Origin of the sequence: Phyllobacterium sp. SYP-B3895 (assembly GCF_009647635.1) — a bacterium.
Taxonomy (GTDB): domain Bacteria; phylum Pseudomonadota; class Alphaproteobacteria; order Rhizobiales; family Rhizobiaceae; genus Phyllobacterium; species Phyllobacterium pellucidum.
Genome location: NZ_WJIG01000003.1, coordinates 228,633 through 458,217, shown reverse-complemented (window position 1 = coordinate 458,217; position 229,585 = coordinate 228,633). Strand labels below are relative to the sequence as shown.

The 229,585-nt window shown below is 58.7% G+C and carries 215 protein-coding genes, 1 tRNA gene and 4 pseudogenes (1 of these 220 running past the window's edge); 119 read left to right on the top strand and 101 right to left on the bottom strand.

All coding sequences use genetic code 11. The features are described from left to right. The first annotated feature begins 414 nt into the window (after positions 1–414). The 7 genes from GF108_RS14755 to GF108_RS14725 all read left to right on the top strand — a co-directional run bounded on the left by GF108_RS14755 (position 415) and on the right by GF108_RS14725 (position 7,809). A complete protein-coding gene (locus tag GF108_RS14755; RefSeq protein ID WP_153668611.1) occupies positions 415–1,371 on the top strand; it encodes an alpha/beta hydrolase in 957 nt (318 codons plus the stop codon). 2 nt (positions 1,372–1,373) lie between these two features. Then, positions 1,374–2,561 carry a CaiB/BaiF CoA-transferase family protein gene (locus GF108_RS14750; RefSeq protein ID WP_153668609.1) on the top strand — a complete coding sequence of 396 codons (1,188 nt, stop codon included), beginning with the start codon at positions 1,374–1,376 and terminating at the stop codon, positions 2,559–2,561. Then, a complete protein-coding gene (locus tag GF108_RS14745) occupies positions 2,545–4,194 on the top strand; it encodes a thiamine pyrophosphate-binding protein (protein ID WP_153668607.1) in 1,650 nt (549 codons plus the stop codon). Before GF108_RS14750 ends, GF108_RS14745 begins: the two co-directional genes overlap by 17 nt. A gap of 92 nt (positions 4,195–4,286) precedes the next feature. After that, complete coding sequence (locus GF108_RS14740; protein ID WP_027231937.1) at positions 4,287–5,018, top strand: glycosyltransferase family 2 protein; 732 nt, start codon at positions 4,287–4,289, stop codon at positions 5,016–5,018. Further along, on the top strand, positions 5,011–5,331 hold the full coding sequence (locus GF108_RS14735; protein ID WP_027231938.1) for a lipid-A-disaccharide synthase N-terminal domain-containing protein: 321 nt from the start codon (positions 5,011–5,013) through the stop codon (positions 5,329–5,331). The genes GF108_RS14740 and GF108_RS14735 overlap by 8 nt, the downstream gene beginning before the upstream one ends. Continuing rightward, on the top strand, positions 5,328–7,031 hold the full coding sequence (locus GF108_RS14730) for an ArnT family glycosyltransferase (RefSeq protein WP_370462178.1): 1,704 nt from the start codon (positions 5,328–5,330) through the stop codon (positions 7,029–7,031). The genes GF108_RS14735 and GF108_RS14730 overlap by 4 nt, the downstream gene beginning before the upstream one ends. Positions 7,032–7,149: 118 nt before the next feature. Then, positions 7,150–7,809 (top strand): hypothetical protein, encoded by a 660-nt coding sequence (locus GF108_RS14725; protein WP_153668605.1) that lies wholly within the window; start codon positions 7,150–7,152, stop codon positions 7,807–7,809. A gap of 13 nt (positions 7,810–7,822) precedes the next feature. Here the strand turns inward: GF108_RS14725 and GF108_RS14720 are convergent, their stop codons facing one another. From GF108_RS14720 to GF108_RS14685, 8 genes are all read right to left on the bottom strand, one after another. Further along, the gene (locus tag GF108_RS14720; RefSeq protein ID WP_153668603.1) at positions 7,823–9,142 is read right to left on the bottom strand and encodes a UDP-glucose/GDP-mannose dehydrogenase family protein; all 1,320 of its coding nucleotides are present in this window, start codon (positions 9,140–9,142) and stop codon (positions 7,823–7,825) included. 107 nt (positions 9,143–9,249) lie between these two features. After that, complete coding sequence (gene mgrA, locus GF108_RS14715) at positions 9,250–10,311, bottom strand: L-glyceraldehyde 3-phosphate reductase (protein ID WP_153668602.1); 1,062 nt, start codon at positions 10,309–10,311, stop codon at positions 9,250–9,252. Between the two features lie 148 nt (positions 10,312–10,459). Further along, entirely contained in the window at positions 10,460–11,461 is a 1,002-nt protein-coding gene (locus GF108_RS14710) for an ABC transporter ATP-binding protein (RefSeq protein ID WP_153668600.1), read from the bottom strand. A gap of 28 nt (positions 11,462–11,489) precedes the next feature. Beyond that, positions 11,490–12,551, bottom strand: a complete 1,062-nt coding sequence (locus GF108_RS14705) for a Gfo/Idh/MocA family protein (protein ID WP_153668598.1) — start codon at positions 12,549–12,551, stop codon at positions 11,490–11,492. Continuing rightward, positions 12,548–13,387 (bottom strand): carbohydrate ABC transporter permease, encoded by an 840-nt coding sequence (locus tag GF108_RS14700; RefSeq protein ID WP_027231947.1) that lies wholly within the window; start codon positions 13,385–13,387, stop codon positions 12,548–12,550. Before GF108_RS14700 ends, GF108_RS14705 begins: the two co-directional genes overlap by 4 nt. A gap of 13 nt (positions 13,388–13,400) precedes the next feature. Then, positions 13,401–14,351 carry a carbohydrate ABC transporter permease gene (locus GF108_RS14695; protein WP_036814461.1) on the bottom strand — a complete coding sequence of 317 codons (951 nt, stop codon included), beginning with the start codon at positions 14,349–14,351 and terminating at the stop codon, positions 13,401–13,403. Between the two features lie 145 nt (positions 14,352–14,496). Then, a complete protein-coding gene (locus GF108_RS14690; protein WP_153668596.1) occupies positions 14,497–15,756 on the bottom strand; it encodes an ABC transporter substrate-binding protein in 1,260 nt (419 codons plus the stop codon). 36 nt (positions 15,757–15,792) lie between these two features. Then, positions 15,793–16,719 carry an N-acetylmuramic acid 6-phosphate etherase gene (locus GF108_RS14685; protein ID WP_370462177.1) on the bottom strand — a complete coding sequence of 309 codons (927 nt, stop codon included), beginning with the start codon at positions 16,717–16,719 and terminating at the stop codon, positions 15,793–15,795. 198 nt (positions 16,720–16,917) lie between these two features. On the opposite strand from GF108_RS14685, the gene GF108_RS14680 reads away from it, so the two are divergent. The 9 genes from GF108_RS14680 (at position 16,918) to GF108_RS14640 (ending at position 25,823) form a co-directional block, all read left to right on the top strand. Next, positions 16,918–17,805 (top strand): BadF/BadG/BcrA/BcrD ATPase family protein, encoded by an 888-nt coding sequence (locus GF108_RS14680; protein ID WP_370462176.1) that lies wholly within the window; start codon positions 16,918–16,920, stop codon positions 17,803–17,805. Further along, positions 17,798–18,583, top strand: coding sequence for a GntR family transcriptional regulator (locus GF108_RS14675; RefSeq protein ID WP_027231952.1), 786 nt, complete (start codon positions 17,798–17,800; stop codon positions 18,581–18,583). Before GF108_RS14680 ends, GF108_RS14675 begins: the two co-directional genes overlap by 8 nt. 20 nt (positions 18,584–18,603) lie before the next feature. Next, positions 18,604–19,614 carry an SIS domain-containing protein gene (locus GF108_RS14670; RefSeq protein WP_153669468.1) on the top strand — a complete coding sequence of 337 codons (1,011 nt, stop codon included), beginning with the start codon at positions 18,604–18,606 and terminating at the stop codon, positions 19,612–19,614. Then, entirely contained in the window at positions 19,611–20,768 is a 1,158-nt protein-coding gene (gene nagA / locus GF108_RS14665; protein ID WP_153668594.1) for an N-acetylglucosamine-6-phosphate deacetylase, read from the top strand. The genes GF108_RS14670 and nagA overlap by 4 nt, the downstream gene beginning before the upstream one ends. Positions 20,769–20,822: 54 nt before the next feature. Then, positions 20,823–21,422, top strand: a complete 600-nt coding sequence (pncA, locus tag GF108_RS14660; RefSeq protein WP_153668592.1) for a bifunctional nicotinamidase/pyrazinamidase — start codon at positions 20,823–20,825, stop codon at positions 21,420–21,422. A 206-nt stretch (positions 21,423–21,628) separates the two neighbouring features. Beyond that, complete coding sequence (gene ugpB, locus GF108_RS14655; RefSeq protein ID WP_153668591.1) at positions 21,629–22,939, top strand: sn-glycerol-3-phosphate ABC transporter substrate-binding protein UgpB; 1,311 nt, start codon at positions 21,629–21,631, stop codon at positions 22,937–22,939. Between the two features lie 65 nt (positions 22,940–23,004). After that, positions 23,005–23,895, top strand: a complete 891-nt coding sequence (ugpA, locus tag GF108_RS14650; RefSeq protein WP_027231957.1) for a sn-glycerol-3-phosphate ABC transporter permease UgpA — start codon at positions 23,005–23,007, stop codon at positions 23,893–23,895. 7 nt (positions 23,896–23,902) lie between these two features. After that, positions 23,903–24,751 carry a sn-glycerol-3-phosphate ABC transporter permease UgpE gene (gene ugpE, locus GF108_RS14645; RefSeq protein WP_153668589.1) on the top strand — a complete coding sequence of 283 codons (849 nt, stop codon included), beginning with the start codon at positions 23,903–23,905 and terminating at the stop codon, positions 24,749–24,751. Position 24,752: 1 nt separating this feature from the next. Beyond that, positions 24,753–25,823, top strand: a complete 1,071-nt coding sequence (locus tag GF108_RS14640) for a sn-glycerol-3-phosphate import ATP-binding protein UgpC (protein ID WP_153668587.1) — start codon at positions 24,753–24,755, stop codon at positions 25,821–25,823. A 41-nt stretch (positions 25,824–25,864) separates the two neighbouring features. Here the strand turns inward: GF108_RS14640 and GF108_RS14635 are convergent, their stop codons facing one another. The 4 genes from GF108_RS14635 to GF108_RS14620 form a co-directional block, all read right to left on the bottom strand. After that, positions 25,865–26,647 (bottom strand): MetQ/NlpA family ABC transporter substrate-binding protein, encoded by a 783-nt coding sequence (locus GF108_RS14635; protein WP_153668585.1) that lies wholly within the window; start codon positions 26,645–26,647, stop codon positions 25,865–25,867. A gap of 32 nt (positions 26,648–26,679) precedes the next feature. Then, positions 26,680–27,345, bottom strand: coding sequence for a methionine ABC transporter permease (locus GF108_RS14630; RefSeq protein ID WP_153668583.1), 666 nt, complete (start codon positions 27,343–27,345; stop codon positions 26,680–26,682). Then, entirely contained in the window at positions 27,335–28,375 is a 1,041-nt protein-coding gene (locus GF108_RS14625) for a methionine ABC transporter ATP-binding protein (protein ID WP_172982666.1), read from the bottom strand. Before GF108_RS14625 ends, GF108_RS14630 begins: the two co-directional genes overlap by 11 nt. A 618-nt stretch (positions 28,376–28,993) precedes the next feature. Then, a complete protein-coding gene (locus GF108_RS14620) occupies positions 28,994–30,091 on the bottom strand; it encodes an NADH:flavin oxidoreductase/NADH oxidase (protein WP_153668579.1) in 1,098 nt (365 codons plus the stop codon). Between the two features lie 95 nt (positions 30,092–30,186). Here GF108_RS14620 and GF108_RS14615 point away from each other — a divergent pair, with 95 nt between their 5' ends. Together GF108_RS14615 and GF108_RS14610 are read left to right on the top strand one after the other, a co-directional pair. Next, positions 30,187–30,489, top strand: a complete 303-nt coding sequence (locus GF108_RS14615; RefSeq protein WP_153668577.1) for a helix-turn-helix transcriptional regulator — start codon at positions 30,187–30,189, stop codon at positions 30,487–30,489. 481 nt (positions 30,490–30,970) lie between these two features. Then, positions 30,971–33,262: a bifunctional diguanylate cyclase/phosphodiesterase gene (locus GF108_RS14610; RefSeq protein WP_051615021.1), complete on the top strand. Its 2,292-nt coding sequence runs from the start codon at positions 30,971–30,973 to the stop codon at positions 33,260–33,262. A gap of 283 nt (positions 33,263–33,545) precedes the next feature. Here GF108_RS14610 and GF108_RS14605 read toward each other — a convergent pair whose 3' ends face one another. The 5 genes from GF108_RS14605 to GF108_RS14585 all read right to left on the bottom strand — a co-directional run bounded on the left by GF108_RS14605 (position 33,546) and on the right by GF108_RS14585 (position 40,851). Continuing rightward, entirely contained in the window at positions 33,546–35,369 is a 1,824-nt protein-coding gene (locus GF108_RS14605) for a thioesterase family protein (RefSeq protein WP_153668575.1), read from the bottom strand. 259 nt (positions 35,370–35,628) lie between these two features. Then, entirely contained in the window at positions 35,629–36,429 is an 801-nt protein-coding gene (locus GF108_RS14600; protein WP_153668574.1) for an inositol monophosphatase family protein, read from the bottom strand. Between the two features lie 22 nt (positions 36,430–36,451). Then, the gene (locus GF108_RS14595; RefSeq protein ID WP_153668572.1) at positions 36,452–37,510 is read right to left on the bottom strand and encodes an ABC transporter ATP-binding protein; all 1,059 of its coding nucleotides are present in this window, start codon (positions 37,508–37,510) and stop codon (positions 36,452–36,454) included. Next, positions 37,507–39,735: an iron ABC transporter permease gene (locus tag GF108_RS14590; RefSeq protein ID WP_153669466.1), complete on the bottom strand. Its 2,229-nt coding sequence runs from the start codon at positions 39,733–39,735 to the stop codon at positions 37,507–37,509. Before GF108_RS14590 ends, GF108_RS14595 begins: the two co-directional genes overlap by 4 nt. An 87-nt stretch (positions 39,736–39,822) precedes the next feature. Next, positions 39,823–40,851: an ABC transporter substrate-binding protein gene (locus GF108_RS14585; RefSeq protein WP_153668570.1), complete on the bottom strand. Its 1,029-nt coding sequence runs from the start codon at positions 40,849–40,851 to the stop codon at positions 39,823–39,825. Positions 40,852–41,045: 194 nt separating this feature from the next. On the opposite strand from GF108_RS14585, the gene GF108_RS14580 reads away from it, so the two are divergent. Next, positions 41,046–42,059, top strand: coding sequence for a substrate-binding domain-containing protein (locus tag GF108_RS14580; protein ID WP_153668568.1), 1,014 nt, complete (start codon positions 41,046–41,048; stop codon positions 42,057–42,059). A gap of 13 nt (positions 42,060–42,072) precedes the next feature. Here GF108_RS14580 and GF108_RS14575 read toward each other — a convergent pair whose 3' ends face one another. Continuing rightward, positions 42,073–43,464, bottom strand: a complete 1,392-nt coding sequence (locus tag GF108_RS14575) for a sensor domain-containing diguanylate cyclase (protein WP_153668566.1) — start codon at positions 43,462–43,464, stop codon at positions 42,073–42,075. A gap of 171 nt (positions 43,465–43,635) precedes the next feature. Here GF108_RS14575 and GF108_RS14570 point away from each other — a divergent pair, with 171 nt between their 5' ends. Next, positions 43,636–44,118 (top strand): cupin domain-containing protein, encoded by a 483-nt coding sequence (locus tag GF108_RS14570; RefSeq protein WP_153668564.1) that lies wholly within the window; start codon positions 43,636–43,638, stop codon positions 44,116–44,118. A 9-nt stretch (positions 44,119–44,127) separates the two neighbouring features. Here GF108_RS14570 and GF108_RS14565 read toward each other — a convergent pair whose 3' ends face one another. Then, on the bottom strand, positions 44,128–44,625 hold the full coding sequence (locus GF108_RS14565) for a peptide deformylase (RefSeq protein WP_153668562.1): 498 nt from the start codon (positions 44,623–44,625) through the stop codon (positions 44,128–44,130). A 158-nt stretch (positions 44,626–44,783) separates the two neighbouring features. On the opposite strand from GF108_RS14565, the gene GF108_RS14560 reads away from it, so the two are divergent. The 3 genes from GF108_RS14560 to GF108_RS14550 all read left to right on the top strand — a co-directional run bounded on the left by GF108_RS14560 (position 44,784) and on the right by GF108_RS14550 (position 49,530). Beyond that, positions 44,784–46,973, top strand: a complete 2,190-nt coding sequence (locus GF108_RS14560; RefSeq protein ID WP_153668560.1) for a PAS domain-containing sensor histidine kinase — start codon at positions 44,784–44,786, stop codon at positions 46,971–46,973. A gap of 660 nt (positions 46,974–47,633) precedes the next feature. Then, a complete protein-coding gene (locus GF108_RS14555) occupies positions 47,634–49,031 on the top strand; it encodes a PAS domain S-box protein (protein WP_370462175.1) in 1,398 nt (465 codons plus the stop codon). Positions 49,032–49,134: 103 nt separating this feature from the next. Beyond that, positions 49,135–49,530 carry a hypothetical protein gene (locus tag GF108_RS14550; RefSeq protein ID WP_153668558.1) on the top strand — a complete coding sequence of 132 codons (396 nt, stop codon included), beginning with the start codon at positions 49,135–49,137 and terminating at the stop codon, positions 49,528–49,530. A gap of 16 nt (positions 49,531–49,546) precedes the next feature. On the opposite strand, the gene GF108_RS14545 is transcribed toward GF108_RS14550, so the two are convergent. Beyond that, on the bottom strand, positions 49,547–50,056 hold the full coding sequence (locus tag GF108_RS14545) for a low molecular weight phosphatase family protein (protein WP_153668556.1): 510 nt from the start codon (positions 50,054–50,056) through the stop codon (positions 49,547–49,549). Positions 50,057–50,328: 272 nt separating this feature from the next. On the opposite strand from GF108_RS14545, the gene GF108_RS14540 reads away from it, so the two are divergent. The 10 genes from GF108_RS14540 (at position 50,329) to GF108_RS14500 (ending at position 58,970) form a co-directional block, all read left to right on the top strand. Then, the gene (locus tag GF108_RS14540) at positions 50,329–51,969 is read left to right on the top strand and encodes a phosphoethanolamine transferase (RefSeq protein ID WP_153668554.1); all 1,641 of its coding nucleotides are present in this window, start codon (positions 50,329–50,331) and stop codon (positions 51,967–51,969) included. 91 nt (positions 51,970–52,060) lie between these two features. Further along, complete coding sequence (locus GF108_RS14535) at positions 52,061–52,723, top strand: response regulator transcription factor (RefSeq protein WP_153669463.1); 663 nt, start codon at positions 52,061–52,063, stop codon at positions 52,721–52,723. After that, positions 52,720–54,069, top strand: coding sequence for a histidine kinase dimerization/phospho-acceptor domain-containing protein (locus tag GF108_RS14530; protein ID WP_153668552.1), 1,350 nt, complete (start codon positions 52,720–52,722; stop codon positions 54,067–54,069). The genes GF108_RS14535 and GF108_RS14530 overlap by 4 nt, the downstream gene beginning before the upstream one ends. A gap of 124 nt (positions 54,070–54,193) precedes the next feature. Then, positions 54,194–54,778, top strand: a complete 585-nt coding sequence (locus tag GF108_RS14525) for a L,D-transpeptidase (protein ID WP_091924000.1) — start codon at positions 54,194–54,196, stop codon at positions 54,776–54,778. Between the two features lie 217 nt (positions 54,779–54,995). After that, positions 54,996–55,118 carry an ABC transporter gene (locus tag GF108_RS22475; protein ID WP_113282376.1) on the top strand — a complete coding sequence of 41 codons (123 nt, stop codon included), beginning with the start codon at positions 54,996–54,998 and terminating at the stop codon, positions 55,116–55,118. A gap of 159 nt (positions 55,119–55,277) precedes the next feature. Next, on the top strand, positions 55,278–55,928 hold the full coding sequence (locus GF108_RS14520) for a hypothetical protein (RefSeq protein WP_091944875.1): 651 nt from the start codon (positions 55,278–55,280) through the stop codon (positions 55,926–55,928). Between the two features lie 119 nt (positions 55,929–56,047). Next, entirely contained in the window at positions 56,048–56,635 is a 588-nt protein-coding gene (locus tag GF108_RS14515; protein WP_153668550.1) for a protein-S-isoprenylcysteine O-methyltransferase, read from the top strand. Between the two features lie 10 nt (positions 56,636–56,645). Next, complete coding sequence (locus GF108_RS14510; RefSeq protein WP_153668548.1) at positions 56,646–57,428, top strand: hypothetical protein; 783 nt, start codon at positions 56,646–56,648, stop codon at positions 57,426–57,428. Between the two features lie 91 nt (positions 57,429–57,519). Continuing rightward, positions 57,520–58,377, top strand: a complete 858-nt coding sequence (locus GF108_RS14505) for an SDR family NAD(P)-dependent oxidoreductase (protein ID WP_153668546.1) — start codon at positions 57,520–57,522, stop codon at positions 58,375–58,377. A 185-nt stretch (positions 58,378–58,562) separates the two neighbouring features. Next, a complete protein-coding gene (locus tag GF108_RS14500) occupies positions 58,563–58,970 on the top strand; it encodes a DUF2147 domain-containing protein (RefSeq protein ID WP_246663965.1) in 408 nt (135 codons plus the stop codon). A 13-nt stretch (positions 58,971–58,983) separates the two neighbouring features. Here GF108_RS14500 and GF108_RS14495 read toward each other — a convergent pair. From GF108_RS14495 to GF108_RS14485, 3 genes and pseudogenes are all read right to left on the bottom strand, one after another. Further along, positions 58,984–59,939, bottom strand: a pseudogene (locus GF108_RS14495) (S1C family serine protease). 149 nt (positions 59,940–60,088) lie between these two features. After that, positions 60,089–61,546 (bottom strand): DUF1254 domain-containing protein, encoded by a 1,458-nt coding sequence (locus GF108_RS14490; protein WP_153669461.1) that lies wholly within the window; start codon positions 61,544–61,546, stop codon positions 60,089–60,091. A 117-nt stretch (positions 61,547–61,663) separates the two neighbouring features. Then, positions 61,664–63,115 carry a DUF1254 domain-containing protein gene (locus GF108_RS14485; RefSeq protein WP_246663963.1) on the bottom strand — a complete coding sequence of 484 codons (1,452 nt, stop codon included), beginning with the start codon at positions 63,113–63,115 and terminating at the stop codon, positions 61,664–61,666. Positions 63,116–63,517: 402 nt separating this feature from the next. On the opposite strand from GF108_RS14485, the gene GF108_RS14480 reads away from it, so the two are divergent. Then, positions 63,518–63,865 (top strand): DUF1344 domain-containing protein, encoded by a 348-nt coding sequence (locus GF108_RS14480; protein WP_153668539.1) that lies wholly within the window; start codon positions 63,518–63,520, stop codon positions 63,863–63,865. A 1,816-nt stretch (positions 63,866–65,681) separates the two neighbouring features. On the opposite strand, the pseudogene GF108_RS22735 reads toward GF108_RS14480, so the two are convergent. The 4 genes and pseudogenes from GF108_RS22735 to GF108_RS14460 form a co-directional block, all read right to left on the bottom strand. After that, positions 65,682–66,152 (bottom strand): annotated as a pseudogene (locus GF108_RS22735) (hypothetical protein); the annotation flags it as partial. A gap of 124 nt (positions 66,153–66,276) precedes the next feature. After that, the gene (locus GF108_RS14470) at positions 66,277–67,323 is read right to left on the bottom strand and encodes a hypothetical protein (RefSeq protein WP_153668537.1); all 1,047 of its coding nucleotides are present in this window, start codon (positions 67,321–67,323) and stop codon (positions 66,277–66,279) included. A gap of 150 nt (positions 67,324–67,473) precedes the next feature. Continuing rightward, positions 67,474–68,988 carry a metallophosphoesterase gene (locus GF108_RS14465; RefSeq protein ID WP_153668535.1) on the bottom strand — a complete coding sequence of 505 codons (1,515 nt, stop codon included), beginning with the start codon at positions 68,986–68,988 and terminating at the stop codon, positions 67,474–67,476. Between the two features lie 886 nt (positions 68,989–69,874). After that, positions 69,875–72,274: an arylsulfatase gene (locus tag GF108_RS14460; RefSeq protein ID WP_153668533.1), complete on the bottom strand. Its 2,400-nt coding sequence runs from the start codon at positions 72,272–72,274 to the stop codon at positions 69,875–69,877. A gap of 966 nt (positions 72,275–73,240) precedes the next feature. Between GF108_RS14460 and GF108_RS14455 the strand changes: the two genes are divergently transcribed. The 6 genes from GF108_RS14455 to GF108_RS14430 all read left to right on the top strand — a co-directional run bounded on the left by GF108_RS14455 (position 73,241) and on the right by GF108_RS14430 (position 78,399). Beyond that, positions 73,241–73,594 (top strand): hypothetical protein, encoded by a 354-nt coding sequence (locus GF108_RS14455; protein ID WP_153668531.1) that lies wholly within the window; start codon positions 73,241–73,243, stop codon positions 73,592–73,594. A 35-nt stretch (positions 73,595–73,629) separates the two neighbouring features. Continuing rightward, a complete protein-coding gene (locus GF108_RS14450) occupies positions 73,630–73,860 on the top strand; it encodes a hypothetical protein (RefSeq protein WP_153668529.1) in 231 nt (76 codons plus the stop codon). A gap of 177 nt (positions 73,861–74,037) precedes the next feature. Beyond that, entirely contained in the window at positions 74,038–74,469 is a 432-nt protein-coding gene (locus tag GF108_RS14445) for a hypothetical protein (protein WP_246663961.1), read from the top strand. Continuing rightward, on the top strand, positions 74,462–75,691 hold the full coding sequence (locus tag GF108_RS14440; protein ID WP_153668527.1) for an HlyD family secretion protein: 1,230 nt from the start codon (positions 74,462–74,464) through the stop codon (positions 75,689–75,691). Before GF108_RS14445 ends, GF108_RS14440 begins: the two co-directional genes overlap by 8 nt. Before the next feature lie 384 nt (positions 75,692–76,075). Beyond that, positions 76,076–77,998: a mechanosensitive ion channel family protein gene (locus GF108_RS14435; RefSeq protein ID WP_246663960.1), complete on the top strand. Its 1,923-nt coding sequence runs from the start codon at positions 76,076–76,078 to the stop codon at positions 77,996–77,998. Positions 77,999–78,063: 65 nt separating this feature from the next. Further along, positions 78,064–78,399, top strand: a complete 336-nt coding sequence (locus GF108_RS14430) for a hypothetical protein (protein WP_153668524.1) — start codon at positions 78,064–78,066, stop codon at positions 78,397–78,399. Positions 78,400–78,430: 31 nt separating this feature from the next. Here the strand turns inward: GF108_RS14430 and GF108_RS14425 are convergent, their stop codons facing one another. From GF108_RS14425 to GF108_RS14415, 3 genes are all read right to left on the bottom strand, one after another. Then, positions 78,431–78,685: a hypothetical protein gene (locus GF108_RS14425; RefSeq protein ID WP_153668523.1), complete on the bottom strand. Its 255-nt coding sequence runs from the start codon at positions 78,683–78,685 to the stop codon at positions 78,431–78,433. A gap of 346 nt (positions 78,686–79,031) precedes the next feature. Then, complete coding sequence (locus GF108_RS22730) at positions 79,032–79,331, bottom strand: DUF982 domain-containing protein (RefSeq protein WP_153668522.1); 300 nt, start codon at positions 79,329–79,331, stop codon at positions 79,032–79,034. Between the two features lie 313 nt (positions 79,332–79,644). Next, a complete protein-coding gene (locus GF108_RS14415) occupies positions 79,645–79,887 on the bottom strand; it encodes a hypothetical protein (RefSeq protein WP_153668521.1) in 243 nt (80 codons plus the stop codon). 388 nt (positions 79,888–80,275) lie between these two features. Between GF108_RS14415 and GF108_RS14410 the strand changes: the two genes are divergently transcribed. Continuing rightward, positions 80,276–81,127, top strand: a complete 852-nt coding sequence (locus GF108_RS14410; RefSeq protein WP_153668520.1) for a universal stress protein — start codon at positions 80,276–80,278, stop codon at positions 81,125–81,127. A 412-nt stretch (positions 81,128–81,539) separates the two neighbouring features. Here the strand turns inward: GF108_RS14410 and GF108_RS14405 are convergent, their stop codons facing one another. From GF108_RS14405 to GF108_RS14390, 4 genes are all read right to left on the bottom strand, one after another. Further along, positions 81,540–81,932, bottom strand: coding sequence for a response regulator (locus GF108_RS14405; RefSeq protein ID WP_153668519.1), 393 nt, complete (start codon positions 81,930–81,932; stop codon positions 81,540–81,542). A gap of 67 nt (positions 81,933–81,999) precedes the next feature. Continuing rightward, complete coding sequence (locus GF108_RS14400; RefSeq protein WP_153668518.1) at positions 82,000–83,049, bottom strand: sensor histidine kinase; 1,050 nt, start codon at positions 83,047–83,049, stop codon at positions 82,000–82,002. A gap of 321 nt (positions 83,050–83,370) precedes the next feature. Beyond that, the gene (locus GF108_RS14395) at positions 83,371–83,526 is read right to left on the bottom strand and encodes a hypothetical protein (protein ID WP_153668517.1); all 156 of its coding nucleotides are present in this window, start codon (positions 83,524–83,526) and stop codon (positions 83,371–83,373) included. 271 nt (positions 83,527–83,797) lie between these two features. Further along, positions 83,798–84,379: a recombinase family protein gene (locus GF108_RS14390; RefSeq protein WP_153668516.1), complete on the bottom strand. Its 582-nt coding sequence runs from the start codon at positions 84,377–84,379 to the stop codon at positions 83,798–83,800. A gap of 344 nt (positions 84,380–84,723) precedes the next feature. Between GF108_RS14390 and GF108_RS14385 the strand changes: the two genes are divergently transcribed. Both GF108_RS14385 and GF108_RS14380 read left to right on the top strand, forming a co-directional pair. Beyond that, positions 84,724–87,015 (top strand): AAA family ATPase, encoded by a 2,292-nt coding sequence (locus tag GF108_RS14385; protein ID WP_153668515.1) that lies wholly within the window; start codon positions 84,724–84,726, stop codon positions 87,013–87,015. Between the two features lie 1,075 nt (positions 87,016–88,090). Continuing rightward, on the top strand, positions 88,091–89,791 hold the full coding sequence (locus GF108_RS14380) for a reverse transcriptase domain-containing protein (RefSeq protein ID WP_153668514.1): 1,701 nt from the start codon (positions 88,091–88,093) through the stop codon (positions 89,789–89,791). A 15-nt stretch (positions 89,792–89,806) separates the two neighbouring features. Here GF108_RS14380 and GF108_RS14375 read toward each other — a convergent pair whose 3' ends face one another. From GF108_RS14375 to GF108_RS14365, 3 genes are all read right to left on the bottom strand, one after another. Continuing rightward, entirely contained in the window at positions 89,807–91,465 is a 1,659-nt protein-coding gene (locus GF108_RS14375; protein WP_153668513.1) for a site-specific integrase, read from the bottom strand. A 109-nt stretch (positions 91,466–91,574) separates the two neighbouring features. Then, positions 91,575–91,651 (bottom strand) — tRNA-Ile (locus GF108_RS14370). Positions 91,652–91,795: 144 nt separating this feature from the next. After that, the gene (locus GF108_RS14365; protein ID WP_370462174.1) at positions 91,796–92,830 is read right to left on the bottom strand and encodes a sugar-binding transcriptional regulator; all 1,035 of its coding nucleotides are present in this window, start codon (positions 92,828–92,830) and stop codon (positions 91,796–91,798) included. A gap of 235 nt (positions 92,831–93,065) precedes the next feature. Here GF108_RS14365 and GF108_RS14360 point away from each other — a divergent pair, with 235 nt between their 5' ends. Continuing rightward, positions 93,066–93,818: a hypothetical protein gene (locus GF108_RS14360; protein ID WP_153668512.1), complete on the top strand. Its 753-nt coding sequence runs from the start codon at positions 93,066–93,068 to the stop codon at positions 93,816–93,818. A gap of 24 nt (positions 93,819–93,842) precedes the next feature. Here GF108_RS14360 and ptsP read toward each other — a convergent pair whose 3' ends face one another. From ptsP to GF108_RS14335, 5 genes are read right to left on the bottom strand one after another with little or no spacing between them, the layout of a single operon-like run. Further along, positions 93,843–95,822 carry a phosphoenolpyruvate--protein phosphotransferase gene (gene ptsP, locus GF108_RS14355; protein WP_153668511.1) on the bottom strand — a complete coding sequence of 660 codons (1,980 nt, stop codon included), beginning with the start codon at positions 95,820–95,822 and terminating at the stop codon, positions 93,843–93,845. Positions 95,823–95,867: 45 nt separating this feature from the next. After that, entirely contained in the window at positions 95,868–96,245 is a 378-nt protein-coding gene (locus GF108_RS14350) for a PTS glucitol/sorbitol transporter subunit IIA (RefSeq protein ID WP_113282419.1), read from the bottom strand. Positions 96,246–96,275: 30 nt separating this feature from the next. Continuing rightward, complete coding sequence (locus GF108_RS14345) at positions 96,276–97,307, bottom strand: PTS glucitol/sorbitol transporter subunit IIB (protein WP_153668510.1); 1,032 nt, start codon at positions 97,305–97,307, stop codon at positions 96,276–96,278. Positions 97,308–97,327: 20 nt separating this feature from the next. Beyond that, complete coding sequence (locus GF108_RS14340) at positions 97,328–98,086, bottom strand: PTS glucitol/sorbitol transporter subunit IIC (RefSeq protein ID WP_027231995.1); 759 nt, start codon at positions 98,084–98,086, stop codon at positions 97,328–97,330. A 41-nt stretch (positions 98,087–98,127) separates the two neighbouring features. Beyond that, positions 98,128–98,562 (bottom strand): transcriptional regulator GutM, encoded by a 435-nt coding sequence (locus GF108_RS14335; protein WP_153668509.1) that lies wholly within the window; start codon positions 98,560–98,562, stop codon positions 98,128–98,130. A gap of 172 nt (positions 98,563–98,734) precedes the next feature. Here GF108_RS14335 and GF108_RS14330 point away from each other — a divergent pair, with 172 nt between their 5' ends. After that, on the top strand, positions 98,735–99,370 hold the full coding sequence (locus tag GF108_RS14330) for a hypothetical protein (protein WP_153668508.1): 636 nt from the start codon (positions 98,735–98,737) through the stop codon (positions 99,368–99,370). Between the two features lie 9 nt (positions 99,371–99,379). Here the strand turns inward: GF108_RS14330 and GF108_RS14325 are convergent, their stop codons facing one another. Genes GF108_RS14325 through GF108_RS14310 form a run of 4 tightly spaced genes read right to left on the bottom strand, consistent with a single transcriptional unit; the run spans position 99,380 to position 104,143 of the window. Beyond that, entirely contained in the window at positions 99,380–100,732 is a 1,353-nt protein-coding gene (locus GF108_RS14325) for an acetoin dehydrogenase dihydrolipoyllysine-residue acetyltransferase subunit (protein ID WP_153668507.1), read from the bottom strand. Between the two features lie 2 nt (positions 100,733–100,734). After that, entirely contained in the window at positions 100,735–101,733 is a 999-nt protein-coding gene (locus tag GF108_RS14320; RefSeq protein ID WP_153668506.1) for an alpha-ketoacid dehydrogenase subunit beta, read from the bottom strand. Further along, complete coding sequence (pdhA, locus tag GF108_RS14315; protein ID WP_027232000.1) at positions 101,730–102,770, bottom strand: pyruvate dehydrogenase (acetyl-transferring) E1 component subunit alpha; 1,041 nt, start codon at positions 102,768–102,770, stop codon at positions 101,730–101,732. Before pdhA ends, GF108_RS14320 begins: the two co-directional genes overlap by 4 nt. 53 nt (positions 102,771–102,823) lie before the next feature. Further along, the gene (locus GF108_RS14310; RefSeq protein WP_153668505.1) at positions 102,824–104,143 is read right to left on the bottom strand and encodes an NAD(P)H-dependent oxidoreductase; all 1,320 of its coding nucleotides are present in this window, start codon (positions 104,141–104,143) and stop codon (positions 102,824–102,826) included. 158 nt (positions 104,144–104,301) lie between these two features. Between GF108_RS14310 and GF108_RS14305 the strand changes: the two genes are divergently transcribed. Then, a complete protein-coding gene (locus tag GF108_RS14305) occupies positions 104,302–104,967 on the top strand; it encodes an HAD family phosphatase (RefSeq protein ID WP_153668504.1) in 666 nt (221 codons plus the stop codon). Here GF108_RS14305 and GF108_RS14300 read toward each other — a convergent pair. After that, positions 104,957–105,247, bottom strand: a complete 291-nt coding sequence (locus GF108_RS14300; protein WP_153668503.1) for a hypothetical protein — start codon at positions 105,245–105,247, stop codon at positions 104,957–104,959. The genes GF108_RS14305 and GF108_RS14300 overlap by 11 nt on opposite strands. 191 nt (positions 105,248–105,438) lie before the next feature. Between GF108_RS14300 and GF108_RS14295 the strand changes: the two genes are divergently transcribed. After that, entirely contained in the window at positions 105,439–106,128 is a 690-nt protein-coding gene (locus GF108_RS14295) for an SIMPL domain-containing protein (protein WP_370462211.1), read from the top strand. A 66-nt stretch (positions 106,129–106,194) separates the two neighbouring features. Here GF108_RS14295 and GF108_RS14290 read toward each other — a convergent pair whose 3' ends face one another. After that, positions 106,195–106,539, bottom strand: a complete 345-nt coding sequence (locus tag GF108_RS14290; protein ID WP_027233337.1) for a hypothetical protein — start codon at positions 106,537–106,539, stop codon at positions 106,195–106,197. Positions 106,540–106,667: 128 nt separating this feature from the next. Then, the gene (locus GF108_RS14285; protein WP_113282146.1) at positions 106,668–107,123 is read right to left on the bottom strand and encodes a YcgN family cysteine cluster protein; all 456 of its coding nucleotides are present in this window, start codon (positions 107,121–107,123) and stop codon (positions 106,668–106,670) included. Positions 107,124–107,386: 263 nt separating this feature from the next. Between GF108_RS14285 and GF108_RS14280 the strand changes: the two genes are divergently transcribed. Beyond that, positions 107,387–109,528 carry an OmpA family protein gene (locus GF108_RS14280; protein ID WP_172982645.1) on the top strand — a complete coding sequence of 714 codons (2,142 nt, stop codon included), beginning with the start codon at positions 107,387–107,389 and terminating at the stop codon, positions 109,526–109,528. Positions 109,529–109,678: 150 nt separating this feature from the next. Then, positions 109,679–110,203 (top strand): TIGR00645 family protein, encoded by a 525-nt coding sequence (locus GF108_RS14275; protein WP_081815992.1) that lies wholly within the window; start codon positions 109,679–109,681, stop codon positions 110,201–110,203. Positions 110,204–110,290: 87 nt separating this feature from the next. On the opposite strand, the gene rpoD is transcribed toward GF108_RS14275, so the two are convergent. Further along, on the bottom strand, positions 110,291–112,318 hold the full coding sequence (gene rpoD, locus GF108_RS14270; RefSeq protein WP_027233342.1) for an RNA polymerase sigma factor RpoD: 2,028 nt from the start codon (positions 112,316–112,318) through the stop codon (positions 110,291–110,293). Positions 112,319–112,622: 304 nt separating this feature from the next. Further along, positions 112,623–114,593, bottom strand: a complete 1,971-nt coding sequence (gene dnaG / locus GF108_RS14265) for a DNA primase (protein WP_153668501.1) — start codon at positions 114,591–114,593, stop codon at positions 112,623–112,625. A gap of 349 nt (positions 114,594–114,942) precedes the next feature. Here dnaG and GF108_RS14260 point away from each other — a divergent pair. Further along, positions 114,943–116,612: pseudogene (locus GF108_RS14260) on the top strand (Na/Pi cotransporter family protein). Positions 116,613–116,635: 23 nt separating this feature from the next. On the opposite strand, the gene GF108_RS14255 reads toward GF108_RS14260, so the two are convergent. Continuing rightward, positions 116,636–116,800 (bottom strand): hypothetical protein, encoded by a 165-nt coding sequence (locus GF108_RS14255; RefSeq protein WP_153668500.1) that lies wholly within the window; start codon positions 116,798–116,800, stop codon positions 116,636–116,638. 291 nt (positions 116,801–117,091) lie between these two features. On the opposite strand from GF108_RS14255, the gene GF108_RS14250 reads away from it, so the two are divergent. After that, on the top strand, positions 117,092–118,966 hold the full coding sequence (locus GF108_RS14250; RefSeq protein WP_153668499.1) for a calcium-binding protein: 1,875 nt from the start codon (positions 117,092–117,094) through the stop codon (positions 118,964–118,966). 48 nt (positions 118,967–119,014) lie between these two features. Here GF108_RS14250 and GF108_RS14245 read toward each other — a convergent pair whose 3' ends face one another. Further along, positions 119,015–119,689, bottom strand: coding sequence for an HAD-IA family hydrolase (locus GF108_RS14245; protein ID WP_370462173.1), 675 nt, complete (start codon positions 119,687–119,689; stop codon positions 119,015–119,017). A gap of 104 nt (positions 119,690–119,793) precedes the next feature. On the opposite strand from GF108_RS14245, the gene GF108_RS14240 reads away from it, so the two are divergent. The 4 genes from GF108_RS14240 to GF108_RS14225 all read left to right on the top strand — a co-directional run bounded on the left by GF108_RS14240 (position 119,794) and on the right by GF108_RS14225 (position 122,881). Further along, the gene (locus tag GF108_RS14240; RefSeq protein WP_027233347.1) at positions 119,794–120,327 is read left to right on the top strand and encodes a DUF1003 domain-containing protein; all 534 of its coding nucleotides are present in this window, start codon (positions 119,794–119,796) and stop codon (positions 120,325–120,327) included. Positions 120,328–120,668: 341 nt separating this feature from the next. Beyond that, positions 120,669–121,424, top strand: coding sequence for a COG4280 domain-containing protein (locus tag GF108_RS14235; protein WP_153668498.1), 756 nt, complete (start codon positions 120,669–120,671; stop codon positions 121,422–121,424). Then, positions 121,421–121,645 carry a hypothetical protein gene (locus tag GF108_RS14230; protein ID WP_153668497.1) on the top strand — a complete coding sequence of 75 codons (225 nt, stop codon included), beginning with the start codon at positions 121,421–121,423 and terminating at the stop codon, positions 121,643–121,645. Before GF108_RS14235 ends, GF108_RS14230 begins: the two co-directional genes overlap by 4 nt. Before the next feature lie 39 nt (positions 121,646–121,684). Beyond that, on the top strand, positions 121,685–122,881 hold the full coding sequence (locus GF108_RS14225) for an MFS transporter (RefSeq protein WP_246663959.1): 1,197 nt from the start codon (positions 121,685–121,687) through the stop codon (positions 122,879–122,881). A gap of 52 nt (positions 122,882–122,933) precedes the next feature. On the opposite strand, the gene GF108_RS14220 is transcribed toward GF108_RS14225, so the two are convergent. The 4 genes and pseudogenes from GF108_RS14220 to GF108_RS14205 all read right to left on the bottom strand — a co-directional run. Then, entirely contained in the window at positions 122,934–123,713 is a 780-nt protein-coding gene (locus tag GF108_RS14220; protein ID WP_153668496.1) for a response regulator transcription factor, read from the bottom strand. Continuing rightward, complete coding sequence (locus tag GF108_RS14215) at positions 123,710–124,087, bottom strand: response regulator transcription factor (protein ID WP_153668495.1); 378 nt, start codon at positions 124,085–124,087, stop codon at positions 123,710–123,712. Before GF108_RS14215 ends, GF108_RS14220 begins: the two co-directional genes overlap by 4 nt. Continuing rightward, positions 124,066–124,731, bottom strand: a complete 666-nt coding sequence (locus GF108_RS14210) for a response regulator transcription factor (RefSeq protein ID WP_153668494.1) — start codon at positions 124,729–124,731, stop codon at positions 124,066–124,068. Before GF108_RS14210 ends, GF108_RS14215 begins: the two co-directional genes overlap by 22 nt. Continuing rightward, positions 124,728–126,278 (bottom strand): annotated as a pseudogene (locus GF108_RS14205) (PAS domain-containing protein); the annotation flags it as partial. The gene GF108_RS14210 and the pseudogene GF108_RS14205, both read right to left, overlap by 4 nt. A 515-nt stretch (positions 126,279–126,793) precedes the next feature. Here GF108_RS14205 and GF108_RS14200 point away from each other — a divergent pair. Then, complete coding sequence (locus GF108_RS14200) at positions 126,794–127,039, top strand: glycine zipper family protein (RefSeq protein ID WP_091924015.1); 246 nt, start codon at positions 126,794–126,796, stop codon at positions 127,037–127,039. A 117-nt stretch (positions 127,040–127,156) separates the two neighbouring features. On the opposite strand, the gene GF108_RS14195 is transcribed toward GF108_RS14200, so the two are convergent. Both GF108_RS14195 and GF108_RS14190 read right to left on the bottom strand, forming a co-directional pair. Next, a complete protein-coding gene (locus GF108_RS14195) occupies positions 127,157–127,909 on the bottom strand; it encodes an SDR family NAD(P)-dependent oxidoreductase (protein ID WP_153668492.1) in 753 nt (250 codons plus the stop codon). A 76-nt stretch (positions 127,910–127,985) separates the two neighbouring features. Next, positions 127,986–128,807: an alpha/beta fold hydrolase gene (locus GF108_RS14190; protein ID WP_210386093.1), complete on the bottom strand. Its 822-nt coding sequence runs from the start codon at positions 128,805–128,807 to the stop codon at positions 127,986–127,988. A gap of 582 nt (positions 128,808–129,389) precedes the next feature. Here GF108_RS14190 and GF108_RS14185 point away from each other — a divergent pair. The 12 genes from GF108_RS14185 to GF108_RS22725 all read left to right on the top strand — a co-directional run bounded on the left by GF108_RS14185 (position 129,390) and on the right by GF108_RS22725 (position 139,717). Beyond that, positions 129,390–129,848 carry a carboxymuconolactone decarboxylase family protein gene (locus tag GF108_RS14185; protein WP_027233355.1) on the top strand — a complete coding sequence of 153 codons (459 nt, stop codon included), beginning with the start codon at positions 129,390–129,392 and terminating at the stop codon, positions 129,846–129,848. Between the two features lie 43 nt (positions 129,849–129,891). After that, positions 129,892–130,173, top strand: coding sequence for a GNAT family N-acetyltransferase (locus GF108_RS14180; RefSeq protein WP_153668490.1), 282 nt, complete (start codon positions 129,892–129,894; stop codon positions 130,171–130,173). A gap of 253 nt (positions 130,174–130,426) precedes the next feature. Beyond that, positions 130,427–131,188 carry an SDR family oxidoreductase gene (locus GF108_RS14175; RefSeq protein ID WP_153668489.1) on the top strand — a complete coding sequence of 254 codons (762 nt, stop codon included), beginning with the start codon at positions 130,427–130,429 and terminating at the stop codon, positions 131,186–131,188. Between the two features lie 69 nt (positions 131,189–131,257). Continuing rightward, positions 131,258–131,674, top strand: a complete 417-nt coding sequence (locus GF108_RS14170) for a cupin domain-containing protein (RefSeq protein ID WP_027233358.1) — start codon at positions 131,258–131,260, stop codon at positions 131,672–131,674. A gap of 21 nt (positions 131,675–131,695) precedes the next feature. Then, a complete protein-coding gene (locus tag GF108_RS14165) occupies positions 131,696–133,216 on the top strand; it encodes a cyclic nucleotide-binding domain-containing protein (protein ID WP_153668488.1) in 1,521 nt (506 codons plus the stop codon). 23 nt (positions 133,217–133,239) lie between these two features. After that, positions 133,240–133,992, top strand: a complete 753-nt coding sequence (locus GF108_RS14160) for an SDR family oxidoreductase (RefSeq protein ID WP_153668487.1) — start codon at positions 133,240–133,242, stop codon at positions 133,990–133,992. Between the two features lie 117 nt (positions 133,993–134,109). Next, positions 134,110–134,736, top strand: coding sequence for an Rrf2 family transcriptional regulator (locus GF108_RS14155; protein ID WP_153668486.1), 627 nt, complete (start codon positions 134,110–134,112; stop codon positions 134,734–134,736). A gap of 40 nt (positions 134,737–134,776) precedes the next feature. Next, positions 134,777–135,463, top strand: a complete 687-nt coding sequence (locus tag GF108_RS14150; protein ID WP_081815995.1) for a response regulator transcription factor — start codon at positions 134,777–134,779, stop codon at positions 135,461–135,463. 83 nt (positions 135,464–135,546) lie between these two features. Further along, on the top strand, positions 135,547–135,927 hold the full coding sequence (locus GF108_RS14145; RefSeq protein WP_153668485.1) for a response regulator transcription factor: 381 nt from the start codon (positions 135,547–135,549) through the stop codon (positions 135,925–135,927). A 76-nt stretch (positions 135,928–136,003) separates the two neighbouring features. Next, positions 136,004–138,052, top strand: a complete 2,049-nt coding sequence (locus tag GF108_RS14140) for an ATP-binding protein (protein WP_153668484.1) — start codon at positions 136,004–136,006, stop codon at positions 138,050–138,052. A gap of 154 nt (positions 138,053–138,206) precedes the next feature. Next, a complete protein-coding gene (locus GF108_RS22465; protein ID WP_246663956.1) occupies positions 138,207–138,833 on the top strand; it encodes a DUF1254 domain-containing protein in 627 nt (208 codons plus the stop codon). 167 nt (positions 138,834–139,000) lie between these two features. Next, positions 139,001–139,717 (top strand): DUF1214 domain-containing protein, encoded by a 717-nt coding sequence (locus GF108_RS22725; RefSeq protein ID WP_370462172.1) that lies wholly within the window; start codon positions 139,001–139,003, stop codon positions 139,715–139,717. A gap of 30 nt (positions 139,718–139,747) precedes the next feature. Here GF108_RS22725 and GF108_RS14130 read toward each other — a convergent pair whose 3' ends face one another. Together GF108_RS14130 and GF108_RS14125 are read right to left on the bottom strand one after the other, a co-directional pair. Beyond that, complete coding sequence (locus GF108_RS14130; protein ID WP_153668483.1) at positions 139,748–140,560, bottom strand: transglutaminase family protein; 813 nt, start codon at positions 140,558–140,560, stop codon at positions 139,748–139,750. A gap of 312 nt (positions 140,561–140,872) precedes the next feature. Further along, positions 140,873–141,322, bottom strand: a complete 450-nt coding sequence (locus tag GF108_RS14125; RefSeq protein WP_153668482.1) for a GatB/YqeY domain-containing protein — start codon at positions 141,320–141,322, stop codon at positions 140,873–140,875. Between the two features lie 287 nt (positions 141,323–141,609). On the opposite strand from GF108_RS14125, the gene carA reads away from it, so the two are divergent. After that, on the top strand, positions 141,610–142,860 hold the full coding sequence (gene carA / locus GF108_RS14120) for a glutamine-hydrolyzing carbamoyl-phosphate synthase small subunit (protein ID WP_153668481.1): 1,251 nt from the start codon (positions 141,610–141,612) through the stop codon (positions 142,858–142,860). Here the strand turns inward: carA and GF108_RS14115 are convergent, their stop codons facing one another. Continuing rightward, a complete protein-coding gene (locus GF108_RS14115; RefSeq protein WP_153668480.1) occupies positions 142,861–143,781 on the bottom strand; it encodes an aldo/keto reductase family oxidoreductase in 921 nt (306 codons plus the stop codon). It lies immediately after the preceding gene. A 174-nt stretch (positions 143,782–143,955) separates the two neighbouring features. Between GF108_RS14115 and GF108_RS14110 the strand changes: the two genes are divergently transcribed. Both GF108_RS14110 and GF108_RS14105 read left to right on the top strand, forming a co-directional pair. Then, a complete protein-coding gene (locus GF108_RS14110; RefSeq protein WP_153668479.1) occupies positions 143,956–144,429 on the top strand; it encodes a nuclear transport factor 2 family protein in 474 nt (157 codons plus the stop codon). A gap of 3 nt (positions 144,430–144,432) precedes the next feature. Beyond that, complete coding sequence (locus GF108_RS14105) at positions 144,433–144,990, top strand: TetR/AcrR family transcriptional regulator (protein WP_153668478.1); 558 nt, start codon at positions 144,433–144,435, stop codon at positions 144,988–144,990. 1 nt (position 144,991) lies between these two features. Here GF108_RS14105 and GF108_RS14100 read toward each other — a convergent pair whose 3' ends face one another. Together GF108_RS14100 and GF108_RS14095 are read right to left on the bottom strand one after the other, a co-directional pair. After that, positions 144,992–146,263, bottom strand: a complete 1,272-nt coding sequence (locus GF108_RS14100) for a TCR/Tet family MFS transporter (RefSeq protein WP_153668477.1) — start codon at positions 146,261–146,263, stop codon at positions 144,992–144,994. Between the two features lie 162 nt (positions 146,264–146,425). Continuing rightward, the gene (locus GF108_RS14095; RefSeq protein WP_153668476.1) at positions 146,426–146,890 is read right to left on the bottom strand and encodes an Lrp/AsnC family transcriptional regulator; all 465 of its coding nucleotides are present in this window, start codon (positions 146,888–146,890) and stop codon (positions 146,426–146,428) included. Between the two features lie 145 nt (positions 146,891–147,035). On the opposite strand from GF108_RS14095, the gene GF108_RS14090 reads away from it, so the two are divergent. Further along, complete coding sequence (locus tag GF108_RS14090) at positions 147,036–147,758, top strand: aspartate/glutamate racemase family protein (protein ID WP_153668475.1); 723 nt, start codon at positions 147,036–147,038, stop codon at positions 147,756–147,758. 36 nt (positions 147,759–147,794) lie between these two features. Here the strand turns inward: GF108_RS14090 and GF108_RS14085 are convergent, their stop codons facing one another. Further along, the gene (locus GF108_RS14085; protein ID WP_153668474.1) at positions 147,795–148,733 is read right to left on the bottom strand and encodes a neutral zinc metallopeptidase; all 939 of its coding nucleotides are present in this window, start codon (positions 148,731–148,733) and stop codon (positions 147,795–147,797) included. A gap of 338 nt (positions 148,734–149,071) precedes the next feature. Here GF108_RS14085 and carB point away from each other — a divergent pair, with 338 nt between their 5' ends. From carB to GF108_RS14070, 3 genes are all read left to right on the top strand, one after another. Beyond that, complete coding sequence (gene carB, locus GF108_RS14080) at positions 149,072–152,557, top strand: carbamoyl-phosphate synthase large subunit (RefSeq protein WP_153668473.1); 3,486 nt, start codon at positions 149,072–149,074, stop codon at positions 152,555–152,557. Between the two features lie 94 nt (positions 152,558–152,651). After that, positions 152,652–152,888: a type II toxin-antitoxin system Phd/YefM family antitoxin gene (locus GF108_RS14075; protein WP_153668472.1), complete on the top strand. Its 237-nt coding sequence runs from the start codon at positions 152,652–152,654 to the stop codon at positions 152,886–152,888. Continuing rightward, positions 152,885–153,280: a type II toxin-antitoxin system VapC family toxin gene (locus tag GF108_RS14070; RefSeq protein ID WP_370462171.1), complete on the top strand. Its 396-nt coding sequence runs from the start codon at positions 152,885–152,887 to the stop codon at positions 153,278–153,280. The genes GF108_RS14075 and GF108_RS14070 overlap by 4 nt, the downstream gene beginning before the upstream one ends. 3 nt (positions 153,281–153,283) lie before the next feature. On the opposite strand, the gene GF108_RS14065 is transcribed toward GF108_RS14070, so the two are convergent. Next, positions 153,284–155,068: an ABC transporter ATP-binding protein/permease gene (locus GF108_RS14065; protein ID WP_153668470.1), complete on the bottom strand. Its 1,785-nt coding sequence runs from the start codon at positions 155,066–155,068 to the stop codon at positions 153,284–153,286. A gap of 324 nt (positions 155,069–155,392) precedes the next feature. Between GF108_RS14065 and GF108_RS14060 the strand changes: the two genes are divergently transcribed. Further along, on the top strand, positions 155,393–155,605 hold the full coding sequence (locus tag GF108_RS14060; RefSeq protein ID WP_027233379.1) for a cold-shock protein: 213 nt from the start codon (positions 155,393–155,395) through the stop codon (positions 155,603–155,605). A 112-nt stretch (positions 155,606–155,717) separates the two neighbouring features. Here the strand turns inward: GF108_RS14060 and GF108_RS14055 are convergent, their stop codons facing one another. Next, entirely contained in the window at positions 155,718–156,749 is a 1,032-nt protein-coding gene (locus GF108_RS14055; RefSeq protein ID WP_153668469.1) for an NAD(P)-dependent alcohol dehydrogenase, read from the bottom strand. A 128-nt stretch (positions 156,750–156,877) separates the two neighbouring features. Between GF108_RS14055 and GF108_RS14050 the strand changes: the two genes are divergently transcribed. Continuing rightward, complete coding sequence (locus GF108_RS14050; protein WP_153668468.1) at positions 156,878–157,795, top strand: LysR family transcriptional regulator; 918 nt, start codon at positions 156,878–156,880, stop codon at positions 157,793–157,795. A gap of 21 nt (positions 157,796–157,816) precedes the next feature. Here the strand turns inward: GF108_RS14050 and GF108_RS14045 are convergent, their stop codons facing one another. Next, positions 157,817–158,428, bottom strand: a complete 612-nt coding sequence (locus tag GF108_RS14045) for a glutathione S-transferase family protein (RefSeq protein WP_153668467.1) — start codon at positions 158,426–158,428, stop codon at positions 157,817–157,819. Between the two features lie 241 nt (positions 158,429–158,669). Here GF108_RS14045 and GF108_RS14040 point away from each other — a divergent pair, with 241 nt between their 5' ends. Continuing rightward, the gene (locus GF108_RS14040; protein WP_091923786.1) at positions 158,670–159,872 is read left to right on the top strand and encodes a pyridoxal phosphate-dependent aminotransferase; all 1,203 of its coding nucleotides are present in this window, start codon (positions 158,670–158,672) and stop codon (positions 159,870–159,872) included. Positions 159,873–159,905: 33 nt separating this feature from the next. On the opposite strand, the gene GF108_RS14035 is transcribed toward GF108_RS14040, so the two are convergent. Together GF108_RS14035 and GF108_RS14030 are read right to left on the bottom strand one after the other, a co-directional pair. Further along, entirely contained in the window at positions 159,906–160,226 is a 321-nt protein-coding gene (locus GF108_RS14035) for a type II toxin-antitoxin system PemK/MazF family toxin (RefSeq protein ID WP_153668466.1), read from the bottom strand. Next, a complete protein-coding gene (locus tag GF108_RS14030; protein WP_153668465.1) occupies positions 160,220–160,474 on the bottom strand; it encodes an AbrB/MazE/SpoVT family DNA-binding domain-containing protein in 255 nt (84 codons plus the stop codon). Before GF108_RS14030 ends, GF108_RS14035 begins: the two co-directional genes overlap by 7 nt. A 138-nt stretch (positions 160,475–160,612) precedes the next feature. Between GF108_RS14030 and msrP the strand changes: the two genes are divergently transcribed. After that, positions 160,613–161,587, top strand: coding sequence for a protein-methionine-sulfoxide reductase catalytic subunit MsrP (msrP, locus tag GF108_RS14025; RefSeq protein WP_153668464.1), 975 nt, complete (start codon positions 160,613–160,615; stop codon positions 161,585–161,587). 232 nt (positions 161,588–161,819) lie between these two features. Here the strand turns inward: msrP and GF108_RS14020 are convergent, their stop codons facing one another. From GF108_RS14020 to trxB, 3 genes are all read right to left on the bottom strand, one after another. Then, positions 161,820–162,284, bottom strand: a complete 465-nt coding sequence (locus tag GF108_RS14020; protein ID WP_172982643.1) for a DUF2380 domain-containing protein — start codon at positions 162,282–162,284, stop codon at positions 161,820–161,822. 127 nt (positions 162,285–162,411) lie between these two features. Then, on the bottom strand, positions 162,412–163,308 hold the full coding sequence (locus GF108_RS14015) for a LysR family transcriptional regulator (RefSeq protein WP_027233385.1): 897 nt from the start codon (positions 163,306–163,308) through the stop codon (positions 162,412–162,414). Positions 163,309–163,460: 152 nt separating this feature from the next. Then, positions 163,461–164,435: a thioredoxin-disulfide reductase gene (trxB, locus tag GF108_RS14010; protein ID WP_153668462.1), complete on the bottom strand. Its 975-nt coding sequence runs from the start codon at positions 164,433–164,435 to the stop codon at positions 163,461–163,463. Positions 164,436–164,747: 312 nt separating this feature from the next. On the opposite strand from trxB, the gene GF108_RS14005 reads away from it, so the two are divergent. Continuing rightward, a complete protein-coding gene (locus tag GF108_RS14005; RefSeq protein WP_153668461.1) occupies positions 164,748–166,148 on the top strand; it encodes a TrkH family potassium uptake protein in 1,401 nt (466 codons plus the stop codon). A gap of 98 nt (positions 166,149–166,246) precedes the next feature. After that, a complete protein-coding gene (locus tag GF108_RS14000; protein WP_027233388.1) occupies positions 166,247–166,717 on the top strand; it encodes an Lrp/AsnC family transcriptional regulator in 471 nt (156 codons plus the stop codon). Here the strand turns inward: GF108_RS14000 and GF108_RS13995 are convergent. From GF108_RS13995 to greA, 3 genes are read right to left on the bottom strand one after another with little or no spacing between them, the layout of a single operon-like run. Further along, on the bottom strand, positions 166,714–167,448 hold the full coding sequence (locus GF108_RS13995) for a glycosyltransferase family 25 protein (protein WP_370462170.1): 735 nt from the start codon (positions 167,446–167,448) through the stop codon (positions 166,714–166,716). The two genes, GF108_RS14000 and GF108_RS13995, sit on opposite strands and share 4 nt — an antisense overlap. Continuing rightward, positions 167,445–168,491 carry a glycosyltransferase family 4 protein gene (locus tag GF108_RS13990; RefSeq protein ID WP_370462169.1) on the bottom strand — a complete coding sequence of 349 codons (1,047 nt, stop codon included), beginning with the start codon at positions 168,489–168,491 and terminating at the stop codon, positions 167,445–167,447. The genes GF108_RS13995 and GF108_RS13990 overlap by 4 nt, the downstream gene beginning before the upstream one ends. Positions 168,492–168,509: 18 nt before the next feature. After that, positions 168,510–168,983 (bottom strand): transcription elongation factor GreA, encoded by a 474-nt coding sequence (gene greA, locus GF108_RS13985; protein ID WP_091923800.1) that lies wholly within the window; start codon positions 168,981–168,983, stop codon positions 168,510–168,512. Between the two features lie 359 nt (positions 168,984–169,342). On the opposite strand from greA, the gene GF108_RS13980 reads away from it, so the two are divergent. Next, entirely contained in the window at positions 169,343–170,425 is a 1,083-nt protein-coding gene (locus GF108_RS13980) for a PQQ-dependent sugar dehydrogenase (protein ID WP_370462168.1), read from the top strand. A gap of 83 nt (positions 170,426–170,508) precedes the next feature. After that, positions 170,509–171,453, top strand: a complete 945-nt coding sequence (locus tag GF108_RS13975; protein ID WP_153668459.1) for a DMT family transporter — start codon at positions 170,509–170,511, stop codon at positions 171,451–171,453. Here the strand turns inward: GF108_RS13975 and GF108_RS13970 are convergent. Then, positions 171,382–171,732, bottom strand: coding sequence for a DMT family protein (locus tag GF108_RS13970; protein ID WP_027233393.1), 351 nt, complete (start codon positions 171,730–171,732; stop codon positions 171,382–171,384). The two genes, GF108_RS13975 and GF108_RS13970, sit on opposite strands and share 72 nt — an antisense overlap. A 193-nt stretch (positions 171,733–171,925) precedes the next feature. Between GF108_RS13970 and GF108_RS22720 the strand changes: the two genes are divergently transcribed. Further along, positions 171,926–172,966 carry an extensin family protein gene (locus tag GF108_RS22720; RefSeq protein ID WP_153668458.1) on the top strand — a complete coding sequence of 347 codons (1,041 nt, stop codon included), beginning with the start codon at positions 171,926–171,928 and terminating at the stop codon, positions 172,964–172,966. Here GF108_RS22720 and GF108_RS13960 read toward each other — a convergent pair whose 3' ends face one another. Continuing rightward, a complete protein-coding gene (locus GF108_RS13960) occupies positions 172,967–174,154 on the bottom strand; it encodes a low temperature requirement protein A (RefSeq protein WP_370462167.1) in 1,188 nt (395 codons plus the stop codon). It abuts the gene before it with no gap. A 175-nt stretch (positions 174,155–174,329) separates the two neighbouring features. Here GF108_RS13960 and GF108_RS13955 point away from each other — a divergent pair, with 175 nt between their 5' ends. Next, a complete protein-coding gene (locus tag GF108_RS13955) occupies positions 174,330–174,752 on the top strand; it encodes a VOC family protein (protein ID WP_153668457.1) in 423 nt (140 codons plus the stop codon). Between the two features lie 4 nt (positions 174,753–174,756). On the opposite strand, the gene GF108_RS13950 is transcribed toward GF108_RS13955, so the two are convergent. Next, a complete protein-coding gene (locus GF108_RS13950; protein WP_036815387.1) occupies positions 174,757–175,134 on the bottom strand; it encodes an acyl-CoA thioesterase in 378 nt (125 codons plus the stop codon). A 187-nt stretch (positions 175,135–175,321) separates the two neighbouring features. Here GF108_RS13950 and GF108_RS13945 point away from each other — a divergent pair, with 187 nt between their 5' ends. From GF108_RS13945 to uvrB, 3 genes are all read left to right on the top strand, one after another. Further along, positions 175,322–176,518 carry a mandelate racemase/muconate lactonizing enzyme family protein gene (locus tag GF108_RS13945; protein ID WP_153668456.1) on the top strand — a complete coding sequence of 399 codons (1,197 nt, stop codon included), beginning with the start codon at positions 175,322–175,324 and terminating at the stop codon, positions 176,516–176,518. 198 nt (positions 176,519–176,716) lie between these two features. Beyond that, positions 176,717–176,974, top strand: a complete 258-nt coding sequence (locus tag GF108_RS13940; RefSeq protein WP_027233399.1) for a SemiSWEET family sugar transporter — start codon at positions 176,717–176,719, stop codon at positions 176,972–176,974. Between the two features lie 113 nt (positions 176,975–177,087). Further along, positions 177,088–179,898: an excinuclease ABC subunit UvrB gene (uvrB, locus tag GF108_RS13935; protein WP_153668455.1), complete on the top strand. Its 2,811-nt coding sequence runs from the start codon at positions 177,088–177,090 to the stop codon at positions 179,896–179,898. Between the two features lie 27 nt (positions 179,899–179,925). Here uvrB and GF108_RS13930 read toward each other — a convergent pair whose 3' ends face one another. Beyond that, positions 179,926–180,498, bottom strand: a complete 573-nt coding sequence (locus tag GF108_RS13930) for a TetR/AcrR family transcriptional regulator (RefSeq protein WP_153668454.1) — start codon at positions 180,496–180,498, stop codon at positions 179,926–179,928. A 116-nt stretch (positions 180,499–180,614) separates the two neighbouring features. On the opposite strand from GF108_RS13930, the gene GF108_RS13925 reads away from it, so the two are divergent. From GF108_RS13925 to GF108_RS13915, 3 genes are all read left to right on the top strand, one after another. Then, positions 180,615–181,658: an aldo/keto reductase gene (locus tag GF108_RS13925; RefSeq protein ID WP_153668453.1), complete on the top strand. Its 1,044-nt coding sequence runs from the start codon at positions 180,615–180,617 to the stop codon at positions 181,656–181,658. Between the two features lie 34 nt (positions 181,659–181,692). Then, positions 181,693–182,997, top strand: coding sequence for an MFS transporter (locus tag GF108_RS13920; protein WP_153668452.1), 1,305 nt, complete (start codon positions 181,693–181,695; stop codon positions 182,995–182,997). Positions 182,998–183,122: 125 nt separating this feature from the next. After that, positions 183,123–184,640, top strand: a complete 1,518-nt coding sequence (locus GF108_RS13915) for an ATP-binding protein (protein WP_153668451.1) — start codon at positions 183,123–183,125, stop codon at positions 184,638–184,640. Here GF108_RS13915 and GF108_RS13910 read toward each other — a convergent pair whose 3' ends face one another. Continuing rightward, positions 184,641–185,366, bottom strand: a complete 726-nt coding sequence (locus GF108_RS13910) for an HAD family hydrolase (protein WP_246663955.1) — start codon at positions 185,364–185,366, stop codon at positions 184,641–184,643. A 151-nt stretch (positions 185,367–185,517) separates the two neighbouring features. Between GF108_RS13910 and GF108_RS13905 the strand changes: the two genes are divergently transcribed. The 3 genes from GF108_RS13905 (at position 185,518) to GF108_RS13895 (ending at position 187,687) form a co-directional block, all read left to right on the top strand. Then, positions 185,518–186,354 (top strand): transglycosylase SLT domain-containing protein, encoded by an 837-nt coding sequence (locus GF108_RS13905; RefSeq protein WP_370462210.1) that lies wholly within the window; start codon positions 185,518–185,520, stop codon positions 186,352–186,354. A 392-nt stretch (positions 186,355–186,746) separates the two neighbouring features. Then, positions 186,747–186,962, top strand: a complete 216-nt coding sequence (locus GF108_RS13900; protein WP_027233407.1) for a cold-shock protein — start codon at positions 186,747–186,749, stop codon at positions 186,960–186,962. Positions 186,963–187,273: 311 nt separating this feature from the next. After that, positions 187,274–187,687: a BA14K family protein gene (locus GF108_RS13895; protein WP_027233408.1), complete on the top strand. Its 414-nt coding sequence runs from the start codon at positions 187,274–187,276 to the stop codon at positions 187,685–187,687. A gap of 48 nt (positions 187,688–187,735) precedes the next feature. On the opposite strand, the gene GF108_RS13890 is transcribed toward GF108_RS13895, so the two are convergent. The 3 genes from GF108_RS13890 to GF108_RS13880 all read right to left on the bottom strand — a co-directional run bounded on the left by GF108_RS13890 (position 187,736) and on the right by GF108_RS13880 (position 189,910). Continuing rightward, positions 187,736–188,383 carry an MBL fold metallo-hydrolase gene (locus GF108_RS13890; protein WP_153668450.1) on the bottom strand — a complete coding sequence of 216 codons (648 nt, stop codon included), beginning with the start codon at positions 188,381–188,383 and terminating at the stop codon, positions 187,736–187,738. A gap of 192 nt (positions 188,384–188,575) precedes the next feature. Beyond that, entirely contained in the window at positions 188,576–188,887 is a 312-nt protein-coding gene (locus GF108_RS13885; protein ID WP_027233410.1) for a hypothetical protein, read from the bottom strand. A gap of 132 nt (positions 188,888–189,019) precedes the next feature. Next, the gene (locus tag GF108_RS13880; protein WP_153668449.1) at positions 189,020–189,910 is read right to left on the bottom strand and encodes a branched-chain amino acid aminotransferase; all 891 of its coding nucleotides are present in this window, start codon (positions 189,908–189,910) and stop codon (positions 189,020–189,022) included. Positions 189,911–190,161: 251 nt separating this feature from the next. Between GF108_RS13880 and GF108_RS13875 the strand changes: the two genes are divergently transcribed. The 3 genes from GF108_RS13875 (at position 190,162) to GF108_RS13865 (ending at position 192,906) form a co-directional block, all read left to right on the top strand. Then, positions 190,162–190,665 (top strand): MarR family winged helix-turn-helix transcriptional regulator, encoded by a 504-nt coding sequence (locus GF108_RS13875; RefSeq protein ID WP_091923819.1) that lies wholly within the window; start codon positions 190,162–190,164, stop codon positions 190,663–190,665. A gap of 73 nt (positions 190,666–190,738) precedes the next feature. Beyond that, the gene (locus GF108_RS13870; RefSeq protein WP_370462166.1) at positions 190,739–191,440 is read left to right on the top strand and encodes a response regulator; all 702 of its coding nucleotides are present in this window, start codon (positions 190,739–190,741) and stop codon (positions 191,438–191,440) included. 170 nt (positions 191,441–191,610) lie between these two features. After that, positions 191,611–192,906, top strand: coding sequence for an ATP-binding protein (locus GF108_RS13865; RefSeq protein ID WP_370462209.1), 1,296 nt, complete (start codon positions 191,611–191,613; stop codon positions 192,904–192,906). Between the two features lie 14 nt (positions 192,907–192,920). Here GF108_RS13865 and GF108_RS13860 read toward each other — a convergent pair whose 3' ends face one another. Beyond that, positions 192,921–193,241, bottom strand: coding sequence for a ribbon-helix-helix domain-containing protein (locus GF108_RS13860; protein WP_027233415.1), 321 nt, complete (start codon positions 193,239–193,241; stop codon positions 192,921–192,923). A gap of 218 nt (positions 193,242–193,459) precedes the next feature. Here GF108_RS13860 and GF108_RS13855 point away from each other — a divergent pair, with 218 nt between their 5' ends. The 3 genes from GF108_RS13855 (at position 193,460) to GF108_RS13845 (ending at position 196,138) form a co-directional block, all read left to right on the top strand. Beyond that, on the top strand, positions 193,460–193,855 hold the full coding sequence (locus GF108_RS13855; protein WP_027233416.1) for a VOC family protein: 396 nt from the start codon (positions 193,460–193,462) through the stop codon (positions 193,853–193,855). Positions 193,856–193,951: 96 nt separating this feature from the next. Further along, positions 193,952–194,521 (top strand): gluconate 2-dehydrogenase subunit 3 family protein, encoded by a 570-nt coding sequence (locus GF108_RS13850; protein WP_153668447.1) that lies wholly within the window; start codon positions 193,952–193,954, stop codon positions 194,519–194,521. A 45-nt stretch (positions 194,522–194,566) separates the two neighbouring features. Continuing rightward, positions 194,567–196,138: a GMC family oxidoreductase gene (locus tag GF108_RS13845; RefSeq protein ID WP_153668446.1), complete on the top strand. Its 1,572-nt coding sequence runs from the start codon at positions 194,567–194,569 to the stop codon at positions 196,136–196,138. A gap of 101 nt (positions 196,139–196,239) precedes the next feature. On the opposite strand, the gene GF108_RS13840 is transcribed toward GF108_RS13845, so the two are convergent. From GF108_RS13840 to GF108_RS13825, 4 genes are all read right to left on the bottom strand, one after another. Next, entirely contained in the window at positions 196,240–197,454 is a 1,215-nt protein-coding gene (locus tag GF108_RS13840) for an MFS transporter (RefSeq protein ID WP_153668445.1), read from the bottom strand. 60 nt (positions 197,455–197,514) lie between these two features. Continuing rightward, complete coding sequence (locus GF108_RS13835) at positions 197,515–198,504, bottom strand: AraC family transcriptional regulator (RefSeq protein WP_153668444.1); 990 nt, start codon at positions 198,502–198,504, stop codon at positions 197,515–197,517. Positions 198,505–198,601: 97 nt separating this feature from the next. Further along, complete coding sequence (locus GF108_RS13830) at positions 198,602–198,937, bottom strand: tRNA-binding protein (RefSeq protein WP_113280793.1); 336 nt, start codon at positions 198,935–198,937, stop codon at positions 198,602–198,604. A gap of 32 nt (positions 198,938–198,969) precedes the next feature. Beyond that, positions 198,970–199,470: a YbjN domain-containing protein gene (locus GF108_RS13825; protein ID WP_091924029.1), complete on the bottom strand. Its 501-nt coding sequence runs from the start codon at positions 199,468–199,470 to the stop codon at positions 198,970–198,972. Between the two features lie 518 nt (positions 199,471–199,988). Here GF108_RS13825 and GF108_RS13820 point away from each other — a divergent pair. After that, positions 199,989–200,162, top strand: coding sequence for a hypothetical protein (locus GF108_RS13820; protein ID WP_153668443.1), 174 nt, complete (start codon positions 199,989–199,991; stop codon positions 200,160–200,162). Between the two features lie 63 nt (positions 200,163–200,225). Here the strand turns inward: GF108_RS13820 and GF108_RS13815 are convergent, their stop codons facing one another. After that, complete coding sequence (locus tag GF108_RS13815) at positions 200,226–200,537, bottom strand: accessory factor UbiK family protein (protein ID WP_153668442.1); 312 nt, start codon at positions 200,535–200,537, stop codon at positions 200,226–200,228. A gap of 179 nt (positions 200,538–200,716) precedes the next feature. On the opposite strand from GF108_RS13815, the gene lgt reads away from it, so the two are divergent. The 11 genes from lgt (at position 200,717) to GF108_RS13760 (ending at position 210,091) form a co-directional block, all read left to right on the top strand. Beyond that, entirely contained in the window at positions 200,717–201,568 is an 852-nt protein-coding gene (gene lgt, locus GF108_RS13810) for a prolipoprotein diacylglyceryl transferase (protein ID WP_091924033.1), read from the top strand. Continuing rightward, positions 201,565–202,668 carry a class I SAM-dependent methyltransferase gene (locus GF108_RS13805; protein ID WP_153668441.1) on the top strand — a complete coding sequence of 368 codons (1,104 nt, stop codon included), beginning with the start codon at positions 201,565–201,567 and terminating at the stop codon, positions 202,666–202,668. The genes lgt and GF108_RS13805 overlap by 4 nt, the downstream gene beginning before the upstream one ends. A 49-nt stretch (positions 202,669–202,717) precedes the next feature. Next, positions 202,718–203,509, top strand: a complete 792-nt coding sequence (gene pgeF, locus GF108_RS13800) for a peptidoglycan editing factor PgeF (RefSeq protein WP_113280795.1) — start codon at positions 202,718–202,720, stop codon at positions 203,507–203,509. Between the two features lie 4 nt (positions 203,510–203,513). Next, on the top strand, positions 203,514–204,665 hold the full coding sequence (locus GF108_RS13795) for a Xaa-Pro peptidase family protein (protein ID WP_027233427.1): 1,152 nt from the start codon (positions 203,514–203,516) through the stop codon (positions 204,663–204,665). Positions 204,666–204,756: 91 nt separating this feature from the next. After that, positions 204,757–205,344: a hypothetical protein gene (locus tag GF108_RS13790; RefSeq protein ID WP_153668440.1), complete on the top strand. Its 588-nt coding sequence runs from the start codon at positions 204,757–204,759 to the stop codon at positions 205,342–205,344. A gap of 144 nt (positions 205,345–205,488) precedes the next feature. After that, positions 205,489–206,421, top strand: a complete 933-nt coding sequence (locus GF108_RS13785) for a ribose-phosphate pyrophosphokinase (RefSeq protein ID WP_027233431.1) — start codon at positions 205,489–205,491, stop codon at positions 206,419–206,421. 214 nt (positions 206,422–206,635) lie between these two features. Then, positions 206,636–207,265 (top strand): 50S ribosomal protein L25/general stress protein Ctc, encoded by a 630-nt coding sequence (locus GF108_RS13780; protein WP_091923833.1) that lies wholly within the window; start codon positions 206,636–206,638, stop codon positions 207,263–207,265. Positions 207,266–207,295: 30 nt separating this feature from the next. After that, complete coding sequence (gene pth / locus GF108_RS13775; protein ID WP_370462165.1) at positions 207,296–208,021, top strand: aminoacyl-tRNA hydrolase; 726 nt, start codon at positions 207,296–207,298, stop codon at positions 208,019–208,021. A 12-nt stretch (positions 208,022–208,033) separates the two neighbouring features. After that, a complete protein-coding gene (gene ychF / locus GF108_RS13770; protein WP_091944267.1) occupies positions 208,034–209,137 on the top strand; it encodes a redox-regulated ATPase YchF in 1,104 nt (367 codons plus the stop codon). Positions 209,138–209,156: 19 nt separating this feature from the next. Continuing rightward, positions 209,157–209,627, top strand: coding sequence for a MaoC family dehydratase (locus GF108_RS13765; protein ID WP_153668438.1), 471 nt, complete (start codon positions 209,157–209,159; stop codon positions 209,625–209,627). Continuing rightward, positions 209,624–210,091, top strand: coding sequence for a MaoC family dehydratase (locus tag GF108_RS13760; protein WP_153668437.1), 468 nt, complete (start codon positions 209,624–209,626; stop codon positions 210,089–210,091). Before GF108_RS13765 ends, GF108_RS13760 begins: the two co-directional genes overlap by 4 nt. Before the next feature lie 40 nt (positions 210,092–210,131). Here GF108_RS13760 and GF108_RS13755 read toward each other — a convergent pair whose 3' ends face one another. From GF108_RS13755 to GF108_RS13730, 6 genes are all read right to left on the bottom strand, one after another. After that, positions 210,132–210,677, bottom strand: coding sequence for an adenine phosphoribosyltransferase (locus GF108_RS13755; RefSeq protein WP_027233437.1), 546 nt, complete (start codon positions 210,675–210,677; stop codon positions 210,132–210,134). A 108-nt stretch (positions 210,678–210,785) separates the two neighbouring features. After that, positions 210,786–211,649, bottom strand: coding sequence for a cytochrome c1 (locus tag GF108_RS13750; protein WP_153668436.1), 864 nt, complete (start codon positions 211,647–211,649; stop codon positions 210,786–210,788). Positions 211,650–211,678: 29 nt separating this feature from the next. Continuing rightward, complete coding sequence (locus tag GF108_RS13745) at positions 211,679–212,977, bottom strand: cytochrome b N-terminal domain-containing protein (protein WP_091923840.1); 1,299 nt, start codon at positions 212,975–212,977, stop codon at positions 211,679–211,681. A gap of 21 nt (positions 212,978–212,998) precedes the next feature. Further along, positions 212,999–213,562, bottom strand: a complete 564-nt coding sequence (gene petA / locus GF108_RS13740) for a ubiquinol-cytochrome c reductase iron-sulfur subunit (RefSeq protein ID WP_370462164.1) — start codon at positions 213,560–213,562, stop codon at positions 212,999–213,001. Positions 213,563–213,750: 188 nt separating this feature from the next. Beyond that, positions 213,751–215,601 (bottom strand): ABC transporter ATP-binding protein, encoded by a 1,851-nt coding sequence (locus tag GF108_RS13735; protein WP_153668435.1) that lies wholly within the window; start codon positions 215,599–215,601, stop codon positions 213,751–213,753. A gap of 859 nt (positions 215,602–216,460) precedes the next feature. Beyond that, positions 216,461–218,308 (bottom strand): ABC transporter ATP-binding protein, encoded by a 1,848-nt coding sequence (locus tag GF108_RS13730; protein ID WP_153668434.1) that lies wholly within the window; start codon positions 218,306–218,308, stop codon positions 216,461–216,463. Between the two features lie 324 nt (positions 218,309–218,632). Here GF108_RS13730 and GF108_RS13725 point away from each other — a divergent pair, with 324 nt between their 5' ends. Continuing rightward, a complete protein-coding gene (locus tag GF108_RS13725; protein WP_370462208.1) occupies positions 218,633–219,088 on the top strand; it encodes a tRNA (cytidine(34)-2'-O)-methyltransferase in 456 nt (151 codons plus the stop codon). A 56-nt stretch (positions 219,089–219,144) separates the two neighbouring features. Here GF108_RS13725 and GF108_RS13720 read toward each other — a convergent pair whose 3' ends face one another. Both GF108_RS13720 and GF108_RS13715 read right to left on the bottom strand, forming a co-directional pair. Further along, positions 219,145–220,248 carry an ABC transporter substrate-binding protein gene (locus GF108_RS13720; protein ID WP_153668432.1) on the bottom strand — a complete coding sequence of 368 codons (1,104 nt, stop codon included), beginning with the start codon at positions 220,246–220,248 and terminating at the stop codon, positions 219,145–219,147. Between the two features lie 230 nt (positions 220,249–220,478). Next, on the bottom strand, positions 220,479–220,751 hold the full coding sequence (locus GF108_RS13715) for a hypothetical protein (protein ID WP_027233445.1): 273 nt from the start codon (positions 220,749–220,751) through the stop codon (positions 220,479–220,481). Between the two features lie 156 nt (positions 220,752–220,907). Between GF108_RS13715 and hemF the strand changes: the two genes are divergently transcribed. Further along, entirely contained in the window at positions 220,908–221,822 is a 915-nt protein-coding gene (gene hemF / locus GF108_RS13710; protein WP_153668431.1) for an oxygen-dependent coproporphyrinogen oxidase, read from the top strand. A gap of 124 nt (positions 221,823–221,946) precedes the next feature. Next, a complete protein-coding gene (locus GF108_RS13705; RefSeq protein WP_027233447.1) occupies positions 221,947–222,129 on the top strand; it encodes a DUF1059 domain-containing protein in 183 nt (60 codons plus the stop codon). Here GF108_RS13705 and GF108_RS13700 read toward each other — a convergent pair whose 3' ends face one another. From GF108_RS13700 to GF108_RS13690, 3 genes are read right to left on the bottom strand one after another with little or no spacing between them, the layout of a single operon-like run. After that, complete coding sequence (locus GF108_RS13700) at positions 222,130–223,401, bottom strand: CCA tRNA nucleotidyltransferase (protein WP_153668430.1); 1,272 nt, start codon at positions 223,399–223,401, stop codon at positions 222,130–222,132. Next, the gene (locus GF108_RS13695) at positions 223,398–224,039 is read right to left on the bottom strand and encodes a CoA pyrophosphatase (RefSeq protein ID WP_113280808.1); all 642 of its coding nucleotides are present in this window, start codon (positions 224,037–224,039) and stop codon (positions 223,398–223,400) included. The genes GF108_RS13700 and GF108_RS13695 overlap by 4 nt, the downstream gene beginning before the upstream one ends. Next, on the bottom strand, positions 224,036–224,644 hold the full coding sequence (locus GF108_RS13690; RefSeq protein ID WP_153668429.1) for a DUF1285 domain-containing protein: 609 nt from the start codon (positions 224,642–224,644) through the stop codon (positions 224,036–224,038). Before GF108_RS13690 ends, GF108_RS13695 begins: the two co-directional genes overlap by 4 nt. Before the next feature lie 152 nt (positions 224,645–224,796). On the opposite strand from GF108_RS13690, the gene GF108_RS13685 reads away from it, so the two are divergent. The 4 genes in view from GF108_RS13685 to GF108_RS13670 are tightly spaced (at most 8 nt apart) and all read left to right on the top strand, a layout consistent with a single transcriptional unit that may run on beyond the window. After that, a complete protein-coding gene (locus tag GF108_RS13685; protein WP_153668428.1) occupies positions 224,797–225,804 on the top strand; it encodes a MoxR family ATPase in 1,008 nt (335 codons plus the stop codon). Continuing rightward, a complete protein-coding gene (locus GF108_RS13680; RefSeq protein ID WP_153668427.1) occupies positions 225,804–226,721 on the top strand; it encodes a DUF58 domain-containing protein in 918 nt (305 codons plus the stop codon). The genes GF108_RS13685 and GF108_RS13680 overlap by 1 nt, the downstream gene beginning before the upstream one ends. Further along, positions 226,718–229,543, top strand: coding sequence for a DUF4159 domain-containing protein (locus tag GF108_RS13675; protein ID WP_153668426.1), 2,826 nt, complete (start codon positions 226,718–226,720; stop codon positions 229,541–229,543). The genes GF108_RS13680 and GF108_RS13675 overlap by 4 nt, the downstream gene beginning before the upstream one ends. Before the next feature lie 8 nt (positions 229,544–229,551). Next, a protein-coding gene (locus tag GF108_RS13670) for a hypothetical protein (RefSeq protein ID WP_153669441.1) crosses the window boundary here: on the top strand, positions 229,552–229,585 show its beginning. It continues 2,042 nt past the right edge of the window; only the first 34 of its 2,076 coding nucleotides appear in the window; the start codon lies at positions 229,552–229,554; the stop codon falls past the right edge of the window.

Below are 229,585 nucleotides of genomic sequence, written 5' to 3'. Positions count from 1 at the left end.
CGGTGGCAATGCGCGGGCGTTTTATTTCGCGGCCCGGCCCGCACCTCACCACTAGTTTCAGATAACCTGTCCCAAAATGAGCGAAACCGGGCGCGGATATTTCCGTCACCCGGTTTCCCCTCTGGTGCCGCATTCGGGGAGCGTCCTCTTCTCCCTTGAACGGCCATGTAACTGGCAAGATGGGCCGCTCGATCATCTGCAAAAGCGACGAAAGGTCAGAACCCGTTTCTTTCGGAGTGAAGTTCTGCGGCATGTTTTTATCGATTGCAAGTGGTTTTGCAAAAGAAAGTTGCACAAAGTTTTATCTGTTTATTTAATAGGCAGCGCCGCGATAATTTGGGCGATATTGATATGGACTTATTCCGCATTGACTAATCCCGCGCCACCCTTTCAATTGCGGGCGGGAGGCTGCGAATGGCATTCAAGGATGTTGAGACAATACGCACTGCGACGGGGGCTGCGCTTGCCGTTCGGGTCTCGCAGGCAGAAGCGGAGCCATGCGGCATTGTCCAGATTTGCCACGGCGTCAGCGAGCACTCCTTGCGCTATGCCCGCTTTGCGCAGTTTCTGAGCGAGAGGGGCTTTCACGTTTATGCCCATGACCATCGCGGCCATGGCCTGACCAAAGCGCCGGGAGCCCCGGCAGGACGCTTTGCCCAACAAGCCGGGCGCCAGCACGTGCTCGACGATGTCGATGTCGTCAACCACCTCGCCCGCAACCGGAATCCCGGACTGCCGCTCATCCTCTTCGGCCATTCAATGGGCGGGCTGGTTGCGCTCAACTATATCCTGAAGCATCCCGAGAATGTCAGCGGGACCGCAATCTGGAACACCAACTTTTCAACGGCGTCCCTCAATCGCCTTGCACTCGGTATTTTACGGGCAGAACGGATGCTCCTCGGTTCCGACGTCCCCAGCATGATCCTGCCAAAGCTCACCTTTCGCGACTGGGCCCGCAGGGTCAAGAATGCCCGCACGGCTTCCGACTGGCTATCGCGCGATCCCGACGAGGTGGATGCCTATCTCGCCGATCCGCTCTCGGGCTGGGACCCGACGGTCAGCATGTGGCGCGACATTTTCGATTTCATGAACGTCGGTACCAACGATGCTCTTCTCGCCACGTTGCGCCGCAACCTGCCATTCAATCTTGTCGGCGGCGCCGAGGATCCGGCCACGGCGAAAGGCAAGTCGGTCAAGGAGCTCGAAGAGCGCCTCTTGCGCCTCGGTTTCACCGATGTCGAAAGCCGGATCTATCAAGACACGCGCCATGAGGGCCTCAACGAAATCAACCGTGACGAGATCATGCAGGATTTTGCCTCCTGGGCGCTGCGCGTCGGAAAACATTCAACGAAAGAACTGGTACAAAACTGATCATGCCTGATGCACCCCTCAAAGGTATCCGTGTCATTGAACTTGCCCGCGTACTGGCGGGACCCTGGGCCGGACAAATCCTCGCGGACCTCGGCGCCGATGTGATCAAGGTGGAAAACCCTGCCGGCGGCGATGAAACGCGCGGCTGGGGACCACCCTTTATCACCAGCAGCGAGGGGGAGAACCTTTCCGCCGCCTATTTCCACGCCTGCAATCGCGGCAAGCGTTCAATTACCGCCGATTTCGCTACGCCCGAGGGACAGGAGACCGTGCGCGCGCTTTGCCGGACGGCAGATGTCGTTCTTGAGAACTTTAAAGTGGGCGGGCTACGCAAATACGGGCTCGACTATGAAACCCTCAGCGCCGACAACCCCAAGCTGGTCTACTGTTCGATCACCGGCTTTGGGCAGACCGGTCCCTACGCAGCGCAGGCGGGCTATGATTTCATCATCCAGGGCATGTCGGGGCTGATGTCGGTCACCGGTGAGCCGGACCGCGAACCGCAGAAAGTGGGCCTTGCCGTCGCCGACGTCTTTACCGGACTTTATTCGGTGATCGCCATCCAGGCGGCGCTGGCGCACGTCGCCAAGACCGGCGAAGGCCAGATGGTCGACATGGCGCTGTTTGACGTCCAGTCAGCCGTGATGGCCAACCAGGCCATGAACTACCTTGCGACCGGCAAGAGCCCGCACCGGATGGGCAATGCCCATCCGAATATTTCGCCCTACGAAGTGGTGCCGACAGCGGATGGCCATATGATCCTTGCCGTCGGTAATGACGGTCAGTTTGCCCGCTTCTGCTCGATCGTCGGCCTCGATGCGCTCGCAAGCGATCCGCGATTTCTGACCAACCGTGCCCGCCTCGAACATCGCGTGGAGTTGACCGCATTGATCCGCGCCGAGACGGCAAAGCGCAGCCGGGCGGAACTGCTCGATGCCTGCGCCGGCAATGCCGTCCCCGCTGGCCCCATCAATGGCATAGGCGAAATGTTCGACGACCCGCAGATCGTCGCGCGCCAGTTGCGCCTTGACCTTGAAGACAGCCACGGCAGTACTATCCCTTCCGTGCGCACGCCTATCGTCATGTCCAAGACCCCCCTGCAGTACGAGCGTCCCTCGCCCCGCCTCGGCGAACACAGCGCCGATATATTGAACGAATTGAAGGATATTACCGATGAAAACCGGCGGTGAACTGATCGTTGAAGCTCTGGTCGCCAATGGCGCCGAGCGGCTCTTCTGTGTTCCGGGCGAGAGCTATCTTGCGGTGCTCGACGCGCTCTACGACGCCAATATCGGCGTGACGGTGTGCCGGGCCGAGGGCGGCGCGGCGATGATGGCGGACGCCTGGGGCAAGCTCACGGGCAAGCCCGGTATCTGTTTCGTCACCCGGGGTCCAGGTGCAACCAACGCATCCCCCGGCATCCACATCGCCATGCAGGATTCGACGCCGCTCATCCTCTTCATCGGCCAGGTGCAGCGCGACGCCCGCGAACGCGAGGCGTTTCAGGAGGTCGAATACCGCCGCTTCTTTGCTGACACGGCAAAATGGGTTGCCGAGATCGACGATGCCCGCCGTATCCCCGAGTTTGTCACGCGCGCCTTCGCCGTTGCGACCTCCGGCCGTCCTGGGCCGGTCGTACTGGCGCTGCCCGAAGATATGCTCACCGACAAGGTGGAAGCCGTCGCGGCGCAAGGCTGGCAGCCGGTTGAAACCGGCCCGTCCGCTGCCGTCATCGAGAAGCTCGCCGACCTTTTGCAAGGCGCGCGGAAGCCGTTCATGATCCTTGGCGGCTCGCGCTGGAGCGAGCAAGCGGTTCATTCAATCGCGCGCTTTGCCGAGAAATGGCAGCTTCCGGTTGGTTGCTCGTTTCGTCGCCAGATGCTGTTCGACCATCTCCACCCCAATTATGCCGGCGATGTCGGCATCGGCATCAATCCGGCGCTGGGCGCGCGGGTCAAGGAGGCCGACGTTCTGCTCCTCGTCGGCGGCCGTTTCGGCGAAATGCCCTCGTCCGGCTATACGCTGATGGACAGTCCGTACCCGAAACAGACGCTGATCCACGTTCATCCGGATGCGGAGGAACTCGGACGGGTCTATCGCCCGAGCCTTGCCATAAATGCAGCGGCCGATGCCTTCGCGGCCGTGGTGGAGCATCTTGCGCCACCATCGCACATCAACTGGCCGGGCGAAGCTGAAACGGCGCACCAATCCTATCTCGCCTGGTCGACGCCGCCGCAGACAGGCCCGGGCCAGGTTGCGATGGGGCCGATCATGACCTACCTCGAAAGCGTCCTTCCGGAAGATGCGATCATGACCAACGGTGCGGGCAACTACGCCACCTGGCTGCATCGTTTTCATCGTTTCCGCCGCTTCGGCACGCAAGCTGCCCCGACTTCCGGCTCGATGGGATACGGCTTGCCGGCCGCTGTCGCCGCCAAGCAGCTTTACCCGGACCGCATGGTGGTGTGCTTTGCCGGCGACGGATGTTTCCTGATGAACGGCCAGGATTTCGCAACAGCGGTGAAGTATGATCTGCCGATCATTGTTCTCGTCATCAACAACAGCATTTACGGCACGATCCGCATGCACCAGGAGCGCGAATATCCGGGGCGCGTCTCAGCCACCGAACTCACCAATCCCGATTTCGCGATGCTTGCCCGAGCCTTTGGCGGCCACGGCGAGACTGTCGAAACGACGGATGCTTTCGAACCGGCATGGCAACGGGCAGTTGCCAGCGGCAAGCCCGCCATCATCGAAATCCGCCTCGATCCGGAAGCAATCACGCCGACAAGGACGCTATCCGACATTCGCGATAAGCGGTGATCAGCCCGGGCGTTGCGTGAATTGAGGTATGGCAAGCCGGTGCGTTCAATGTTATGGAGCGCGCCTGATGAGACAATACGAAAGCGTCTGACTTGAGCAATCCGGCAATCACCATTGTTATTCCCTGCCGCAACGAGGCCGCCAATCTAGCCTTTCTCCTCGATGAAGTGGATGCCGCCATGGATGGCCGCAGCTACGAGGTCATTGTCGTGGATGACGGCTCGACGGATACCACCGGCGACGTGCTCGCCGGCCGCATCATGGCAGGCAAGCCGCTGCGCCATGTGCGCCATGACAAATCCGCCGGCCAGAGCGCCGCAGTTCGTTCAGGGGTCTTCGCCGCCAAGGGCAATGTCGTCGTGACCATGGATGGCGACGGCCAGAACAACCCTGCCTATCTGCCGCAGCTTGCCGATGCCCTTCTTGAAGCCGGTCCAAGGACTGGCATTGCTGCGGGCCAGCGCTTGAAGCGAACCGACACCAAGCTCAAGCAGTTCGCCTCGAAATATGCCAATCGCCTGCGCGGTGCGATCCTCAAGGACAATACGCGCGATTCCGGTTGCGGCCTGAAAGCGCTGCACACGCAGATCTTTCGCGAACTGCCCTTCTTCGACGGCTGGCACCGCTATCTGCCCGCGCTCGTCATTCGCGAAGGCTATGGCGTCGTCCATGTCGACGTCGTCGATCGCGAACGGCGGCACGGCAAGTCCAACTACGGCATCCTCGACCGCGGCCTGCGCGGCATTCTCGATCTATATGGTGTCTGGTGGCTGAGAAAACGCCGCAAGACCGTCCCAACTATCACGGAGATCAGCCATGGCTGACGCTATAACCAATTGGCTGCACTCGGTATTCGTCGCGCAGTTCGATGCCTGGGTCGTGCTCGGATTCTTTGCGCAGGCGTGCTTTACCATGCGCTTCGTCCTGCAATGGCTGGCATCGGAACGGGCAAAACGCAGCGTCGTGCCTGTCACGTTCTGGTTCTTCTCGCTGTTCGGCGGCGCGCTGCTGTTCGTCTACGCCATCGTGCGCAAGGACCCCGTCTTCATCGCCGGACAAGGCCTCGGACTTGTCGTTTACGTTCGCAATCTCTGGCTGATCGCCAATGAGAAGAAAGCGATGACGCAAGACTCGTGAGCGCATTGGCGAGCCACATAAACGCAACGCCTGCCGCCACGACGCCGCGGCGGTTACGCCTGAGCCACTATCTGCTGCTGGTCTTCATCTGCATCGTTTCGTTCGTGCCGGGCATCGCCTTGATCCCCCCGCTCGACCGCGACGAGTCGCGCTATATCCAGGCCACTCACCAGATGGCGGAAAGCGGCGACTATGTCGATATCCGCTTTCAGGATGCCTCGCGCTACAAAAAGCCGATCGGCATCTACTGGCTGCAAAGCGCTGCCTTGAAGCTGACCGGCTTTGACGACAAGGCGCCCGCCTGGGCCTACCGCCTCGTCTCGGTGACGGGCGCGACCGTAGCCGTGCTGGCAACCGCGACGCTTGGCGCTTTCCTTTTCGGGCAAAGCGCCGGTCTTCTCGCCGGGATTGCCCTCGCCTCGATCGTCATGCTCGGCTTTGAAGCGCGCGTCGCCAAGACGGACGCGACAGTGCTCGCAACCGTCGTCATTGCACAGGCGGCGCTCGCCTTCATGTGGATGGCGAGCCGCAGGCAAGCGGCCGAAACCTGGGCGCCCGCGCTCACCTTCTGGGTGGCGACGGCTATCGGCGTATTGATCAAGGGACCCATTACGCCTTTCGTCAGTCTGCTAACAATGGCATCGCTCAGCCTCTACTACCGCGAATGGCGCTGGCTGAAGCGGCTGAAGCCCATTGCCGGCATCCTCATCCTGCTTGCGATCGTCCTGCCCTGGCTGATCATGATCACCATGAAAAGCGGCGGCGCCTTCTTCAACGAATCGGTCAACAAGGATTTCCTTTCCAAGGTGGGTGACGCGCAGGAAAGCCATGGTGCGCCGCCCGGCTATTTCGCCCTGATCTTCGTTTTCTTCATCTGGCCGTTCGGCGTGCTGGCGGTCCGCGGCGGCCTGCAGGCGCTCGGGCGCTTGCGCGAAGATCCGCGCCTTGCCTTTCTGGTCGCCTGGTACGTGCCGTTCTGGCTGGTGACAGAATTGATCCCCACCAAACTGCCGCACTATGTCCTGCCCGCCTATCCAGCGCTCCTCCTGATCATGGCCTGGGCCGTCGACACGGGGGTCGCATCGGGGCCCTATCATGGCAAATGGCAGATCTGGATCGAACGGCTGACCCTGCTCGGCCTTGCCGCCGCCACGGTGGCGCTGATGGGCGCAGGCCTCGTCCTGCCTTACGTGATGACCGGCTCCTTCTCGCTTCCCGGCATCATCGCCTTCTTCACAGCGTTCGCCGCAGGGCTCTTCGCCAGCGGGCTCATCCTGAATCACAACTTGAAGGGTGCACTGCAAGCTTCTGCAACCTTTGCTATAATTACCCTCGGATTGCTTACATGGGGCGTCGTTCCTGCCCTGACGCCAATGTGGCTGAGCCCGGCGATCGCCGATGCCTACAAGGCAGCAAAGCCCTGCCCGGACAGCGTGCTGGCCTCTGCCAGCTATGCCGAACCAAGCCTCGTCTTCCTTGCCGGCACGAATACGGTGCTGACCGACGGGGCCGGAGCCGCCCAGCACATTCTGGCCAATCCGAAATGCGCGATTGCAGCGGTGGATGAAGGACAGCGCAACGGTTTCATCGCCAGCCTGCCGGGGGGCGAGAAATCCGTCGCCGCCATCGCCACCGTCTCCGGCATCAACTACAGCAAGGGCCGGCGCACGACGGTGACGTTGTATAGGGCCGAGCCCTAGTCATGGGCCTTATCCGGGCGATCTCTTTAGGCAGTTCCCAAAGCCTGCGACTAGAGTCGAATTGATTCTCTGGCACGATTTATAGGAACCTATTCCCCGGTTCGCGGGGAATCAGACCATGACCACAATTCGCGATGTACGAAATGCCGTGCGCCCGCTCATCGAGCGCCGCGATGACCTTTTCTCGATGTGGCGCTTTGTGTTCATCAAGCCCGTGCGGCACATCCTGCGCGGTGTCCACTTCGAAAGCCGCCGTGACCCGAAAATATTCGGATCGCGTTTGTCCGTTCAGTCGCTGGTGCCGGCGCTCCCGGAGTTCCGGCTGGGCTGGGGGGAGCGATTTTATCCTACTGACCAGGAAGGACGAGTGCTCGGCAGTGGTTGGGACGCTGGTGATCCTGAAATGGTCTCGCAAGTGCTCGATACGGCCGAAGAGGTACTGGCGCAATTGCATGCTATCGACACACTCGACGACTATCATTCATATCTTTCGTGCCTTCAGGTTCCGTGGATAGCGTCGCCCACACTTGAACTCAGCGAAGTCATGAACCACGCAATGAAGGGTGAATTCGCCTCTGCCTGCGAAAAGCTCGAAAGCAGTGATCGCTCGCTCAAACATTTGAACACGCTAACCCCGCGTTTCCATAAGGCGCTTCACGCCGAAGACCGCGCCGAGGTCGCACAAATCCTGCATGACTGGGAGTCGGCCACGGTCAAAACGTACAAGATCGGCAAGTTCTGGGAGAGAACACCTTTTCCGCTGGAGCTTAAAGGCTGAAGCATTGAGCGCCTCAGCTTGCTCTGCCGATCAGCGGCCGGCCCACGGAATGGTACTCGAGGCCGGTGCCGTCGAGGTCCTGCCCGCTATAGACGTTGCGCAGGTCAAACAGGATGTTTCCATCCATCAGGCTTGCGACTCGCTTCAGATCAAGGGCCCGGTAGACGTTCCATTCGGTGAGGAGCAGCGTAATCCCCGCCCCTTCCACGGCCTCATAGGCCGACTTGCACCAGTTGACGCCGCTCAGCACCTGTTCGGCCGCGGTGCGCGCCTCCGGATCGTGCGCCCGAACTGTCAGCCCCGCTTTTTGCAATAGCGGAATGATATCGAGTGCCGGAGACTCGCGAATATCGTCGGTATTCGGCTTGAAGGCGATGCCGAGGACCGCGACGCTCTTCACGCCATGCTTCTGTGCGGCCTCTATCACTCGCTCCGCCATGGAGCGCTTGCGCTGCTCATTGATTGAGACCACCTGCTCGATCAGCGTTTGTGGCGCGTCAAGCTTGCGGCCCGTGGCGGCATAGGCGCGCGTATCCTTCGGGAAACAGGAACCACCGAAACCCGGACCGGCATGCAGGAATTTCGAACCGATGCGATTGTCCATGCCGATGGCGCGGGCGACATCCTGAACATTGCCGCCCGCCTTCTCGCAAAGGTCGGCGACCTCGTTGATGAAGGTCACCTTCATGGCAAGGAATGCGTTCGCGGCATATTTGATGATCTCGGCGTTTTCGAGCGTCGTGACGATCATCGGCGTCTCGCGCAGGTAAAGCGGGCGGTAGACCCGCCTCATCGCGATCGCACCCGCCTCATCATGCACGCCGACGACCACACGGTCCGGCCGAAGAAAGTCTTCTACAGCAGAGCCTTCACGCAGGAATTCAGGGTTCGATACCATCGAGAACGCAACGCCCGGCCTTGCCTTGGCGATGCGCGCCCGCACATCGGCATTGGTGCCGACGACGACGGTCGACTTGATGACGATGACGGCATCGGGTTTCATCGCCGCTGCGATCTCGTCTGCGGCTGCATGGATATATTGAAGGTCAGCCTCGCCATCGCCGCGGCGCGACGGCGTGCCCACGGCGATGAAGATGACATCCGCATCGGCAACAGTTGTCGCAAGGTCGGTGGTGAATACGAGACGTCCGTCCTTGGCATTACGGTCGAGCAGGTCGTCGAGCCCCGGTTCGAAGATCGTGACTTCGCCGGCCTGCAACCGCTCGATGATCGCGGGGTTCTTGTCGACGCAGGTCACCTGGAAGCCGAATTCGGCAAAGCAAACACCGGATACCAGACCGACATATCCGGTCCCGATCATCGCAATCTTCATTGAAAGGCTCCAATCAGCATAACTCTGGCGCAGACATTTCGCATATTAGCGCTGCGCTGCCAATCGCCTGTGACGCTAGCGCCCCAAGCGATTGCAAATGGCGGGTATCAATCCATTTTGACGGGCTTGCGCTCAGGACCCTTGCGCTCGGCCGAAGCTGCCCAGAGGTTGATATTGGCGTCGTTGGCGTAGCTGTCGATTTCCGCAAGCTCCGCATCGCTGAACTCGAGATTGTCCAGCGCCTTGACGCAATCGACGACCTGCTGCGGCTTGCTCGCCCCGATCAGCGCCGTGGTAATACGTCCCTTGCGCAAAACCCACGCCAGCGCCATCTGCGCCAGCGTTTGCCCGCGCTTTGAAGCAATGGCGTTGAGCGCGCTTATATTCTTGAGGTTGCGGTCACTCAAAAATTCCGGGTTGAGGGATTTGCCCTGCGCAGCGCGGCTCTCCTCCGGAACGCCCTTCAGATATTTGTCGGTCAGCATGCCCTGCGCCAACGGCGAAAAGACGATGGACCCGATGCCAAGTTCTTCGAGCGTGTCGATCAGGCCGTCATCTTCGATCCAGCGGTTGATCATCGAATAGCTCGGCTGATGGATGAGGCACGGCGTGCCAAGCTCTTCGAGGATGGCCTCCGCCTCGCGCGTGCGCTTCGAATTGTACGAGGAAAGACCGACATATTGCGCGCGCCCGGAGCGAACAATGTGATCGAGCGCCATCATCGTTTCTTCGAGCGGCGTATCCGGATCGAAACGGTGCGAATAGAAGATATCGACATAGTCGAGACCGAGGCGCTTGAGGCTCTGGTCGCAGCTCGCGACGATATATTTGCGGCTGCCCCACTCGCCGTAGGGACCGGGCCACATGTTGTAGCCGGCCTTCGAGGAAATGATCAGTTCGTCCCGGTATCCCTTGAAATCGGTTCGCAAGATTTCGCCGAACGCTTCCTCTGCCGAGCCCGGAGGCGGGCCGTAATTATTGGCGAGGTCAAAATGAGTGACGCCGAGATCGAAGGCCTGACGGCAGATCGCCTGCTTGAGCTGATGCGGGGTGTCGTTGCCGAAATTGTGCCACAGGCCGAGCGAAATGGCCGGCAGCCGCAGACCGCTCTTGCCGCAGCGATTATATTTCATCGTGTCGTAGCGCTTGGTATCCGGTGTCCAGACCATCGTCGTCGTCCTGCCCTGAAGTATTGCAACTCGCGCGTGATTCCGCGCGAGCCGGACTATGGCGCAATACCCCATCCATGTCATGGGCGGATTTGGTGAACCCTACCGCCCACAGCGCAATTTTCGGATTGCAGCCCGGCCCGGCGTCTCAGCCTTTGATAGCCTGCCCGTCCTTGTCGAAACGATAGGTGCGGCCCGGCATCGGCGTCGCAAACAACGTGCTGTCGACCTCATATTGGTGCTCGCCGAAGAGGCGTACCGTCAGCGGACCGAAATCGGTCTGAAGGTAGATGATCGTATCGGCGCCGAGATGCTCGACATGGATGACCGAGCCTTTCCATTCGCCGGATGTCTTGCTGACATCGATATGTTCCGGCCTTACGCCAATTGTCCTGGCGCCGCTCTGTCCGAGTTTGGTGGCATCGATAAGGTTCATCTGCGGCGAACCTATGAAGCCGGCAACGAAAATCGTCTGCGGCGCATTGTAGAGTTCCATCGGCGAGCCGACCTGCTCGATCCTGCCCTTATTGAGGACCACGATCTTGTCGGCGAGGGTCATCGCCTCAACCTGGTCATGCGTCACATAGATCATGGTCGCCTTGAGCTGGCGATGCAGGCGCGCGATTTCGAGGCGCGTGTTCACCCGGAGCGCCGCATCAAGGTTTGAAAGCGGCTCATCGAAGAGGAAGAGCTCCGGCTCGCGAACGATCGCGCGGCCGATGGCGACGCGCTGGCGCTGGCCGCCCGAAAGCTCTGCCGGGCGCCGCTCCAGATAGTCGTCGAGGGACAGCATTGATGACGCGATCTTGGTACGTTCCTTGATCTCTTCGGCCGGCTTGCCTGCCTGCTTCAGCCCGAGGCCCATATTGTCCCGTACCGAAAGGTGCGGATAGAGCGCATAGGTCTGGAACACCATGGCGATGCCGCGCTTGGCGGGCGGCGTGTTGTTGACCTTTTTGCCGTCGATCAGAATATCGCCGGAGGTCGCGTCTTCGAGGCCGGCAATGACCCGCAGCAAGGTGGACTTGCCGCAGCCCGAAGGGCCGACAAATATGACGAACTCACCGTCCGCAACCTCAAGGTCGATGCCCTTAAGGACGTCGACTTGGCCGAACGACTTGCGGATATTCTCAATCTTCAAAGAACCCAATGTCTTGTTCCCGTTCGTTGATTCTAAATTATAGCTTTACCGGCCTGCCGGTCCGCACGCTTTCATCCGCAGCAAGGCAGACGCTCAGCGAGCGCACGGCGTCACGCATGTGCCGGTCGAGGTCGAGATTTTCGCGGATTGCTTTCAGCACGAAGGCCTGCTCGAGATCGCAGAGTTCCTGGTGCCCGGGTTCCCCGGCCATGTTCAGAAGCTCGTCGGGCGCGGCAAAGCGGCCGTCCTTGCCGGTCTTTGCCGAATGCAGCTTGATGGTCGAAGTCTTCGTATGCGAGTCGATATCGTCGGACTTCGCGTTCTGGTCCATGACGATCGAAACACAGCCATTCGGCGATATCACATCCTTCACGAAGAAGGCCGTCTCCGACATCATCGGACCCCACCCGGCCTCGTACCAGCCCACCGACCTGTCATCAAACAGCACTTGCAGATGGCCGTAATTATACATGCCGGCATCGATCTCATCGGAGAGCCGCACGCCCATGCCGCGCACCTCCGTCGGCGTTGCATCGGTTATTTGCAGCATCACGTCGAGATAGTGCACGCCGCAATCGACGATAGGCGACGTCGTCTTCATCAGCGACTTATGGGTTTCCCATGTCGTGCCCGACGATTGCTGGTTGAGGTTCATGCGAAAAACGTAGGGACCGCCGAGCTTGCGTGCCTCGCCGATCAATCGCATCCATGACGGATGGTGGCGCAGGATGTAACCGATCACCAGCTTGCGGCCGTATTGCTTCGCCGCTGCAACGACCCTTTCCGCATCAGCTACCGTTGTCGCGAGCGGCTTTTCGACAAAGACGTCGGCCCCTGCCGCCATGGCCGCAACCGCATAGTCGGCATGGCTGTCGGAATAGGTATTGATCGATACGAGGTCCGGCTTGAGGTCGGCCAGCGTAGTTTCGAATGACGGATGGATCGTGTAGGAAGCGAGTTCCTCCGGCAGCGGCACGACAGACCTGTTCACCAGACCGACGATCTCGAAGCCGGGATTGTTGTGATAGGCGAGCGCATGGCTGCGGCCCATATTGCCGAGGCCAGCAACAAGCACACGGATAGTCTTTTCTGTCGTCATTTAACGGCTCCCGACGTGATGCCGCGGATCAGCTGCCGCGAGAAGATGAGATAGAGGACGAGAACCGGCACGATCGCCAGCGTAAGGGCGGCAAGAACAGCGTTCCAGTTGGTCACGAACTGGCCGATAAACACCTGCGATCCGAGCGTGACTGTCTTCGTCGCATCGCTCGGCGCTAGGATGAGCGGGAACCAGAGATCGTTCCAGATCGGGATCATCGTGAAGACGGCCACGGTTGCCATTGCGGGCTTAACCAGCGGCAACACCAGGCGAAAGAAGATCGAATACTCCGAAAGACCATCGATACGGCCGGCATTTTTCAGATCGTCGGAGACGGTACGCATGAACTCGTTGAGGATGAACACTGCAAGCGGCAGGCCCTGGGCCGTATAGACGAGAATGAGCGCTGTCAGCGTGTTGACGAGGCCCGCCGCGACCATGCCCTGCAGGATCGCGACCGTTCCAAGGCGGATCGGGATCATGATTCCGAGGGCAAGGTAGAGGCCCATAAGCGTATTGCCCTTAAATCGATACTCGGAAAGGGCGAAAGCCGCCATCGCGCCAAAGAGCAGCACGAAGAAGATCGATACGGCGGTAACGATGAAGCTGTTCTGGAAATAGAGGACGAAGTCGCCCTGGGTCAGCACCGTATTATAACCGATGAGACTGAACGTTGACGGTGTCGGGATCGCAAGCGGGTCGCGGAAGATCGACGCCCGGTCCTTGAAGGAGTTGATGACGACAAGGAACACCGGAAACAGCGCGATAAGCGTATAGGCGCCGAGTGCGAGATGGACGAGGCCCGTGCGAAGTGGCGATGCGGTTGGTTTTGCCATTTTGGTGCCTCGCTTAGAACTGGTACCGGCGCATGCGCCGCTGGATGGCAAAGAGGTAGAGACAAACGCCGGTGAGGATGATCAGGAACATCACTGTCGCAATCGTCGCGCCCATGGATTTGTCACCGATCTGCAGCTGGAAGCCGAAGAAGGTGCGGTAAAGTAGAGTGCCCAGAATATCCGTCGAACCGTCAGGACCCGCCAGCGCGCCCTGAACCGTGTAGACGAGATCGAAAGCATTGAAATTGCCCACGAAGGTCAGGATCGAAATGATGCCGATTGACGGCAGGATCAACGGCAGCTTGATCTTCCAGAATTGGCTCCAGCCGGTGACGCCATCGCATTCCGCAGCTTCGAGAACTTCATCGGGAATATTCAGCATCGCCGCGTAGATCAGCATCATCGGTATGCCGACATATTGCCAGACGGAGATCAGCGAGACGGCGATAAGCGCCGTGCCGGGCTTGCCGAGCCAGGGCGAGAAGATCGACTTCAAACCAACGAGATCGAGGAGAAATGGCGATACGCCCCAGATCGGCGACAGTATCAGCTTCCAGATAAAGCCGACGATGACGAAGGAGAGCAGCGTCGGCAGGAACATTGCCGTGCGGTAGAAAGCGCCGAACCGCAGCTTCGGCACCGAGAGCAGCGCCGCGAGGGCGACGCCAATCGGATTTTGCACGATCATGTGTATGAGGAAGAAGACAAAATTGTTGCGCAGCGCGTTCCAGAAGCTGGCAGCCCAGCGCGGGTCACCGAAAAGCACGTTGAAATTGCCGAGACCGACGAAAACGCTCTGACCATCTTTCACATTGAAGAGCGACAGCCGCAGCGTCTCGATGAGCGGCAGGATCATGATGGCGGTATAGACGAGCACCGCCGGCGCCAGGAACACCAAAATGTGCCAGCGCCGCGGCCGCCTGTCGGCGCCCCGATCAACGATTGCTTGTTCGACTGTGCTCATTAAATCAGAGTCCCCTGATATTCTTGGTCATGACTTTTGCGGCGCATGACGGCCGTTCACACGGATGATAGCGCAAGAAGCGCCCAATGTTCCGATAAAGAAATAGCCGGAGCCTCCTTCACGGACGCTCCGGCTATGGTTTGTTTTACTTGGCCGGCTTGTACCAGCTGTCGAGACCGTCCTGCAGCTTCTTGGCGGCAGCTTCCGGCGTATCTGTGCCGTTGATCACGTTGGCTGATTCAACCCAGGTTTCGTTTTCGAGGTTCGGCGTGCCGCGCGACAGGATCTGATAGGTCGAGCGGATCGTCGGCTTGCACTTCTCGCGCCAGGAAACAAATTCCTGCGCCAGCGGGTCCTGCATCTTCACCGCAGTCGAGTTGAGGCTGAAGAAGCCCGGCAGCGCATTGGCGTAGATTTCAGCGAATTCCGGCGAAGCAACCCATTCGAGGAACTTCTTGGATTCTTCAGGATGTGCGCTCTTGGCGTTGAGGCCGACACCGATATCGTTGTGGTCGGAGATGTAGCAAGCATCGCCGGCGTTCTTAACCGGCGGCGGGAATGCCCCCATCTTGAACTGGGCCTGCGTGTTGAACAGGCCGATTTCCCACGAGCCGGCCGGATAGATCGCAGCGCGGCCGAGCGTGAAGAGGTTCTGGCTGTCAGGGTAGGTCTGGGCTTCAAAACCGTCGCCGAGATAGTCCTTCCACTTGGCGAGGACCTTATAGGGCTCGACCCAATCCGCATCGGTCAGCTTTTCCTCGCCCTTGATCAGCTTGGCGCGGCCTTCCTCACCCTTCCAGTAGGTCGGTCCGATGTTCTGGTAGCCCATGGTCGCTGCTTCCCAGAGGTCCTTGGTGCCCATGGCCATCGGGATATAGGTACCGTCGGCCTTGATCTTGTCGAGCGCGGCGAAGAACTCTGCCTCGGTGGTCGGGATCGCAATGCCGAGCTTGTCGAAGGCATCCTTGTTGTAGATGAAACCATGGATAACCGAAGCCATCGGCACGCAGAACGCGTCCTTGCCGTCATCGGTGGTCCATGCGGCCTTGGCGACGTCCGAGAAGTTCTTCATGCCCGAGAGGTCGTTGAGGCTGGTAAGGTTTCCGCGCTTGAACTGCTCGAGCGACTTGTCGAACGGACGGCACGTGATGATGTCGCCGGCGCTGCCCGCATCGAAACGTGCACCGAGAGCCGCGTCATATTCCGTCGGCGGAGTTGGCGCGAACTTGACCTTGATGCCGGGGTTCTTGGCTTCGAATGCCGGGATCAGTTTCTCCTGCCAGATGGCAAGATCGTCGGTGCGCCAGCTTTCGATCGTCAGCGTGGTGTCTGCGGCGTGGGCAAAACCGGCCGTAGCCAGGATGCTCGTCGCCATAAGCAGTGATTTTAAAGTCGTGCTTCCCATTTCAGTCTCCTGTTGCACCCCTTGCGAGCTGTGCCGTTAACGAGAGCCGAAGCTCTCCTTGAGGTCTTTACGACCAATTTCCGAAAGCGACGGGCGAAGCCTCTGTTGATTGCTTTCGAGAATTTCCAATGCTTTTTGCGGGCTTTCCGCGCCGGCGGCGAGCAGAATTGCCGCCTTGACGGAGCCGCCGCTCGCTTCAAGCAGCCTGACCGCGTCGCCGCGTTCGCATCCCCCCACCGCAGCGACGATTGCGGCCGCGCGGTCGCGCAGCTTGAGATTGTCGGCTGTAAGATTGACCATATAGCCGTCATGGACATGGCCGAGATGGATCGCCATCAGGGTCGACAGAAGGTTGAGCGCAATCTTCTGCGCCGTGCCTGCGCCCATGCGCGTCGATCCGGCAACCATTTCCGGCGGGGTCTCCAGCGTGATCGCAATATCGGCCTTGTCGAACAGCGGTACGGCCGGATTGTTGGCAATGGCAATGACCCTCATCCCGCGCTGTTTGCCAGCTCCGATGGCAGCGAGCGCATAGGGCGTGGTACCGCTGGCCGAAACTGCAATCAGGCAATCGCCGGCGCCAAGTCCGGCGGCCGCGATGTCCGCGGTCGCCTGGCTGGTATCGTCTTCATAGGAACCGGCAAGACGACCAAGGCTGGCAATGCCGCCGGCAATAAGGATGACGATGCGTTCAGGGGATATCCCGTAGGTCCCGGGGATTTCGAGTGCATCCGCGAGCGCCATCAGCCCGGAACTGCCGGCGGCGGCATAAGCCAGACGACCACCCGATGCGAGCGTATGAGCGGCCAGAGTGGCGGCTTCGGCAATGGAGCCAAGCGCTTGCGATACCGAGGCAGCCGCCTCGATTTGCGCTTCATGCAGCAATTGCAGAACATCTTCCGGCGAACGTTCGTCCAGCCCGAATGCCCTCTCATTGCGCTCCTCTGTGCGGGAAACTGCCACCACTCTCTCCTCGTTGTGATAAATAATGCCAAAAAAATACCACTTGTCCAGCAAATCTTAAAAAATTTCTGTTCACTCAAGTTTTTCGAGGTTTTTGTTCAATTTATTCAATGATATATTGGAAATGTACAAAATGCACGAATTAACACTTGGCTATTGGTATTTTATTGGTATTCTACTCGTGGAGGACGGTGAAACGTGAATTATCTCGTGGGAATCGATGGTGGTGGAACGAGCTGCAGGGCGGCGCTGGCCGATGCGGGCGGCCGGATCCTGGCCACGGGCAAAAGTGGTTCCGCCAATATCATGACCGATATGAACACCGCTCGGCTTAATATACTCGGCGCAACCGAAGCTGCCTTCACGGCGGCCGGAGTGTCCACGTCACTTGTCGCTTCTGCGTCTGCTGTCCTGGGGCTCGCCGGTGCAAATGTCGGCGGCAATGGCGCACAGCTCCAGGCAATGCTCCCCTTCAAGAACGCGGTGGTCTATTCCGACGGCGTCGTTGCGCTGCAAGGTGCGCTCGGCGATGCGGACGGAACGGTGGTCATTGTTGGCACCGGCTCGGTCTATGTCACTCGATCGGGAGAAGAAATACGTTTTGCCGGCGGATGGGGTTTCAAGGTCAGCGATCTCGGCGGCGGCGCCCGCCTCGGGCGCGACCTGCTGGAAGAGACATTGCTTGCCTATGACCGGTTTCACCCCTCATCGGCTTTGACCGACGCAGTCATGCGGCGCTTTGGCGGCAATCCGCACCAGATCGTCCAGTTCGCCCATTCTGCAAGCCCGGGCGATTTCGGTACATTTGCACCGATGCTGTTCGAATATGCTTCGCTGGAGGATCCGGTTGCCGTCGCGCTGATCGGGCGCTCAGTCCGGAACATCGAAGAAGGTCTCGACGCAGTGATGCCATCTGACGAGAGCCGCCTTTCCCTCCTCGGCGGGCTTGGCTCGCTCTACGGCCCCCTGCTTTCACCACGTTACAAGGCCCGGCTGCAGGAGCCGCTCAACGATCCCCTGACGGGCGCGGTCCAGCTCGCCGTGCATCACTTTTCCAGCGCAGGCGTGGAGCATATGCATGGCTGACGGTCTGATTGACATTCTTCCTTCGCTCAACGAGCAGGCAAGCGGCGGCCCACTTTATGTAAAGCTGCAGCGGCTCATCGAGAATGCGGTGCGCGACGGCATGCTGCGGCCCGGCGACGCCTTGCCGCCGGAGCGCGAGCTTGCGGCGATGGCCGAGATTTCACGCGTCACGGTGCGCAAGGCCGTGCAGGGCCTCGTCAATAGCGGCCTGCTCGTGCAGCGGCATGGCTCGGGCACCTTCGTTGCACCGCGCTCGGCCCGTGTCGAGCAATCGCTGTCGCACCTTACCTCGTTCACAGAAGACATGGCCCGGCGCGGCATGGTGGTGCGCTCTACCTGGCTTGATCGCGGTATCTATGCGCCCTCGCCCGAAGAGATGGTCACGCTCGGACTTTCTTCGGGGGAAAAGGTAGCGCGGATCAGCCGCCTGCGCGTCGCCAACGACACGCCCATGGCCATCGAACGCGCTGCACTGTCCATCAACGTGCTGCCGAATCCCGAGTTGGTCACAGTTTCGCTCTATGCGGTGCTGGCCGAGGGGGGCAACCGCCCTGTGCGCGCCATCCAGCGCATTTCTGCGGCCATCTTGAAGGAAAATGATGCTACATTGCTCCAGGTTCCGGCCGGCTCCGCCAGCCTGAATATAGAGCGCATATCCTATCTGGAATCGGGCAAGGTCATCGAGTTCACCCGATCGATTTACCGTGCGGATGCCTATGAATTTGTGGCCGAGCTGAAGCTTGGCGACTCTTCCGAAATATCAGGAGCAGTGCTTTGACGACCAAAACGACCACCCTCATGCGGGAGGAAATCCTTTCCATTCCCGCGGTGACAGAACGGTTCCTCAAAAGTTCCCGCGAAACCCTTGCCGCTGCCGGCGCGAAGCTGCGCGAGAAGAACCCGCCATTCCTCGCCTCGATTGCTCGCGGCTCGTCGGACCATGTCTGTTCGTTTCTCAAATATTCGAGCGAGTTGACCGCCGGGGTTCCCGTCGCTTCGCTCGGGCCATCGGTCGCCTCGATCTATGGCGTGACGCTGAAGCTCGCCGAAGCAGCGACGCTCTCGATATCGCAATCGGGCAAGAGCCCGGACATCGTCAGCATGACTCGCGCGGCAAGCGAGAGCGGCGCGCTTACCATCGCAATCACCAACGTCATCAATTCCGACCTTGCCAATGCGAGCGATTTTCCCATCGATATTCTCGCAGGTCCCGAGCGCAGCGTGGCGGCGACCAAGTCCTTCGTCAGTTCCGCCGTTGCCGGGCTGGCGCTCATCGGCCACTGGACCGAGGACAAAAAGCTGCTCACGGCTATCGATGCCCTGCCCGAGGCGCTGGCCAAGGCTGTCGAATGTGATTGGTCGCCCTTTGCCGGTGCACTCAAGGACGAAAACTCGCTGTTCGTGCTTGGCCGCGGGCCTTCCCTTGCTATCTCCAACGAGGTGGCATTGAAGTTCAAGGAGACGAGCGGCGTCCACGCCGAGTCCTATAGCGGCGCGGAAGTGATGCACGGGCCGAAGGCCATTGTCGGCAAGGGATTCCCCGTGCTGGTTCTGGCGGCGCGCGACGCTGCCGAAGATTCGCTTGTTGAAGCGGCGGACCGCCTCGCCGAGCAGGGCGCGGCGGTGTTCCTCACCTCATCAAAGCCGTCGAAGGCAACTGCGCTGCCCTTCGTCGCCACATCGCACCCACTCACCGATCCGCTCGCCCTGCTTGTTTCGTTCTATGCCTTCGTGGAAGGATTTGCCCGCAGCCGCGGCCTCAATCCCGACGAACCACCGCATCTGCGCAAGGTGACGGAAACAATATGAGCACCGCCTACGCATTGACGGGCGCCGAGATCTTCGACGGCGCGAACTGGCATAGCGACGCGGCGCTCGTCATCGACAAGGGCGTTGTCTCGAGCATTTCCGGCGCCGCCCTGCCGGACGATATCCGCCGTGTCGAACTCGGCGGCGGCAAGCTGGTGCCCGGGTTTATCGATATCCAGGTCAATGGCGGCGGCGGCGTCCTTCTCAACGACGGTCCGAGTGTCGACGTCATCCGGACGATCTGCGATGCGCATTTCGCCTTCGGGACGACTGCCCTGCTGCCGACGCTGATTACCGACACGCCCGAAATCACCGCGGCGGCGCTGAATGCCGGCAAGGCTGCCGCGCTCGACAAGGTGACGGGCTTTATCGGACTTCATATCGAAGGGCCCCACCTTTCGGTATCCCACAAGGGGACGCACGACCCGAAGCTCATCCGGCCCATGGAGGATGCCGACCTTGTCGCGCTTATCGAGGCAGCACAACAATTGCCTGTGCTCCTGACCACGGTGGCGCCTGAGACGGTACCCGCCGACAAGATCAAGGCTTTGACCGATGCCGGCGTCATTGTCAGCCTCGGCCATAGCGGCGCGTCCTACGAAGTCGCCCTCGCCGCCACGGAAGCCGGCGCGACCATGGCGACACATTTGTTCAACGCCATGAGCCAGCTTGGCCATCGCAGTCCCGGGGTCGTCGGTGCTGTGTTGCAGTCGGGCGAGCTTTCCGCCGGTCTTATCGCCGACGGGTTCCACGTCGACAGGGCATCGATGGCAATTGCCATCAGAGCCAAGCAAGGGCCGTCGCGCATTTTCCTCGTCACCGACGCCATGTCGACCATCGGCACCGACATCACCTCGTTCACGCTGAACGGGCGCCGGATAACCCGCGCCGGCGGACGGCTGACACTCGACGACGGAACGCTTGCGGGCGCCGACCTCGATATGATCTCAGCGGTGCGTTTCGTGCATGGCGAGCTGGGTCTGCCACTGGAAGAAGCCTTGCGGATGGCCTCGCTCTATCCGGCGGAGAGCCTGCGCATCGACCATCATTACGGTCGCCTTCTGCCCGGTTACATCGCCAACATCGTGCATCTTGACGATCGGCTCGACGTCAATCAGGTATGGATCGACGGCGATCTGCATTACGCGCGTTGACGCGGCTCGCCGATTGGTCATACTTGAATTCTTCACGAGACATTGGAGATGGATATGGCCAAGGACGCGTTGATCGTCGTTGATGTTCAGAATGATTTTTGCCCCGGCGGCGCCCTTGCCGTAGAAGGTGGCCACGAGATCATTCCGATCATCAACAAGCTGATCATGCGCTTCGACCACGTCATCCTGACGCAGGACTGGCATCCCGGCGGTCACTCGAGTTTCGCTTCGACCCATCCGGGGAAGGCACCTTTCGAGACGATCCCGATGTTTTACGGCAGTCAGACGCTGTGGCCCGATCACTGCATCCAGGGCAGCGTCGGGGCCGAGTTTCATGCCGAGCTGGAATGGACCAAGGCCGAACTCGTCATCCGCAAGGGTTTCCGCCATCACATCGACAGCTACTCGGCCTTTTACGAGAATGATCGCCAGACCCCAACTGGCCTCGCCGGCTATTTGCGTGACCGGGGGATCACCAATGTGACCTTTGCCGGACTTGCCACGGATTACTGCGTGGCCTATTCCGCGCTCGACGCCGTGGAGCACGGCTTTGCCGCCGATGTTCTTCTCGATGCCTGCCGCGGCATCAATCTAGGCGGTTCGCTGGCCGCCATGCTCGGTGAAATGCGCAAGGCCGGCGTCACACTGGTCTGACCATAGCCGGCAAATAAAATCATGGGCAGGTGCGCCGCGATCCCGGGACCGCCCCGCAGCCTCGACTGTCCCAGCGAATGAACAGCTGCGCATTTTTTCCACAGGCGGAACCAGACAAGGCACATTACTGTTGTCTGTTTGTCACATAATAGAGATACTGGCATCAAGCGCACTATAGATGACGCCTTCATCCATGGGAGATTGATATGACCTATCGTATTACCTCGTTGAGCCTTGCATTTGGCCTTGTCCTTGCCTCCTCCACCGCATCCTTCGCCGTCACCGAAATCAGCTGGTGGCATGCAATGACCGGCGCCAACAATGAAGTTGTCGAGACGCTGGCTAAGGAATTCAACGCGAGCCAGGGCGACTACAAGGTTGTTCCGGTTTTCAAGGGAACCTACCCGGAAGCATTGAATGCCGGCATCGCCGCATTCCGGGCCAAGCAGGCCCCGGACATTCTTCAAGTATTTGACGCCGGTACTGGCGTGATGATGGGCGCGGAAGGCGCGGTCAAGCCGGTAGCTGACATCCTTTCCATGGGCGGCTCTAAATTCGACAAGAGCCTCTATCTGCCGGGCATCGTCGCCTATTATTCCAAGCCTGACGGCACCATGCTGTCCTTCCCCTACAACAGCTCCTCGCCGATCCTTTACTACAACAAGGACGCCTTCAAGAAGGCTGGCCTCGATGAGAACAATCCGCCAAAAACCTGGACTGAAGTGTGGGACGCCGCCAAGAAGATCAAGTCCAGCGGTGCAGCGTCTTGCGGCTTCACCTCGACCTGGCTCACATGGATCCAGACCGAAAATTACGCGGCCTGGAACAATCTGCAGTGGGGCACCAACGAAAACGGCATCGCTGCCACCGATGTCGAGTTGAAGATAAACGCGCCGACCTTCGTCAAGCACTTCCAGGAGATTGCCGACCTCGCCAAGGATGGCACCTTCCGATATGGCGGTCGTACCTCCGAGGCAAAACAGCTGTTCACCTCGGGCGAATGCGCCATCTTCACTGAATCGTCAGGCGGCCTTGGCGACGTCGTGAAATCCGGCCTCAATTTCGGCACCGGCCAGCTTCCCTACGAGGCAGGTGCGCAAGGTGCGCCGCAGAACACGATTCCGGGCGGCGCCTCGCTTTGGGTCTTCGCCGGCAAGTCGGACGAGCAGTACAAGGGCGTGGCTGCGTTCTTCAATTTCCTGTCGAAGACCGATATCCAGGCTCGCCTGCATCAGGTCTCGGGCTACCTGCCCGTGACGATGGCAGCCTATGAGGCAACCAAGAAATCCGGTTTCTACGACAAGAACCCGGCCCGCGAGATCCCGATCAAGCAGATGCTGGGCAAGGCTCCTACGGAAAATTCCAAAGGCGTGCGCCTCGTCAACCTGCCACAGGTACGCGATATCGAGAATGAAGAGTTCGAGAACATGCTAGCCGGCAAACAGACGGCGCAGCGGGCGCTCGACAATGCCGTCAAGCGCGGCAATGCAGCGATCAAGCAGGCGCTCGGCCAATAAGCCCTTCCGTCTGAAACCCGGCCGCAAGCCCTTGCGGCCGGGATTTCCTTTAATGTGAGGCATTCATGGCATCGTCCAACAACGTGACGTTTCCCAACAAGCTCCTGCCCTATTTGCTGCTGGCGCCCCAGCTTGCCATCACGCTCATCTTTTTCTACTGGCCGGCATCGCAGGCGATCTATCAGTCCGTCCTGCGCGAAGACCCCTTCGGCCTGTCGACACAATTCGTCGGCCTTGGCAATTTCAGGCGGGTCATCAGCGATCCCAACTATCTGAATTCGCTGCAGGTCACGATCGTCTTTTCGGTCGCGACGACGCTGATCGCCATGACGATCGCGTTGCTTCTCGCCGTCATGGCCGACAAGGTCATCCGCGGCAAGAACATCTACCGCACGCTGCTCATCTGGCCCTACGCCGTTGCGCCCGCCATCGCGGGCATGTTGTGGCTGTTCCTGTTTAATCCATCGATGGGGACGCTCGCCTATCTCGCCCGTTCCGCCGGCTATAACTGGGACCCGCTGCTCAACGGCAACCAGGCGATGGTTCTGGTTGTTTCCGCCGCGGCATGGAAGCAGATCAGCTACAATTTCCTGTTCTTCGTTGCCGGGCTGCAATCTATTCCAAAATCGCTGATTGAGGCTGCCGCCATCGACGGTGCCGGTGAGAACAAGCGGTTCTGGACCATCGTCTTTCCGCTCCTTGCCCCAACGACGTTCTTTCTTCTCGTCGTCAACACGGTCTACGCCTTCTTCGACACGTTCGGCATCATTCACGCCGTGACCGGCGGCGGTCCGGGCAAGGCAACCGAGACGCTCGTCTACAAGGTTTACAATGACGGCTTCGTCAATCTCATCCTCGGCGATTCGGCGGCGCAGTCGGTGATCCTCATGATCATCGTGATCGCCCTGACGGCAATCCAGTTCCGCTATGTTGAACGCAAAGTCCATTACGGCTGAGGTGACCATGATCCAGAACAACCCAATCGGCCGGCTGATTGCACACTTCGTTCTCATTCTTGGGATCGTCGTCGTCGCTTTTCCGATCTACTACACATTCGTCGCCTCTACGCAGACGCTGCAGGAAATCATCAGGCCGCCGCTTTCGCTGCTGCCGGGTGGCCATTTCTGGGAGAATTATTCTTCGGCGCTGTTCGGCGGTGTCGGGCGCATCGGCGGCGTCGGCGTTGACCGGCTCCTCTGGAACACGGTGGTCATGGCGCTTGGCATCGCCATCGGCAAGATCATCATCTCGCTGCTTTCGGCATATGCCATCGTGTTCTTCCGCTTTCCCGGCCGCATGTTCTTTTTCTGGCTGATCTTCATCACACTGATGCTGCCGGTCGAAGTGCGCATCCTGCCGACCTACAAGGTCATGGTCGATCTTGGCCTCATCGATACCTATACGGGCCTTACTTTGCCGCTCATGGCCTCGGCGACCGCGACGCTCCTGTTTCGCCAGTTCTTCATGACCATTCCGAGCGAACTCGTCGAGGCGGCGCGCGTTGATGGCGCCGGCCCTTGGCGATTCTTCAAGGACATTCTGCTGCCGCTGTCGAAAACCAACATTGCGGCGCTGTTCGTCATTCTTTTCATCTACGGCTGGACGCAGTACCTCTGGCCGCTGCTCATGACAAATCGCAACGACATGTCGACCATCGTCGTCGGCCTGCGCAAGATGATCTCCTTCGCCGACGCCGACACCGAATGGCATCTGGTGATGGTTACCTGCATTCTCGCCATTCTCCCCCCGATCCTCGTCGTCGTCCTGATGCAACGCTGGTTCGTGCGCGGATTGGTCGAAACGGAGAAATGAAATGGCAAGCGTGGAATTGACCAACATCCGTAAGGTCTATGGCGGCGGCGTCGAGGCGGTGAAAGGCATCAATATCGCAATCGACGACGGCGCGCTCTGTGTGCTGGTCGGGCCGTCAGGCTGCGGGAAATCGACCTTGCTCCGGATGATCGCGGGTCTCGAAACGATCACCGAAGGCGTGCTCAAGATTGAAAATTCCGTGGTCAACGACCTTGGCCCCGCGGAACGCGACATCGCCATGGTGTTCCAGAACTACGCGCTTTATCCGCACATGAAGGTCTACGACAATATGGCCTACGGCCTGCGCAATCGCGGCATGGCGAAGGGTGAGATCGACAAGCGCGTGCGGGAAGCAGCGCAGACGCTCGAACTCGGGCATCTGCTTGAGCGCCGCCCGCGCGAACTTTCCGGTGGCCAGCGCCAGCGCGTCGCCATGGGCCGCGCGATTGTGCGCAATCCGAAAGTGTTCCTGTTCGACGAACCGCTTTCCAACCTCGACGCGAAACTGCGTGGCCAGATGCGCGTCGAGATCAAGAACCTGCAGCGGCAACTCGGCGTGACCAGCGTTTATGTCACCCATGACCAGCTCGAAGCGATGACGCTCGCCGATATTCTCGTCGTGATGAATGGCGGTGTCGTCGAGCAGATCGGGGCGCCGCTCGACATCTATGAAAAACCGGCGAGCACCTTTGTTGCGAGCTTCATCGGTGCGCCGCCGATGAACCTTGTTCATGTTACCGCAAACAGTGCCGGTCTTCTCCTGAAGGATGGCACGCATATCGGCGCTGAGGGCCTCGCAATTCCAACGGAGGGAGCGCAGATCGGTTTCCGGCCGGAAGATCTCGAGGTTGCGGCTGGAAGCCAGCAACATATCGGCGGGTTGCTATTGGACCTGACCGTTCGCGGCGTCGAGCCGGTCGGTGCGGAGAGCTATGTCTACGGCAATATAGGCGGTGACAAAGTGGTCGTGCGCGTGGCCGGGCGATCCGTCGTCGAGCCAGGCGATCATTTGCGGGTGATCGTCCCAAAGGAAAAGCTCCACCTGTTCGACGCCAAGGGGAAGCGCATCTGAGGCGAGGCACCTCCTTTTGGGAGATGCCTCTGTTTGGTAGATTACCAGCTGGGAACAGCTGCACCCTTGTACTTGTCGAGGATGAACTGCTTGACGGGATCGGAGTGGTAGGACTCGATCAGCGTCTTCACCCAAGGCTTGTCCTTGTCGGCCGTGCGAACCGCGATCAGATTGACGTAAGGCGCCTTTTCACCTTCCTTGAGAATGGTGCCGTTCATCGGATCGAGGCCAGCCTCCAGCGCGTAATTGGTGTTGATGGCTGCAGCATCCACATCGTCGATCGAGCGCGGCAATTGCGCGGCGTCGAGTTCGACGAACTTGAAGTTCTTCGGGTTCTCGGCGATGTCGTTGACGGTAACCTTCAGCCCGGCGCCTTCCTTCAGCTTGATCGCGCCCTTGTCGGCGAGGATCAGCAGAGCCCGGCCGCCATTGGTCGGATCGTTCGGAATGGCGATCGTCGCGCCTTCGGCAAGTTCATCGAAGCTCTTGACCTTCTTCGAATAAACGCCCATCGGGAAATTGACCGTGTATGCGACATCGACAATGTCAAACTTGCGATCGGCGATCTGATTGTCGAGATAGGGCTTGTGCTGGAAGGAATTGGCGTCGAGCTCGCCGTCGTTCAGCGCCTGGTTCGGCACGACATAGTCGGAAAACTCGAAAATTTCGATATCGAGGCCCTTCGGCTTGGCGATCTCCTTGACCTTTTCCATGATCTGCGCGTGCTCGCCCGGCGTGACGCCGATCTTGATCGTTTCGGCCCAGGCGCTGGATGCACCCAGAACAGCCGCGAAAGCAGCGGTGGCAAGAAATCTCTTCAACATTTCTAACTCCTGTCTTTTGAAGAATAACAAGCTCAGCGCGGACGCGTGCGCTTGTCGAACTGGCGCGCCAGCCTGTCGCCGGCGCTTTGGACGAGTTGCACGAGGACGATGAGAACCACGACGACAACGGCCATCACATCGGGCATGAAACGCTGGTAGCCATAGCGGATGCCGAGATCGCCAAGTCCGCCCCCGCCCACTGCCCCGACCATGGCCGAATAGCCGATCAGGCTGACGATGGTGAGCGTCAAGGCCGAGGCGATACCGGGGCGCGCTTCTGCCAGCAAAACCTTGAATACGATCTGTATCGGACTTGCGCCCATGGCGCGGGCAGCTTCCGTCAGTCCGGGATCGACTTCGCGGATCGCCGTCTCAACGAGGCGGGCAACAAAGGGGATCGTCGCGGTGGTCAGGGGAACGATCGCGGCGCTGGTGCCGATGGATGTTCCCGCCACAAGGCGCGTGAACGGAATGATCGCAACGACGAGAATGATGAACGGCGTCGAGCGGGTCGCGTTGACGATTGCGCCCAGCACCTTGTTGACCGAGGGCGCAGGAAAGAGTTCGCCGCGCCCGCTCGTGGCCAGAAACACGCCGAGCGGAATGCCAAACAACGAGCCGACGAGAGCGGCAACCGCGACCATGTAGAGCGTCTGGCCCGTCGCCTTGACGATAAGCGCGATGATATCAGGAGACATAGCCAACCACCTCCGAAGCCAGGCCATGTTCGGCAAGGAATTTCTGCGCCTCGGCGATCTTCGCCGCATCGGCACGCAGCGAAACGACGAGCATGCCGAACGGACGCCCGGCGATTTCGTCCACGGCGCCAGCCAGAATGTTGACTTCGATGCCAAGATCGCTGCCGAGCCGCGCCAACATCGGCTCGGTGGCATTTTCGCCCTTGAAGATAACGCGCAATATCGTGCGCGAACCATCATGCGGTTCGCTCGACATCCGCTTGGTCAGAAATTCGGGCAGGCGCATGCCGGCAAGACCGCCAAGGAGTGCCCGGGTCGTTGCATGGGTATGGCCGGTAAAGACGTCGAATGTCGGCCCTGACTCGACGATACGGCCGCCGTCGATCACTGCGACATGGTCGGCAATCGTCTTCACGACCTCCATCTCATGAGTGATCAGCAGGACGGTCAGGCCGAGTTCCTTGTTGATCTTCCGCAGGAGGTCGAGAATCGAGCGCGTCGTTTCCGGATCGAGCGCCGAGGTGGCCTCGTCGGAGAGCAACAGCTTCGGCTCGGTCGCAAGCGCTCTGGCAATGCCGACGCGCTGCTTCTGTCCGCCGGAAAGTTCGGATGGATAACGGTCGCGCTTGTCGGAGAGTCCGACGAGGTCAAGGAGCGGCGTCACCCGCTTCTCAATGGCTTGCCTGTCCACACCCGCGATTTCAAGCGGCAAAGCGATGTTATCGAAGGCAGTGCGCGACGACAGCAGATTGAAATGCTGGAAAATCATGCCGATGGCGCGGCGCACGGAACGCAGGTCCTTCTCGCCTAACCCGGCAACATCCACGCCGTCGACAAGCACGCGGCCGGTGGTCGGCTTTTCCAGCCCGTTGACGAGGCGGATCAAGGTCGACTTGCCCGCTCCGGAACGGCCGATGATTCCGGTCACCGACCCGCGTGGCACGACAAGGTCAATATTTTCCAGCGCGACCACTTCGTTGCTGCTGCGGCCGGCCGCGAAGCGTTTGGAGACCTGCTCGAATGCGACCATCGGTTTGGTGGCCTGCGTGGCTGGCTCATCATTTGCCGCCACGGCAACCGGGCCCTTAGCCCTGTTTTTCACAATTGCCATGTTCATTTGCGGTGCTCGCACACCCGCCCTGTTGCCTGTTTGCGACCGTCTATACAGACCATGTGCAATTTTCGATAGAGGTTGGAGACGGGCATGAACATTTCAGGTTGAGCGACCAGGCAGGTTGGAATGAGATGGCGCGGCATTTGCCGGTGCCCGAACATAAGCAAAGGCCGCCTCAGGCGACACGAAGCCTGTTTCATATTTTGGCAGGTTTCAGGATTCGCATTCTAAAACAATCGAACAGCTTGCGGCTTTCAATTCGCAGGCACGGAGCCAGCAGTTGCGTCGGGAGATCCGCCTCCCCGACGGTGGCAACGGCCTTCCTCTCAAATCTGGAGGTGATCGATGTGGTTTTCGCCGTTGGCATCATTCTGGAATTGAAAAGAACACGGACCGACTGGCAAGTCACAATCCGGGTTCGTTTCAACTTCCAGAAAGAGAGGCGGGCGAAAGCTCGTTCCTCTCTCCGAAGCTTGGCTCACGACACTGCGTTTCCAAGCATCCCAGGATCTAGTCGCAGTGCGCGCAACGCGCCTATGCCGCCCCATAGCGATTGAGCCAATGCGCATAAGGCGCTGGCAGAATCCAGGCAGGCTTCTCTACGCCGAGTTCCGTCGCTGCCTTGTACGGCCAGTGCGGATCGGCGAGCAATGGGCGCGCCAGCATTACGAGATCGACCGAACCATCACGCACAAGCCCCTCGGCCTGTTGCGGCGTGCTGATGTACCAGGAGGTCGAAGCCGGCAAAGCCGTTTCGCGGCGCACGCGCGCTGCAATCGGACCGAGGAACGCCGGTCCCCAGGGAATATCCGCCTTGCCGAGGGAGAAGCCGATGCTGACATCGATGAAATCGAGCCCTTCCGCCTTCATCTGCTTGATCAGCTCAATTGCCTCGCCCAGGGTTTCCTCGTCATTGCCGTCAAACTCGATGACGCCGAGCCGAGCGGCAAGCGGCAGGTTTTCCGGCCAGACGGCGCGCACTGACTTCAGTGTCTCAAGCAGGAAGCGGCTGCGGTTTTCAAAACTGCCGCCATATTCGTCGGTGCGCTGGTTCGAGTGCCTGGAAAGAAAGCTCTGCGCCAGATAGCCGTGGGCGAAGTGCAGCACCAGCCATTGAAAGCCGCTGGCCAACGCGCGTTTTGCGCTATCGACGAATGCCTGCTTGACGCGTTCGATATCGGCTTTGGTCATTTCATGCGGAACCTTGCTGAGGCCTCCGCCATAGGCGATCGGTGATGGCGCGATTGTTTCCCAGCCACGCGGATCGCCGGCCGGGATATGGTCGTCACCTTCCCAGGGCCGGTTCGCACTGGCCTTGCGCCCTGCATGACCGATCTGGATTCCCGGAACCGCACCAGCATCCTTGATCAACTGCACATTCGGTGCGAGGGCAGCGGCTTGTTCGTCGTTCCACAGACCCACGCAATTCGGGGTGATCCGCCCTTCAGGCGAGACGCCGGTTGCCTCGACCACAACGAGACCCGCGCCACCGCGCGCGAGCGACCCGAGATGCACGCTGTGCCAATCGTTGACGAGACCGTCATTGGCGGAATACTGGCACATGGGCGATGCAGCGATGCGATTGCGCAGCGTGACGTCCTTGAGGGTGAACGGGTCAAAAAGCGATGCCATGTATCATTCTCCAATCTGGCTTGCCGAATTTCTTTGATAGTTCGATAATATTCGAACAATAGCAATACACAAAATTTTGTGCTATTTTATCGGCCATGAGACAGTTCCGTCATCCATCCATTTCCGAATTGCAGGTCGAGTCAGTTCTATATGCCCTGAGCGACCCGGTACGCCTCTCCATAGTGCGGCAACTTGCGCGCGAGGGTGAGGCGACATGCGCGGCTCTTGACGGCGGGCGCCCCAAATCCAGCATGTCGCACCATTTCCGGGTGCTGCGGGAGTCGGGCATCGTTCACACCCGCAATGATGGAACGTCGCACATGAATACCCTGCGCCGAGGCGATCTGGACAGCGCCTTTCCAGGACTGCTGGGGGCCATTCTCTCCGTCCCGCGCTGAACAAAATGATATTTCCGCGAACAAAGGTCTATAATTTATCAGGCCTTGGCGCCGCCGAACTTCATCAGCGATCAAATGACCAATTATTAATGAAGTACACGCGAACGCTTACGGCTAGTTGTGTATCTTATTATCGCGACGCCAGCCACCCATCGGCGCGCATCGAAAATACAAATTCATTCAAATGGAACACTCTACAATATTATACTTATAGAATTAATAGATATACCAAATCAATATGAAATAGTACTCTTTAGTAGCCGAAACACGTATTTTATCATACACGACTTGAAAAAATCATCTTAATGAAAATGTACTATGAGGCGATAAAGACATTGGTAACTATTAAAAAAAATGCTAAGTACATTAACGAATGCCGAACGTAAAAAATCTAACATGGGGAATTACGAACTCACGTATTTGAGGGCTTTGCGTGTCGTCCAAGTTCCACACAGTTGACGCGATCCGATCGATCTTCGGAATGCGCGGCGCCATAAATCCGGCAGTGAAACGCCGTGTTTATGCCGAGCAGATGGACGTCGCCCTGCGACTGGCGCCATTCACAGTGCTTGTTGCGATGTGCGTGGTATTTGTCGTTGCCTATGTCTTCTGGAATCTCGGACCCCGCCCCTATCTCGCCGGTGTCGCGACGGTGGTGGCGCTGTTGACCGTCGGTTCTCTGTTCGCGTGCACGCAATGGTACAAGCTGCCGAAGGTGAAAGAGCTTGGCTTCGATGCCATCAAGTACCTTATTATCGTCTCGGCGCTCTACGGTATTTGCCTCGCCAGCATACCGCTTATGCTGTTCCTCGACGCCGACCCATATCACCGGCTGTTGATTGCCTGTACTGCGGCCGGTCTCATGGCCACGGGTATCGGTGTCGCGGTCGTGCCGCTTGCGGCAATCGCCTATTCCGGCACGATCATCACCGGATCCTTCTTCGCACTCGCCTCGACCGGCGAAGATTTCTTTCTTTTCATTGCAATCCTGCTCGCGTTCTACGCGCTTTTTATCCTGTTCACGATCGTGCACATGAGCAACCTCATCGTCATGCGCACGCTGGATCAGATCAAGGTTGAACAGCAGAAGGAAGTGATCAGCCTCCTGCTCTACGATTTCGAAGAGAATGCCAGCGACTGGATCTGGGAAACGGATGCTGACCTCAAGCTGCAGCACACCTCCCCCCGCCTTGCCCAGATCGCCGCCAAGACGACGAAGGAATTGCAGGGCATGCCGTTCGCGCAACTCTTCAAGGTCGACCAGTCGCATGCGGAAGAAGCGACGCAGGTCGGGTCCATCTGGCAGGCTATCGAAAACCGCACCACATTCCGCAACCATATTCTCCCGGTCAACATTCGCGGCGAGACACGCTGGTGGTCGCTGACTGGCAAGGCCATATTCGACAATGCCGGCAAATTTGTCGGCTACCGCGGCGTTGGCTCCGACGTGACGGCTGCCAAGCAGTCCGATGACCAACTTTCCTACCTTGCCCGCTACGATGTGCTGACCGACCTGCCGAACCGCACGCTCTTTACCGACCAGCTCGGCCAGGCGACCAAGGACCTCGAGAAAGGCCTGCGCAGCTTCGCCGTATTCTGCATCGATCTCGACGAGTTCAAGACCGTCAATGACAGTTTCGGTCACGGCATTGGCGACCAGTTGCTCAAACAGGTGGCTGACCGGCTGCGGGGCACCTCACCAGCCACCTACACGGTGGCACGCCTTTCCGGCGATGAATTCGCGCTGCTCGCGCGCGGAGCGGATCAGGCAGCGGCGACTGAACTTGCCGAACAATTGGTGCAGAGCATCTCCCAGCCCTTCTGGATCGATGGCATCCAGATCAACATTCACATCAGCATCGGTATCGCCATAGCGCCGACCGACAGCGTCAACGACATCATGCGTTGCGCTGACCTTGCGCTCTATCGCACCAAGAACGAGGGCCGCAACAGCTACCGCTTTTACGAAGTCGAGATGGATGCGCGCATCGAGGCAAAACGCGCTCTGGCCATGGATTTGCGCGGGGCGCTGGCCCGCCAGGAGTTCATCCTGCATTTCCAGCCCATCGTTTCGGCACAGACGCTGAAGACAGTCGGCTTCGAGACGCTGTTGCGCTGGAAGCACCCGGTTCATGGCTTTATCTCGCCAACGATCTTCATTCCGATCGCCGAAGAATCCGGCAATATCATCCCGCTTGGCGAATGGATCATCCAGGAAGCGTGCCGCATCGCCGCCGGTTGGCCGCAGGACATCCACGTGGCCGTCAATATTTCAGCGATCCAGTTTCGCCATTCCGATCTCGCCTCGATCGTTCGCGACGCGCTCAGCAAGAACAACCTCAAGCCGAACCGTCTTGAGCTCGAAATTACGGAATCGGTCTTCCTCGAAGCAAATGTCGCCGCGATCTCGCTGCTGCGCCAGTTCCGCGCCATGGGCGTCAGCATAGCGCTCGACGATTTCGGTACCGGCTATTCCAGCTTGAGCTATCTGCGCAAGATGCCGTTCGACAAGATCAAGATCGACCAGTCCTTCGTGCGCGACCTGCCGCACAATCGCGGAAGTCTTGCCATCATCCGGGCGGTGATGGGCCTTGGCGCCAGCATGGGCATGAAGATAACCGCTGAGGGCGTCGAAACCCGCGAGCAGCTCGCCTGCCTTCAAAAGGAAGGCTGCGATCAGGTACAGGGCTTCCTCTTCAGCCCCGCCGAGCCGGTGGAGAAGACCTTCGAGCTTCTGACGTTCGACAGCGAGCGCTACCAGGTCGCAAGCTGAGCGACGTGATCGTTGAGCTTCCCGCTGAGCATTCCCTGTTCAAATAGAAACAATTCTGTTTCCCGAATGGCGAGACAATCCACGCGGAAGGCAGCAAAGCCGATGTTCGCGCATCCGAAACAGCCGCCAATCGGAAACCAGAAGGGCCGAGATCGGCCCCTTCCCCGGTTGAATAGAGACAACCCCTCGACGCCTCTATGCGGGCACTAAGGTCGTTGCGCACTCTCAATTGGAACGAACAAAGCCGGTAGGACCCCTGGGGGCAATACCAGGGATGATGGCGCTAAGCTTGCCGCTTTGCCTTGACGTCCGCGATATTCGGCCGGTGGTTGGGTGACAGGCGCGAGTCTTTCGGCCAATAGGCAAGGAAACCCTTGATCACTTCGCCGGGAATATCCAGCGGGCTGTAGTTTTCCCGATCGACGAACATCAGCGATTGCTCGCCATGGCCGAGCAGGCCCTGTGTTGCGCTGTGGATCTCATGTTCGAGCGTGACGAACTTGCGATTGTGTCTGGCGATCTTGATGCGCACGCTGATCTGCTCGAACTCCTTCGATTCACGCCGGTAATCATGAGTGAACGAGCGCGTCAGGATATAGAAGCGTGTCGTCGCCAGGTCGAAATCCGGCATGCAAACATTGAAGAAAAGTTCGCGGGCCTTGCCAACCCAGCGCACATAGTTGGCGAAGTAGACGTTGCCGACCGAATTCGTATCGTCATAGGTGGGAATGAGCTGCATGACGAACCATTCGCCGTCGAACCCATGCGAAGGCGACATCTCATCGCCCTGGGCGACAGGCGCGCCAATCGGTGACGGTGACATCATGCGGATTGGCTGGTCGACAATCTCAACAGGTATGGCCTTCGAGGCCGGACCGAATATTTCGATGATGACGGGAAGCGCGCCGATCAAGCCGATCAACGGCGAAAGGGCCAGGAATTCCGGTATCGGCTGGACATAACCGATGACGAAGATAACCGCCGATCCGCAGCCGATCAGAAAGCTCAGAACCGGATCAAACTTCGGCTTCGCGCCCAATGCCTCACAGGCGAGATTTGCTGCGGCGCTCACGAAAAGCGTGGCGAAGGGCATCATGAAATACATCAGCGAGAAGTTCGCGGGTACGGCCGTAAAGGCAACCCAGACAGCACCGATCAACAGCCAGAGCGGCGACGAAGCAATCCCGTCGGGGATTAGGGCCAGCAATGGACTGTTGCTGCGCATGTTCTTGCCTTTCAAGAACCATGCCGTCGCGCAGTAGTAGCTGTCGACAGTCGAGGCGAGAGCGATCGTCGTCCAGATGACAAAGGCTATGGCGAGATAGGACTGGCCGTTTTCGGCGGCGAGGACCGTCGCTGCCGATACCGCGCCCTGCGCACTCGGCAAGCCGTCGATAGAAAGAATGCTGCCGATCGGACCGACTGCGGATGCCGTCAAGGCGTTCAGAAACAGAAAGCCGAAGAATATGAGCGCGCCGACGCCATAGGCGAGGCCGACATTCCCGCCTTCACGTTTGATTGTGACTGCGCGCTGCCAATGTTGGATATCGAGCCAGGGCCCCAGCAGGAAGCCAATGATCGTGGGCAGGACCAGGCCGTAAAAGCGGCTGTCGAACTGGGCAAGCGGCACGCCGGGATAGGTGGAGGTTTCACGCAGGCCAATGAGAAGAACGATCCCAGCGGAAACGCCGACAACCGTATAGACGATGTGCAAGAGTTTGATCTGCTGCAGCGTCAGTGCATGGCCGATGGCGCAGGCAAAGAGCAGGAGCATCGCAACACCGATCGACGAGCCTTCGCCGACGATCGGCTGCCAGAGATAGGCCACGAACCCGAAAATGGTGACGACGAGCGCCGCCATCTGGAACAGCAGGAACACGCCCGCGTAGCGGCCCTCTATGTCCTTCATGATCTGGTCAGGCGAGCGCTTGGTGCGCCCCAGGATAAAGCCGAACAGCCAAAGGCCCGCGACATTGGAGATGGCAAAGCCGAAGAATCCGAGCCAGCCATAAGTGAGGGTCACGTGGATCGAATAAAAGAACCCCAGACCCCATAGCCAGGACAAGCCAATTGTTGGCGCCCACAAAAGATTCCGCACGACTGTCATGACTATCCAGCTTTAAAAACGCAACTCTACAGCTTCAAACTTTAGTCGATGTTATTCGCTCGGATAAGTCAATGATCGTGCTTGTTGTGGCAAGTTGGAGAACCAGAATTTCTCGTCCTGTTCAGCGAAGCACCATCAACGACCCGGCGGTAATATCGACCGGGTGCAGCATAGGATCCATTAGTGTCAAAATCGTTGCAATCGATCTCGGCGGAATTCGCGTATGAGTTGCAGTGACCCGCCCGGTTTTGAGCGAGGGCTAAAGCCCGGCGATTGCCCGCAGGTCGTCCACGGCACCCTCGGCGGCGGCAAGCACCGGCGATCCCTTGGTCAACGCTTCGCCTTGAACCGGGAACGGGTGATGCCAGCCCCCAGCCTCCTTGACGAGGCAATAGCCGGCCATGCAATCCCACGCATGCATATAGGGCTCATAGTAGCCGACAAGGCGCCCGGCCGCGACATAGGCGAGCATCAGCGCCCCCGAACCGTTGCGGATGAAGTTTCCCCCGGCATCAAGCAGCCGCTCCACGATCCCCGCCAGCGCTGCTGGCGCGACATGACTGTTGGCTCCGATGCCCGTCACTGCATTGCGGACGGTCCGGTCAGAGCCGAGTTTCAACGGTCGGCCGTTGAGGGTAGCGCCGAGCCCTTGAGCCGCAGCGTATAATTCGTCGTTGCATGGGACATGAATGACGCCTATCGTGATTTCTTCTCCTGCAAGGACGGCTATCGAGACGCACCAGGTCGGCATGCCGTTGACGAACGGGCTCGTGCCGTCGATCGGATCGACGACCCAGGTGAAACCGGAGGCTCCCGCGCTCAGGCCATGTTCCTCGCCGAGGATCGCATCCTGAGGAAATGCGGCGGCGATTTTTTCGCGGATGAGATCTTCCACCTCGCGATCGGCGATCGAAACAACGTCATGCGGATCGGCCTTGGTCTCGATCACGAGCCGTTCCCGCGCATTGAAGTAGGCAAGAGCCTTTGCTCCGGCCTCTGCGGCCATTGTCTTGGCAAGGGCAAAGCGAGCCTCAAGCTCCGCTTGGGTATGCGATGTCATGTCTTTTCCTCGGTACGAGCGATCAGTTGTTGATAATGGCGATTCCGCGGTGATGGAAGCCGATGCTCACATTGGTCGCCGGTGCAAGATTCCTGTCGATTGCCGGATCGACGACGAAAAGCGTTCCGGCTTCGGTTTCTACCTCATATTCGACGTGGTCGCCGAGATAGGCAGCATGGCGGATGCTGCCGGGAAATGCCGCCTCCTCCGCCGCTTCAAGGGTAATGGCATTGGGGCGTACGGCAATCCTGGCCGGCCCGGGACGCGCGCTGCGCGCCGGCACCCTGTGTTCCAGCCTCGCGACACGGATGATCGCCTCTGTCCCGTCATTGCCCAGCACCTCGCAAGGAACCACATTGGCCTCGCCGATGAAATCGGCGATGAACGACGACGCCGGCGCCTCGTAGAGTTCACGCGGCGATCCCTGTTGCGCGATGACGCCATCCTGCATCACGATGATGCGATCGGAGACCGCGAGGGCTTCTTCCTGATCGTGCGTCACGTAGACGGCCGTAAATCCAAGCCTTTGCTGAAGCTCCCGAATCTCCGTCCGCACACGGCGGCGAAGGCGTGCATCGAGGTTAGAGAGCGGTTCGTCAAGCAACAGGACCTGTGGCTCAAGCACCAGGGCGCGGGCAACGGCGACGCGCTGCTGCTGTCCGCCCGAAAGCTCTGCCGGCAGGCGCTGGCCGTAGCCGGCGAGGCCGACCTGCGTCAGCCCCTCCTCCGCCCGTTGTCGCGCTTCGTTCTTCTTCATCCCAGATGACTCGAGCCCATAGGCGACGTTTTCGAGGACCGACATATGCGGGAACAAGGCATAGGATTGGAAGACCATGGAGACGTCGCGCTCATTGGCGGGGAGCATCGTTACGTCCTTGCCGCCGATGAGAATGCGCCCCGAAGTCGGGTGCTCGAGACCGGCCAGCATGCGAAGCGTCGTCGTCTTGCCACAACCTGACGGTCCCAGCAGCGTCACAAGGGTTCCCGGCTCGATATCGAGCGACAGGTCGTGAATGGCAGTGAAGCTGCCAAACTGCTTCTTGACGTTGGTAAAGACGACTGACCCGGTACGATTGTTCATGACGTGGCCTTTTCTTGCGGCACGGCGGCGGGAACGAAGGCGGTGGCGACACGATTCTCGCGCCGCAGCCGGCGTTCCCCGACGAGAAGTTGGAAACCGGTGATTATGATGATCATCACCACGATAAGCATAGACGAATAGGCGACGGCCACGCCGTACTCGCCGTTCTCCACGAGGCCGACGATGTAGGATGTAGCCATATTGTACTGTGCACTTACCAGGAAGATGACCGCGCTGATCGAGGTAATGGCCCTCACGAACGAATAGACGAGCGCTGCTACGATTGCCGGGCGCAGCAGCGGCAGGATGACCTTGCGGATGGTGCGGAAGCTCGTCGCCCGCAGGGTCAGCGACGCTTCGTCGAGGCTCTTGTCGAGCTGGCTCATCGCGGCAACCCCGCCGCGCACGCCCACCGGCATGTTGCGGAAGACGAAACAGGCTATCAGGATCAGGGCGGTGCCCGTCATCTCCAGCGGCGGCAAATTATAGGCCATGACATAGCTGATGCCGATGACGGTGCCGGGGATGGCAAAGCTCATCATCAGCGCAAATTCAAAGACGCTGCGTCCGAAAAAGCGCTGGCGAACGATGAGATAGGCGGTGAGCAAGCCGACAGCCGCCGTGAGCGGTGCGGAAATCAGCGCGATCTCCATCGTCGTCCAGAATGAATTCCAGGCAACGCCCGTCCAGGCGATGGCGCCATTCTCGAAAGCGAACGAAAAGGCGCGCTGGTAATGTTCGAAGGTCAAGGTGTTGTCGAGACCCCAGGTCCGGACAAAGCCGCCAACAAGGATCATGCCGTAGACGACAAGGGTGAACAGCGCCCATGGGATGACGATGGCGTGGACCCCGATCGACAGGGATCGCGGCAGTGCGATGTGTGCACCGGAATCGGCCTTGCCGGTAACAGTGGCAAAACTCTTGCCCGCGAGCCAGAGACGCTGAGCGAGGAATGCCGACAGCGTAAAGACCAGCAAGATGATCGCGAGCACAGCGGCGCGGGAAGGATCGTTTTGAGAGCCGACGACGGCAAAGAAGATTTCGGTCGAAAGCACGCCGTGGCTGCCGCCGAGAACGAGCGGATTTCCGAAATCCGCCATGCTCTCGATGAAGCCAATGAGGAAGGCATTGGCGAGGCCCGGCTTCATAAGCGGCAGCGAAATCCGCCAGAAGGTGCGCCAGCGGTCCGCGCGCAATGTCTGCGACGCTTCTTCCATGGAAGGACTGACCCCTTCGACGACGCCGATGAGGACGAGGAAGGAGATCGGCGTAAACGAAAGGACCTGCGCGATCCAGATGCCAGTCAGGCCATAGAGCCAGCGGCCAGGCTCAACACCGAAGATATGCGAGATTTGCTGGGTCACGACACCGGCACGGCCGAACAGAAGGATAAGCGCGAGGCCGATAACGAACGGCGGCGTGATAATCGGCAGGATCGTCAACAGGCGCAGGCCCTTCTTGAAGGGAAAGCGGGTGCGCGTTGCGACAAGTGCGAAGCACAGTCCGAGAATGGTGGATCCCGAGGCGGTCAGGACCGCCAGAAAAAAGGTGCGCCAGGCAATGCCGCACCGATTTCCGCCCACGAGGCAATCGAGGCTCCATATCGATGGATCCTGGATGTTTCGGACAAAGCCCGAAGGATCGAACGACCCGTCGAAGCTCTGGAAAGCGCCGACAAACATGCTGCCGACCGGATAGAACACAAAAATCGCGACAAGGAACACGAGCAGCGTAATCGACGCGACCACGAAGGCATCGCCGCGAAGAACGCCGCGTTCGGCAAGGCCAAAGGCGAAAAAGAGAACAAGGGCCAAAGCCGTTAACCCAGCGCCGGCGCCCATGGATGGCTGACCGTCCGCCAGCGGCCCGAACAGCGTCTCGTTGATGGTCCACGACCAGCCCGTATATCCAATCGCAAGGCCTTGCCAGACAAGGAAAAGGATGCCGGCGCCGCCCGCTGCAATCAACAGGTTCGAACGAAGCGCCGAGACCCTCAAAAACCTCGCGGCAATAGCCACGGCGAAGATCAAGGCAATCAGCGCCAGGTTCCAACGACCGAATTCGAAGGCTTGCAAGATGCCGGGTGCTTCGGCGGAACCCGTCGGAAAGTTCTTGAGCCAACTCAGCCCATAGAATCCCGCCTCGATCCTGTACCAGGGCACGAGGACAAGCCCTGCGAGCCCGATGCCGAGCGCAATGTTCAGTCTCCGGTCGCTACGCTCCATCACGCCACCCGCTCATCCCAGACTCATGCTTTTATGGACCATATGTCCGGATAAGGCCGGACATATGGTTGACAAGGCGAAGGTAGATCAGTTCGCGCTCGCGCCGATCTCCTTATCCCAGCGATCCAGCAGTTCCTTGCGCTTGGCCGGGTCACCATAGGTCTTGAAGTCGTAATCGATGAGCTTGATGTCCTCGAATTTCGGTGCTTCGGGTGGGACCGTCGCCGACTTGTTGGATGGCAACTGGAAGGACTTGGCATCCTTCATGTGCGATTGCACATCGGCCGTCAGGGCCCAGTCATACCATTTCTTGGCGGCATCGAGATTTCGTGCGCCCTTGATGATCGACATCGAGCCGATTTCGTAGCCGGTGCCCTCGCAGGGAGCCACGGCCTTAACCGGGAAGCCCTCGGCGATCTGCGCGACGGCATCGTGCATGAAGACTACGCCAAGCGCCGTCTCGCCGCGTGCCGCCGCTTTCACCGGAGCCGAACCCGACTTGGTATATTGGGAAACATTGGCGTTGAGTTTCTTCAGATAGTCGTATGCCTGGTCCTCGCCCATGATCTGCACGAGCGACGCAAGCGCGGTGTATGCCGTGCCTGAAGAGTTCGGATTGGCGATCTGAATTTCGCCCTTGTAAGTGGGGTCGATCAGGTCCGACCAGCACTTTGCTTCCTTGAGGCCCTTCTTCTTGACGATATCAGTATTGTAGCCCCAGCCGAGCGCGCCGGCATAAACGCCGACCGTCCTGTATCCTGAGCTTTCCGCCTGTTTCTTAGCCCAATCCTGCAATTGATCGAGCATGGGCGACTTGTACTCCAGCGTCAGCCCTTCGGATGCCGCCTGCAAATGCGGATCGCCGGTTCCAGCCCACCATATGTCGGTCTTGGGATTGCGCGCTTCGGCACGAATTTTGGCATATGTCTCGCCCGATGACAGGCGCACCATATTGACCTGGATACCGGTCTCTTTTTCGAACATGCCCTTCATCAATTCGCAGATGACGACGTCGGCAGAGCAGATCAGGTTGAGATTATCTGCGGCGCGCACTTCGGTTGGCAGGACTTGCAGGCCCACGGCGAATGCAGCAGCAATGGCGAATACAGAACGCATAACTTTCCTCCCTAGAAAGCGGCACCTCCATGCCGCACGCCATTTTGCAAGCGTGTGCAAAACTTTCACGAGCGCGTCCAATCTGTCAAGCCGGCTCATCAATTATAACCTTTAAATGTTTTGAATGAGGGAGATTGCGAAGGCGCGCAATCGCGTGCAAACTGCGCCGCAGAACTGAAATATGGGTCCTTTGCTTGAACAAGACGTTCGTCAGCGCCGACGATGTGGCAAAACGCGCGGGCGTGTCCCGCTCGGCTGTATCACGCACCTTTACCCCTGGGGCAAGCGTCTCAGAAGAAACGCGTCAGCGTGTCATGCAAGCAGCCGAGGCGCTCGGTTACCACGTCAATCAGCTGGCGCGCGGCCTCATGCGCAGCGAGAGCGGCATCGTCTGCCTCGTCGTCTCCGAAATGGATACGCCCTATCGTGCCCGCCTCGTACGCGCCCTTACCCATGAATTGCAGTTGGCCGGCAAGATCTCGATGCTCATCAACACCGACCGGTCGGACGGAAGCGTCGATACTGCACTGCGGCAGACACTTCATTATCGTGCGGATGCGTCGATCCTGCTGTCGGGGCTGCCCGACAAGGCGATCACCAAACTCTGCCTCGATAGCGGCCAGCGCATCGTCCTGATCAACCGCGACGATGAGATCGAGGGGCCGTTTCGGATCAACCTCGATGATGGAGTGGCGGCACGGGTCGCGGTCAGTGCCTTCCTGCGCGCTGGCTGCCGCCGATTGGCTTTTGCAAACTCGGCCGTAGGAACACCAAGCCTCATGGCGCGCGAACAGGGCTTCGTGGCAGCGGCGAGCGACTTTGGCCTTCATGTAACTGTCGTTCGGCACGGTAACACCGTCTATGAAAGCGGAAGGACAATCGGCAGGACGCTGTTTTCCGGCCTTGAGCCTCCCGATGCGGTGTTCTGCGTCAACGACCTCATGGCGTTTGGCTTGATGGACGCGGCGCGCCACGAATTTGGCCGGCGCATTCCTGACGATCTTTGCGTTGTCGGCTTTGACGATATCGAGCAGTCAGGATGGTCATCCTACGCCCTGACGACCTTCACCCAGCCCGTGGACGAGATCGTCAGAAACAGCATTGCCTGGCTGGTCAACGGCGACGGTGCCGCAAGCACCCGCTCTGCTTCCCTGCATGCCCCGCTGATCTGGCGGAAAACCGTCAGGGGCACGCATAAAAACGGATAGAGTGAATTCCAGGCTAGCTGTCAGACGTCCCTGCGATGGTCAATCGCGCGCGGCCACGATGTTTGGATTGGTAGAGCGCACCATCGGCAAGATTTAGCAACTCCTCCGGCCCCTGCGGCTTGAGGCCCATTTGGGGATCGAACATCGCCATGCCTATGCTGACGGAAATTGCGCCCTGAGGACTTGCGGCGTGTTCGAGCTTCATGGCCACCACTGCGTCGAGCATCGCGCCGGCGATTTCGACGGAAGGTTGAAGCGCCCGTCCGGGAATAAGCGTCGCAAACTCCTCGCCGCCGAAACGGGCGACCGAACCGCCGTTCTGCTTGGCGACCTTGTTCAATGCGCGCCCCACCTGGATGAGGCATTTGTCACCGGCAAGATGCCCGTAGAAATCATTGTAGGCTTTGAAATGGTCGATATCGACCATGAGAACTGCCAATTGTTCCCCAGTCTCGCTGGCGCGCTGAAATGCACGCTTCAACACGTGGTTGAATTTGCGCCGATTCGGCAGATTGGTCAGATGATCGCGCTCGGACTGGTTACGGAGCTTGCGGTTTGCTTCGAGGAGTTTCTGCTCCAGCGCCATGCGTTCCTGGACCATGGCCGAGAGTTCCGCCTCAACCCGCTTTTGCGCCGTAATATCGACGCTCGTTGCCAGCAGTCGCAGCGGGGAACCGTCGGGCGCATATTCGACAATCTTGCCGCGGCTCAATATCCAGATGTCACCGCCATCCGGACGCGATACCCGGTAGGTTGCTTCGAACCGCGCCTTGCGCCCGCTGAGAACGTCTTCAAAAGCTTCGATCGCCCGCTCCTTGTCGTCGGGATGAACGATATCCCACGCCACGCTTTCGCTCTCATGTCCGGCAGGATCAAGGCCGAGCAGCGCCCGATACTGCGGCGAGCGCCACACCCGCATCGTCGCAATATTCAAATCCCATATCCATTGTCCCGCACTCTCAAGAGCGTAGGAGGTGCGCAGCTCCACCTGTTGCAGCCGTTCCGCAATATCCTTCAGGTGGGTGATGTTGGTGTAAGCGACCGAAATGCCGGCGAATTCGCCAAGATCATTGGTGACGGTCGCCGCAGCAACCATGAACGATTCGCCGGTGACTTCGATTTGTGCGTCGGACACCGAACCATCGGAGAGCGCAGTGCTGATGGCTGCGCGCAGCAGTGATGCGTGGTCCGGAACGACGTCTTCCACGGACCGGCCCACGGCATTTTCGGCAGTGCTGAAAATACGGGAAAACCGGTCGTTGACCGTGACCAGAAAACCCTGACGATTGACATAGCAGAGCCCGACAGGAACCTTGTCATAAACCGCTTCGATCTGCAGAAGACGGTCGCTTCCGCGCTCATCGCCTCGGTCAAATGGTGCGTTTCGCGATTTGCTGATTGGCATCACTCAGGTATCCGACCACTACGAGATTGCCTCGCAGCACCCCTACCTTGGCGAGCGGAAGGCCAGACGGTCAAGGCAATTACTGCAATTTGAGGTTAATTAATTGTACCGAGCAACAGCTGGTGCACCGCTCCCAAGATGATTAAACTTGCCCACGAGCGGAGAAGAGCCATGGCGACAGATCAAACCCACGAACATGATCACCCCATCGATTGGCGCGAGCACGGCGTCAAGGTTATCCCGGGCGATTCTCTCGACCCGAACACCGCGCAGACGCCTGGCATGAACCGCGCTGCAGCGATCGATCGGGCCCGAGCCGGGGCCGAGAAAATCTGGGCGGGCACCGTCACCATTCACGCCAATGCCAAGACCGGTGCACATCATCACGGCGACCTTGAAAGCATTATCTACGTGGTCAAAGGCCGTGCGCGCATGCGCTGGGGCGAGCGACTGGAATACGTCGCCGAGGCCGGTCCAGGCGATTTTATTTTCGTCCCGCCTTACGTGCCGCATCAAGAAATCAATGCGAACGCGGACGAAACGCTGGAGTGCGTGGTGGTCCGCTCCGGCCAGGAGCCGATCGTGGTCAATCTCGACATCGATCCGGTGGAAAAACCGGAAGGGGTTGCATGGATCGATCCCATCCATCGCTGAGCGGCTGAATCAGCCAAGCCGCTGCAACTTCTCGAACCGCTTGACGACCCGCTCGCGTTTCAATCGCGACAGGCGGAAAATCCAGAACATGCCGTCCAACTGATCGATCTCGTGCTGCAGGCAAGTGGCAAGCAGACCACTCGCCTCTTCGCTCAACACGTTCCCGGCGAGATCCTGATAACGCACGCGAATGGTGGCGGGTCGCTCGATCTCGTCGGAGACGCCCGGCATCGACACACTGCCCTCCTCCCGCCGCGCAAGATCGCCTGACGACCATTCGATTTCGGGATTGACGTAAAAGCGCGGCGCACCGGACTCTATCTCGATTACGACGAGACGCAGCGGCACGCCGATATGCGGTGCCGTGATGCCAATGCCGGGGGCAGCACGCATTGTGGCGAGAAGGTCCTGCGCCAATTCTTGCGTTGCCTCGCCGAAATCTGCAATGCGGTCGGCGGGCCTTCGCAAGGCTGGATCAGGGAATGTCAGGATTGGCCGAATCGCCATGAACATGCTCCAATGTGCGAACGCGACAGCGCGTCCGTCCTGTTGCCTCAATTCCCGCCGAGGAAGCAAGCTTTACAAGCGTCGTCGCTACCGATAATCGACAAAGAAACCATGCGGCCATCCCTGCACTGTCGCGGAGAGCCCAACGAGGCGATTGAATGCCCGCCAGCAAGACGATAACCAAGCCGCAGGTGCTGCCGCGAGGAGCAGTGATCATGACGCTCCTCGTCCTTGCGACGATGATCGTCTCGTTCTTGGTCATGATGGGCATAACCAATATTTCGCCTACCAAACAGACGACCCAGCTAATCATCGCCGCCAATGCGGTATCGATTCTTGTCCTGATCTATCTGTCCTACGCGACGCTGAAGAAGCTCTTTCTGTTCAAGAGCAAGGCAAAGCACAACGACCTTCACACCAATGTCGCGATGATCTTCGCCTTGATCGCCTCGATACCGTCAATCATTGTCGCCTGTTTCTCGCTTATCGTCCTCGACCAGCGAATGGATTCCTGGATCAACAACCAGAACAACCAGATCATCGACATGTCGATCAAGGCGGCGCAATCCTACACTGAGGACAACGCCCAAAGCCTGCTGACGACGACGCTTTCCATGGTGATCGATCTCGACCAGCGCCGCATGCTCTATAGCCTCGACCGCGGCGCCTTTTCGGACTGGCTCACCTACGACGCCGGCCGCAACAATCTGCTGGGCGCGTCCCTGGTCAAATCGGATGGGGAGGTTGTGGTCGCGGCCAACCTCATCAACGATCATTCTCTGCCGGACGCCCCGATCGAGGCACTGCGAAGCGCCGCCGGCGACAAGCCGGTTCTGATACCGCCGGGCGACACCAATCTTGTCGGCGCGGTGATCAAGACGCAGGCACTGCCCGATCTCTACCTCTACACCATTCGCTCGGTCGATCGCTCTGCGCTCGAAAATATGCGGGTGATGACAGACAACAATGCCGAGTATCAGGCACTGGCAAGCAACCGGTCCACCACACAGATCGCCTATGCCTTGCTGTACATCGAACTCACCCTGCTCTTGCTGCTCACCGCTGTGTGGAGCGGCATTGCTGTTGCCAATCGCGTCGTCCTGCCAATCCGCCAGCTGATCGGCGCCGCCGAAGACGTTGCGACCGGAAATTTCGACGTTTCCGTCCCCGTACGCGGTTCGGATGGCGATATCGGCTCTCTGTCGCACACGTTCAACAAGATGGTCGAGCAGTTGAAAACGCAGCACAGCGACCTGATTTCGGCCAAGGACGAGATTGACGAGCGGCGACGGTTTACGGAAGCGGTCCTGTCGGGCGTCACCGCAGGCGTCATCAGCGTCAATAGCGAGGGGATCATCGCCGGTCTCAACCGCCCGGCCGAACAGATGCTGGCGGTCGACGCGTCGCAGGCTGTTGGCCAGAGCCTCGCCCGCATCCTGCCGGAAATCGGCGCCGTCTTCGACGTGGCGCGGGATAATGGCCGTTCATCGAGCCGCAAGCAGATCAGCATCACCCGCAGCGGCGTCGCGCGTTCGTTGAACGTCCAGATCACGCGTGAGGACGCCGACATCAAGAACACCTCGTATGTTGTGACGGTTGACGACATTACCGATCTCGTCGCCGCGCACCGCTCGTCCGCCTGGGCGGATGTAGCCCGCCGGATCGCCCACGAGATCAAGAATCCGCTGACGCCAATCCAGCTTTCGGCGGAACGCATTCGCCGTCGCTACGGCAAAGTCATTGTCGAGGATCGCGCGGTATTCGACCAATGCACCGAGACGATCATTCGCCAGGTTGGCGATATTGGCCGGATGGTCGACGAATTCTCCGAGTTCGCCCGTATGCCCAAGCCGCAGCTGGCGGCAACAGATATTCGTACTGTTTTGCGCGACGCCTCGTTTCTCGTCGAAATCAGCAACAATCAGATCAAGTTCGAGCATGAGATAGCCGACGAACCGCTGGTCGGCAATTTCGACAGCCGCCTGCTCGGCCAGGCATTCGGCAACATCATCAAGAACGCATCCGAGTCCATCGAGGCGGCGTTGCAGTCCGGCGCCGTCGAGACCGGCTATATTCTCGTTCGGGCAAAGAGTGCAGGCGCTTCCATCACAGTCGAGGTGCTCGACAACGGCAAGGGCTTGCCCAGCGAGAACCGCCACCAGCTTTTGGAACCCTATGTGACGACCCGCGAAAAAGGGACCGGCCTCGGACTTGCCATCGTCAAGAAGATCGTCGAGGACCATGGTGGGCATCTCGAAATGCTCGATGCGCCGGCTAATTTCCACGGCGGTCGGGGCGCTCTCGTGCGCATGGTTTTTCCGCGCCTGGCCGAGGCAGCTGCCGCCTGAAAATCGTTAATATCGGAATCTTTTCATTCGCTATCAAAATGTGATTATCGCCATTGCAACACAAATTGAACGCCTAGATTGAAAGCGCTATAATCCAAAGCGTTGAGACCGGAATGACGGAATTAAGCCTTCTGCCACGCCGGTTTGGGCAATGATCATGACAATTTGAAATACAAGCTGGAAGCCATAATCAGCGGTGGTTGTTCGTGATTTTTTTTGAGAACGGGCCGGTTTACCGGTTTTGCTCAGGAGGATACAGGGCGATGATGTTGCGGCATACAAAGGAAAATGGCGATATCGCCAATTGGATGACCTGCTCGATCTGCCTGTTCGGCGCTTTGGCAGTTGCAGCGATCATCCTGGCGATTTGATCTCCGGATAACCTCCGGTTGGCTTTAGTTTGCGGCGCAAGTCGATTGCGCCTATGATTTTGGTGCGGGTCAGGTTTCGTCGGAGACTTGGCCCGTATGGCTTTGTGGCCCCGGCGCACTTGGAATCTCGACCGGTTTCGCTGCCCTCCAGACGAGGCTAAACCATTTTGATCCGTACGATTGATGGAACCAATGCAACCATAAATAGTTTAATGTGCGCGATTGACCGGAAGTCTGCTCTCAAGCAGGCGCTTTCGCGACGAGACATTAATGTTGAATTGGGGAAATCGTGGACATTCCACAAAGCAATTTTGCGCCTTCTCTCGAAGCACTGCACGGATTGGACAGCTATAGCCGCGACTCGATCATCATGGAGTTGCCGGTAGCCGTGTATACGACGGACAAGTCCGGCATCCTCACATTCTATAACAAGGCGGCGGCGGAACTTTGGGGCCGCATGCCTGAAATCGGCAAGGAACGCTGGTCTGGAGCGCTCCGCCTGTATTGGCCGGACGGAACGGCAATGCAGCACGATGAATGCCCCTTGGCGACGACCTTGCGCGAGGAGCGCGAGGTGCGCGACGTCGATGCCATCGCCGAGAGGCCCGATGGAAGCCGCATCGCTTTCATGCCGTTTCCTGTCCTGCTGCGTAACAAGCAAGGGGAGATTGTCGGCGCGCTCAATATGTTGCGCGACATCACTGAACAGAGACGCGACGAAGCGATGGCCGAACGCCTCGCCGCTATTGTTGAATCGTCCGACGATGCGATTGTCAGCAAGGATCTCTCGGGCATGGTCACGACCTGGAACAAGGCGGCCGAGAGGATATTTGGCTACACCGCCGAAGACATGATCGGCCGATCGATCACGACAGTCATCCCGCCCGATCGGCTATACGAAGAACCCGGCATCGTAGAGCGCGTACGCAACGGCCAGAGGATCGATCACTATGAGACAGTCCGGCAGCGCAAGGACGGCACGCGCATCCATGTCTCACTCACTGTATCACCTGTAAAGAACGCTTCCGGACGCGTGGTCGGTGCATCGAAGATCGCCCGCGATATTACCGACAAGAAGGAGAGCGAAGAGCGGATTTTGATGTTGATGCGGGAGGTCAATCACCGCGTCAAGAATCAGTACGCCGTCATTCTTTCGATGATCCGCGAAACCAGCAGCCGTACAACCGATGTCGTCGAATTCGAACAGCAGATCCGCGAGCGGATCATGGCACTTGCCCGGTCTCACGATTTGCTGGTTCACGCAACGTGGCGCGGAGCGACGCTTTCCGATCTTTTGCTTGAGCAAATCAAGCCTTTCGGGGACGAAAATCGGCTTACCATGACCGGACCGTCCATGGTTCTTCAACCCAACGCCGTCCAGTATCTCGGGATTGCATTCCACGAACTGGCGACGAATTCTGCGAAATACGGCGTCTTCTCATCGGAAACTGGCGAGATCAATGTGGACTGGTTCGTTGGCGACGAGGGCAAGACCTTCTACCTCGCCTGGACCGAAACAGGCGGGCCACCGGTCAAGCTCGGCCGCACGCGCGGCTTTGGCAAGACCGTTCTCGAGCGAATAACGCCCTTGTCGCTGGGCGGCGAAGGCATGCTCGAACAATCGGTCAATCGCATTGTCTGGACCGTGCGTGCGCCCATGGAGAATATCCGGGCAGCTTCGGTCTAACGACGCAGGTCCGACGCGTCTTCACCCCTTTTGATTAGGTCCGCACGCTGGAAAGAGGTTGTGGGCGCGTGTATCCTCCGCTGCACAAAAATGGGGGACTACAATGCCGAATATTTCTCAACTCTTCTTCAAGTCTGCCGTCATCTGGTTGCTGATTGGCATAGCCGCCGGCCTGCAGATGGGAATGTCGGGCAATCACACGGTGATCGCAGCCCACGCCCACATCAACCTGCTCGGATGGGTCACGAGCGCCATTTTCGGCGGTTACTACGCACTCAATCCGGCCAAGGCAGCCAAGCGATTGGCCTTCGTCCATTATGCCGTTTACATGCTAGGCCTTATCGTGATGCTGCCGTCCCTTTACTTCATGGAGCGTGGCAACATGCAGTTTGAGCCGTTGGTCGGGATAGGTTCGATGATTACTTTCCTCGGTGTACTGATCTTCGCGGTCGTGATGTTCTCGCGCGAGAGCGTGGCGGTCCGCCAGGCCCGCGCTTGAGAAAAGTCGGATCGGCTCAGGCCGGTCCGACGGATTTGCCGATCTCATCGACATGATGCTGGATGCTGAGCCGATCCAGTGACGCAAGCGGAAGATTGACGAATATCTTCAGGCGGCGGTCGAGTTCGCTCATCATGCGGCTGAACGCCTGCTTGCGCTCCCAGGGTTCGCCATCCGACAAGAGCGGGTCGGGGCATTCCCAGTGTGCTGTCACGGGGACGCCCGGCCATTCGGGCATGGCTTCGCCATGGGCCCCATCATGCAGAGTGAAAACGAAATCGAGTTCACGGGCCCCTTCCAACCCAAATTCGCTATAATGCTTGGGACGCAGGCCTTCGACCGAAAAGCCGGTCTGCTCGAGCAATTCGCGCGCTTCAGGGTTTATTTCGACATCAGGATCCGTTCCGGCGCTGTAGGCGACGAAATGCGGCTTGCCCAGCCGGTTGAGCAGTGTCTCGGCAACGACGCCCCTGACCGAATCGCGATGCGAAAGAAACAAGACATGAAATACTTTATCGTCGCCCATCGCTCACTCTCTCCAAATAAAATGCACGTAGTACGCATAATGCTGCAGTAATGTGACAGCCGTTCAACAACGGCCAGCGCTGCGATCGCACGTCACCAGACCCATGTTTGCAGCCCTCCAAACCGCCTGATCGGATCTGACAACGGTTCAACGCCGCGGTTTTTTAATTGCTGCGTTCAGGTTGGTGTCAGGAAACCAGTGAATGCCCCTCCTTTCGAAGAGCCTGGACAGAACCGGCTCGCGCATCAACCAGGAGTGCGGGGTAGTTCACCTTGTCAGTTACAACGCGTCAATTCGACAGACGTCTTGCACGTCCGAAAATCGGAAGCGTTCCGCTCACTATCATAACCGCAGTGTTTATTCTCGCGTCCGCGAACTGGACGTTCTGGGAGAAATCAGCTGCCTATTTGCACGGTCAGCCCGCAGCCCTCGCATTTCTGGTCGTTGGCATCGCTTGTGGTTATGTAGCGCTTTTTCTCGCCTTTTCGGTCAAGTTCGTCATCAAGCCTGCCCTGATCTTCTTCGTGGTCGTAAGCGCGCTTGGCGCCTGGTTCATGGATCACTACGGCGTCATAATCGACGTTGAGATGCTGCAGAGCGCCGTGGATACGACCAATGCGGAGGCCGGCCATTTTCTGAACATTCCGTTTGTCGGTCATATGATCACATACGCGTTGATCCCCTCGGCAATCATCGCCTGGCCGCGTATTGTGCATCGACCCTATCTGCAGAAATTGAAGTGGAACCTTGCGGTCATCGTGCCCGCGCTCCTCGTTCTGGGCCTCGCGGCACTGATCAATGCCAGCACCTACATGTCGCTGATCCGTGAACACAGGGATTGGTTCGGAACGCTCAACCCGCTCGCCCCGATCGTGAACACCGTGAAGCTTGCGATCCGGGAAACCAAGGACAACAACATTATCGTCAAGCCGCTTGGCCAGGACGCGCATGTGGTTGGGCCGGCCGCCGGCACGCGCAAGCCGCGCGTCACCATCGTCATTGCCGGCGAAACCGCGCGTGCCGAGAGTTTTTCGCTTGGCGGCTATGGCCCAGATACCAATCCGGAACTCGCCAGGCAGGACATTACCTACTTCAGCGATACGTCGAGCTGCGGCACGATCACGTCGGTTTCGCTGCCCTGCATGTTCTCGCAATTTACTCGCAAGGAATATACGCATCAGAAGAGCCTCGAGAACGAGAACCTCGTCGACGTACTGACGCACGCAGGCATCAATGTCGAATGGTGGGACAATAATACGGGCGACAAGGGCGTGGCGGCACGTATCAAATCCCAACAATTGTTCAAGTCGGATGATCCGAAATTGTGCAAGGGCGGCGAATGCCTCGACGCGATCTTCCTCGACCGCCTCGATGCGTGGCTCGACAGCGTCAAGACCGACTCGGTGCTCGTCATGCACCAGTTGGGCAGCCACGGCCCCGCCTACTATCTCCGCTATCCGGATGAGTTCCGGCGCTTCACGCCGGACTGCAGGACCGCCGAATTTGCCAAATGCTCGCGCGAAGAAATCATCAATGCCTATGACAACTCCATCCTCTACACCGATCATTTGCTGTCCACAGTGATCGACCGGCTCAAGGCGCGGGAGACACAAATGTCGCCGTCCATGATCTACATGTCCGACCATGGAGAATCGACCGGCGAGTTCGGCCTCTATTTGCACGGTGCACCCTATATCGTCGCGCCGTCACAGCAGACCCATGTTCCCTACGTATTGTGGCTCGGCAAGGACGAGAAGGCGCAGATCGACGGCGCGTGCTTGCAGAGCGAGGCGATGAAGAAGCAATCGCACGACAACCTCTTCCACACGGTGCTCGGGATGATGCATGTCGAGACGTCGGTCCATGACAAAGACCTCGATACGCTCGCCTTCTGTCGCAGCGGAACGAGTTGACCCGAGGACCACAGCCCAAAACTTGACTTGAAAAGGTTTCCCGCGCGGTCGATCCTGTGAGCAGGAAAAATCGCAGAAGGGAATGAGGCATTTGCGGGTCCTTCTTGTTGAAGACGACGCGACTCTCGGGGCCGCAGTGCGCGACCACGTGATGCACGGCAATCACGCCGTCGACTGGATGCAGCATCTGGAAGACGCAAAGGTGTCGATGCGCGTGACGAACTACGATCTCGTGCTCCTGGACATCAGACTACCGGACGGGAACGGGGTTGATTTCCTGACAGAGCTCAGGGCCAGCGGCGACGCGACGCCGGTGATAATCCTTACGGCGCACGACCAGATTTCCGAGCGTATCCGCGGACTCAACGCCGGGGCAGACGACTATCTCGTCAAACCCTTCGATCTTGATGAATTGACGGCGCGCATGCATGCCGTGTCGCGGCGCCATTCCGGACGTCCGGACGAGGTCATACGGCTCGGCTCTCTGCACATTCACATCGCCGACCGCAGGGTGACCTCCGCCAACCAGGAGATTACGCTTTCAGGGCGGGAATGGGCGGTGCTCGAACGGCTGCTTGCCCGCATTGGCGCCATCGTTTCGAAAGCACAGATCGAAGAGACGCTCTATGCGTTCGGCTGGGAAATCGAAAGCAACACCGTCGAAGTCTATATCAGCCGCCTGCGCAAGAAGCTTGGGCGGCAATATGTGGCAACGGTGCGGGGCGTCGGCTACCGGATTGAAGGTCGCACATGAAACCCTATGGCATGACGCGCCGCCTGATCCTGTCCCTTACGGCTACGCTCATCGCGTTCTGGCTCATTGCGGTAACGGCCGGCGTCCTCGTCATGCAGGATGAATTCGGTGAAATATTCGACAGTTCCTTGAAGGAAACCGCGGAAAGACTGACGCCGCTCGTCGTCGACGATATCCTGCAGAGCGATACTACCGCGGTGCCGAGGCGTTTGCAGAATCTGACGGCATCTCCAGAATCGAGCTATCTCACCTACCAGGTCAGGGATGCGAAGGGGGGCGTCATTCTGCACTCGGAAGACATCCCGCCAACGCCATTTCCGGCCCCGCTCAAGCGGGGATTCTGGGAAAACGACGCGGCGCGCTTCTATACGGTACCGGCAGTCAACGATACGATTTTCGTCCAGGTCGCGGATGACAATGCGCATCGCGAGGAAGCGGCGCTCGAGGGCGGGCTTGCCCTGTTGCTTCCCCTCCTCGTGCTTATTCCGGTCGGCATATTCGTCGTCTGGTTCGTCGTTCGCCTGTCGTTGCGGCCAGTCAACGAGTTGCGCCAGGCCATTGCCAGCAAGGACGGCGGCAATCTTGCTTCCATTGCCCCGATCGCCCTCCCCCGCGAACTGCAGCCGATCATCCATTCCGTTAACCGGCTGCTGGCGCGATTGCGTTCGACACTCGCGGCCGAACGGGAATTTACCGCCAATAGCGCGCACGAACTGCGAACCCCCCTGGCCGGCGCGCTCGCGCAGACGCAGCTCTTAAAGAAACATGTACGCGGCGAAGAAGCCAAATCACGCACGGTGCACATTGAACAGTCGCTCCAGAAATTGAGCGGACTTGTCGAAAAGCTCATGCAGCTCGCCCGGGCCGAGGCGGGGCTCGGCTCTGCGGACGAGGTGGTCGATCTCGTAAAGGTTCTTGACGTGGTGGTCGCTGATTTCCAGCGCGCAAGCACCGCGCCAGATCGCATCAACTATGTGCGCGACGCGGGCGCCGAGCTCAAGCGCCGGATAAACGAGGATATCTTTGCCATCGCGCTGCGCAACGTGATCGAAAACGCGCTTCATCATGGAAGCCAGAACGAGCCTGTGCTTGTGCATCTCGAAAGGGGCGGCAAGATTCGCATTGTCAATGGCAGCCCCATATTGGGCAAGGAAGAGATTGTACGAATCCAGAAACGCTTCAGTCGCGGCGAAACCTCCCGCGGTTCAGGGCTTGGCCTCGCTATCGTTATCGCTCTGGCAGCACAGATGAACGCGACCTTGAACCTGTTGTCGCCGGCAACGGGTCGCAGCGACGGGTTCGAAGCGGTTCTGACGTTCAACGGCGACAGGGCGGAAGTTGGCTAGACCTGTTGATTCTCGGCATCAGGAGCCGGCTATTCTTATCAGCCACAACCAAGGTGACTTTGCCGCCCGTTTCTGGAATGCTAGGTTGCAGAAGTGGCGTCGACTCCTTTCGAAGCAGGTGGACATGAACGATGTGAAGATTGCTCGCCGGGGACTGTTAATGTCCGGCCTGGCACTGATGGCTGCGGGTTGCACACCCATTTCCTTTGCCTACCCGGTCGGCGGAGGCGGCTCCTACTATCTCGAGCCCCGTCTCCGGCGCCAGCGCGTTGCTTATACGGGAGGCGAAGCGCCAGGTTCGCTGGTCATCAATACGGATGAGCGCTACCTCTATGCTGTCGAGGGCGACGGATCTGCAATGCGCTACGGCATTGCCGTTGGCCAGGAAGGGCTCACGCTCAAGGGACGGGCAGAGGTGGGCCGCAAGCAGGAGTGGCCTTCATGGACGCCGACGGCCAGCATGATCCAGCGCAAGCCGCGCCTCGCCCAATATGCTGGCGGTGTTCCCGGCGGCCCCGAAAACCCGCTCGGCTCGCGCGCGCTCTATCTCTACCAGAATGGCAAGGACACGCTCTTCCGCGTGCACGGGACCAACGAGCCGTGGTTGATCGGACAGGCCGTTTCGAACGGCTGCATAAGGTTGACCAACGAGGACGTGGAGTATCTCTACGATGCCACGCCCGTTGGTACGCCGGTACTGATCATCTAGCGGCTTCCACCAGGGTTTTGACATGGACAGCATATGTTTGGGACTGCATGCTTTGCGGTCCCCAATGCTGCGGAATGTCGACAGTCGGCAAATTAACCCTGATGTGGCAAATCGGACACTATGCCAGTGATTCCGGCACCTTACCCTAGCGTTCATTACTATTTATGGTAGCATGACATTGTTGGCCTACTCGCCTTTGAGGAGAAAGGATTGTCACATGAAGAGAATTCTGATCACTGCAGTTGCCGTGATGACGGTCGCCAGTTTGAGTGCCTGCGGGTCAATCGGTAAGGGCAAAGCCCCGCCGCCTGAGCCAGCTCCGGCTGTAATTACCAAGTAATTGATTCGCTCGTCCGCATGGGGGAAGTTTCACGCGATTCTTTCCCCATCGGCACGTGATTCGGGCTGAACGCGTCTCACGGTTCCAGGCGGTCATACATAGAATTATAGCAGGCATGTGTTGCCTTCATGCCTACGCTCTTCGGAGTTCAGGAAAGATATGACGCTGTACAGTGGTCGTCTGTCGGTTGCGGTTCTGTTTGCTATCGCAGTAGCAGGATGTGCGCCGGATGCTGCAATTAAGCCGAATGTCGTGTCCTATAATAATACGGGTTCCGTGGGTGCTCCGCCTTCCACGTCAGCCCAGGGCACTACAACACGAACGTTACCGCAGGCCCAAGGGCCTTATTATATCGAGTTCCGTTCTCGTTACGCACTTAGCTACGGTCACACCTACGTTATCTTCGGGCGGCTCGACAAGTCGGGACGCGTGCTTGATCGCGAGGTTGCGGGCCTTCATCCGGCCTCCAATAGTGCCGTTCCCTACGTGCTTGGCCACTATATTCCCGTGCCGGCGGAAACCGGGGCGAGCGATGGCGACCTTGACGACAGATACAGGTCCGCGAGCTGGCGTGTCACGCTGAGCGAGGCCGAATACACCAAGGTGGTTGCGTTTATTCACGATCTGCAAAAGCGCTCCCATTACTGGCAAGCGACCGTTTATAATTGCAACGCGTTCGTTGGTGAAATCGCCCGGTCCATGGGTTATAAGACGCCCGGCATCTGGCTACGCCCCCAACAGTTCGTGACGCGGCTGCGCGAGATGAACGGCGGACCGAATGCCGTCGGATATACAGGACCGGCAGGTTAGATTTTGAGAGGAGCGCATTGTTCCAGGGTCTGGCGGCCCGCAAAAGTCGTGGCTGTTGCCATTCTTGCGGCTTATGTTGGCCGGGATCGCAAAAAAGGCGCCAGTGACCTAGCGTGAACATGTCCATTGCCTCAATCGGCGAGATCATATGGGTGCTCGGCATCATTGCCTGGTACGTGATCCGCTATCCGTTCGAGCGCCGTGCGCGGCGGGTTCAAGTCACACGCAGTGCGCGCACCCTCACTGACAGGCTGGGACTTGGCATCGCATTCTTTGGCCTCGCCATCGTCCCCGGCTTCTACGTGGCGACCGGCATTCCAAAATCCGCCGATTATAGCCCCTACGCCTTCTCGATCGTCCTTGGAGCGATCACAATGCTGCTTGCATTGTGGGTGTTCCGCAGGTCGCACAAGGAGCTTGGTCGCAACTGGTCGATCACGCTGGAGATACGCGAAAAGCACAAGCTCGTCTCATCGGGGCCCTATGCTTTCGTCCGCCACCCCATGTATACGTCGTTCCTTCTCATAGCGCTTGGCCAGGCGTTCCTGCTGGCGAACTGGGTTGCGGGCCTTGCCGGCCTCGTTGGCTTTTCGATCCTGTTTTTTCTGAGGGTAACCAAGGAAGAGCGTATGATGCTGGAGAATTTCGGCCCAGAATACCGCGACTACATTGAAAGGACGAAGCGACTTATCCCTTATCTCTATTAGAGGTCACAATATGCGAGGCCGAGCCCTCAAGCTTTCAGCGCCCCGGCGCCTGGTCAACGACCTCATGCGGTTCTCGATCGCTGTACCAAGGGTGACCGTACAACGTCAGATGAACCTTGGTCCGCTGTTGCGGGCAAGGATGTCGCAAAGCGCCAAGCCTTCCTGGACTGTTCTTTTCCTGAAAGGTTATGCGCTTCTGTCGCAGGAAACGCCGGATCTGCGCCGTGCCTATGTCAAATTGCCATGGCCGCAACTTTATGAATATCCAGTCAGCGTCGCATCCATTGCGCATGAGCGCGACTATAATGGCGAACAGGCGGTCCTGCTCAGCCGGATCAAGGACCCGGAGCACCGCTCGATCCCCGAGCTCGACGCCTCGATCAGGGACGTGCGCTCGCGGCCGGTATTTGAAGTCAAGGAGTTTCGTCGTGCCTTGAAGATTGCACGTCTGCCGGGCCTCATCCGCTGGCCGATGATGTGGCTCGGCCTTAATATCGGCCGGCAGCGGCCGAATTACTTTGGCACGTTTCAACTCTCCGTCTATTCCGGCCTCGGCGCAGAATCGCTCAATCCGCTGACCCCCCTGACGACGATTTTCAACTACGGCTTGATCGGCGAGGACGGTTCCGTGACCGTGCGTATTCATTACGACCACCGTGTCATGGACGGAGCCAACGTCGCCCGCGCGCTGGAGCGGTTCGAAGCCATCCTCAACGGGGCTGTGGCTGACGAGGTAAAGCAGCTTGCGCAGGGTGGCGTCGTTAAAGTACTGCGGGAGGACCGAAGCCAGTGACATCGACGCACTGGCTTCTCGATGAAGCGATGAAAAGAATGAGTTGGGAAGGTGCCGAAGCTGCCCCAAGGGTGGTTTCGCGGGCAATGACATGAATTTAAAGGCAGATTTTAGACCCGCCGTTGTCGTCATCGGGGCGTCTGGCGGTATTGGCCGCGCCATAGCGCGCGTGGCCGCCCGCGATGGCGGACCGGTTGTCCTCACTGCGCGTTCGATCGAGGGATTGAACGCCGCCGCGGCAGAGGTGCGCGCCGCGGGCGGCGAAGCCTTCACGCTGGCGTTGGACGTGCTCGCCATTGACTCGACCACGCAGGTTGCTGAATTCCTGGCGAGGAACGGGCTCTATTGCGATGTGCTCGTCAACAGCGCCGGTTACGGCCTGCGCGGCGCAGCGATTGGTCTTCCCATGGACGATCAACTCGGTATCGTCGACCTGAACATTCGTGCCCTAACCGAGCTTACCCTGTATTTCCTGCCGCAGATGGTGGCCCGCAAGCGTGGCGGCGTGATCAATCTGAGTTCTGTGGCAAGCTTCACGGCCGGACCCTACATGGCGCTGTATTATGCCAGCAAGGGTTTCGTGCGATCGTTTTCGCAGGCGGTGCATCAGGAAGTGCGCCGCTCCGGCGTTACCGTCATGTGCCTTGCGCCTGGTCCGGTATCGACGGAATTTTACGCAACGGCCGGGGCGAGACATGCCTCGATCTTCACGCTCCTGCCCATGCTCGACGCCCAATACGTCGCCGAACAGGCGTGGCGCGGCTTCAGGTCGGGTCGTCGGATCGTCATTCCAGGGCTGTCGGCCAAGCTTGCCGTCTATGCGGCAAGGCTATTGCCTGCGAGCTTGCTCTTGCCGCTGATTGCCCGCCTGCAGCGCAGCGGCAATGATCCCTGCCCCTGCGGATCGGGCAAGAAATACAAGAAATGCCACGGCGCGCGCCGTAAATAGCGGCCGAAACCGGCGACGCAGGCCGAATTTCCCCTGCGACAATAAAGTTAGCCCGCGAATAGCTTTTCGCGTTGCCGTGCCCATTCTTGCCGAAATTCTGGTGTAACGCCTGACTCAACACGAAAATAGAGTGCGCGTCATTCAACGCGCTTCACATGACAATTTTTGGACTGGAGAGACCCTTGTTGAACGCAAGACAAACCCTTTGCACCCTTCTCATGGCCGGTGCGCTGACGACTGCGGCGATGGCCGAAGCACAGGAAATTGCAGGGACCTATGTAAATGAAACCGGCCGCACGAAAGTCAAGATCAGCGATTGCAACAGCGGCGTTTGCGGGACGATCGTGTGGATGAACCAGCCGGTCAACGACGTCAATAACCCTGATGCGTCCAAGCGTGACCGCCCGGTTGTCGGCCTGCAGGCCGTGTCGATGAAAGCCACCGGTCCAGGAACCTATGCCGGAACGCTCTATGATCCGGAAACCGGCAAGACCTATTCCGGCAAGGCAAAGGTTGCCGGCAACGCGGTGGAACTTTCCGGCTGCGTTCTCGGTGGCCTCATCTGCAAGTCAGCTACCTGGCGTCGCGACTAGCCCTCAGGCGGCGTTACGGCCGGGCAACCGGCACCAGAGTGCGCTTTTCCAAGCGGCCCGCGACGGTAAAGATCAGAACCTCGGTCTCTCTGCCGATCGTCTCGCCGTGCATCAGGCGGACGATGTCATCGACGCCGCCGACAGGCTTGCCGTCGATCGCGAGAACGAAATCGCCTTCCTTGAGCCCGCCGAGCTCGGCAGGCCCTGCGAGCTCGATGCGACGGATGCGCACCGACGTTGCGAGGCTCGTCCCCGCTTCAAGCGCAATCCTTCGCGGCAATTCGATCGTATCGCCGGCGATGCCGATATAGGCGCGCCTGACGCGTCCATAGCGAAGTATCTCCGACACCACGAAATTTGCGGTATTCGAGGCGACGGCAAAGGCAATGCTCTGCGCGCCCTGAATGACTGCCGTATTCACCCCGATCACTTCACCCTGTGACGAACCAGCGGCCCACCGGAATTGCCGGGATTGAGCGCAGCATCCGTCTGGATGACGTCATCCATCAGCCTGCCGCTGGCAGCACGCATCGATCGGCCCAGCGCCGATACAATGCCGGCCGTCACCGTCCATTCGAAGCCGAGCGGATTGCCGATGGCAATCGCAATATGGCCCCGGCGCAGCAGCTTCGAATTTCCGAGGCGCGCCCAGGCTTCGCCGCCCGTATTCGCCCGGATCAGCGCGATATCCGTATCGACGTCGCTGCCAAGCACGGTGCCCTCGGTGACGAACCCGTCCGGCCGCGTGATACGCACGTGCCCGGTATCGCCGACGACGTGATTATTGGTGATGATCAGCCCGTCGGGCGAAATGGCAAAGCCCGAACCATGGCCGGCGCGACCGCCGATACGCTCAATGCGATTGACTGCAGGCCCGACGATATCGACCGCCCGCGCTATCGATTGTGAATATGCATCCGTCAGCGCGCCGTCATCGACGGGCGCAATGTCCTTGTCTATGTAACCCATTGTTGGATCCTCGCGCAGTGGCGACCATCGCCCCTGCCGCCAGCGGATCCATCGCATCGGATGGACCCGTCAAGGCATCGTTGTAATCCAATAAATGGATAGGCCGCGCGGAACGTTCAAGGTTTGAATGTCCGCGCGGCTCGCCCGCCTTACAATGGAACCAGATCGTCAGGCTTCCACGTCTGGTCGTAGAACGTCTGGTCCGTCCCGTAGAGCCGCACGGCGACAAGAAACGCACGCTTTTCCAGGGTCTGGATCCAGTTGCGTTCCGGCGCCTGCGCCGGTTTCGTCGGTCCAAGATAGAGTTCGACCGACCCATCGGGGTTGGTCTCTACCTTGTCGAACTGGTTGCGCGACGGAAAGGCCTGGCTCGTTTCTGGCATGGTGCCATCATGGGGGTTATAGACTGTCACCGCCCAATAGAGATGCGCCGGGATCTTCGGTGGCAGCCGCAGGCGATAACTGCGGCTACCCTCCAAAAGCTCGCCCTTCGCGTCGCGGAACGCGATCGGATATTTCGAGCCGAGCCCGACAATATCCGCCACCATGGCCGGTGCCGAGGAATAGGCCGCCTGGAAATAGGCGGCGCGGCTATCAAGCGATTGATAGCTCGAGCCGAAGAAGGCGTCATCGACGCCGCCCCAGCCATTCACATAATGCCGGTCCGAGTAGTAGGGCGCATTGGGGAGCCCTTCAGGCGTGATGCGCAGCGCGAAAATCGTGCGCGCCGCGGTCTCGACCGCATTGGTCAATATTTCCTTGCGCCTTGCATCCGGCGCGAAGGGCTGGCCCTTGATGATGCCGATGCTTGCGAGCATACCGCGCGTCACCGGATCGAGGCTTTCGGCCGGCTCGTAATCGATGAAGGCCTTCAGTTTTTCCCAATAGGCGAAATCAGTCGGATACATCATGTTGACGCGTACCGGCGACGCATTCGGAAACTCCATGCGCGGACGGTTGCGCTCGAGACTGTAGAGCGGGTAGACCCGTGTTCTCTCGGCCGTCGCCACCGCGACGGTCGTGTCCGGACCATCAGGGCCAGGCGCAAGCACCGTGCGGAAGAACAGGAACACATTGTACGTGCGCGAGCGGAAGGCGAAATAGCCTCCCGGAACCTGGTCATTGTAATCGGGCGGCAGGAGCAGATAGAGCCCGCCCCCGGCCTTGTCCGGTCCCGCCGCACCGACATCGGTCAATGTGCGCTGGAAGAAATCCGTGAACATGCCGATGACGTTTGGCGGCGCGTAGACGACGAGTGGACCTGTCTCCTTCAGGTTGAGATAGCTCATCGAATAGACGACATCGCAGTTCGGCGTCGGCACCAGCGTCTTGGCGTTCATGCGATCCTTCCAGATCGGCAGCACGTTATAACCTTTGCCGAAGGTCGCCTCCGAACCATCGCGCATGCCGATGACATTGAGTGTCGGCAAAGTGAGCATGTAGGACTGGATGGCACGCTGCGTGAGCAGATCCTCGTAGAGCTTCTTGACCGTTGCGTCACTCGGCCAGGCGCCGTGATCCAGCTGTTCGACGAGGGGGGAAACAACCTCTGCTTCTGCCGATTGCGGCAGCGCCTGCAGCGCCGCGAGCGCGCCGCCGCCGAGCATGAGGTTGCGGCGGGATATTAAATGTAGGCCCTGTTTTGAAACCATGGTCGTACCTCAAATTATGCCGTTCAATATTTTTTGTCCGGCGATGTTGTAATCATAGTCCTGTCTTCAAATTCATTTTGCCTTGAGCACCGGTGGCGGCGACCAGCTATTGTCCATGATTTCGGCCTTCGGCGAATAGGCACGGATAAAGAGTTCGAAATCGCCCTTCGGCGCCGGCAACCAATTGGCAGCCTTGTCGCCTGCGGGCTTGCCATGCTGGACATAGATCGTCAGCGAACCGTCTTCGCCATAGACGAGATCCTTGTTCTTGGTGCCGAGCGAGAAGCGGTTGATCTCGTTGGGTGCGAAGAAGTGCTCGGCATCGTACAGCGTCAGCGACCAGAACCCGTCAACGGGCGGGAGCTGACCCTTGGGGAAGGTCACGGTGTAGGCATGCTCGCCGTTGAGACGTTTCTTCTGCGAATCATATTCCTGGCCGAAATAGGCGGATTCGCGCCGGGGATTGACGAAGATATTGGCCTTGGCGGCTGCAGCGCGGCTGAAGTAGTCAGTGCCGAACTCGGCGCCGTTCATCGGCGCGACCCAGTCATTGCCAACCGGCACGCCGGCATAGGAATAGCTGTGGATCTGCTTCATCAATTCCTTTTCGGTCTCGATCGCAGTCTCCTTCAGCGTAGCTGCCACCTCCGGATTCTTCGACGCGGCCTCGAGCAACGAACCGAACCAGGCGTAAAGCGCCTCTTCGCCTGGCTGCGGCGGCACTTCCTTGAGGATCAGCGGCAGCTCCTCGAAGAAGAGTTCGGGCTTGACCCACTGCGTCTCGCCGCCGGCTCCCGCCTTGCCGCCGGCAGGATCGGCAAGCACCGGTATCTTGCTCCAGTCCTTGGTCTTCATCTTGCCGTCGAATTCGCTGAGCGGATAGGTCATGATCTGGCTGATGAGAGGTTGGATCGCGGCACGATCTTCCTTGGTGTCGTCGAGAAATGCGCGCGGAATGATGTAGGCGAGATTCGTCGGCGAGCGGAAGACGCCGGAAATTCCTGTAGGCACGTCGCCTTTCCATTCCGGCCCGACGATCATGTAGAAGCCGGGCTTGCTGCCATAGAGCTTGCCCATGCCGCCGATGGTGTCGGTGCGTTGGTTTCCAAGCTGGTAGACCCAGAAGCGGTCGCCGAAATCCGGCACCTGAAAAACGATCGGTTCCTTTTCAAGCGCAAAGATACCGAAGCCGTAGACGACGTCCTGGTTGGGCGTGGCGACGCCGCGTTCCTCGGGCTTGATGTAATCGGTCAGCATCGTCACGCGGCCGAGCGGTCCGACAGGCAGGATGCCATCGCCAAGGCCATTCTCCGGCACCTTGGAAAATACCATCTGGCGATTGTGCATGTTGACCATCGGCCAGCCCCAGAGATAGGCGATGCGCGCCATGTCCCGCACATAGGCTTTCGGAAGGGTCGTGCCGGATATCGGGCCCTTGGGGATTTCCTTGCTGATCTCCGGAACAGCCGGCGACTGGGCGAAGGAGGCGACCGGAAAGATTGCAATCGATGAAGCTAAAATCAAAGTGCGTAATGAAATAGACCTGGTTGAAACCTGCATCTTGCTACCCTTTTTCCAACGTTTCCTGTCCGCGCCGAAACCGGCGCAGATAACATGCCGAACCTAACGATCCCCGACGATAACCAAAGTACGTAACAGTAACAAAATGCTGCAAAAGCGCATTTGCGCCCCGCATGTACGCTCCGGCAGACAGCCTCATCGGACCGTGAACTTCGGTCATATTTTGCTCAAGAGAAGTTGAACAACATTACACGTAATTCATTGTTTTCATGACGTTTTAGGGCGTAACGTCCTCTAGCCGGCACGGTGGGTGCCGGTATGGGGACGGGACGAAACGGGTCCTTGTCTTGAACAATTGGCAACGGCTCTTCTCGGTCTCGTCCGGCATAGATCAGGAGGAGATAAATGATGAAGAAGTTGCTTCTGGTAATCTCTGCGCTCGCATTGACGGCAGGCCTAGCCTCAGCCCAGGGACAACGCACCTACACCTCCACGGTGAAATCGGTTCGGGCCATGCACAGCCCCGATATGTTCAGCACGACAGGGACGATCGAATGGGTCAGCCCGCAATCAAGGACGGTGCAGCTGACGACGGGTACGAAGTACCAGTTGCCGGCAAATGCCGATTTCCGCGGCATCGCCGCGGGCGAGAAGGTGCGCATCACCTGGAAGGGTCAGGACCCTTATAATACGTCCTTCGGCAACGGTGAATCCGATGAATTCCACGCTGCGAAGATGGTGGTTGTTCACTGATCAATGGACAAAGGTCGAGCGGTGGTCGGAGGCCCTTGAGGCCACGGCCACCGGTCGATCTGGGAGTGTTTGGAAGAAAATGGTGGGCCCGGAGGGAAACCCACTGCACTGGCAATTACGCAATAAAAACAATAACATATGGGGTCAACGTTGGAACAGATGTTGGAACCCAAGGAATGGGAGCTTTGCAACCCGGTTTCAAAAAATGGGGGCCGTTCGCTCGTTGCCGCCCTCTGCGCATACAAGAATCAAACGGCTAAGGTCAGCAAAGAACCGAACAAGTCCGCGCGACGCCGCCAATGCATTATTTTGCAACCGGGTTCAAAAAATCTGGCGCCTTTGATTCCATACGACCACGAGGAAACGGACCAAGCCTACCTCCGATACCTTGTGGGCTCTCTATGCCGGTAGGGACCGCACCAATTGTCCGGCATCCTAAAACCCCGCAATTGGAGCTTTTGAGCACCATACAACGTTAGAAGAGCTTCTCTCATGGGTTGAATAAGAGAAAGAAAACGATTCGCAGATACGACTTCGGGATGAGGTTCGTCATCTAACCTATCGCTCTCGCCCCAATTCCGTTCGACAAAATCCTCCCAAGGATCGATCGCCGTTTTACAAACCCGCAGAGCATAAGCGATTGGGAATTCGTTTTTGTCGCCCATTTTTTGATACGCTTCCTCCGCCCCCGACTCCCTTGGACCTCCTCTCCAGGGCCTATACTCCCAAGGAGTATTGCCAAATGAGAGACTAGGACGCCTCCCGAAAACGACTTCCTCGTCGCTCCACCCCTTTTTTCGCCTTTGACGCAACGTGTCGGGATTTTGTTGGGTCTCGCGTGCCCATACACTCAGCGGCTTAGTCTCGCCCCTGGGGGTGAGGTAAATGGTCCGCTTCCTGTTGTTCGCTTGACCTTTCTTGTCGAGCCAGCGGACCTTCCCCGGTCCATACTCGCGATCGTTTGGGTCAATGCGATCAAGTGTGTAATCGTCGCCCGGACATGGTCCCACAATCCTGAGAAAGTCCGGAAACTCATCGAACGCTGAATTAAGAACATACCCCTCCTTTCGCACCCTTTGCTTGGTATTATTCCAGGAGCTATACGTCTTCCCATATTTTTCCCTGAGCTGCGTTCGTGTCATGCAGCTTAGATCGCTTAAAAGGGTCTGGGAAGATTCAGCCTCGTCTTGAACGAGCGTTTCATTAACGCACGATTCCGGCATCCTTTGAGCCGCGATCTCGCTAACAGGAAATGGGTTTTCCGGCATTAACCCATTTATTTGGCGAACGGCGTCAAACGACAAGGCGGTGATAAGATTGTAATTGTAAATGCGGTTGGGTAGCTTCAAGGGCTTCGTATCTGGTGCGCTACTTATGCTCTGACCGTCCGTCGGGCGCCACAATGTACCAGCAACTGATTTTATAACCATCTCTTAACGCCCCAGTTTGTTCGACAACGAAATGGGGCACCGCTAGAATCAACGCCCTGTCGGCAATATTGGGTTTTCGAGAAGCTCGTTGTAAAGCGGAAGCATGTCCGGAACTGGTTTGCCCTGGCCTGTTTGTTGAACTTCCATAGGGCCGGTGGAGTTAAGCGGGAACTAACTCGAATAATTTTTATATAATAAAAACAACTACTTATTGGAATTTTTGTTACGGTTGTGTACCAGACATATGCACCACTTTGGAACTTGAAGTACGCCGATCTGCGGCGACGTAGGCCTCAGTTCTGCCTAAAATTTGCAACCCGTTTCTATTGAGACAGTTGACCGCTAATGGCCCATTGCGGACACACGGGCACGCTCGTTTGGGTCCTTTACGGCGGCCCCGATGGATCGGGCAGTTTCTGCCAGTGTCTCCAGACCGGGATTTGAATCTGGTTCGCTGTGGAGTGCAACTGCGGCCGCCTCGAAAGCTTCAACACCGGGCAGCGCCTCGAGCTCGAAGATCGGCGTCTCAGGAATTTCCGGGAACTTCGGCGATCCGGTCGGCGCGAACTTGAACTACTGCTGGTATTTGACAGCCTTGTCCCACTTATCTCCAAGCGCGACGCGGACAAGAACTCGCGCCTGTTTGACAGGAATGTCGATCTTGGCGGTGATGTCGTCCGGTAGGCTACTTTGGCATCCTTGAGAGAGATTGCGAAGTCGCCGGAAGACTTGTTGGGAAACACCCGCTCGTTGATGTTGGCGAGCATCTCGCCCCATCCGTTCAAGAGTTGTACCGTAAAGTACCTGTCGTTCACCTCCGGGACTGTGGCGATCGTGCAACTCGACTCGTCGACGGCGAGCCACGCCTCCGAGTAGGCAACATCGAGGTTGGGGTTCGGCCAGTCGACTTTACCGGGCTTGTGGCGGACTAACTCGTTCCACTTGAACCCATCCTGAAAATCGAGCTGCTGCTAGTTCTAACTAGATCATCCGGGCTCGGGCTGCATCACGACTCGTAGTCGAGTTTAAAATTGAAGCCCTGCTCATTGTGCCCCCCTCCAGTAGAACATACGCCTTTGTTAGGTTGGCCACTCCAAAACATAGAACGACATTTATTGCAGAACCGCCAATCGGGTTGGCCCTCTCCGCTGTGGTCATGCGGAAGGTAAAAATTGTACCCCTGAGCATGGTGCGATCCTCCGGCGGGGCATTGCCCTTGGTTCTGCTGGTCGCCTGCCCAAAACATTGAAAAACAGCGGTCACAAAAGCGCCAGTCGGGTTGACCTCCCATTGGCCCCGCGTGTTCGTGAGGCAAATAGAAAGTCCAGCCAGCTGCCATGTGCGCGCCGCCCGCAGGGCATACCCCTTAGCCTGAAATCCGTCGAAGAAAAGGCTTCGGCATTTGCCGCAGTGGCGCCAAGCATTTTGACCCCGGTTCCGCGCTTTAAACATAAGGGTGGAGTGTCCACCATCCCCCACAAATCGGAGGTTCACCTGAGCAGCATTTCCGGTTTCTGCCAGTGCAATATCGGCTGCTGAAAATCTCAATTGTTGCGGTCCGCCGATTTTATCATCGACATCGGGAAAGCCCGTCGGAATATTCATTGCAGCATCCACAGCCTGAAGCACCAGATTAGCCCTCGTCTGTGGGTCGGTGACATTGAGGCTCGCAAATAGAGCGCTATTTACTGCTTGGGCGATTAGCCCCCGCAGTGCTTCTGCGTTACCGTCATCACTCTCCATCAAGCTGACAATGAAAATGGCATTGGTCGGATTTTGAAGTGGGCCTTCGCCAAACAAGCCCCAGAATGGATGGAAGAATTGATACTTTGTTTCTTTAGCATCAACGTTTCTAAAGGGTCCGTACCGGAAGGTGCGTGAGGCTGGAATAGGTGCCGAAAAACCGCCTATCGCTACGGTTGCAGCCAAGTCGATAGACGCAACGATAATATAGGGTTCGTCTGATGCCGAGACTCCGTCGTTAGTTTCTTGGTGACAGTGAAATGCATCCAAATAAACGTAAAGCACAACCTTCTCCTAGTTGAAGAGAAAATTTTTAGCCTTCGAGTATGTACGTGAGAAAATGCTTGTTGGATGGTATCACAGTTCAACCAGCTCTCCAAGATTTCAATATTCAAGCCAGCGTTCAGCCGAGGAAACGAATCTCCAGCTGGGTCATCACGTCGCTCTAAGCGAACTTTCAGTCATTGTTGCGGCAAATGAAGTTGGTGGTATAAGTGAATCAGCTTTGATAGCGTTGCTTCCAGCAAGGTAGACATGGCCGTCATGCGACATCGAGTAGATAGCTGCGGAATCACGACCTCCGGCAATGTCTCCATAGCAAAGCGATCCAGCTGATATAATGATAGTTTTCTCGAACTTTGCTGCATACGCCACGTGCTTGTGGCCGTGGAAGATAGTTGCGTTGCATGGCGCGAGAACTCTAAGCAGCTTGCGGGCATCGGTCAGTTGCAGAAATTTTAACTGATACGCTTTCTTTCCAAACTTCGCCTTGATCCGCCTGGGCATTCCGACGTGGTGATGCACTAAAACTAGTACCTGCTTCGTGCCGGCCGACCCGAGAAGCAACTTTAGTCTTCTCAGCTGGTCGCTACCCAAGGCGCCAAACGCACCATCTGTTACACCGAAGGCCCCTTCCGTATTGGAATTCAAGCCGACGATGAGATAGTTTTCATTTTCAAAAAAGACTATTGGAAATAGTATCTTCATTAGATCAGACATCAGAGGGCTATCCTCTGTTGGCCACGCAAATCCCGCGGTTCCAAATTTTGTTGCATACTGAAGCAGAATTTTTGGCGCATGCAGATACCAATTGCTTACCGGCTTCGCTGGAAGTATTGACACCTCGGGAGGATACGTTCTGTAAGACGGTATGTAATCACTGAAGGGCTTTTCGAAGTATTTTTTGATTAGAAACCTCTTTCCGTTATGGATAAATTCCCAGGAATCTGGGCAATTGACGATTACGGTTCGTATATAGTTGAAGCAACGCTTTTCGAAATCTTCTGTTATATTTCGCATGATGGGGCTGACACCAGTTTCGAGGCTGATGTCATGATTGCCGGGGACTATCAGAAGTCTCTCTCTGTCGATTGCGTTCGCCCTGCACATCTCGTCGAAATGGTGCCACTCAGTTTCTGATCCAGTATCGGTCACGTCGCCGGTCAGGCACAAGAAATGGCACCGGGGCATTGCCCAGGAAAGGGCTTTTGAGCATGCCTCTAATGCCTGTCTGCAATCTATTTCCCCCTCTATCGTAGTCTGCTCGGGTATGTGGGCGTCCGAAAGATGAGCAACAAGAACGGCCTTCTCGCTGGTGCCTCGTTCAATAGTGAACTCGATAAGTTCGATCGTCCTGTGAAGTAAGCCTGAGAAATATCGGCCGATCAACAGAAGCGTATACAGCGGGGTCTGAATAAGGAGCAAGAACTCTACTACCGCAACCTGCTTGGCATCCAGCCGGTCGAGCGATGGATACGTTACTGCGATCAAAATGAGTGTGGCCCACGCTCCTACCTGGAAAGGAATCAGCACATCGTCGTAAATTGCCTGCTCGCCCTTGGTCTTGAAACTTCGCTTGATATATCGAGCGAATATTATGCAGATGATAGCAATTGAGGCTGCAAACTCGAACAGCGTAATCAGTTGAACACCAAGGATAGGCGTCGTCATGACCAAGTCCAGTCTGGTGACGCTTGTGCCCACCAAAACCTCACCATTTTATTTCCATCGTCGCCGCTCCACCAGCTAGCCGAATGGCTAGGTAGGACGGCCCTTTCATCTGTCATTGCGATAAAGGGAAGCAATAACTTGAACTAGGGCATATTGACTTCGCTAACCAACGAGAACGTTTATAGAACACGTTCGGCAGCGACGACCGTTCCTAGCACAGTTTGAAACTCTTAAAACCCTGTTCGGGATGGGCGAGCCCGGCATCTGAAAGGACGCCTCAATGAGCCGAAGCCGCGGCGCGCTGACCAAAACTATGGTCGACCGCTACTATCCCCATCAGGTCATGCTGAAGAACGATGCCAGGATGCGAAAGCATCTCTGGCCATCAGTGGCCAAGCCGCACAGCTCGGCGCATCTGCCCTCGGCCATCATTTTTATTTCGATGAAGAAACCGCCCACTACAGCGTCTATTGTTTTTCAAGCCACGAAAATGCCGAGGTATTTCAAGCTGAGTGGTGCGGGGAATGGCTCACGCCCGGGGACCGCAAAAAAGAGCCGTTGGCGGCCGCGAAGTCCCCTTTCGTTAACTGCAAGAAACACGGCATAATCCGCTGCACGGCCATCTATCGTCAAATGCGATTAAGGCTCCAAGGTGTAGGCTTGCTGGTGTTTTCAGGCCTTGTCCCGAATGGCGATGCGCATCACTTCGAAACGTACGGTCATCGGCGGCGATGAGCTTCATCATGACTTTTGCGCCTACGTCGAGAACATTACGACGCGAATGTATCGTAAACGCGAGCTGGCAATGGCCGCGCTTGGCCCAAATAGAATCCACTTACTTGGCGGCGCGAATACGATATCTCGCGCAACCACCGCAAGGTGCCGCCTAAATCTGCGGCGGCCCGACTTTGACCGTCAGCTTATCGAGCGTGCCAGTAAAGCGGAACGGAACCTGGTAGTCGTTGTCGTCGACCGACGTACGAGTGTCGACACCTACGTCGAACGATTCATCGATGGTCACCAGGAACGGCATGGTGTGCGGGATCGACTGTTCAGCCACGGGCACACCGTCGACACTTAGTACACCCTTGCCGCCCTTGCCGTACCCGGGTCCATCGTACGTGAAGTCGAAAACGATGCTGTGTTTTCCGGGTGTCAGCGCAGCATCGCCAGCCCATCGGAAGCGCTCCAGCGCCAGCATGTTGTACGTGAAGACCGGCTTTCCTTTGAGCAGGTAGAGGCCGTAGCCACCGAACCGGCCGCCCAGCGTTGCGAGCATACCATCCCCTCCGTCCTCAGGAACCTCGACGTCGGCTGTGATCGTATATGAGCGCGTGAGCGGACTTGGCGCTGATGCGGCCGGCAAACCGGAAAGCTCGCCCGAATAGACAAACTCGGATCGCCCGGCGGTAGCGCTAGGGCGCGGCGCAATCAAACGCGCGGCGACGGAGTTGTCCAGCGGCAATACTTGATACTTGGCGGCCTCTACGAAGAAGAGCTGCTCCAGGTCACGCAGTTTGTCAGGTTCCTTGGCCGCAACATCGTTGAACTGCGAATAGTCATCCTTGAGGTTATAGAGCTCCCATTTATATCCGTCGATCACCTCAGGTAGTTTGCCAAGCCCCATGAGCCAGGGCCCTGCAGGAGGTGTGGTCGAGGCAATCCAGCCGTCATGGTAGATCGCTCGATCGCCGAACATCTCGAAATACTGGGTCGTGCGAGCAGAGGGCACATCCTTGGCCCCTTTCGACCAAGTATAGGCCATGCTCACACCCTCAATCGGCTTCTGGGCGATACCGTTTATCGTTTGCGGCGCTTCGATGCCGGTGGCCTCCATGATCGTCGGAACGATGTCAATTACATGGTGGAACTGGCTGCGCACGCCTCCAACGTCAGTGATATGTCCGGGCCAGGACATGGCCATACCCTGCCGCGTACCGCCGAAGTGCGAGGCGATCTGCTTAGTCCATTTGAACGGCGTGTCAAAAGCCCAGGACCAGGCGACCGACATGTGTGGCTCGGTCGTTGGATCACCCCAGGCGTCATAGTACTTCAGTTGATCCTTGACGGGCATATTGATGGCTTGGATTGCCGCCAGATCGAAGGCCGTGCCGATGGTCGAACCCTCAGCGCTGGTGCCGTTGTCACCTTCAATGTAGATGACCAGCGTATTGTCGAGCTTGCCTTCCTTGCGGACCTCGTCGATAACCCGGCCGATTTCATAATCGGCATAGGCAACGAATGCTGCGTAGACCTCAGCCTGACGGGCGAACATCTTCTTTTCATCAGCGCTGAGCGTATCCCACTTCGGTAGATCATCCGGCCAAGGGGTCAGTTGTGTGTTCTCCGGTATCACTCCAAGCCGTTTCTGGTTAGCGAAAATCTGGTCGCGCATGGCGTTCCAACCCATGTCAAACTTGCCTTTGAACTTATCGATCCATTCCTTTGTAGGATGATGCGGAGCGTGGGTGGCTCCAGGGACATAGTACATGAAGAAAGGCTTATCCGGCGTCGCGGCATTGACCTTGCGCAAGTAGTCGATTGCGTCGTCGGCCATGCCCGTCACCAGGTTGTACTTGGGGTTTTCGAGCCAAGGGAAAATCTGATCGTGGTTGCGGAAAAGCCAGGGCGTCCATTGGTTGGTCTCGCCGCCCTGGAAGCCGTAGAAATAATCGAAACCCATGCCAGAGGGCCACTGGTCGAATGGCCCCGAGGTGGACAGCGCGTAGGTCGGGGTGTTGTGGTTCTTGCCGATCCAAGAGGTCGCGTAGCCATGGTCTTTGAGAATGTTCCCGATGGTGCCGTTGTTCGGACCAATGATCGCATCATATCCAGGATAACCAGTCGACTGCTCGGCAATCACCCCGAACCCCGCCGAGTGATGGTTACGGCCGGTGATCAGCGCTGCCCGGGTGGGCGAGCACAGCGCGGTGGAGTGGAACTGGGTGTAGCGCAACCCGTTCGCGGCGACCTGATCCAATGTCGGTGTCGGTATAACACCGCCGAAGGTACCGGAGACGCCGTAGCCTGCGTCGTCGGTCATGATCAGCAATACGTTCGGCGCGCCCTTCGGCGGTACCACGGTAGGCGGCCACCAAGGGGTAGAATCCTTTGCATCCAAGTTGATAGTCCCACCAAACGCTTTCGGCGCTGCCGGAAGAGACTGGCCATCAATCGTGGACGTCGCGCTGGGTGAACCCGGTGATCCGGTGACGCCCTGGGCGGCGGCGGGAAAGACGGAAAAACAACTGGCGGCGAGCACTGCGAGGTAGGCGCGCAATTTCATCGTTTATTACTCCCGTGTTGGGCGTTTACCAAGAATGAGTAAGTGGCCGATATTAAATGTTTTTTCGTGAATGAAAGTTCGTAGTAATGCAGTTGGCATTAAGTTAACGAAGCAATTACCGGAGCATTTCAGATTACTCGGCGCCAAAGTAGTACGTTACTGTAACATACAGAATCTACATGGGATGGTCTGAAGGTTGTCGAGGAACTGCCCCCACCAATGAAGCCGATCCGGAGAAGTACGTTATGCTGGTTGAGGACCTGCCTAACGGTCGCGCCGAGCGCGTGGGAGGAAGAACTGAATATTATGACTGAGACTGCTGACGAAAACGCGCTTCGCAAAGCCAGGAATACCGAGAAGATGAGGCAGTGGCGCGCCAAGAAACCGCTCTCTCCCGAGCAGAAAGCAAAGGAAGCAGAGCGATCAAGATAATGGCGAGAAGCAAACCCAGAGAAATATAGGGAGCAGCAAAACGCATGGTATGCTAAAAATCGCGAGCGGATACTGGCCCAGGATCGTGCGAAAAAACGTCGTACCGTGACGGATGATGGTAGCACTTCACTTGGCGATCGAAAGACCACGCAGGCCAGCCGGCCACAAGGATCGACTGAGCGACTGCCAGAGAGCGATTGAAGATAGATTACTGGAGCTCTTCGGTGAGGCCGTAGCTGCGGGATGGGCCGAAGATGAAGTCTTCGCGGCCATTGTCGCTGTTGCCGATACCACCTAGCTGGCTATGCATCAGGAGCAGCTTTTGTCGATCGAGACACAATTGCGAAAAGTGATGCAGAAACGGAATGGCTGAACGGGTTGGTTATTTGCGGCACAGTGGCTTGGAAGTATCTCCATAGCGTTCGGGCCTCGACCATACTTCAGTCGGCTGCTTCACATCGTTCTCTGTTTCATCTACGTTCGATCCAATTTGGAGACTATCATGTTTAGTCATCGATCGCGGCAATCAGCACCATGCTCGTAAGCAGTGAGCAATCCACGCCTAAAGCGTCGGTGGGCGTGGGCAATCCCTATCCCGTCAGCAACTACAAGTGCAAGGACGGCACGCATCTGGCAGTGCGTCTCCTCGGCGATCGCGCGTCGGTATCCGTCAACGGCGCGACCGAGGTCGAGCTGCCCCCCATGGGGCCAGAAGGAACGACTTTTTCGAATGGCCGACAGACGTTGAGTATCGTGCAGGGGCACCTGTCGTGGGCGTTGGCCGGGCCGTGCCGTCCGCATGCACCGGCGGCTGAGCGTCTCGTTTTGCGGAACTTTGATTGCTTTTTCAACAGCATAGATGCCAGTGAGTTGGCTTTTACTACCTAATTGAGAGCAAAACCACCACTGCTGGTATAAAAGCCATGACTGAGATCGTTGACGAAAAAGAAGCCCAGCGCAAAGCCAAGAATGCCGAGAAGATGAGACTCTGGCGGAAAAAAAACCCGTCTTCGCCGGAGAAGAGGGCCGTCGAGGCGGAACGAGTCCGACGATGGCGCGAGACACACCCAGAACGATACAGGGCATTACAAACGGCATGGAACAGAAAATTTCGCGAAAGGGCAAAGGTTGAGGCGTCGGAGGAGGTGACGTGAGGGCTGGTCCTGATGCGTCAAGAGAAAAACATTGGAAACAAATCGGGCCCACTGCTCGTTTGGCGGGTCGGGATTTGCAGCAATGCAAAGTTCTTTCTAATTACGTTGACATCCAAACGAAGCACGTAGAGGCTCAGGTTAAACTGCCCGAAATGGGGGGTTCATTGGGAGCTGCTGATGACTGACAACATCCATCCTGCTGCTATCGAGCATCTACCAGCTTTCATCACTGCCCCCGGCCAGACGGATTGGCTGTTCAATGTGGTTGTCGTCTTCCTTCTAGCAATGGTGCTGATCGTCGGCAATTTCTATTTTCGACTCCATGCCCTTCCAGAACACATGGCGCATCGGGGCAAAAAAGTGCAAATGGAGATAGTCGCCGTCCTCGCACTCATTTCCCTCTTTACCCACAACCATATTTTTTGGATTGCAGGCCTGTTGCTGGCGATGATCGATCTGCCGGATTTCTCCTCGCCCATGGTGTCGATTGCCCAGTCGCTTGAAAAGCTTTCCGGGCGCGATAGGGTTGGCGAGGAGGAGGTCGTCGTTTCCGAGCCTGAACCGCAGCTGAAATCCGAGACCCCGGCGGGAGCATCTAAGAATGTTTGAGCTACTTCTTTGTTCGATGCTCACAGTTTTTCCGGACTATCTTTTCCGTCGCTACGTGCAAGACAAGCGCCTCGGCCGGGACATCAACCTGTACACGGTTTGGTACGAGCTGCGCTGGGGCATCACCGCATGCCTGTTGCTGACGGTTTCGTTGATCACCCTCATCTTCTACTATCATCCGTCAACGAAGAACGTCACCGCGATATTCCGCACCGTCACTATCCTTCCCGAAACAACGGGCCGTGTAGCCGAGGTGTTTGTCGGTCTCAACGCAAAGGTCAAAGCCGGTGACCCCCTCTTTCGGCTTGATAGTTCCGAACAGGAAGCAGCAAAAGAAACGGCACTACGTCAAATCGATGAAGCCACCGCCGCAACTGCGGTGGCACAAACCGAACTAGCGGCGGCGGACGGCCTCATCCAGCAGGCGCAAGGGGCGTACCAGCAGGCTCTCGACGAGTTGGCAACCAGGCAAGAGCTTTTGCGGCGCAAGGCGGACGTCTCGGTTCGAGAGGTCGAGCGCTTGCAAATTACTGCGGATGGCCGGAAAGGCGCGCTCGACGCCGCCGTCGCTAATAAGCGGACAATTGAGACGAGACTTTCATCGCTGCTGCCGGCTCAAAAGGCCAGTGCCGAAGCAGCCCTCGCGCAAGCGCAGGTCGAGTTGAACAAGACCCTTGTTCGAGCAGGTGTCGCTGGCACCGTCCAGCAATTTACTTTACGACCAGGCGACGTCGTCAACACAATGATCAGGCCGGCAGGGATTCTCGTCCCCCTAGAAGCCGGCCGTGTCGCGCTGATTGCGGGCTTTGGTCAAATCGAGGCGCAGGTGATGAAAAAGGGAATGATTGCCGAGGCAACATGCATCGGCAAGCCGTTTACAATCATTCCGATGGTCGTGACCGACGTCCAGGACGTCATTGCCGCGGGACAACTGCGTCCAACGGATCAACTGATCGATGTAGGGCAGATTGCGCAGGGCGGGACGCTCACCGTCTTCCTCGAAGCGCTTTATCCAGGACAGTTGGAAGGCCTGCCGCCGGGCAGCAGTTGCATCGCCAACGCCTACACCAACAACCACGACGCGCTCGCCGCGAAAGATATTGGCACGGGAAAATCGGTGTTCTTGCATGTGGTGGACACGGTCGGGCTTGTCCATGCCATGATTTTGCGCATGCAGGCGCTAATGCTGCCCGTGCAGACACTCGTATTCGGAGGACATTAAACGTGCAACGGCGGTAGGCAGGGAAGCCGCCTCTAACGGCAGCGTCAAAAAGGAATGTTGGTTGTTGCCGGGTACGTATCCTTTCTCCCGTCGCAGGCATACATTGGTTCGAGAGACACGTCGACGCATTGCGGGTTAAATCGAATGCAGATTGGCATTATTCGGGGTTTGACGGCCAAAGGGAGCGTTGTGCTTGCGCTGAGCCTGGTTCTTTGCTGTGCCGCTATCGCCGTTTCACAAGCGCAGCGGACCTCAGCACCACCCCCGGCTAAGGTTGAGGAACTGCTGAATCTTCTAGATGATCCGGCTGTTAAAATTTGGATCAGCACAAAAGGCACGCCGCCAGCTGCAGAGATTCCAGAAGCGCCTTCGGCGAGCGATGTCATGCTCTGGTCGAACGCCATCCGTGCGCATCTGCGGGGCCTGGTGCAAGCCATTCCGGCGCTTTCTGGAGAATTTGCTGGGGCAAGCTCAACAATCATGACCGAAATCAACGGTCGAGGCGCGGGCGCTATCCTGATCCTTTTTGTTGCCTTTGCGGCGCTCGGCTTTGGGGCCGAATTTGCCTTCCGGCGTCTTTTCGGTCGGGCCAGCCGACGCAACCTTGCGCCAGGTCTAATCGAGGGAGGTTCGCCCGCACGGCATCACCTGATCGGTCGCTTGATCTTTGTTGCAATCGCACCCTTGGCGGTCTTTGCTGTCGCCACCCTTGGTGCCTTCCTCGCCTTCACATGGCCGCCGCTGCTCGCAATGCTTGTCCTTCCATTGCTTATCGCCCTGATTTCCTGGCGCGTGATCATGCGGATGGCTGCCATCCTGCTTGGAACTGAGCGCAGGCATTTGGATGATGGCGGCGACGGCATCATACGGCTCATTCCGATGGATCATGCAAAGGCCGTTTTCTGGTATCGCCGGGTGGCCCTGTTTGCCGGCATCTTTTTGTCGGGATGGGCCACGGCGCGAATAATGATCGCCCTGAGTTTTACCCCCAACGTCAAGAGCTTGATCGTTTACATCCTCGGCGTCGGTCTTCTGGCGGTCGCTCTCGAGACCGTGTGGCACCGTCCAGAGGCAGCAACTGCGTCCCGGGCCTATCGCGCCAAGGAGTGGCTACTCACATTTTTCCTGTGCTTGCTGTGGCTGCTCTGGGTTGCCGGTCTGAGCGGGGCGTTGTGGGTCGGTATCTATGCCCTCATTCTGCCGCCGATCTTGCGGACCACCAGCACGATCGTGAAGTCGTTCTTCTCCCGCCCCGACGATGCGGCGAAGCCTAGGAACCCTGTCCTCGAGGTGCTGATCGAGCGCGGCGCAAGGGTGGTCATCATCGCACTCGCGGCCGCCTGGCTTGCTGCTGTCATTCGCTTGCGCGCAAGCGGACTGATGGAGGACGAGGCCGCCAGCCGCATGATCCGCGGTGTTTTGAGCGGCATTGTCATCCTCCTCGCCGCCGACCTGATCTGGCACATGGTCAAGGGTATCATCAACCAGCGTATCGAACGCGCCCGCAGCGAAGGTGGCGATGAAGCTGCCCTGGCCCGAAGCGGGCGTCTCCTGACCTTGCTGCCGATCCTGCGCAATTTCCTTGCCGTGCTCATCCTCGCCATTGCGGTCATGATGGTTCTCTCTGGACTAGGCATCGCGATCGGCCCGTTGATTGCAGGCGCAGGTATTTTCGGCGTCGCGATCGGCTTCGGCTCGCAGTCCCTGGTCAAGGACATCATCAGCGGCATCTTCTACATGACCGATGATGCATTTCGGGTCGGAGAATATATCCAGAGTGGCAGCTACAAGGGCACCGTTGAATCGTTTGGCATCCGTTCCGTCAAACTGCGTCACCATCGTGGCCCGATCTTCACCGTTCCCTTCGGCACGCTGGGTGCAGTGCAGAACATGAGTCGTGATTGGGTAATCGACAAGTTTTTTATCTCGGTCAACTACGACGCGGATACCGCCAAGGTCAAAAAATTGGTCAAGGGTGTCGGCGCGGCGCTGCTCGAGGATGCGGAATTCGGTCCGCACATCCTCGAAACGGTCAAGATGAAGGGCGTCGAGGAGTTCGGCGAGTACGGTATCAAGCTAAGCTTCGCGATCATGACTAAACCCGGCTTCCAGTCAACGATCCGGCGGCGTGCCTATGCGATGATCCGCGAAGCTTTCACTCAAAACGGCATCGGATTTGCCTCACCGACGGTGCATGTTGCGGGTAGCGAGGAGCATTCGGCCCATGCTGTGGCGGCGGCAACAGATAAACTGGCTCGCAAGAAGGTTGCTGACGCGAAATTGAAATTGGTGGAGGGCGAAAGCTAAGCCGCCGGCACACATGGGGGCGCTTAGATTCACAACCAGACGAGCTAAGGCTGAGAGGATCAAAAATGGCGTTATACGTAGCCGAGATTTTGGGACGGGGAATTGTCGCCTTCGACGTGGCGACTGAAGACGACGCCAAAGCGCGTTTGTCGGACGAGGCACTGCGGCGGGACTTGCGCGTGTTTCAAAACCAGGGCCGTTGTCTATGGGACGGTGTCTCGGAAATCAATTTGCGTGGAGCGCTCCCGCAGGAGGCCGCAACTTGGCAAGCCAGCCGCGTGACGACCGGCCAGCATAGCGAGGAGCCTGCTAGTCAAGAGGGCTGGCGTGTCTTCCTAGTCCCAGTCATCGATCCTTCGAGATTCGACGATGACGATGACGATGACGATGACGATGACTAAAGTACAGTCGCGCCAATGCAATTCTCTTGATTTATTCGGCTCGTCGACGCCGAGCTTCGTTTTCTTCGATCCGCCTGAGCTCGATATTCGACCGAACTGCCAACAGATTAGTAATGCCGAGAGTCACTTCGTCCTGCTCCCAGCCGGCCGCGATCGACTCATGATAGAGCAACATTAATTCCCCCTTCGACTCGACCAAATCAACAAAGCGAGCCTCCATTGCTTCGTCCCGGGCGAGAGCCCGCTCGGGGTGGTCGAGCGGAACTTTGGGTGAATGAACGGTCATCGGATTTTTCTATTGTCCATCTAGTTCAACGCACTGCGGTCAAAGGCGTTCCTTGGCCCTTTATAAGGCCGGCATTGTTTGTTGGACCTCATGGAACAATTGCGCCAAATTTGCATTCTGAGACAAGCTGGGGATAACAGCATCGGCTTGATGTCCAACCACCCCTTGCCATCAACCAGCAACGGGCTCGGATTTGCGCCCCCGTCTTTTCCGAGCCCGTTTTCATTTCCTTAACCATGTAAGCGCACGTTAGAACCGCAGACGCGTACCAATGCTCAGCGGAACCCGCCCGTCGCTGTGTTGCGTAAATCGACGGGTCGGGTTCCACAGGCTGGGCGAATTTGCCTTATTCTCGCACAGCCCGCAGCGTATTGGTGAGCGTTTCCATAAAAGTGGTGTTGCCTTCTTCGACGCGGATGCCAGCGTCCAATAGCGCATCGAGAAAGGCAGCTCGGGCCTCCACCGGACTGAAGTGTCCTTCCAAGGCTCCGGTGCAAGTCAGTTTAGCGCGTAGGCAGGCAGGACCTTTTTTGTGGGTCCAATCGTTTTTTAGATACGCAAGTGCCTGGCCGACGGAGCTAACATGTCTAGGTTTGCCGCGTCGAGCAGGCCGGAGGACCAGTGGTTGGAATGGGACGTCGTCCATAGACCGCAAACGTCGCTACTGGACGCTTGTTCCCTATGGAACCGACGGCGGGAACGCACTATGCCAAGCGATCTGAATGAGAATGGGGACCACCCGCCCCCGAACGAACCGTCCTACGTGATGTTAGGGGTGGGGTTCGTCTTGGGCATTGTGATCATTATGGCGATCGGCTGGTATTTTCGGTAACTAAGAAATTCTGTTGATTTGGAATCCCGAAATTCGGGTTGACGGCCGGCCCCCTGCCCATCTCGTCTCGCCATCGTCCCGTAGCGGGCCAATCAATATCGTTTAACAACTTGGCGAGGAACTACTATCACCCACCCGGCTGTGTCATAACGTCGGAAATGCGCATCGTGCCCATAAGCCGGTTCGTATCGTCATATACATGGACCAGGAACTTGGAAGGATCGATATTCCTCCCGACAGCCTCGTGGATATTGTCGCGTGCGGCTCCTGCGGCAGCGTGAAGGGCGGCTTCACCGTCGACACACTCCATTTCGACCACTTCGATGGGAAGCCCGTCTCCCTCGTGATAGGCGAAATGAAAGATTGGCATTGTGCCGATGGCTCCCCTGTTGAAGTGTCCGTAAAAGAAGAAGCAATCAGATGGTCAACTGTTCCCGCTCTAAACAAATGATTGGCTCGGAATTGAAACATCGGCCCGCTTCTTAGCCTACTGGCAAGTTCGACTAACTTTCACCATATCTTAATCAAGGCAGCGCACGCTTCCATTGGTTGATAGGCCAAAATCAGCCGGCCCCATTGATAAACCCGAACCCGGCGTTGCTTTAAACCCAATGGCGGGTCTTTTGCGGCTACCGCTCGGTCGATGAACGGCTCTGCCAACAAACCAGAACCGCAGCTCAACATCAATTTTGAAGAAATCGGGCCAAAACCAATATACTATCCATATCTGATAATGTGGGCTGTTGGGGCGCGTCATCATGAAACATATTCTCGTAGCAATGGATGGCAGCGGGGCGGATCGTGCCTTTGAAAGAGCGATGCTATTGGCGCAGGCGCATGATGCCAAGCTGACCGTCATGCACGTCATAGATTATAAGCATTTAGACGATAACGATCCCGACATAGATGATCGTTTGATCCAACAGGCCACGACGGAGCTGAAGCGGCACTGGGCAGACCTTTCTACGCCAACGGCAGAGCGAATTAGCGTTATCGTAACGACCGGCTCAGTCTGGCAGGATATTCTGGCCGAGGTTGAAATCGGAAAAGTTGATCTTATCGTCCTCGGCATGCACCACGCGACCGTAAAGGATCGCTTCATAGGGACCAAGGCCGGAAACATTGTCCGTAATAGCCACGTGCCGGTCCTGGTTGTGAAGGACAAACCCGCTGGCCCTTACCGCACTGTCGTTGCCGCCTCGGACTTCTCTCCTTCTTCGGAGCATGCGCTGAGCGCAGGACTTGAACTTGCGCCTCAAGCGGCTGTTTGTCTGCTGCATGTCTTTGAAACACCGTTCTCGAGCCGTATCAAGGTTAATGCGGAAGAGCTGGCGGCATATGAGCAGCGTTTGATTAGTCAATCCGAGCGCGAATCCAATGCGGCCACCGCTGCATTTGCGAAAAGAAACGGAACCTTCACAGGGTCGATCACGCCAAGGCTCGAGCGCGGTGAAATTATCCCAGGCATTGACAAGGTTGTCGGTGAACAGGACGCCGATTTACTGGTCATGGGCACGCACAGTCGCAGCGGCATCGTTGGCAGGATGATTGGAAGCTATGCGATCGGATTTCTTAATGCCCCGCCTTGCGACATCTTGGTAACGCGATAGCCTCCGCGCGGAGACCGGCTCGAAACATCGTTGGCGTAGGATATCATGTTGAAGTGCTTAGAGGGTAGTTGCTCACCTGCGGTCGCCCGCGTGGCTTGCCGCTCTGCTAATGGCATTGTCATGTCTGCTGAGGATGGATCGATAAACGGTAACAGGGAAACCGCAATGGCGGAAGCAAGTAAAAGGTTTTTCATTTTTTTCCTTTGAACTGTGACCCTTCCCAAACTTCGCTCATGGCCAACGCGTTCTTACATTACGAAAATTTTAGAAATGCTACGGCCGGTGGATGATGGATTATGGCGGTCGCGCAACTTGCGATAGTTAACCATGGCTTATCGGATGCAATAAATTGCCTATGGTACGCACTCGGCGCAAACCTGTCGGCTGGGAAGCCGCGAGTCTTCTGTGAGATTTAACCGGCAGGTGCGATCGGAATCTCGCTCGAAAGCAGCCGGGCCATGGCGTCAACGATCGTATGATCATCGTACGGTTTTGTGAAAAACCTGCTCTCCACCGGCAGACTGCTCTCCTCAAGTATCGCGGCGCCTGATGCGATGATCAGCTTTACAGGTGGCCATCGATCTCGGATGTAATGGGATAATTTAATGCCGTCCATCGTCCCAGGCATCTGAACATCGGTAAAAACCAGATCAATGTCGTCTCGCGATTCCAGGACGCGAATTGCCTCTTCCGCATCGCCCGCCTCCAGTGCCTCGTAGCCCGCGGATAGCACCAAATCGACGGCACCCATTCGAATGATCGCGCTGTCTTCGACAACTAGGACGACCGCTTTACCATTTTTCATTGCTCACTCGGTTAGCTGGAGTTGGGAGCCTCGCCGACTCCGACGGTATTCGGAATCAATCGGGTTCCTATGCGGCCGTAGACAGGCCCGTTCGCAAACGGGCGCTTCCTTGGTGGCGTATTGTGACGACGGTTCCGGGGCCCGCAGCGCTCAACTGAATCTCGCCCCCCAGCTTTTTTACGAGCGCCTCCACAATGCCAGTCCCTAGGCCCGGCTTTGGAGCTTCATTCCCTACCGACATGCCGATGCCGTTGTCAGCAATCGAAAGAGTCCAGTCGTTGCCCGACGAGCGATAATCGATCACGATTGTGCCAGATCGCCCATCGGGAAATGCGTGCTTTAGAGCGTTTATAACAAGCTCGGTAACGATCAGCCCCAAACTCGTGGAAACGTCCGCTTCCACGGCACTGTCGTCGACGGTAACCTGGATTGAGAGCCGGTCAGTGTCAGCTATCATTGACGCACCGAGACTTTGGCAAAGCTGAGTCATATAGGTACGGAGCTCAACATTGCCGGCGTCGGACATAGAGAGCTGCCGTTGCAGGGCTGCGATGGACATGACACGGTGATGGGCGTTTTGGATGTGCCCTCGCGCTTCCTCCGACTGAACCCGGCGTGCGCTCTGCATCAAAACGCTTGCAATAATCTGAAGGCTATTCGCAACCCTGTGCTGGACCTCCTGCAGCAGGATGGCTTTCTCGCGAACCAAATCTTCTTTCAGTCGAGCTTCCGCGCGCACATCGGTCACGTCGGTTACGGCCAGAAGGAGGCGAATGTGATCGATGTCGCCGTCATTGAGCGTCCGAGCATTAACGACCAATTGCCGTGTTGCCTGGTTTGGCCGCTGAAGATCGATTTCGTAGCCTTCGATGCTCGCACTTCCGGAAGCGGTAGCGTTCAGCAATGACGCAAGCTTGGGCATCGCCCATTCGCCGTTTCCGAGTTCGCCAAGACTTCTACCGCAGACTGTCCCGGGGTCGATGTCGAAGGCCCGGCAGAACGATGCGCTCGCCGCAATGATCGTCAGGTCGTCGGACAGGAATAGCAGCGGTTCATTGGATGATACCACAACGGCAAGCGTGCTCGCCGCTTCGAAATGCACTGTCGGTTCTGGCATGGATTCGCCCTCAAAGGGCCGGAGACTCACGGAGCGAGTCATTACTCGGTAGCTACGCCGACCAGCCAGAAGGCCAAGCCGACGTACACACTCTATCATTCTTGATGGGTAACCACTGCATACTAAATTGCCGGTGATATTTATGGCCGTGAGTTCAGTGGTGCAGCGATATCGCAGCATGAAGCTTATAGCTTAGGAGCGGCAAACACATCCATCCTTGTGAGATACCAGAGGCAATCTCCTCCTGGCCATTCCTATAAATCTAATTGAGCCTACCGTTGCGTCTGCGCGCTTGAGTGAACTGAAATTTTGCAACCAGTTTCAAAAACTATCGCAGCCTCCAAGACGCTTCAGTGGACGGTTGAATATATCGACCACCTCGCTGCCGTTTACCGCGCGCAGATGCGCCGCCAGATCGATCGGCTCCATTTCCAGCCTGGCAAACCACTCCTCACCCGTAATAGCGAACTCATTCACAATCGCTTTCCACCTGCCCGGCCTGGAAAATCGCCTATGCAGCGCGAGGTGAAGGCTGCGTGAGATCGGAAATGGCTTCCAAGGTTTGTAGTAGTTCTCGGAATGATACTGGACATTGTGCTTTGAGCCCGAGATTGAGCATACCGAAGCCGGTGCAAGCTGACCGGTCTCGATGAGGTACCAGTGAAGTTGCCAGCCCCTTACCCGTTCCTCATGGGTGAAACCATTGTAAGTCGGCAGACGCTGCCACCGCCACGTCCTCAGTTTGGGTCTACCCTTCGGCAGGCACATTCTGTACCCGTGACGCTGCAAGAATACGGTAAACGGAGGATCGCCCGACTTTTAGCTTTCGGGCGATGCGCGAGGGGCCAAAGCCTTGATTGTGCAGGTCGAGTATTACGTGCGACTGCGCACGAGCCGTCGGCGCCCTTCCTTTGTATTTTCCATCCGCTTTTGCCTTGGCAATGCCTTCGCGTTGCCGTTCCAACATCAGCTCACGTTCGAACTGAGCAATGCTGCCGAGAAGGTTCAACATCAATTTTCCCGTCGGCGTCGTCGTATCGAGGCTAAGGGCAAGGACACGCAAAGAAGCCCCCTTCCCTTCGATAATTTTTTGGATGGCTAGAAGATCAGCAACCGAGCGGGCCAGGCGATCGAGTTTGGTAACGACGAAAACATCGTCCTCGCGGATATAGTCCAGCGCGCACTGCAAGGCTTCGCGGTGCGCAATCGAAGAGATGCGTTCCGAGTAAAGCTTGGTGACGCCAGCTGCTCTTAGATCGCGCTCCTGCGCTTCCAACCCCGCGATTTGCTCTGCCGTTGAAGTTCGTGCGTAGCCGACGATCGCTCCCATCTCCACCCTCCTGTTCCATAGCGTCTAAGAGAGATTGAGACAGTGCGTTCCAAAAGACAAAGGTTATCTCTGTGGGACAGGAAGGCGAGGTTATTTTGATGTGTCAATGAACCGAGATTATATGGGACAACGGATAAGCGCGGCTTGTACGAGCGTTGCTGCTTTCGCAGTGATGGTTACCGGAAGGCGGACATTGCTAAAGGCGAGGTCGTGCCACGATCGGACATTAACAGTACCAACCAACGCCCACTTGAGGAGTTGAGGGTTTTCATTTGTCGCAAGGGCCTGATGCGGAGCATGACTTTCGCAAGTGAACCGCCTACGATGCGAGGTAGGAGTACAGCATGGTTCGATCACTAAACCTATTGCGCAACATCGGCCGCTTTGACAACGTAAATGCGGGAGCACATCTCGCCTTCGAAAGGCTAACTCTAATCTACGCAGAGAACGCGCGCGGCAAATCTACACTTGCTGCCATTCTGCGCTCGCTCGCTTCGGGCCGCGCTGATCTCGTCACCGAACGGGCTCGCCTTGGTGCCGCCCATCCACCGCATATCGTCGTCGATGTGGGCGGTCCACCGCCCGCGATGTTCCAGGACGGAGGCTGGACCCGAACAGTGCCCGAGATTGTCGTGTTCGATGACACGTTCGTTGCCGAAAATGTATGTTCAGGCATCGAGGTCGGCACTACACATCGGCAGAATCTTCACGAGCTGATTGTTGGGGCTCCGGGCGTGGCGCTGGCGAGGGCCCTGCAGACCGAAGTCGATCTTATCGAAAAACATAATCGCGAGATGCGCGAGCGGGAGAACGCCATCCCTGTTCAAATTCGCGGCACGCTGACGGTCGAGCAGTTCTGTGCCATTGCTCCCGTTCCCGAGCTGGAACGCGCGGTTGAAGATGCAGAGCGGCGATTGGCTGCTGCGCGGAACTCCGATCGGATCGCGGCCACGCAGGTGTTTGAACCGCTGATGCTTCCGCGGATCGACATGGCGGGGCTTCGCGAATTGCTTGCGAAGGGCCTTCCCGAGTTGGACGTGGTAGCGCTACGTCGTGCGCAAGATCATATGGAACGTCTCGGGCGAAGCGGCGAGGCTTGGGTACGACAAGGTCTGCAGTACGCGGCCCATCTAGCCGAAGCCGGAGATAGCGACTGTCCTTTCTGCTCACAGGACCTGGCAGCATCACCTGTAATCGCGCATTACCGCGGATTCTTCAGCGAAGGATACCACACGCTACGACAAGAGATCATTGCTGCTGTCCACACCTTCCGGGCGGCGCATTCGGGCGAAGTACCGGCTGCCTTCGAGCGCGGCGTGAGGGAGACCGTCGAACGCCAAACCTTCTGGGGGGCATTTGTGGATATGCCAGTGGTCGCGCTCGATACTGCGGCGATCGGCAGAAGCTGGCGAGCCGCACGGGAAGTCGTTGAGCAATTGCTTGAATCGAAAGCCGCGAATCCGCTCGAAGCGATCCCGGTGACCGCCGAAGGCGAGCGCGCCTTGGTCGAGCACAACGCGCGATGCGACCAAGTGAGCGGCGTTTCGGAGCAGTTTGTAGGCATCAATGCCCAATTGGAGATCGTTAAGGAACAGGCGCGCGACGCGAATGTAGCGGTACTCTCTTCGGACCTTGCGAATGTCTATGCCGTACGATCTCGGTATGAGCCTGCCAATGTCACTCTGTGCGATGCCTACGTCAGAGCCAAGAACACTAAAGCCGAAACCGAGGCGCGAAGGACCGCTGCGCGTCAGGCGCTAGACGAGTACCGGCAGGCGGCCTTTCCGGCCTACGGTGTCGCGATCAACGATTTCCTGCAACGCTTCAATGCTACGTTTCGACTCGGACCGATCGATCCGGTCAATAATCGCGGTGGCTCCGCAGCGAACTACACGCTTCTCGTAGATGGTCATCGCGTCCCGCTGGTGGCAGAGGCGGGTCGAAACAGCTTTCGCAATACGCTAAGCGCCGGGGACCGGAATACACTGGCTCTCGCGTTCTTCTTCGCGAGTTTAGTCAACGACCCGGACCGGGCCCGACGAATAGTCGTCATCGACGATCCGATGACCAGCCTCGATGAGCATCGAACGCTCCACACTTTGCAGGAGATCGACCGCCTTGCGCAGGACGTAACGAGTGTCGTCGTGCTGTCGCATTCCAAGCCCTTCCTCTTCGGAGTGTGGGACAAGTGCCAGCAGCTGCGAAAGACCGCGCTTGAGGTAAGACGCGCGGGACAATCCTCGACACTGCTTGCCTGGGACGTCCATGCTGCGATGGTCACGTTGCACGATAGTCGGTTCGCCGCAGCGGCAGACTATGTCGACAACCCGGACCCATCGATGGAGCGGCGCGTGGCCGAAAGCCTCAGACCAATGCTGGAGCACTACTGCCGCGTCGCCTATCCGCGAGATTTTCCACCCGGAACGATGCTGGGGCAATTCCACAGTCTTTGCGCGCAGCGTCTTGGTGCAGCGCGTGAAATTCTGAATCCTGCGAACACGCAAGAGCTCCGGGCAATACTCGACTACGCCAACCGCTTTCATCATGATAGCAATCTGGCTTTCGCGACCGAGCTCATCAATGAGGCGGAGCTCACAGACCTCACTCAGCGAACCATTCGCTTCATCCAGCGATAGATGTCAGCGAGCCGGCAATGCTCCAGCAGCCATCCCTGAAGGTTCTCGTTCCGAGAGCCAAGGCATTCCCAACGGCGGCTATCGCTATTGAAAGCTCACATCTAGTCAGGAACCAAGCTGGGCGACAATCTGTTGCAAATGCCGCTGGCAAAGCCTTCTGTCGCGACCTGAGTAATTCGGTTGTTTGCGTCAAGCAGAAACAGCGTTTGCTTGTATCCGGTGTACCCACCCATCCTGCTTTTTGGCGTTCCCCATTATACAGAAACCCTTCGTAGGCCGACCGTTGAATGTGGGTGAATACGGTTGAGATACCAGCGAGCTGCCACGAGCTCGAATCAACAAAATATGCCTGGAAAGCCGCCCTGGCAGCTGAGAGTTCTGCCGCTGTTGGGTGTCTTTGAACGGACGCACTATGACTTGGCACCCCACCAATATGGGCAAGGACATCGCAGAAAATATCTCCTGATCTTGATGATCGGGGAGTTGGAAACCGAATGGTTACGGCCCTGCGGCCTTTAGTTCGGAGAACCTGTTGCATACGCCGCAGGCTCCCCGACCATAGGTCAAGGAGTTGGCACCATTTCGGCTAGCACCGACCGAACCAATGGGGTTTCCACGCCCCAGCGCATCGCGTATTGCGCCAACTCTTTCGTCAACTAGTGCACAGGCACCTGTCAACAACGACGTTTGGGATTTGCAATCTTTCCGAAGTAGCGGTCGACGGAGCATGACAGGAAGATAGGTTGAGGAGTTTCACAAGATGACAGAATTATGAAATGTTACCAGCCCACTCAAGACTCACTGAACTCGACCCGCTATAGAGAGGAAGCACATTGCCTTTGGCGAACGAAAACTGCGGAGTTTTGCAACTGTTGCAAAATTTTATTCTTTAAAATCAATAGTTTATGTTTTTTAGGTCGCGGTGGGTGGATCTATTGCATTCTCGCAGTTTTTCCGGCTACTCTATCGCTAACAGGCACCAATCACCGAACGCTAAGCGGTTCAACCAGAGCGATTTGCGGCACCAACCGCATTTCGCAAAGGGTTCCCATGCGCCATATTCCTGAGAGTTGACATGCAAGCGAAGCCAACCAACGTCAAGCGAAACGCGCCGTTCATTAATCCCTATCCGCCGTTAATAGATGAGACTGTCATTCCCGGCACACGTTTCGGGCCATCTGAGCAAGAACTCTTGCTACAAGGATATCGGACCCCGCAAACAGCCTTTGTGCGACCAGCTCAGTCTGAAGCCGAATTACAGATGCGAATTAAATGCCGAGCCAATTTGGCCCGAATGCAAAAAAAGATTCAAGAATACGACGTCGCTGGTCGACTAGGTCTTGCAAACCACGAACGTCGTCGGCTGTTTGGCTCCCAAGCAGCACGTGTAACGGCCGCGAGCAGAGAATTGCGGCATTATAGACGCAAGCATCCAATTTCCGCATGTCCGACGCTTGATGAGCTCGTGGCATTAATGGATGACCGGGCAGCATGCTACCACCTATATGTGGAAATGAAGCTCAAGAGTGATGGGCGCCATCGTCCCATTTGTGCCTATTGTCTTGTGGACCGCGCCCTGCAGCGAACGCTCGAGTTGAGCTTCGGTGCCGGCATCACTTACTTGGAAAACCAGGCAGGCGTTAAACGCAGGGGTATGAAAAGCCTCCTCAGGCTAATTGATAGATCAATCCGCAGTGGCCAATACAAATACGCCGCTGAGGTGGACATCAACAGCTATTTCTCGAACCTAGACCCCGACACTGTAGGACAAAGGTTCGGAATGAAGCCCGGCATAATCGACCGGGTTCTTACCAACAGGGATAAGGAAAGGAGCGGCAAGATATCCCCTAGGAATAGAGACACATATAGAAAGTGGAATAGTGTAGAAGAGCATGTGAAACGTGGCCTGCCACAGGGTAGCGTGGCGTCACCGACCTTCGCATATGCAATGCTTGTACCAATTCTTCAAGCATTCAAAACGCGCTATGGATCACGGGTTGTCATATTTAACTATTGCGATAACTTTTTGATCCTAGGGCCAAGCGAAGTCACGGTACAACACGCAGTTGAATTCCTGTCCGAACAGCTAAAGCTGTTGGCAGAGCGCTTAACGTTGAAACATGTAACTGGCATCCGCCGACTTGCGCACGGCATTGAATTTGCGGGCTACCGCTTCATACGTCGCAACGGAAGTCCAATCGTCAGTATTCCAATCGCCAAACAAAGGGCATTTTTAAATGAACTCGATCGCAGGCTCGCCGATGTTCAAGACGAAACAAGCATTAACCCGTGCCTGGCCTGGATAATGGGCAAGCTCGCTTATTTCGAGCCCGATCCAGGAGCCATGACGCGGCTCATTCGCAGCACATTCATCAAGACCAAGGCATTGCAGAAACGTCATCCTGCTTTGGCCCAGGCTTTGCTTCCCCTCTATTCGTTCATGCTCAGGAAGTTTCCGGAGGACGAGAAGGTTGAGCAAGCAATAAATGGAATAAAAAGACCGCGTGTACGGAGAAGGACAACAAGGCGCCTGAACTTTGGGCCAACGATACCACGGAACTTCCGGATAAAAGAACCTGTATTCGACGATCTGTTCAAGCAGAGAAACCGAGATTTCGTAGCACGGCACTTGACGAGCAGAGAGGCATTCGTCTCGGATTTCGATCGAGCCCCATTTTCCGCTCACATTGGCGATTACCTTCTTCAGCGGGTGCGACAGGGGCTTGCGCTCAGGGAGGATCGTACAGCTGCTCACACCAAAGGCAGTTGTTTTTGAACCGGTTGCAAAAACTCAGTCAGTCATTAGTCGGTCGATTTGCAAGCCAGGGAAACTGACTTCAAGTGTCATCCTTTTCATCCACATATCCAAAGTGGATGGACGGGCACCCTGGCCGTATCGATCTTCGATATTGTTGCTTCTACCCCAGCCCCCTAAAGCCTTGATTGCGTCTGTGGGCAGTCCGGCATTCGTCATGGCATCACGAAATCCATGGCGGAACGAATGAAACGATAGCCCAGGTGTCAGCTTTACATTTTCACGCAGGAAATAGCTGAATCTCTTTTGAAACAAATCAACCCCATGGCGCTGATCTCTGCCCGGAAGATCGGGGAATAATCGACCTCCCCTTATCTTCCCTTGGGTAGCAAACTCCAAAAAACCCAAGCGTTGTAACTCTGGATGGACAGGAACTCGGCGCACCGATCCTGATGTCTTCAAACTTCTTTCTTGGTTTTCTTCGAGTGAGAATACAGTAACTCCATCGACAGTTTTGATGTCATCAACTGATAACCAAACTATCTCGCCCAACCGCATCCCGCTGAATAAGCCAATCATCGGAACCCAAAAACGCCCTGCCCGACGATGCTCGTCCCATCGAGGCAAATGAGTAATTATCTGATTTAGCTGCTCAATCGAGAACGGCTTCCTGCTAGAGAAACTCCTAGGGCGATTCGAAAGGAGGCCTTCTGCTGGATTGTTATCGATGTATCCCTTCGTTCGAGCATATTTGAAAAAGGCGGACAGGTGGTGGACGTACACCTCCACACTACCTGAAGAAAGCAGCCTTGCTTCTGCCGCTTGAGCGAGCAGCGCGATCTCCTTAAGTGATTTTTCCTTGTATTGGGGATACTTGTTATAGTTCGAAGGAAGGCTAGCAATAAGCTCGTGCACCTCCGAACAATCCCGACGTTTGATATCTCGGACTTTGCGATCTGGACCAACAACGGACTGAAGCGCAGCGAACGGAATGATGTATTTCTTGTTTGCACTAACGCTTAGATGGGCACGTGTCGGATCGTTCTTGAAGCGTTCGACGAGCTCGCTAACGGCTATAGCCTTCTCTGCCTCAAGCGCCGGAACCGGCGCGCTATGATGGACACCTTCAAATAGCCGGTCATGGACCGTGCCATATCTTGCGCTTCCAATACGATCAATCTCGCGCTGACAGTGCTCGATTTCCGCCCGGCGTACCAACTCTACAAGCTCAAACCAGAGACTCTCACCTTGTCTCAGCGATAGGTCGTGCCGCTGAATCAAGCTCGAGACCGTCGCCTGGATCGAAGGAGCCCATTGTTCTTCATGTGTTGAGCTAAGGTAAGCAAGACTCTCTTCCAGTGAGTCCAGCAATTCCGGAGTTGATTCGATGCTCGTGTTACTTATTTCAAGATCGTAGAGATGTAGCCGCGCAACCTGATATAGCTCGGATCGATCCGTAGCAGACCGCAACGAGGTTAATGAAGCAGGAGAGATACCAAGCTTGGCTTGACCAAACTGCCTAGAAATGCGTTCTCCCTCACTCCTCGCCCGCTCGACAGCAATTCTGTAATCGGTTGTTCGAAGAGCTATGACGATTTGCTGCCTGCCTCCGAACAAATGTCGAATCTCATGAGGTATCCGCCTGACATAATAGTAGGCGCTCTTCTTGCGCACGAGACCACTGACTTTGCCCAATTCGGCGACCTATATGGCTTGAATGTTGGAACCAATGTTGGAACCAACGACTGGAATATAGCCTTATACTACAAAGTGTTAAAGCAATTTCAAGCGTCTAGCGAAGATGTGGTGGGCCCGGAGGGACTCGAACCCCCAACCAAGCGGTTATGAGCCGCCGGCTCTAACCAATTGAGCTACAGGCCCCACCTGAAAATACGAACGAGCCGGGCAATGGCGGCGTTCGGTCCCGCGATCAATAACGGGAAAAATTGACAATGCAATCCCCGAATGATCTTAAGTCCATGGCGCAATACAAAATTCCCCGGAAAATGCCACGGGGTCCGCGGCTCAGCGCTTTTGCTGTTCCTGTTGAGCCAAAACCAGAAGCCGCCGCGCACTCTCTTCGTCGGTGATAAACACCGTCGGGCGAATGAGCGCCATCGCGCCATAAAGCGCCCTCACCTTCTCCTTGCCGCCGGAGGTCAGCACCCGCACCGGCACCCTCTGCACCGTATCGATGCCGACCGACATGACGAGATCATGGATCGGATGATCGACGAGCTTGCCTTCCTTGTTATAGAAATGAAACAGCAAGTCGCCCACCGCGCCGCGCTCGGCGAGCGAAGCCTGGTGGCCGGCGTTGAGGAAGCCGATGTGATAGGGCGTGCTCGATGCTGTTTCGATCGCGCCGACGCTGAGGAGCACAAGGTCCACATCCTCGGCCATTTCGAACACGTTCCTTAGCCCGCAGCGCTCGATGAGGGCCGTCTTGGTTTCGATGCTGTCAACCATGGCGGGGGCCGGAATAAGATAGCCATCGCCTTGAAAAAGCTGGGCAAACTGCCAGGCGAATTCCGCCGGGTTGAAGCGGCGGGGCTGGCTGATGCCGCCGAGCAGCGAGATGACGGTGAAATCTTCAAGCGCCTTGGCTTCGAGGTAGGACAGCGTGTTGAGGAGCGTGCGTCCCCAACCGACGCCGACCCGCATGCCATTGGCAACGACGCCCGACAAATAGTCGCCCGTGGCTGCCGCAATCGACGGGATCGGGTCATTGTCCGGGTGCGACAGCGGCGCGATGATGACCCGCTCGAGGCCAAACTGCTTCTCGACTTGTCGCTCCAGCGAAATCAGATCGGAAAGATAGCCTTGGATGCCGATCTTGACTTCGTTGCGGGCACGCGCTTCGGCCAGCATGCGCACGATGGTGACGCGTCCGACGCCGAGAATTTCGGCAATCTCGTTTTGCGTCATCTGCTCGATATAATACATCCAGGCAGCGCGCATGCGCATCCGGCTGATCTTGGTGTCGGGCTGCCCGAAATTCGCCGGCGCCTTCTGGGGGTTCGCAGGCGCACCATTTGTTCGTTTGCGTCGATCGGCCACTCGTCCCCCTTTTAACCTACGATTGCCCTTCCGCTTCCGCGGCAGCAATCTGCCTTCTCTACATAAGCGCCCCGTTGCCGCTTTTTAAGCCGAAGCGCGGCATAACACCTTGAATCTGCGCATAGTGCTTGCCAAAAATCGATACAGATTTTGGGGTTATGCGCTAGAATGTCATTTAGCAAGGCATCAAAAACGGATAGGAACTCTTATCCACGTGCGAGCAGAGGCTGCGATCATGATTCGTGATATATCGAGCGACATCGTCGTCAACCTGAAAGACCGGTTGCGGGACGTACGCCACCTGATCCGGTCGAGCCGCCTCGATGCGAAGCCGCATGCGCAGGACCTGCCGGATATGTTGTTCGGCCAGGCCGCGCGCGTCATGGACAAGGCCTTCACCACGGCCGAAACGATATCCATTTCTCTGGTCTCGCAGGATCCCGCGGCGCACAGGGCGACGATCGAGGCCCGCAGCCTTGATGCATATTTTCCGGCCGGTGTCGGCAAGGGCGAGGCGCTGTTCCGGCGCGATATCTATTACCTGACCAAGCGTCTCTTCAGCATATTGGGCTCGGACAATCCGCTTATTCACGAGGCGACGTTCGCCGCCGTCCACGCGGCGATGAGCCGCCGCCATGCGCATCTGCTGCTTTCCGCGCGCGAGGGCGGACTTGCCGAAATTGCCGCTGCCTGCGCCGTGATGACCGTCGAACTGCAGACCCAATATAACGCCGCTCCCACTGCCTTTCCGGCGCATGTTGCCGCCAAGCCCGACCGGCGCACGCAATATCTGTGCTTTGCCGCAATCGCGCTTGCCATAGGTGTTGCGACCTATGTCGAAGTGGAGCCCTGTGACGAAAAACTGGTCGAAAGCACCCTCCTTGCTTTGCAGGCGCGGCAGGAGAAGTTTGGCGCGGCCATTGCAAATGGCAACCCCGAAGCGGCCCTGTCGAGCCTTTATGCGTTTCTCATGCCGCATCTTCCGTAAGCGTTTTCTTACGGAAAATGTTGGTCAGGCCGCGGCTCCAAGATCGAGCACACATTTTTTAGCACGCTGGATCGAAGACGGGCTCATGCTAAGTTCGGTCAGGCCCATGTCGACGAAAGCCGGAATAAGGTCGGCGCGCCCGGCAGCCTCGCCGCACATGCCGACCATGATCCCGGCCTCCACTGCCGCCTTCGCCGTAAGCGCGATCGCAGCCATGACCGCCGGGTGAGTGACGTCGTTGAGCTTCGCCACCGTCGGGTTAAGCCGGTCGGCGGCCATGATATATTGCGTCAGATCATTGGTGCCGATGGAAAAGAATGCAACCTCGCGGGCCAGCATCGGCGCTACGAGGACTGCCGCAGGCGTCTCGACCATGATGCCGAGATCGAAAGCGGCATGGTCCCTGCCCTCGGCCCTGAGTTCTGCGGCGCACTCGTCAATGAGAAGACGCGTCGCGCGCACCTCGTCGACACCCGAGACCATCGGCAGCATTACCTTGATATTGCCATGGACGGCCGCCCTCAGCAGCGCGCGCAGCTGCGGCTTGAATACATCCGGGCGGTCGAGGCACATGCGGATGCCGCGCCAGCCGAGGAAAGGGTTCTCCTCGACAGGAAAATCGATCCCTGAAATCGGCTTGTCGCCGCCGATATCGAGCGTGCGCACGATCACCGGATAAGGCGCGAAGGCCTTGGCGAGCGTAGCATAGGTTTCGGCCTGGAGGTCTTCGGACGGCAGATGGATATGGCGCATGAACAGCAACTCGGTGCGGAAGAGGCCGACGCCCATCGCTCCCGCTTCCTGCGCGGCTTCGATTTCTTCGAGCGAGCCGAGATTGGCCGCAATCTCGATGACAGTGCCGTCGGCTCGCTTCGGCGTTATGTCCTTGTAGGCCTTCAATGATTGCTTCACGGCCTCAGCCTTGGCAATCTCGTCGTGGAACCGCTTGGCGGTCGTTTCATCGGGGTTGGCAAACACCAGTCCACTATTGGCGTCGAGCGCGACTGTCTTCACTGTTTCAAGCTCGTGCACGGCGTGACCAAGGCCAAGAACGGCGGGAATGCCATGAGCGCGGGCAATGATCGCGACATGCGACGTGGCGCCACCGTGACCGCAGATCACGCCGGCAATGCGTTTGAGCGGGGCCCGCGCAAGATCCCAGGCGCCAATATCTTCGGCGATAAGAATGGCGCCCTCCGGAATTGCTTCGAGATTGGCGTCATCCTGGCCGAGAAGCGCCAGGCAGATTTGCCGGCCAACCGCATTCACGTCGTCGGCGCGGGCGTTGAGATAGGGGTCGTCCATGGCAGCAAAATCGTCGGCGATCTTCGACGTCGCGCCGATCGCAGCCGAGACGGCATCGATGCCGCCAGCGACGAGGGCCGCGGCTGCCTCGGTCAATTCTTCATCGCTGGCAATGTCCTTGAGCGCGGCGATGATGCCGCGGTCGCTTTCGGCGAGATTGGATGCGGCGAGCGAGCGCTCCATGCGCTCCTGAACCGTGGCAAAGGCCTGCCGCAAACGCGCCGCCTCGGCTGGAATTTCGTCGTGGCCCAGCATCCGGTTTTCCTGCTTGATCTCTTGCGGGAAAAAGCCGAAGGCGGGACCGATGGCAAAGCCTTCGCTCGCAGCAACGCCGCGAATTCCGCCTTGGATGGAAACGGGAGCCGGAACGGCAACCGGTTCCTTGTGCGGGGCAACGTCCGCCGGCTTCGCCTCAGCGGGCGCGGCTCCCTCCTCCCCTGTGCCCGACAACGGGTTTTCGAGGTAGCCGATCAGCGCTTCGATCGCTTCGATCGCATCGGCGCCGTTCGCACGAACGGTCACCTCCTCGTTTTCCTTGACGCCGAGCAGCATCAACTTGACCGAACTCTTGGCGCTGACCGATTTCTCCGCCTTGACGAGCTCTATGTCCGCCTCGAAACTCTTTGCGAGTTTGACAAAGCGGGTGGCTGGCCGTGCATGCAGTCCGTCATGCACTCTGACGATCGTCGAGCGTTCCATTCGTTCGTATCTCTCTGTTACTCGTTTGTGGTCGGGCCCTTGCAATTACCCGATGGTAATCGTCGTACCGACTGTCAGGGCCGACACCAGTTCTTCCGTATCGATTTCCGAAGCACAGATCTCGCCAGGTCGCTCGACCCGGTCCGATCCGTTGAATGTAATAACGACGTGCCCGATGTCCTTCACCTTCTGCCAGGCATAGTCGCCGATGCCGGTGATGGTGGCGGAGACATTGCCGATCCTGATGGGCGCACCTACGGGTGGCGTCTCTTCGGAGGGCGGCGTCTCGACACTGTGCAGGATCGAAACTTCGGCGAGTTCGGGCGGCGCGCCATCGGCAAACAGTATAACGACGCCTCCTTCCGCGAGGTCCGCCACCTCAGGCCCAACGGCTGTTACCCGTGTTTTCAATAGGACTGACATATGGCGAACCTCTTCTTTCGTTGGTCGATCTTAGAATACGATCAGGCTGACAACCCAGGCGATCAGCACCGAGACGGGACCCATGATCTGACGGCTGATCAAGACCGCAGGCACACCGATTTCGATGGTTTTAGGCTTGGCCTCACCAAGGGCAAGACCGACGGGAACGAAGTCGCAGCCCACCTGTGTATTATAGGCAAACAGTGCCGGCAGGGCCATGGCGGGTGAAATCGTGCCATTGGCGATCTGCGGGCCGATGATCGCCACGCCGATCACCTGCGCAATGACCGCGCCCGGCCCGAGAATGGGCGAGAGGAACGGCAGGCCGCAGATGGCGGAGATGATCAGAAGACCGATGATGTTGTTGGCGAGCGGTCCCATGGGCTGGGCAAGAATGTCACCGATGCCCGTATAGAGAATGAGACCGATGAGCATGGTGACGAACGCCATGAACGGCAGGACGTTGCGAACGACCTGGTCGATGGTGCGGCGACCGGCATTGAAGAAAATGCCGACGACACGTCCCATGGCGCGGCCGATCGTGCTGATGAAGCCGATCAGCCCACCCTCGCTCGATTCACTTGCACCGGTGCGGCTCGACATCGAAGCGGCGAGTTCCGCCGGTGTGGGCGGCGATGCCGGTCCCGATGTGGAGGCAACACCGGCAACTGCGGCTGGCTGCGAACCATCGGCGAGCTCGATATTGCCTTCCTTCACGCCGGAGACATAGATGTCTTCCGTGATGAACTGGGCGAGCGGACCCGCCTGTCCGACCGGTGTCAGATTGACGGTCGGGATGCGCTTGCGCGGATAGACGCCGCAGCGGGCGGTGCCGCCGCAATCGACCACGACCACGCCCATTTCGCCTTCGACCGGCGGCGCCTTGAAGCCGTCGACCGCCTCACCACCGGTGAGTTCGGCAATGCGACGCGCGACGGGATGAATGCCGCCACCCGTAACAGAGACCACCTTGTTGCGTTGCGGCGTCAGTTGGATGACCAGCGGGCCACCCCAGCCGTTCGATCCCCTGGAAATCTTTACTGCCTTGTATGTCTTTGACATTTTCCTGCTCCCACCCCGAATTAAAGCTCGATGCCCTGGCGACGCGCCATGATGGCGGTGATGCGCTCAGTGAGCATGCCCTTGAGCAGGATGACGATCAGACCAACGAGCGCGTACCAGATAGCAACGTTGATGTGATAGCCCGTGGGAACCGCGCCCTTCTTCTCCAGTTCGAGAAGCGCGACGAGAATGCCGCCCCAGACGAAATATTCGCCAGGATTGATATGCGGGAAGAGGCCCAGCGGCGGATGCACGTAAGAAACTGCGGCATCGTAGAATGCGGGCTTGTACTTTTCCTCGAGGAACGAGCCGAAGGTATAGGCCATCGGATTGGTGAGGAAGAAGACCGAAAGCACCGGAAGAACCGTATAGCGGGTCAGGGCAATCTTGCCGGCGCCGCGCGCGATGCCATGGACGCGTTCTTCGCCAACGAGTTCCGTCAGCGCGTAAAAGGCGGTCATCAGCACGACCAGGGTCGGAATGATGCCCGTAACGAAACCGGCAAAGACCTCGCCGCCCTTCTGGAAAATACCGATGAAGTATTTGCCGATATTGGCAAGCCAGCCAAGCTGCTCTTCCTGCTGGACGTTCTTGAGCCTGTCCTTGAACTGCTCGACCGAGATATCGCCCGTCGACTGCGCGAGAACGACGAGGTCGTTGCCCGCATGCTCGACAGCGTGCTTGCCGTGCAGCGCCGCGTCCGAGACCATCGTCCCCGCCACAGAAATGTGGTGCGCGGCGATGTCGGCATGTTGCGCCAACATTGTTAGAATTGACATGTTCCCTCTCCTCCTTATCGACCGCGACAAGCGGCCGTCCCTTAAGCGTTGACTGTCCTGATTCCCGATAGGCCCTGCTTGGGCGGATCTGCCCTCGCCCGATCTATTTGTTCAATTGCCCGCTCTGACGCCTTGGCCAGAGCCGGATCACCCAGGCCGGACATTACCGGGTCTGTACGCAGCGCACTGAGCGAGATGCCCTCAAACTCTTCACGCCGCTTGAACTTCGCAAAAACTGAACGGCCGCTCATGACGAGAAAGCGCTGGATCGTCAGGTCGCGCGTGACAACGATGAGGACGATCACGCCCTTGCCAAGGCGGCCACGCACATTGCCGGCGCCAACGAATCCATCATTGTACTTGGAGGAGATACCCTTCATGACATCAGTGTAATGCCGCATCTGATACCAGACGCCTAACGACTGCAATGCCCACAAGAATCCGAGGGCCAGCAATCCCCATTGCCACATCGCCATGTAATCAACCTCCCTACGCCCGACCGCCAACATATGCCATGATCGAACGAAAAAATATAGAACATTTGTTTTTCGTAATGTCAATATGTATGATTTTCACACCCACCAAAATCTTGGCTGGGGATGCATGAAAACCTGCAACGTGGTAGCATCGCCGCGAAAGTGAGAGCACATGGATTTTCTGTTTCGGGATGAACTCGTCCACACGCCGGATTTGCGGCATCGGCTGCGGAGGCTGCGGTGGTTTCGCATGGCTTTCCGCAAGAATGCCGCATTGATCGCCGACCACTACGGCTACCAGTTCAGCATCGACGAGACCAAGCTCACCCGCGCCTTTCTCAACTGGATCGAGACGGTCGAGCAACAGAAGTCGTTTGCGCGTATCGACCGCAAGGATTTCATTATCTTTGCTGCGGGACTGGTCCTTAAGGAACTGATCACCGAAGCGCCCGCATCAGTGTTGGCCAAGGCTCAAGACGGCGCCGCGGCAAAAACCGAAATGCAGGATATCATCGCGTTCTGGCCGGAGGGCTTTCTCTATACCAACTTCTGCGTTGGAGCGATCGCGGCGATCCATGAGCAGGAATTTGGAACGGCTGCACGCATCGACGATTGTGCCGACGATCTGCGCACCTGGTGGTCTTATCGAGAAAACGTCGAGGAGATGCCGGGCTATGCCATCGCCTTCCTCGACAAATTCCTTGGAGCCGAACCCAACTGGGTGATGCCCAATCTCGCCTCCGCCCGCGGCGCTATCCGCCGCGCTATGGTCGCATCAAGAAACGATCGCCACGCGATCAGCGAATGAGACCCGAAATCAGCCGGCTGACCGGCTGACTTCGGCGAGAATGCGCATGACCTTCTCGCGCTGTTCGAGTTGCGGCATGTGGCCGGTGCCGGCAAACACATGCACAGCAATCTCACCCGGCAGGCCCGCTGCATGGCTTGCCGGTATGATACGGTCGCCCGCGCCGAAGATCACACGCACCGGGATGAGCAGACCGGCGAGGGTTTGCCTCGTGTCGATCACCTGCGTTCCGTCGGCAAAGAAGCGATCCGCCACCTGCTGCTGCGCGTCGCGCAGCGCCGTATCCTGCGACTGCGCCAGCGTCGCATTGACGAAAGGCTTGGTCAGCAGGCTTTCATCGTGGACAAGCTGCTTCATCCACGCGACGAGGCTCTCCTCGCTGCGCGCCCGGACGAAACCGGAAAGGAAGCCGCCGTTGATCTCCGGCCCGAGACCCGCAGGCGAAATCAATGTCAGCGCACGCACATCGAGATTGTTGCGTGCTGCGACCTCCGTTGCGACGGCGCTGCCGAACGAATGAGCCACGAGGATGACGGGACCCGAATGGTACGCAGCGACGGTCTGCTCGACGAGTTCTGCGATGCCGTCGAGATCGTCCGGTATGGCGCGGGTCGAACCGCCATGTCCAGGCAGATCGATGGCGAGGATCGGATTGTCGAGCGTGCCGCCGCCGAGCATCGGCCGCCAACTATTCAGATCGGAGCCAAAGCCATGGATGAGAACCACCGGCGCAAGTCCAGCGCCCTTGCCTTCGCGCAGCCAGACCGCGTTGAGCGGTGCTTCGCCTGTTATCTGGGCAGTCCGCGCCGGTGCAGATACTGGGGATGGTGAAGGCGCCTTGGCCGACGCTCCATCCAATTTGAGCGTACTTGCCTCGACATCCTTCTTCTGGATACGGCCTTTGGGCCCCGATCCCTTGAGCGAGGCGAGGTCGATACCGGCCTCGCGGGCAACACGGCGCGCCAGCGGCGTGGCGCGGACGCCATTGGTTTCGGCAACAGGAGGCGTCGCCGCAATGGGTGCAGCCTGAACCGGCGCCGTTTGGGCGGGTGCGGCTGCCGGCTTTTCAGACGTATCAGGCTTGCCTGCATCGACTTTTGCCGGGGCAGCCGCGTAGGCTTCACCCTCGCCATAGATCCAGGCGACGGCCTGCCCGACCGGCACGGTCGTGCCCTCCTCGGCCTTCACGTCACGCAGTATCCCGGTCGAGGGAGCGTCGACTTCCATGGCCGCCTTGTCGGTTTCGATCTCGAACAGAAGCTGGCCCTTGGAAACGCTGTCGCCTTCCTTGGCGTACCAACGCGAAATCTGGCCGCTTTCCATATCCATGTCGACCTTGGGCAGGATCACTTCGACGGGCATGACTAGCGTACCCCTTTGGCGAGATCGCGGGCGCTCGCAATGATGCCGGGGACTTGCGGCACCGTCGCTTTTTCAAGGTCGGGATTGTACGGAATTGGCGTTTCGGCACCACCGAGACGCACGATCGGCGCATCGAGATAATCGAAGGCTTCGCTCTCGGCGATCATGGCGCTGATCTCGGCGCCTACGCCCAGCGTCTTGACGGCCTCGTAAACGCACATCAGCTTCGACGTCTTCTTGACGCTGGCGATGATCGTCGCCTTGTCCATCGGCCGCACGGTGCGAAGGTCGATTACTTCAATGTTGATGCCTTCCTTGGCCAGCACCTCGGCAGCTTCCAGCGCCTTGTGCACCATGATGGCCGTGGCAACGATGGTCAGGTCCGTGCCTTCGCGCACGATAGCGGCCTTGCCGATCGGTACGGTATAGTGACCCTCAGGAACCGGCCCCTTCATCTTGTAAAGGAGCTTGTGCTCGAAGATCATGATGGGGTCCGGGTCCTCGATCGCAGCGAGCAGCATGCCCTTTGCGTCGTATGGTGTCGCCGGCTGGATCACTTTCAAGCCTGGAACGTGGCCAAGCCATGCTTCGAGGCTCTGGCTGTGCTGCGCGGCAGCACCGGTGCCGGAACCCGCTGGAAACCGCATCACCAGCGGCACAGAAACCGCGCCGCCGAGCATGTACCTGATCTTTGCCGCCTGGTTGACGATCTGCTCCATGGCGAGCGCGGCAAAATCGGAAAACTGGAATTCGAAGATCGGGCGCATGCCGGTCAGCGCCGCGCCGACCGCGACGCCGGCGCCGCCAAGCTCCGAGATCGGCGTATCCATGACCCGGTCTTCGCCAAAGCGATGAACGAGATCACCGGTCACCTGGAAGGCGCCGCCATAGACGCCGATATCCTCACCCATGAGGAAAACACGCTCATCCGCCTCCATGGCAATCGCCATGGCTTCCTGGATGGCCTGCGAATAGCTGAGTTCGCGAATGATCTCGTTCATTGAATATCAACCGTATAAACGTCGCGGGTGAGATTGTTCAAATCGGGCGACGGACTGTTCTTGGCAAATTCGATGGCTTCGGCGATTTCCTTCTCGGCGTCGGCGCGGATCGCCTCGATTTCGCCGTCGGTAACGAAGCCGAACTCCTTCAACTGCTCCTGGAACAGCAGGATCGGATCGCGGTTGGTGATCCAGTCCTCGATCTCCTCCTTGGTGCGGTAACGGTTGCGGTCGCTCTTGGAATGGCCGCGATGCCGGTAGGTCTTGCACTCGATCAGCGTCGGGCCTTCGCCGCGGCGCGCCCGCTCGACAGCCTCATGCGAGGCCTCGGCAACCTCGGAAAGGTTGTTGCCGTCGACAATGACGCCCGGCATGTTGTAGGCCACAGCCCGGTCAGCGACATTTGCAACCGCTGTTGAACGCTTGGTTGAAGTGGACATACCATAGCCGTTGTTTTCGCAGACGAAAACGACAGGCAGTTTCCAGACAGCAGCCATGTTAAGCGCTTCGTGGAAGGCACCCTCATTGTTGGCGCCATCGCCGAAATAGGAGATGACGACCTTGCCGTTCTTCTGCTTCTTGGCGGAAAGAGCGGCACCGACGGCGATCGGAATGCCGCCGCCGACGATCCCGTTGGCACCGAGATTGCCCTTGGATACGTCGGCGATATGCATGGAGCCACCACGGCCCTTGCAATAGCCGGTTTCCTTGCCGAAGAACTCGGCGAACATTTTCGAGACTTCTGCGCCCTTGGCGATGCAGTGGCCATGGCCGCGATGCGTCGAGGTGATCATGTCGTCATCGGAAAGCGGCAGCGAGATGCCGACGGCGCTTGCTTCCTGGCCGATGGAGAGGTGCATCGTCCCGTGGATGAGGCCGCGCGTGTAAGATTCCTCGGCCCCCTCCTCGAAACGGCGGATAAGGTACATCTTGCGCAGCGCCTCCTTCAGCTGTTCCGGCGGATAGTGCCGGAACGCGAATGGAAGATTGCTGCCATCGTCCTTCAGTTTGGCATTTGAACTTCTGGCGGAAGCCATTTCGGCGCTCCTTGTCTGATAGTGGCTGGCGTACGAATCTTGTTGCTTCTCGCTCACGCGCCGTAGACGAGCTTGTCCTGGCGGGCGCGCAGTTCGACGATCTTCGAGCCTGGCACCGGCGCGGCATTGGCGCTGGTGATGAGTTCGCCCTTGCGGATCGGCGCCGTGACGGTGCCGCCCTGCAGAAGCCCGCACGGGATCGCCCCGGCCTCGCGCGCTTCCGCCGCGGTCGTGATCCAGGCGCGGTAGCAATACTCGCCGATGGCATCGAGCTTCTCGCCCGGCTGCATGTCCTTCTTGGCGACGGCGCAGACCTCGGCAACGGGCTTGGCCAGCGGCACCATGTCGGGCTTGCCGTAAAGGACGACGCGGGCGCAGGTCAGCGGCACTTCGAGCGAGGTCAGGTGATAGGGCCGGTGGAAGGTGAAGTACGGACCCTTGCCCATCTTCAGATCTTCCATGCGCTCGGAAATGCGCGGATGCGACATGTCGGCGACGACGAAGACGCCGGGGGCAACGCCCTTGCCGATCGAATAGTCGACGACGCCGACCCGCGAGAGGACGCCGCCATCCTTTTCCGGGATCAGGGTCTTCGACAGCTGGTCGAGCGTTGCCGCCGGACCGTGCATGCCGGGCTTGTCGGGCACGAGCCCGGTGGCATTGGCGATCGCCGCCATCTCCACCATGGTCTTCGAGCCGTCGACGAACTCGACCAGCATGCGCACGTTCATGTGCCGGCGTTCGGCCTCCTCGGCATAGTCGTCGGGAATGGCGTCGATGTTGAGCGGGTTGTTCTTGCCCTTGCCGGCGGCGACGATCGGATGGCCCATGGCCGAGACGAATTCGATGAGTTCCATGCATGACGACGGCTCGTCGCCGGCGCCGAGCGAATAGGTGACGCCGAGCCGGTCGGCCTCGCTCTTCAGATAGGCGCCGATGGTCACGTCCGCCTCGACATTCATCATCACGAGGTGCTTGCCGTGCTCCATTGCCCGCAGGCCGATCTCGGCCCCGACCGCCGGAACCCCGGTCGCATCGATGACGACGTCGATGAGGTCGTTTTCAAGGATCAGATTGGCATCGTCGGTGACGGCGACCTTGCCGGCCTCCATCGCCGCCGTCAACGCCGCGGCATTGGCGACCTCGCGGCCATGGCCGCTCTCCTGGTAGGCGATGTCGACGGCTTTGAGCGCGTTCGGCAGCTTCAGTTCCGAGATCGCGCCGATCTCGATGCCCGGCATGTGTGCCACGCGCGTCACGATATCGGTGCCCATCTCGCCCGAACCGATCAGCCCGATGCGGATCGGCCGCCCGGCATCCGCCCGCGCCTGCATGTCTCGCGCCAGTCCCGTCAGTGCAACATTGCTCGCCATAACGCCTCCCTCAGCGGCCCCGCCGGCTTGTGCGGAGCCTTTCAAATTACAATCATCGAATATTGAACATTTGTATTTTAGTCAAGACCTATGTGCATTATAAGAGCGGTAAAGATCGATCATTAAGATGCCTGGAAGGGCCAACAACGAGGATGGAAATGCCGCAAAACCAATTCGAACTGGTGATCTTTGATTGCGATGGTGTGCTTGTGGACAGCGAGCCGCTTGCGGCGCTCGCCTATCGCAATATCTATTCCCAGCAGGGCCTCTCGCTGCCTGATGGCACGATCGCGCAATGCATCGGCCTGAAGCAGGCCGACATCATCGCCCGCGTCGCTGAACTCACGGGTTTGCAGCTTGCGGACGGAGCGGAGACCGGTCTCTGGCCGGAGACGAAGCGCATCTTCGGCGAGTCGCTGCAGCCGACATCGGGAATCGTCTCATTTTTGGAAGGCCTGGAGACGCCGCACTGCGTTGCCTCCGGCTCGTCGCTCGAACGCATCCGCTTCAGCCTCGAAATCACCGGGCTGGCGCGCTTTTTCGGCGATGCGGTCTACAGTTCGTTCATGGTCAAGCGCGGCAAACCGGCGCCCGACCTCTTCTTCCTTGCCGCCGAAAAGATGCAGGCCGACCCAGCCAAATGTGTGGTCGTCGAGGATTCGCCCTTTGGCGTCGAGGGTGCGGTTGCCGCCGGCATGACCGCGATCGGCTATACCGGGGGCACCCACACCCATGAGGACCACGCCCCCGGCCTTATCGCAAAAGGCGCTTCGGCCGTGTTTTCCGACTGGAACGCTATCGGCGCCTGGATGTCTAATCGTTGAAGCGGCGTCCCTCACGTTCGGGATCGCGCGCGATTTCCAGTTCCTCCTCGTCATCAGGCAGCGCTTCGTCGCTGTTCTGATAGGGGTTGTCGTCATCTTCCTCCGATACCTCGCCGGCATCTTCCGGCTCGACCTGACGTTCGCCGAGGATGGAGAGTTCGTCGTCCGCGATGAGATCGTCGTCGACGATCTCGTCCCGGTCGAACGATTGTAGGCCGGACGTCTCAGTCTCGGGCGATTCGTTCCTGCGGGGCTTTTGCTTGGGCTCGGTCCGGTTCATCGTCAAAACTCCTCTGACATTTGCTTGGTAACGTTCAGGATGCCGTTTGGATGCACAAAACCTATCCTGTTCAAAAGTTTTGTCTTTTGCCCTAATCCACCCATAATCACCTGCGACGCAGCAACGTCACTTCATCTGGGGAGTTATCCATGACATCGAAAATCCTGACGCTGGCCCTTGCAGTAACCACCATGGTCGCGGTGCCTATGGCTGCCTATGCCGAGGACGCACCGCGCCCGCGCATCACGGTCACGGGTGAAGGCGAAGCCGCGGCTGCGCCCGACACCGCGATCCTTTCGCTGGTCGTCATGCAGGAAAAGCCAACAGCCCGCGAGGCGCTGACCGCCAACAATGAAGCCATGGCGAAGGTACTCGATGCCATGAAAAAGGCCGGAATTGCCGAACGCGATCTGCAGACCTCAGGCTTCAGCATCGACCCGCGCTATGTGTTCCCGGAAAACAACAATAACCAGCCGCCCAAACCGCCGTCGATCGTCGGCTATGCCGTGTCAAATTCCCTGACGGTGCGCGTACGCGACCTCGCGAAGGTCGGCGACATCCTCGACCAGTCGGTCACGCTCGGCGTCAATCAGGGCGGCAACATCACCTTCACCAACGACAAGCCGGACACAATTCTTGAAGAAGCGCGCAAGAACGCCGTTGCAAATGCCGTTGCGCGCGCAAAGACGCTGACGGCCGCGGCCGGCGTCGAACTTGGCCGGGTCATCGAAATCAACGAACAGAGCTTCAGTCCCCGCCCGGTTCCGATGGCGGCGCGCGGCAAGATGATGGCGATGGACGCGGCATCACCCGTCCCCGTTGCTGCCGGCGAGAACACCTACAACGTCAATGTGAATATGACGTTTGAGCTTAAGAACTGAGTTCAAAGCGTAGAGCGGAAATAAAAAAGGGTGCCGACCGGCACCCTTTTCTTTGTTATGTCGCGCTTAGCGAACGACTGGGCAACCCGGTGCGCGGGCAAAGACGACTGCCGTGCGGTAGCCGCGCTTCCAGCCGGCGACGCGAACGACATTGCGGTTGACGACGACGCGGGTGTTATAGAGGCCCATGCGGCTTGCCTTGCTCGCAGCCTGTCCCGGCGTGCAAGCGGGAGCCGGCCGATAGGGCGGACGGTAATAATCGCGGCGATAATAATCGACCTTCACAAGCGGCGAAGCGCCATCGGTCATTGGTGCGGCCGCGATCGGCGCTGCTGAAGCGGCGTTGACGCCGATAATTGAACCGAGGGCGATGGTCGCGGTAACAGCCAACGTTTTGAATGAAACAGCCATTTGGCGTTCTCCTGTTTTTGTGTCCGCAATGGGGGGAATTTCCAAGCTTACTGGAATCCGGACAGGAGCGCTTTGTTCCACATTCGATCTGAACAATTCCTCAACGGAGCATTCACATTCGGTTTATCTCAGTCGGATTCTTCGAGCGTCATCATGTGATCGAAATAATCCTCATCGCTCTTCATTTCATGATCATAGGCGGTGACCTTGCCGCGCACGGATATCCCTGCCTCGTGCACGGTTTCCCGGCTTCCGGATACGAGCGGATGCCACCAGTAGAGGTCACGCCCTTCGTCGATCAGGCGATAACCGCATGTTTCCGGCAGCCAGTCCACGGTGCGCACGATTTCGGGGGTCAGGAAAACGCAGTCCGGGACTTTGGCCTTGCGATGTACGTAATCCGAACATTGGCAAGTGCCGGCATCGAGGAGGGTGCAGGCGACGGTGGTGAAATAAATCTCTTCAGTGTCTTCGTCTTCGAGCTTGTGCAGGCAACAGCGGCCGCAACCGTCGCACAGGCTTTCCCATTCGGAGCGGTTGAGCTCATCTAGGATCTTTGTCTTCCAGAAGGGTTCAGAGGGCATGCGCTGAAATACATCGCCAGCCGAGCCGCGTCCATTCTTAAAACATGAATGCCAGATGAACGGCGCCTTCATGGGGGATACAGGCGAAAGCTGCAAACGTGGGGTCGATCAGTTCGGTCAACGTCGGACCGACGCATTGCCACGGGCGATGAAAACTGAAACGAAGATCGCAATGGTCAAGCCGTTGCCACAAACCGGAACAAGGTTGCGATCGCGAACATTTGACGTGTTTCAACAAGAAGGAACGCGAGACAGGGATGACAATGAAACGTACAGCGCTCTTTTTTGCTTCAACAGCAATTCTCTTTTCCTCGCCCTATGCCATGGCGGAACAGCCGCCGCTCAACCGGCCCTATATTTCCTCCAACTCCAACATGCCGGTGGTGGTCGCGCAGGCCGAACAGCCCGCGCCCGCCCAGGAGGACCCGGCACAGGAGGAATTGAAGCGCAAGGCGGCGCAACAGGCTGAAGAGCAGGCCAAGCAACAGGCAGAAGAACAAGCCAAGCAGCAAGCCGAAGAAGCCAAGCGGGCTGCACAGGCGGAAGCCGAAAAGGCCGCCGAGCAGCAGAAAGCCATAGAAGAAGAGGCAAACCGCAAGGCTGCGGAAGCCGCGAAGGCTGCAGAAGCTGAAGCTGCCAAGCAGGCGCAGGAAGCCAAGCGCGCCGCTGAAGCCGAGGCGAACAAAGCCGCCGAACAGCAGAAAGCCATAGAAGAAGAAGCAAAGCGCAAGGCTGCCGAAGAAGCGAAGGCCTCGAAGGCCGCCGCGGAACAGGCGGCAGAGGACGCGGCGAAGGCCAAGCGCGACGCCGAGGCTGAGGCCAACAAGGCAGCCGAGCAGCAAAAAGCCATAGAAGAAGAAGCGCGAAAGAAAGCTGCCGCCGAAGCCGATGCGGCAAAGGCTGCGGAAGGCGAAACCGCAAAGCAGGCCGAACAGGCAAAGAAGGCAGCTGAGCAGGAAGCTGCAAAGGCGTCAGAAGCCCAGAAGGCCGCCGAAGAAGAAGCGCGCAAGAAGGCCGAAAGCACGCAGAAGGCTGCCGACAAACAGGCCGAACAAGCAGCGGAAGACGCCAAGAAGGCTGCCGATGAAGCAGCCAAACAGGCCGCGCCCGCAACCGCGGCACCCGCGACGGCCGAGCAGCCCGCAGCGACGCCCAATCAACCCGCGGCTGAAACTGCGCCCGCCAAGCCGGCTGACGCCGCGAGCGGCCAGCCGGCAGCACCAGCGCCTGCCGAAGCCGCGAAGCCGGCGCCGCAGGAAGCCTCGCCCCTCCCCGCCAATGCCGCGCCGGTGCTTGACAGCGACAAGCCCGCTCCAGCGGCCGAAGCAAGACAGAAGGGCGGCAAGCGCGGCAACAAGGCTGAGCAGGCCGGACAGCCTCCAGCCCCAGCCGAGCAACCTGTCGCCCAGCAACCGGCGGCACCCGCCGGACCCCCGCCGAAGACTGATGCCGACGTGCAGCAGACGATCGCGCCCGTCAAGATCGAGCCCGTGCTCGTCGAAAAGGGAACGCGCACCAAGCAGGCGCGACGCGACGAGCGGCCGACCGATGTGCAGGTCATCAAGCAATATGACAACCGCGCCATCGTCGAGGTCGACAACAATATCTTCGTCGAAAGTTCCGACCGCCCGCGCATGAGCCGCAACGCCCAGGACGTCTATTATGAAGACCTGCCGCGCCGCCGCACCCGCGAAACCATTGTCCGGGAAAATGGCGTGCAGATCGTTACGATCCGCAACCGCTACGGCGATGTCATTCAGCGCTCGCGCATTACCCCGGATGGTCGCGAAGTGCTGCTGACCTACGCACCGGATTATGACCGGGAGGAGCGTGTTAACTGGCGCGACCCCGGCGACGACCTGCCGCCGCTGCGCCTCGACATTCCGGTGCGCGACTACATCCTCGATGCCGAAGAGGCGCCGGAAGAAGAAGTCTATGACTTCTTTGCCCGCCCGCCGGTCGAACGTGTGGAACGCATCTATTCGGTCGATGAGGTCAAGCGCTCGGCGCGTATCCGCGACAAGGTGCGCCGCGTCGATCTCGACACGATCACCTTCGCCTTCGGGTCCGCCGAGATCGGCGAAGATCAGATCACGCGCCTGGATAGCGTCGCCAAGGCAATGGCGCAGACCTTGAAGAAGAACCCGGCCGAGACCTTCCTGATCGAGGGCCATACCGATGCGGTGGGTTCGGACCAGGCAAACCTCGTCCTTTCCGACAAGCGCGCCGAATCGGTGGCGCAGGCGCTCACCAACGTCTTCGACATTCCGCCGGAGAACATGGCAACGCAGGGCTATGGCGAGCGCTACCTGAAGATCAGGACGGAATCGCCCGAGCAGCAGAACCGACGGGTTGCGATCCGCCGCATCACGCCGCTCGTCGCACCGGTCGCCAGCAACAATTGAGTGCAAGGAGACCGTTGAAGCAAAAAACCCGGGCGATTGCCCGGGTTTTTTGTCGCTGCGGGTTGAGTTCGCATCATCGATTGCTATGTGTTGGCTGAACCCCTGGAGCATTTATTGGCTGAGCCCAGTTCGAGAAATTGGACCCACACTATGAAACGCATTGAAATACTTGTCGAAAATATCATTCTCGCCTCGCGTTGGCTGCTGGTGGTTTTTTACCTTGGCCTCGCTCTCGCGCTCGCAATCTATGCATTTTCGTTTGCCGGTAAGCTGATCGATTTCGTAGCCAAGGTCACCGTACTCGACGAGACTGACACAATCCTCAAGATGCTGGGCCTGATCGATGCCGCGCTGGTCGCGAGCCTCGTCGTCATGGTGATCATCTCTGGCTATGAGAACTTCGTGAGCCGCTTCGACCAGGCGGACGAGGTGCACTGGCTCGGCACGATCGACGCCGGATCGCTGAAGATCAAGGTTGCCTCGACCATCGTTGCGATCTCGTCGATCCACCTGCTCCAGGTCTTTCTGAACCTGACGCAGTTCTCAACCTCACAACTGACCTGGTTTACGCTGATCCACCTGACTTTCGTGTTCTCCGCGCTGTTTCTTGCCTATATCGACAAGCTCATGGTGAAGGACAAAGGCGAGAAGAAATCCGACGAGCCTTCGCTTTAGGCGCAACAGCTTCTGCTAAAATCCAAAAACAAAACGGGATGGGTTTGCACCCATCCCGTTTGCATTTCTAACAGCTTTATACGCGGCTCAGCTGTCCAGGAACGAACGCAGCTTGCGCGAACGGCTCGGATGCTTGAGCTTGCGCAGGGCCTTCGCCTCGATCTGGCGAATACGCTCGCGCGTTACCGAGAACTGCTGGCCGACTTCTTCCAGCGTATGGTCGGTGTTCATGCCGATGCCGAAGCGCATGCGCAGCACGCGTTCCTCACGCGGCGTAAGCGAAGCGAGAACCCGCGTCGTCGTATCGCGAAGGTTGGCCTGAATGGCGGCGTCGATCGGCAGGAGCGCATTCTTGTCCTCGATGAAATCGCCGAGATGCGAATCCTCTTCATCGCCCACAGGCGTTTCGAGCGAGATCGGCTCCTTGGCGATCTTCAGCACCTTGCGCACCTTTTCCAACGGCATGGCAAGCTTTTCAGCAAGCTCTTCCGGCGTCGGCTCGCGGCCGATCTCGTGCAGCATCTGGCGCGACGTGCGGACGATCTTGTTGATCGTCTCGATCATATGCACCGGAATGCGGATCGTGCGTGCCTGATCGGCGATCGAGCGGGTGATCGCCTGACGGATCCACCAGGTCGCATAGGTCGAGAACTTGTAGCCGCGACGATACTCGAACTTGTCGACCGCCTTCATCAGGCCGATATTGCCTTCCTGGATCAGGTCAAGGAACTGCAGGCCGCGATTGGTGTATTTCTTGGCGATCGAAATGACGAGACGCAGATTGGCCTCGACCATTTCCTTCTTGGCCAGAGCGGCCTCGCGTTCGCCCTTCTGGACCTGATTGACGATGCGGCGGAATTCGGAGATCGAAATGGCGGTTTCCTGCGCCATGTTCTGGATTTCCGTGCGAAGGTTCTTGATCGTGTCCTTCTCGTTCTTGGTGAACTCTTTCCAGCCACGGGTCGTCAGGTTCGAAACCGCCTTCAGCCAGTTCGGATCGAGCTCGTTGCCCTGATACTCTTTGAGGAAATCCTCGCGACGCACGCCGTAGGATTCGGCAAGGCGCAGCAGGCGCCCTTCGTTCTGCACGAGGCGCTTGTTGATGTCGTAAAGCTGCGCAACCAGAGCCTCGATACGGTTCTGATTGAGCGAAAGCGACTTCACCGCCTTGATCAGCTGGTCCTTGAGCTCCTTATAGCGACGCTCCTGGCTCGGCGAAAGCGAACCCGAGGCGGCAAGGCGGTTCTCGACCTGCTGGTCCTGAAGCTTGCGCAGCTTCTTGTATGTATCGGCGATGACGTCGAGCGTTTCCATGACCTGCGGGCGCAGTTCGGCTTCCATCGCGGCAAGCGACAGGTTGGCCTCGTCATCCTCGTCGTCTTCTTCCTCGACCGGAGCGTCGCCGCCGACATTGGTGATGTCGTCATCGTCGCGCGAGCGGCGCGACTTGTCGTTGCCGCCTGCGGGCCGCTCTTCTTCAACGCGTTCGATGACCGGAGCCTGCTTGGCTTCCGGTCCGGCATAGGTCGTTTCAAGATCGATGATTTCGCGCAGCAGAATCTTCGACTCGTTGAGATCCTCACGCCAGATGATGATGGCCTGGAAGGTCAGCGGGCTCTCGCAAAGGCCGGAGATCATCGTCTCGCGGCCCGCTTCGATGCGCTTGGCTATGGCGATTTCGCCTTCGCGCGACAGAAGCTCGACCGTGCCCATCTCGCGCAGATACATGCGGACGGGATCGTCGGTGCGGTCGGTCGGTTCCTTCTTGGTCGTAGTCGGAGCAACGGCGGTGCCGGTCGCATCGGCAAGCTCACGGGCATCGCTCTCTTCATCGGCGCTGCTGTCGGCTTCCTCGGCGTCTGCGTCCTGCTCGTCATCCTCCACGACATTGATGCCCATGTCGCTGAGCATCGCCATCGTGTCTTCGATCTGCTCGGAAGTGACCTCTTCGGATGGGAGAACCGCATTGAGTTCGTCCATCGTCACATAGCCGCGCTTCTTGGCGAGCTTGATCATCTTCTTGACAGCGTCATCGGAAAGGTCGAGAAGCGGACCGTCCGGCGCGCCCTCGCGCTCGACTTCTACTTCCTCGTTTTCCTTTGCCTTCGTTGCCATATTCTATATCTCCAAGCGGCCTTCGCCTTGTTCATGCATGGTGGAACGGTGCGGCGGCACCCCGGTTCCCCTGCACCATCAAGCTATTGAATGTTCGAGTAGCCGAAATCCTGTTAATGTCGGATTAACCTTGTTATCCCGGTGATGGCGAGCACATTGGATATTTGCCGCATTTGCAGGATTTTCTGCTGGACCCGCAAACATCAACGCAATATCTACAATTCCGCGCAATCTGATTCCGTCATTATTGACCCACGTCAACCCCGACTCAACTGATTCGCGGTAAAAAAGCGAATCAATTCGGTCAAAACCCCTTGCCCGACCGTCCCGAGGGTATTCCGAACCCTTCGATCAGTGCTTCGGTTGCCTGCGCACTTCGGATGGCATTCTGAATATCGAGCAGCCGGTTGAGATTTTCGTCGGTGGCTTCCGTAGCCAATGCAGTTTCAGCGACTTTCAGCTCCTTATGTAGGGTGCTGGCGCGCTGATGCAAGTGAATGGCCTGTCTTAAAGCTTCAAGCGCGTCTTCTTCCGCCGCCTCCGCTGTCGCCGTCCACATGCGGGCGCGCCTTACCAGCGCTTCCAGCGCCTCGATCAGCGCGCCGTGGCCGGTCTCGGCCATCGCCTTGCGCATTTCACGGCCGTCCGCCACGTGATGTTCAGCCATGGCGTTAAGCATAGCGGTATGGAAGCGTTTCAGATCGGGATGGCTGAATTCAAGCCGCACGATCGTCTCGAAATCATCCTCGATAAGCCGGGGATGGTTGAACAATGTCATAAGGATGGCGGTCTCGCGCAGGGGTAGCGTAGCGGAGCTTGTCTTGACGAGAACCGAGCGCGCCAGGCTCTCCGATACGGCGAGCCGCCCATTGGGAGGAGCCCCTCGCCCTCGCTGGCCATAACCGGATTGCGGGCCGAAGCTGTTGCGGTTGCTTCCCGCTTGTCCGGACCCGCGACGCTCATTGCCTCGCGTATTGGCGCTGAAAAACTGCTGGATGCGGTCACGAACGTCCTGGGCATAATGCCGGCGCACGTTCTCGTCGCCGATAAGGCTCGTCATCTGCTTCAGCCGCGCCTCGAGTTCGGCGCGCCGTTCGGGCGTGTCGAATATGCCGCCGCTCGTTTCCCGCGCCCACAGCATGTCCGCGAGCGGACGTGCATCGTCGAGCACGGCCTGGAATGCCTGCGGGCCGGACGCCTTGACGAGATCATCCGGGTCCTTGCCCTCCGGCAGCACTGCAAAACGCAGCGAGCGTCCGGGCTTCAACGCCGGCAAGGCGAGATCGATCGCCCGGTGCGCTGCCTTGATGCCGGCATTGTCGCCGTCAAAGCAGAGGACAGGCTCGGGCGACATGCGCCAGAGAAGATCGAGCTGATCCTCGGTCAAGGCCGTGCCGAGCGGCGCGACCGCCTGGGCAAAGCCAGCCTGCGCCAGCGCAATGACATCCATGTAGCCTTCGACGGCAATCACGGCTTTTGCCGGTTGCCCGCCTTGCGGCTGCGCCGCCTTGCGGGCGCGCAGCGCATTGAACAGGACCTTGCCCTTGTGGAAAAGCTCGGTTTCGTTGGAGTTCATGTATTTGGCAATGGCGTTCGGCGTCAGCGCCCGCCCACCAAAGGCAATGATCCGGCCACGCAGATCCTCGATCGGGAACATGATGCGGTCGCGAAACCGGTCGAACGAGACCGGCTTGTCATCGCCGTAGACGACGAGGCCGCACGCCTCGATCTGTTCCTTCGTCGCTCCCTTCAGTGCGAGATGTTCTTTCAGCGCATTGCGGCTTTCCGGCGCGTAACCAAGGCGGTAGGCATGCTGCGTTGCCGCGCTCAAGCCCCGATCGCGCAGATAGGCGCGCGCCTTGGCACCGCTCGCTGCCTGCAACCGCTCCTCGAAGAATTGGGTCGCCATTTCCATGACGTCATAGAGCGTCGCGCGTTTTGCCTCGCGAATCTCCGATTCAACATCGCGCGCGGGCATCGGAATGCCCGCCATGTCGGCGACACGCTGCACGGCCTCCGGAAAGCTCAACCCCTCGAGTTCCGTCAGAAAGCGGAAATGATCGCCGGTCACCCCACAGCCAAAGCAATGGTAGCGGCCCTTGCGGTCCTCGCAATGAAAACTCGGCGACTTCTCGCCATGGAACGGGCAGCAGGCCCAGAAATCGCCCTTCGGCGCATTGGTCTTCTTGCGATCGAACGAAACCCGCGTGCCGATCACGCTGGAAATCGGTACGCGTTCCCTGATCTCATCGAGAAAGGATGGCGAAAATCGCATGCTGCTCTTCGTTCGTCAGATTGTAAGCAAGGTCGGATCGCTGCGAACCCGATGTGCTGATCATACTGCAACAAATAAGGTTTGGGCGGAAGGGCGGCAACCCCGTCATCCCCTGTTCATCGCGTTATGATGATTCGGCTCGAACTTTACGAGTTTGCATAGCCGGCAAACCTTTGCCGGAGCGACACAAATCTGTCATCAAACTGATAAATTATGCCAAATGCGACATGATTTTTCTTAGCCGGAACATATTTTTTTCGCTTTTACCGCGATATGTTATCTTAACAATCGGCTGCTAGATTCTTCTGGCTGCTATACCGCAATCTCCAACACGAATGGATTGCACCAAGTGAACGGTTCCTCGGTTTTGTTGCATTTGGCCGGCGCGGTGGCGCTGCTCCTGTGGGCAACGCGCATGGTCCGCACCGGTGTCGAGCGCGCCTATGGCGAGCGCATGCGCCGCAGCCTGCGCGGCGTTTTGCACAATCCCGTGCTTGCCGTGCTTTGGGGCTTGATGTTGTCGATCGCGCTGCAATCGTCGACCGCAGTCAGCCTCCTCGTCGGTTCCTTTGTCGGGTCCGGCATTGTCAGCGGGATTGCCGGTCTGATGGCAGTGCGCGGCGCGGAGGTCGGCTCGGCGCTCGTCGTCAAGATCCTGAGCTTTGACCTGACGCTGCTGGTGCCGCTCTGCCTCGTCGCCGGCACGGTAATCTTCATGTCGACCGAGCGCAGCAACTGGCGGCAGATGGGCCGCATTCTCGTCGGTATCGGACTGCTGGTGCTGTCGCTCGAAATGACCGGGCAGGCCACCGAACCGTTGCGCAACAGCGAACTCCTGCCGGTCATCGTCAGTTACCTTAATACCGACCCGGTGACGGCGTTCCTTATCGCGGCCCTCATGACCTGGCTTTTCCATTCGAGCATTGCGGCGGTGCTGCTCGTTGTCACCTTCGCCTCGCGCGGCCTGATCCAGCCTGAGCTTGGCATCGTCATGATCTGCGGCGTCAATCTCGGCTCGTCGTTCATAGCACCGGTCCTTACCCGCAACGCCGCACCGAAAGCCCGTATCGTGCCCATGGGCAATCTCCTGATGCGCGGGCTCGGCTCCATCGTCATCCTGACGCTCTATCTCGCCTTCCGTCCGCCCGTTGCCGTTCTTGGCAGCACGCCGGCCGACCAGGTGATCAACGGCCACATCCTCTTCAATGTGATCATTCTTCTTGCCGGGGTGCCACTGTCCTCGCTCGTTCTCAAGGCGACGCGGGCGGTGGTGGCGCTCAACGCACCGGCTGGGCCGCAAAGGCCCATCGACCATGTCGGACTCAGTGCGCTCGATGAAAGCGTGCTCGATACGCCAAGCCTTGCTCTTGCCAATGCAACACGCGAGACGGTCAGCGTCTGCGAAACGGTCGAGATCATGCTGCGCGGCATTATCGACCTTTACGAAAATCCCGACCAGGCGCGGATCGATGAACTCTCGGCGCTCGATGACAAGGTCGACCGCAAGCACGCCGCCATCAAGCTTTACCTAGCCAAACTGACAACGCGGAAACTGTCGGATTATGAGGTGGGCCGGGCGCGCGAACTTCTCGGCGCCTGCGTCAAACTCGAGCAGGTCGGCGATATCATCGTGCGCAACATGCTGGCGCTCGTGCAAAAGAAGATGGACCGCAAGCTGCAGTTTACCGATGAGGGCTGGCGCGAACTCAGCGATTTCCATGCAAGGGTTCTGACCAATGCGCGGATGGCGTTCAACGTCCTCGTTTCACGAGATCGCGAAACCGCGCATCAGCTGGTATTGGAAAAGGACCATTTGCGCGACGCCGAGAAGCAAACGAGCGACAGGCATTTCAACCGCCTGCGCGAAGGAACGACCCGCAGCCTCGAGACGAGTTCAATCCACCTCGATACCATTCGCGATCTCAAGCAAATCAACTCCCTGCTCGCCGCAATGGCATATCCCGTGCTCAGGAACAGGGGCTCCTGAACACCACACGTTTGCGTGCGCTGCACAGCTGAGCAGATTTCTTGAGGCAACAGGATCAGTAGTCGCGATGGACGTGCGTGTTAGACCCGATGAAGGCGCCCATCGCCGAACCGATCAATAGGCCGAGCAATATATTTCCCATCATTGCTTCACCTACGCCTGCACCCACCGACAACCCTGCCAGTATTCCGATAATTGTCGACCACCGATGTTCTTTCATTGTCGCCTCCGTTATTTGCTGAACAACGTAGATGTAGGCGGCTGGTTCCATCCGACATTAACTATCACCTTCAGTTGATCGGTGTTGTCCACCTGAGGTTGTCGCTTCGAAAATGTAGGGCGAATGCTTCCGCGAATAACCTGAACCGGGCAACAAATAGCCGACGAATACATTGTTCCTGACGCGCCAGTTTCGGGAATTTGCTCGGATTATTGAAGTAATTTCAAACATTTGACTGCGTATATTTATTGATTGAGATTGCCGCCAGCATCCAACGTGGGGAGTTCGGAAATGGCGAATGTCACAGGTTCTGAGAATGTCGATGTGCTCAAGGGCACCGCCGACGAGGACACCATGTCCGGCCTTGCCGGCAATGACCGGCTGATCGGCAGCGCCGGTGAAGACCGCATTGATGGCGGGGAAGGACGCGACACAGTCGATTATCGCGGCTCGGAGGCTGGCATCAATGTCGACCTTGAGATCGAACGGCAGGCCGTAACGCCGGGGCTCAGCTATTCCAGCGGCGATACGCTGATCGATATCGAGAACGTCATGGGCTCGGCCCATGATGATTTCATCACCGGCAATGCGAAGGACAACGTTTTTACCGGGGGCGCAGGAGCCGACCGCCTTTTCGACAATTCCACCACCGACCATGATCGGGCGAGCTATACGACATCGTCCGAAGCTGTGGATGTCGACCTGCGTCGCACGGGCCAGCAGTTCGGCGGTGATGCCGAAGGCGACCGGCTGCACGGCATCGAGAATCTCAGCGGCTCGGCCTTCAACGATCGTTTGATCGGGGATGCCGGCAATAATGTCATCAATGGCGGCGATGGCGCCGATTTCATGGATGGCGGCTCCGGCACCGAGGACATCGCCGAATATACCGGCTCAAAGTCGGGTATCGATGTCGACCTCAACCGTATCGTCCAGCACGGCGGAGCAGCCGAGGGCGACCAGCTCATCGGCTTCGAAGGCGTTTATGGTTCGAAGTTCGATGACCATATCGTTGGTGATGCGGGCGACAACTTCCTGACTGGTAATGCCGGTAATGACACCATTGTCGGTGGCGGGGGTTTCGACCGCATCAATGCTGGCGAAGGCAACGATACCATCGAAATAAGCAGCCTGTCGAAGGTCTCCGGCGGCGCCGGCTTCGACACCCTCATCGTCAACGTGACCGATTACGATCGCTATGAGAGCCACAGCGACGGTTTCAAGGCCGTTTACCAGGCGTGGAACCACGGCGATATCCAGCTTTCAACTTCCGAATACCCTTATGCGTATCCTTCACAAACGAAGTACGCGACGGGCATAGAGCGTCTCGAATTCTATGGAAGCAAGCACGGCGATCTAGCGGTCGGCACTGACAATGACGACAAGCTCATCGGCAATGACGGCGACGATCTTCTGGTAGGCGGTCGAGGCGCCGATCATCTCGAGGGTGGCGCTGGCAACGATACTCTCTATGCGGGCGTACAGGGCCTGCAGAACGACATTCCCAACGCCGAAGATTATCTGGATGGCGGGAGCGGCGATGACATTCTCAATGCAGGCAATTCATTTGCGTTCATCGACGGTGGTGAAGGCGACGACCTTTTGCGGCTCACGGTCACCGAGCGGGATGGCGGATATATCGACGTGCGCACCACCGGGCTGCAAGGCCAGCACATCTTCAACGTCGAGCATTTCGAACTCTATGGCGCCCAGGGCGACGACGTTCTGATCGGCGGACGCCATGCGGATCTTCTGGAAGGCGGCGACGGCAACGATCTGCTGCGCGCCGGCTTCAGCAACGATACGCTGCATGGCGGCAATGGCGACGACATGCTCTATGGGGAAGACGGCAATGATGAACTCACCGGCGGAACCGGTGATGACGTATTGTCGGGCGGGGCCGGCGGGGACTATTTCATCTTCAACAGCATCGCCGGACAGGGCCATGATGTCATCACTGACTTCAATGGAGCCGAGGGCGACATTATCATCGTCCAGCGTGACCTCATTTCGACTTTGCATTCCTTCGAGGACTTCATGCACGCCGCCACCCAGACGGAGAACGGTGTGCTCGTCGATCTAGACGGCGACGGCGCTTCGACATCGAGCATCCTCATTGCCAATGCCTCGCTTGAAGATTTGACGCCGGACAACGTGTACGTCTGACAGACCTGACCTTGAAATCAAACAAGGGCGCCCGACGGCGCCCTTGCGTTACGCTACATCAACCCTGCGCAGCGACATCCGCCCGTCGTCTTCGACAACCACGTCGAGATGCCGATAATCGAACACCACGGCATGCGCGGTCTCGAGCGCATGCTTGTGGGTTGCCGTGATGACAAGCACATCCGCACCGGCCGCATCGCCGGCCAGGATGCCGGGCACCGCATCCTCGAAGACGAGACAATCGCCGATATCGACGCCGAGCTTTTTTGCTGCGAGCAGATAGCAATCCGGATTGGGCTTGCCGATTGCGACATCTTCTGCGGCCACCATCGTCTGCGGAAGTGGAACACCCGCCGCCGCAAGACGCCGCCTGGCAAGATCGAGCGGCGCCGACGTGACGATCGCCCATTGGGCCTGCGGCAGCTTGCCAAGAAATTCAACGGCGCCCTTGAGCGCGAAGATGCCGCCGACGTCGTCCATCTCGGCCCGCGTGATCTTCAACGCTTCGGCTTCCGGGTCGACGCCCGGCAGGCCGAGCCGGCGCACCGTATCGACAGCGCGCGCGCCATGCATCGTCGGCAGGAACGTGCGGACGTCGATCCCGTGACTCTCGGCCCACTTCGCCCAGACCCGTTCGGCGGCGAGGGTCGAACTGATGAGGGTGCCATCCATGTCGAACAGGAAAGCGGAATAACTCTTTTCGAACACGGCTGTTGCTGGCACTCTGCACGTCCTTTCAACTGCAATCATTTTGCCTGAGTTGTAGTGCATTTCCGTCATTGATTGCCAGTCCACGATCAGGTCTCAGTGAATAGGGGAGCACGTCCATGCCTAACGTCGAGCAAGTGAAGCGGGGTTTGCAGGAAGCCGAACTCAGGCTCCTGCATCATCTGCGTGCAGTTCGCCGTGAACATCGCAAGGAGAAGCCGGCCGATCGCGCGCAACTAACCCCGGGGCAGAAGATCGCCGACACGGTCGCCGCGACCATGGGTTCCTGGACGTTCATCATCATCCAGACGACGATCCTGTTCTTTTGGATCATCCTCAACATCACGGCATATGTGCGCAATTGGGACCCCTACCCCTTCATCCTGCTCAATCTTGCTCTCTCGTTTCAGGCAGCCTATGCGGCGCCATTCATCATGATGAGCCAGAACCGGCAGCAGGATATCGACCGCAAGGAAGCAGAGAACGACTACAAGATAAACATCAAGGCGGAACTCGAGATCGAGCTGCTGCATGAGAAGATCGAACTCCTGCATCAGAAAATCGACCAGATGCGCGAAAAGGAAGTTGTGACCCTTGCCGAGACCGTGCAGGAACTGGCCAAGTCACAGGATACGGCGGACAAATCGGAATGAGGCAGAAACGAAAAGGACCGCTGCGGGAGGAGGTGCAGCGGTCCTGATTGTAAATGTACCGCGGGAGGAGGTGCAGTACATTCCGGGTTGGGGTTTCTGGGAGGAGAAGAACCCAACAGTTTGGAGATAGTGTTCACCCGAGGATATTGCAATGCACAAAATTGCATGCGAGCCATGCAATCTGGAGCGTTGACCTGGATCCGCCACCGGGCAGCAAATGTGGATCACGTCGATGGATTCGATTAAATTTTTGACACGGCTTTGCGTCTATCTAGCGGTTGCGCCGGCAACCGTTACAGTGCCACGTTGCCTAAACCTCTGATTACGGAGCGATTTATTCCATGACGAACATCACGACAATCGCTTCCACCATGACGGCGGCTTTCCTTGGCTCCTTCGTCGAGGTCGTCGAAGCCTTCACCATCATTCTCGCCGTAGGCGTATCGCGCAGCTGGCGGCCCGCCATAATCGGCACGGTTCTCCCGCTCGTCGTCCTTGCTTTGATCGTCATAGTCCTCGGGCCGCTCCTTGGCCTGATTCCGGTGGAACTGCTGCAGTTCGTCATCGGCACGCTGCTGATCCTGTTCGGCATGCGCTGGCTGCGCAAGGCGATCCTGCGCGCGTCGGGATTCATTGCCCTGCATGACGAGACGGAAGCCTTTGCCAAGGAAACAGACTTGCTCAAGCGTCAGGCCGCCGAGCGCCGCGCTGACTTCATCGCCGGCACGGCGGCGTTCAAGGCCGTCCTCCTCGAAGGCATCGAAGTGGTCTTCATCGTCATTGCCGTCGGCGCCGGACGCGGGATGATCGGTTATGCGGCGCTTGGCGCGGCCGTTGCGTGCCTGCTGGTGCTCGCCATTGGCGCAGCGGTGCATAAGCCACTGGCTCGCGTTCCGGAGAACACGCTGAAATTCGTCGTCGGCCTGCTGCTGACCGCCTTCGGCGTTTATTGGACCGGAGAAGGCCTTGGGGCGCACTGGCCGGGCGCCGATCTTTCACTCATCGCCATCTTCGTCGTTCTTGCACTATTCTCGCTGATGGCCGTGCGTCTGCTGCGCGGCTATAACGAAGGTCAGGTAAAGGCAGTATTCCGATGAGCTTTCTCGCCTCCGCGTTGAAGGAATTGATCGGCATGTTCATCGACGACGGCGCACTGGCGCTTCTGTCGATCCTGCTGAGCGCTATTATAGCTGCAGCCGTGGAATTTGCGGGGTTGCCGGGTCTGACTGGCGGGCTGTTGCTGCTTGCCGGATGCATTCTCATTCTGGCAGAAAGCACCTGGCGCGCCGCCAGAGGGAAGCGGCCGTCAGCCACTTGATGGCATGACTTCAACCTGTGGCACTTGTGGGAGGGCACCATGGGAACTGATGCGATGCGGGACGTTTCAGCAGCGGGCGATTCGTGGCCCGTCGTGGTCGGTGCGATCGCCGCGCAGGTGATCGGCGGACTGGTGCCGCAAATGGCACCCTTCCTCGTCAGCGGGATGATGGACGGACTTTCGCTTTCAGAGCGCGACGCAGGCTTTGTCGCCTTCGTGGAGTTCGTAACCCTTGCTGCCACTGCGATCCTGATTGCGCCTGTTCTGCCCCGGTTTTCCTATAGGAGCGTCTGCCTCGCCGCCGTTGCTTTGACACTGTTGGCGCAAGGAGCGTCGATATTTACCACTTCTCTCGGATCGCTCGCATTTCTTCGCGGCTTCGCGGGTGTCGGGGAAGGCGCAATCTACGCTGTGTCGCTTTCCATTGTCGCTTCCCACTGCAGAAACCCGGATAAGGTTTACGGCTACTTTCAGGTCGTCTGGGCCCTTGGAAGCGTTGGGCTCTTCGCTATCGGCGGCCAACTCACCGCCGCATTCGCACATCGGGGCACTTTTGCATTTATCGCGGGGGTCACTCTCGCACTCTCCCCGCTACTACTCCTCATTCCGAACGACCGCGCCCGAAACGTCCACCGATCTGCGGCTTTGGTGGTGGCGGCCCCACCTTTGATCGGCGTCATGACGTTTGCGGCGATCATGCTTTATCTGGCTGCTTCCGCTGCGGTCTACACCTTCAGCGCGCCTCTCGGCGAGCGCGCCGGCCTTGACACATCGCAAGTGAGCTATGCGCTGACCATCGCATCCTTGATCGGACTTCTGGGCGCTGGTGCCGCCACCGTTCTCAACTTGCGCTGGGGCCGGGCAATCCCGATCACAGGGTTCTGTGTCGGTTTCGTCCTCATTACAATTGCGCTCTGCTTTTCGCAAAGCGCGATTGTCTATCTGGTCGCCCTCATCGCGTCGGTGGTGATCTACTATTTTTCGATCCCCTATCTTTTTGGTCTTTCAGCAGCACTTGACCGCAGCGGCCGTTGGGCGGCAGCGGCGGGTTCGGCCTATCTTCTTGGCTTCGCAGCAGGCCCCCTGCTCGCTGGTGCGACGATCACGTCTGCGGGCTATGCCGGACTCGCCGCAGCTTGCGTGGCAATCACCGCCGGGGCATGGGCGCTGGCGATGGCGGTCAATCGCCGCCTTCGCGAAACGACTGGTGCCGGAACGACTGAAGCTCCGGCTTGAAACTGCCGTGAAGCGTCGAGCGCGGCCGCGGCCGAACCCGCCGCCACATTGTTCAAACTGCCATGGCCGGTCGATGCGAAATCGCGAGGCGGCCGGCATCGGCAATTTTGGCAGGACAAGGCTGAGCTTCCACGGAATTGCGCACGCCTTCAGGCAGCGCCTCCCAGACGTGAACGAGTTCGCCGACTGAGGTGAGCTTCATCTTGCGCATGACGTTGCAGCGGTGAAGCTTTACGGTGATTTCGCTGATGCCAAGGCAGAATGCGATCTGTTTATTCAGACGGCCAATCGCGACTTCCTGCATCACCTGACGCTCGCGTGGTGTGAGCAGCGCAAATTTGCTCAGGTGATCGGTAACGATCCGCGCTTGGGCGCGCTGCTTGGCGTCGCGGTCAATTCCCGCGGCTATGGCATCGAGCAACGTCTGGTCGCGTACCGGTTTGGTGAGGAAATCCACCGCTCCGGCCTTCATCGCCTGAACGGACATCGGAATGTCGCCATGGGCGGTAAGAAAGATGATCGGCTTGACATCGCCGCTTTCCAGGAGCCGATGCTGGAGATCGAGACCGCTCACGCCGGGCATGCGCACGTCGGCGACAATGCATCCCGGCCGATCAGAAAGCTCGGCTTCGAGGAACTCTTGCGTCGAGCCGAAGCTGATGGTGTCGAGGCCCACCGACTGCATCAGTTCGTCGAGTGCTTCACGGAGCTTCGCATCGTCATCGACGAATATAACCAATGGATGCTCTGCCCCGCCCCAATCGCTCACGGTCTGCGATCGATCGGGTACGGTCTGCCCCAGGCTTACATTTGCATGATAGCTTATGCTCATTTTGGAGTCCCCTTTCCAGTCAGTGCATCGCCGATCGCTGCAAGCAACGCTTGCCCGTCGAAAGGCTTGCGGAAGAACCAGCCATGTTTGGGCTGCATTTGCTCTGCGAGTTCGTGCCTGCCCGTAATCAGGATCACAGGCAGGTCGGGGTGTTTGTCTTTCATTAAGCGCTGCAGTTCAAAGCCATCCATACCGGGCATGCCGATATCGGTAATCAGGCAATCGATTTCATGCGCAGCGTTGCTCTCCAGCAGTGTCCTGGCGGACGAAAACGCCCGAACGGCATGTCCCGCGGATTCGAGGAGATCCTCGAGCGAGTCGAGCAGGCGCTGATCATCATCGACGATCGCAACTACAGACTTCTGGTTGTACATTCGCGCGAGCTTCCGGATCGTCTGGAATGAGTGACAGGGATGCGCAGCTTCTCGGCGATCCTCACCAGGTCGGCGAGCGATGCCGCTTCCATCTTGTGCATGATCTTGCTGCGGTGGATTTCGAGAGTAATCTCACTGATGCCGAGTTCGGCTGCCGCCTGCTTGTTGAGAAGGCCGCTGACAACGAGTGGCAATACTTCTCGCTCGCGCGGCGTAAGCGCCGACAGGCGGCGCATAAGCTCAGCCAGTTCGGCGCGCGTCGTACGTTGTTCACGGTCGCGCCGGATCGCCGCCCGCACTGCCGCGACCAGATCATCCTCCCCGACCGGCTTGGCAAGAAAGTCGACCGCCCCACCCTGAATGGCCCTTACCGATGACGGAATATCGCCATGGCCGGTGATAAACACGATCGGAGGATGCGCGTCACTCGATAGCTGCTTTTGAAATTCCAGACCGTTGACGTCAGGGAGTTCGACATCGAGGATCAGGCATGCGGGGAGATCCGGCTTCGGACCGGCGACATAATCGGTGGCGGCAGCAAAAGTTTCGGTTCGCCACCCGAGCGATTCCAGCAGCTCGCCCAGCGCCTCGCGTACGCGTGCGTCGTCATCGACCACGAAGACGATTTCATCGCGCGGGTTCATGGCGTCTCGCTCGCCGCCAACGGCAGCCTGAAAGCGACGGTCGCCCCGCGCGTCTCGTTGTTGGCCATCCACAAGCGGCCCCCGTGCGATTCGATGATCGAACGGCAGATTGCGAGCCCCATACCCATCCCATGCGGCTTGGTCGTAAAGAATGGCTCAAAGACCCGCTCGGCGTCCTTGAAGCCCGTTCCGTCATCGCGAACCTCAATCCGAACGGCGTCGGGGCCATCGAATGAGGAAAGGATCTGCAGCACATGCAGGCTATCATCCGCGGCTTCTATTGCTTCGACGCCGTTGCGGATCAAGTTTACGAGCACCTGCTGTATCTGGACGCGATCGAGCGCAACCGACGGCAGGTCAGGGGCAAGGTCCGTCCTGATGCGCACGTTCTTGGCCGCGGCCTCATCAACCATCAGTTGGCAGACTTCACCGGTCAACCGGTTGACATCTTCAGGCGACCTGGCATGCGGCGTTCGGCGGAAGAGTGCGCGCACGCGGCTCACGACATCCGCGGCCGAATTCGCATCGCGAGTGATGCGCTCGGCCGTGATCTTGGCACGTTCGACGTTTGGAGGGGTCGCGGAAAGCCAACGGTAGCAAGCATGGGAATTGGCGACGATGGCTGCCAGCGGCTGATTTACCTCGTGCGCGATAGACGCAGACAGTTCGGCCAGGCTCGCTGCCTGCGTCGCCTGGGCGAGCTTGTCGTATGCGCGTCGAAGCGCATCTTCCGCGTGCATTTGATCATCGATATCGTGACAGAGGCCGAACCACTGGACAATATTTCCATCTTCATCGCGCAAAGGTTCGGCGCGACCGGACATCCAGCGATATACGCCATCCGCGCGGCGCAGACGATACTTCATCGAGAAGCGCTCGCCCGTGCGCAGACAGCTCCCGAGAACGGCCTCCACCTCCCCGGCATCGTCGGGGTGGAAAATAGTATCGAACACCACCGCCAGTTGTTGCGTGTCCTCCAAGTCCATCCCGAGGAAGTCCGCCATGCGTTTGTTGACGAGGGTGGTCTCTCCCTGCGGGGTCAGCCGCCAGAGATTGCTCGGGACCATGTCGACGAGCAGCGACAGTTCCCGCTCCCGATCGTGCAGCGCCTCCTGGGCCGTCACCAGGTCGTCGATGTCATGGCAAAGACCGTACCATTGAACGATGCGTCCGGTGTGGTCGCGAAGCGGCTCGGCGCGGCTTGACATCCAACGATAGAGCCCGTCGGTTCGGCGCAGGCGATACTTCAAGGAAAAGGCGGCGCCGGTTGCGAGACTGTGGCGGAGCGTTTCGCCAAACTCCACTGCGTCTTGTGGATGCAGCACCGTGCTTATGAGCACGTCCAGCCGGCTCATTCCGGGTTTGTCGGTATCTGGAACGTCCAGACCCAGGAAATCGGTCATGCGTCTATTGAAGAATGTCGGTTCACCCTCGGGTGTAAGGCGCCAGAGGTGACTGGGAACCATATCAACGAGCAAGGAAAGCTCGCGCTCCCGATCGCGCAGCGCCTCTTCGGCCTGCATTTGATTGGCAATTTCCATCTGCATAATCGGCTGCTCCTCCCCGACAAAGAAAACCATCGGGCCGCCTACGCTTCCTATACCATTGACTATCGATTTCAGAGCTGCCGACGTCATACGATAGTGTAATCTAGCACTACGCTTATCGCACCTCATGGAAATCCATGATTGCAGAAGGTTGTGGCGAACCAAACGTTTTCGTCCGATCCAAAAGCTTACAACAAAATGCGGGGGTTCCTCCAGAGCAAGGAGGCGCCCGTCAGTGAATATGGCCGAATGAACGGCGACAAGCCGCTAGCGCTTTACTGCACGAGGCCGGAGATAAGTGACTGAGGACGCTATCAACTTGCCTTGGCAGATCGATGGCTCATCCCATCAAGGCGCCTCGCTAAAATCGCGTGACTTTGTGTTCCGATATGCCAATATCAACTTCGCTGGCAAACTTCGCCGCAGCGTGACACCCGATTATGTTCCCTTTCAAAACGGAAAGCCTCACCATGAATCTGGTCCCAGACAATCGCGTTCAGCAAAACCAATATTCAATGCCAAAGTTCGTACTGACAGTCGCCCTCATCATGGGGTTGGCAGGCTGCACAACGACCGAAAAGGACCTCAGCGTCGGCACTGCGGCGGGCGCGATTATCGGTGGTATCGCTGATGGCGGCAAAGGTGCACTGATTGGCGCGGGCGTCGGCGCGCTTGGCGGCCTGCTGGTCCGCAACCTGCGCAACGGGTATTGTCAGTACCGCGACCGGAACGGCCGCATCTATACGGCGCGCTGCCGCTAGAGGCGACCCTTTCTAGAGACACAGGCGATGGCGGCACTGAACCGGGTTCGTGCCGCAATAGCCTGTGCTTTTTGCTTGTAGGGCCCGTGTGCACGGCTGTAAAAGCCGCCTCTCCGCCTACGTCGTAACAAGGCCCCCGTCGACGGCAATGACCTGCCCTGTCATCCATGTGGCGCGCGGATCGGCAAGGTGCACGATCCACATGGCCACGTCGTCCGGCACCCCGCGCCGGCCGAGCGGAATTGCCTTGCGTTCCTGCTCGATGACCGCAACGATTTCTTCTGGCGACAGGTTCATGCGATCACGCAGGAAATCGGATTCCACGGGCCCCGGCGCGATAGCATTGACGCGTATCCCCTGCGGGGCGAGTTCCAGTGCCCAGCAACGGGTGAGGTGCTCGACCGCCGCCTTGCTCGATCCATAGATGGAAAGCACTGCCGCTGCCTTGCTGCCGAATGTGCTCGACATGTTGATGATCGTGCCTTTGGTCTCCGCCAGGTGTGGGACTGCCGCCGCGGCAAGGAGCAGCGGTCCCGTTACATTGACGGCGAACACACTGGATATGGTGTCGGCATCGCTCTCGATCAGCGGCCTGATTGCACCAGCTCCGGCATTGTTGACGAGAACATCGAGGCGACCCCAGCGTCTGATGGCAGCATCGACCGTCTGATGTGCTGCTGCCGGATCGGCTGCATCCGCCACAAGGCCCTCGATGTTGGGATTTGCGGCAGTGATTTCCTGAAGAACGCCAGAGCGGCGTCCGGTAATGAGGACTTTAGCGCCCTGCGCCGCAAATTGCTTGGCTGCCGCCAAACCGATGCCGCTGCTGCCACCAGTTATGATGACAACCTTGTCGTGAAAACTTTCCATCTAACACCTTCGATTATTGGCGACCCATCATCGACTTGATGTCGGCAGCGACGCCCGGTCGCTGCCGATGCATCGCTCAGCTTCTTATGAACGCAAGCAGATCGGCGTTGGTGACGTCCGCATTGGTCGTGCACATCCCATGCGGAAATGCCTCGTAGACCTTCAGTGTGCCATGCTTCAAAAGCTTCACGGTCAACAGCGCCGAATCGGCAACCGGAACGATCTGGTCGTCGTCGCCATGCAACACCAGCGTCGGAACATCGATGGCCTTCAGGTCGCCGGTGAAGTCCGTTTCGGAGAAGGCTTTTATGCAGTCGTATTGAGCCTTCGCCCCGCCCATCATTGCCTGCCGCCACCAGTTTGCGCGCACGGGCTCAGATAAAGTCGCCCCCTCGCGGTTGAAGCCATAGAAGGGGATTGGAAAATTCCAGTAGAAATCCGCACGGTTGGCTGCGAGTTGATGGCGCAGGCCGTCGAAGACATCCAACGGGGTGCCGTTTGGGTTAGCGGCGGTTTTCACCAATATTGGCGGAACCGCGCTTATCAGGACGAGCTTCGCAACACGCCCCTTGCCATGGCGAGCCACATAGTGGGCTGCCTCGCCGCCGCCGGTCGAATGGCCGACATGAATGGCATCTCGCAGGTCAAGAGCATTTGCGAGCTGAGCGAAATCATCGACATAAGTATCCATGTCATTGCCGGTCGCCGTTTGGGTCGAACGCCCATGGCCGCGACGATCATGGGCGATGACCCGATATCCCTTGTCTAGGAAGAAGAGCATCTGCGTATCCCAATCGTCGCTGGAGAGCGGCCAACCATGATGGAAGACGATGGGCTGTCCCGTTCCCCAATCCTTGTAGAAGATTTCTGTCCCGTCTTTGGTCTTCAGCATTCCCATTGTGTAGTTCCTTTCTGTTTGGTTCGCGGTCATAGGTGAAACCCGCTTTGCGCTGAACGCCGTCGACGACATGGCCGCAAAGACCGTCGCGCTCGCCGCTAACAGCAGGACGTCGCGGCGGGATGCTTCGATCGCTTCAATCGGAGTGGGTTCTTTCATGGAGTTCTCCTCGATGGATTGGGCCGGACAGGTTCGATGCTCGCCTGCCAGTTCGTCGGCTGCAGGAAGAAACCGGAAAAACTCCTGCATTCATCATCCCTGTCGCGTCCGGTTAACACGGCTCGCATTTGAAAAATTAGCGGCTGAGCCGAGCTCCTGCATCCCATCCATAGGTTTGGATGGCCCATACCGAGGGTGACATTGAGCAGTTTGAAATTGAGGGGCGCGGCGGTTCGGTTACGCGCGATCGGCCTCGATCAGCAATCGTTTGCCGAAACGGGCGACCGGGGCCGCGCGGCCCCTGGCAATGCGGGATGGTTCACCTGAACGAAAGAATAGGATCGCTCCCCATCCGGTACGATAGCGATCGCGCCTGCCAGGGTCATGATGGGCGCGCAAATCACCTTTCAAGGAGGACCCGAAATGTCGCCCCGCTTCATGCCATTCAAAACTGCTCCCGAACTCATTGAAGCTCTTACCAAAGTGGAGAAGGTCCTCGCCACCGGCGGGCTCGAGCCCAGCCTGGGGGAACTCGTCAAGCTGCGCGCTTCCCAGATCAACGGCTGCGCCTACTGCATCTACATGCACGTGAGTGACGCCCGCGCGCGCGGCGAAACCGAAATGCGGTTGTTCATGCTCGATGCATGGCGCGAATCTTCGCTCTACACTGATCGCGAGCGCGCGGCCCTGGCGTGGACCGAGTCCCTGACCAGGGTTGCGAAGACCGGTGCCCCCGATGAGGATTATGCCCTTGTGAAAGACCAGTTCAATGAGGGCGAACTCACCTATCTCACGATAGCGATCGGCATGATCAACCTCTGGAATCGGCTGCAAGTTGGTGCCCGCGCCGCGCACCCCGTCCACGCTGCCACGGCGGCCTGACCATGCTTGGCAGATGCCATCCCGGACCACAGAGGAATAATCGATGAGCAATCCCGTCAAGGACAATGTTGCTGACAGTCGCTACGAGATGCCGATTGCCGATGGAGCAATCGCCGCCGCCTACTACAGGATTGAGGATAACGCGGTGGTATTGATTCATACTGAAGTGCCATTCGAATATTCCGGCCAAGGCATTGCCTCGAAACTGGCCGCGGGCGTTTTCGAACTCATTCGTGCGAGCGGACGGAAAGTCGTGCTAAAGTGCCCTTTCATGGCAAGGTTTTCGGCCAGTCATCCGGAATACCGTGATCTCGTTGCCGGCTGATTCCGACTGCTCCGTCGCGACCTATAATGCTGAAAAAGCCTTCGCTTCATCGCGAAGGCTTTTTCGGTTGCGGTATCAGTCCAACATCGAAGCTAACGTTGGCGCGGGGTGGCTGCCTAAACTTCCGGATAGGTCGACTAAACCCGGTGACTAGAGCGCTAGGCCCCGTGCACGATGGAATGATTCTCCCTCTCCAATCATTGTCGAAAGCGATCAACCAATCCGAACGCTCACTATCGACAGGAGAATTGCCATGAAGATCGTTCTTATCGGCGGAACGGGACTAATCGGCTCCAAGACTGCGGCGCGTTTGCGCAGCAAAGGCCACGATGTCCTGGCCGCCTCGCCCAACACCGGCGTGAACACCATTACCGGAGAAGGGCTGGCGGAAGCCCTGGTCGGCGCTGAAGTGGTCCTAGATCTGGCGAACTCACCCTCCTTCGAAGACAAGGCGGTCCTTGAATTTTTTCAGACGTCGGGGCGCAATCTGCTCGCAGCGGAAACCAAGGCTGGCGTAAAGCACCATATCGCCCTCTCGATCGTCGGAACGGAGCGATTGCCGGAAAACGGGTATTTCAAGGCCAAGCTCGTTCAGGAGAAGCTAATCAAGGAATCTTCGATCCCTTACACGATCGTGCATTCCACGCAGTTCCTAGAGTTCCTCAAGGGTATCGCCGATACGGGAACGGTGGGTAAGGTTGCCCGGATTTCACCCGCCTATTTCCAGCCTATCGCTGCCGATGACGTTGCCGATGTAATGGCGGCCGTTGCGGTCGGAAAACCGATCAACGGCATGATCGAGATTGCGGGACCAGAGCGCGTCCGCATGAACGAACTCGTTGCCCGCTACCTCAAGGAAATCAACGATCCGCGGACAGTCGAGGCCGACACCCATGCGCTCTACTTCGGGTCCGAGCTGAATGACCAGTCGCTCGTACCTGGCGATGGCGCACGGATCGGCAAGATCGGCTTCCGGGATTGGCTGCGCCAATCGCAGCTGACGCCAGCGAAGTAACAATTGAGCAAAACGGGAAGGGATTTCCCGGTGATACCTTCCAATTCCACAGGCTGAAGGGAAACCAAAATGATCAGAACTATCTTGTTATCGGCGATTATCGTCGCCGGAAATGCAGCGGGTGCCTTGGCTCACGATGCCGGCAAGGAATCGAAAGTCACGCTTGTCTACGAACATGAGCTGCCCAATGTGCCGGGCAAGAGCATGAAAGGCGTGCTCGTCGAATATGGTCCAGGCGGATCGTCCGCTGCACATACGCATCCCGATTCCGCTTTCATCTATGCAACGGTCCTTGAGGGAGCGGTCACGAGCAAGGTCAATGACGGCCCGGCAAAAACCTACAAGGCGGGTGAAAGCTTTTCGGAATATCCCGGCGACCGCCATGCCGTCAGCGAGAATGCCAGCACGACTGAACCGGCCAAGCTGCTTGCGGTATTCGTCGTCAATACCGACGAGAAGGATCTGGTGCTGCCCTACCATGAATAAACAGGTTGCCGAGGGTGAGGCATGAACATCGATCCAACCATCACGGACATGATGTCCTCGCCAATCATCCACGCCGGCTGGGTCGCCCTGGCCGGTGTTGCTGCCACACGCGCGCTCGTGCGCCGTCATTCGATCTTGAAACTGATTGCGCAGATTGCGTTTTTCATAGCGCTGACAGGAATACTGCTCGCCAACGGCATCCTGCCCTATGACATCGATCCTGGCCGCGGCTCGGCGGTCGAGACAGTCGTTCTCGCACTCGTCAAAATCGTGTGGTGGATGAATGTCGCATGGGCGCTTGTTGCCTTTGTTCGGTTGTTCCTCGTGCTGGAACATACGCCGCGCGAGGCACGCCTCATCCAGGATATCGTTGTCGGCTTGATCTATCTCGGCACTGCTCTGTCGATCGTCGCATTCGTATTCGGTGTGCCGGTCGGCACCTTGCTTGCAACATCCGGTATCTTTGCGATCATTCTTGGCCTTGCCCTCCAGAACACATTGAGCGATGCCTTTTCCGGAGTGGCGCTCAATCTCGGACGGCCGTTCGTCCTCGGCGACTGGATCAAGCTCAGCGATGGCACGGAGGGTCGCGTCGTCGAAAGCAATTGGCGCGCAACCCACCTCTTGACCTCCGGCAATAATATCGCGGTTCTGCCAAACGGCTTTCTCGCCAAGCTTGGGCTGACGAATGTCAGCCACCCGAACGAGACCCACGGCATTCCATTATCGCTGAGAATAGCCCCGACCAAACCGCCCGCAGCAGCCATCGAATGCATGGAGATGGTCCTCTTGAGCTGCAATTCGATTGTCAGGGACCCACCTCCGCTGGTTGCCTTGCGGGGGCTCGATGCCGCGGCAATCGAGGTCGATCTCCTGTTCCGCGTATCGAGCCTGGCTTACAGTATCTCGGCCAAGAATGAATTGATTGACCTCGTCTATCGTCATACCCGCTCGGCAGGATTGGTTTTGGCGAGCCCCGCCTCGTCACCGAGTGTAGGAGAAGCAAGCTCCGCCATCCCTGACGCGCCAAACTCGCCTGCCAGGGAACTTCTCGAATCGGTACCAATCTTCGCAGCGCTTTCCGGCGAAGAGCGACAGGCCCTGGCCGATGCGGGCTCAAGCCGGATTTACCGAAAAGACGAGATCGTCGCGCGCCAAGGGCAGACACTGGGTTCGTTAATGTTTGTCCAACGCGGAGTACTTCTCCTCACCCGGCAGGGTCAGCACGGCGAAGACGAGATCATGCGCCTGGCTCCAGGCGACTTCTTTGGCGAGGATGCTCTGCTTGCTGGAAGCGCAGAACCCGGAACCATGACCGCGATTGCGTCAACAGTAATCTTTGAGTTGGACAAGAAGCATTTGGCACCTCTCTTCGAAGAGCGGCCTGACATGGCCGGCGATCTTGCGGCGATGCTGGCGGGTCGATTTGAAATGGGCCTTCGCGACGCACATTCGACGCGGGACCGAACGCACCGCCGCTCGGTGACCGAAATGCTGAAATCCATGGAAACTGCATTCCTGGCGCCTAACGGCGGCCCCTAACGCAACTCTGAAAGGAAGCGACGATGAAAATCACGGTCATGGGAGCAAGCGGTCTCATAGGCACGCGTCTCGTCGAAAAACTTCGGCAAGCAGGCATGGAAGTGGTAGGCGCATCCCCTTCTCTCGGCGTCGACAGCGTGACGGAAGAAGGCCTGCGGGGCGCGATCGACGGCGCTGAGGTCGTCATCGACGTCACCAACACCACCTCGTTCGGCGACGATTCGGCATTGGCCTTCTTCAAGGCATCGACCCGGAACCTCCTCGCCGCGGCGGCTGATGCAGGCGTCAGCCATTACCTCGCACTCTCCGTGGTCGGAACGCCTCGCCTGGTGGAGAGTGACTATTTCCGCGCGAAGATGGTGCAGGAAAATCTCATCAGAGCTGCACGCAAGCCCTATACCATCCTGCATTCCACACAGTTTTTCGAGTTCATCAACGGGGTGATCGAGATGAGCGCCAAGGGAGATGAATTCCGGCTCCCCTCGGCCTTCATTCAACCGATCGCTGCCGACAACGTCGCCGCAATTCTGGCCGAACTGGCGATGGCAGCGCCGCGCAACGATACCGTGGAGATAGGCGGACCTGAACAGTTTGGTCTCGACGAAATTGCGCGTGTCCAGCTCGCCGCCGATGAAGATCGGCGCGAGGTCATCAGCGATGACAGAGCTCGCTACTATGGTGTGGAACTCAACGACGACACGCTTCTTCCGCTGAAGGGATCGCGCCTTGGCTCGCTGCGCTACGGCGACTGGCTATACAGCTCCATGGCGAATTGACGAGGCAAATCCACTTCAGTCGCTCGAAGAAGCGCTTATGAGATCGGGAGGCTCTCCGCCTCGACCTATACAAAATACAACTGGAAATTTATAACACAACCTTGTATGGGTTGTGTTATGAAAAAACCCAGGATTGAACGACCCGCGAAAACGGCAGACGGCGGTGCTGCCGGCCGAGTGAGTCTGTATGGGGCTGCGGTTGAGTATGGAATTCACTGCATGCTCTGGCTAATCGAGCCGCGTGCAAAGCCGGTCAGCAGCCGCGATCTTGCCGAGTTGCAGGGCGTGCCGTCCGCATTGATGTCGAGAATCATGCCCAAGCTTGAAAAGGCGGGGCTGGTCACATCGACCAGCGGCATCAACGGGGGTTACCGGCTCGCCAAGGCGCCGCAGGACATCACGGTCCTCGAGGTTGTCGATGCAATCGATGGCGGCAAGGGTGTCTTTGACTGCAGGAATATCCGCAAGAACTGCGTCTTGTTCCGCGGCAACGCCCCCGCCTGGATCACGAGCGGCGTTTGTGGGGTTCACGCCGTCATGCTGCGGGCCGAGAAAAGCATGCGCAATGAAATGAGCCGGACAAGCTTGCTCGACTTGGCAATGGGTTTCGGCGAGCTGGCCCCCGCTGATTTCGGACCAAATGTCGGTCAGTGGCTGGATGACCGCGCAACCAATCGCGAAATTGCCCGCATTTCGGCGGTCAAGGACAGTTCACGAAAGCGACGGCGCAGTACCAACGAGTGATCGTTGACGAACAACAGTTTGACTCCTTGCAACGCACTGGATGGACAAGATGAATCTTTCGACGGGGACTTTAGTGACTGCCAAACCAACTTATCCCGATCAAAATCCGATCGTCCTTGTTGTCGACGATGATGAATCGCTCCGGCTTTCGATTTGCGATCTGCTGGAATCTGTCGGTATCGAAGCCGCCGGTTTCGCCTCGACGCAAGCGCTGATGGATGCCGACCTACTCGACCGGCCGGGCTGCATGATACTCGATGTCCGCATGCCTGGCGTCAGCGGGCTGGATTTTCAATCACGCCTTGCCGCAAGCGGCATTTCAGCATCCATTATTTTCCTCACCGGCTACGGCGACATACCGATGACGGTGCAGGCGATGAAGGCGGGGGCAATCGAGTTCCTCACCAAGCCCGTTCGCGAACAGACGTTGCTCGACGCGGTGAACAAAGCCATCGAAATCGACAAGGAAAGACGCGCCGCGCAACTCACCAAAGACGCCAATATCGCGCTCTACGCGACGCTCACGCCGCGCGAACGGCAAGTCATGGAGGCTGTGGTGCGGGGAGCCTTGAGCAAGCAGATCGCCTTTGAGCTGAACATATCGGAAATTACCGTCAAGCTCCACCGAAGCAGCGTGATGCGCAAGATGAAAACCTCGTTCGTCACCCAACTGGTGCACGCCTGGCAGTCCATACCATCGGACATACGCAATGACTATGCGGCCTAGTCTTTGGTATGGCTGTGATGAAACCCGGACTCAGCAGATACTAAAACCGAGTTGTCACAGTAGGTTGCGCGAAAGTATTCATTTTGGCCCCAGTACCAGTTATTGCAGTCGTCGACGACGACGCAAGCGTCCGCGAGGCCCTGGCGGAATTACTCGAGGTGTTCGACTTCAGGTGCCGAGCGTTCGAAAGTCCCGAAACATTCCTGGCAGCGCATGCCCCAGGGCGGTTCGACTGCCTGATCACGGACCTTCACATGAAAGCTATAAGCGGGCTTCAATTGCAGCAGAAGCTTGCCGAGGTCGATCCCGGCTTACCCATCGTCTTCATTTCGGCACACTCGGACCCCGTAGCAAGGTCGAGGGCGCTTCACTGTGGGGCAATCGCCTTTCTGAACAAGCCGATCGACGACAATGTGCTCTATCGGCACATCATATCCGCCCTCAATCGTGGTTCGAAGGAGTAAGATCGATCACGAAGGACACCGCCAGCCGGTGAATTGAAACGCAATCGACCATCGCGTCAGGAAACGGAGGTCGCAGATGGAACTCGCAGATTACGCGACCGACAGTGTAATTCGCTACGATCTCGAAGGCACAATTCATTACTGCAACGCCGCCACGACAACCCATTATGGATGGGTTGTCGCGACCATGATCGGCCGGCATTTCCAGGATCTCATGCCGGAGCCTGACCAGGGCACCGTGCTTTGGAATGATCTGTTGAAGAACGGGCATTGGGTCGGCGCGTTGCAGCGGCTCTCGCATTCGGGCGCCGTAATCGACGCCAGTGTGCGGTTGGGACTTCGCAAGGACGGTTTGGGCAATGCACTGGATGTTGTCGAATTTTCCACGGTGCAAGCTAATGCCGCCGTCTCGCTGCCTCATAGCACGGCGTTGGGATCAGCAGCCTGCTGGCAATTCAACATGCGACGTGCCCTGCCCCTGTTTGCTCCCGTCGATGCACCGGCAAACCGGGATCCGAGCGCCGATGAATGGTGTCCAGACCGATTGGATACGCTCCTCACCGCCGTCCAGATAGCGGATGTCAATGACGAAGCCATACGCCTGTTCGGGTTGCCGGAAGATCGTGACCGGGTGATCGACCGGCCCGTCGCCAGCCTATGGCCCGAGCAAAGCCGGGCAGCACTTGGAGATTTGCTGACCGCCCTTATTGCAAAGACCGATGCGGAACCGGAGATACGGGAAATTCCCGTCGTTGGCCGATTGCAGCAAGTCGTTCTGACGGGTTGGCGAGCGACCGACCCGCGGTGCTCCGATACAGTCTTCGTCCGCGTCAAAGCCGTATTGAACGCGCCAAACGCGCTGATCGAACTGGAAGCGAGCCAGAGTCGATATCGCAATTTGATCTCCTATCTGCCCATCCCTGTCTGGCAGATCGACGCCCGTGCCGCAGGGCGTATTTTCGACCGCCTGAGGGAGGGCGGCCTCGACGACATGGCTGCCTATTCAGAGGAGCACCCCGATCTCGTCGATCTTACCTGCGAACTTGTGCAGGTATTCGACGTCAATGACGATGCCATGTCTCTCTTCGGGAGCAAGGAACGCTCGGACTTTACCGGTCCGGTCGGCTATCTGTTTGCAGGCACGCCGGGTGCGGCGCGGCGCGTCATGCTGGCGCATTTTTCAGGCGCGCGGAACCACGTCGAAGAACTCAAGGTGAAGACGTTCGATGGCCGCGTGATTGACGTGCTGCTGTTGGTGACCTTCCCGGTTCCCGGCGAACGGCTCGATACAACGATCATCATCATGATAGACAACACGGCGCGCCTTGAGGCGGAAGCAAAGCTGCGCAGGATTGAGACGGATTTCTCGCACGCATCGCGACTTTCGACCTTGGGCGAAATGACCACGTCGATCGCGCACGAGATAAAGCAGCCGCTCGCGGCAATCCTGATGAATGCCCAGACGAGCCTGCGATATCTGAGGAAAGCCGAGCCCAATCTTGAGAAGGCAGATCAACTGACGTCTCGCGTTGTCGACAGCGCCCAGCGCGCCAGCGATATTATCGGTCGGATCCAGGACATGGCGCGCAAGCGTGCCCCGTCTTACGCCTTGCTTGGTTTGAACGACGTCGTGCGCCAATGCCTTATCTTCCTTCGCCACGAAAGCGAAGACAAGGATGTGATGATCAAATCCAGTCTTGAGCCGAACCTCCCGTTGATCGAGGGCGATCGAATTCAGTTGCAGCAGATCATTGTCAATCTGATCGTCAACAGCATCCAGGCGATGAAGTCGGCACCGAAAACCCGACGCGAGATTTACCTCGAGACCAGCCTGGACGACAACGATCAGGTTGTTTTCTCGATCCGGGATACGGGCACGGGCATCGCCGTCGATCACATGGAACGGATATTCGACAGTTTCTTCACGACCAAGGAGGGCGGCCTCGGCATAGGACTTGCCATATGCCAGTCGATCGTCAAGGCCCACGGCGGAACAATCGAGGCTTTCAACCATCCGGACGGCGGAGCGGTATTTCGCTTCGCGATTCCGTCCAAAGGCGCTTTCAAAGCATCCGGCAATCCGGCTTCTTCCGAGCAAGCGGCATCAGAAAATCGCCCCTATTGAGAACAAAGGGGCGCGGCGCCCCCTCAAGAAAGCCTAATGAAGGAACACGGTATCGGTCCTGTAACCGTAACGTACTTCAACTGGCATCGATAGCTTGGCAATGACCTTCCGAAGCTAATGCCGCCCCAAGCGGCATCGTTGGAAAGGTCGATCCATGTTCAGATTTTGCCACGCACCGCTAGCCGCGCTGCTCATCGCCGCCGCCTCGCCTGCCCTGGCGCAGCAACAACCGCCAAAGTTTGCCGCCAAGGTTCCGGCGGATATCCAAACGCCAAACGCGGTGCAGACGCGCATTGGCGGACTGAAGTTCTTCGATGGGCTCCCCAGCGACGAAACCGTACAGAAGGTCTATGACAACATCGATTTCTCGCGCGGTGTCGAGGCTTTCCTCTCAGGTGTTCCAGCCGCGTCGGTGCACGCGGCCTGCAACGGGCTGAAGAGCATCGGCGTCAACCCAAACAAGGCGGTATCGATCAGTGAAGACCTTCTTGACGCGCGCTCCCTGTTCCTGACAGCCAATTCGACCACGGTATACGTGTTCTTCTGCATCGACCTGAAGGACGGTCCCGTCGTCGTCCAAGTACCGCCGGGTGTTCTTGGACCTGTGGACGACGCCTATTTTCGCTATGTCACAGATGTCGGCCTGATCGGCCCGGATAAGGGCAAGGGCGGTAAGTATCTGTTCGTCGGTCCCAACCAGGAAGGACAATTGCCGGATCAGGGCTATTCGTCACCAAGACGCCGACCTTTACCAACCTCATCTTCTACCGGGCATTCGTAAAGGACGGCGACATAGCCGGAGCGGTAAAAAGCGTCAAGGCACATGCCCGGGTCTATCCGCTGGCGGCTGCCAAAAATCCGCCGGAAACCACATTCGTCAACAGTTCGGGCAAGCAGTTCAACACGATCCACTCCAACGATTTCAAGTTCTATGAAGAAATCAATGAGGTGATCCAGACCGAGCCAGGCGATGCGTTCGATCCGGAGATTGTCGGTCTGTTCGCTTCCATCGGCATAAAGAAGGGCAAGCCATTCGCGCCTGATGCACGGATGAAAGCCATTCTCACCGACGCCATTGCGGTGGGCAACGCGACGGCGCGGGCGATGGTGTTTGCTCCACGCGACGAGCGCGCCAAATTCTATCCTGACCGCCAGTGGAACAACGGGTTCATCGGCAACAGCTACCAGTTCCTGAACGATGGAGAACGCATGCTCGATCCGCGTACCATGTTCCATTACATGGCAACCGGAATAACGCCGGCCATGGCAGCCGCGAAGCCCGGCACCGGATCAGCCTACGCCTTTGCCGTTCGCGACGCGGCCGGGACATTTCTTGATGGCGGAAAGACCTACAAGATTACGCTCCCCGCACCGATACCCGCCGGCCAGTTCTGGTCGTTCACAGCCTACGACAATCAGACCCGCTCCATGCTCGAAACAGACCAGAAACTGGCAGGTATCGACAGCAATAATCCCGACATCAAGAAGAACGAAGATGGATCGGTGACAGTCTGGTTTGCGCCGAAAGCGCCCGCCGGGCACGAAAGCAACTGGGTGCAGACCGTGCCGGGCAAGGGCTGGAGTTCCATCCTGCGCCTGTACGCACCGCTCGAACCGTGGTTCGACAAGAGCTGGAAGCCCGGCGATTTCGAATTGGTGAACTGATCTGACGAGGGTGCAGGCAGGTTTCGCCCGTCAGGCCGGGACTGCCTCGTCGGCCCACACCTTGAATTGCGTCAGGACATTGGGACCGAAGACGTTCGTGAGCGGGACGTCCGCAGCATCGCGCCCATGCGCGACCTTGATGCGTCCAATGCGCGGCGCGTTGTTTCGCGGATCGAATGCATGCCACTCTCCGCCGAGGAAGACCTCCATCCACGCACAGAAATCCATCTCCGAATGCGGCGGTGGAACCCCAATATCGGTTATATATCCGGTGCAATAACGTGTCGGTATGTTGAGACAGCGGCAGAATGCGACCGCGAGGTGCGTAAAGTCCCGGCAGACACCAATGCCCTCGCCAAAAGCACCGCTCGCCGTCCGGGTCGGATTGGAATATGCGTAACCGAATTTGATATGCTGGTGCACGTAATCGCAGACGGCCTGAACGCGTTGCCAGCCGAGCGGGAATTGTTCGAACAGCCGCCAGGCCTGATCGCTCAACAAGTCGGTCTCGCAATAGCGGCTACCCATCAGGTAAACCAGCACCTCATCGGGAAGATCCTGAACCAGATGCTGCACGGCATCGAGGTGGATCGGGTCGGGTGAGCCGCTGTCGTTGACAACAGCATTCGTGCTCAAACTGAATTGGCCTGCGGGCGCCAGGATACGATTGCACCAGTTTCCAAATTGGTCGTGGTAGCCATGGGCATGGATAAGTGGTGCTGTCTTGAACGTCTCTATACCGATGAGATCGTCAACGCGCGAGTGATGAACATTCAGTATGGCGATAATCGGTGTTTCCTGCGGAAACTCGAAGGTCAGCTTGCATCCGACTTCAATCTTCATTCGTGGCGCTCCGGGTCTAAAAATCGAAAACAATAAAAGCAGACGACCGATGTATCGCAGTGGCCTGCGCCTGATCATTAATTACGTTGGAAGAACGTCCACTCCGGCAAGCAATAGACGGAGTGGCTCAGTGCATCCTACATGGTTTTTCGCCAATGACGCCTAAAAATTGCGCACGATGACAATATGCCCATCTTAAAGCTTTGACCTTTCAAATCCCGATGGCCTGCGAGCCCGCCTTCTCCTCAGAAAACCCTGAACTGCGATAAGTTCCCGGCCACAAAGCAGGTCGCACACTTTACTCGAGCGCAGCTACTGCAGCAGTTCCTTGACCAGGGCGCTTGCCTTGCTGAAGTCCATCTGACCGGCATATTTCTCCTTGAGCGCATTCATGACCTTGCCCATGTCGCGCAGGCCGCTTGCCTCGGTTTCCGCGATGACTAGCGATGTCGCGGCGCGTATTTCGGCCTCGCTCATCTGCTTTGGCATGAAGTCGCGGATAATCTCGATCTCGGCGCGCTCCTGCTCGGCCAGCTCCTGGCGGCCGCCATCTTCGTAGAGCTTCGCCGATTCCTCGCGCTGCTTGATCATCTTGGCGAGGATTGTGCTGATCTCCTCGTTCGTCACCGGCTCCTTGCCCGTTCCCCGGTTGAGAATGTCGCGATCCTTAATAGCCGCCATGATCAGGCGCAACGTCGGGACCCGGCGCTTGTCCTGTGCCTTGACGGCGGCGGTGAGTGCTTGTGCGATCGTATCGCGCATATTCGTCGTCTCCTGTTTGCGAGTAACCTAGACGCGGAGCCAGGCGTATACAATTGGTGTCAATCCCGACGCCTGGAGAATTCACCAGGAGTCTTCGCGTTCCAATTGACCGCGGGCGCGGCTTTGTCTATGGAGTGGGCCTTAGCCAGACTATTATTGTTGTTGCTGCGGTGGAGAGCTTTCCGGCCACCGCGTTCAGTCACGTCATATGGACGCATGGACGGCATTCTTCAATGCCCCGCAACGACAAGGACAACAACGACGCAAGCCCACGCCAGGAGTGCCGCATGAACCCCTCGACAACGACAGACGCTGCAGCCCAGACGAGCCCCAAGACCGCCGGCTGGACGCAAGCAAAGCCGACGGCAGTTCTCGTCCTCGCCGATGGCACGGTCATCGAAGGCAAGGGCCTCGGCGCCACCGGCAGCTGCGAGGCGGAGGTCTGCTTCAATACCGCACTTACCGGTTATGAAGAGATACTGACGGATCCTTCCTATGCGGGTCAGATCGTGACCTTCACCTTCCCGCATATCGGCAATGTCGGCACCAACAAGGAAGACATCGAGGATTTGACGCCCGCCAACCGGGCTGGCGCTGTCGGCGCAATCTTCAAGGCGGACATCACCGCGCCGTCGAGCTATCGTGCCGCCGACAACCTTGATCATTGGCTAAAAGCGCGTGGCATCATCGCGCTTGCCGGCGTCGATACCCGCGCGCTCACCGTCCTCATCCGCGAAAAAGGCATGCCGAACGCCGTGATCGCCCACGATCCGGACGGCAAGTTCGACATCCCGGCGCTGAAAGCACGCGCTGCTGCATGGCATGGCCTTCTCGACCTCGATCTCGCCAAGGACGTCACGTCCGGCCAGAGTTCGGTCTGGACCGAGAAGCCATGGGTCTGGAATGAAGGCTTTGCCGAACAGTCGGCGCCGGAATTCCACGTGGTTGCCATCGACTATGGCATCAAGCGCAATATCCTCCGGCTCATTGCCGGCCTTGGCGCGAAGGTCACCATTCTTCCGGCGACGGCCACGGCGGACGACGTTCTCGCCCACCAGCCTGACGGCATTTTCCTTTCGAACGGCCCGGGCGACCCGGCCGCAACCGGAAAATATGCGGTCCCCGCGATCAAGCAACTGATCGAGACCGAAATCCCGATCTTCGGCATTTGCCTCGGCCACCAGATGCTGGCGCTCGCGCTGGGTGGCGACACGCAGAAGATGCACCAGGGCCACCACGGCGCCAACCATCCGGTACGCGACGATACCACCGGCAAGGTCGAGATCGTCTCGATGAACCATGGCTTTGCGGTCGACACCAAATCGCTGCCCGCTGGCGTCGAAGAGACCCATGTCTCGCTGTTCGACGGCAGCAATTGCGGCTTGCGCGTCACCGGCCGCCCGATCTTTTCGGTCCAGCATCACCCGGAGGCCTCGCCCGGCCCGCAGGACTCGCACTATCTCTTCCGCCGCTTCTTCAATCTCATTCGCGCGCGCAAGGGTCTGGAACCGCTGCCGGAGCGGGACCAGGCGGCCTGATCAGGGCACGTCCCGTCCCGTAGCAGCTTTGAGGATTTCGAACCATTGCTGGCGGTCGAGTTCGATGTCGAGCGCCCGAGACATTGCTGCGAGACGATCAAGGTTTAAACTGCCAAGCACTGGGATAAGCCTCGCCGGATGGCATAGCAGCCAGGCGATCGCGATCGCGGAGATGTCCTCCACGCCAATTTTCGCTCCCACTTCGCCCAGGACATCACGAACGCAGCTTTCACGCTGCCCGTTACTGCTGAAGAGCTTGCCGCCGCCAAGTGGGGACCAGATCATCGGCGCGTAGCGCAACCGTTGCGCATGGTCGAGGCTGCCGTCAAATAACGGCGATGTTTGAAGCACCGACATTTCGATCTGGTTCGTCACCAGTGGAAACGACAAACGCGATGCCAACAGGTCGAACTGCGATGGCGAGAAATTCGAGACGCCGACAGCGCGAACCTTCCCTGCTTTTACGACGCTTTCCAGACCCGAGGCCGTCTCGTCCGCATTCATGAGAGGGTCGGGACGATGGATCAGCAAAATATCGAGATAGTCGGTGTGGAGATTGGTGAGCGAGCGTTCGACGGAGGCCCTGATATGCGCGGCGCTCGTATCGTAGTGTTTGAGACGATTGTCGGGGCGGGCATTTGATTTCAGCATGATATCGCATTTGCTGATCAACTCTATCGTGTCCCGGGGACCGCCCCAATCTTTAAGCCCCTCTCCGAAAGCTTGCTCAACTCCGTAGTTGCCGTAGATGTCCGCATGGTCAAAGCTCGTTATTCCAAGGTCGATTGAACCCTGAATGAGCCGCGCAACGTCGGAGGCACTTGGTTTCGAAGTTCCATCCAGGAGGCGCCATCCACCGAGGACAATCCTCGACAGGCTGAGCCCTGCTCCATCCAGCGTAACGCGCGATCCTTGGGACATTTTCTCACCTCACCTTCCAACGGCGCCCATTTTCTAGAGCAAATGTGAAATGGTGAAAATGGCTGAAGATAAATTCGCTTGCGCAGGAAACTACCGAGTTTGCTCTTGACATCAAAGGCAACAACTGTACCAATCACTCAAGATTTTACCTTTCGGTACACAAGGGAACCGACCATGTCAGAGCAACGTCCGCCGCTGCCGCCCTTCACGCGCGAAACAGCGATCTTAAAAGTTCGTGTCGCGGAAGACGGCTGGAATAGCCGCGATCCGCAGCGCGTCTCCCTCGCATATACGCTCGACAGTTCGTGGCGCAATCGCTCCACCTTCATCAGCGGGCGCGAAGAGATTGTTGCCTTCCTTACCGCAAAGTGGGTGCGCGAGCTTGATTATCGCCTGATCAAGGAGCTTTGGGCGTTTACAGACAACCGGATCGCCGTTCGCTTCGCCTATGAATATCACGACGATTCGGGCAACTGGTTCCGTGCCTATGGCAACGAGAATTGGGAGTTTGACGAGAACGGGCTGATGCGCGAACGCTACGCATCAATCAATGACCTGTCCATCAAGGAATCGGAACGGAAGTTTTTCTGGGAACGCTCGAAACCCCGCCCGGCGGACCATCCGGGGCTAACGGATCTCGGTCTGTAGGCTATGGCCAAATCCGTTGCCGAACGCGCCGACGTCGTTCCAGTTCTTGCCGAAATCTTCCGTGAATATGGCTTCGAGGGTGCAAGCCTTGCCATCATCGGTGAGCGCACCGGCCTCGGCAAGGGGAGCCTCTACCACTTCTTTCCTGGCGGCAAAGAGGAAATGGCAACGGCGGTCCTTGCCGAAATAGATGCCTGGTTCGAGGCGAATATCTATCGGGTCTTGCGGGAAGATGCTGATCCCCGCGCCGCTATCGAAGCAATGTGCCGCAGCGTGACCGCATATTTTCACTCGGGGCGGCGCGTGTGCCTTGTCGGCGCATTTGCTCTCGACAACGTCCGCGATCGGTTCGGCAATCGGATCAGCGCCTACTTTTCCGATTGGCAGGCGTCACTGGCCGCGGCCCTCGTCAAAAATGGCTGCAGTGCGGGGGATGCGGCAGATCTTGCTGAAGAGTCCGTAGCTGGCATCCAGGGTGCGCTGGTATTGGCCCGGGCCCGTGGGGATGCTTCGGTCTTCGAGCGCGCCATGATCCGGATCGAACAAAGGCTCCTCGCCTGAGCTACTGTGCCTCGTTGGGCGCAAGCGCGCCCGGTGCAAGCGCGCCATCCTTTGCCGGCGAAGGTTTTTCGACGCGCAGGACAAAAACGATGACGGCAACGAGCACGAACAGACCGCCAAGCACGTAGGCGGCGCCGGCAAATTTCACCGGCGCATCCGCCGCAGTGAAAACCGCGAAAATCTGCGTGAAGATCAGCGGCCCGATAATATTGGTTATGCTGAAAAGGCTCGTCATCGCGCCCTGGAGTTCGCCCTGTTCGGAGGCCGGCACCTTGGCTGATGCGATGCTGCGCATGGCCGGGTCGGCCAGACCTTCCAGGCAGGTCGCGATGATCACCGCATAAACCATCCAGCCCTGCCAGGCGCTCGCATAGCCGAAGAAGCCGAGCATGGCGAAGGTCAGGCCAATGACCGCGGTTCGCCACTCGCCGAACTTCGTGACGACGCGCGGCAACACCAGCCCCATAACGAGGGCGCTGCAGAGGCCATACACGCCAAGCGAAAGGCCAATGTCACTCTCGCTCCAGCCATAGCGAAAAGTTCCGACATAGGCCCATACCGACGGGTATGCCATATGCCCGAGCGTAAGCATGAAAAACGCAAGTCCGATAGCGAGGATGCCCTTGTGCTGGCGCATCTGTCTCAGCGCGCCAATGGGATTGGCGCGCTTCCACTCGAATGCCCGGCGGTTCTTGATTGCGAGTGTTTCAGGCAGCATGAACCAGGCAACGACGAAATTGACGAATGAGATTGCTGCGGCGCCAAAGAAGGGAACCCGCGGACCGAATTCACCGAGGAAGCCGCCTATGATCGGGCCGAGAATGAATCCAATGCCAAAGGCGATGCCGAGCAGGCCGAAATTTCGGGCGCGGTTCTCGTCGGTGCTGACATCGGCAATATAGGCCGAAGCCGTCGCGTAGCTGCCGCCGCTTATCCCCGCGAGAATCCGTCCGAGCAACAAAATGGCGAAGTTGGGTGCAAGCGCGCAGATCAGATTGTCAAGTGAGAAGGTGATGATGGATATCAACAGGATTGGTCTGCGGCCGAACCGGTCGCTCAGATTTCCAATAAGCGGCGCAAATGCAAACTGCATGCCCGCATAAACGAAAAGCAGCCAGCCGCCGTAGATTGCCGCCTGTCCGACATCCGTGCCGGTGAGTTCTTCCAGATATTCGGGGAGAACGGGAATGATGATCCCAATGCCGATGATGTCGAGCAGGAGGATCGTAAAAACGAGAATGAGGCCGCGTTTGGCAAGGACCGGGTCGATCATTGGAAAACTCACAAACAGCCCTCATATGCGCAGCGGAGGCGGAAAGGGCGCATTTTCAGTCGTCAGGCGCGAAACAATTCGTGAACATGAACAGGAAACGGCGCAAAATACCATCGATTTCTGGCTGAAAGCGAGCTTGCTCCTGACAACTGCTGCCAAATGCTAGCGCACGTAACGCGTCGGCACAGCAGTTGTAGTCTTCAGGATCTCCATCGAAACCGAAGCGGAAAGGTCGAAGAACTCGACTCTTTCGACCAGCGTCCGATAGATGCCGTCGTAGGCCTCGACGCGTGGCAGGACGAGTTTCAGGATATAGTCGATCGTACCGGTCATGCGATGCACCTCAACGATTTCGGGAATGTCGTTGATCGCCTTGCGGAATTGTTCGAGCCATTCGGCTGAATGGCGTGCAGTGCGGACGATGACGAACATCGTCGTCGGCAATCCCATCAGCGGACGATCAAGGAGGACCACGCGTCGCGCGATGAACCCCTCCTCTTCGAGGCGCTGGATGCGGCGCGAGCATGCCGATACCGAAAGGTTCACCCGTTCAGCAAGTTCAGATACGCCGAGTGACGCGTCATTCTGCAGCAAATCAAGGATTTTCCGATCGCGATCGTCGAACATTGATTAAACCGAGCCCATTTATTGCACGTTAGACATATAATACGCTGATTTTTTGCAAAGCCGCAACCAAAAGGCGCCAAGTTTGCGAAGCTTTTGCGCGTGTTCCCGACTATCCTTTGCCCAAGTCACAAAGCAAGGGGATGGTATGCGCACTATCGGATTGATTGGCGGGATGAGCTGGGAAAGCACCGCTGTTTATTATCGCCAGATCAATGAGATGATCCGCGAGCGACTTGGCGGGCTGGTCTCGGCAAAGATTGCCATGCAGTCGCTCGACTTCTCGGAAGTCGTTGCCTTGCAGAAAGCCAATCGCTGGGACGATGCCGCTGTGCTCCTCTCCGGTGCGGCCCAGCACCTCGAAGCTGCCGGCGCTGATTGTGTGCTCATCTGCACCAATACCATGCACCTCGTCGCCGAACCCGTCGCAGCCTCTATTCGCGTGCCGCTTATCGATATCCGCACCGAAACCGCGAAAGCGCTGGCTGCCGCAGGAAAAAGCCGGCCGCTGCTGCTCGCGACCCGCTATACGATGGAACACGGCTTCTACGCCGAATTCATGCGCGATCACTTTGCTATCGAGGTCATGGTGCCGAACGAGATCGATCGCGCCAAGATTCACTCTGTGATCTTTGATGAACTGTGCTGTGGCATCGTCAAGGATGATTCCCGCCATGCGCTCGAAAAGATCGTTCAGCGCGGCAAGGAAGCCGGCGCCGATTGCGTCATTCTTGGCTGCACGGAAATATGCCTGTCGCTTACCGACGATAATCTGGCCCTGCCGGCATTCGACTCGACGACGATCCACTCTAGAGCGGCCGTCGCCCATGCGCTCGGCCTTGACCTGGTCAGCGAGCAAGAAGCCATCTAGCGGAGTGCCTCCCGTCACGGGAGGCAACCGGCCACATCAGATCTTGCTATTGAACGTATCGCAGCTATCGAGCTTGCCGCTGTCGAATCCGCGCTTGAACCAGGTCGCACGTTGCTGCGAGGTGCCATGGTTGAAGCTCTCCGGCACGACATAACCCTGCATTTTCCGCTGCAGCGTATCGTCGCCGATCTTCTGTGCGGCATTCAATGCCTCTTCCAGATCGCCTGTTTCGAGAATGCCCTTCTGCTCGGTGAAGTGACCCCAGATGCCGGCGAAACAGTCGGCCTGGAGCTCGACGCGAACAGACATGGCATTGGCATCTGCCTCGCTCATGTTCTGCCGCATCTGGTTGAACTTGGGCAGCACGCCGATCAGGTTCTGCACATGGTGGCCGACTTCGTGGGCAAGCACGTAGGCCTGGGCGAAGTCGCCCGATGCGCCGAACTTCTTGTCAAGTTCGTCATAGAAACTCAGATCGATGTAGAGCTTGCGATCACCGGGGCAATAGAACGGCCCGGACGCTGCGCTGGCGAAACCGCAGGCGGACCGCACCTGCCCGTTGAAGAGCACCATAGTGGGCGCCGGATAGGTCTGGCCCTCGGCCTGGAAGATGCCGCTCCAGACGTCCTCGGTCTCGGCAAGGATCGTCCGGACGAACTGGGTCATCTCGTCATTGCTCTTGACAGACGTGTCGCCGCCCGAGGGCAACTGGGTCTGGCTCGGCGAAAGCGATCCGCCATCTTCGCCGGAACCGACGAGGATCTGCATGGGATCGATATTGGTGCAGAACTTCAGAAACAGGAAAATTGCTGCGAGGATGACGATGCCTGAAAAGCCGCCGCCGCGCGCCGTGCTGAAACCGCCGCCTGTCGGCAATCGAAACCCGCCGCGCCCGATGCCTCCGGGAAAGCCGCCGTCGCCCTCGCCGCGTTGATCCTCAACATTGTCACTTTGCCTGCGGCCTTGCCAACGCATGTCCATCTCCCCAAAGCCAGCCGACGAACCGGCCGATATGCTGCACTATCAACAGTATAGTGCGATATTTGTTTCACGCATGCGGCTATTTTTCAACGCACGGGCGCCGGCCACACATAATCAACTTTCATGACCGATTGATGCAGCGGCAAGGCCGAGCCACAAACGAGCCCCAAACTGCGGCGAAAAAGCATGAAATGCCGCGTTTTTGGGGTTACGTAATGCGATTCCTTTGCCTATAAGGCAGCCTTAGCCTCGCATCTGGAACTTAAGTGTCTGTCCGTACGGTCGAAACCCGTGCGGTTTTTTGTGCAGCACGCTATGGATAGGAACCGACCATGCCAAAACGCACCGACATCAAATCTATTCTGATCATCGGCGCTGGCCCGATCATCATCGGTCAGGCATGCGAGTTTGACTATTCCGGCACGCAAGCCTGCAAGGCGCTGAAGGAAGAAGGCTACCGGGTCATCCTCGTCAATTCCAATCCGGCAACGATCATGACCGATCCGGAACTAGCCGACGCCACCTATATCGAGCCGATCACCCCGGAAGTCGTCGCGAAGATCATCGCCAAGGAACGTCCGGACGCGCTGCTGCCGACCATGGGCGGCCAGACCGCGCTCAATACCGCGCTTTCGCTGCGCCGCATGGGCGTTCTCGACCGGTACAATGTCGAGATGATCGGCGCCGATGCGGCCGCTATCGACAAGGCCGAGGACCGGGCGCTTTTCCGCGAGGCGATGGCCAAGATCGGCCTCGAAACACCGCGCTCCATGCTCGCCAATGCCACGGACGTCAAGGATCATGACCGCCGCCTGCACCAGGAGCAGCGCGAGGCGGTGAAAGCGAAATATTCCGGCGCGGAACTCGACGCGGCGCTCGACAAGCTTGAGACCGAATGGCAGCTCGGCGAAGGCGACCGCAAGCAGCGCTATGTCTCGCATGCACTCGGTATGGCCGGGGCCGCGCTCGACCATGTCGGTCTCCCGGCAATCATCCGCCCTTCCTTTACCATGGGCGGCACCGGCGGCGGCATCGCCTACAACCGCACCGAGTTCTATGAAATCATCGGCAGCGGCCTCGATGCCTCGCCGACGACCGAGGTGCTGATCGAGGAGTCGGTCCTCGGCTGGAAGGAGTACGAGATGGAGGTTGTTCGCGACAAGGCGGACAATTGCATCATCATCTGCTCGATCGAGAACGTCGATCCCATGGGCGTCCATACCGGCGACTCGATCACCGTTGCCCCTGCTCTGACCTTGACCGACAAGGAATACCAGATCATGCGCAACGCCTCCATCGCGGTGCTGCGCGAGATCGGGGTCGAGACCGGCGGCTCGAACGTTCAGTTCGCCGTCAACCCGGAAAACGGGCGGCTGATCGTCATCGAGATGAACCCGCGCGTGTCGCGCTCCTCGGCGCTGGCGTCGAAGGCGACGGGCTTCCCCATTGCCAAGGTCGCAGCCAAGCTCGCCGTCGGCTACACGCTCGACGAACTCGAAAACGACATTACCGGCGGCGCGACGCCGGCATCGTTTGAACCGTCGATCGATTATGTCGTCACAAAGATCCCCCGCTTCGCCTTCGAAAAATTCCCTGGCGCCGAACCGATCCTGACGACGGCAATGAAGTCGGTCGGCGAGGTCATGGCGATCGGACGCACCTTCAAGGAATCGCTGCAGAAGGCGCTGCGCGGCCTTGAAACCGGTCTGACCGGCCTCGACGAAATTACGATCCCCGGCACCGGCGAGGGCAACGACAACAATGCGATCCGCGCCGCCATCGGCACGCCCACGCCGGACCGGCTGCGCATGGTGGCGCAGGCGCTACGGCTTGGTCTTTCCGTCGAGGAAGTTCACGAAGGCTGCAAGATCGACCCGTGGTTCCTCGAACAGATGGCTGAAATCATCGCCACGGAAGAACGGGTGCGCGAGCATGGCCTGCCGCAGGACGCGCAGAACCTGCGCATGCTGAAGGGCATGGGCTTTTCCGATGCCCGTCTCGCCAGTCTCGCCAAGGTCGAGGCCTCCGATGTCAACAAGCTTCGCAACAATCTCGACGTTCATCCGGTCTTCAAGCGCATCGACACCTGCGCTGCCGAGTTCGCCTCGCCGACCGCCTACATGTATTCGACCTATGAAGTACCCTTCGCCGGCGCGCTCGCCTCGGAGGCCGAGGTTTCCGATCGCAAGAAAGTGGTCATCCTCGGCGGCGGCCCGAACCGTATCGGCCAGGGTATCGAATTCGACTATTGTTGCTGCCACGCCGCTTTCGCACTGCGCGACGCCGGCTACGAAGCCATCATGATCAATTGCAACCCGGAGACCGTTTCGACCGACTACGACACCTCGGACCGGCTCTACTTCGAACCTTTGACGGCTGAAGACGTTCTCGAAATCCTGCGCACGGAACAGAGCGCCGGCACGCTCCATGGCGTCATCGTCCAGTTCGGTGGCCAGACGCCTCTCAAGCTCGCCGATGCGCTGGAAAAGGCCGGCATCCCGATCCTCGGCACGTCGCCGGACGCGATCGACCTTGCAGAGGACCGCGACCGCTTCCAGAAGCTTCTCGTCAAGCTTGACTTGACCCAGCCGAAAAACGGTATCGCCTATTCGGTTGAGCAGGCCCGCACCATTGCCGGCGAACTCGGCTTCCCGCTTGTGGTACGCCCATCCTACGTACTCGGCGGACGCGCCATGCAGATCATCCATGACGAGCGGTCGCTGCAGAGCTACCTTCTCGACACGGTTCCGGAACTCGTGCCTGAGGAAATCAAGCAGAAGTATCCCAATGATAAAACCGGGCAGATCAATACGCTCCTCGGCAAAAACCCGCTGCTTTTCGACCGCTATCTGACAGAGGCCATAGAGGTCGATGTCGACTGCCTGTGCGACGGCAAGGACACCTGGGTTTCCGGCATCATGGAGCACATCGAGGAGGCCGGCATCCATTCCGGCGACAGCGCCTGCTCCCTGCCCGTCCACTCGCTCTCCGCTGAAACCGTGGCCGAACTCGAAAAGCAGACGGCGGCGCTTGCCAAATCGCTCAATGTCGTCGGCCTGATGAACGTGCAATACGCCATCAAGGACAATACGATCTATGTGCTTGAAGTGAACCCCCGCGCCTCTCGTACAGTGCCCTTCGTCGCCAAGACCATCGGAACGCCAATTGCCAAGGTCGCAGCACGGATCATGTCCGGCGAAACGCTGGATCAGGCGCTTGCCAATTATGGCGGCAAGCCGTCAACGACGGGCCGCAAGCACATCGCCGTCAAGGAAGCGGTATTCCCGTTCGCGCGCTTCCCCGGCGTCGATACGCTGCTTGGGCCGGAGATGCGCTCGACCGGTGAGGTCATGGGCCTCGACTATGACTATGCGCTGGCCTTTGCCAAGTCACAGCTCGGCGCCGGCGTCGATCTTCCGCGCGATGGTACGCTGTTCGTCTCTGTCCGCGACGACGACAAGCCGGGTATACTTTCGGCCGTGAAGCGTCTCTCGGGGCTCGGCTTCAAAATCATGGCGACCGGCGGCACCGCCCGTTTCCTTTCGGAAAACGGCGTCGCGGCCCAAAAGATCAACAAGGTTCAGGAAGGCCGCCCGCATGTCGAGGATGCCATCCGCAACCGGCAGGTCCAGTTGGTCTTCAACACCACGGACAGCGCCAAGGCGATCTCGGACTCTAAGTCCCTCCGCCGCGCAACGCTGATGCAGAAGGTGCCGTACTACACCACCCTCTCGGGCGCCGATGCGGTCGCCGAAGCAATCGCAGCATTGAAGGCGGGTTCGCTTGAGGTCAGGCCGCTGCAGGATTATTTCGTTTGACTGTCTAGGCCGGTCTGGCGGCACCGCTACCAGCCTTGCCTTGTAGGACAATACAAAGTAAAATGACCATAGGCATCTGACTATGGTCACAAATATGAGCAGACAGGTATCCAAATCCGAATTCAAGGCAAAGGCGCTTGAATATTTTCGGCAGGTCGAAGCGTCTGGCGTTAGCCTTGTCGTGACCGACCACGGCAAGCCGGTGCTCGAAGTGCGACCTTATCGCGACGGAACCGAACGCAGCGCAATGGACGTGTTGCGTGGCTCGGTCATTCAGTATGACAAGCCAACCGACCCGGTCGGCGACGATGACTGGGCCGAGGCGCAGTGATCGTACTGGACACACATGTCCTGGTCTGGTGGGTGAGCGGCGATCCCGCCTTGAGCAGGGCAGCGCGAAACGTGATCCAAGAGCAGCAAGTGAGTGGCGAGATCATTGTGTCGGCCATCTCAGCGTGGGAAATCGCCATGCTGGTCGATCGAAGACGGTTGGTGCTTTCGATGGATGTCGATTCCTGGCTAAGCGCAGTCGCGCGAATCGAGCGAATGCGCTTTGTCGCCGTAGATCGCGAGATCGGAGTAAAATCGGTGACATTGCCCGGCGACTTTCACAAGGATCCGGCTGACCGCATGATCGTCGCCACGTGTCATGTCTTGAGCGCGCCGCTGGTCACAGCCGACAGCAAAATTCAGGAATACGCGCACATCACCACAATCTGGTAGCCACTACACCCCTTCGATCCCTTCGTTCTCGAGCCCGTGGCCTGAGGGGTCGCTGACGAAATGCAGCACCTTGGCGAAGAGCTTTTCGTCCTTGTCCTCCCGCCCGATATGCACCACGGTCGATTTGGCGAGATGATTGCGCAAAACCTTCATGACCCGCTCATGCGCAGCAGGTTCCATAGCGTCGAGGGCCTCGTCGATCACCACCCAGCTTGGTTCGTGCAGTTTGAGGCGGGCGAAGGCCAGCGATTGCTGTTCGTCGTCGCTGAGCTCCCGGTCCCAGCGCGCGCGGAAATCAAGCATCGTTTCAAGCCGGGTCAGGCCGAGCTCATGAAGGGCCGATACCAGTTGCTCGTCGGAAAATGCTTCCTCGCCTTGCGGATACGACATCGCTCCCCGCAGGCTTCCAGGCGGAAAATAGGGCGAACGCGGCATATAGAGGATCGAGGTGTTGGCTGGCAGGCTGACCGTTCCGGCACCCCACGGCCAGAGGCCTGCAATGGCGCGGAACAGCAATGTCCTGTCTATCCCCGCTTCACTGGTTATCAGGACGCGCTCGCCTTCCTTGACGACCGCCTTCTTTTCCTTCAGCCGGACCGTTGCCCTGGGCGCGGTGATTTTCAGCGATTCTAGGACGATCTGGTTGGAATCCGTCTCGGTGAATTTGATGCGCTGGTCAACACTGTTCATGAGGTCGGTCGCTTGGACAGCCTGGCGGAATGACGTCACGCGCAAAAGCGTGGCGCGCCAATCGGCAATGGCGCCGAAATTGTTGACGAACCATTTCAATGCGTCGTGCACCTGGTTGAACGCCCCGATCGCAGCCATCAAGCCGCCAAAGGACAGGTTACCGGCAAAGTAGACCGGCGCTGCAACGAGGATCGGGGCAACGATTGTGATCCAGCCGTAACCGGAAGTGACCCAGGTCAGTTGGGTCAAGGCGGTGACCAGCAGGCGGATTGCGCCAAGCAGTCGGTCGATATCGAAACCGAGCCGGCGATTCTCGTCGGCCTCACCGCGATAGAGCGAAATCGCATCGATATGTTCGTTCACCCGCATCAGCGAGAAGCGCAGTTCGGATTCCTTCTGATATCGGTCGGCATTGAGATGGATGAGCCGGCGTCCGACGAGCCAGCTGATCCACGAAGCGATGCCGGCATAGAGAAATGCTGCCCAGACCATGTAGCCCGGTATGGAAAAACTGTAGCCCGCCACGTTGAAGACGAAGCCGCTGGAAAACGTCCACAACACGCCGACAAAGCTGATCAGCAATATCGACGCCTGCAACAGCCCGAAGCCGAGATCGGTCGACATTTCGGCGAGGTGGCGGGCGTCCTCATGCAGGCGCTGGTCGGGATTGACGCCGATTGGACCGGAATTGGAGAGCTTGAATGCCCGTCGTGGTTGCAGCCATTCGCCGACGAGATCGCGCGTCAGCCCCTCGCGCAGCTTGAGGCGCGCCATCTGATTGAGCCAGGTCTGCGCCACGTTGAGCACGAGCAGCACCGAGGCAATGGCGAAGAACACCATAAGCTGATCGACGAACGCCGAAAAATCACGTCGCGACAGGGCATCATAGAACGGCACGTTCCAGCGGTTGAGAAGGACCTGCCCCGCCGAGGTGACGATGATAATGGCGAAAACGCCGAGGATGAGGAGAATAAGGCGGTTACGAACCGGCGAAATCCAGTAGATATTGCCGATGACGCGAAGCTGCGCCCAGAGACCCGCTTCCACTTCGCCCGCGACGGAGGTGGGCGTGGATCGGTTCGGTTTCTGCTCCGCCATGAGTTTCCCCTGTGGGCGACCGCGAGTCGGCCTTGTTCTACCTTCTAACACACGTCGGATAATGCGCTGAAATGCAAGACGGAATGTAGGGGCAAAATTTACGCGCGCAAGCGCTGCGCGGTAACCTCGATGGCAGGCCATTTTGAATCCGGCTTGTTTTGGGCCGGAATCTGTCATATGTATCCGTCATCGATTTTATCGGTCGAGTGACTTTGCGACCTGCGTAACCCGTTGCGCTTCCTGATGAACTCCATTGCATAGGTTCGATTCCCTGGGCTGCATATGTGCATGCTGCCTGTCTTATACATCTGAAAGGAATTTCCCATGGCTACGGGAACAGTGAAATGGTTCAACAGCACTAAGGGCTACGGTTTCATCCAGCCTGATACCGGTGGTGCCGACGTATTCGTCCATATTTCCGCTGTTGAACGCGCAGGTCTGCGCGGCCTCAATGACGGTCAGAAGGTCAACTACGAGATCGTTCAGGACCGTCGTTCGGGCAAGTCGTCCGCTGACAACCTCAGCGTCGCGGGTTGATGCCGCAAACCGGGAATCGTTCGATTTCTGAAGCACAGAATTGAGAAAGGCGGGTTCACCCCGCCTTTTTCGTTTTTTATCAAGAGATTCGTCGGCCCGCCGGACTCAACTTCTAAGCGAGTTCAACAACAACTTTACCAAACGGTCCCCGATCAAGATGATCAAGCGCCGCGTTGAGTTCAGCCAACTTGTAGCTGGCCTCGATGATCGGCTTCAGGCCTGAAACGTCATAGGCTCTTGCGAGATCTTCAAGTCCCCGCCGATGGCCGACCTGAATACCTTCGACGATCAGTCGCTTGCGGGCGAATGCGCCAAAGCTCCCGGACACATCCAGCCCTTCGAGAATGCCGATAAGGGAGATGCGCCCCGCGACTGCGGCAGCCTCCAGCGATTTGCCAAGATGGGCGCCGCCCACGGTTTCGAGAATATGATCGGCGCCGTGATCGCGCGTCAGGCGATGAACGGCGGCAACCCAATCCTCTTTGTTGCGGTTAATGCCGTGGCGGGCGCCGAGTTCGCTCGCGCGAGCCAGCTTCTTGTCGTCGCCTGAAACGACGATGATTTCGGCCCCGTGCATCAGGCCGATTTGAAGGCCGAACAGCGAAACGCCGCCGGTGCCGATAATGAGGACCCTCTGTCCCGCCCGCAACCATCCACGCTCCACAAGCGCCGTCCACGCGGTCAGTCCGGCGCAGGGCAGCGTGCTGGCCTCGCTGTGCGTAAGGGTGGCAGGGCCTCGCACCGCCCAGTCTTCGTGGAGAACGACATACTCCGAAAGGACGCCCTGCACCGTGCCCCCGAGCGTGCGCCCGTTGGGCTGTCTCGCGGTACCGGGGCCGTCGCCATCGATCCAATCGGGAATAAACGTGGAGATGACGCTGTCGCCCACGGCAAAGCGCGTCACGCCGTCGCCGACCCCGGCGACGATGCCGGAAAGATCGGAAGCAGGAACCACCGGTTCCGTCAGCGGCTCGGGCAAGCCGAAACCGTCATCGATGAGGAGTTTGTCTCGATAGTTCAACGACGCGGCGAAGACCTTGATCAATATTTCGCCGGGCCCTGGTTGCGGAACCGGTACCTCCGCCAGTGTTAGATTTTCCCTGCCGGCCGCGGTCAATTGCCAGCGTCGCATCGTCATTGTCATGGATATACCTTTTCTATGGCACCCGCCTCCGGGTTGAGGTGTCGACCATATATGCGCCAAGCACACAACAGTTGCGCCAATGAGCATCAATATTGTATCCCTGTTGTCTACAATGAGGATCGAGGACTTTGAACAAACTCGCCGGCATTCAGGAATTTGTTGCAGTTGTCGACGCGGGCGGATTCTCGGCAGCCGCCGAACGTCTGCACATGTCGAGGTCTGCGGTGGGCAAGACCGTGGCACGCCTTGAGCAGCGGCTTGGCGTCAGGCTCTGCCATCGCACAACCCGGGCATTTGCGCTGACTGCAGAGGGGCACGCCTTTTACGAGCGCTCGCTGCGCGTCCTCGCTGAAGTCGAGGCGGCCGAATTTGCTCTGACTTCGGAAATGGCCGAGCCAGCCGGCCGCATGCGGATCAGCGTGCCGGCAATCTTCGGCAGGCGCTGCGTGGCGCCGGTCGTCTTCGATCTCGCCCGGCAATATCCGCGACTGCGGTTCGACGTCTCCTTCACCGACCGGACCGTGGACCTTATCGAAGAGGGTTACGACTTGATCGTGCGCAACACCGTGCTTCCGGACAGGGCTGGATTGAGCGCGCGCCGTATCGCCCGCCAGCGCATGGCCATCTGCGCGTCGCCGGACTACCTCGCCGCGCGCGGAACACCGGGCACACTCGATGACATCGCTGCACACGATGCCATCACCTATGGCCGCGACGGCAATGCCCGCCCCTGGCTGTTCCCTGACGGGCGCGGCGGCACCTTCGCTGCCCCGACGCGAAGTTTGCTCATCGTTGACGATCTTGAGGCTGCGGCGGACGCTGCCGCGAGCGGTCTTGGCCTCGTATGGTCGCCGTGCTGGCTAATCCGCGAACACATTCACGCAGGCCGTCTGGTCCAGGTGTTGACCGGGCTTGAGCCTCTGATCTTCGACACATTCGCCGTATGGCCGACCGCGCCCTTCATGCCCGCCCGCCTGCGCGTCCTCGTCGACGCTTTGGCGAGCCGCCTTCCGGGCATGACCGGCGCAGACCGCGAGATCAAATGACTTCGGCGAGTGGGATAGTCCCTACGGGATCCACGTGATTGGCACGTGTCCTTCGTCTGCAGCAACCCGGCTCAGCCATTTTGCAATCGACGGGTAGGCTGAAAGATCGTAGCCGCCGCGATTGGCTTCGTGTGTATAGGCGTAGAGGGCGATGTCCGCGAGACTCATGCTGCTGCCCACCAGATATGGCGTTTTTTGAAGCTGCGTTTCCATAACGAGGAGCGCCTTGTTTCCACCTTCGAGCGTTGCCGCGAGCCGCTCGGGCGTCGCCTCCTTGGCCCGTTCCGGATAGACGAACAAGGCCTTTCGCACGGCGATGTTCGGTTCATGCGTATACTGCTCGAAGAACAGCCACTGATACATCAGCGCCCGCTCGTAGGGGTCCTCGGGAATGAAGCGGCTGCCTTCGCCAAGGTGCAGCAGGATTGCGTTTGATTCTGCGAGGAGCCGCCCGTCGTCGAGTTCGAGCAGGGGCACCTTTCCATTCGGATTTTTTGCCAGATATTCAGGCTTGCGCGTTGAACCATCGACGGAAGACACATGGATATGCTCGAACGGCATCGCCAATTTCGCCATCAAAAGCCGTGGCTTGTAGCAGTTTCCGGATTCGGGCTGTGAATAGAGTTTCGGCATATGGCTGGTCTCCTGTGGCAGGCGAATATTTTCGCTCCTTCGCGCAATGTCCAATCATTTTGCTTGAAGGATGGGACAAGCGAAGCTGATGCTTCGTCAGTTCGATGTCACACCCTGCATAGAAAGTGCGCGATGAAAAGCCTTCAGGGCATGCTTTTGCTTGCGATTCGCCCTCCATTGCGACATACGAACCCCGCAACCGCCCGGCGGTTATCAACCCTCGTTTCTGGAGAACGACAAAATGGCATTCCTCGCAGACGCCCTTTCCCGTGTGAAGACTTCCGCAACCATTGCGATCACCCAGAAAGCGCGCGATCTGAAAGCCGAGGGCCGTGATGTCATTTCGCTATCGGTCGGCGAGCCGGACTTCGATACGCCCGATAATGTCAAGGAAGCCGCAATTGCCGCCATCCGCCGCGGCGAAACCAAATATACGCCTGTCGCGGGCATACCGCAGCTGCGTGAAGCGATCGTGCGCAAATTCAAGCGCGAGAACGAACTCGAGTACAAAGCCAACCAGGTTATCGTCAGCACCGGCGGCAAGCACGTCATCTATAACGCGCTGCTTGCGACGCTCAATCCAGGCGATGAAGTGATCTGCGTTGCGCCCTATTGGGTAAGCTACCCGGAAATGGTGGCGCTGTGCGGCGGCACCCCCGTGATCGTCTCCGCGCTGCAGAAGAACGAATTCAAGTTGCAGCCCGAGGATCTCGAGCGTGCGATCACGCCGAAGACCAAGTGGATCATCATGAATTCGCCTTCGAACCCCTCGGGCGCGGCCTATACGTGGGACGAAATGAAGAAGCTGACGGATGTGTTGATGCGCCATCCGCATGTCTGGGTGCTGACCGACGACATGTACGAGCACCTGACCTATGGCGACTTCAAGTTTGTCACGCCGGCGCAGGTCGAGCCGAACCTCTACAACCGCACCCTGACGATGAATGGCGTTTCGAAAGCCTATGCCATGACCGGCTGGCGCATCGGCTACGCCGCCGGCCCGCTCGAACTGATCAAGGCCATGGACATGGTCCAGGGCCAGCAGACCTCCGGGACGAGTTCCATTTCACAGTGGGCGGCCGTGGAAGCGCTCGATGGAACGCAAGAACATTTGCCGGTGTTCAAGAAGGCCTTCGAAGGGCGTCGCGATCTGATCGTCTCGATGCTGAACCAGACCAAGCTCCTCGAATGCCCGAAACCCGAAGGCGCATTCTACGTCTATCCGTCCTGCGCGGCCGCAATCGGCAAGACCGCGCCGTCGGGCAAGGTCATCGAAACCGACGAGGATTTCGTCAGCGAACTGCTGGCGACCGAAGCTGTCGCCGCCGTACATGGCTCGGCATTCGGGCTCGGCCCGAACTTCCGCATTTCCTATGCAACCTCCGACGCCAACCTCGAAGAGGCCGGCAAGCGCATTCAGCGATTCTGCGCCAGCCTTCGCTGATTGATGAAATGAGGAGGGCCACAGGGCCCTCTTTCACTCCTGGAACATTGTGCACAACGTGCTCAGCGTAGCCGTCAGCGTGTTCGGTGATACGCCACCCAGCTTCTTTACCAGCCGCTGCTTATCGATCGTGCGAAGCTGGTCAAGGAGGACAAGGCCATCCTTGCCTTGAAAGGTTACGGCAATACGAAATCCGGCCGGACGGCTCCCGGTCGTCATGGGCGCCGCTATGACCGTCCGCAGGTGGTCGTGCATTTCCGGCGGCGAGATAATGAGACAAGGGCGGGTTTTCTTGATTTCGCTGCCAATCGTCGGATCAAGATTGATGAGCCAGACGTCGCCGCGACTTACCATTTAAGCTCGCCATCAGCTTCATTGGGAAACTCCGGCCACAGAAGTTCATCATCTCCTGCAGCAGCGACCCGTTTCGCATCCTCGGCCCAGCGCGCGCGCGGCGTGCCAGGTACCGGAGAAATGACTATACGTCCGTCCTCCACCACAAGATCAACCTCATCACCCGGTTTCGATCCAATCTCGACCAGGAACGGTTTTGGTATGATAATCCCTGAAGAATTGCCCATCTTTCGAAGCGAACTGCGCATATGAAATGTCCCGGTTGCAACATTGTTGTAACTTAATTTGAGCCTTTTAGCAAACGTGTTCCAATCACGCCATTGTGTGAGAACGGCCTGCGATTACTGGCTATTTTGCACACCGCAAACCGGCACAACGGAGTGGTCATGGCCGTAATAATTCGCAAGCCCAACTGGGCGATTTCCGACGCCTTGGCGACCCCTGAAAGGGCATTTCTCGATCGCAGGGACATTTTGAAGGCCTGGGGCCTCGGGGCACTGGTGCTTGCCGCGAGCGCGAGCCTGCCGAAAGCCTTGCGGGCTGCAACCCTTCCCGCCGGCAACCCGGCGCTCTACCCCGCGAAACAGAATACGGCCTATAAACTCGACCGCAGCCTGACGCCGGAAGAGATCAATTCGAAGTATAATAACTTCTATGAGTTCGGTGGCGATAAGGACATATGGACCGAGGCGCAGACCCTCGTCACCAATCCATGGGACATTGAAATCGGCGGCATGGTGGAAAACCCCTTCACCATCGCCTTTGCCGAACTTGAGGCAAAAATGCCGCTGGAGGAGCGCCTCTACCGGCACCGCTGCGTCCAGGCGTGGTCGATGACCATACCCTGGACCGGCTTCTCGCTGGCTAAGCTTGTGGAACTGGCAAAGCCGACCGCCTCGGCGAAATATATTCGGTTCGAGACATTCTACGATCCGGCGATGGCGAGCGGCCAGAATGGCTTCCTGTATACCTGGCCCTATGTGGAGGGGGTAACCATGGCGGAGGCGGCCAACGAACTCGCCTTCATGGTCACGGGCGCCTATGGCAAGCCGCTCCTCAACCAGTTTGGCGCGCCGCTTCGCCTTGCCCTGCCGTGGAAATACGGATTCAAATCCGTCAAATCGATCCGCAAGATCAGCTTCACCGACAAGCAGCCGGTAAGCTTCTGGGAAGGGCTCGCCTCGAACGAATATGGATTCTGGGCCAACGTCAATCCGGATGTCGCGCACCCGCGCTGGAGCCAGGCGCAGGAGCGCGTGTTGCACACGGGCGAGACTGTGCCGACGTTGCTGTTCAACGGATATGGCGAACAGGTGGCTGGATTATATGCGGGGATCGAGGGCGAAGAACTCTATCGCTAAAAAGCGTACCCCTGAAAAGAAAAGAGGCCGGACAAATGCCCGGCCTTAAGTTTTGAAGGTGCCGTTTCCGGCTGAAACCTCCAGAGGGGAACACTTGCGGGCGCGCAATGGGAGGAGGAGACGCACCGGCAAGTGATGTGGATATGAAGGTTTTGGCCCTTTCTCGCAACATCCAATTGTGCATTGCACCCATGCATCTGATGCATAGCGCGCCAATCCGCTTAAGAATTCATCATTTTTGCATATTGAAATCGCAATGCCGAACGATTTGTCCCGCCGAAAACTTCGCAGCGCGCCGCCATGCTTCGTCGGTATCGCCGCGATAGGTGATGAAGTCGCCGCAGACGGCACGGCTGTCCCGCACGTCCAGCACCGAGTATCGCAGCCAGCCGATGAGCGTGCTGGTTTTCTGCACGGCGCCAATGACGACATAGGTCGCGCCGTTCTGCCTCGCCATTGCCGAGAGCGCTGCAAATCCCGGGTCGGTCGCCGTGCATTGGTCGTCCTGGCATGGCAGCGGCACCAGCTTGAACTTGCCTTGCTCCGCCAGTTGCTGGCGCAGATAGTCGGCAAGCTCCCGGAGCCGCCTCTGATGATCAGCGGATTGGTCCCGGGGCTCACCGGACGTATCGACGAAATCGAAATTGGCCGAGGCGATCGGCGTTTGTGTTTCCGCATCGCTGTGACCAGAGGCCAAGAGCAGACTCAGAAACGCAATCGATATGCGAGCAACTGCAGGCATGACACACCGTGCCGGCGCAATGGCCGGTCCGTTCGAAGGTGCCTCACGGCGGACTATAATTCGCCTGCGAAGAAAGGATAGTCTAATACGCCCAGGTGCGCGCCTTGGAAAACAGGAAATCGCGGAAAACATGCAGCTTTGCGGCGTTCTTGATGCCCTCCGGATAGCAGAAGAACGTATCGAAGGACGGCAATTCCATCTCGGGCAGAAGCCGAACAAGGGTCGAGTCCTTCTCCACCATATAGTCCGGCAATACACCGATGCCGACGCCTTTCTGGATGGCACGCTTGATCGACAAAAGGTTGTTGATCTGCAGTACCGCCGGCCTGAGGTTCCCATCCGATCGGCCGATGACCTCCAGCCAGTTCAGATTGGTGAGGTAGGAGGGCGCGGGTTCGCCGAAGCTGATGATGCGATGCGAATCGATTTCGTCGATGCTTTCGATCTTGCCATATTTGGCAATATAGCCCGGCGCCGCATAGACGTGCATGTGCACGGTAAAGAGGCGGCGCTGGATAAGATCCGGCTGTTGCGGCTGGCGCAGGCGAATGGCGCAATCGGCATGGCGCATCGTCAGATCGAGTTCCTCATTGTCGAGGAGCAGTTGCAACTGGACTTCAGGATAGAGTTCGATGAACTCCTGAACGCGCTCGATAAGCCAGCCCGAACCGAGGCCGACCGTCGTCGTCACACGCAGCTTTCCGGAAGGCCTGTCCTTGCTTTCGGTGAGCCGCGACCTGACGTTTTCAAGCTTCATGAGAACTTCGTGGGCGGTGCGATAAAGTACCTCGCCCTGTTCGGTCAGGATGAGACCCCGCGCGTGCCTGTGGAACAGCGGCACGCCGACATCCTGCTCCAGGGCGCTGACTTGACGGGAAATAGCCGATTGCGACAGGTGCAACGTCTCGGCAGCATGGGTGAACGACCCAGCTTCTGCCGCAGCATGAAATATTCGCAACTTGTCCCAATCAAGCGACATCGCGCAGTTTTCTCCCCACTCCGGCCGCGCCATCGCGGCCAGCTCCATTTGACCCATTGCCCCCAAAATCATGTTTGATTGTCTGGGGTTGGGCCACTCAACATTCCGCCGCAGCCCCGCGAGCCATCAGGCGCGGTGCGCGGCGGCCATTCTTATTCAGCAGCTTCGCGTACTGGTTCCTGGGCGGCCAACCAGCGTTCGGCTTCAAGTGCTGCCATGCAACCCATGCCTGCTGCAGTTACCGCCTGACGGTAGATGTCGTCCGTGACATCGCCGGCAGCAAAGACGCCCGCAACATCGGTTGCCGTGGAATCCGCCGCCGTCCAAAGATAGCCGTTCGGCTTGTGCTTGAGCTTGCCCTTGAAGAGCTCGACGGCCGGCGCGTGGCCGATGGCAACGAAGACGCCATCCGTCTCAAGATCAGTGGTTTCGCCAGTCTTGATATTCTTCAGGCGCACGCCCGAGACAGATGCCGGCAGCGGCGTCTTGGCTTCGGTGCCCGTGATCTCGTCGATGACATTGTCCCAGATGACCGTTACATTCTCTTTGCTGAACAGGCGATCCTGCAGGATTTTCTCGGCGCGGAACTGGTCGCGGCGGTGAACGATAGTCACCGACTTTGCAAGATTGGCAAGGTAGAGCGCTTCCTCGACGGCAGTATTGCCGCCGCCGACGACGACCACGTCCTTGTTGCGATAGAAGAATCCGTCGCAGGTGGCGCAGGCCGAAACGCCAAAGCCCATGAAGGACTGTTCGGTCGGAATTCCGAGCCACTTCGCCTGTGCGCCGGTGGCAATGATCAGCGCATCGCAGGTGTATTGCGTTCCACCGTCACCGACCAGCCGGAAGGGGCGCACCGACAAGTCGACCTCGGTGATGATGTCATGTGCAATTTCGGCCCCGACATGTTCGGCCTGAATGCGCATCTGTTCCATCATCCAGGGTCCCTGAACGGGATCGGCGTAGCCCGGATAGTTCTCGACATCGGTGGTGATCATCAACTGGCCGCCCTGCTGCAGGCCCGCCACGATAAGCGGTTTCAAATTAGCGCGAGCAGCGTAGATCGCAGCGGTGTAACCCGCGGGACCGGAGCCGATAATGAGAACGGGCACATGGCGCTTCGACATAACAAGACCTTAAATTCATTTCTCACAAAAGTTGGCGCGGGCCGCAGCTCGCGTTCGACCGCCATAAGGTAGTGGCTCAGCCCCCGGTGTTGCAAGGTCTGTGCAAAACATAGGCAGGTTAGCCACAGCTTGCTGCTGCCTTTCCCGCCTCTTCGTTCCATTGTGCGCTCTGCGCGAACCAGTTATGAAACTGAAGATGTCAAAAATGCGGACCACCGCCCTTTCCAGAACGTAGCGACCGATTTCTGACGGATGGAGGTCAACGCCATTTTTCGCACCATCATCAATCTATGCGCGCGGTTCGGCCTCATCATGGCAGCGACGATGCTCATACCGGCCCTCATCGACCTCAAGGCCGGCAGTCGCGATTGGCTCGTCTTCGTCCAGGCAGCAGGTCTTACCGCTGTCCTGTGCTGGCTGACCAGCCTTGCCACCCATCACCCCGAGATCCGCTTCACGCCCCGGCTTGGATTCCTGCTGATTGTCGCCCTCTGGCTTAGCGCGGCCGTGTTCGGCGCCCTGCCCTTCATCTTCTCGCCCCTGCCGATCAGCATCATCAAGGCCTTCTTCGAGTCGATGTCCGGTATTACGGCTACCGGCGCCACCGTTCTGACCGGTCTCGACAGGATGCCGCGCGGTATCCTGCTCTGGCGCTCGATGCTGTGCTGGTTCGGCGGCCTCGGCTTCATTGGCCTCGGCCTTTTGCTGCTGCCGTCCTTGCGCGTCGGCGGCATCCAGCTGCTGCACATGGAGTCTTCGGACAAGTCGGAGAAGATACTTCCGCGTATCCACCAGATCGCGACCGGCATCGTCCTCGCCTATGTCAGCCTGACGCTGATTTGCACCATTCTCTATTTTGTTGCCGGAATGGGCATGTTCGACGCCATTAATCACGGCATGACCACCGTTGCGACGGCGGGCTTTTCGACGCACGATTCATCGCTCGGCTTCTACGCGCACAACCGCGCCATCCTCATCATCGCCACCGTGTTCATGATCCTCGGCGCCCTGCCCTTCGTGATCTATATCAAGGCGGCGATGCCGCAACGCCGAGTATCGATGAGCGATCCGCAGGTTACGCTGTTCTTCATCATCATTATCGGCTTCAGTGCGATCCTTGCCACTGGGCTGATGCTGGAAACCGGCATAGGGCTTGTTGACGCGATCATCGCGGCAACGTTCAACCTTGTCTCCGTGATCACCACGACGGGCTTTGCGACAGAAGACTATACGCTTTGGGGCGCAGAGGCGCTCGGCATATTCTTCCTCGTGACGTTCATCGGCAGCTGCTCCGGATCGACTTCCGGAGGCATCAAGATCAATCGCCTCATCATTCTCTGGCAGATGGCATCTGCGAGCCTGACGCGCCTGATCCTGCCCAACGCCATCGTCAAGATGCGCTATGGAAAATCGGAAATCACCGACGAAGTCGCACAATCGGCCCTCCTGTTCATCTTTCTCTACATGGCCTCGCTCGTCGCAGGCGCCACGGTCCTTGCCATGCTCGGCAATGATCTCGGGACAGCTTTCACCGGCGCCCTGACTGCGCTTTCGAATGTCGGCCCAGGATTTGGCGAAACGATCGGCCCGGCCGGCAATTTCTCGACAATCGGCGATCCCTCGCTGCTCGTTCTGAGCTATCTAATGCTCGCAGGACGGCTTGAAATCGTCACCGTCGTTATTCTCTTTACCCGTCGCTTCTGGACGAGATAAATCGCAACCTGTTTGCAACCGGCGGGCAATGCATTACACAGCAGCAGGAATCGCATATGTATAACGCACTTACCGTGTGAAACAGGATAAAGGCACCCATGCCTCTGAAGGCGGAACTCGACGCGATCGACTGGAAGATCCTGAAACAATTGCAGGACAATGGCCGCATCACCAATGTGGAGCTCGCCGAACGCGTCGGTATCTCGGCGCCGCCTTGCCTGCGCCGCGTGCGCAAACTTGAGGAAAGCGGCGTCATTCAGGGCTATCGCGCGATCCTGAACGGCGCGGTTCTTGGCCAGGACATCGTCGCGTTCTGCATGATCCGCCTGCACCGCCAGTCCGATGCCGATCTGAAGAGCTTTGCCGAGAAGACCCAGAACTGGACGCTCGTGCGCCGTGCCTGGATGGTTTCGGGTGAATCGGACTTCCTGCTTCACTGCGTTGCGAGCGATCTTTCCACCTTCCAGAACTTCGTCATCGAGGAACTCACCTCGACGCCGAACGTCGATTCGGTGCGCACATCGCTGACCATCCGCTCGGTAAAGAACGAACCTTTGATGGTGCTCTAGGCCCGTCGCGTGCGGCTGTAGAGGTTCAAGGCGACCCGGTAATACGGTCTTAGAATTTCCCGTTTCAAGCGGGCGCCGAAACTCTTGTTCTTGCCCTGAACGATCGTACCCCCAAGATCGAAATCGATCTCGCGAATGGTGATCGGCCGCGCGGAAAGAATGCGCGCGGTATGCAGCCAGCGCATCTGTATCGTCGTGTCGACCGGACGATCGAACCGCGCCGTCGCCTTCAGCAGTTCTGCGGCCGCCTCGCGGCCGACAAGTTGCATCTGCATGCCAAGGCCGGGCAAGCGCGGCTGCATGATCGAACAGGTGCCCTGGCGCGCAATACCGGCCCCATGTTCGCCCCGCGCCCAGCGCGGAAAGCGGATATAGTCACCGGGCTGAATTGCCTCGAGCGCCAGTGCCAGTTGCTGGCGAAATGCACTGTCGTCGATATCGACATCGTCCTCGATGACAAGCCCCGCATCGAGATCGCGCTCGACGATCGTCGCCCAGGCCTTGCGGTGCGACTGGAAGCAGGCGATTTCCGAAGGACGCAGCTCGAACGGGTAGTACGGCTTGTGCAATGACCGGGCATAGACCGCATCGATTTCGCCCGGCGTCATGTTCATGGCGTCAATGGCATCAAGGATTTCGGCCTCGATCGGCAGGCGTTTGATCAGCTTCTCGACGTGTTCGCCGCGCTTTGTGGCGCGCTTTAGATGGATGATCAGCGCCGCAGTCTTCACCGCAGCCTGCCCGCAAACATGGCCTCGTAGACGTCGAGTATCTTTCCGGCTTCCTTTTCCAGCGGAAAATTCTCCCGGACATGCGCAAGGCCGGCCTTGCCCATATCGTTGCACTGAGAGGGATCGGCGAGATAAGGCGCGATCGCGGCTTCCAGGGCCTTGCCGTCACCCGCAGGAACCACCGATCCTGTTTCGGGCGTAATCATCTCGGCATAGGCGCCCGCATCGCTCGCGACAACCGCCGTCTGCGACGCCATGGCTTCGAGCGGCGTCAGGCCGAAGCCTTCCTTGCGGGACGGGGCAACGTAAAGCGTCATGCGGCGATACCAGATGCGCACGTCCGGCACTTCGCCGAGGAAAAGAATACGGTCATCAAGCCCGGCGGCGGCGATCTTCTGCCGCAGTTCCTGCTCGAAACCCTTGTTTTCAACGGTCGTGCGGCCGGTCATGATTGCCGTCCATTCAGGATGGTGCGGCAAAAGGCTGATCATTGCGTCGACGAAGAGATCGGTTCCTTTTGAATGCCGAATCCGGCCCGAACAGCCGATGAGATATTTCCCCGCCAGGCCAGAGGCCGCAAAGCTGTCCTCCTCACCCAATGGCGGGTGAAACCGCTCCGTGTCGACACCGTGCATGATCACCGTGTGCGGCACCTCAAGGAAGCTGCCAGATTTCCCGCTCGTCGCGATGACGGCGTTCATTCGCCGGATAAGCCACTTTGTGAAGGACCTGTGGTCACGCTGCGCCGCCGAGGTAAAAAGCAGCTTCAGCCGCATGCGCAAGACCGAACGCATGAAAATACCTGCGACCATCTCCGTGTTGCGCCGGGCGTGCCAGATGCGGAATGGACGGGTCCGGGGCTCGAGCCATAGGCCGGGTAGCCCCAACCACCTGAGCTTCGGCAAATCGTCCGGCAGGCCCGGCCCCAAGGTTGCTATCTTGAGGCCGTTCGCGCGTTGCAGTGGAATAAGCTGGATGATGGTCGAGGTGACGCCAGAAAGCGTGCGCTTGAAGTTCGGCGCGATCACCTCGACGTTTGACACGGTATCGAACGACACCGCTTAAACGAATCTGAAGCCGAGGATCTCGTAGGACCGTGCGCCGCCCGGCGCATTGACTTCGATCGTGTCGCCTTCGCTCTTGCCGATCAGGGCGCGGGCGATTGGCGAGGAAACGGAAATCCGGCCCGCCTTGGGATCGGCTTCCTGGTCGCCGACGATCTGATACGTCCGCTCTTCCTCGGTGTCCTCGTCGACAAGACGGATCGTCGCGCCGAACTTGATCTTGTCGCCGGAAAGCTTGGTAATGTCGATGATCTCGGCGCGCGCCGTATAGTCCTCAAGTTCGCCAACGCGACCTTCGTTGTGGCTCTGCGCTTCCTTGGCAGCGTGATACTCGGCGTTTTCCGAAAGGTCGCCATGAGCGCGCGCCTCCGCAATCGCCTGGATGATGCGCGGCCGTTCTTCTTGCTGGCGCCAGCGCAGCTCTTCCTTGAGCTTGTCAAATCCTGCCTGAGTCATCGGGACCTTTTCCATGTCCTCTCCTTTCGTTGTAGTGCCAAAACGGGCCAAAACAGAGCCGCGCGGCACAAAAAGAAAACGGTCGCCGGAGCTCAAAGCTTCGGAACCGTTCAATCATTCCTGACTCAATATAGCATCGTTTCAGGCAATTTCACGAAGAAAGTGGAAATAGTGCCGGCAAATGGATTTGGGGGGGATGCATTATCGAATCACGAGGGACTCACATCACTGTGAGGCGACCGAACCGTCGAAATGTGTTCTCAGTTTCCCAAACTGACTCGCCACGCCCGACAACGCCCACGATGAAAGGACCCTCATCGATGCGACGGAGAATAGCCATTTTGCTGGCAAGCGCCATTTGTTGTGGCGCCCAGATGGCACAGGCCGAGACCTTCGACACCGAGAAAGCGCCCGTTGCCTCCGAGACGGTCGCGAGCAACCTCGACCACCCCTGGAGCCTCGCCTTCCTTCCGGATGGCGCCCTTCTCGTAACGGAGCGCGCCGGGAATATACGTATCGTCAAGGATGGCAATGTATCGGAACCGCTGAAAGGGGTGCCGAAGGTCGCCGCGATGGGCCAGGGCGGCCTGCTCGATGTCGTGATGGCGCCGGATTTTGCGCAAAGCGGGCGCATCTTTTTCACCTTCTCAGAACCTGGCAAGGACGGCGCGGGCACTGCGATTGCAAGCGCCAGACTCGTGCGCAGTGGACAGGGCGGAACCCTCGAGGACGTCACCGTCCTCACCTCGATGCGCAAGAAGACCAGCAAGGGCCAGCACTTCGGCTCGCGCATCGTCATTACGCCCGATGGCAAGCTGTTCGTCACGATGGGCGAGCGCGGCGACCGCAACCGCGCCCAGGATTTCAAGGATGAAGCAGGTTCCGTGCTTCGCATCAATGCCGACGGTACCACGCCGGCGGACAATCCTTTCGCCGATGGCAAGAACGGGCTGCCGGAAATCTGGTCGAAGGGCCATCGCAATCCGCAAGGGGCGACCTGGGATCCAGTCACGCAGACGCTCCTGACAGTGGAGCATGGCGCAAAGGGGGGTGATGAGATCAACCAACCCCAGGCAGGCAAGAATTATGGCTGGCCGGTCATCTCCTACGGCAAGGATTATTCCGGCGCCAAGATCGGCAAGGGCACGAAGGCTGAGGGTTACGAGCAGCCGATCTACTATTGGGATCCGTCGATTGCGCCGTCGGGGCTGGCCGTCTATGAAGGCGAGATGTTTCCTGAATGGAAGGGCGATCTCCTTGTCGGATCGCTGAAGTTTGCAACGCTGGTGCGGCTTGAACGCGATGGAAAAGGCACGATCGGAACCGAGGAGCGCATGCTCAAGGACGCGTTCGGCCGTATCCGCGACGTCCGCGTCGCGCCGGATGGCTCGGTCTATCTTCTAACCGACGATGCTGATGGCAGGATCGTTCGATTGACACGCGCGCGAGCGAGCTAAGCGTCTTGCAGTCGGCGGTTGCAGCAGTTAGAGCAATTGCGGCTGCGGAACCTGATGTAACCGCACCAACTTGTGGGATCGTCATGACGCATGGCCGCGCCAATATTCTGCTGCTTCTTGCCGGAGCGATCTGGGGCTTCGGCTTCGTTGCCCAGTCGACGGCCATGGCCAGCGTCAAGCCGTTCATGTTTGTCGCCATCCGCTTTTTTCTTGCGGCGCTGACCGTCCTGCCTCTCGCGATTCGCGAGGCAAAAAACGCGCGCCAGGTACTGAAGCAGCGCGATTATCTCGGCTTTGTCTTCATCGGCCTCCTGCTCTTTTCCGGCGCAGCCCTGCAGCAGGTTGGCATGCTCACATCGTCGGTCACCAATGCCGGGTTCCTGACCGGGCTTTACGTCGTCATGGTGCCGATCCTCGGCGTATTCCTGTTTTGGCAATGGCCGCATCCGGTCGTCTGGCCCTGCGCCATGACAGCGCTTGCCGGAATCTACCTTCTTTCCGGGGGCCGGCTCGATGGTCTGACCGTTGGAGACTGGCTTATCGTGGGATGTGCGGTTTTCTGGGCACTGCAGATCATCTTCATCAATCGCATCGGCGTTCAGAGCGGGCGCCCGATCATGCTGTGCCTCGTGCAGTATCTGGTTTGCGGCATCCTCGGCCTGCTGGTCTCGATGACAAGCGAGCGGACCGAACTGTTTTCGATCCTCGCGGCCGGTCCGGAACTCATTTTTGCGGGTGTCCTGTCGTCGGGCGTTGGCTTCACCCTGCAGGCCGTCGGCCAGCGTTTCACAACGGCGCCGCAGGCCGCCATCATGCTTTCGTCCGAAGCCCTTTTCGCCGCGATCTTCGGCATGATTCTGCTCGGCGAGCGCCTGACGCTTCAGGGCCTTGTCGGGTGCGCCCTCATTTTTTCGGCAATGATCGCTGTCGAACTCATCCCGATGCTGCGCAACAAGTCACGCCTTGAAAATCAAGGTCGCACCGCCGGCAATCAGGGCAAATCCGGCCACGTGCTGCCAGGTGAATGATTCCTTGAGATAAAACACCGAAAACAGGCTGAAGACGACGAGCGTGATGACCTCCTGCATCGTCTTCAGTTCAGCGGTCGAATAGACCGTGTGGCCGATGCGATTGGCGGGAATGGCCAGCCAATATTCCATCAGCGCAATGCCCCAGCTGATGAAAACCACCTTCGCCAATGGCGCTGACGGAAACTTGAGGTGACCGTACCAGGCGAAGGTCATGAAAACATTGGAAGCAATAAGCAGGAAAATGGGCGCAATGGATGGCGATAGAAAATTCGGCATGATCGCTCTTTCAGGAAGCTAGGGCGTTGGCTACGGCAGGCTAAATGCACCGGCAATTGCAGCAAAATCAAGCCATTTGCGGGCCCGGCAAGTTTCGATCCCAAATGTTAAGAAGCCGCTGACCTTTCCTTTACGATTTGCCTCTACTTTCACCCGTTGCTGCGCCTCGATTCAGGCAATGGGATGTGGTGACATGAGTTGTGCGTTGTCGTCCGCTGTGCGCTTGAAGCGCTTATCCACGATACTGCTCCTGTCTGTGTCGACGACCCTCAGTGGCTGTGGCATGGACGAGGTGCGCCGTCCCATGGCCGACGTCGGCAGCGGTTCGGATACCGCCATTGCCAGTAGGTCGCTTGCCAGCGAGGAAAATCAGGTCGCTGTCGAAACGCAAACGCTGCCGAGCTCCGGGATGGACCAAATGGCCGGGCCACCCCCCGACGTCATTTCTGTGCCCGACACCAGCCAGGCGGCAAGCGAACCGATGGAGCCGGCGACGCCGACCTTGCAGCCGCCCGAAGCAGCGCCGGAAATTCCGCGGCTTGGCGAGACCAAGCCCTATTCCCTGCCGGAAATGGAACCCCCATCGGACGATGACAAGAGCTATGGGTATCTGAAAAATTACAGCTATCCCAATGCGATACACGATCCTATCGCGCGCGGCGAAAGCGTTCTCGGCATGTCCGGCGGCGAGATGGCCTGCCGCACCGAACTCAAGAAGCTTGGCGTGGTGTTTCAGGAAAAGCCGCCAATCAACGATGGCGGCGCTTGTCGCATCGACCATCCGCTCGCGGTCAGCGGCTTTGCCAGCGGCAATATAAAGTTAAAGCCGACGGCTACCCTGAATTGCCAGATGACGCTTGCATTCGCTCGCTGGGTCAAGGGCGACCTCTCGCCCTCGACGCGGCTTCGCTACCTTTCGGGCATCAACACCATACACCAGGCGTCGAGCTATTCCTGCCGCACCATGAGCAGCCAGCGCGGCCGGCCCATGTCCGAGCACGCCAGGGGCAATGCGCTCGACATTGCGAAAATCACGCTCAACAACGGCCGCGAAATCGAGGTCGAAAGGCGGGGGCTCTTCTCGTTCCGCCAGCGTGGTCTTCTCAACACCGTTCGTTCGGATGCTTGCGACTATTTCACCACGGTGCTCGGACCCGGCTACGACCGTTTTCACAGCACGCATTTCCATTTCGACCTGATGCAGCGGCGCAGCGGCCACCGCGCCTGCCGCTGATCAGTGCGGATTTAACTGCCGCTGCTTGTAGCTCCGATATTCCCAGACCGTGACGACGATTAGGATGGCGCTGGTCGCGGCGCCGATCGCCAGCGGTGAAAGTGCCGGGCAAATGACCGCCAATCCGGCACACAGCACGAGCCCCACGAGATGGGATAGCGGCACCCGGCCATTGACGTAGCGCTTGAAGAGAAGATTGCCGACAAGATAAAGCGCCGTGCCGCCGACCGACGTCCAGATCATGGCAGCTTCCGCATGGCCGAGCGGATGATCCAGTACCAACTCGTCCGACACGGCGACGACGATGATGCCAGCGACCAGCAAGACGTGGACATAGGTATAGGCGATGCGGGCGATTCTCCCCGGATCGTCGGTCTCTGCAATCTTATGATGCGCCGCCGACTGGCCGAGATTGAAATAGATGAGATACATGGCAACGGACGCGACGAAAGTCGTCAAGAACGCCGCCAGCGAAACCAGGCTCCATTCTTGCTCCGAAAAGGTGGCGCCGGATACGAGGATGGATTCGCCGAGTGCAATGATGATGAAAAGGGCAGCCCTTTCGGCCATATGGTCGCCGCTGACATTCCAGTCCGTGGTGATTGAGGCGCCAAGCCGGGGCGCCCAAAATCCCACGGCCGGCCCAAGGATCTCAATTGCCAGCGCCGCTGCCCACAGCGGTAGACGATATTCCTGCATGGCCAGGCCACCGGCCAGCCAGAAGATCGCCGAAATACTGAGCCACACGGCAATGCGCTGGAAGTTGCGGAAGTTGGCGTCGTCGTGATGCCGCACGGCCCACAGCATGAACAGCGTGCGTCCAAGTTGCATCGAGACATAGGCGAGCGCAAAGACGATGCCGCGCCCGGCAAAGGCGGCGGGGATCGAGGTGGAGAGCACAAGCCCGGCGAGCATCAGCGCGAACAGCATCGTGCGGACTGGCGCGGTCGCGGGGTCAAGCCAGTTGGTCACCCACATCGTATAGACCCATACCCACCACACGGCGGTGAGCAGCAGCGCGCTTTCGGCAAGGCCCTTGAGGCTCAGATCATGCAGGAGGAAATGCGATATCTGCGTAATGGCGAATACAAAGACGAGGTCGAAGAAGAGTTCGACAAAATCGACCTTCGCACTATCAGCAGCATCCCGCTGACGGGAATAGTCCCGAATTGCCCCAAAGAATGCCACGCCCATCTCCCAAATCATTGGCCTGCCCGTAAGATGAAGCGGTTCCAGCCAAAAATGAAATGGTTTTTGCCGCAGCCAGAACCTGAATGCGCGCTTCACACTCCTGACAATTTGGGGTTGCGCTCGCGCGCCGCTTTCCCACTTTTAGATGATCAAACAACTCCGGGAGGAACCCATGCGCTTCGTTGACCGCTATCCAATCATCGTCACAGACCGCAAGGAGGCCTGCCGCGACTTCTGGATCGAGCATCTTGGCTTTGTCAGCGCATTCGACAGCACCTGGTTCTCTTACCTCATGGCCGAAGATCAATCGGCCAGTATCGCTTTCATGACGCCGGACCACCCGTCCGCCCCGCCCGGCCCGGAAAAGTTCAGCGGAGCCGGCATGTGTTTCGAACTCCAGGTGGAGGATGCAGGGGAAGCCTTCGACAAGATCGCATCCACCGGCCTCAAGATCGAATACCCGCTGACCGACGAGCCGTTTGGCCAGCGCCGCTTCGGCTTTCATGATCCATCGGGCCTCTGGATCGACGTTGTCGAGCAAATCGAATCGGCAGCTGGATTTTGGGATCGCTACATGATCGGCAGCCAGAGCTGATCGGTCAGATTTCCTTCGGAACCGGGGTGGGCTTGCCGTCCTTGTCCAGCGCAACCATGATGAAGTCGGCGTGGGTGACGAGTTCCATCAGATCGGACAGGTAACGTTGCGCCCAGGCCTCGACCTTCAGCGTGATCGAGGTGCGCCCGACATGGGCGATATGGGTGTAGATGCACAGCGTATCGCCGATCTTGACCGGTTTTGCGAAGGCCATTTCCTTGACGGCAGCCGTCACCACGCGTCCCCGCGCCCGTTCCGCGGCCCGAATGCCGCAGGACAAATCCATCTGCGCCATGACCCAGCCACCGAAAATGTCCCCGGCCGCGTTGGCGTCCGCCGGCATCGCCAGCGTGCGCAGGGTGAGTTCGCCGATAGGCTTCATCTCTTCGGTCAATTGCCGTCTCCGTCAATGAATTGCGTTGCCGCCATGATGGGGTGCGGCCGCAAGATTGAAAAGGGGCCTTCGCCCGCAACTGTCAGAAACCCGACATTGCGGGTCGTTGACCGGTATCGGTTTCGTATCGCCGCTGGCTTAGTCTGGCAATACAGCGAACGTACCGGAGGAGAACATGAAAATAACCGATGTCAGGACCTTCGTGGTCGGCAATCCGCCGCCCTCGTTCGGCGGCACATGGTTCCTCTTCGTCAAGTTGACGACCGACTCGGGCGTTGTCGGCTATGGCGAGGCCTATAATTCCACGGTCAGTCCGCAGATTATGCGCAAGGTCATCGAGGACGTCGCCGAGCGCTGGCTCATAGGCGAAGACCCGCACCACATCGAACGATTTTTCCGCCGCGCCTATTCGAGCGGCTTCACCCAACGTCCTGACGTGACGGTCATGGGAGCCGTCTCGGCGCTGGAGATGGCCTGCTGGGACATCATCGGCAAGGAAGCCGACAAGCCGGTCTATGAACTGCTTGGCGGCAAGGTGCACGAGCGGCTGCGCAGCTATACTTACATCTATCCCAAGCCCGAACTCGGCGAGACTTCCGCCATCTACTGGAACGCGGAAGCGTCAGCGGAGCGGGCCGCCGAATATGTGGCGGAAGGCTATACCGCGGTGAAGTTCGACCCCGTTGCCCCCTATACCTCGTTCGATCCGCGCCAGCTTTCGCTGGAACAACTCGATCTCGGCGAGAAATTCGTTCGCCTCGTGCGTGAAGCCGTCGGCAGCAAGGCCGACCTTCTGTTCGGCACCCATGGCCAGATGACGCAGACCAGCGCGGTGCGGCTGGCCAGGCGGCTCGAACCCTATGATCCGCTATGGCTGGAGGAACCGGTACCACCTGATATGCCGGAGAACATGGGGTATGTGCAGCAGCACACCTCGATCCCGGTGGCGGCGGGCGAACGCCTGACGACGAAGTACGAATTCCAGCGCCTTCTTGTCAATCGTGCCGCAAATATACTGCAGATGAATCTCGGCCGCGTCGGCGGCATTCTCGAAGCCAAGAAGATCGCAGGCATGGCGGAGACATTCCATGCGCAGATCGCACCACACCTTTATTGCGGCCCCCTCGTCGGAGCCGCCAACATCCAGATCTCCACCTGCAGCCCGAACTTCCTGATCCTTGAATGTATCCAGGGCTTCGGAGGGTTCCACGCCGATATCCTGAAAAAGCCGATCAAATGGGAGGATGGCTACGTCATTCCGTCTTCGGAACCCGGCCTCGGCGTCGAACTTAACGAGGACGTCGCCGCCGCGCACGCCTATGACGGCCATGATCTGCATCTCGGCATGGGACGCGATCCGCTGATCGTATGACCTGATGGACCTATCGATCTGGGCTCTAAGGCCGGTCGCGATCCCGCCTCGGCGCGCTCAGCCATAGCCGTCAAAGCTGCCTTCCCGCGTTCCACGAAAATAATTGTCGCATGTAAAGCTTGATGCCATTATTCCGCTGTATTTCAAGGAAAAATCAGCTCATATATTAATCGCATTTTTCTTCGAAAGACCCGATCCGTGCCGCTCCATATCGAACTTGTCGGTAGCCTTGCTGCCGTGATCACCACGCTGTGCTGGATCCCGCAGATCATCAAGATCATGCGGCACCGCGAAACGGCCAGCATTTCCCTTGTTTCCAACGCTTCGCTGATGCTCGGCGTTTTCCTGTGGCTGATCTACGGCATGATGATCGGCTCATGGCCGGTGATTATGGCCAACGGCGTCACTTTCCTGCTCATTCTCGCCATTCTCGGCCTGAAAATCCGTTACGGCTGAATTCCAGCAACCGGCCTGACTTGGCCGCCCTCCTGACAACCTGTTGTCAGGAGCCTGTCAGTTTTTGCCGGGCCGCTCTTTCCATTTTGCCTGACTCTTACCATATTCGACGAATGGCTAAATCTCCTGACAAGTACAATGTAACAGGTTTCGGCGAAGCGCCCCAACCCGAGCTGGAAGGCACGCCGCTTTCCGGCTCGATCAGCGATTGGGCGAACCAGATCACCGAAGCTTCGGCCAAAGCCAAGCCAGCGAAGGACAAGGCAAAGCAGGGCGCCAAGACGCAATCCAGCGCGTCGCGGACATCGCGCGGGACATCGATTGGCGGATCGACCGACCCGAAAACGCGCGCGGCCGCCGGTCTCAATCCCGTTGCAGGCCTCGATATCGGGCTCGAAGATGCTGGAAGTATCGCACCGGGCGGAGCCACGGCAACGGTCGCAGCGCTGGCGGCGCTCATCGAGAGTGGCAATCCGCTCTTCAAGAACGGAGCCGCATGGCAGCCGCACCGACCGGCCCGCCCGGAGAAATCCGAGGGCGGCATCCAGATCAGCATGGAGACCGGTTTCCAGCCATCCGGCGACCAGCCGACGGCAATCCAGGATCTTGTCTCCGGCATCAAGGATGATGACCGCACCCAGGTCCTGCTCGGCGTTACGGGTTCCGGCAAGACCTTCACCATGGCCAAGGTGATTGAGCAGACCCAGCGTCCGGCGCTCATTCTCGCGCCAAACAAGACATTGGCCGCGCAGCTTTACGGCGAGTTCAAATCCTTTTTTCCAAACAATGCGGTAGAGTATTTCGTTTCATATTACGATTACTACCAGCCGGAAGCCTACGTTCCACGCTCGGACACCTATATCGAGAAGGAATCCTCGATCAACGAGCAGATCGACCGGATGCGCCACTCGGCAACCCGTTCGCTGCTCGAGCGTGACGACGTCATCATCGTCGCTTCCGTCTCCTGCATCTACGGTATCGGCTCGGTCGAAACCTATACGGCGATGACCTTCGAGATGAAGATCGGCGACCGCCTCGACCAGCGCGCCCTGCTCGCCGATCTCGTGGCGCAGCAATACAAGCGACGCGACATGGACTTCACGCGTGGCTCGTTCCGCGTGCGCGGCGACACGATCGAACTCTTCCCGGCCCACCTTGAGGATCGCGCCTGGCGCATTTCCATGTTCGGCGACGAGATCGAGGCAATTACCGAATTTGATCCGCTGACCGGGCAGAAGACGGGCGATTTGCGTTCGGTAAAGATCTACGCCAACTCGCACTATGTGACGCCGCGCCCTACGCTGAACCAGGCGATCCGGTCGATCAAGGAAGAGCTCAAGCATCGGCTTGTGGAACTCAACGCCGCTGGACGCCTGCTCGAAGCGCAGCGCCTCGAACAGCGCTGCACCTTCGATCTGGAAATGCTGGAGGCCACTGGCTCTTGCGCCGGCATCGAGAACTATTCGCGCTATCTGACCGGCCGCAAGCCCGGCGAACCGCCGCCGACGCTGTTCGAGTATATTCCCGACAATGCGCTGGTGTTCATCGACGAGAGCCACGTTACGGTTCCGCAGATCGGCGCCATGTACAAGGGCGACTTCCGCCGCAAGGCGACCCTCGCCGAATATGGCTTCCGCCTCCCCTCGTGCATGGACAACCGTCCGCTGCGCTTCGAGGAGTGGGACGCCATGCGCCCGCAGACCGTTGCGGTCTCGGCCACACCGAGCAACTGGGAGATGGAAGAGTCCGGCGGCGTCTTTGCCGAACAGGTCATCCGGCCAACCGGCCTGATCGATCCGCCTGTCGAGGTGCGCCCGGCGAAGAGCCAGGTCGATGATGTGCTCGGCGAAATTCGCGAGACGACCGCCAAGGGTTACCGCACCCTCGTTACGGTTCTCACCAAGCGCATGGCCGAGGATTTGACCGAATATCTGCATGAGCAGGGTGTGCGGGTGCGCTACATGCACTCGGATATCGACACGCTCGAACGCATTGAAATCCTGCGTGACCTGCGGCTCGGCGCCTTCGACGTTCTCGTCGGCATCAACCTTCTGCGTGAGGGTCTCGACATTCCCGAGTGCGGTTTCGTCGCCATTCTCGATGCCGATAAGGAAGGGTTCCTGCGCTCCGAAACCTCGCTGATCCAGACGATCGGCCGTGCCGCCCGCAATGTCGACGGCAAGGTCATCCTCTATGCGGACCACGTGACAGGCTCCATGGAGCGGGCGATGGCGGAAACCAACCGCCGCCGCGAGAAGCAGGAGGCCTATAACGCCGAGCACGGCATCACGCCCGCCAGCGTCAAGAAAAACATCGCCGATATTCTCAACAGTGTTTACGAACGTGACCACGTACGGGCTGACATTTCCGGCTTTGCCGAGTCCGGCGCCATGATCGGCAACAATCTGAAGTCGCATCTCGAGCATCTCGAACGGCAGATGCGCGAAGCGGCCGACGACCTCGACTTCGAAGTGGCGGCACGGCTGCGCGACGAGATCAAGCGCCTGCGCGAGACGGAACTTGCGATCGCGGACGACCCGATGGCGCGCGAGGTGGAACTGGAAAGTCCGGCCACGGGACGCACCAAGGGACGGCACAATGCCGGGCGGGCGATGCACCGCGTCGTCACCGACGATCAGGACCAGGACTCACAGCTGTTCCGCAAGCCGCATCTCGACGAGATGGGCGGCGACACGACGCGCCCGCTCGGCGTCTTCCGCAAGAATACGCTCGACGAGATGACGGTCGGTCGAACGGAAAAGCCAGTCGTCGGTTCAGTGCCGCAAAAGCCCGCTTTTACCGGCACGAACAGGAACGACCACGAGATCGTACGGCGTGAACGTTCGGGCGTCGGGTCTTACGAAGATGCAGGCGATGCGCGCAAGAAGCGGCGGCCCGGCAAGACCGGCCGGCCCGGGCGGTAATCAGGCAGCGCAGTGACTGCTGATTGATTAGTCCCGTTTGCCGAAAGCCGCCTGCCCTGCCGCAAGGATTTCGTCGGCAAATGCCGGATCATCGACGGCGCGCGAAAGAACCAGCGTGCCGACGAGACCCGCCATGGTGGCAAGCGCTTTCTCGCGTTTCGCCTGTGCGGATACGCCCGGGATGATCTTCGCCAGAATATCCAGCAGGGCACGCGTTCCATGCGTAAAGCGCTCGCGGACGCGTCCGCTCTGCCGCGCGATGTCGGGAGCAAGCGCCGCCATGGTGCAACCCGTTGCCCGGTGATCGCGATGCTCCTTTAGGAGATAGGCATTGGTGAGGGCTGCGAACGCCTCTTCGGGCGACCGATCCGCCAGTTTGCCCCACTTTTCCGCCGATTGGTCCATGGAAGCCGCACAGGCTTCGGCGATCAAATCGTCCTTTGAGGCGAAGTGGCCATAGAAGCCGCCATGGGTGAGGCCAGCACTTTTCATAAGATCCGCGACGCCGATGCCATCGAAGCCCTTGTCGCGAAATTCGCGGCTCGCAACTTCGATGATGCGGTCCCGATTCTTGGCAGCCTGTTCCTTGCTCACACGCATGACACCATCCTCACGAAAATTCCTTATTGACATTTTATATGATGAACGTCATTTATAGTCAATCATTATGATCATCATTTAAATGCGGCTGCGATACGCCCGCACAGGAGCAGTTCATGCGCTACAAGCTTTTCGGCAACCATACGGGCCTGCGGGTTTCGGAATTTGCGCTCGGTACCGGCAATTTCGGTACCGGCTGGGGTTACGGCTCCACTCCCGACGTCGCCAAGCAGATATTCGACGCCTATGCTGAATCGGGCGGCAATTTCATCGATACTGCAGACAGCTATCAGTTCGGGCAGTCTGAGACTATCCTCTCCGATCTCATCGCGGTAGAGCGCGACAACTTCGTTCTCGCCACCAAATATTCCCACGGCGCGTCTGCGAATGTCGGGCCATCGGTTGTCGGCAATAGCCGCAAATCCATGATCCAGGCAGTGGAAGCAAGCCTGAAGCGGCTGAAGACGGAGCGTATCGACCTGCTTTGGGCCCACATGTCCGATGAGATGACGCCCATTGACGAGATCGTGCGCGGCTTCGAAGACCTCGTTCGCGCCGGAAAGATTGTCTATGCAGGCTTCTCCAATTTCTCCGCCTGGCGGATCGCCAGCGGCGCGACAATCGCCGCGCTGCGCGGCTGGACGCCGATTGTCGGCCTCCAGACCGAATACAGTCTTGTCGAGCGGACTGCCGATCGTGAACTGCTGCCTATGGCGCGCGGTTTCGGGCTTGGCGTCGTCGGCTGGTCGCCGCTCGGCGGCGGACTTCTGACCGGCAAATACCGCAAGGGTGAAGAAGGCCGCGCAACTGGTCTGGGTGTCGTCATTCAGCACGAAGACAGCACACAGCGCACGCTCATCATCGATGAAGTTATTGCAATCGCTGCAGAAATCGGCGTAACGCCGAGCCAGATCGGCATTGCATGGGTCGCCGCCAAGGGCGTCCTGCCGATCATCGGCCCAAAGACGCTCGATCAGTTCCGCGACAATATCGGCGCCGCAGCACTGGTTCTCACTAGTGAACAGGTAGAAAGGCTTGACCGCGTCAGCGCAATTGCATTGGGCGCGCCGCATGGACTGATCGGCAGCGAGCGCACGCGCCAGCGGCTGACCGGCGGCAAGCTCGAAGTTCTCGACCTTTCTTCGGCTCCCCTCATCTGATAGACGCCACACCACATTTGCGAAAGCGCCGACCATGCTCTCCACACCTCTCGCCGCCCTGCTTGCCCGCCGCAATGTTCATTATGGCTGGGTCGTTGTTGCCGTCACCTTCATCACAATGCTGGTCACCGCCGCGGCGGTGGGCGCGCCCGGCGTGCTCATCGTTCCACTTGAAAAGGAGTTCGGCTGGGAAACGGAACAGATCGCGACCGCGTTTTCCATCCGGCTCCTGCTGTTCGGCCTCATGGGGCCGTTCGCTGCTGCTTTCATGAACTATTTCGGCGTCAGGCGTGTCGTCTGCGTCGCGTTGATCCTCATCACGGCCGGGCTGTTTGCTTCGCTGGCGATGACACGGATCTGGGAGCTGGTGCTTCTGTGGGGCGTCGTCGTCGGCTTCGGCACCGGCTTGACCGCCATGGTGCTCGGCGCAACCGTGGCGACTCGCTGGTTTACGGAGCGGCGCGGCCTCGTACTGGGCATGCTGACCGCAAGTTCCGCGACCGGTCAGTTGATCTTCATGCCGCTGATGGCTTCGTTAAGCGAAAACTACGGCTGGCGCACGGCAATCGTGCTGATCTGCGCCATGCTGCTCGTCGCTGTTGTGGGTGTCTTTTTCCTGATGCGCGATCGCCCGTCCGATCTAGGCTTGCCGGCCTATGGCGACAAGCTCGTCGCTACCGCCTTGCCGGTGACCGGCGGCCTCATCTCGCTCATTACTATGCCGCTGCTGGCGCTGAAGGAGGCATCGCGCAGCTCAACCTTCTGGGTGCTGTTCGCCACCTTCTTCGTTTGCGGCGCAAGCACCAATGGCCTCATCGGCACGCATTTCGTGGCGCTGTGCGGCGATTACGGTCTTGCCGCCGTTGGGGCGGCAAGCGTGCTCGCCATGATGGGCTTTTTCGATTTCTTCGGCACAATTGGATCGGGCTGGCTTTCCGATCGGGTCGACAATCGCTGGCTGCTCTTCTGGTACTACGGCCTGCGCGGCTTCTCGCTGCTCTATTTGCCCTATTCGGACTTCTCCTTTTATGGCCTCTCCCTTTTTGCCATGTTCTACGGGCTCGACTGGATCGCCACCGTGCCGCCGACGGTCAAGCTGGCGACCGAGCGTTTCGGCCGGGAAAAGGCAGGCCTGATGTTCGGCTGGATCTTTGCCGGACACCAGCTCGGCGCGGCATCAGCGGCCTATGGCGGCGGCTTTGCCCGCACTGAGTATGCGACCTATGTCCCCGCATTCCTTGTCGCGGGCATCCTGTGCCTCATTGCAGCACTGCTGGTGCTCACATTGAGCAAGCAGAGCAAGGACGATGCCGTCCCGGAACCCGCACCGGCAGGTTGAGCCCCGGGCGACGAAACGAGCTGTGGGTTTCGGTCGAAAACCCTGCATTGAGGACATCGACCGATGCTAAGAGAGTCCGCGCGCCGGTTTGTTGCGCGGAATCACTTGAAGCAACTGGAGCATGGATGAAGGTCGACATCGACATGGGAGCGGCGCCCGCCGGCGCAAGAGCCATGCTCGACCTCGAAGAGCTTCTGGCCACGCGCCTTCTCGTGCAGGGCAATTCCGGTTCCGGCAAATCGCATCTCCTGCGCCGCCTGCTCGAACAGAGCGCGCAATGGGTCCAGCAATGCGTGATCGATCCGGAAGGCGATTTCGTCACTCTTGCCGAGAGATACGGCCATGTCATTGTTGACGGCGCACGCACGGAAAGCGAGCTGACGCGCATTGCAGCACGTATTCGCCAGCACCGCGTTTCAGTGGTCCTCGATCTTGAAGGCCTTGATGTCGAGCAGCAGATGCGCTGCGCGGCGGCCTTTCTCGGCGGCCTCTTCGATGCGGAGCGCGACTACTGGTATCCGATGCTCGTCGTCGTCGACGAAGCCCAGCTTTTCGCTCCGGCAGTCGCCGGCGAAGTGTCGGACGAGGCCCGCAAGCTGTCGCTCGGCGCGATGACCAACCTCATGTGCCGGGGGCGCAAACGCGGCCTTGCCGGCGTTATCGCCACCCAGCGTCTCGCCAAGCTCGCCAAGAATGTTGCTGCCGAAGCCTCCAATTTCCTCATGGGGCGGACGTTCCTCGATATCGACATGGCCCGCGCTTCGGATTTGCTCGGCATGGAGCGACGCCAGGCCGAACAGTTCCGCGACCTCGCCCGCGGTCATTTCGTGGCACTTGGACCCGCCCTCTCGCGAAGGCCCTTGCCGGTTACAATCGGCACGGTCGAGACCTCCGCGCGGTCATCGAGCCCCAAGCTCACGCCGCTGCCGCAGCCCGGTGAGGATGCCCGAGACCTGATCTTCACGCCGGCCCCGGAAGAGCGCAGGACGCCAATCCGGCGTGCGCCCACTCCGCCGCCGACAACGCCGACTGCGGACATTCTGAGCCAGCTCAACCAGGCGGCAAAGGGGGCTGCCCAGCCGGACAACCCTGCCCCGATGCTCTTCCCCGAAATCGACGAGGCGGAGCGCAACGCGTCGATCAGCGCCGTCATGCAGGAAATGCTGGCAGATCCGGACGCCTCATTCCGCACCGATGCCGTCCTTTACCAGGATTTCCTCGTCCGCTGTCGCATTCGCCGCGTGCCTGGCGATGCGTTGACCCTGCCAGAGTTTCGGCGCCGCCTTGCGGTCGCCCGCGCCGGCATCGATGGTGAAACGGCGCAAAGCGAGCCATGGCAGCAGGCGCTCGAACTTTCCAAGACATTGCCGGACGACGTTCAAGGCGTGTTCTTCATTGTCGCGCAGGCGGCGGTTAAAGGCAGCAGTTGCCCGTCCGACGCTACGCTGGCGCGAGCCTATGGTACGCACTCGACCCGACGTGCCCGCCGGCTGCTCACCTATTTCGAGGAACAGGGCCTGATCGTTGTCCGCACCGATTTTACCGGCAATCGCATCGTTGCCTTTCCCGATCTTGGCTGCGAGACCGGCCCCGGCGATCCAAACGGCCCCGAGGAAGCGCCCGAACAAGAGGCCGCAGAGTAGTCAGGTCAAATCGCCCAAGAGCGGCAAGAGTTCGCCGAGATGGTTGATCTGCCGGAAGCGTGGCTCCTCAACGGGCGCATCGACGTGCTCAAGCACCCAGGTGAGTTCGTGCGGCACGAAGACGCCCCAGCTCCCCGCCTCGAGCGCCGGAACCACATCGGATTTCAGCGAATTGCCGATCATCATCGCCCGCTCCGCGCCATCGCCATGACGCCGGAAGATGGTCTCGTAGGCCGCCTTGTCCTTGTTGCTTACGATCTCGACCGCATCGAAAAAGTCGCCAAGCCCCGATTGCGCCAGCTTGCGCTCCTGATCGAACAGGTCGCCCTTGGTGATCAGCACCAGCCGGTAGGCATCCGATAACGCCTCCAGCGTTTGCGTAACGTGCGGTAGCGTCTCAACGGGGTGGCGCAGCATTTCGCGCCCGGCCGCAAGAATATCGGCAATGATCGATGCGGGCACCCGGCCTTCGGTGACCTCCACGGCGGTCTCGACGAGGGACAGGGTGAACCCTTTTATCCCGAAGCCGTACAGGTCGAGATTGCGCTTTTCGACGGCAAGAAGCCGCCCAGAAAGGTCAGGGACGTCGGCATAGGGCGCGAGGAGATCGGCAAAGTGACGTTCTGAACTGCGGAAAAACTGCTCGTTCTGCCACAGCGTGTCATCGGCGTCGAAACCGATCGTGGTAAGAGCGCCAGGGGCAAGCATATCGCGTTCCACTTGCATGATTATTTTCCTTCATTCAAACATTGTCTGCAGCGCCCGCATGTGGAATCGGGCGTTCGACCTTTTAGCAGATTTGGGGCCATGCTTGGCATCTTCCGCCGAAGCATAAACGGGGAATGGTATCAGAGTGAATTGGCTCGCAAAGCCCGGCATGCTCCTGGCATTGATGCTCCTGCCTTCGCTGGGTGCGTCGGCGGCCGAATCCCCTACTGCCGCGCCACCGCCGCCTCCGACGATCGGGCAGATATGCGCAGCCATTGCGACCCATGCCGACGGTTTCGGTGTGCCACGCGATTTCTTCGCCCGGCTGATCTGGAAGGAAAGCCGGTTTGATGTGCAGGCGGAGAGCCCGGTCGGCGCGCAGGGTATTGCCCAATTCATGCCGCGTACCGCCAAAGAAAGGCGCCTCGACGACCCCTTCGACTTTCACAAGGCGTTGCCGGCTTCCGCGAGCTTTCTCAAGGACTTGCGCAAGGCATTCGGCAATTGGGGATTGGCCGCTGCCGCCTATAATGCCGGCCCGACGCGCGTTGCCAACTGGCTGGCCAGCGGCGGATTCCTTCCCCTCGAAACCGAGGAATACGTCCTCGACATAACCGGGCAATCGCCCGATGATTTTGCTGCGGGCGCCGACATCAACAAGCGTCCGCTCAACGCCAAACTCAGCTTCGATGCCGCGTGCCGCCAGTTGCCGATCGTCCGGTTTGAGACAGTTGCCATGTCGCAGATCAAGCCCAAGCCCTGGGGAATTCAGATCGCCGGCAATTTCCGCCGCGCTGCCGCGGCGCGCCAGCTCGACCGCCTGCGCCAGAGCTTCCCCGCCATCCTCGATACGCATGAGCCGGTCATCAGCCGCAACCGCACTCCGATGGGAAGGCGCGGCATCTATGCGGTGCGGATAGGCGCCGACAGCCGTCCGGAAGCCGACAAGATCTGCGCCCAGTTGCACAGCGCGGGCGGAGCTTGCATCGTGCTGCGCAACCGCTGAGCGGGCGCGATACACCCCTCGGAACATCCCGTTTCTTTCGCGTCAAAGGTGTCATCGGGCGAACTTCACGCGATTTTTTACTTCGCCAAGTATGCAGCCCGCAATGTCCTTCGATATAGTCGACTAAAAGGTAGTAAAACTTTTGCTTGCCAAAAAACACTTATTCTAGCAGTCTCAAAGCGTTCGGGCATCTGCGAACACTGGAAGACTGGAAGAACGGCGCGCCGGAACCGCAAGAATACCGGGTCGGGAGCAATCCCGGCAATGATCGGCTCCTTTCCTGAATTCGAGAACTGCCTGCATGACACCGTTGGACGTAACGCACCGAAAACGGCTCTACCAATCCCGCTAACCCGAGGGGGGACGCGGTAAGTAAGGAAAAGGAACGAAGCATGGCACAGACCGGTACGGTCAAATTCTTCAACAGTGAAAAAGGCTTTGGCTTTATCAAGCCCGACGACGGCGCAGCGGACATTTTCGTCCACATTTCCGCCGTACAGGCTTCTGGGCTCACAGGTCTCGCGGACAATCAGAAGGTTTCCTTCGATACCGAACCGGATCGTCGTGGCAAAGGCCCCAAGGCCGTCAACATCACGATCACCGAATAATACCGGCAGCTTGCGCTGCCAAAGATCCCCGATCGGCTGTCGGGGATTTCAGACGGCATCATTTTGGCGCGCCATTCGGCCAGTCGCCACGTTAAGCGTTTTGTGCTTCGATGCCTTGGATTTGCTAAAATTCTATGTGCTTTCTCGGGCTGCCGTCAGAAATGACCGGCAGGCGAGCGCACTGGCATTTGTTCAGCCTGCATTCATTCTGAAAGGCTTAAAACGGAACTACAACTGAGGCTCCAGCATTGTCTCAGTCAGGACTACGCCAGAGCGCATGGCGCTCTGCAGCATGCTTCAAGGAGGCACACATGAATATCGGCACCAAGATTGCCATTCTCACCACCGCCGCGCTTGCAACCGTCGTTGCACCGCTGACCTCTGCCTCCGCCGACAACTGGCGCTGGCGCCATGGCGGTTACTATCATCACGACAACAGCGATGCCTGGGTCGCAGGTGCCGCAGGTCTTGCTGCTGGCGCCCTGATCGGTGGCGCTCTCGCCGCGCCGCGCCAGCCCGACGTGATCTATCGCGACTACGATGACGGCTATTATCGCCGCCCTGTAACGGTCTACCGCGAAGCTCCGCGTTATTACGGCGCCGGCGCACGGCCATGGTCGCGTGAATGGTACCGTTACTGCTCGAACCGTTACCGGTCATTCAACCCGGAAACAGGTACCTTCCGCGGATATGACGGCCGCGACTATTTCTGCAACGCCAACTGACTTGCAGCCATAAACATTCGAAAACCGCCGGCCAGTCCGGCGGTTTTGCTATGCGCTTGTCAGGAAGGGGTTGGTCCGGCGCTCCTCGCCAAAGCGCCCGCCCGGGCCATGGCCGCAGATGAAGCCAATATCGTCGCCAAGTGGCAGCAGCTTCGTCTTGATCGAGTTGATCAACGTTGCGTGGTCCCCGCCCGGCAGATCGGTCCGCCCCACCGAACCATTGAAAAGCACGTCACCCACATGCGCAAACTTGGCGGCGCGGTTGTAATAGACGACATGTCCCGGCGCATGGCCTGGGCAATGCAGCACCTCGAAAACATGAGTGCCGAACGACACCGTATCGCCGTCCTTCAGCCACCGATCCGGCGTGCAGTTGCGCACATTATCGGTGATGCCGTATTGCACTGCCTTCGCCTCGATACTGTCGAGCAGGAAGCGGTCCGCCTCGTGCGGTCCGATGATATCGACGCCGAGCGCTTCCTTCATATCCATTGCGCCGGCCGCGTGATCGATATGTCCGTGCGTAATCCAGATCGCTTCGATGGTGATGCCGTTCGACTGGATTGCGCCCAGCACCTGTTCATTGTCGCCGCCCGGATCAATGAGCACGCCATGCTTGTCGTCGCTGTCAAAAAGGATCGTGCAATTCTGCTGGAAGGCCGTAACGGGGATGATTCCTGCCTGCAACTGTCCCATTAATATGCCTTCCTGTTTCTGTTCAACATATCACCAGCGGGCCTTATCATCGCGGAAAAGCCCTCTCATTTCAGATGGCGGGCCGCTTACGGAGCGCAACCATCCTCTATTCGCTCAACCTTATAAGCCTCAATCCGCAAATGAAAAGGGCGGCCAGTGGCCGCCCAAAACCCGTTATGTCGCGAAACCAGATCAGGTCTTCGCCATCGAATTCTTGATCGCGCCGATGATCGCCGTCAGGATAATGCCGCCGATACCGCCGCCGGCGACCTGGCCGATGATCGCGCCGAGATCGAGCCCCGACGATGCTGCTGCGTTCGCGACCGCCTCGGCACCGCCGGCGCCGAGAAATTGCGTCAGATATCCGCCAATGAGACCCCCGATACCGCCAGCAACCGTGTTGCCGGTTGTGCCGAGGCTCAGGTTCTTGAGAAGTCCGCCGACAATATTGCCGCCGACGCCACCTGAGATAAGCTGGATAATGATAGGAAGAAGCGCTTCCATGATTGACACCCCGTCAACGTTTCATGCCAGACTCATGCCTGACATGGTCATGATGACTATGTTTTAAGCAAAGTCAAACAACTTGGCGTCGTTTTAACAGGGTATCAAACACTAATTTCATTAGACTTTCGTCTACTCTGCAGCCGCTTTCTTTGGCATTACTTCCGCAGCGTAATCATTCATCAGGTTGATTGCGATTTCACCAACGCTGAAACGATACGGTCCGATCTCGGAGACTGGCGTCACTTCGGCGGCGGTTCCGGTCAGGAAGCACTGTTCGAAACCTTCCAGTTCCTCGGGCAGGATCGCCCTTTCGACAACCTCGTAGCCGCGCCGTTTGGCCAGATCGATGACGGTGCGCCGCGTGATGCCGTCGAGGAAGCAATCGGGCGTCGGTGTGTGAATGACGCCGTCCTTGACGAAGAAGACATTCGCACCCGTGGCTTCCGCGACTTGTCCGCGCCAGTCGAGCATCAGGGCATCGGCGTAGCCCTTGGCTTCAGCGGCATGCTTGGAGATGGTGCAGATCATGTAGAGGCCGGCGGCCTTCGACTTCGATGGAGCTGTTTTCGGATCCGGCCGGCGATACTCGGCAAGATCAAGACGAATGCCCTTCAGCTTTTGCGCAGGATCGAAATAGCTCGGCCATTGCCAGATGGCGATGGCGACATTGATCTTGTTGGCCTGGGCGGAAACACCCATGGTCTCACTGCCGCGCCAGGCGACGGGACGTATATAGGCATCCTTGAACCCCTGCTTTGCCAGAAGCTTGCGGCAGGCGTCGTTCAATTCTTCCACAGTGAAGGGTATCTTGAAGCCGAGGATGCGCGCTGATTCGTGCAAGCGCTCGGTATGTTCATTGAGCTTGAAGATCTCGCCGCCATAGGCGCGTTCACCTTCAAAAACCGAGCTTGCATAGTGCAGGCCATGGGTCAGCACGTGAATTTTTGCATCCGCCCAGCGAACGAATTCGCCGTTCATCCAGATGTAACCTTCAAGCTGATCAAATGGGACGGATGCCATGTTTTTCCTCCAGGCGTTGGATTCCTGTTATTTTTTCAAGTTCGAGTTGCTACCAACTGGTCCAGAATACCGATTGGTGTACCATTGCCGGCAGGCACAAACAGGCGTTTCGAAGAGGAAAATGTCTCGGAAACACTCATCAGCTTTTCGTTTTGTTCAAAACGCGGCCAACAGCTTGCCAAAAATTATCAACAGTCTAAAATTATGTCAACAACGCTGACATAATTTTCCAACTGGAGCGGGAAACCTGCATGAAATCTTATACACCCGATCGGCATATCGAGACAGCCCTGACGAAAAGCGACGCGCGCGAACTTGACATCATCGAGCTGTTCTTCTTTGCCTATCGCGACTTCACAGCCGATCCCGACATGATTCTCGAGAAACTTTCTTTCGGGCGCGCCCACCACCGCGTTCTCTATTTCATCAATCGCAAGCCGGGAATGACCGTGGCCGAACTTCTGGACGTTCTGCAGATCACCAAGCAGAGCCTCGCCCGGGTCTTGAAGCAATTGATTGATACCGACCATGTGGTCCAGATACCGGGCCCGCACGACCGGCGCCAGCGCGAATTATACCCCACACCCAAAGGGCGCGATCTCGCGCTCGAACTTGCGGCACCGCAATCACGCCGCATTGCCGGTGCATTGGACCAAATCGGTCACTCCGACCGCGCCGTGATCGAACATTTCCTCAAAGCAATGGTCAATCCTTCACAATGGCAACAGATCGACAGTCTACCCAAGGCAGGATAGAAATTTAGTGCACGAAGAATTGGAATTGAAAGAACAAGGGACGCAAGACCCGGCAATCAGAGGGACACACCTGGTGAGTGAAGAACATCCGCTATCGGACGATGCGCCGCATCTGCTCATCGTCGACGACGACACCCGAATTCGCAATCTACTGTCGCAATATCTTACCGGCAGCGGCTTTCGTGTTACGGTGGCCGCCAACGCCGACGACGCCCGCCGCAAACTTGCCGGCATTGATTTCGACCTCCTGATTCTGGATGTGATGATGCCGGGCGAAACCGGCGTTGCCCTGACGCAGTCGCTGCGCAAGGAAAAGACCGTGCCGATCCTGATGCTTACGGCGCTGTCGGAAACCGACAGCCGCATCGCCGGGCTCGAAGCCGGCGCCGACGACTATCTGCCGAAGCCGTTCGATCCGCGCGAACTGATTCTCAGGATAAACAACATATTGCGCCGCGGCGCCCCGGCAGCCCAGGCCAAGATCGAACAGATCGTATTCGGTCCCTATACGTTCATCATCGCCAAGCGCGAACTGAAACGGTCCGGCGAAATCATTCGCCTCACCGATCGCGAACAGGATATCATGGCGATCTTCGCCGCGCGCGCCGGCGAGACCGTGCCCCGGCACGAACTGACGGGCCAGGAGGGCGATGTCGGCGAGCGTACGATCGACGTCCAGATCAACCGCCTGCGCCGCAAGATCGAAAACGATCCAGCCAATCCGGTTTGGTTGCAGACCGTGCGCGGCGTCGGCTATAAACTCAGCGTGGAGTAGGATCCCGACCCTCGTGATCCGCGCCATTACAATGCGTGAGCGGACAACGAGTAATGGCACAGACTGATTCCGCAAAGCGCGCATTGGCCGTCAGAAAGCGTCACTGGCGGCGCAGGCGAAGCACGCTGCTCGGTCCCTGGCGAAAGTTCACGCGCTGGCTCGCGCACTGGATGCCGAAACGGCTCTATGCGCGATCCCTGATCATCATCATCGCTCCGATGGTGCTGTTGCAGTCGGTAATCGCCTTCGTGTTCATGGAAAGGCACTGGCAAACCGTTACGCAGCGCCTTTCCACGGCTGTGGTGCGCGACATTGCCGGCATAATCGACCTGATGGACACCTATCCACAGGATCCCGGCTACGAGAATCTCATTCGAATCGCCCGCGAACGCCTCGCGCTCAACATCTCCATATTGCCGGGCGATCCGCTGCCCGCACCAGGCCCGAAGCCGTTCTTCTCGATTCTCGACGGCATCCTCAGCGAGGAAATCACGCGCCAGATCAACCGTCCGTTCTGGATCGATACGATCGGGGACTCCGACCTCGTGGAAATTCGTATCCAGCTCGACAACAAGGTCCTGCGCGTCTTCGCGCGCCGCAGCCAGGCCTATGCGTCGAACACATTGATTTTCTTGGTCTGGATGGCAGGCTCCGCCCTCGTTCTCCTGGCGATTGCGATCCTCTTCCTGCGCAACCAGATCAAGCCGATCCAGCAGCTTGCATCGGCGGCAGACAGTTTCGGCAAGGGACGCTCGCCGCCTCCCGACTTCAAGCCGCGCGGTGCCGAGGAAGTGCGGCGCGCCGGCGCCGCCTTCATCGTCATGCGCGAGCGCATCGAACGGCAGATCGAACAGCGCACGACCATGCTGAGCGGGGTAAGCCACGATCTTCGCACGATCCTCACGCGCTTCAAGCTGCAACTCGCCCTCGTCGGCAACAGGGTCGATACCGAGGCCATGGAGCAGGATATCGACGACATGCAATCGATGCTCGAAGGCTATCTTGCTTTTGCGCGCAGCGAGGCCGAGGAGGAAACCGGCGCATTCAGCCTCGAACGCTTCTTCGCCAAGCTCAAGGAGGAAGGAACGCTGCTCGACCGTGGCTTCAGCTCGATCATCAAGGGCGAGCCGGTCATTCAGGTCCGCCCCAATGCTTTTTCGCGGCTGATCTCAAACCTCGTGTCGAATTCGTTCCGCTACGCCAGGAATGTCTCGGTTCTGGCCGACCATCGTGAAGGCTGGCTGACGATCACGATCGACGATGATGGTCCCGGCATTCCCAAGGAGATGCGCGACGAGGTGTTCAAGCCATTCTTCCGGCTCGACGAGGCACGCAATCAGGACTCGAGCGGAACCGGACTCGGCCTTGCCATTGCGCTCGATATAGCCCGCAGCCATGGCGGCGACATTACGCTGGATGAAAGCCCGGCCGGAGGGCTCAGGGCTGTCGTGCGAATTCCGGCCTAGGCCTGTTGCGGCAGTCAGGCCGCATGTTCATTGATCAGCGCCGACCCGCATTCTCCGGGTTTTTCGGCTGCAATCTGGACGCCGCGCAGATAGAGCGCACATGTCGTGCGCAGCATTGAAGCAAAATTGGGTATCTCTCCCTGTGCTTGCAAAGCCTCGTCGTAGAGCGTCGAAATGAAGCGTGGCGTGGTCATTTTCTGGCTTTCGGCAATCTCGTCGAGCAGTTGCCAGAACGTCGCTTCGAGTTGAATGCTGGTAGAATGTCCGCCGATGCGCACAGAACGATTGATCTGCCGATAACCCTGCGGATCCTGTTCTGCAAATACCTTGCACATTATCAAGACCTCCCTTTCTGCCTGATGACCGCGTCCGTAATCGGTGCCCGAACGGACGGAATGGTCATTGGTGCGTTTTGAGAAAATTTATTCCGCTTGCAAGGCGGTGTGGTAGCCGATTGCCACCACTTTTCTTCTCCCAGGCGCATAATCACCGACAAGTCTCGACACTGCAACCTCGTTTTGAGACGAACCCGTCAACCCCCATGGAGGCGCCCTTGGCAAAAGCCATTCATTCGATGATCCGTGTTCTCGATGAGGAAAAATCGAGGTCATTCTATAAGTCGGCTTTCGGTCTCGACGTCGCCGACCGGCTGGACTTCGATACGTTCACGCTCATTTATCTGCGCAATGAAGAAACGCCGTTCGAACTCGAACTGACGATCAACAAAGGCCGGACCGAGCCCTATAATCTTGGGGACGGATACGGTCATCTAGCGGTCAGCGTCGACGACCTCGACGCCATCCACGCGCGGCTGAAAGGCCTCGACTACAAGGTCCGCGACATTGTCGAATTCAAGCGGGAGGAAACGATGATCGCGCGCTTCTTCTTTGTCGAAGATCCGGACGGATACAAGATCGAAGTACTGGAAAGACAAGGCCGGTTCGTCTGAACCGGCCGAGCGGCGTTGGAGGAACGCCGTCATAGCCAGCAAGGGCATTTCGCCGGTTCTCCGGCGGGTGCCGATAGCAAGCAAGGGAGGAATTCAATGGTTACAATCTTCAACCGCAAGCCGGATCTGGACGAGTCCGGCCCGAGCGGCAAGGGCATATCCCGGCGCGATCTTCTGAAAAGCGGCGGCAGCGCAAGCCTTGGCGCCATTCTCATTATCAGCGGCAGTTCGATCATCCATCCAAAATTCGCCTGGGGATTGGAGACGACAAATCTCGATCCGCAGACCATGGCGACCCTGATCCAGATGGCGCGCGACGTCTATCCGCACGATCAGGTGCCCGACCGCTTCTATGCGATCGCCGTCAAGCCTTACGACGCCAAGGCCGGTGAGGACCCGAAAACCAAGAAGCTTGTCGTCGACGGCGTCGCCGATCTCGACAAGCGTGCCGGCAAGGGCGGTTACCTTGGTCTCGGCTGGGAAGAAGACCGCCTGGCCATTCTTCGCAAGATCGAGGACACGCCGTTCTTCCAGACCATTCGCGGCGGACTCGTAACGGGCCTCTATAACCAGAAGGACCTTTGGCCGATCTTTGGCTACGAAGGCGAATCCTTCTCGAAGGGCGGCTACATCGCCCGTGGCTTCAGCGACATTGAGTGGCTCTGACGGCAAGTCCGATAGAACCGAAGATTTGGCTAATGGGAGGAAACCATGGCTGCACCCTATGATCTCAAAGACGACAGCGTCGTCGTCATCATCGGCTCTGGCGCCGGCGGCGGCACGCTTGGCAACGAACTTGCACAAAAAGGCATAGACGTCGTCATCCTCGAAGCGGGCGCGCGTCACGAATATGATGATTTCATCAATGACGAGTGGGATAGCTTCGGCCAGCTTGCATGGGTCGACAAGCGCACCACCTCGGGCGATTGGCGCGTCGCCAAGGACTTTCCAAACCTTCCAGCCTGGATCGTCAAATCCGTCGGCGGATCGACCACGCACTGGGCCGGCGCATCGCTGCGCTTGCAGGACCACGAGTTCGAGGCGCTGACGCACTACGGCAAGGTCAAGGGTGCGAACCTTCTCGACTGGCCGATCACCCTTGCCGAACTCGAGCCCTATTATGCCAAGGCCGAGGACAAGATGGGCGTCACGCGCACCAATAATATCGAGGGTCTGCCCGGCAACAACAATTTCAAGGTGTTGAAAGCCGGCGCCGACAAGCTCGGCTACAAGGAATGCAATACCGGTCACATGGCCATCAATTCGGCCGAGCGCGACGACCGCATGTCCTGCCAACAGACGGGCTTCTGCTTCCAGGGCTGCAAATGGGGCGCGAAATGGTCGACGCTCTATACGGAAATTCCTAAAGGGGAGAAGACCGGCAAGCTCGAGGTCCGTCCCAATTCAATGGTGCAGAAGATCGAGCACGACAAGAGCGGCAAGGTAACCGGCGTCCTCTACGTCGACAAGGATGGCAAGCAGCAATTGCAGAAGGCTCGCATCGTCGCCGTTGCCGGCAATTCGATCGAGAGCCCGCGCCTGTTGCTGAACTCCGCGTCGAGCATGTTCCCGGACGGGCTCGGCAATTCCTCCGGGCAGGTCGGACGTAACTACATGCGCCACACCACCGGCTCCGTCTACGCCGTGTTCGAGAAGCCGGTGCACATGTATCGCGGCACCACCATGGCCGGTATCATTCGCGATGAGGCAAAACACGATCCGTCGCGCGGCTTTGTCGGCGGCTATGAGATGGAAACACTGTCCCTTGGCATCCCCTTCCTGGCGGCCTTCCTCGATCCGGGCGCGTGGGGCCGGTCTTTCACCTCGGCGCTCGATCAATATGTAAACATGGCTGGCATGTGGATCGTCGGCGAAGACATGCCGCAAGAGGATAATCGCATCACTCTGCACAAGGATGAGAAGGACAAATATGGCCTACCCATCGCCAATGTGAACTTCAGCGACCATCCCAACGACAAAGCGATGCGGGATCATGCCTATAAGCAGGGTCAGGAACTCTATAAGTCCGTCGGTGCAGCGCGCACCTTCCCGACACCCCCCTATCCTTCGACCCACAATCTCGGCACCAACCGGATGAGCGAGAAGGCAAAGGACGGCGTCGTCAACAAGAACGGGCAGAGCCACGACATCAAGAACCTGTTTATCGCGGATGGAAGCCAGTTCACGACGGGCGGTGCTGAGAATCCGACGCTCACAATTGTCAGCCTGGCAATCCGCCAGGCCGACTATATCGCACAGGAGATGGCGGCCAAGACTATCTGAAAACGCCCGGTCGATTTCTCCCAAGCAGACCGGGCTACGCCATTGGCGCAATTTCCCGTCGAGATTGCGTCAATGGTGTAGCTAGCCCTTGACCACCGGTCCTATTCTTCAGTGCGGGGCTGTAACAGCGCCAGCACGGCTGTCGCTGCGGCAAGTATGCCGGTAAGCGTCAAGGGAGCCGTAGCGCCATAGGTATCGACGACATAACCGCCGACAACCGCGCCAATCGTGATGGCGACCTGGAAAGAGGTGACCATCAGGCTGCCCGCCGCCTCCAGCGCGTCAGGCGCGGCGCGGGACAAGTTTGTCGGCAGCACCACCGGAGCCATGCCGAAGGCAAAGCCCCACAGCGTAGCGAAGCCGAAGGCAACGCCAATGTGCACGCCCCAAAGTACCAAGGCGAGTGCCGCAAATGCCATCAGGGCGGCGGTGATAGCCAGCGCCATGCGGATATTGGTGTCGGCCAGGCGGCCGCCGGCGATATTACCGACCACGGCGGCGACACCGAAGCCGAGCAGCGCCAGGGCAATCGGTCCGGTTGCAAGGAGCGTTACGTGTTCGAGGAATGGGCGCACATAGACCGAGCCGGCAAAATGCCCCGTCATCAGCAAAAGAATGGCTAGCATGCCGAGTTGAATGCCGCGCCTCCGTGTCAACCGAAGGACATCGGCAAGGCTGTTGCTTGTGGTTGCAGGCAAGGTCGGCAGGCTGAGCAACTGCAGCAGCATGGCAAACGCCGCCAGCCCCGCGGTCATGGCCATGGCGCTGCGCCAGCCCAACCAGTCGCTGATCAATGCACCCATGGATGGTGCGGCAATCGTGGCGAGCGATACGCCAAGGGTGACGATAGCCATGCCCCTGCCTGTCGCATTGGCGCCGACCAGCCTTGCCACGACGGCGACTGAAAGCGCCCAAAACGCGCTGAGGGCGATGCCCAGCCCGGCCCGGCCCAGCAATAATAGCCAGAAATCGGTGGCTAGCGCCGCAAGAATGTTGGAACCGATCGCAAGGGCGCTGAGGCCGACCAACACGGTCTTGCGGTTCAAGCGGCCGATAAGAACATTGCTCAACATGGCCGTGACGGCGCCGACGGAAGCAGTGGCAGTGACGACCTGTCCGGCCGTCCCCTCGCTGATGCCGAGATCGCGCGCCATCGGCGTCAACAGGCCGGCCGGCAGAAACTCGGCGGAGACGAGAGCAAAGCTGGCCGCCGCCATTGAAAGCACCGCGAACCAGGTACCCCGGCTCCACGCAACTGGCGCGGCGCCATCAAGCTCTATTGCCGCGCCTTCAAGCTGTAGTGTTGTGTCTGTCATCGAAGCATCTCCAAGGTTTGTAGATACTTCATAAATCAGTTTCCTCGGATGATCTGTATCCTAAAATCCGAAATTCATGTCTGTTCGTCCGGAAATTGTGCGGCGCACAACGCCCGGCGAGACGTTGGTGATCCGCTTGAATGCGCGGGCGAAGGATGCCTCGGATTCATAGCCCAACCGGGTAGCAACCTCGGCAACCGACATGCCGCTTTGCCCCAGCAACTCCCGGGCAAGCTGCATACGCAGACGAGCGAGATAGCGTGCCGCGCCTTCACCTAAAACAGCGCTGAATCGTTCGGCGAAAATCGACCGCGACTGGCCGGCAAGGCCGGCGAGACTTTCGAGAGTCCAGTTACGGCCGGGATCCCGATGCATGGCTGCCAGGGCGCGCCCTATATGCGGGTCTCGGATGGCGGCGAGCCAACCGGTTGTCGAGGCTCCGTTGCAATTGACCCAGCAACGGATGAGCCGCGCCGTAAGGAGATCCGCCATGCGCGACAGGATGGTGGCGCTCCCCATCTGCGGTTGCGCGGCCTCGGTCGTCATGGCCGCCAGCAAGGGACCGACGATCGGGTCATTTCCGGCTACGTCGCAGCCCTTGATGATGGGCGGCATCAACGTGATCAATGGGTTAAGCGCACAGGCGTTCAGCGCCATGGAACCGCAGAAAAGGGTGCTGGTCGCCCCGGTACCTTCGCGCACAACTTCGCAGACATTGCTCCCCAACTTGGTCACCTGGCAACTCTCGAGCGAGTCGCCCGACACGTCCGGCGCGCTGGCGAGCCGATGGGCGATGCCCTGCGGCAGCAGCACCAGGTCGCCATCGTGCAATTCCTGCCAGCCGTGCACTTCCGTATGCATCCAGCAGGGACCCTGCCCGACAAAGTGAAAACGAAGGAGCGGTTGTTGCGGAAAGGCGATGCTCCATGGATGTCGGAGCTCGCAACGACCATAATTGACGCCATTCAAGCGAAAGTCCTGCAGGACCTCGCTCAGCGCATCCATCGGAATATGTGGCGGCGAATTTGGTCGGGACGAATGATCAAGCATTTCGCTAATCTATATGCTGAACGTCCGACAGGCAAGTGGGGCCGATATTCTGCAATAGCCTTTCCAGCCTTCGGCGCGAAGGCGAGACGGCCGCCAACTAGAAGAGCTTGCCGCCATTCGGCACTGGCTTGCTGACCGCCGCAAGCACGACGGCGCCTTCCTCATCCGGAAATCCGAGCGTCAGGACTTCCGACATGAAGGGCCCGATCTGGCGGGGCGGGAAATTCACCACCGCCATGACCTGCCGGCCTTGCAATTCCTCGATCGTATAATGCTTGGTGATCTGCGCCGAAGAGCGCTTGATCCCGATCTCGGAGCCGAAATCGATCTTCAGCTTAAAGGCGGGCTTGCGTGCCTCCGGGAATGCTTGGGCCTCGATGATGGTGCCGACGCGGATATCGACCTTTTCGAAATCGTCAAAACTTATCGTCATGATATTTGGATGCTGCCTGAACGTTGAACCGATCAGGCCGAACCTACCGTCTCGAACAGGATGCTGTCGAGTGATTCCCGTGCGGTCGAGCCCGACCAGACGACGAACTGGAAGGCCTGGAAATAGGTCTCGCAGGCATCTAGCGCGCTTGAAAGCAGAACTTCGACCTGTTTGCTGGTTGGCTCGGCGCCGCCCGAAAGCAGCAGCGATTGACGGTACATGATGGCGCCTTCCTGGCGCCAAAGGTCGAAATGGCCCATCAGCAATTGTTCGTTTATCAGGGAAAGCAGGCGCATGACCTCGTTGACCCGCGGCTCGCTGATCGCGATGTCGAAAGCGCAGGCAAGATGCAGCGCCTCGAAATCCTCCATCCACGAAAAGGAAATCTGGTAGTCGGTCCAGCTCCCTTCGACGGTTATGGCAATTTCATCTTCCCCGGTGCGCTCGAATGCCCACTCATTGGTGTGGGCAACATGTTCAATCACATCCACTGGATGGAGATCACGCGCAATTTCTATTTCCAGAAGGCTCATCGCCATTACCTGCTATTTCGAATCCCATCGACGCTGCGGGAATGCAGCACCCACCCAAAGCACACATACGCTTGAAACCGCACCGACAGGCAGAACGCACCAGCCGGATGACGGCTGGACGCCAGCCCAACCGCTGCATGATCCCTTTTACGAATCATGCTGTAATTTCAGTGTATTGATGCTGAGTCCGAGCGCCAGCCCCCTTTTGGTCGAATGGCGCGAATGGGTGTGGAAAGACGCTGCCAAAAAGATTCACGAGCCCCCTTTAACCGACTCTAAGAAAACGATTTTCGGCGATTTCCACCTGTTGATAAATTCTTAAGATTTATTTTGGGGATTGCGCATTGGCGGCGGAAATACACAACGCCGGCGATGAAAAGCCAGCTTCATTTTCGTAAACTCCAACGACCCGGTCCATTCTCGCGATAAGGCCAATGCATGGTTTCGTCATATGTCCGATATCGTGGGCATTTAACCTGTCGTTCGGCAAGGCGATCAACAAACAACGGAGACGTGCGATGTCCAGTGAATCAGGTGCAAAAGTGACCGTAAGCCAGAAAAATGACGACGGGCTCTGGTACTATGCGATAACCGCCGAGGGCAAACAGGGACCCAAGGTTGGCCCTTTCGATACGGAGGAAGCGGCGCTCGCAGCCGGCGAAGACAGATTGGCAAAAGGCGAATCGGCCTAGCTCGAATCCCGCACGCAGAAAGGTCTGACGAGCCGGTTCAGATCGAGATCGCGGCGCTGGACGCTATGCTTTCTTTGCCCTGGCCCTCGACACGCCGGGTTTCTCGGCGTCCGCGGTTTTGCCATCGGTGCCTACGAGAGCCTCCAGCGCCTCGATCCGCGCCAGCAGCGCGGTGTTTTCGGCCCGGGCTCTGATCGCCATCTCGCGCACGGCCTCGAAGTCCTCGCGCTGGACGACGTCCATGGTGTTGAGCAGCCGTTCCGCCTGACCGCGAAAGGCGGTTTCGACTTCGCGCCGGACGCCCTGCGCTGCGCCCGCAGCATCGGTCACAAGCTTTGCCAGTTCATCGAGAACGCGGTTTGGTCCATTGCTCATGGCGGATACCTCTCTGGTTTCGTGAAACAAATAATCGTCGCCGACAGCGATTGCAAGCAAGTCCGACAATCGCCGTGATTGGCGCAAGCCCGCACAAATGTTACCCAACACGCCGCTTGACGCTGTTCATGCCCTCGCGCATGGTCCCGCCAACATTTGTCCTGCCACGGAGCGCCTTTGTGAGCGAAATCCTCCTTCCTGCATTAGCTGCGATTGCTTTTCCTGATATTGATCCTGTCATATTTTCCATCGGCCCGCTTTCCGTGCATTGGTATGGACTTGGATACGTCGTCGGCATTCTCTTTGCCTGGTGGTATGCGAAGAAACTCATCTCCAAGCCACGTCTGTGGGCGAACAATACACCGCCGATGAAGCCGACCGATCTCGACGATTTCGTCCTTTGGGCGGCGCTCGGCGTCGTCCTCGGCGGACGCACCGGCTACATTCTTTTCTACGATCTGCCGAAATATCTGTCCCATCCGCTCGATATCTTCAAAGTTTGGGAAGGCGGCATGTCGTTTCACGGCGGCCTGCTGGGTGTTATCCTTGCGATGATCCTGTTTGCCCGTTCGCGCAGGATTAACGTGTACAGCATGTTCGATACCATCGCGGCTGGCGTGCCTGTCGGGCTCGGACTTGTGCGCGTTGCCAATTTCATCAACAGCGAACTCTGGGGACGTCCGACCGACGTGCCGTGGGGCATGGTCTTTCCGACGGGCGGACCCTTCGTCCGCCACCCGAGCCAGCTCTATGAGGCAGGGCTTGAAGGCATCGTCCTCTTTACGGTACTCGCCGTGCTCATCTTTTACGGACGAAAGCTGAAATGTCCGCGTTTTATCAGCGGAACCTTCATTGGCCTCTATGGCCTGTCGCGTATCTTCGTCGAGTTTTTCCGCGAGCCGGACGCGCAGCTCGGCTATCTTTACGGCGGCTGGCTCACAATGGGCATGGTGCTGTCGATACCGATGATTCTGGTTGGACTTGCCTTTATAGTGTCGGCACGAAATCCCGAGGTCGCAACAGGGCGATGAACCTGAAAGAGCGGATCATCAGGCAGATCGAAGCGAGCGGCCCGATCAGCGTCGCCGACTATATGGCGATGTGCCTGTTTGATCGTGATGCGGGCTACTACACGACGCGCGAACCCTTCGGCAAGGATGGCGATTTCATCACCGCGCCGGAAATCAGCCAGATGTTCGGCGAGCTCATCGGCGTCTGGTGCGTCAATGCCTGGCGCGCGCTCGGCGCTCCTGCCTCCTTCGTTCTTTGCGAAATGGGTCCGGGGCGCGGCACGCTGATGCAGGACCTCCTGCGCGCCGCAGCCAAGCTCTCGCCGCAGTTCGCCGCCGCCGCCAGAATCCACATGGTCGAGATCAGCGATCGCCTGCGGTCGGTGCAACAGGAAAAGCTGGCGGCGCATGCCGAACGCATCACCTGGACGGAGACCTTCGGCGAAGTCGCCGATGGCCCCCTCCTCCTCGTTGCCAATGAGCTTTTCGACGCCATTCCAGCGCGCCAATACGTCAAGACCAACGGTCGTTTCGTTGAGCGCATGATAGCGGCCGACCCTGCAGGCCGGCTGTTCTTTGCTGCGGGTTCCGGTTCGATCGAGGCTGCCCTGTTGCCGGCCGGAAGCGATGTTGCACCCGAAGGCAGCATATTCGAGATCGCTCCGGCGCGAAGTGCGTTGATGCAGAAGATCGCCATGCGTCTGCGCAATCAGCGCGGCGCCGCGCTGCTGTTCGACTACGGCCACCTGCAACCCGGGTTTGGCGACACGCTGCAGGCCCTCAGCCGCCATGAATCGGTTGACGTGCTGCATATACCCGGCGCAGCCGATCTCACCACCCACGTCGATTTTCACAGTCTGGCGCAGGCCGCCCGTCATGAGGGCTGCAAGACGAATGCCATGACCCAGGGCGATTTTCTCATCGCCATGGGCATTCTCGACCGGGCAGGCGCGCTTGGCCGTGACAAATCGCCGGAATTTCAGGAACGGATTCGCGCCGATGTCGAGCGCCTCGCGGGACCCGACCAGATGGGCACACTGTTCAAGGTGCTGTGCGTCGCGGACGTGGCAACGCACACCTTTCCATTCGAACGCAGCGAAGCCGGAAGCCAGGGCAATTGACTTCGCGCGCTCGCTCAACCACCATCCCGGGCCTTGAAAGGCATACAGCATGATCAACTCCGAAAAACCGGCACCGTTGCGCTCAGCCCTGCTCGGATCCCCCGAAGAAGACCGAATCGCCCATGGATTTTTCACCCGCAAGGGTGGGGTGTCGGACGGCATCTATCGCGGCCTCAATGTCGGGAGCGGCTCCAAGGACAATCAGGAGCGCGTCCGCGAAAACCGAAGGCGCGTAGCCGAAACGCTCGGTGCCCCGCTGACACACCTCGTCACGGTGCATCAGGTGCACTCGCCGGACGTCATCACGGTGAACCGTCCCTTTGTCGGAACGCGGCCGAACGCCGATGCCATGGTGACGGCAACGCCAGGCATCGTCATCGGCTCGCTCTCGGCCGATTGCGGTCCGATACTTTTTGCCGACAAGGACAAGAAGGTGGTCGGCGCCGCCCACGCCGGCTGGCGCGGGGCGCTAGGGGGCGTCCTCGAAAATACCGTTGATGCGATGATCGCGCTCGGTGCAAAACGCGATCGCATTCAGGCTGTCCTCGGCCCAACGATTGGCCCCGACAATTATGAAGTCGGCAGCGAATTCTACGACCAGTTCGTCGAGCGGGACGCTTCCTACAAGGATTTTTTCCGTCCGTCGCACAACAATGGCCACAAGATGTTCGACCTTTGGGGTTTCATCGTCGGCCGGCTCGAAAAGGCCGGCGTGAACGCATCGGCGCTTCGCCAATGCACCTATGCCGACGAGGATCAGTTCTTCTCCTATCGCCGGACGACGCATCGCAAGGAACCAGACTACGGTCGGCAAATCTCGGCGATCACCATTACGGAGTAACAGTATGGCCCTTCATTTCGAACCGGAAGAATTTGCTGCGCGCCGCGATCGCCTGATGATCGTAATGGCCGAGCAGAAGCTCGATGCGGTCCTGCTGTTTGCGCAGGAGAGCATGTATTGGCTGACCGGCTACGATACATTCGGCTTCTGCTTTTTCCAGTGCCTCGTGATGAAGGCCGACGGCAGTCACGTTCTTATGACCCGGTCCGCTGATCTGCGGCAAGCGCGCCAGACCTCGAACATCGAAAACGTCGTCGTCTGGGCGGATCGCGAGAATGCCAATCCCGCGGCAGACTTGCGCGAAATATTGAATGATCTCGATCTTCTCGGCCGCCGCATCGGCATCGAATACCAGACCCACGGGCTGACGGCCGCTGACGGCAGACGTCTCGACGAGCAGTTGACGGCTTTCGGGCAACTTGTCGACATTTCCGGCATCGTCGACAAACTCCGCGCGCTGAAAAGCCCAGCGGAAATTGTCTACGCCCGCAAGGCGGCCGAACTCAGCGACGACGCCCTCGATGCGGCGTTGAAACTGATCAAGGCAGGAGCGGATGAAGGCGCCATTCTTGCGGCCATGCAATCGACGATCTTTGCGGGCGGCGGCGACTACCCGGCCAATGAATTCATCATCGGCTCGGGCGACGATGCGCTCCTGTGCCGCTACAAGTCCGGCCGCCGCAAACTCACCAAGAACGATCAGCTGACCCTTGAATGGTCTGGCGTCTACCGCCACTACCACGCACCGATGATGCGGACGGTCCTTACCGGCAAGGCTTCCAAACGTCACCAGGAACTCTTCGACGCGGCGCAGGAGGCCCTGCTTGCCGTCGAGGCCGCCATGACCCCCGCCTCGACCTTCGGCGACGTCTTCGAGGCCCACGCCAAGGTCATGGAAGCCCATGAACTGACCCGCCATCGCTTGAATGCTTGCGGCTATTCGGTTGGCGCGCGCTTTACCCCTTCCTGGATGGACATGCCGATGTTCTATCCGGGGAACTCCGAGCGTATCCAACCGGACATGACGCTGTTCGGGCACATGATCATATTCGACTCCGACACCAATACGGCGATGACGCTGGGCCGGACCTATCTTACGACCAACGGCGCGGCTGAAACCCTGTCGCGCCAACCTCTTGACTTGATCGTAAAATAAAACTCTCTTCTGCTTCTATTTTGATAAGGTGGCTCATGACGGGGTTTGACTGAAGATGTGGTCTCGTAACTCACTGACATGCGCGGTCGCATTGCTTGCAACACTCGCGCTCGCCGCCTGCAACAGTTCGGAATCGCCGATCGGCGTCAGCAAGGCCGACCTGCCAGCGGCACAGGGCAGCGCGACCACACCGGCAACGCCTGGCACTGCCCAAGCAACCGCCACAGCGGCGCAGACAACCGCCGGTGCCCCCGTCCCCGCAACTGCCGGGGCCGCACCGACCACCACCGCCAATGCGCCAGGCGCCGCACGCACCGCCAAGCTTCGCTTTGCCCCTATCGTCGGCGCGCCAATCGCTGCCGCAACGCCGCTGTCGCAGCGCCTTTCGGCTCTTGCCAAGGAAAAGGGTATTGTACTCGGCACCGCTGCCGATACCGACAACACGCACATCATGAAGGGCTATTTCTCGGCCCTACCGGACGGCAACCAGACGACGATCATCTATGTATGGGACGTACTCGATCCGGCTGGCACCCGGCTGCACCGCATCCAGGGCCAGGAAAAAGTGCCGGGTGGCGGCGCCGATCCCTGGAGCGCGGTACCGGCCAAGACCATGGAAGGCATCGCCGACAAGGCGATACAGGGTTATCTCGCCTGGGTTTCCGGCGCCAAGACGTGACATATTTACGCGTTTTGCCGGATAATGCCGCGGAATAGAGTTGGATTTCTTGCTGCATGCTTGCATTGTGCGGGAAGCACAGTAAAAGGCCCGCCATATCCTTTAATTGGCTGACGCTCTGAAAAGACGTGGGGAAAAATCGGCATGAAACTGTTCGCGGGCAATTCCAATCGTGTTCTCGCTGAATCTGTCGCCAAATATCTGAATATTCCGCTTGGAAAAGCCAGCGTTCGCCGCTTTGCCGACCAGGAGATATTTGTCGAGATCCAGGAGAATGTCCGCGGCGAAGATGTCTTCGTCATGCAGTCCACCTCGTTTCCCGCCAACGACCACCTGATGGAACTGCTCATCATGATCGATGCGTTCCGCCGTTCCTCGGCCAAGCGCATCACCGCGGTGCTTCCCTATTTCGGTTACGCCCGCCAGGACCGCAAGCCCGGTCCGCGCACGCCGATCTCGGCAAAGCTCGTTGCCAATCTGATCACCGAGGCCGGCGCCAATCGCGTCCTTACGCTTGATCTTCATGCCGGTCAGATCCAGGGGTTCTTCGATATTCCGACCGACAACCTCTATGCCGTGCCGGTCATCGCCCGCGATGTGCGCGCCCATTACGGCACGTCGAACGTCATGGTCGTCTCCCCCGATGTCGGCGGCGTGGTGCGCGCGCGCTCGCTGGCAAAGCGCATCGATGCGCAGCTAGCAATCGTCGACAAGCGGCGTGACCGCCCGGGCGAATCCGAAGTGATGAACGTCATCGGCGATGTGCGCGGCAAGGATTGCCTGCTTTTCGACGATATCGTCGACTCCGGCGGCACGCTGTGCAATGCGGCCGAGGCCCTCCTCGCCAAGGGCGCAACGAGCGTCACCGCCTATATCACCCACGGTGTTCTTTCAGGCGGCGCGGTCGCTCGCATAGCGAGTTCGAAGCTGAAGGAGCTCGTCATCACCGATTCCATTCAGCCGACGCCAGCCATAGAATCTGCGCACAACATCCGCGTCCTGTCGATTTCCGACCTGATCGGCGAGGCGGTATCGCGCACGGCCTCGGAAGAATCCGTTTCCAGCCTGTTCGACTAAGCCGAACGGGTTGATTGGCGCCGACCAACAAACTTGCACTGGCGCCGGGTTTCCGTTATAGAGCCGCCATCCGCGTAGACACCCTTGGAGGCAACGCGGAATGGGGCGGTCATTCATCCGGTCTCGGATGAGCATTGGACCGCTTCATGTTTTTTGTGCATCCACCTTGTGGTCTCGAAAAACACTCCAGATTTGAACCTCGAAAGGAAATGCCATGAGCGAAGCATACGAGCTCAAGGCCGAGGCGCGCGAACGGGTCGGTAAGGGGTCCGCCCGGGACATTCGCCGCAACGGTAAAGTGCCAGCAGTCATCTATGGTGACAAGCAGGCGCCAATCTCGATCACCCTCGACTACAAGACGCTGTATTACAAGATTCACGGCGGCGGCTTCAAGACGACGATTGCCAACATCCTTCTGGATGGCAAGTCGATCCAGGTCCTGCCCAAGGATTACCAGCTCGATCCGGTCAGCGACAAGCCGGTCCATGTCGACTTCCTGCGCGTATCGGCCAAGTCGGTCGTCAACGTCCATGTACCGATCCACTTCCTGAACGAAGAAGCTTCGCCCGGCATCAAGCGCGGCGGCGTTCTCAACATCGTTCGCCACGATATCGAGCTGCATGTTCCGGCCAATGCAATTCCGGAAGCAATCGAAATCGATCTCACCGGCACGCAGATTGGCGACTCGATCCACATTTCCGCTGTGACGCTCCCGAAGGGCGCGACGCCGGTCATTCAGGATCGCGATTTCACGATCGCTACGATCGCTGGCCATGCAACCGCTGACGAAGAGACCACCGAAGCAGCGGAACCGACTGAAACTGCAGAAAAAGAAGGCGAGTAATCGTCCTTTCGACTATTGGGAGCTAGGCGCGTGCTGCTTATCGCAGGTCTTGGCAATCCAGGCTCCCAATATGCTGCAAACCGGCACAATATCGGTTTCATGGCGGCGGATGAAATACATCGCCGCCATGGTTTTTCTCCCTGGACCCGCAAGTTCCAGGCACTGATTGCCGACGGGATGATCGACGGCGAAAAGACCATCCTGATCAAGCCCCAGACATTCATGAACCTTTCAGGCCAGGCCGTCGGCGAAGCCATGCGCTTCTATAAGCTCGGCGTCGGCGATCTTATCGTCATCTATGACGAACTCGATCTGGCGGCAGGCAAGGTGCGCATCAAGATCGGCGGCGGTTCGGGCGGCCATAACGGCATCAAATCGATCGACGCCCATTGCGGCAAGGATTACAAGCGCGTCCGCCTCGGTATCAACCATCCGGGCGTAAAGGAAATGGTCTCCAACCATGTTCTCGGCAATTTCGCCAATGCGGATCGCGAATGGCTCGATCCTCTGCTCGAGGCGATTGCCGCCAATGCCGAACTGCTAGTCCGCAAGGATGATTCCGGCTTCATGAACCGCGTCGCGCTTGCCGTCGGCGGCAACGCCAGGAGCGAGCCCGCGACGACCGAAAAGCCGGTTGCAAAAAGTACCGGACAAAGCCATATCCGGCAGGCGCGCCAGCAAAAGCCTGCCGTCACCATTCCAAAATCCGGCCCCATGGCCGACATGCTGAACAAGCTCTTCGGCAAGAAAGAATAAGGATCGCACATTATGGGTTTCAAATGCGGCATCGTTGGCTTGCCTAACGTCGGCAAATCCACGCTCTTCAATGCCCTGACCAAGACGGCGGCGGCGCAGGCCGCCAACTACCCGTTCTGTACGATCGAACCCAATACGGGCGAAGTGGCGGTTCCCGACCCGCGCCTGCAAACCATCGCCAAGATCGGCAAGTCAGCCAATATTGTCCCGACGCGTATCAGCTTCGTCGATATTGCCGGCCTCGTGCGCGGCGCGTCGAAGGGTGAAGGCCTCGGCAACCAGTTCCTTGCGAATATTCGCGAAGTGGATGCAGTGGTGCACGTGCTGCGCTGCTTCGAGGACGACGACATCACCCATGTCGAAGGCCGCATCGATCCCGTCGCCGACGCGGAGACCGTCGAGACCGAACTGATGCTCGCCGATCTCGAAAGCCTCGAACGGCGCATCGTCCAGTTCCGCAAGCGTGCGAGCAGCAAGGACAAGGAAGCGCTCGCTGTGCTTCCGATCATGGAACAGGCCCTCTCGCTGCTCCAGGACGGCCAGCCGGTTCGATTCATGCTGAACGGCATTGCGCCCGACGATCTCGCAATCCTTCAGGATCTCAATCTCCTGACCTCCAAGCCCGTCCTTTACGTATGCAACGTCGCCGAAAGCGACGCGGCGACCGGCAATGAATATACCGAGGCTGTCGAGGAAATGGCGACCGGACAGGGCGCCGAGACAGTCACGATCTCAGCCGCTATCGAAGCCGAAGTCGCGCAGCTTCCCGATGAAGAAGCGCGCGAATATCTTGAGGCAATGAGCCTCGACGAGCCCGGCCTCGATCGGTTGATCCGCGCCGGCTACCGACTGCTGCACCTCATCACCTACTTTACCGTAGGCCCGAAGGAGGCACGCGCCTGGACCGTCGAGCGCGGTTCGAAAGCGCCAAGGGCGGCTGGTGTCATCCATACGGATTTCGAGCGTGGCTTCATTCGCGCCCAGACCATCGCCTATCAGGACTATGTGGGCCTCGGCGGCGAAGCGGCCGCCAAGGAAGCTGGCAAGGCCCGCGACGAGGGCAAGGAATACATCGTCCAGGACGGCGATATCATGCTGTTCAAGTTCAACACCTGATACGGTTGGTTGTATTGAAATGGCTGAACGCACGCCCACCTACGCCTATGAGGATTTCATCGTCGGCAGTGAATGGTCGCTGGGCTCCAAGCAGGTGACGACAGAAGAAATCATCGATTTCGCCAGGCAGTTCGATCCGCAGCCCTTTCATCTGAATGAGGCCGCAGGCAAGGCCAGTATCCTCGGCGGGTTGGCGGCGTCGGGCTGGCACACGGTCTCGATGTTCATGCGCATGCTATGCGACGCCTATCTTCTCGATTCGACCTCGCAAGGCGCGCCCGGGATCGACTTCGTCAAATGGAAGCATCCCGTGCTCGCCGGCGACACGCTCACAGGACGAACGACGATCCTCGAACAACGCCTGTCGAAGTCGAAACCTTCCCTCGGGTTCGTCAAGATGCACCACGATGTCTTCAATCAGGACGGGACATTGGTATGCGAACTCGAACATACCGCGATGTTCTCGACACGGGAGCCTGTGCAAGCATGAGCATCGAACAGTTCATTGGCGTGGAGCATGATCTCGGCACCCATCGCTTCACCGCCGGCGAGATCATTGATTTCGCGTCGAAATACGATCCGCAACGTTTTCATGTCGATCCCGAAGCGGCAAGGAAAAGCAATTTCGGCGGACTTTGTGCCTCGGGCTGGCATACGACGGCAATATGGATGCGCCTCAATGTCGAGGACATGAAGCGGATCATCGCAGAAGCCTTGCAACGAGGCGAACAGCCGCCGCAATTCGGCCCCTCACCGGGTTTTGAGAACCTGAAATGGCTGAAGCCGGTCTTTGCCGACGATACAATCCGCTTTACCCGGACCTTGCACGAAATGCGCGCGCTCAAGTCGCGGCCCGGCTGGTCGATGATGCAGATGTCCTCCGCCGCCTATAACCAGAATGGCGACAAGGTTCTTTCATTCGACAGCACCGCTCTTGTTGCGCTGCCCGCTTGAAGGTCGGCAGGCTAACAACAGCGTAAAACAATGTATCCGCTCAGTGCCCGTCGAAGGCGACCAGCGTCCTTACGTTGACGCCGAGTGCCTCGAGCTTCTTGCGGCCGCCGAGTTCCGGCAGGTCGATGATGAAGCAGGCGGCGACGATATCGGCGCCCATCTGCTGCAGAAGCTTGACCGCGGCTTCGGCTGTCCCGCCCGTCGCGATCAGATCGTCGACGAGGATGACCTTGTCGCCGGGCGCGATGGCGTCGCGGTGCATCTCCATCTCGTCGAGACCATATTCGAGGCTGTAGGCGATCCGTACGGTATCGCGCGGCAGTTTGCCCTTCTTGCGGATCGGCACGAAGCCCGATGACAGTTGATGTGCCATGGCGCCGCCGATGATGAAGCCGCGCGCCTCGATGCCTGCAACCTGATCTACCTTGCCGCCGGCATAGGGGTGCACCAGTTCATCTACGGCGCGGCGGAAGGCGCGGGCATTGCCAAGGAGTGTGGTTATATCGCGAAACATGACGCCGGGCTTCGGATAGTCCGGAATGTTGCGGATGGCATCAACCAGCGTCTGCTTGAGGCTTGAATCCATCTGATCGTTCCCTTCGCGCTGTCAGCGGGCAGACAATCTATGCAGCCCCGCCCTCAAAAGAAAAGGGCGCATAGCGCCCCTTCCCTCAAATTGATTCTACCGATCCGGTCAATGCTCGACGTCGGACCAGATCCGGCGCTTCGCCACATAGATGAGGCCTGCGAAGAGAACCAGGAACAGCATGACGCGGAAGCCGGTCTTCTTGCGGGACTCGAGGTGCGGCTCGGCCGCCCACATCAGGAACGCGGCAACGTCCTGCGAATACTGCGTAAGTGTCTGCGGCGATCCATCGTCATAGGTGACCTGGCCGTCCTGCAAAGGCTGCGCCATCTTCAGCGACTTGGCGGCGATGAAGAACGGGTTGTAGTGCGTGCCTTCAGGGATCTGCATGCCTTCCGGCGGCGTTTCGTTAAAGCCGGTCAGAAGCGCGTGGATATAGTCCGGACCGCCTTCCTGGTACTGCGTGAAGATATCGATCAGAAACCGCGGGAAGCCGCGCTCTACCGCACGTGCCTTGGCGATAAGAGAAAAGTCCGGAGGTACCGCGCCGCCATTGGCTGCTGCCGCCGCTTCCGGATTGGCGTAAGGCGACGGGAAATGATCGGCAGGGATAGCCTTGCGGGTTGTAGGCTCGCCATCGGCGTTGGGTTCGCCCGGCACTTCGTATTCGGCCGCAAATGCCTTGATCTGAGCATCGCTGTAGCCGAGTTCCGCCAGCGAACGGAATGCTACGAGGTTCATCGAATGGCAGGCCGAGCAGACCTCTTTGTAGATCTTGAGGCCGCGCTGCAACTGCTGCTTGTCATAGCGTCCGAACGGACCCGCAAAGGTCCAGTTCATCTCTTCCGGCTTCTTGATCGGGAAGTGCGTCGGTTCGGCGGCGTTATGCGCTTCTTCGGCGACCGCGACCGTTCCGAATGCCAGCATGGTTCCGAGACCGGCAGCTGCAAGACCGAGGAGGATTTTTTTCATGGGAAAGTTCCTTGAGCCCTTCACGATTCTCAGCCTTTGGTTTCCGGAGCCGCGGTGACGCCTACCGGCCGGCCACCACCTTTGGTTTTCGCGAGCACCGCCTCGGTGATCGAATTCGGGAGTCGGCGCGGGGTTTCAACCAGTCCAAGCAATGGCATGAGGACAATGAAGAAGCCGAAATAATAGGCCGTTCCGAGCTGCGAGAAGACCACGTAGAGACCTTCGGCAGGACGCGATCCGAGCCAGCCAAGCATGATGGCGTTGGCAACGAAGATCCAGAAGAACAGCTTGTACCAGGGCCGGTAGACGGCCGAGCGAACCTTCGACGTATCGAGCCAGGGCACGAGGAACAGGATCGCGATCGAGCCGAACATCGTCAGGACGCCGCCGAGCTTCGAGTTGATCGGGCCGATGTTGAAGGTGATGGCGCGAAGCATCGCGTAGAAGGGCAGGAAGTACCATTCGGGGACGATGTGAGCCGGGGTCTTCAGCGAGTCGGCCTGGATATAGTTATCCGGATGGCCCATGAAGTTCGGCAGGTAGAAGACGAAATAGGCGAAGAGGATCAGGAACAGCACCAGGCCGAACGCGTCCTTGACGGTGGCGTAAGGCGTGAAGGCAACCGTATCCGTCTTCGACTTCACTTCGATGCCGGTCGGGTTGGTCTGGCCGGTCACATGCAGCGCCCAGACGTGCAGGACGACGACGCCGGCAATCATGAACGGCAGCAGGTAGTGCAGCGAGAAGAAGCGATTGAGCGTCGGGTTGTCGACGGCAAATCCACCAAGCAGCAATTGCTGGATGGGATCGCCGATAATCGGGAACGCCGTGAAGAAGCCGGTGATGACGGTCGCACCCCAGAAGGACATCTGGCCCCACGGCAGCACGTAACCCATGAAGGCCGTCGCCATCATCAGGAGGAGGATGATTACACCAAGAATCCACAGGAGTTCGCGCGGCGCCTTGTACGAGCCGTAATAAAGGCCGCGGAAAATGTGGATGTAGACGGCGAGGAAGAACATGGAGGCGCCGTTGGAATGCAGGTAGCGCAGGAGCCAGCCCGAATTTACGTCACGCATAATCTTTTCGACGGAATTGAAGGCAATGCCGGTGCTGGCGGCATAATGCATGGCAAGAACCACGCCGGTCAGAATTTGCGACACCAGCATGATCGCCAGGATGCCACCGAAGGCGTAGGCATAGTTCAGATTGCGCGGAACCGGATAGGCTACGAATGAATCGTAGAGCAGACGCGGCAACGGCAGTCGCGCATCAAACCATTTTTCGATTCCGCTGTTCGGCGTGTAGGATGAATGTCCACCGCTCATGTCGTGTCTCCCCGTGGAACCTTAGCCGATCTTGACGACGGTGTCGGAAATGAAAGAAAGTGGCGGAATCGCCAGGTTTTCCGGCGCCGGCCCCTTGCGGATGCGTCCGGCCGTATCGTAGTGCGAGCCGTGGCAGGGGCAGAACCAGCCGCCGAAATCACCCTGCTGTCCGAGCGGAATGCAGCCGAGGTGGGTGCACACGCCAACCATCACCAGCCAGTTTTCCTTTTCCTTCGAAGCGGTACGATCGGCATCGGTGGCCTGGGCATCGCTCGGAAGGTTGGCATTGCGCGCAATCGGGTCCTTGAGATCGCCGAGCGCGACAGCCTTGGCTTCCTCGACTTCCTTGGGCGTACGGTTGCGGATGAAGATCGGCTTGCCGCGCCACTTGACCGTGAGGGACATACCCGGCTGAACAGCCGAAACATCAACTTCAATGGACGAGACTGCCAGCGTGGATGCGTCCGGTCTCATCTGGTCGATGAAGGGCCAGGCAAAGGCCCCCACGCCGACCACACCGGCCATACCTGTCGCAATATAGAGGAAGTCACGCCGTGTCGGCTCGGTCGTATCGTGTGCGCTCACGGGGCCTGTTCCTTTCCGAATAACAACGCAGCGGGAGAGTCCACGAAGTCAGCATAATAGAAGACAGGCCCAAGAAGATGAGCCCCGCGGAATCCCCAACATATCGCGTGGTTTCTAAGCATGTCGCATGAGCTTGTCCAGCCTGACAGCGGCATAAGGGCAGGATGTCGCAGGGATAAACCGGCGGTCTATTCCTGCCCGATAAATCCGCCCGACTGGCGCGCCCAGAGCCCGGCATAAAGCCCGTTGGCTGCAACAAGCTCGGCATGCGTTCCGCTCTCGACGATGCGGCCCTCGTCCATGACGATCAGGCGGTCGAGAGCCGCGATGGTCGACAGGCGATGCGCGATCGCAATGACGGTCTTTCCCTCCATAAGCCGGTAAAGGCTTTCCTGTATCGCCGCCTCGACTTCCGAATCGAGCGCAGAGGTCGCTTCGTCGAGGATGAGGATCGGCGCATCCTTCAGCATGACGCGCGCGATGGCGATACGCTGGCGCTGCCCGCCCGATAGCTTGACGCCGCGCTCGCCGACATGGGCATCAAGGCCGCGCCGGCCCTTGGGATCGGTCAAGGTGTCGATGAACGCTTCCGCCTGGGCGTTGATTACCGCATCGCGCATCATGTCGTCGGAAGCGTCGGGCCGGCCATAGAGGATGTTGTCGCGGACGGAACGATGCAGCAGCGACGTATCCTGCGTGACCATGCCGATATGGGCGCGCAGCGAATCCTGCGTGACATTGGCGATGTCCTGGCCGTCGATGAGAATGCGGCCACTTTCGACGTCAAAGAAACGCAGCAGCAGGTTGACGAGCGTCGACTTGCCGGCGCCGGAGCGGCCGACAAGGCCGATCTTCTCGCCCGGCCGCACATGCAGGGAAAAATCGTCGATGACGATCCGTGCCGACTCGTAGTGAAATCGGACGTTCTCGAACCTGATTTCCCCATGCGTCACGGTGAGCTGCTGGGCTCCGGGCTTGTCGACGACGCTGACGGGGCGCGCGAGGAGTTCCATGGAATTCTGGATCGTGCCGTAATTGCGAAGCAAGCCATTGAGGTTGGCCATCATGCGCGTCAGAAGCATGCTGAGCCGCAGCACAAGCCCCAGCGTGAAGGCGACCTCGCCGGACGAAATCTCGCCCTTCAGCCAAAGATCGATCGAAAGCGCCGCTACGACGCAGATCATCGCCCCGCTTGTGCTGGCGAGCGAAATGCGAATGCCGCTCAACCCCCGCGTCAGCGACATGATCGCAACCAGCCACCGATCCATGCCGCGGCGCATATAGGCGTCGTCGCGCTGTGTGGTGCCGAACAGCTTCAGTGTCTGGATATTGCTGTAGCCATCGACGAGCCGACCCATGACCAGCGAGCTCATTTCGGCCGTATCGCGCGCGGCCTTGCGCACGCGCGGCAGGAAATAGCGGGCGGTGAAGCCGAAAACGACGAGCCACACGCCGACGACTGAAGCCAGCCGCCAATCGAGACGGCCGATGAGAAAGAGTGTCGTCGCGCAATATACAAGGCTGAACCATACTGCCTGCAGCAGCGTCACCATGAAGTCGCCAAGCGCCTGTCCCGCGGCCCAGACCTTGGTGACGATACGGCCGGAAAAATCGTTCTGGAAAAAGGCAAGGCTCTGCCGGTAGACGACGCTGTGAGCCTGCCAGCGGACGAGATTGTTGAAACCCGGCACGATCGCTTGCTCCTCGACGAGGGCAGCAAGGGAAAGCACGAGCGTTCGCCCAAGAAACACCGCAAGCAGCATCAAGAGCAGCGCGACACCGTGGTGGTCGATAATACCCTGCCAGCCTTCGGCGCGATCGGTGGAGGCGAGGATATCGATGATCTTGCCGACGAACCAGAAGAGACCGGCCTCGAACAGGGCGATCAGCCCGCCGCAGACGAGCATCGCCAGGAAAACGTATTTCTCCTGCCGGACATAGAACCACATGAAGGCGAGCGACTGGTTCGGAACCCGTTCCGCCGGCGCACCGGCATAGGGATCGACCCAGCTCTCGAACAGGCGGTAGAGGCGTGTCATTCAACCTGCATTGCGTTGAAAAATCATCACGATGATGAAACCAATGGGCGAAGGGCCACCATCGGTTGAGTCCCGCGATGCGTCAAATTAAACTTCGGTTACCGGACACTCTTCACAGCTTGGCTCCCCACCCTCCCCTTGTGGGGAGGGTCAGACCGAAGGTATGGGGTGGGGGGCTTGATCAGAAGTCGAGCTTAAACGAAGTCACGCAGGTCCCCTCCCGGCTGCTACGCAGCCACCCTCCCCACAGGTGGGAGGGTGAGGGCTGCCGCTATTGTCCCATGAACTCAGCTGGGGAGCTCCTCGCATCAAAGGTCCGGCACCCACCCTCCCCCTTGTGGGGAGGGTCGAACCGCAGGTTCGGGGTGGGGGCCTGGTCAGACGTCGTGCTTAATCGAAGTAAACAAGTCCCCTCCCGGCTGCTGCGCAGCCACCCTCCCCACAGGTGGGAGGGTAAGGGCTGCCGCTACTGTCCCGTGAACTCGGCCGCGGAGCGCCTGGCATCAAAGGGTCTGGCACCCACCCTCCCCCTTGTGGGGAGGGTCAGACCAAAGGTCTGGGGTGGGGGGCCTGATCAGAAGTCGTGCTTAAAAGAAGGCAAGCAAGTCCCCTCCCGGCTGCTGCGCAGCCACCCTCCCCACAGGTGGGAGGGTAAGGGCTGCCGCTATTGTCCCATGAACTCGGTCGGGGGCGCCTGGCGTCAAAGCGTCCGGCACACACCCTCCTCCTCGTGGGGAGGGTCGAACCGCAGGTTCGGGGTGGGGGCTTGATCAGAAGTCGCGCTTAACAGAAGTCAAGCAAGTCCCCTCCCGGCTGCTACGCGGCAACCCTCCCCCCAGGTGGGAGCAGGAAATCAGCCCTACTCCGCCGCTTCCTGATCGTCGAGCCCGAGGAACCCGCCGGACTGGCGCGCCCAAAGGCCCGCATAGATCCCGTTTGCGGCAATGAGCTCGTCGTGGCTGCCGCTCTCGACGATCTTGCCCTTGTCCATCACGACAAGGCGGTCAAGCGCCGCAATGGTCGAGAGGCGATGGGCGATGGCAATAACGGTCTTTCCCTGCATGAGCCGATAAAGATTGTCCTGTATCGCCGCCTCGACTTCCGAGTCGAGCGCCGAGGTCGCCTCGTCCATGATCAGGATCGGCGCATCCTTCAACATGACGCGGGCGATGGCGACACGCTGGCGCTGACCACCGGAAAGCTTGACGCCGCGCTCGCCGACATGAGCTTCGAAACCCCGGCGCCCCTTCGGATCGGTCAGCTCCTCGATAAAGCCATCGGCCTGTGCATTGCGTACGGCCTGCCGCATCAACTCATCCGACGCATCGGGTCGGCCATAGAGCACATTGTCGCGCACCGAGCGGTGCAACAGCGACGTATCCTGTGTGACCATGCCGATATTCGCCCGGAGCGAATCCTGCGAGACTTTCGAAATGTCCTGACCATCGATCAAAATGCGCCCGCTCTCGAGGTCGTAGAAGCGCAGCAGCAGGTTGACGAGCGTTGACTTGCCGGCGCCCGACCGGCCGACGACACCGATCTTTTCGCCGGGCCGGATATCCAGCGAGAGCTTGTCGATGATCCCCGCACCCTTGCCGTAGTGAAAGCCAATGGCATCGAAAGTGATCGCGCCCGATTTCACGACGAGCTCGGGTGCATTTGCAACATCCGGCACCAGGCGTGGCAGCGAGATCGAGGTGATACCGTCTTCCACCGTTCCGATATTTTCGAACATGGCGGACATTTCCCACATGATCCATTGCGACATGCCGTTGAGGCGCAGGACCAATCCGATCCCGACGGCAACGGCGCCGACGGAAATGGCCGAGTCGAGCCACAGCCAGATGGCGATGCCGCCCACCGAAAACAGCAGGAGACAGTTCATGGCATAGAGGCAGAAGTGGAAGCTCGTCACCATGCGCATCTGGCGATGCACGGTGCCGAGAAAATCCTCCATTCCTTCGCGTGCATAGCTTTCTTCGCGCTTCGAGTGCGAGAAGAGCTTGACGGTGGCGATATTCGTATAGCTGTCGACGATCCGGCCGGTCATGGTCGAACGGGCGTCAGCCTGACGTTCCGAAATGACGCGGATTTTCGGAATGAAGTAGCGCAACAGTCCGATATAGGCGACGAGCCAGACGACGAAGGGCAGCATCAGCCGAAGGTCGGCCGCTGCCGCGATAATCAGCGTGCCGCTGAAATAGACGATGACATAGTTGAGAACGTCGAGCAGCTTCATCACCGCTTCGCGCACCGCGAGCGAGGTCTGCATCAGCTTCGTCGAGACGCGTCCGGCAAACTCGTCCTGGAAAAACGTCATCGACTGGCGGATCAGGTAGCGATGCACCATCCAGCGGATACGCATCGGATAGTTGCCAAGCAGCGTTTGATGGATGACGAGTGAATCGATCAGGACGATGCCGGGCATGACGATGAGGATCACACCGGCAATCAGCGCCAGCTTCCAGCCCTCTTCGGAAAGGAAGGTCTCGCGCGAGTGGTTCGACAGCCAGTCGACAATATTGCCCATGAAGGCGAACATTGACACTTCGAGCACGGCGATCAGGGCTGTGCAAACGGCCATGACGGCGATGAAGGGCCACACGCCGCGCGTATAATGCAGGCAGAACGCCACGAGCGATCTTGGCGGCTCACTGGGCTCGGCTGGCGGAAATGGTTCGAGCCTCTCTTCAAACCAGCGAAACATTTTCAACCTCGTAAACACCTGTCCTGATCACGGTAGCGGACCGCGAGCCGGTCGTTGGGATACTGCTTGGGACAAACATGGAAAACACCTGCAAACGCGAAGATCGGCGGTTTGCGGCTCGTGTCGGAAAGACGAAATTTCTAGTTAGGGAGAACCGACACGCAACCGCAAAGGCAACCGGACATCGTCCAGTCTGGAAGAAGTCGCATCAATTTTGGCATCGACACCTCCAAGTTAGCGTTGCGGTTTGCTTCCTATAGCGATTATGAACGCAAAAGGCGAGAGGCCATCGCAATGGAGCCGTAAGTATTGACCGACGCATCAGTGGACCTTCGCATCGCGCTGTATCAGCCCGACATTCCAGGCAATACCGGAACGATATTGCGCATGGCTGCCTGTTTCGGCATCGCGGTCGATGTGATCGAGCCGGCGGGTTTTGACCTTTCCGACCGGGCATTGAAGCGTGCGGGCATGGACTATCTCGAACAGGCGGCGCTGACGCGTCATGCCAGCTGGGCGGATTTTCAGGCGTGGCGGCTTGCCGCAAAACGGCGGCTTCTGCTCTTCTCGACGAAAGCTGCGGTGCCCTATACGAAGTTCGCCTTTGAACCCGGCGACATCTTGCTGCTTGGACGCGAATCCGCCGGCGTTCCCGATGAAGTCCATCAAGCCGCCGATGCAAGGTTGATCATTCCGATGGTCGAGGGGGCGCGCTCGCTTAACCTTGCGCAGTCCGCGGCCATCGCCGCAGCTGAGGCACTGCGGCAATTCCAGGCCTGAAACGAATCCGCCGGCCATTTCTGACCGGCGGACCTTGGGTTTTCAGTCTGGCGGAATTAGTTGATCTGTTCGGCCTTGCCGCCTTCCCACTTGTAGAAGACGAATGCCGGCGTGGTGAGATCGCCGGTGCTCGAGTAGGTCAGGTCGCCGACGACGGTCGAAAGCGGCTCGCCCGACTTGATCTTTGCTGCGACTTCCGTCGGCTCGACCGAACCTGCCTTCTCGATGCCGCCCGCGATGATCTGCATGGCCGCATAGGCATTAAGCGTGAAGGCTTCCGCCGGGATGTTCTTCGCCTGGAGAGCCTCGACGACCTTGGCGGCGGCTGGGTTCTTCGTCGGGTCGGCGCTGTTGGTGAAAAGCGTACCGGCTGCAGCGTCACCGCCGATTGCCCAGTATTCCGTGTTCGAAAGACCGTCCGGCCCGATGATCTGAGCCTTGACGCCCTGATCATGCAACTGGCGCGCGATCAGACCACCTTCGGCATGATAGCCGCCGAAGTAGATCACATCAGCCTTTTCCGACTTGATGCGGGTGATGAGAGCGCTGTAGTCCTTTTCGCCGGCATTGATGCCTTCGTAGACGACTTCTGTGACGCCGCCCTTGTTGAGAACCGACTTCAGGCCATTGGCGATGCCGGTGCCGTAGGGTGTCTTGTCGTAGACGATGGCGATGCGCTTGTCCTTGAAGTTGTCGAGCATGTACTTGCCGGCAACATCGGCCTGCTGGTCGTCGCGGCCGCAGGTGCGGAACACGGTTTCGAGGCCGCGTGTGGTCAGATCCGGCGTTGTCGCGGTCGGCGTAACCATGATGATGCCGTTTTCAGCAAGAACGTCCGATACCGGCATGGCAACGCCGGACGTTACCGGTCCGACAATGAACTTGATGCCTTCACCGACGACCTGGTTGGCGACCGACACGCCCTGCTTGGGTTCGCCCGCATCGTCAAAGATCTTGGTGACGATCTTTTCGCCCTTGATGCCACCCGCCGCATTGATAGCCTCGGCAGCGCTTTCGGCGCCATTCTTCACCTGCAGGCCGTAGGCGGCGACAGGACCGGTGACCGGCGCGATAATGCCGACGACGATATCGGCCTTGGCGAACGACGTCATCGCCATGACGGCAGCCAACGCCACGCCAGAGATCAACGATAAGCGCATAGTTTCCTCCTTGGATTTTGTGCATCCGAACGACTGTCCGGGGCTGGCAGAGTTCTAGTGACTTTGGAAATGGCTGTCAGCAACGATTGCTTGGATTTTGGCGCCTACTGACGAAAAATTGAAAAATCTTGCAAACTCGCGGCAATTTTCGACCATATCAATCAATTTCTTGAAAAATATCATCAATTTTATTGCTCAATCGACAGTTTTGGCGCTCCTCTTACCAAAAGCTAATCAGCGTTGGGCAATCTGCGCATTGTAAATTCGATGATATCACCCGGCCGCTCTTGCCAGCTTTCGATCTCGGTCCAATAGGCGGCTTTTGGGAATTGCTCGAACCATTCGCGGGCTTTTTCACGGGCTGCCAGTCGCGGCAGGCGGAAGCTTTCGCGAACGAACGCGCCGCGTTGCTGGCCGGCGTCGCGGCGGCTTTCCTTGAGCTGCTTGCGCAAGCCCTCGAGCGGTGGCTTGGGGAATTGCGACCTGGGCGCTTTGGAGACCATTCTTTGAGCCCTCACTCAACGCTTTACACTGTAAACTTATGCAGTGTTGTTGCGGAAAACGAGTCATTTTTTGGAGATCGGCGGATTGAGTAAACGCCCCTTCCCTTTGTCTTTTCGATGTTGTGATATGTCCGCATAAACAAAGGATTCTTTGCCATGGACCGCCCTGACATTCCCGCCGCTCTTCCCGATGCACTCGACGACAAGAAAGCCGCAGCCACAGCCTGGTTTACGGAGATCCGTGACAAGATCTGCGCCTTGTTCGAACAGTTGGAGGACGAACTGGAAGGCCCTCTGTCGGATCGCGCCGCGGGCCGCTTCGAGCAGACGCCCTGGCAACGTGACGATGGCAAGGGCGGCGGCGGCATCATGTCGCTCATGCATGGCCGCGTGTTCGAGAAGGTCGGCGTCCACATTTCGACGGTTCACGGCGAGTTCTCGCCGGAATTCCGCAAGCAGATACCCGGCGCCGATGAAGACCCGCGCTTCTGGGCGTCCGGCATTTCGCTGATCGCACATCCGCAAAGCCCCTACGTGCCGGCGGTTCACATGAATACGCGTATGGTAGTGACGACCCGCCAGTGGTTCGGCGGCGGCGCCGATCTGACGCCGGTGCTCGATCGCAAGCGGACCCAGGAGGACGCCGACACGGTCGCCTTCCAGAAGGCGATGAAGTTCGTATGCGACAAGCATTCCACCGTTGCCGACTATGACAAGTTCAAGGCCTGGTGCGACGAATATTTCTACCTGCCGCATCGCAAGGAACCGCGTGGTACCGGCGGCATATTCTATGACTGGCTGCATTCGTCCGACGAAAGCGGCGGATGGGACGCCGACTTCAACTTCACCCGCGACGTCGGCCGGGCTTTTTCGGTGGTCTATCCCTACCTGGTGCGCCAGAACTTCAACAAGGACTGGACCGACGCCGATCGCCAGGAACAACTGGTGCGTCGTGGCCGCTACGTCGAGTTCAACCTTCTCTACGATCGCGGCACGATCTTCGGCCTCAGGACAGGCGGGAACGTGGATTCGATCCTTTCCTCCATGCCGCCTGCGGTCAAATGGCCATGAACGGGAAATTTGAGGGATCAAATACAGGAATGATGCGTTATCATGCTTCCTTGGCGCGGTTTGTCCGCGCCTGATCGAGCGCGTCAGGCATATGTTTGCGGGCTCACAACAGGGAGAGAAAGCCATGAAAGAACTTCATTGCATTGTTCCCGGTTGCCAGTGGCATACACGTCACGAAACCGAAGCTGAAATCATCCGCCGCGCCAGCGAGCACTTGCGCGAAACCCATGGTGAAACGGTCATTCGCGAATCCATGCTCGAAACGATCAAGGCAAACATCCAGCCCGAAAAGGGTAAAGCCGCCTGATCAGGCCTTACCCGCATGGTGGGGAATTCTTGCCAGCAGTTCATCGCGCTCGAGGCTGAAGCCGGATTCGATCCACTCATCCTCGAGCGCACGCTGCACCTTGCCGACATCAGGACCTTTCGAAAGGCCCGCCGTCACGAGGTCGCCGCCGGATAACGGAAATTTCGGCCGCTCATAATCCTTGAGGTAATCCAGAAGCCGCGACAGGTTGCCGGCGCGGAACATGGCCGCATCGTCACTCGCGGCATCGTTACGCGCGGAGGCAAGGGCAAGCCTCAAGCGATCCTGCATACCCTGCACGTCGCTGCGATAGAGCCGCTTTGCAAAGCCGGTCTCGGATATCTCGGGATGTGGCGGCACCGTCGCGGCAAAGGCCGCCAGGCGGTCGCGCTCCTGATTGGAGAGCTTGAGCCGAACGGCAAGCTCCGCCAGCCGCTCCGTGTTCGGCGGCACCATGCTCGCAAGACGCAACAGCGGGTCGGCCTCCCAACCGAGTGCCTGTTCGGTCTGAACGAGGCCATGGATGGCATCGATCCCCCACTTTTCCGTCTCCGGCAGCACAGCCGTCAGAACACCGGCCTGCCGCATCCACAAGAGGGCGCGCGACGGGTCCGGCGCTGAGAGAAGCTTCTTCAGTTCGGACCAGACACGCTCGGCCGAAAGGCGCGAAAGTCCGCCTTTGAGGCGCGCGCAGGCCTTCAGCCCCTCCGTTTCGGGCCGGCCCTTCCCGTACCACGCAAAGAAGCGGAAGAAGCGCAATATGCGCAAATAGTCTTCGCGGATACGCTGTTCCGGATCACCGATGAAGCGCAGGGTCTGGCTCTCGATGTCGGCAAGACCGCCGACAAGATCAACGATTGTGCCATCGGCCTCGACATATAGCGCGTTGATCGTGAAGTCGCGGCGTTCGGCATCGACCTGCCAGTCCTTGCCGAACGCAACTTCCGCGTGACGCCCGTCGGTTTCGACATCGGCGCGCAAGGTCGTCACCTCATAGGGACGTCCCTTGGCGACCACTGTGATCGTCCCGTGAGCTATGCCCGTGGGGACCGCCCTAAACCCCGCATCCTCCGCGCGCCGCAACGTTTCCTCGGGCAGGCAGGTCGTCGCGATGTCGATATCGCTTACTGGCTGCCCGAGCAGCGTGTTGCGCACGGCGCCGCCAACGACGCGGGCGCCCTCGCCTCCGACCGAAAGCGCTGCCAACAGAACTTGCAATTGCTCGTTGGCAAGCCACGGCGCCTTGCCTGAAATGGACTTTATATCGCTCAAGAATAGAGCCTTTCATAAAGAGTACGAATGATGCCGGCCGTCACGCCCCAAATGAAGCGATCGCCAAACGGCATCGTATAGTAGAACCGCTCCTGATCCTGCCACATGCGGCTTTCGCGGCGATGATTGGCGGGGTTCATCAGGAACGACAGCGGCACTTCGAATACATCGGCAACCTCGTCCGGATTGGCCGCGATTTCGAAAGGCGGGTGGACAAGGCCAAGAACCGGAATGATCGAGTATCCGGTGGTCGTCAAATAGCGCGGCAAGCGGCCGAGCAGTTCGACATGCCGCCCTTCAAGGCCGATTTCCTCATGCGCCTCGCGCAGCGCCGCCTTTTCCGGCTCGTAATCATCTTCGGGATCGATGGCGCCTCCCGGAAACGCCACCTGGCCGGAGTGCTTGCGCAGGCTGGTCGTGCGCAACGTAAGAATGACGCTTGCCTCATCGCCGCGGTCAACGATAGGGACGAGCACCGCCGCATCGCGCAGCGGTTTTGCGGCAATCAGCGCATCGAGGCCCGGATTGAGCCGGTGATCGCCGTGGTCGTCGTCGAGCCGCTCATTGCCCTTGAGCGCGACGCGACGTGCGAACGCGCGGGCCGAAAACCCCTCATCGAGCGGGTCGGCTGAGGTCATCGACTTTGCATTTCGAGTTGGCCCGACGGCATGATCGGAAAGACAACGCCCCTGGAGCGAACCGCGAACATCGACTTGCCGTCGACAACGATATCTTCGCCATGGTTGACGAGATCGTACATCACGGCCCGGGCGAGCAATGCCTCGAGCCGCCCCCGCACCAGCAAATATGGCTTCAGGCCGCCATTCTCGGCATCGACCACAAAGCGAAGCGGGTTTTCGGCGCCCGCCTCGGCAATATCGCCGACATTGGTGCGGAAGGTCATGACTTGATCGTCGCCGGAGCCGGAAACATTGAGCTCGACCGCAAGGAAGTGCGCATCCTCGACGCGGATCCCGACCTTTTCCACCGGGGTGACGAGATAGGTCTTTCCGTCGGCATCCTTGCGCAGGACTGTCGAAAACAGGCGCACGAGAGGCTGTCTGCCGATCGGCGTTCCCATGTAGAACCAAGTGCCGTCGGCCTTGATCTCCATATCGAGATCGCCGCAGAACTCAGGATTCCAGCGGTCGACCGGCGGCAGACCCTTGCCCTGCGCAGCGGCCCGAGAGATCAGCGCCTCAAGTCCCGCCGTATCGCGCACACTGGTTTCACGCACTGCCATAGCCCTGACCTTTTTTCTCCACCCGTCACGAAATAGTCACCGTTGGACCGCTTGTCAGCATGTCATAGTGATTTAGAGTCTTTTCACATGTCATAGTGACTTGGAGTGATTTAAGAAAGACTCTGCACATATACCAGCGGCGAGGTAAATCGATGACGATGATTAAACCAGAGGTGGCGTCCGATCCAAAGGCGATGGTCGCCGAGGCCGAGAAAGCGCTGGCCGATATCGCCAAGATCAGGAACGGCATCGGGACTGTCATCTTCGGCCAGGAGAGCGTCGTCGAGCGCACCCTCGTCGCCCTTCTTGCCGGCGGACACGCCTTGCTCGTCGGTGTTCCCGGCCTTGCCAAGACCAAGCTGGTCGAGACGCTCGGAACCGTGCTTGGACTGGACGACCGCCGCATCCAGTTCACGCCGGATCTGATGCCGTCCGACATTCTCGGCTCCGAGATCATGGAGCAGGACGACAACGGCAAGCGCTACTTCCGTTATGTCAAAGGTCCGATCTTCGCCCAGCTTCTCATGGCCGACGAAATCAACCGCGCCTCGCCGCGTACCCAGTCGGCGCTGCTCCAGGCCATGCAGGAATATCACGTGACTGTCGCCGGCGAACGGCACGACCTGCCACGCCCCTTCCACGTGCTCGCGACCCAGAACCCGCTGGAGCAGGAAGGCACCTATCCGCTTCCCGAGGCTCAGCTCGACCGCTTCCTGATGCAGATCGACATTCTTTACCCCGAGCTCGAAGCGGAGCGCCGCGTGCTGCTTGAGACCACGGGGACCTCCGAGGCTTCCGCGGCTCGGGTGATCGACGCCGAACGTCTTCTCGAGATGCAGCAATTGATCCGCCGCATGCCGGTTCCCGAAGGCGTGGTGGACGCCATTTTGACTCTCGTCCGCTCGGCGCGCCCCGGCGCCGACAACGACATTGCCAGGAAGTTCATCTCCTGGGGACCGGGTCCCCGCGCCAGCCAGGCGCTGATGCTCTGCGCCCGCGCCCGCGCCCTTTATGACGGCCGTCTCGCCCCATCGGTCGATGATATCAAGGCGCTCGCCGAACCTGTCCTCCAGCACCGCATGGCCTTGACGTTTGCGGCCCGCGCCGATGGCATGAACGTGCGCGATGTGATCGCAAATGTGACCAAGGTTGCCCTCTGATGGCAGCAATCGGCACGCAAGTCCGGCGAACCGAGACAGGCGACGCGCTTGCGCGCGCCCGTCAACGTGCCGCCTTGCTGCCGGACCTCCTCGTCGAGGTCCATCGCATTTTGAATACGGTGAATACCGGTTGGCACGGTCGTCGCAAGAGCGGCGTTGGTGAGAGCTTCTGGCAATTTCGCCCCTACACTGACGGCGAGGCCGTCTCGCGCATCGATTGGCGCAGGTCCGCCCGCGATGATCGCACCTACATCCGCGACCAGGAGTGGGAGGCGGCCCACACCGTCTGGCTTTGGGCCGATCCTTCGCCATCGATGCTGTTCAAATCCGAACAGGCCCAGGTCTCGAAGGAGTCGCGCGCGCTGGTAATGGTGCTCGCATTGACGGAATTGCTCTCGCGCAGTGGCGAACGCATTGCCTATCCCGATATTTCCGACCCATCCTCGGCACGCAATGGCGCCGAGCGCCTGGCAACCCTCCTCTCCCACGCCGCCAACTTGCCGGCCAAGCCTGATCTCGACAGGGTGCGCCGTTTCTCGGATGTGGTGCTGGTCAGCGATTTCCTGGAGCCGGTCGAAGAAACGCTCGAAACCCTGCAGAAGCTCGCTCATGTCGGCGCGCGCGCGCATCTCATTGAGATCTACGATCCGGCCGAGGAAGACTTTCCCTACAGGCGCCGCACCGAATTTGTCGACCCCGAGACGGGCGCTTCACTCACTTTCGGACGGGCCGAGGACTATGCCAGCGATTATCGCAATCTGTTTTATGCCCGCCGCGAGACCTTGAGCGCCTATTGCAAGCGCATCGGCTGGAGCTACACAATCAATCGCACTGATCGCCTCGCTTCCGAGGCGCTTGTGACGGTGCATATGAACATGACCGCCAAGATCGGCTATCAAGGCGGAGGCGTCGCATGAATGCGCTTCCCCTCGCCTTTGGCGCTCCGGCGATTCTTGCAGGATTGATCGCCCTTCCGGTCATCTGGTGGCTGCTTCGGGTGACGCCACCCCGTCCGATACGCGAAATCTTTCCGCCCTTGAGGATCCTGGCTCAACTCCTCAAAAAGGAAGAGACGCCGAACAAGAGCCCGTGGTGGCTGACGCTGCTGCGGCTCCTGCTTGCAACCCTCGTCATCCTTGCCTTGTCGGAGCCGGTGTGGAACCCACGTCCGGAAACGCTCACCGGCAAGGAACCTGTCGCGATCGTTCTCGACAATGGCTGGTCCTCGAATGAGGAATGGCCGGCGCGCAAGGAGACCGCGGAACGCCTTATCGGCGATGCGGCTAATTCGGGCGCACTGATCTACATTCTCGGGACGGCCGAACGAGCGAACACGGATATCGGACCATTCGACGCGACCACCGCGCTCGAGCGCGTGCGCGCCTTGAACGTGCGGCCGATCCCGGTCGATCGTGCGGCCGCATTCGCCCGGTTGAAAACCGCGCTTGCTGACGTTTCAGGAACCCGCATCGCCTATCTCAATGACGGTATAGATACGCCAGCTGCCGATGCTGCGTTGAAATCGCTGCAGGATGCAAAAATCGCATCGATGATCTGGTATCAGCCATCGATCAGCACCATCTCCGCCATCCGCCAGGCCGAAAACAGTGCAAATGGACTGACGGTCCATGCGGTGCGACCGAGCAATGACCGTGGACAGGGCGCAGTCACCATCGGCGCCTTCGATGAAAAGGGCCGGCGCATCGCCGAGACCGGTCTGGTTTTCTCCGCAGGAGAAGCGACAGGGCAAGCGGTCATCAATGCGCCGTACGAGCTGCGCAACGATTTTCACACGCTGCGCATCGACGGGACGGCGCAAGCCGGTGCGACTTTCCTCATCGACGACAATAACAAGCGCCGCCGCGTTGCGTTGCTTTCAGGATCGGATGCGGATCTGTCGCAGCCCCTGCTTTCTCCGCTCTACTACATTTCAAGGGCGCTTGAGCCCTTTGCCGATCTCCTGCGGCCACGCAATGCCGAACTCGTGCGCGCCGTTCCAGAATTGCTCGAACAAAAGCCATCGGTCGTGATCATGGCGGATATCGGCAAATTGCCGCCCGATACCGAGCGCCTGCTTTCCGACTGGGTCAATAATGGCGGCACACTGATCCGCTTCGCCGGCCCCCGCCTTGCCGGCAGCGACGAAGATCCCCTGCTTCCGGTCACGCTGCGCAAGGGCGAGCGCTCGCTTGGCGGCGCCCTTTCCTGGAAAGAATCGCAGCCAGTCGCGGCGTTCCCGGACAACGGTCCCTTTGCCGGTCTGCCGACCCCGCAGGACGTGACGGTAACGCGGCAGGTCCTCGCCGAGCCGTCCTCGGACCTTTATGACAAGAGCTGGGCCAACCTCGCCGACGGGACACCGCTTGTTACCGGTGAAACGCGACAGCGTGGACAGCTGGTGCTGTTTCATGTCACGCCCGAGGCGACCTGGTCGAATTTGCCGATCAGCGGCAGCTTCGTCGATATGCTGCACCGCCTTGTTGCCCTTTCGCGCAATGCAGGTCCGGCAGCAAATGGCAACGGCGCCAGCGCGTCCCGGGCCTTGCCGCCCTACCTCATCCTCAATGCCGAGGGCGGGCTCATGCCGCCCACAGGTGACGCAAAGCCATTGATCACCAAGCCAGGTGAAACACCGCAGGTGAGTTTCGACAATCCTCCCGGCTTCTACGGAGTGGAAGACGCGATGTCGGCACTCAACCTTTTCCGGCCCGATGGGGAGATCAAGCCGCTGGCCCGACCCGATATGTCATTTCCGGTCACCACGGCGCGTTACGCCGTCGACGAATCGCTGCCGCTGCGCGGCCCGCTCTTCGCGCTGGCAGCATTGCTGCTGATCGCCGATGCTCTGGCTATACTCTGGCTCGGAGGCCATCTGCGCCGCCGCTATCGCACGGTGGCTGCCTCGCTCGCGATCTTGCTCATACCCGTTCTCTTTGCGATCGCTCCTTCGCCTGCGCATGCGCAGCAAAACGACAGCAAGCCCGGCGACGAGGCCATCATCGAGGCGGTAAACGCCACCCATCTTGCCTATGTGATCACCGGTGACAGTGCGGTCGACGATATCAGCAGGGCCGGTCTTGCCGGGCTCTCGCGGGCGCTCGCCGACAGCACGGCGCTGGAGCCTGGCGAGCCGGTCGGCGTCAATCCGGCAACGGACGAGCTTGCCTTCTATCCGCTCATCTACTGGCCGGTTGATGCGGCTGCGCGCATGCCATCGCCTGAAGCCATCGCCAAGATCGACGCCTATATGCAGCAGGGTGGAACCGTGCTCTTCGACACGCGCGACCAGGATGCGGCGGCTGTGAGTTTCGAGAACGCGACCACGCCCTCGAACCAGCGATTGCGCGATATCCTTGCCGGCCTCAACATTCCGCCGCTCGAGCCGGTGCCCAGCGACCACGTTTTGACCAAGTCCTTCTATATTCTGCAGGATTTCCCCGGCCGCTACCGCGGCAGCCCGCTTTGGGTGCAGGCGTCTCTTTCCACCGAGGCAAGGTCGGACCGGCCCGTGCGCGCAGGCGACGGCGTGACCCCAATCATGATTACCGGCAATGATCTTGCCGGCGCATGGGCTATCGATGCCAGTGGCTCGCCCATGTTTCCGACCATTCCCAACGATCCGATGCAGCGCACCTATGCCTTCCGCACCGGGATCAACATCGTCATGTACATGCTTACCGGCAACTACAAGTCCGATCAGGTGCATGTGCCGGACCTGCTTGAGCGTCTGGGGAATTAGCCATGTACCTGTCGCTCGATTTCCAGCCGCTGCTTTCGACCA

Excerpts from the sequence above, each read along its gene's own strand:
- rpoD (WP_027233342.1), bottom strand. The coding sequence starts at position 112,318 with ATGGCAACGAAGGCAAAGGAAAACGAGGAAGTAGAAGTCGAGCGCGAG.
- GF108_RS13910 (WP_246663955.1), bottom strand. The coding sequence starts at position 185,366 with ATGCAAGTGGAACGCGATATGCTTGCCCCTGGCGCTCTTACCACGATC.
- uvrB (WP_153668455.1), top strand. The coding sequence starts at position 177,088 with ATGGCTAAATCTCCTGACAAGTACAATGTAACAGGTTTCGGCGAAGCG.
- GF108_RS14280 (WP_172982645.1), top strand. The coding sequence starts at position 107,387 with ATGAAACGTACAGCGCTCTTTTTTGCTTCAACAGCAATTCTCTTTTCC.
- GF108_RS14330 (WP_153668508.1), top strand. The coding sequence starts at position 98,735 with ATGGATTTTCTGTTTCGGGATGAACTCGTCCACACGCCGGATTTGCGG.
- GF108_RS14310 (WP_153668505.1), bottom strand. The coding sequence starts at position 104,143 with ATGGCGAGCAATGTTGCACTGACGGGACTGGCGCGAGACATGCAGGCG.
- GF108_RS13850 (WP_153668447.1), top strand. The coding sequence starts at position 193,952 with ATGGTTACAATCTTCAACCGCAAGCCGGATCTGGACGAGTCCGGCCCG.
- GF108_RS14620 (WP_153668579.1), bottom strand. The coding sequence starts at position 30,091 with ATGGCATCGCTTTTTGACCCGTTCACCCTCAAGGACGTCACGCTGCGC.
- GF108_RS14400 (WP_153668518.1), bottom strand. The coding sequence starts at position 83,049 with ATGCCAGAACCGACAGTGCATTTCGAAGCGGCGAGCACGCTTGCCGTT.
- GF108_RS13975 (WP_153668459.1), top strand. The coding sequence starts at position 170,509 with ATGACGCATGGCCGCGCCAATATTCTGCTGCTTCTTGCCGGAGCGATC.
- GF108_RS14695 (WP_036814461.1), bottom strand. The coding sequence starts at position 14,351 with ATGAGCACAGTCGAACAAGCAATCGTTGATCGGGGCGCCGACAGGCGG.
- GF108_RS14155 (WP_153668486.1), top strand. The coding sequence starts at position 134,110 with ATGAAAAAACCCAGGATTGAACGACCCGCGAAAACGGCAGACGGCGGT.
- GF108_RS13830 (WP_113280793.1), bottom strand. The coding sequence starts at position 198,937 with ATGACGATAAGTTTTGACGATTTCGAAAAGGTCGATATCCGCGTCGGC.
- GF108_RS14440 (WP_153668527.1), top strand. The coding sequence starts at position 74,462 with ATGTTTGAGCTACTTCTTTGTTCGATGCTCACAGTTTTTCCGGACTAT.
- GF108_RS14705 (WP_153668598.1), bottom strand. The coding sequence starts at position 12,551 with ATGACGACAGAAAAGACTATCCGTGTGCTTGTTGCTGGCCTCGGCAAT.
- GF108_RS14635 (WP_153668585.1), bottom strand. The coding sequence starts at position 26,647 with ATGTTGAAGAGATTTCTTGCCACCGCTGCTTTCGCGGCTGTTCTGGGT.
- GF108_RS14030 (WP_153668465.1), bottom strand. The coding sequence starts at position 160,474 with ATGCGCAGTTCGCTTCGAAAGATGGGCAATTCTTCAGGGATTATCATA.
- dnaG (WP_153668501.1), bottom strand. The coding sequence starts at position 114,593 with ATGCGATTTTCGCCATCCTTTCTCGATGAGATCAGGGAACGCGTACCG.
- GF108_RS14515 (WP_153668550.1), top strand. The coding sequence starts at position 56,048 with ATGTCCATTGCCTCAATCGGCGAGATCATATGGGTGCTCGGCATCATT.
- GF108_RS13750 (WP_153668436.1), bottom strand. The coding sequence starts at position 211,649 with ATGAAAAAAATCCTCCTCGGTCTTGCAGCTGCCGGTCTCGGAACCATG.
- GF108_RS14675 (WP_027231952.1), top strand. The coding sequence starts at position 17,798 with ATGGCTGACGGTCTGATTGACATTCTTCCTTCGCTCAACGAGCAGGCA.
- GF108_RS13785 (WP_027233431.1), top strand. The coding sequence starts at position 205,489 with ATGAAACTGTTCGCGGGCAATTCCAATCGTGTTCTCGCTGAATCTGTC.
- GF108_RS14295 (WP_370462211.1), top strand. The coding sequence starts at position 105,439 with ATGGTCGCGGTGCCTATGGCTGCCTATGCCGAGGACGCACCGCGCCCG.
- GF108_RS14170 (WP_027233358.1), top strand. The coding sequence starts at position 131,258 with ATGATCAGAACTATCTTGTTATCGGCGATTATCGTCGCCGGAAATGCA.
- GF108_RS14525 (WP_091924000.1), top strand. The coding sequence starts at position 54,194 with ATGAACGATGTGAAGATTGCTCGCCGGGGACTGTTAATGTCCGGCCTG.
- GF108_RS14360 (WP_153668512.1), top strand. The coding sequence starts at position 93,066 with ATGATTCGTGATATATCGAGCGACATCGTCGTCAACCTGAAAGACCGG.
- GF108_RS14200 (WP_091924015.1), top strand. The coding sequence starts at position 126,794 with ATGCCAAAGTTCGTACTGACAGTCGCCCTCATCATGGGGTTGGCAGGC.
- GF108_RS13675 (WP_153668426.1), top strand. The coding sequence starts at position 226,718 with ATGAATGCGCTTCCCCTCGCCTTTGGCGCTCCGGCGATTCTTGCAGGA.
- GF108_RS13680 (WP_153668427.1), top strand. The coding sequence starts at position 225,804 with ATGGCAGCAATCGGCACGCAAGTCCGGCGAACCGAGACAGGCGACGCG.
- GF108_RS14460 (WP_153668533.1), bottom strand. The coding sequence starts at position 72,274 with ATGAAATTGCGCGCCTACCTCGCAGTGCTCGCCGCCAGTTGTTTTTCC.
- GF108_RS13695 (WP_113280808.1), bottom strand. The coding sequence starts at position 224,039 with ATGACCTCAGCCGACCCGCTCGATGAGGGGTTTTCGGCCCGCGCGTTC.
- GF108_RS14015 (WP_027233385.1), bottom strand. The coding sequence starts at position 163,308 with ATGTCGCTTGATTGGGACAAGTTGCGAATATTTCATGCTGCGGCAGAA.
- GF108_RS14150 (WP_081815995.1), top strand. The coding sequence starts at position 134,777 with ATGGACAAGATGAATCTTTCGACGGGGACTTTAGTGACTGCCAAACCA.
- GF108_RS14640 (WP_153668587.1), top strand. The coding sequence starts at position 24,753 with ATGGCAAGCGTGGAATTGACCAACATCCGTAAGGTCTATGGCGGCGGC.
- GF108_RS14605 (WP_153668575.1), bottom strand. The coding sequence starts at position 35,369 with ATGACAGTCGTGCGGAATCTTTTGTGGGCGCCAACAATTGGCTTGTCC.
- GF108_RS13840 (WP_153668445.1), bottom strand. The coding sequence starts at position 197,454 with ATGACAGACACAACACTACAGCTTGAAGGCGCGGCAATAGAGCTTGAT.
- GF108_RS14545 (WP_153668556.1), bottom strand. The coding sequence starts at position 50,056 with ATGGGCGACGATAAAGTATTTCATGTCTTGTTTCTTTCGCATCGCGAT.
- GF108_RS13880 (WP_153668449.1), bottom strand. The coding sequence starts at position 189,910 with ATGGCATCCGTCCCATTTGATCAGCTTGAAGGTTACATCTGGATGAAC.
- GF108_RS14410 (WP_153668520.1), top strand. The coding sequence starts at position 80,276 with ATGAAACATATTCTCGTAGCAATGGATGGCAGCGGGGCGGATCGTGCC.
- GF108_RS13845 (WP_153668446.1), top strand. The coding sequence starts at position 194,567 with ATGGCTGCACCCTATGATCTCAAAGACGACAGCGTCGTCGTCATCATC.
- GF108_RS14465 (WP_153668535.1), bottom strand. The coding sequence starts at position 68,988 with ATGACGACGCCTATCCTTGGTGTTCAACTGATTACGCTGTTCGAGTTT.
- GF108_RS22720 (WP_153668458.1), top strand. The coding sequence starts at position 171,926 with ATGAGTTGTGCGTTGTCGTCCGCTGTGCGCTTGAAGCGCTTATCCACG.
- GF108_RS14550 (WP_153668558.1), top strand. The coding sequence starts at position 49,135 with ATGCCGAATATTTCTCAACTCTTCTTCAAGTCTGCCGTCATCTGGTTG.
- GF108_RS13835 (WP_153668444.1), bottom strand. The coding sequence starts at position 198,504 with ATGCTTGATCATTCGTCCCGACCAAATTCGCCGCCACATATTCCGATG.
- GF108_RS14405 (WP_153668519.1), bottom strand. The coding sequence starts at position 81,932 with ATGAAAAATGGTAAAGCGGTCGTCCTAGTTGTCGAAGACAGCGCGATC.
- GF108_RS14105 (WP_153668478.1), top strand. The coding sequence starts at position 144,433 with ATGGCCAAATCCGTTGCCGAACGCGCCGACGTCGTTCCAGTTCTTGCC.
- GF108_RS14035 (WP_153668466.1), bottom strand. The coding sequence starts at position 160,226 with ATGGTAAGTCGCGGCGACGTCTGGCTCATCAATCTTGATCCGACGATT.
- GF108_RS14335 (WP_153668509.1), bottom strand. The coding sequence starts at position 98,562 with ATGGCGATGTGGCAATGGGGATTGCTGGCCCTCGGATTCTTGTGGGCA.
- GF108_RS14455 (WP_153668531.1), top strand. The coding sequence starts at position 73,241 with ATGCTCGTAAGCAGTGAGCAATCCACGCCTAAAGCGTCGGTGGGCGTG.
- GF108_RS14000 (WP_027233388.1), top strand. The coding sequence starts at position 166,247 with ATGCCTCTGAAGGCGGAACTCGACGCGATCGACTGGAAGATCCTGAAA.
- GF108_RS14230 (WP_153668497.1), top strand. The coding sequence starts at position 121,421 with ATGAGCTTTCTCGCCTCCGCGTTGAAGGAATTGATCGGCATGTTCATC.
- GF108_RS13980 (WP_370462168.1), top strand. The coding sequence starts at position 169,343 with ATGGCACAGGCCGAGACCTTCGACACCGAGAAAGCGCCCGTTGCCTCC.
- GF108_RS13730 (WP_153668434.1), bottom strand. The coding sequence starts at position 218,308 with ATGTTTCGCTGGTTTGAAGAGAGGCTCGAACCATTTCCGCCAGCCGAG.
- GF108_RS14005 (WP_153668461.1), top strand. The coding sequence starts at position 164,748 with ATGGCAGCGACGATGCTCATACCGGCCCTCATCGACCTCAAGGCCGGC.
- GF108_RS13825 (WP_091924029.1), bottom strand. The coding sequence starts at position 199,470 with ATGAGCCTTCTGGAAATAGAAATTGCGCGTGATCTCCATCCAGTGGAT.
- hemF (WP_153668431.1), top strand. The coding sequence starts at position 220,908 with ATGGACCGCCCTGACATTCCCGCCGCTCTTCCCGATGCACTCGACGAC.
- GF108_RS14630 (WP_153668583.1), bottom strand. The coding sequence starts at position 27,345 with ATGTCTCCTGATATCATCGCGCTTATCGTCAAGGCGACGGGCCAGACG.
- GF108_RS14140 (WP_153668484.1), top strand. The coding sequence starts at position 136,004 with ATGGAACTCGCAGATTACGCGACCGACAGTGTAATTCGCTACGATCTC.
- GF108_RS13795 (WP_027233427.1), top strand. The coding sequence starts at position 203,514 with ATGGCCCTTCATTTCGAACCGGAAGAATTTGCTGCGCGCCGCGATCGC.
- GF108_RS14720 (WP_153668603.1), bottom strand. The coding sequence starts at position 9,142 with ATGAAGATTGCGATGATCGGGACCGGATATGTCGGTCTGGTATCCGGT.
- GF108_RS14745 (WP_153668607.1), top strand. The coding sequence starts at position 2,545 with ATGAAAACCGGCGGTGAACTGATCGTTGAAGCTCTGGTCGCCAATGGC.
- GF108_RS14670 (WP_153669468.1), top strand. The coding sequence starts at position 18,604 with ATGCGGGAGGAAATCCTTTCCATTCCCGCGGTGACAGAACGGTTCCTC.
- GF108_RS13930 (WP_153668454.1), bottom strand. The coding sequence starts at position 180,498 with ATGCGTGTGAGCAAGGAACAGGCTGCCAAGAATCGGGACCGCATCATC.
- GF108_RS22465 (WP_246663956.1), top strand. The coding sequence starts at position 138,207 with ATGTTCAGATTTTGCCACGCACCGCTAGCCGCGCTGCTCATCGCCGCC.
- GF108_RS14285 (WP_113282146.1), bottom strand. The coding sequence starts at position 107,123 with ATGCCCTCTGAACCCTTCTGGAAGACAAAGATCCTAGATGAGCTCAAC.
- GF108_RS14560 (WP_153668560.1), top strand. The coding sequence starts at position 44,784 with ATGCCCGCCAGCAAGACGATAACCAAGCCGCAGGTGCTGCCGCGAGGA.
- GF108_RS14060 (WP_027233379.1), top strand. The coding sequence starts at position 155,393 with ATGGCTACGGGAACAGTGAAATGGTTCAACAGCACTAAGGGCTACGGT.
- GF108_RS14235 (WP_153668498.1), top strand. The coding sequence starts at position 120,669 with ATGACGAACATCACGACAATCGCTTCCACCATGACGGCGGCTTTCCTT.
- GF108_RS13925 (WP_153668453.1), top strand. The coding sequence starts at position 180,615 with ATGCGCTACAAGCTTTTCGGCAACCATACGGGCCTGCGGGTTTCGGAA.
- GF108_RS13815 (WP_153668442.1), bottom strand. The coding sequence starts at position 200,537 with ATGAGCAATGGACCAAACCGCGTTCTCGATGAACTGGCAAAGCTTGTG.
- GF108_RS14210 (WP_153668494.1), bottom strand. The coding sequence starts at position 124,731 with ATGAACCCGCGCGATGAAATCGTCTTCGTGGTCGATGACGACGCACGC.
- GF108_RS13905 (WP_370462210.1), top strand. The coding sequence starts at position 185,518 with ATGCTCCTGGCATTGATGCTCCTGCCTTCGCTGGGTGCGTCGGCGGCC.
- GF108_RS13915 (WP_153668451.1), top strand. The coding sequence starts at position 183,123 with ATGAAGGTCGACATCGACATGGGAGCGGCGCCCGCCGGCGCAAGAGCC.
- GF108_RS14490 (WP_153669461.1), bottom strand. The coding sequence starts at position 61,546 with ATGCTCGGCGGCGGCGCGCTCGCGGCGCTGCAGGCGCTGCCGCAATCG.
- GF108_RS14195 (WP_153668492.1), bottom strand. The coding sequence starts at position 127,909 with ATGGAAAGTTTTCACGACAAGGTTGTCATCATAACTGGTGGCAGCAGC.
- pncA (WP_153668592.1), top strand. The coding sequence starts at position 20,823 with ATGGCCAAGGACGCGTTGATCGTCGTTGATGTTCAGAATGATTTTTGC.
- GF108_RS14755 (WP_153668611.1), top strand. The coding sequence starts at position 415 with ATGGCATTCAAGGATGTTGAGACAATACGCACTGCGACGGGGGCTGCG.
- GF108_RS14345 (WP_153668510.1), bottom strand. The coding sequence starts at position 97,307 with ATGTCAAAGACATACAAGGCAGTAAAGATTTCCAGGGGATCGAACGGC.
- GF108_RS14090 (WP_153668475.1), top strand. The coding sequence starts at position 147,036 with ATGCGCACTATCGGATTGATTGGCGGGATGAGCTGGGAAAGCACCGCT.
- GF108_RS14055 (WP_153668469.1), bottom strand. The coding sequence starts at position 156,749 with ATGACAATGACGATGCGACGCTGGCAATTGACCGCGGCCGGCAGGGAA.
- GF108_RS14085 (WP_153668474.1), bottom strand. The coding sequence starts at position 148,733 with ATGCGTTGGCAAGGCCGCAGGCAAAGTGACAATGTTGAGGATCAACGC.
- carB (WP_153668473.1), top strand. The coding sequence starts at position 149,072 with ATGCCAAAACGCACCGACATCAAATCTATTCTGATCATCGGCGCTGGC.
- GF108_RS13890 (WP_153668450.1), bottom strand. The coding sequence starts at position 188,383 with ATGGGACAGTTGCAGGCAGGAATCATCCCCGTTACGGCCTTCCAGCAG.
- GF108_RS14100 (WP_153668477.1), bottom strand. The coding sequence starts at position 146,263 with ATGATCGACCCGGTCCTTGCCAAACGCGGCCTCATTCTCGTTTTTACG.
- GF108_RS14585 (WP_153668570.1), bottom strand. The coding sequence starts at position 40,851 with ATGCGTTCTGTATTCGCCATTGCTGCTGCATTCGCCGTGGGCCTGCAA.
- GF108_RS13765 (WP_153668438.1), top strand. The coding sequence starts at position 209,157 with ATGGCTGAACGCACGCCCACCTACGCCTATGAGGATTTCATCGTCGGC.
- GF108_RS14075 (WP_153668472.1), top strand. The coding sequence starts at position 152,652 with ATGAGCAGACAGGTATCCAAATCCGAATTCAAGGCAAAGGCGCTTGAA.
- GF108_RS14430 (WP_153668524.1), top strand. The coding sequence starts at position 78,064 with ATGGCGTTATACGTAGCCGAGATTTTGGGACGGGGAATTGTCGCCTTC.
- GF108_RS14225 (WP_246663959.1), top strand. The coding sequence starts at position 121,685 with ATGGGAACTGATGCGATGCGGGACGTTTCAGCAGCGGGCGATTCGTGG.
- GF108_RS13895 (WP_027233408.1), top strand. The coding sequence starts at position 187,274 with ATGAATATCGGCACCAAGATTGCCATTCTCACCACCGCCGCGCTTGCA.
- GF108_RS13920 (WP_153668452.1), top strand. The coding sequence starts at position 181,693 with ATGCTCTCCACACCTCTCGCCGCCCTGCTTGCCCGCCGCAATGTTCAT.
- mgrA (WP_153668602.1), bottom strand. The coding sequence starts at position 10,311 with ATGGTCTGGACACCGGATACCAAGCGCTACGACACGATGAAATATAAT.
- GF108_RS14615 (WP_153668577.1), top strand. The coding sequence starts at position 30,187 with ATGAGACAGTTCCGTCATCCATCCATTTCCGAATTGCAGGTCGAGTCA.
- GF108_RS13970 (WP_027233393.1), bottom strand. The coding sequence starts at position 171,732 with ATGCCGAATTTTCTATCGCCATCCATTGCGCCCATTTTCCTGCTTATT.
- GF108_RS14300 (WP_153668503.1), bottom strand. The coding sequence starts at position 105,247 with ATGAACCGGACCGAGCCCAAGCAAAAGCCCCGCAGGAACGAATCGCCC.
- GF108_RS14290 (WP_027233337.1), bottom strand. The coding sequence starts at position 106,539 with ATGGCTGTTTCATTCAAAACGTTGGCTGTTACCGCGACCATCGCCCTC.
- GF108_RS13860 (WP_027233415.1), bottom strand. The coding sequence starts at position 193,241 with ATGTGCAAGGTATTTGCAGAACAGGATCCGCAGGGTTATCGGCAGATC.
- GF108_RS14215 (WP_153668495.1), bottom strand. The coding sequence starts at position 124,087 with ATGTACAACCAGAAGTCTGTAGTTGCGATCGTCGATGATGATCAGCGC.
- GF108_RS14255 (WP_153668500.1), bottom strand. The coding sequence starts at position 116,800 with ATGAAAGAACATCGGTGGTCGACAATTATCGGAATACTGGCAGGGTTG.
- msrP (WP_153668464.1), top strand. The coding sequence starts at position 160,613 with ATGGCCGTAATAATTCGCAAGCCCAACTGGGCGATTTCCGACGCCTTG.
- GF108_RS14480 (WP_153668539.1), top strand. The coding sequence starts at position 63,518 with ATGATGAAGAAGTTGCTTCTGGTAATCTCTGCGCTCGCATTGACGGCA.
- GF108_RS13885 (WP_027233410.1), bottom strand. The coding sequence starts at position 188,887 with ATGGAAGCGCTTCTTCCTATCATTATCCAGCTTATCTCAGGTGGCGTC.
- GF108_RS13945 (WP_153668456.1), top strand. The coding sequence starts at position 175,322 with ATGAAAATAACCGATGTCAGGACCTTCGTGGTCGGCAATCCGCCGCCC.
- GF108_RS13820 (WP_153668443.1), top strand. The coding sequence starts at position 199,989 with ATGTCCAGTGAATCAGGTGCAAAAGTGACCGTAAGCCAGAAAAATGAC.
- trxB (WP_153668462.1), bottom strand. The coding sequence starts at position 164,435 with ATGTCGAAGCGCCATGTGCCCGTTCTCATTATCGGCTCCGGTCCCGCG.
- GF108_RS22730 (WP_153668522.1), bottom strand. The coding sequence starts at position 79,331 with ATGGACGACGTCCCATTCCAACCACTGGTCCTCCGGCCTGCTCGACGC.
- GF108_RS13735 (WP_153668435.1), bottom strand. The coding sequence starts at position 215,601 with ATGACACGCCTCTACCGCCTGTTCGAGAGCTGGGTCGATCCCTATGCC.
- GF108_RS14130 (WP_153668483.1), bottom strand. The coding sequence starts at position 140,560 with ATGAAGATTGAAGTCGGATGCAAGCTGACCTTCGAGTTTCCGCAGGAA.
- GF108_RS14725 (WP_153668605.1), top strand. The coding sequence starts at position 7,150 with ATGACCACAATTCGCGATGTACGAAATGCCGTGCGCCCGCTCATCGAG.
- GF108_RS14445 (WP_246663961.1), top strand. The coding sequence starts at position 74,038 with ATGACTGACAACATCCATCCTGCTGCTATCGAGCATCTACCAGCTTTC.
- GF108_RS14275 (WP_081815992.1), top strand. The coding sequence starts at position 109,679 with ATGAAACGCATTGAAATACTTGTCGAAAATATCATTCTCGCCTCGCGT.
- GF108_RS14180 (WP_153668490.1), top strand. The coding sequence starts at position 129,892 with ATGAGCAATCCCGTCAAGGACAATGTTGCTGACAGTCGCTACGAGATG.
- GF108_RS14190 (WP_210386093.1), bottom strand. The coding sequence starts at position 128,807 with ATGGGAATGCTGAAGACCAAAGACGGGACAGAAATCTTCTACAAGGAT.
- GF108_RS13705 (WP_027233447.1), top strand. The coding sequence starts at position 221,947 with ATGAAAGAACTTCATTGCATTGTTCCCGGTTGCCAGTGGCATACACGT.
- GF108_RS14325 (WP_153668507.1), bottom strand. The coding sequence starts at position 100,732 with ATGCCCGTCGAAGTGATCCTGCCCAAGGTCGACATGGATATGGAAAGC.
- GF108_RS13755 (WP_027233437.1), bottom strand. The coding sequence starts at position 210,677 with ATGGATTCAAGCCTCAAGCAGACGCTGGTTGATGCCATCCGCAACATT.
- GF108_RS14240 (WP_027233347.1), top strand. The coding sequence starts at position 119,794 with ATGCCTAACGTCGAGCAAGTGAAGCGGGGTTTGCAGGAAGCCGAACTC.
- GF108_RS14625 (WP_172982666.1), bottom strand. The coding sequence starts at position 28,375 with ATGGTCGCATTCGAGCAGGTCTCCAAACGCTTCGCGGCCGGCCGCAGC.
- GF108_RS14510 (WP_153668548.1), top strand. The coding sequence starts at position 56,646 with ATGCGAGGCCGAGCCCTCAAGCTTTCAGCGCCCCGGCGCCTGGTCAAC.
- GF108_RS14610 (WP_051615021.1), top strand. The coding sequence starts at position 30,971 with ATGCGCGGCGCCATAAATCCGGCAGTGAAACGCCGTGTTTATGCCGAG.
- nagA (WP_153668594.1), top strand. The coding sequence starts at position 19,611 with ATGAGCACCGCCTACGCATTGACGGGCGCCGAGATCTTCGACGGCGCG.
- GF108_RS14045 (WP_153668467.1), bottom strand. The coding sequence starts at position 158,428 with ATGCCGAAACTCTATTCACAGCCCGAATCCGGAAACTGCTACAAGCCA.
- GF108_RS14390 (WP_153668516.1), bottom strand. The coding sequence starts at position 84,379 with ATGGGAGCGATCGTCGGCTACGCACGAACTTCAACGGCAGAGCAAATC.
- GF108_RS14185 (WP_027233355.1), top strand. The coding sequence starts at position 129,390 with ATGTCGCCCCGCTTCATGCCATTCAAAACTGCTCCCGAACTCATTGAA.
- GF108_RS22475 (WP_113282376.1), top strand. The coding sequence starts at position 54,996 with ATGAAGAGAATTCTGATCACTGCAGTTGCCGTGATGACGGTCGCCAGT.
- GF108_RS14570 (WP_153668564.1), top strand. The coding sequence starts at position 43,636 with ATGGCGACAGATCAAACCCACGAACATGATCACCCCATCGATTGGCGC.
- GF108_RS14735 (WP_027231938.1), top strand. The coding sequence starts at position 5,011 with ATGGCTGACGCTATAACCAATTGGCTGCACTCGGTATTCGTCGCGCAG.
- ugpE (WP_153668589.1), top strand. The coding sequence starts at position 23,903 with ATGATCCAGAACAACCCAATCGGCCGGCTGATTGCACACTTCGTTCTC.
- GF108_RS14220 (WP_153668496.1), bottom strand. The coding sequence starts at position 123,713 with ATGAGCATAAGCTATCATGCAAATGTAAGCCTGGGGCAGACCGTACCC.
- GF108_RS13760 (WP_153668437.1), top strand. The coding sequence starts at position 209,624 with ATGAGCATCGAACAGTTCATTGGCGTGGAGCATGATCTCGGCACCCAT.
- GF108_RS14115 (WP_153668480.1), bottom strand. The coding sequence starts at position 143,781 with ATGTCCCAAGGATCGCGCGTTACGCTGGATGGAGCAGGGCTCAGCCTG.
- GF108_RS14380 (WP_153668514.1), top strand. The coding sequence starts at position 88,091 with ATGCAAGCGAAGCCAACCAACGTCAAGCGAAACGCGCCGTTCATTAAT.
- GF108_RS14175 (WP_153668489.1), top strand. The coding sequence starts at position 130,427 with ATGAAGATCGTTCTTATCGGCGGAACGGGACTAATCGGCTCCAAGACT.
- GF108_RS14530 (WP_153668552.1), top strand. The coding sequence starts at position 52,720 with ATGAAACCCTATGGCATGACGCGCCGCCTGATCCTGTCCCTTACGGCT.
- GF108_RS14160 (WP_153668487.1), top strand. The coding sequence starts at position 133,240 with ATGAAAATCACGGTCATGGGAGCAAGCGGTCTCATAGGCACGCGTCTC.
- ychF (WP_091944267.1), top strand. The coding sequence starts at position 208,034 with ATGGGTTTCAAATGCGGCATCGTTGGCTTGCCTAACGTCGGCAAATCC.
- GF108_RS13715 (WP_027233445.1), bottom strand. The coding sequence starts at position 220,751 with ATGGTCTCCAAAGCGCCCAGGTCGCAATTCCCCAAGCCACCGCTCGAG.
- GF108_RS14450 (WP_153668529.1), top strand. The coding sequence starts at position 73,630 with ATGACTGAGATCGTTGACGAAAAAGAAGCCCAGCGCAAAGCCAAGAAT.
- GF108_RS14095 (WP_153668476.1), bottom strand. The coding sequence starts at position 146,890 with ATGTTCGACGATCGCGATCGGAAAATCCTTGATTTGCTGCAGAATGAC.
- GF108_RS14600 (WP_153668574.1), bottom strand. The coding sequence starts at position 36,429 with ATGACATCGCATACCCAAGCGGAGCTTGAGGCTCGCTTTGCCCTTGCC.
- GF108_RS14340 (WP_027231995.1), bottom strand. The coding sequence starts at position 98,086 with ATGTCAATTCTAACAATGTTGGCGCAACATGCCGACATCGCCGCGCAC.
- GF108_RS14595 (WP_153668572.1), bottom strand. The coding sequence starts at position 37,510 with ATGAACAATCGTACCGGGTCAGTCGTCTTTACCAACGTCAAGAAGCAG.
- GF108_RS14165 (WP_153668488.1), top strand. The coding sequence starts at position 131,696 with ATGAACATCGATCCAACCATCACGGACATGATGTCCTCGCCAATCATC.
- GF108_RS14040 (WP_091923786.1), top strand. The coding sequence starts at position 158,670 with ATGGCATTCCTCGCAGACGCCCTTTCCCGTGTGAAGACTTCCGCAACC.
- GF108_RS14575 (WP_153668566.1), bottom strand. The coding sequence starts at position 43,464 with ATGCCAATCAGCAAATCGCGAAACGCACCATTTGACCGAGGCGATGAG.
- GF108_RS14350 (WP_113282419.1), bottom strand. The coding sequence starts at position 96,245 with ATGTCAGTCCTATTGAAAACACGGGTAACAGCCGTTGGGCCTGAGGTG.
- pdhA (WP_027232000.1), bottom strand. The coding sequence starts at position 102,770 with ATGGCTTCCGCCAGAAGTTCAAATGCCAAACTGAAGGACGATGGCAGC.
- GF108_RS13900 (WP_027233407.1), top strand. The coding sequence starts at position 186,747 with ATGGCACAGACCGGTACGGTCAAATTCTTCAACAGTGAAAAAGGCTTT.
- GF108_RS14250 (WP_153668499.1), top strand. The coding sequence starts at position 117,092 with ATGGCGAATGTCACAGGTTCTGAGAATGTCGATGTGCTCAAGGGCACC.
- GF108_RS14425 (WP_153668523.1), bottom strand. The coding sequence starts at position 78,685 with ATGACCGTTCATTCACCCAAAGTTCCGCTCGACCACCCCGAGCGGGCT.
- pgeF (WP_113280795.1), top strand. The coding sequence starts at position 202,718 with ATGATCAACTCCGAAAAACCGGCACCGTTGCGCTCAGCCCTGCTCGGA.
- GF108_RS13720 (WP_153668432.1), bottom strand. The coding sequence starts at position 220,248 with ATGCGCTTATCGTTGATCTCTGGCGTGGCGTTGGCTGCCGTCATGGCG.
- GF108_RS13690 (WP_153668429.1), bottom strand. The coding sequence starts at position 224,644 with ATGGCAGTGCGTGAAACCAGTGTGCGCGATACGGCGGGACTTGAGGCG.
- carA (WP_153668481.1), top strand. The coding sequence starts at position 141,610 with ATGAACCCCTCGACAACGACAGACGCTGCAGCCCAGACGAGCCCCAAG.
- GF108_RS14065 (WP_153668470.1), bottom strand. The coding sequence starts at position 155,068 with ATGGCGGAGCAGAAACCGAACCGATCCACGCCCACCTCCGTCGCGGGC.
- GF108_RS14415 (WP_153668521.1), bottom strand. The coding sequence starts at position 79,887 with ATGCCAATCTTTCATTTCGCCTATCACGAGGGAGACGGGCTTCCCATC.
- GF108_RS14320 (WP_153668506.1), bottom strand. The coding sequence starts at position 101,733 with ATGAACGAGATCATTCGCGAACTCAGCTATTCGCAGGCCATCCAGGAA.
- GF108_RS14305 (WP_153668504.1), top strand. The coding sequence starts at position 104,302 with ATGCCGCAAAACCAATTCGAACTGGTGATCTTTGATTGCGATGGTGTG.
- GF108_RS14385 (WP_153668515.1), top strand. The coding sequence starts at position 84,724 with ATGGTTCGATCACTAAACCTATTGCGCAACATCGGCCGCTTTGACAAC.
- GF108_RS13745 (WP_091923840.1), bottom strand. The coding sequence starts at position 212,977 with ATGAGCGGTGGACATTCATCCTACACGCCGAACAGCGGAATCGAAAAA.
- GF108_RS13950 (WP_036815387.1), bottom strand. The coding sequence starts at position 175,134 with ATGAAGCCTATCGGCGAACTCACCCTGCGCACGCTGGCGATGCCGGCG.
- GF108_RS13955 (WP_153668457.1), top strand. The coding sequence starts at position 174,330 with ATGCGCTTCGTTGACCGCTATCCAATCATCGTCACAGACCGCAAGGAG.
- GF108_RS14690 (WP_153668596.1), bottom strand. The coding sequence starts at position 15,756 with ATGGGAAGCACGACTTTAAAATCACTGCTTATGGCGACGAGCATCCTG.
- ugpA (WP_027231957.1), top strand. The coding sequence starts at position 23,005 with ATGGCATCGTCCAACAACGTGACGTTTCCCAACAAGCTCCTGCCCTAT.
- GF108_RS14505 (WP_153668546.1), top strand. The coding sequence starts at position 57,520 with ATGAATTTAAAGGCAGATTTTAGACCCGCCGTTGTCGTCATCGGGGCG.
- GF108_RS13805 (WP_153668441.1), top strand. The coding sequence starts at position 201,565 with ATGAACCTGAAAGAGCGGATCATCAGGCAGATCGAAGCGAGCGGCCCG.
- GF108_RS13685 (WP_153668428.1), top strand. The coding sequence starts at position 224,797 with ATGACGATGATTAAACCAGAGGTGGCGTCCGATCCAAAGGCGATGGTC.
- GF108_RS14435 (WP_246663960.1), top strand. The coding sequence starts at position 76,076 with ATGCTCTGGTCGAACGCCATCCGTGCGCATCTGCGGGGCCTGGTGCAA.
- GF108_RS13780 (WP_091923833.1), top strand. The coding sequence starts at position 206,636 with ATGAGCGAAGCATACGAGCTCAAGGCCGAGGCGCGCGAACGGGTCGGT.
- GF108_RS14590 (WP_153669466.1), bottom strand. The coding sequence starts at position 39,735 with ATGGAGCGTAGCGACCGGAGACTGAACATTGCGCTCGGCATCGGGCTC.
- GF108_RS14700 (WP_027231947.1), bottom strand. The coding sequence starts at position 13,387 with ATGGCAAAACCAACCGCATCGCCACTTCGCACGGGCCTCGTCCATCTC.
- GF108_RS14750 (WP_153668609.1), top strand. The coding sequence starts at position 1,374 with ATGCCTGATGCACCCCTCAAAGGTATCCGTGTCATTGAACTTGCCCGC.
- GF108_RS14520 (WP_091944875.1), top strand. The coding sequence starts at position 55,278 with ATGACGCTGTACAGTGGTCGTCTGTCGGTTGCGGTTCTGTTTGCTATC.
- ptsP (WP_153668511.1), bottom strand. The coding sequence starts at position 95,822 with ATGGAACGCTCGACGATCGTCAGAGTGCATGACGGACTGCATGCACGG.
- ugpB (WP_153668591.1), top strand. The coding sequence starts at position 21,629 with ATGACCTATCGTATTACCTCGTTGAGCCTTGCATTTGGCCTTGTCCTT.
- GF108_RS13875 (WP_091923819.1), top strand. The coding sequence starts at position 190,162 with ATGAAATCTTATACACCCGATCGGCATATCGAGACAGCCCTGACGAAA.
- GF108_RS14565 (WP_153668562.1), bottom strand. The coding sequence starts at position 44,625 with ATGGCGATTCGGCCAATCCTGACATTCCCTGATCCAGCCTTGCGAAGG.
- GF108_RS14110 (WP_153668479.1), top strand. The coding sequence starts at position 143,956 with ATGTCAGAGCAACGTCCGCCGCTGCCGCCCTTCACGCGCGAAACAGCG.
- greA (WP_091923800.1), bottom strand. The coding sequence starts at position 168,983 with ATGGAAAAGGTCCCGATGACTCAGGCAGGATTTGACAAGCTCAAGGAA.
- GF108_RS14125 (WP_153668482.1), bottom strand. The coding sequence starts at position 141,322 with ATGCGCGATACGATCGCACAAGCACTCACCGCCGCCGTCAAGGCACAG.
- GF108_RS13865 (WP_370462209.1), top strand. The coding sequence starts at position 191,611 with ATGCCGAAACGGCTCTATGCGCGATCCCTGATCATCATCATCGCTCCG.